Genomic DNA, 230,686 nt, shown 5'->3' with positions numbered 1-230,686 from the left:
AAAGCAGTAAAACCAGTACAGAACTTCTTTTCAAAAGCGCATCCGGAAAAGGATCCATGACTTTCTACTCTCTTTTTCCGGGCTTTAACCTGGCATATATTTTTGTTAATTCTCCCATATGGCCCGCACCGGATTTCCATGAAAATGGCTCCAATGCAACAGGGCCTCTTTTATTCAATTATTGTGTTACAGGACGCTGTGAAATTGTCCTTAATAACGGAAACTATGTTTATCTTAAAGACAATGACCTGTCTTTCACGGAACATTTTGCTCAGAATCAATATCAGTATCCCAGGCACATTTATGAAGGGCTGGAATTTTTTATTGATCTTACAACGATTGCAAATGAAAACACATGGCTGATGCGAGAATTTGGCATTGACTTTCATCAGATTACAAAACATTACTGTCCGGAAGAAAGCACCTACATATCCCCAGCCCCTGCAGAAGCAGAAACTATTTTAAAAAAACTTTGGGAGCTTTTTGATTTACCAGACTCTGTTGCTGTTACCCAGATGAAGATCTATTCTCTGGCGCTGTTTTCATATTTACAAAATCTTGATCACCTTCCTCCTTCACAGGCATGTACATTTTTTACAGAAACACAGGTAGATATTGCGAAGCAGGTGGAAAAAATTATTACTTCCGACCTGCGCCAGCACCATCCAGCATGGGAATTGGCCGCCCGCTTTTGTGTCAGTGAAACCAGTCTGAAAAATTATTTTCGCGGTGTTTATGGCCAAAACATTTCTGTATATCTGCGTGAAATCCGGCTAAAAAAAGCTGCTGAATTATTTGCTTCAACCAAATTGTCTGTATCTGAAGTAGCAGAACAGGTAGGCTATATGAACCAAAGTAAGTTTGCTGCTGTATTCAAAAAGCAATATGGGCAAACACCATTGGAATACCGCCGTTCCATACATTTAAAGCAAGGTTAAACCTATTCGTTACCCTGTTCCCATATCCTGCAGGAAAAACTTGAGCAGCCGGTTTCGGCCATCGCTGTTCTCTATGGAATAACTTTCCTGAATTTGCCCATTTTCTAAGCGAAGGACATAATTGCAACAGCGTAGAATAAATTCCGGGTCATGCGTTACCACAAGCGCGGTTCTTCCGGCATTTGCCACCTGATTGACAACATTAGCGACCTGCCTCATGTGAAACAGGTCAAGGCCGCTGGTCGGTTCATCAAATAAAATCAGAGGCCGCCCCGAAGCAATCGCAGAGGCAACCGCCACACGCTGCTTTTGGCCGCCGGACAGCCCCATCGGGTGGCAGTCCTCAAAGGAAAGCAAGTCCATCTCCTGCAAGATTTCTCTTGCCTTCTGTTTATCCTCGGTTCTCATACTGAGCAGAATTTCATCCAGAACACTTTCGGTAAAGAGCTGGTGGTTTACATCCTGCATGACCATATAGCAGAGTTTCAATCGTTCTTTTCTGGAATAGTTCTTGCTTTGATCCTGCACCGTTCCCTTGAAGTGCTTTTCCAACCCGCAGAGGCACCGGGCAAAGGTGGATTTTCCCGCACCATTATGTCCGATGATGGCCGTGGCGCTGCCGGATGGGAAAGAGGTTTCCGTTATATGCAAGGTTTCCGGCTCATGCTTATAGGCGAAGGATACATTCTTTATCGTCCAAACCGCCTCGTTCATTCTCTGCAGCGGGCCTTCAATCTCTGAAAGCCCCGTAAGGTCAAGAGGGCGCAATCCCATATCATCGCGCTGTTTTGCTGACAGGCCGCAAAATTCCTCTGCTGTATAATCACCTTCGATTTCTCCGTCCTTCAGGTACAGAACACGGTCAAAGAGGCCGGACAGATAATACAGCCGGTGTTCAGAGATGATGATGGTCTTTCCCTGCGATTTCAAAGTAAAGAGAAGCTGCCGGAAATCAGCGATAGCGTATGCGTCAAGGTTGGATGATGGTTCATCCAGCACATAAACATCCGGGGAGGTAGCCGCTGCCGATCCGCAAGCGATTTTTTGCTTTTCACCGCCGGACAAAGAAAAAATACTCCGATCAAGCAACGGCTCCAACTTTAGCTGTGCAGCTACACGCTTTACACGATCACGCACAACATCTTCCGGCATCCCGTGGTTTTCCGGACCGAAAGCCAGTTCGCTGGTCGTATCCACATTGAAAAATTGAGAACGCGGATTTTGAAATACAGAGCCGACTTTCAGAGAAATATCAAACAGTGACAGGTCACGGGTATCCTTTCCATCCAGATAGACGGAGCCGGTATAAGTCCCTTCATGGTAATGGGGGATCAGGCCGTTAAACAACCGGGTCATGGTCGTTTTCCCGCAGCCGGAAGTCCCACAGAGCAGGACAAAAGAACCGTCCTCAATGGTGCAGGAAATGTGTTTCAAAGCGCCCCCGGTTTGACTCTCGCTGTCAGGAAGGGCGCTGGCCGGATAGGAAAAGGACACATCCCTACATTCAATCACTTCCTTCACCCCCTTGCGGCAAGCACATAGATTTGCGCTGCAAATGCTCCCAGACAGATCAGCAGAAAAATAACATCCTGCACATGAAAGCCCAGCTTGCAGATATTCGTCCGCTTTACCGGGCCACCCAATCCCCGCGTAAGGGCTGCCTGGGACAGTTCCTCTCCGATTTTGACGGAGCAGATCATCATAGGAACAATCCGATATTCTAAAATCGCACTGGCTTTTCCCCCACCAAAGCGGACGCCACGCATCCGCATGGCGTCCCCAATGGCGCTCCATTCTTCCGCAACCGTAGGAAAGAAGCGAAACATCACAGACATGGGAATGGTGATCTGCTGCGGCAGGTGGAGCCGTTCCATCGCCGCAACAAATTCACTGACCGTAGTTGTCGTTACCACAAAATATCCCATGACCACGCTGGGGGTGAACCGCAGCAGAATACCAACGATGGCTACTGCAATGTAGTTTGCTACGCCGGTCAGTCGGGACAAGCCGAATATTTCCAAGCACAGACTTCCCCCGAAAATCAGGATATAGAGAACAGCACCTTTCCATTTTCTGGCCGCTGACAAAAGTAACAGCGGGATCGCCGCCAACACGATGATGTAATACTGCATGATACCTTCATACGAACCGCCCAAAATAAAGACAGCTATGGTAATCAGCACCGCCAGTTTTGTCCGAGGGTCTAATAAAATTCCGCGATTGTTTTTTTGACTTGCAAGAAGTTCGCGGCTCATTACACAATTCCCGCCCGCTCAAAGTGCTTTTTGAAAATCTTTCGTCCAATCAGGCCGCCGACAAGACCACTGACGAAAGCAGCAATAAGCAGTACCGGCAAAATCCAGTCGGGCATATAAGCCATGAGCGTGTCGGCATATTCCTGGCCGTAACCAGGGAGCAGATTCTGGTAGTAAGCGTCACGCGTCACAACGATGGGAATAAACGCCCCGATGACCCACATGGAAAAAACGCCGTGGATCAGCACTTCACGCTTGGCGTTCTTGTAGTCACAGGCTTTCATCATAAAATCGGAAATCAGCCCGAAGATCAGCCCGGTAGGGATGCACCACCAGCCCATGCCGGTCAGCAGCATAATGATGCCGAGCAGCACTCCGCAGATGGTAAGCATACCGAATTTCTTGATTTTGGAGAAGAACAACATCATCGGAATACCGCCCACAAGCGGCACGATCACGCTGATAAGCGGAATGAAAATCGGAATAAAACCGATGGATGCCGCCGCGAAAATGACGATAAAATAAATCGCCGTGAAAATACCGATGTTGATGAGATCCTTTCCTTGCAATTTGTTGTTCATTGCGAAACCTCCTAACATGATTGCTTTCTCAGTTAGACCTTGCTAACCAAATCTAATGGTAGCACAGATCCGATTATGCTTCTATGCACATATCAGTATTTTAGGCCCGTATAGCAAGGAGTTTTTTCGCTTTGCCAGAATATTCATTGACCGGGAATTTTCTCGCAGGTATAATAATATCAACGATTTTGCGTGATGAAAGGGGCGAAGCAGTTGCGTGACATGATATACAGCATTTTAGAAAACAGCGATGCTGTTTCTGGTGTGACTTTGAAAAACAGTCCAAATAGCAGCACATTACTTTTGGATCGGGCAGATGGCAAGGGACGCATGACATTCCACACACTCTTTCCGGGGATGACCTTAGCTTTTATTTTTGTAAATGCTCCCGTATGGCCGGAGTCGGATGAAAATTCAAATCTAAAGCCTTTGCTGATTAACTATTGCGTTTCGGGCAGAAGTGAATTGCTCCTGGATGACGGCTCCTACATTTACCTGAAGGAAAATGATTTTTGTGTCAGTGAGCAGACCGCACAAAAAGAATATATCTTTCCTACGAAGCAGTACCAGGGGATAAAAATATACTTTGATCTGTCACTTCTTTTTCAGTCCTGTGGTGAGCTTTTGAAATCTTTTTCGCTTGATCTCCCCGATTTGGAAGAAAGTTATTGCGGCAATCATAAGACATATATCAACGAAGCGGACAGCGAACTGGAAAATATATTTCAAAACCTCTGGCAGCTATCTGAAAGGCCCTCTATCTTCCATTTGCAAATCTATACGCTTGAACTTCTCCACCGGCTTCTTAACATGGAAATCCGGCCTCCGAAAACCTGCGGCTTCTACACGGAAACGCAGGTTGAAATTGCAAAAAGGGCAGCGCAAATCCTTTCCGATGATCTTCGCCAGCACATTCCTGTACGGCAGATTGCAGAACGCTTTTCGGTCAGTGAAACCAGCCTGAAAAACTATTTTCGAGGCGTATATGGACAGAATATATCCACTTGGCTGCGGGAAATCCGTATGAACGAAGCCGCAAGACTTCTTTCGGACACAAAGCGTCCGATTGCCGAAATATCCGAACAGGTCGGCTACTCTAATCAAGGGAAATTTGCTGCTGTGTTTAAAAAAAAGTTTGGATTATCCCCATTGGAATATCGACGTTTCAAAAATTTAGAAATAAAGCCGAGATTGTTTAACACTCCCGGCTTTATTTCTAAATTTTTACATAAAATTTCCGTTTTTTAATAGTTTAAATTATTCTCACTTTTCCGTCCGATTTGGCTTTATAGTAGGAGCCACTCTTCCAGGGCAAGTTTCGCCTGCGTAACTCAAAACCCGCTTTGCAGATTTTGCTTACCCGGCAAACTTGATGGGGATTTCGCTCCCCATGCCCTCGATTTGCGCACATTTTCCCAATGTGCGGTTTGGCTCCTATATAAAAATAGTCGCAGCGTGGCTTATAAGCCACGGGAAAGGAAAAAGAAAATTTATGGCAAGACCAAAGAAAGAGACAGCGCTCCGGCACTCCCACCCTGTCATGCTCCGCTTCACAGACACAGAATATACTCGCCTCTTATCCCACGCCAAGGCCGCCAACCTCCCTCTGGCAGAATATCTCCGGAGACAAGTCACCGGGAAAAAGGTTGCAGTCAAATATGAGATTGTGGCAGATTTGCCGGAACTGAAAAAACTGATCGCAGAGTTTGGAAAAATCGGGAGTAATCTGAACCAGATCGCCCGCCACTTTAATAGCGGCGGTATCCACTCACAGGAAATGCAAAAAGCAATCCGCCAGGGGATTGCGGACATTTATGAAATGAAGTATGAAGTTTTGAGACTGGCCGGAGATTTCCGTTCCCTCTCTGAAGAAATCCCTGACGGACAGAAAGGAGCTGCCTCTCATGGCCATCCTGAAACACATCGCCAGTAAAAACTCTGATTACGGGGAAGCCCAACGTTATCTCATGTTCCAGTATAACGAAGATACCATGAAGCCGATCCTGGATGAAAACGGCAGGCTGATCCCCCGTGAGGAATATTACCTGGACGGCATCAACTGTGATCCTTTTACTTTTGATATGGAATGTAAGGAATTAAATGCACGGTACCGTAAAAACCAGACCTTTGATGAAATTAAATCTCACCACTATATTTTAAGTTTTGACCCCAGGGATACCGAAGAAAACGGGCTGACCGGAGAGCGGGCACAGCAGCTCAGCCTGGAATATGCCCGGAAAAATTTCCCCGGCCATCAGGCTTTGGTCTGCACTCACACAGACGGCAACAATAAAAGCGGCAACATCCATGTGCATATCGTGATCAACAGCTTGCGGAAGTATGACGTGGAGCGGCAGGACTTCATGGAGCGGTCATGCGATTCCCGTGCCGGATATAAACACCATCTCACGAAAGATTATCTCGTTTATCTAAAACAGGATGTGATGGATCTGTGCCGCCGGGAACAACTCCACCAGGTTGACCTGCTCTCCCCGGCAGAAAAGAAAATCACAGACCGGGAATACCATACACGGCGCAGAGGGCAGAAAAAGATGGATGAATTAAACCGGAAGATGATTGCCGACGGCGTTACGCCACGGAAAACAAAGTTTGAGACGCAGAAAGATTTTCTCCGGAACGCCATTAAAGAAGCCGCCGCTTCTGCCCGCACCCAGGAAGATTTTCAAAAATTTCTGGCAGAAAAATACGGTATTTCCTTTAAAGTCAGCCGTGGACGGTTCAGCTATCTTCACCCGGATCGTGGGAAATACATGACAGGAAGAAGTCTAGGAACGCATTATGAAAAAGAATATCTTCTGTCTCGATGGGAGAAAAACGCAAGACAGGAGCAGAGCCAGCAGCCTGATCCGGAGCAGTCTGCAGATATTTCCCAGAATACTATACCAGGCGAACTGCCATCTTTTGTTTTTATCAAATCCAATCTCCGGCTTGTGGTTGATCTACAAAGCTGCGCCAAGGCGCAAGCAAACGCCGCTTACGCCCGGAGGGTAAAACTGTCCAATTTACAGCAGATGGCTAAGACCGTCGCCTACATCCAGGAGCATGGGTATGACACAGAAGAAGATCTGGAAACAGCTTTTGAAGAAGCAAAAAAACAGACTGCCGATATGAGGAAATCTCTCCGCTCCACGGAAGGGAAACTGAAACAGGTCAACGAGCAGATCCACTACACTGGGCAATACCTGGCGAATAAATCCGTGTACCGACAGTTTGTCAACAGTCGGAATAGGAAAAAGTTCAGACAGGAACACCAGGCGGAACTTGCCCTGTATGAAGCCGCAAGGAAATTCTTGAAAGCACAATCCGGCGACGGGAAGCTGCCCTCCATGAAGCTGCTGAAAGAAGAAAAGGAAAAGCTTGCCGCCTTGAAAAACAGCCAGCAGGAAGCCTATCATAATCTCCGGGATTATGAAAAAGAACTGAATACTGTCCGCACAAATGTGGAGACATTCCTGGGACGAGATCACTCACGAAAGACAGTGCAGGAAAAAGAGACGGCACGTTCCTGAATATCCGCCTATCGCATAAGATATAAGCTACTGCGGGCACATGGACTCGCTTTGCTTTAGTCCATGTGTCCGTCCTGCGCTTCTTTCTTCAACTGTTCGATCCGTTTACTGTCCACATAATGTGTGGCATAAGCCCGCTCGATTTCTGGTCTGCCGCTCTTGCTGAAACGGAGCGGAATCACCTGCCTGTGTCCATGCTTTTTCTTTACTCCCCAGCGCTTGTAATAACAAAAAGACGGCTTTAACCCTGCCTTTTGCGCATATCGCCGGATCTGCCCCATGACTACAGAAAGCTTCCGTAGATTGCAGGTACAGACCTGCTCCAGATACGGTATTTTTCCGAAACGCCATTCTTCATATTTCTGTTTTGGCAGTACGCCGATCTCCATCAGCACATCCACGGGTGCGGTATAGCCCCGCCGCTGGCATTGGTGATAAACCGCAGAATGGACTTTATCGATCAGTTCGCTGTCTTTCAATCTGTACACTTCCTTCTCACATTTTATCTGGTAGATATTTTAGCACCTGCCTTTCCTGCTGAACAGAGAAAATATAGGAATCTTATGCTGTCTTATGCTGTCTGGATTGATTTTTTACTTTTCTTCTGTTATAGTTCACTATGATCGTACTGGAGAAACTTGTGAAGCCTCCAGTCCGGAAGGCTCCTGCGGGAGCCTTTCGTTATTCATGGCCATGAAAAATCTGCAGAGTATCCTTTTTATTATTTTTGTTCCTTACTGTGGTATGGCATAAGCGTCTACGGTAATCTCATTTCCCTCCGGTTCTATTTCCACCCAATAATCCCGAATCAGGCAACCCCTGTGCCAATCCTGGAGGGAATAAATTTCCAATGTCTTAAAATCTACAAGACAAAGAGGAACCGCCCCTTTCTTTTCATGCTTCCATTTGCGAAACTCCAGGGATTCCAGCACTTTATCCAGACAGGGCTGGCAAAGGTGTTCTTCCAGCGTTTCCATTTTCAATTCATAATCATCCGGAAGGGTAACTTCCACGGATGCCATTGTTCCATGGAAATTGCTTTCTGACGAATAGATGATTTCTCCTGTGTTTCCATACGTGGAGGATGTTCCATCTTCCGTATTCCTTTCATATCCATTTTCGTCCTGGCAACTCAACCGGAAGTCCAGAACATACCAGTCATTGAGAGAAATCAATCCTATCGTATCAAATTTACGGTAGTAACCAACCAGGCTGTTATCGCTATTGCCGCATAAATAACACTCCGCCGTATCTTCCAGCCTGGACTTTCCCTCATAAGTTATATCTTCCATACCGCCGCTTTTCAGCCACTTTTCATATAATTCGTCTTTAAAATACGCCCCCAAAATCAACAGTATCATTCCTCCCGCCAACAGCCAGAACAGCCATGCCCTGATCCGGTAATATTTCTTTTCTCTTGTCTCCCTCATTTTGTTGCCCTTTCCAAAATTTAGTGTACTTAAAACAAGTCCATTTATCACATAATATCACCGTCTGTACTTAAAATGTACTTACTTTAGCGAACTTATTTTGTACTTAAACGACAGACAGGAGACATTATGGAAAAAGATAAACATATCGGTTTACGCATTGACTCAGAAACACATAAAAAGCTGAAAAGCCTTGCTGAGTTTGACGGACGCTCCATGAACGGTGAGATCCTCTATCTGATCCGTCAGGCTATCGCACAGCACGAACTGAAACACGGCGAATTGAAATAGCGCCCTATTCTTTTCTGATCCCGGAATTATTTTCAAATTGGACTCATTCTAGTCCCATTGTATCATTCCATACCGATAAGATAAAGGAAAATCGGACTGATCTCAGTCCAGTCGAGAGGACTTTATCGGATGGAACAAAAGATCAAACAGAACGGTATCGACATCGGCGGCAATATCCGCCGTGTACGGAAAGAAAAGGGGATCGGACAGACAGAACTTGTCCGTATGCTCCAACTGAAAGATATAGCTATGACACGAGAGACGCTGGTAAAGATTGAACGGGGGATTCAGCATATCACCGGGGCACAGCTCCGTGGCATCCGGGACTGCCTGGGGACAAGTTATGACGAATTGCTGAAATAAACGCTGAATTTCATACTCACCATTCCAGCATATTTTTTTAATCGTTCCGTCAAGCATTTTTTTAAAATCGTTCATTGCTATTTTTTAAAAAATCGACTATACTATTGATGAGAGAACATGAAAGGAGTAGATGCACATGGCAACACAGAGTATCAAAAAGAACATTGTAATCCATGACAAAGACTCCGCCGCCGCTTTCGTGGAAGCATTGGAGAAAGCTGCAGCTATTGCGACAAAACCTGTTTCCCGTAATTATAGCGTAAAGGAATTAAAAGGCACGAAAAATATCAAAGCTTTTTTTGGAGATAAAATATAATGGATTATATAGAGCTGAATCTTTTAGAAATGCTCGACACATACGGAGAGGATAAGCTGCAGTCTATCCTCTCCCGTTTCATGTGTCCACAAAATAAAGACGTGGAAAATTTTATACAGTCAAAGGCGATTGGCTTTGCCAGGCAGCGGCTTGCAATGACCTATCTGGTTTTTTCTGATGAAGAATCACCCGGTTTCGTTGGCTATTTTACGTTGGCAAATAAATTTGTTTCTATCAACGGAAACGCATTAAGTAAAACACTCCAGAAACGTATAGGTAAATTTTCGCAATATGATGAAGAGCTTGACCGTTTTCTGGTGTCCATGCCGTTGATTGCACAGCTCGGCAGGAATTTTAATCCCGGTTTATCTGTCTCTATACCCGGACAGGAATTATTATCCATTGCCTGCAGCAAAGTCCGGGAAGCCCAGTTTATTATCGGAGGAAAAGCCGTTTACATAGAATGTGCCAGCAATCCAAAATTATATGACTTTTATTCCGCTTCCCAATTTGTCCAATTTGGACAAAGGGAACGAGATACTGGTGAGATTGCTGAAAGTCCGATATTGGTTCAGATGTTAAAATATTTCAGAGATTAGAAAAGAGGAAAATGCCTGCCACTCCCGGCAAAACATCTTCCTCTTTTTTTATTTCCTTCTCCGCTCCATCTCTTCTTCCGCCGCCATCTGCGGCACAGCCTTCCCGCTCCGTCTGGCAATCTCTGCCTGCTTCAGATGGAGCCGATCCAGCACAGAAACCCTTCCTCCAATCTTCCGGGGCTTGTTCGGCAGATTATTCATGCGCCCGTCTATCATGTTGTAATTCTGTTCTTCCGTGATCTCTGCGCTCCGCAGATATTCCCCGTTTTCATAGGCTTTCTGCCAGTTTTCCATCACCGGCTTTTTTGGTTTCTCCGGTTCCGGCTCTTTTACTGGCGGGTGCAGGTACTCCCGGATCTGCTGCTTTACTGCCTCGTCAAAGCCGTGGAACACATTGTCTACCACCATATTTCCCGCACTGTCCAGCACCACATTGGCCGCCTGCGCCCCGTAAACGGTGTGTTCCATGAGGAAAAATTCCCGTCCGTCTATGATGATGCTGTCATAGGCAAGCCAGCTTCCCTCTTTCCCCTCGATATGGAAATCTGTGGTGTCATAAGAGATCAGCGCACCGGAAGAACCCAGGCGGAGAAATCCGGCGATCACGACAAAACCCTCTTTTTCCACATAGTAGGCTGTGATCTCACCACCGCTGTTTAAGACCAGCACATCACTGACGCTTAGGCTGTGGCAGGCGGATCTGCGGGGCGGATGCTCCCCCATGCGTGTCCGGATGGTGTCCGGCGTGTCCCCTTTTTTCATCCGTCCCAGGTAAACCTGCTCATAATTCTCATACCGCACCGGGATATGCTGCTCCTGCAGCGTTTGATAAGACCGGTAGCGGATCATCCGGTTCTCCGGGATATTCTTCAGTTGGTACAGGGCAAATTGGTTGATCTCCATCACGCTTCCTCCGCCGGTTCCTGCACATAGGTTTCCAGATCCAGCCGGGAGAACTCCTGATCCGTGAGCTGCTCCATTTTCTTCAGCGTACTGTTGACCAGGGCAAGCATCTCCCCATCTTCCCGGATAAATGGAAGCACCCGGCGGATTTCCTCCATGGTTCCGATCCGGCTGTCCTTTTCAAACATAGCAATGACAAAATATTCTTCTTCCTCAAACCGCACTCTCATAACTCCGGCTCTCCTTTCCTGTGTCCATGGGTTTTCTTTTCCGCTTTCTGCTCTTCTTTTTGTATCTGCTGTTGTTCCTCGGCTTTCCGTTTTGCCTGCCGCTCACGGAGCGCCGCAAGGACGGACTGGCGCACCCCTGTGGGCTTCTCTGCCCCCGGTTTCTGCCCGGTATGCCCCAGCCTGCCCTGTCCCTGTTCTGCCGCCGGCTCTGTCTGTACCGGTTCTTCCCTCCGGCGTTCCTCTGCCAGCATTTCCTCCAGATCTGCCATAGCTTTCTGCACCAAGGGGCTTTCCTTATAATGGGGAACCAGGTCGATCATATCCCTGGAGATGCTCCCGGCCCGCATCAGTTCGTAATCCCCGTCATACATGCTCCCGTCCTCCAGCCGGAATCCGATCCCTTTGATCCCGTTCATCCGCTCCGCCGGAATTGCCTGGTATTTCTCAAATGCCTCCGCAAGCGTCAGGTTGTCATGGTACTCTCCCATCACCGGGAACTCCATGCACTCCGCAGCGTAGAAACTGATGGTTGGTTCCGTTTGCTCCATGGCGGTTTCCTGCGCCCTTTCCCTCTGCTCCAGAAATGCTTCCACATCCATGACTTTATACGTTACCGGTTTCCCGCCGGCTTCCCCGGATAAAATATCCTCAATAGCTTCCTGCTCGGAGACATCCTCATTTTCATAAATGCCGCCGTCAATCTCCCGGCAGCCCGCATCATAGAATGTATAATCATACCCTCCGTCTGTGGTCTGGATAAAAAAATACTGCTCCAGACCCGTAAGGGAAAAGGCTGCCTCCATATCCCGGTTATCAAGATAAAAGACAGCCCGGTTCACAGCGTCCGTCACCTCCGGGTTCATCCATTTCCCGCTTAAGGATGCTTTTTCAATATCTTCTATTTCCTCAATCCCGTTTTTACATGAAATTAAAGGCATCCTGGAAGTGACAGGTTCCCGGCTTTCCATGCCAAGCTGTTTGTCCAGGTGGTTTGGCAACAGGTGATATGCCTGGATCGCTTCATCCAGGTTTTCAAAGTATTGATACTCCCGCTCCGCTTTCACTCCATAGGCGTCATTCACCACATAGAACTGCTTGATAAACGGCTCTGGCACTTTCTCATAGAGATATTCTGTGATCGCTTCCATAGCCCCGGCATCAAATCCATGTTCCAGATCCTCCGCTACCAGCTTCCCGTCTGCGTCCACGATAATCCCTGCCACGGTATCCCCATACTCGTCTTGCTCCATCCGGAAAAAAGTCTCCCCGGCGATTTCCCTCACTTCTACCGTGTGCCAGGTGCCAAAATGTCCCTCTACCAAAAGCCCTTTTGTCTCCGGGCCGATCTGCTCTGCCTGTTTTTCTTTCTCCTGTTCCCCCATTTCTTTCCGGGCAAGGCCGATAAAACCGTCCAGCACTGCCGGATGGCTCGTCACCACATAATCGACATTGAGATCCATCCCACGGCTGATATTCTCCGGGATTTTGAAGCGATCCGCCCATTCCTTTGTCTCTTTTGAAAACCGCCCGTCCGATCTGAGGTGCTGGACGGTACAGGCCAGCACGAAGGACACCCGCTCTGCCCCGTATGCCTCCACCACATCCGCTGCAGCTTCATGGGCCAGATGATACCCGTCAAAGTGGCTGGCAACCGCTTCTTCAACCGCTTTCTTACAGTCCAGGTTCAGCTTCCGGGAATCCAGGTAAGCGTTTACGTTCCTATGTTCCATAGCGTAAGTAAGGTCAGACAGATAGAGCGGCGGATATTCTTTTTCTTCTGTCTGGCTTTCCAACAGTTTCTTTCTCTGTGCAGCAAACTCCGGAAGCTTCTGATACCCAAAGCTGTCCACATAGTGGGCGGTCAGTTCCCCGTCTTTTTTCAGGACGACCACATCGCTCACTGACAGGGAATGCCCGGTATAGTCCGCCGGATGGTCTGTATTGAATTTTGTGTATAAGGCTTCCAGGGTATCCCCTTCCTGCAGTTCATCTCCGTAAACGAACTGATAATCAGCGCCGTCCACAGTGATGCCCTGTTCCTGCAGGTAAGCCATTCCCATAAAACGGTAATCCGTCCCATCCCTGTCCTCACAGAGCTGATAAATCCCATATCTGTCCTGCGGTTCTTCAAAGAGTGCGTTCTCCTGATGCCGCTGTGCTTCCCGCCGGATTTCCTGCATCCGATCCACCATCTGGTCGATAAATTCCCCGGACACCCGGCGGATCGTGTCTATAGAGGATCGGAGTTCTTTCATATTCCTGTCACTGCTCCACCCGGCAATATAGGGGAAGGAATATTCTGACGTATCCAGGCCAAAATACTGGCAAACGGTGTACGCCACGCTTTCCGCTTCCACTTCCCTGGTCAACTGGTCTTTTTTCTCATCCAGTTCTTCCATGATGTCCCTGTCATGGAGCTTTGCGTGGGTAACTTCATGGATGCCGGTTTTCATGGTCTGGCTCTCGCTCATGCCGTTCTGGATCACGATTTCCTTTTCAATACTGTTATAAAATCCCTTTGCCCCGCTCTCGATCTCGTCAAAGCGGATCGGCGCCGGGGAAATATCCCGGATTGCCTGCATAAATATCTCATAGTTTTCCACACTTCCCATCAGCTCCGGCGTGGCCAGTTCCGGAAGCGGCTCCCCGTCCGTCTGGGATACATCAAAAACGGTGGTGATCCGAAAACGTGGGATCGTATATTCCACTTCCTCCATCTCCGGCGTCCCGTCCGGTTTTAATACCGGCTCCAGTGTAGCCGGGTCGATCTTTTCCACCTCTTCCCTTTGCCGGATCGGCGCAGGGGCAATGATCTGGATGCCTTTCTCCCCACGCCGCACCTGCCGGTGGAACTTTTTCTGCCATGCCTGATACCCGGCCACTAAAGTTGCGTCCGGTTTCTGCAGGTGGATCAGGAGCGTATTGTTAAAACTGTAACTGTGGAACTGGGACATCGTTTTCAGATATTCCATATACATTTCTGATGTGAAAATCTCTTTAACGCCCTGTTCCAGCCGCTCCGTGATCTCCTTCATTCTCTGGTTCCTGTCTTTTTCCGCCATATCTGTCTCCCCCCTACTTCAATAAACTTGTATCCAGGTATTCAAATTCCAGTTGCTGTTTACAAATCCCCTGGCAAAGATAACAGCTCTGGAATGGAACCCTCGTGCCTTTTCTTTGGCCGCCGTCTGTATCGTAATTTACCCGTGGATTAAGCCAAAGCAGCTCGATATGCTGCCGTCGGAACATTTCAAACCGCTCTCTCTGATCAAAAATCCCCTGAAAGTTAATCAACATGGCAAATGGGATCTGCAGTTCAAATAACCGCTGAAACACTTCCCCTTTCCGGCTGTATGGCGGATTACTGATAATATAATCACAAGGGGGAACAGGAAAAGTGAAAAAATCCTGCCCCGTCTGGATATGCCCATAGACCACCCGGAAACCATACGCCTGAAACACTTTCACAAATTGGCTGTCGTTTTTATCAAAGGGACACCATATCGATGTATCCTTTTTCAAGCGTTTCAGGATTGGATACACCGCATAAGCCGGTGTACGGTACTCGTCATTTTTATGAAAACTATATTGTATCTGTGACATTTACGATCCTTCCTATCATAAAATCCCGCCAGATTTCTGACGGGATTTCTATATAAATTAAAGTTCCACCGCTTGTTTCCGCACAGTTGGGGAATGGCTCCCCTGCTGTTTCGCAATCCGGATTTTCGCATTTTCCAGTTTTTTCAGTACCGATGGCCTGCGGGGACTGTCCGCCACAACCGTTTCCTCTGCCACCCTGCCGGCATAATTCACCGGGCTTCTCGCCTGGTCTGCCGCCTCGGTCACGTCCTCTGCTCCAAGGGCTTCTGACGGGCCTTTTTCGTCCATGTTCAAAAGGGAATTTAACTCTGCCAGCCGCTCCGACTTCTCTGCCAACTCCTGTTCTTTCTCAAATGGCTTTGCTACTTCCTCCTTCGCTGTCTCTAACTGCCGCTGTAAGGTTTCCAGTTTCTGCTGTGTCTCTGACACTCTCTTTTCAATGCCGGACAAAGCATTGCTGATCCTCTGCAGATTTCCCAGGGCGTCTTTCCCGACCTCGATCTTATAGCTGCACTGGCGCTTCAGTGTCAGCACATATTTCTGGTTGAAACTGTCAAACTCCGCACTCATCTGGAACCCGTAAAATTCCCCGATCCGCCCGGATGTTTTCACCGCTTTTACCCCGGCGCAGGCAGCGATCAGCGCCGTCCCGGCCTCTTTCCTGTCGGTGTATTCCTTACCGCCGACCGTCATGGAAAACTCATCCTTTTCCCTGCCTTTTTCCAGGAGCGGCTTCACCGCCTGGAAGTCTGCTTTCAGCCCCTCCAGCCGTTCTTTTGCCGCTGTGATCTGCATGGGATAATTTTTCGCTATATCTGTCTCCAGTCGGTATTTCTGGCTGGTGTGGTTGGCCTTCATCAATTTCAGCTTGCTCACCTGGATGTCCAGATCCATCTTTTCCTTGATATAGGGATTGCCCGTAGCCAGGGCCTTGATCTCCGCATAGGACAGGGCCGCATCGTCCACATCTTCACAGGCACGGACAGGGCTTTTGCTTGTCATGATCTGGCTGATGAATTTCTGCTTATTCTCCAAGATCTGCCACATATACGCATCAAAAGTATTTTCCGTCACATACCGGAAGATCTTCACCTTCTTATTCTGGTTGCCCTGGCGTAAGATACGCCCCTCCTGCTGTTCCAGGTCTGCCGGTTTCCAGGGGCAGTCCAGGTGGTGCAGGGCAATGAGCCTGTCCTGGATATTCGTCCCGGCTCCCAGCTTTGGCGTGGAACCCAACAGGATACGCACTTTCCCGGAACGTACCTTTGCGAACAGTTCCGCCTTCTTTGTCTCTGTCCCGGCTTCATGGATAAAAGCAATCTCCTCCCTGGGGATTCCTTTTGCCGCCAGCTTTTCCCGCACATCGTCATATACATTAAAAGTGCCGTCATTCTTCGGCGTGGAAAGGTCGCAGAAGATGAGCTGGGTGGAACGGTAATCCGCTGTCTCCTTCCAGATGTCAAAAGCGTTTTTCACACAGCGGTTTACTTTGCTGTCCGGGTAATCCGGGAGCATGTCGTTGATAAGCCGCTGATCCAGGGCGCATTTCCTCCCGTCATTGGTGATCTTCAGCATGTTGTCCTCACGAGGTTCCACAGCTCCTGCCCGTACCATTTCTGCCCGTTCTGCAAAGGTGCTGACAAGCTCCTGTTGTTCTTCACTGGGTTTCAGCACTTCATTGATGTATTCCGCCTCCGGCACCGGGAGGTTCAGCATATCCGCTGTCTGGATGTCGGCGGACTCCTTAAATAAAGAAATCAGCTCCGGGAGATTGAAAAAACGGGCGAACCGTGTTTTTGCACGGTAGCCCGTCCCTTCCGGCGATAGCTCAATCGCCGTTACCGTCTCTCCAAAGGCGACGGCCCAGGAATCGAAATGCCCCAGCCCCATTGCCTGGAGTGTGTCATATTGTAAGTAGCGCATGATGGTATAAAGCTCCACCATACTGTTGGAGACAGGCGTTCCCGTGGCAAACGTCACCCCACGCCCGCCGGTGATCTCGTCCAGGTACTGGCACTTAGCGAACATATCCGAGCTTTTCTGTGCGTCCGTCTGTGCAATCCCCGCAATATTCCGCATTTTTGTATAAAGGAAAAGGTTCTTGTAAAAATGACTCTCATCCACAAACAGCCGGTCTACCCCAAGCTGCTCAAAGGTCACCACATCATCTTTCCTGGTCTGGTCGTTGAGACGCTCCAGTTTCGTCTCCAGGTTCTTCCTGGTCTTTTCCATCTGCTTTACGGTATAGCGCATCCCGTCCTGTTCTGCCGCTTCCTCAATGGCCATGGTGATCTCGTCGATCTGCTTTTCAATGGACATTGCCTGACGCTCCCGTGACAAAGGAATCCGCTCAAACTGGCTGTGCCCGATAATGACAGCATCATAATCTCCGGTAGCGATCCGGGAACAGAACTTCTTCCGGTTGGCAGGCTCAAAATCCTTTTTGGTCGCCACAAGCACGTTGGCGTTCGGGTAAAGCCGCAGGAAATCGCTGCCCCATTGTTCGGTCAGATGGTTTGGCACCACATACAGGTTCTTCTGCGACAGGCCAAGCCGCTTGCTCTCCATGCCGGCGGCAATCATCTGGAAGGTCTTTCCTGCGCCCACGCAATGGGCAAGCAGTGTATTATGCCCGTAAAGGATATGGGCAACGGCATTTTTCTGATGGGGCATCAGCGTAATCTCCGGCGTCATGCCCACAAACTGGATATGGCTGCCGTCATATTCACGGGGCCGGATACTGTTGAACAGGTCATTGTATTTTCGGCACAGTGTCTCACGCCTGTCCATATCCCGGAAGATCCATTCCTTAAATTCCTCCCGGATCATCTCCTGCTTTTGCTGTGCCAGCATAGTTTCTTTTTTATTCAGGACTCGCTTCTCGTGCCCATCTTCCTCCACCGTGTCATAGATCTTCGTATCCCGCAGATTTAAGGCGTCCTCCAAAAGCCGGTAGGCGTTTGCCCGCTGTGTACCATAGGTAGCGGTTACACGGGGATTGCGGTAGTCCGCATTTTTCCCGCTCACATTCCACTGGCCGTTGACCGGGGCATACCGGACTTCAATCTGCCGTCCAAGCAGATAATCCGGCGTTCCAAATGTCTCGCCCATAAACTGTGTGATATACTCCGGATCGATCCAGGTAGCGCCCAGGCGCACCTCAATCTCTGACGCATCCAGGTCTTTCGGCTGTACCCGTTCCAGTGCCTGCACATTGATCCCATATTCCGGGTGGTTTTCTGCGAAGGTTCTCGCCGTTTCCAGCTTCTCCCGCACATTGCCGGACAGATATTCATCCGAGGTTTCCCAGCTTTCTGTCACCGGATTTTGAAAAATCACCCCGGCTAGTTCTTCCGTCACTTCTTCTTCGGTTTTCCCGGACAGTTCCGCCATAAAAGGCACATCTACTTTGGCACGTTCCCCGATAGACACCGCCAGGGCTTCGCTTGCCGTGTCCACGGAAGTCACCGCCTCCGGCTTCCGGATCGTCCGTTTGGTAAAGATGTCGGCTTTCCGTTTCAGGTTCCCTTCTTCGTCCAGGATCTCCAGGGAAGAGAGCAGGCAGTAGCTGCTGTCCTGGGAAAAGGCCCGCTTGTTGGCATTGCTGCTGATCAGGCCATATCTTCCGGTGAAACGGTCATAGGTCTGGTTCAGTTTCTCCTGCAGGGCATGGACTTTTTCATCACTGGCATCCTCCAACTGGCTCTGGAGAAGTTCCTGTGTCATATCACGCAGCTCGATCATCCCCAGGACACGCTCTGTTGTCATAGCGGGCAGTTCCATCCGGTTCATCCGGGAATTTTCCCGGTAATACACAACGCCGTCCACGTTGGCAAAACTGAAATTTTTAATAGATGGATCTGCCGGTATGGAAGTGTCAATCTCTTCTAAATCCGAATCCTCCAATTCCATCTCCGTGATCGTGCCGTGGATATGGCTGACCGCCTCCTTTAACTGCTCCGCCAGGTCAGCGCCTTCAATGGGCTTACAGATAAGCTGCGGCCCATAGGGGCCGGAGACAATCTTCTGCTCTCCCAGCACCATCTCCGGATGGTTCTGGAAATAGCGATTGACGGTGATAAAGTTATAGGAGGTTTCTCCCTTGTCATTGGTATATTCTTCCCGCAGAATTTCATCGGTCTGCACCCACTCCGGCAGTTCCTTTCCAAGTATTCTGGGAGCATCCAGCTTCTGCAGGAACAAAATATCCGTATTCATCTTTGTACCGGCATTGGCCTGGAACGCATTGTTCGGAAGGCGGATCGCACCAAGCAGCTCACACCGCTGTGCGATGTATTCCCTTGCTTTAGCGTCCTGTTTGTCCATCGTGCCGCCGCTGATCCCGTTGGAAGTGATAAAGGCGATCACACCGCCGGGCCGCACCTTGTCAATGGTCTTTGCGATAAAGTAGTCATGGACGAAGAATTTCTGACGGTCATAGCGCCGGTCAGCGAGCTTATAGCTCCCAAAGGGAATATTCCCGATTGCCACATCAAAAAAGCCGTCCGGGAACTGGGTCTTTTCAAATCCACTGATGGTAATCTCCGCTTCCGGGTAAAGAAGTTTTGCGATCCTGCCGGAAATGCTGTCTAACTCCACGCCATACATGTTCAGCCCGTCCATGCCCTCCGGCACAAGCCCCAGGAAGTTCCCGATCCCACAGGACGGCTCCAGCACATTCCCTTTCTCCAGCCCCATATTTCCCAGGGCTGCATACATGGCTTTGATCACCACCGGCGGCGTATAAAAGGCGCTTAACGTGGATTCCCGTGCCGCCCTGTATTCCTCCGGGTCAAGCTCCGTATACAGCTCGATAAACTCGTCCGACCATGCTTCATTCCGTTCCTCAAAGGCTTCCTGCAGGCCGCCCCAGCCCACATAACGGGAGAGAATCTCCTGTTCTTCCGGCGTGGCGGTTGCCCGACCTTCCCCTTCGATCTGGTGGAGCAGCCGGATAGCCTCCAGGTTGGCACGGAACTTTTCTTTCGGAGTCCCGGTTCCCAGGGCATCGTCCGTGATACGGAAATTTACAGCCTTTTCCTGCTGTCCGGCAGCCAGAGCCGGCTCCTTTTCCGCTGGTTCCAGAGGGATATGGTAATACTGCCGGATGGTGTTGATGGTGTCTAAGGACATCACCTCTGTGGTAAGATGTTCCAGTTCCCTCTTTACAGCCGCCTGGTTGTCTGTCTCCAGGCGCTCCAGCACGTCAAGAATCAACTGCATCTGTTCCGGGGAGAACTCCGGGTTTACAACCGGCGTCACATCCTGTCCCTTTTCAGCGGCAGCATAGATCACGTCCACCTGCTCCGGAGAAAGCACATCAAAAGATACTCCCGCTTTCTCCAGAGTTTCCGTAATCTGTTCCTCAATGGCAGTATAAACGGTATCCTGTTCTTCTTCTGTCAAAATTTTCTCTGACTGCCCCGGTTCCCGTTTTTCCAGTTCCGTTACCGTTTCCGGCTCTGACTCTGATATTGTTTCCAGCTCTGTTACCGTTTCTGGAATTGTTTCCGCTTCTTCTGTCTGTTCCGCTGTAATCTCCTGTGGCTCCTCTTCCGGAACACTTTCTCCCATAAAATCAAAGAGAGACAACTGCTGTCCTGTTGCCTCCACTTCTATGTCTTTCTTCTGATCCGGGAAAATCGTATATGTTCCGTCAATATAATCATGGATCACAGAGAGGGTATCCGCCCTTTCGTCATATGACGGGAAATCCAAAGGTAAGGCAGCAAGGGCGGCGTCCATCTGTGACACAAGCCTTTCCGCTGTCTCCGGTTCTTCCAGAAGTTCTGGCAGTCGTTTTATTGCATCCTCATTCAGAAGATCTTCCTTAAATGGACGCTCAATCTCCTCCGGCATACGGGAATAAAAACGGATGATTCTCCTTGCCAAAACTTTCCGCTCATATGTCGGCATACGGGAATAATCCCCGGCTTTCAGGTACATCCCCTGATCTATGAGCTGTTGGACTCGCTTTGCCGCCTGGGGCCATTTCAGAAGTTCCGTAGCCGACGGATTGATATAATCGCCTCTGCATAGTTTGATCCCTTTCCCGTCATAGTCCGCATGGGAATCATCCGCTCCGCTTAAGGCATGGCTGCATCCCCCGACCCCATACTGCTCTTTCAGGAAATCTGCCTTTTCCTTTGCAGTTTTCTCCTGGATAAAAAACGCATAGGTGGAAAGCCGCCCGTCAGAATACGGCCCGCCTCTGGTAAGGAAAGCGTCAATTTCATCCTGGGTAATAAAAATGTCATGTTCCTGCCACTGAAATCCTTCTCTTGACTGATAAGGAACCGCTTCTTTTGCGAATTTCTGGAACTGTGCCGCTACTTTATCTGGACGGTACCAATGGAAACGCATAATCTCCGGATCTTCTTCATAGGCTTCCGCCAGTCCCGCCAGACGCTCATTTAAATCCGCAAGATACTCCGGCTGGTCTAACAATGCGCTGACTTTCTCTACCATATCCGGAAAGCCTCCACGGAACGGCTCCATGTCCGCAAAGACAAGCTCTGCCACACCTTTTGCAAGATCCCGTTCCATATAAAGCAAAACTTCCGCATGTTCTTTCAGAGCATTGCTTCGGGCGGCATCAAGCACAGACTGGGGAGCGTATTCTCCCTGTTTTAAAAGCTGATGGATTCTTCCGCTCACATCCTCCCAGGACAGAAAGGTCTTATCCAGAATCCGGTCTGTCACTGTATGCCCTACAGCAATCTGCATCCCCAGCTCGTCATACCAGACAGAATATTCTTTCCCGCCGATCACAAGGCCAATACCGCCGGTGCCGTATTCCCGGCGCACAAAATCTGTGTATTCCTCCGGTGTCTGCTCGATCATAAAGTTATAAATCATCCGCAAATGGCTCCTGTCCCGGTTTCCTCCGTGTCTTAAAACCTCATCAATCACATCCGCAGGGATGGCTGTCTCCCCGGCATACAGAGCCGCCTGCCGCTCCTCAATGGAACGGATCTGCCGTTCCACCGTGGGCAGTTCGGGAAAAGAAAAAGCAGAGGCTTCTGTCTCCTCTGCTTCACTCAAATCCTGTTCCACTGTTTCTTCCCTTAGCTGTATACCAATTCCGTCAATACGGTTTCCTCCGCCATCTGTGTCAGGCTGTTCATGTGTGCTGTCCACGCCATCGGATCTGTCTCTTTGTCCGGTGCCGGATAGGTTGTTAGAAGCCCGTCCATCAGGTTCTCCATTCTCCCCTGTGCCGATTTCTCGATCTCCTGCAGATGGCTGTCCAGCTTCCCGCTGATCAGAAGGCTCTGATACAGGTTCTTCCTGTGTTCCTTCAGGTATGTTCTCCGCAGCATCCCGTATTTCCCGATCTGGACGGATTCTTCTGCCAATGTCAGGTTCGGAAACAGATAATCCCCCTTGCGGTGATAAGTCAGCTCCATTTGGTTCCCCTCCTTCTACATTTTCACTTTCACGAATTAACGTGTTAAATTCATTATAAGGTACTTCCTGAGTTTTTGCAACCGTTTTCTCCGGTTTTTCATGGATTTCGTCTGCCTGCTTTCTCCATTCCTCCAGTTCCATCTGCCGGATCGTGCGCCCAATGTCACGGAGTACCGGCTCTACAAGCTGACTGGTGGCATTTCCCAAAAATGCCAGGACAGACAGGTCATTGTAATCGGTGATCCCGGAGAAATCTGCTTCTTCTAGGTATTCCATCGGCTCCAGGCCGCAGCGCCGTGCCATGGAGTAAAAAGCGCTGTTTGTAAGGAGCGTGCGGAACTCCACCCGGATGGTATCTTCATCCAGCCCCTCCAGGAAAGTGCCGGGGATGGCATACCCCATGCCGTCCATGGTTTCTTCCAGGCTGTCCGCCGCCACTTCCTCCGCAATCTGCCGCAACGCCGCAGCCAGATCAGAAGCTCCTTCCCTGTCCAGCCCATAAGTGTCCGCCAGATAGTTCAGAAGTTCTTCTCGCTGTCCTTCTTCCAGCCTCCACAGGTACGGTGTCCTGCCGCCCCGCACCGGATGGGTGTCCGATACGTCAAACACATACCGCAGCATACGCCTCGGCCCGGTATCGTCAATCAGGGCAATCCCTTTCGCTCCCCGGTTCACCCACCGGCGCATTTTCTCATTCCACACTTCCAGCTCCGCACAGGCCGTAGCGTCCGGACGCTGTGCATGGATCAGGAGCGTGTCAGAAAAAGGATACCGGTACAGCCTGGAAGCCGTGTCCAGATACCCCATCCAGTCCCGTGGGGAACCGCTGACTTCTTTTGCCGTCTCCCGTGCCAGGAAACGGATGTCATTGATTTTTGCCATATAGATCCTCCTGCGTTATTTTTTCTTTCCTTTCTTTTTCGGGAACTCCAGCCGGAAACTGGCTTTTCCATCTTCCGTATCCATGCAGAGATAGGCCGCAAAGTTTCTCCCTTTTTTCTGGGAATACAGATCCGGCACATATGTCCGCCCGTCTTTTAAAAGCTCTGCCGCCATTTTTTTATCAATAACTTTCCTCATCCCGGACAGATACCGGTTCTCTTTCCAGAGAGCAAAGGAACACTCCCGCCTCCCGCAGAAAAAATTCCGCTTACTCTCATAGACCGGACTGCCGCAGACCGGACAGACGCCGATCTGCTCCCTGGGATAAAAGCGGTTCTGCTCCTCCACGGACAGTTCCCCGCACTCCAACAGCATCCGGTCAATCAGCTCTACAATGCCGTCCAGAAATTCTGCGCTTCCAATTTTCCCTTTCTCCATCCGAAGCAGCCGATTCTCCCATTCAGCAGTCATGGCTGCTGACCGCAGGTACTCCGGCAGCACAGAGATCAGATCCGCCCCATCCTTTGTTGCCACGATCTGTTTCCCTTTTCTCTCCGCATAGCCGGAAGATACCAGCTTTTCAATAATGGACGCCCTAGTCGCTGGTGTGCCAAGACCTTTTTTCTCTGTCTCCTCGTCAAATGCCTGATTGCCGGCGGTCTCCATGGCGGATAGCAGGGTGTCCTCACTGTATGGCTTCGGCGGCGTTGTAAAATGCTCCGATATACTGGCCATGACCGGATGGAAAGTCTGCCCCTCTGTCACGGCGGGAATGGTTCGCTCCTCCCCGTCCTTCCGGCTTTTTGCGCCTAAACGTTCACGAAACGCTGCTTCTACTGCTTTCCAGCCCATTTCCAGAACGGCTTTCCCTTTTGCCTGGAACATTTCTCCGGCACAGGACACGGTGATCTCCGTTTCCTGATAGACGTGCTTGTGCGCTCCGGCACAGAGAAGTCGGACGCCGATCAGCCGCAGGATGTCCTGCTCCCCTTTGGACAGCTCCTGAAGGTCATAGCCCTTTAGCTCTGCCGTAGGGATGATCGCATGGTGATCCGAGACTTTGCTGTTATCCATGGTGCGCTTTACATCCGGTTCCGGTGGATATACCTGGGAGAAGCCATATTTCTCACACGCCATTGCAATCGCCTGCCCTGCAGTCTGCTCCATGTCCTCTGTCAGATACTGGCTGTCTGTCCGTGGATAGGTTACCAGCTTTTTCTCATAAAGGCTCTGGGTAAAGTCCAATGTCTCTTTTGCCGTGTATCCAAAGTAACGGTTGCTTTCCCTCTGGAGTGTGGTCAGGTCATACAGCTTCGGCGGTGAGACAGCCTTTTCCGTTGATACGCAGGATTCCACGGTAGCTGTTCCGCCCTCACAGGCTTCTTTTATCCGTTTTGCTTCCCCGGCGTCAAACAGCTTTTCTTTGACAACCTCCAATCCGTCACAGTCTAAATGCAGGTTATAGTATTTTTCTTTCTGGAAATGTGCGATCTGTCCTCCCCGCTCCACCAGCATAGCCAAAGTAGGCGTCTGTACCCGCCCCACCACCAGCCGTTTAAAATATTTTGTGGTAAACGCCCTGGTAGCGTTCATCCCGATCAGCCAGTCCGCTTTCGCCCTGCAGACAGCCGCTTCATAGAGATTCTGGTATTCTGCGCCATCTTTCAGGTGGTCAAATCCTTCCCGGATCGCCGTATCTTCCATCGAACTGATCCAGATCCGCTTGACGGGGAGACGGCTCCCGGACAATTCATAGACACGGCCAAAGATCAGCTCTCCCTCCCGTCCGGCGTCACAGCCGTTGACCACATAATCCACATCTTTCCGGTTCAGCAGTTTTTTTAACACAGCAAATTGCGCCTTTTTATCTTTCGCCACAGCCAGCCGCCATTCTTCCGGCAGGATCGGGAGATCGTTAAACTCCCACTTCCGGTATTTCTCATCATATTCCTCCGGCAGCACATACTCCGCCAGATGCCCCAGGCACCAGCTTACCAGCCATCCATTTCCCTCCAGATAGCCGTCCTGCCGTTTCTTCGCCCCCAGCACTTTCGCATATCCTAAAGCCACACTGGGTTTTTCCCCTAACACTAAATACATCCATACTCCTTTCCGGCTTTGCGCCTGTATAAAAGAAAGCAGCCGGCTTCCCGGCTGCCCCGTTCCTTTTTCTTCTTACTTTGACTGCGCTTATGCTTCTTTCTCTTCTTCGTCTGCTGTTTCTTCTTTTTCTTCAGGATCTTCATTGACGTAAGCGCCGCCGTCATAGAACTCCAAGTCCTCGCCTTCCTCCTGGGCTTCCTCTTTCTTCGGCTTCACGACCTTAAAATAATAGCCGGCTCCGATCCCGCCTGCCGCCAGAAGTCCAATCGCCAGGAGCGCCCCGGTGTTCATGCCGCCATCCTCTTCTGGCTGTACTGTTTCCGATCCGGTTTCACTCTCCGTCCCGGTTTCTGCCGGCACTTCCGTCTCCGGAATCACTACCTGGGGCGTCTCCTCCGTCTGCGTCTCATCCATAAACTCCGCCAGGTCATTCTCGTCTACCATGGAGAGCATATACACATTCTCTGTATTACTGGAACGGTCTAACACCAGGAAAAAGGTATTGCCGTTTTTCGTCTGGATGGTCAGGAACTCCTTTGTCCCATCCTCCTGTTTATCGTCCAGCACCTCCCCGTTTCCCGGAATGGAAAAAGGCATCCCCTCCCCGGCTGCCTGGGTTCCTGACTGGGCATTCCCTTCCGTCTGTCCGGAATCTGCCGCCTGTTCCGGAATCACCGTCTCCGTGCTTCCCTGTGCTGTTTCCTCTGCCGCTGTCCCTTCCTGTTCCACATCCCCGGTATAGGCAAAGGCAGTCATAGCGGTGGAGGAAAGTACTCCCGCCGCCATTGCAAACACCATAAGCCATTTTTTAAGTTTCCTCATCGTCTTTAACCTCTCTTTCCGGCGCTGTTTTCTGCGCCATTTCTTCCGGATGGCTATCCGGCCCTGTACTGTTTTCCCCGTCTGCAGTTCCTGTCTCCGGTTCTTCTGCCGGGAGGGAAATGGAAACTGTCCCCTCCTGAATCCCCTCCAAAAGCTCTAACATCCGGTGGCTGTCCAGCTTCATAGACCGGATGGTTTTTACAATCTCCTGGTTTTCCAACTGTTCCGCCAGAAGTTTCAGTTGTTTTAAATGTTCCTGCCACTCGGCAATCTTCTTTTCCGTTCTCCGGATCTCGTCCAGAACCCGGTGCAGTTTCCGGTTCATATCGCTCACCTTCTCTCTTATCCATGAATCCGTCCAAACGCCAGGAAATGCTCCTGCCAGTAAGAGGACGCAATGCTTGTATACTGGATGGGATTTCCACAGTGGATCATCATGTTGTCCCCCACATAAATCCCTACATGGCTGGCTCCCGGCGTATCGTAAGTCCCCTGGAAGAAGATCAGGTCTCCCGGTTTTGCTTCTGCCGGGGAAACTTCGGAACAGTATCCCATCAGTCCGTCTGTAGTCTGCCTGCCGATGTTCCAGCCGTTCCCGCAGTTATTGATCACCCAGCTTACAAACCCGGAACAGTCAAAGCTGGTAGACGGGGAACTGCCACCCCACACATAGGGATACCCCAGGTATTTCTCCGCTTCACGGATCATGTTAGCGAATTTCTGGTCTGTCAGAGCTTCCGCCGGGATCTCATAGCCAAAATCACCGCCGCCTCCCGGAAGGGTTTCCGTATCAAACAGATAATCCCGGTTCCCGTATGTACCGTTATAAAGGTCATAACGCCCTTCCTCGTTCTCGTCCATCAATTCCCGCAGTACGGCGTCCAGCCCGTGGTTGGTCAGCGTCACGTCCAGCCGGTTCACTTCCTGTGTGGTCGTCACTTCTACTTCCTGGCTGCCATTGTCATCCGCAAGATAGGCTTCCCAGGTCTGGTGTCCGTGGGCGGATGCGGCGGCATGGTCGCTGTAATACACATCAAACTGTACCCCGTACCGGGCAAAGGCTCCTGTATCTTCCACCACATACTCCACGCCGTTCATAATGACTTTCGTTCCAATCGGCACAAAGGGATTGCTGGCATCCACAGCAATGGTATGGTTAGCCGTAGGATAAACGCCGCTTGCCGTAGGGCCGCCGGCCCACTGGCCGCAGCAGATGGAACAACTGCAGTACCCGCTGGTTACGACCTGCCCCAAAGATTCCCCCACCCGCACCATCTTTGTCTCTGTCACTGTCTCCCGTGTGCTTTCCGTAGTAATACTGTACTGGCGCTGAAAGATTTCCTCGATCTCATCCTTCACCTGTTCATAGGTAAATTCCCCGTACTTTGCGGAAAAATAAGAGATCAGGTGATACGGATTGTGAGAAATCTCGTCAATCTGATAACGGTACTCGTCATAGCCGGGATGCCGGCTCTCCATGCTGTTAATCTGCTCATTTAATGCCTCTTCCAGTTCCAAATACGCATCCTCCACCGCATAAATATCCTCGTCCGTACTGGCATAGGTCGTGCTGACAATGGTAGATGCCGCCCCGCCCTGAATAGAAGCGCCGCAGCTTGCCAGAAGGGAAGCGATCATTACGAAGAACAATCCCACCGCTACTACTATGGCAATGATCCCCTTAGTTCTTCCGAGAACAGCAGAAACTACACCCCTTGCTTTGGAAGCCATAGTCTGTGTGGCTTTTGCCGTCCCTGCCGCCGTTTTTCCTCCTTTTTTTGCCGCCTGATACGCCTTCTTATACTGGCGCTTCTGCCAGAACTTTTGCAGGATTCCCTTTTTTGCCTGGTCTGCGTCTCGTGCCGCCTTGCTGGCGGCTTTCTCCCCGGCTTCCTGTGCTGTCCCATAGAAAAAACGGCCTTTTCCTTCCTCTGGGGAAACCGACTCTTTCAGACGTGCATTTCTCTTATGCAGGCCACGGCTTGTCCGGTGCATGGCGTACCGGAGGGCGCTTTCCGCCATCAGCTCTGCCCGGTGTGTTCCCTCCACGGCAGCGTTTTCCTGCTCCGCTTCATGGGTTTTGCCATGGACGTAAACAGCGGCGGAACCTGCCGCCGCTGAAACTGCCTTCTTTGAAATCCCCATACCGGCCCCACGCACCATGCCGTTTTCTTTATCAAAAGATAACCGCCCCGCCTTTTTCTGCTCTTTCTGGATCTGCTCCCGTTTGGTTTTCCCTTTGATCTCCTCCCGGAAGTCCTCTATGGTGGCAGCATCCTCCGGCTTCCCCTGCCCTTTTCGGGCGTACTCCTGCACCATCTTTTTCTTCCGCAGGTGGGAAACCTCTGACACAGATTCCAGCAACGCTGACGTATCGGACGGGTGCCCCCGGATGTTTCCGGAGCGGAAGGACTGTTCCCGGATACTGCTATGGGCGGCAGATGCCGGATTTTCCTCTCCGGCAGGCTCCGCCTGTCCCGATTCTGCCGTATTTCCTGTCATGGAACCAGGGCGGATCGCCGGATCAGTTCCACCTAAACCATCTGTCCCTGCGGTTTCCATGCCGACGGCATGGGGAGAAGCCTCCCCTTGCCCCGTCTCCGGCTGATCCATTAACTTCTGCCTGCGCTTCCTGCCCTCTGCTGTCTGCTCCGGTGCTTTCTCTGCCGGGGAAAAGGGAATGTCCTCTGCCTGCTTCGGCAGTATCCGCTCCTCCCGCTCCCGGTGGCTGACACGGACAGTCTCGCCGCTGTGCAGGTTTTCCTCCGTCAGCCCGTCCCGGCTCATCTTGCGGACAGTTTTATCCCTGGCTTTATATTCCTGCAATATTCTTCACCTTCTCCCTATTTCATGCGCTGCCGTTTTTCTTCCGCTCCTCCTGTTCCTCCAGGTCAGATACTTTGGTTGTCATCAGAGAATACAGGCGCAGGGATTTATCAAACTTATCCTTAAACGGGATAATGGTACTGCCATAAAAGATTAGCCCCTCCCCTTCCCCGCTGTTGGTCACATAGGATAGCTGATGGGGAGAAATATTGAGCTGTTTCGCCAGAATCTGCCTGTCTCCTGACGCCTGGTTAAGCATATAGATAAAGTCCGAGTTTTCAAAGATGTTCTCGATCTCCCGGCTGGCCAGCAGGTCTTTAATGTTCTGTGTAATTCCTGTTGGGATACCGCCCCATTTACGGAAACGCTTCCAGATTTCCACGGAATACGCCGCTGTCTGCTCCTCTTTTAAGAGAAGGTGGAACTCGTCAATATAGTACCGGGTAGACTTATGGGCCGCCCGGTTCACCGTCACACGGTTCCATACCTGATCCTGGACAATCAGCATCCCCAGCTTTTTAAGCTGTTTTCCCAGGTCTTTAATATCAAAGCACACAATCCGATTGTTTAGCTCCACGTTGGTGCGGTGGTTAAATACTTTTAAGGAGCCGTTGACGTAGATCTCCAATGCCGTGGCGATCCGCTGTGCCTGGACTTCCTTCTGCCGGCGCAGGCACTCATACAGATCCCCCAGGACAGGCATATTTTCCGGCACCGGCGCTTCAAAGTATTGCTGATACACCAACGGCAGGCATCGGTCAATGACCGACTTTTCCTCCGCTTCAATTCCGTTCCGGCTCCCCATGATCAGCTCGCAAAGGGACAAAATAAAATCACTCTTAAATCCCAGCGGGTTATCGTCATCAGAATAATCCAGGTTGATGTCCATGGGATTGATATAGTCATGGCTTGTGGGCGAAATATGGATCACCTGGCCGCCCAGGGCATTGACAAGGGGATAGTATTCCCCCTCCGGATCTCCGATAATGATGTCATCCTGGGTAACAAAAAAAGCGTTGGTGATCTCCCTCTTTGCAGAGAAAGATTTTCCGGAACCGGGTGTTCCCAAAATCAAACCATTTGGGTTCTTCAGCTTTTTCCGGTCTACCATGATCATGTTGTTGGAAAGGGCGTTCAGCCCATAGTAGAGAGATTCCCCTTCCATGAACAGCTCCTGCGTGGTGAAAGGCACAAAAATAGCCGTAGACGTAGTGGTCAGCGCCCGCTTAATAGGGATCAGGTTCAATCCAAGCGGAAGACTGCTCATCAGTCCCGGCTCCTGCATATAATCCAGACGGCGCAGGGAACAGTTATATTTCTGTGCAATACCCGCTGTCTGGAACACCGCATTATCTAATTCCTGCTTCGTTTTTGCCGTATTCAGAAATACAATCGTCACAAGGAACATCCGCTCGTTTCTGGACTGAAGATCTTCCAAGAGCCTCTTTGCCTCCCCGCCGTAGGTATTCAGGTCTGACGGAATGATGTCCATATCATATCCGGAGCGCACCGCTTTTTTCTGCTCCTCAATCTTCATCCGATTGATGTCTGTTACCTTGCTTTTCACCAGCTTGATCGCCTTCATCTGGTCTAAAGACTGGATATGCAGGTTGACGATCAGGTTCCTGTCCATGTCCAGGAACTCCGCAAGCATCCGGTCAGTCAGCTCAGGAGCCAGAATCTGCAGATAAGACACCGCTCCCAGGGTATTCCCCATCATAAAGTCCTTTCCATTCTTAAACAGGAAACTTGTGGGAGCGATAAAGTCCTTTGTCCCCATACCGGAGCGCAGCACCTGGTCAAAGGAAAACTGAAACGGCACTTTCTCTTCCGGATTGAACGTCTCGTACATGATCTGCAGCCGTTCCCGGCCATCCAACGGATAGGCGGACACGCCCAGTACCTTAAAATTATTCAGGATGTCCGTCTCGATCCGCTCCAGTTTCGGCTTTGCCTCCCGGATATTTTCGGCTTCAATCCCAAAGGTGATATACTTTGTCCGCACCAGGCCGTTGTTCCCTTTGGCAAGCTGGTTTTTCAGCATCTGTGCGTACTCCATCCGCACATCATCAAAAACGTCATGCCGGGGCTTGATCTGGATTACCGATTCAAATTCCTTCATGTTGCTGTGGTGGTTGATAAAGGACAACTGAAAATGGATACTGCTGTCAAAGTAATTGAGGAAATCACACCAATTTTCAAAAATAGCGTTCTTGTCCTCATTCTGCGCCAACTGATAGTTAATGTCATAAAAACGGATGGTTTTGGAATAATACTTATCCTGCACCCGGCAGATCCCATCTCTTGCCATTTCCCGGTAGGGGATAGATTTCTGCGCTGACAGGCGCTTCTCCTCCGCTTTTTTCTTCGTTTTTCTTTGCGATCCGCTCATGGAACTGACTGCAGCTTTCTGGCGGACAGCCTGCCCTGGATAGGGCTTACCCTGTCTCTGGACAACCCGTTCTGTGGATGCACTTTTCTGCCGCTGCGCAGGCTTGCGCTTCTCTCTTTTTTCTGCTTTCTTCCTGGCCTTTTCCTCCTTCGCCGCCTTCTTTTTTGCTGCTTTCTTCGCTTTTTTCTCATAGCGGGACAGCCTGCGGTACTTCCTCTTTCTCCGCTTATCGACTGCGATTTCTTCTCTTCTTCCCAAGATGATCCCCTCCTTTCCTGTCTCCCCGGACAGCCTCCGGCGGCTCCATTTCATAAAAGTTCTCCACCTCGTACCTGCGGACAGCAGGCTTCAAAAATTTTACCGTCACGATATTCCATAAGATTTTCTCCAGGGGAAGCCCGTCCTTCTCATACATGGCAAACAGGAATGCCGGAAGCATGAGAAGCACCATGCCAGTGGCGGCATTGGTGGTTCCGATCCACTCCCGTGTGAGAAAATAAAAAGGCAGCCCGATGGCCGCCGCTGCTGACAGACAGATAAGCTGTCTTTTTGTCAAGTTCAATACTACTTTATTTTTTACTTTCGTCAGGTCTTTCGGTACGCTGACAAACGCCATAAATCTACACGCCAAAGGATGTTATCCGCTGCAGGCTGCGCCATCCCCCGGCTGCTCCTTTCCTCTGTTTTCCTGCAATTTTCCCATATCCAGGGAACTTTTCACTTCGTTTCCCCAAACATCCCAGCCGGGAGAGCGCTGCCTTGCGAACAGTTCGATCCGTGGCATATCCCCCATCAGTTCCACGATGCGTTCCCTGGCTTCTGCCGGTTTTCTGCTGTGTTCCTCTATATGAGATAAAATCACCTGGTGGACGCCTGCAGACTGACGCTTTGGAGCGCCTTTCGTAGCAAGCAGACAGATTTCCGCATTGGCACGCGTCCAGTATCCCATACCCCAAAACAGGCTGTCCGACCTCCGGTTTTGCTTGATCCACACGAAAGCCACCGTCTTAAAGGTAAATCCCCAGCTTTCGATTACCTCAAAAGACTCCCGTAGGTTCGGAAATGTGGCCCATAAAAACAGTGCGCAGTTTTCGTCCGCAATCTGTCTCACCGGCAGAGCCTTAATTTCTTGTAATCCCATCACTGGATAATGGTTTACTGCTGATCTGCCATTCCCCTTCGGGGAATATACACGGAATGTCCAGGGAGGATCGGCATAGATAATGTTATATTTCTTCTGTTCCACAGCTACACCTCCCAGCGTGTTCCATATCCAAGGAACTTTTCACTTCGTTTCCCCAAACATCCCATCCGGGGGATTGCTGCCTTGCGAACAGTTCTATCCGGGGCAGATCTCCCATCAGTTCCACGATGCGCTCCCTGGCTTCTGCCGGTTTTCTGCTGTGTTCCTGCAGAGGGCTGACAATAAGCTGGAATACTTTTTTTGATACTCTCTTCGGCTTTCCTTTTACTGCCAACAGGCAGATTTCCGCATTGGAGCGAGTCCAGTATCCCAGGCCAAAGAAATAGCCATTTCCGGATTTATTCTGCTTGATCCAGACAAAGGCAACTGTCTTATAACAGAACCCCCACGCTTTAATCACTTTGAACGCTTCCGGTAATTGAGGAAATGTCACCCACAAAAACAGCACACAATCCTTTTCGCAGATTTCCTGCACCGGCAAGCTGCAGATTTCCTCAATCCCCATGGTAGAATAATGGTTTTCCGCAACTCCCTGCCCCTTTTTCATCTCATACCGCCACGGCGGGTCGGCATAAATGATGCTGTATTTCTTCTGTTCCATCCTGCCTCCTCCTAATGCGCATTGAAAATCGAGCGGCTTAAACTTGCCGTTTTCATCAGGCTGAAACACAAAATGACCGTATAGGCTGCCACACCAAAAAGGGCTGAGTGCATGTTGTCGGAGATTTCAATGGTAGATACCAGCACCGCATAAATGCCGACGCACACCATCATAAAAAATCCCTGAAAACCGAGAGCTAAAAGCCCACGGAAATAGTTGTTTCCCACCTGCCCCCATTCCCGGTTGGAAAGGGTGGCAAAGGGAATCGGCGCAACCGAGGTATAAAGGTAAATCTCAATCATACGTCCATACAAAATGACCGTGATCAGGACAGATAAAATCTTCATGCACAGGCTCACCAGCATACTTTCCATGGCAAGCACTACCAGCTCCCCGATATTCATGGATTCCATCGCCGTTTCCATAGCGTCCAGCATGGATTCCACGTTGATCGCCGTATCGGAACTGATCACGCCTCCCGCCGCATTGACTACATACTGGCCCACGTCAAAGACAGCCATAGTGATTGTAAACGTATTGGAAACCAACCAGACCGCTACCCACATCTTGAAGAAATATTTAAAAAACATCCAGGTGTCGATCTCGTGCATGTTGTTCTTTTCCGTCAGCATGGAAATCAGCTCATAGCACAGCACGAACGTGATAATCATCCCCGCAATAGGGATGATCACCGAGTTTGACAGGTTCTGTATCAGGCTGAAAATGCTGCCGTTCCACGCCTGGGGCGTCTGCCCAACCTGGGACGCAATCTCCCCGGTCTTTTCATTGACATCGGTAAACATGGTTGTCAGGTTGGACGTGACCATCCCGGTCAGGAGATCCCTCATCCAGTTCTCGATTGCCTCGAAAATGCCATCGAACATAAATGAGTCCCCCTTCTACCTCAGAATAGCCCTCCAAGTAAGGGGATTAACTGTGTCCCGATCAGGACAACCCCACCTCCGGCCATCAGTTGCTTAATTCCCTGTGATTTAGCACCTGGATTATCGTTTCCGTAACCTTCCAGCAGATTGATCACGCCCCAGACCGCAAGACCGGCTCCGATGGCTACCACAAGCGTCTGTAAAATAGAAATTGCCGAGCTAAAAAAAGCCATATGCTACCTGGAAACCGGATTCCGTTTCGGCTGATCTGCAGGGACAAAAAAGAGCCGCCATCTTTCCATAGCCGCTCAAATCTTCCGAGAATCCGGTTTCCTTATCCTTTCTCTTTTATTTTTGTTGTTTCATTATGCCCTGTCCCTGCCTTCCGCTCCCCGGCTCCGCCCGGATCGGCGGCCAAAGGCGTCTAATCCGCACTGGCAAGACAGCCGCTTCCCTTACCTCCACCGGAAACATTTCCGGCCATTCTTCCGGAAAATCCGGACAGGATAACGCACGGACAAGATCTGCCAGAACATTGACCGCCTCTGTAAAAAAATCCATAAACTCCCCTTTCCAACTTTGCGACATCGTGTCGCAAGGTTTTCCTGTCACTTTACGACACCGTGTCGTAAAGTTCTGATGCCGCAAACTTTGCGTCATGGTGTCGCAAAGGCCGGCTCTGCCTCCAACAGTTCCATGACTTCTTTTAAAACGGAGTATCTTACCCCAAACACATACCGGGCGAAGTCCTCCAACTGTTCCTGTCCATATCCCACAAGAGGCATCCGGCGCAGTTCATACCAGACCGCCCGTTTATAATAAGGAAGATCTGAAATGTTCCGGCAGCCGATCTTTGCCTGCATCTCCTTGAAAATATCATTCATTCACTTTCATCCCCTTCTATCTCAAAAAGGTCAAATTCCTCTTTCATCCGCAGTTTCAGAGAGTGTTTCATATATGCCTCTACATCAAAGGCATTTTTCTTATCATAGTCCGACAACAGCTTATATCTTTTGTGCCGGGTAATATCGAACTTATCGCTGAAAAACGGTCGTACCCCTCGAAGCTGCAGGATGCATTTGTTGCCATCCATGACCGCCAGTTCATCCCGGCTCATCAGTTCTTTGCCGGTTTTCTGATAATTTAATCCATATGAACGGCTCTGCCCACGGGTATCCGAGGTGTTATAAAGATCTATCGTTTCTTTTCCCAGCGTCTCTGAGATTTCTTTTAATGTACTGCCTTCTTTACCACCCAGGAAAAGCATGGTGTCACAATTCCCCAGAATGGTTTCTGCGGCGTCTTTATAGATGGTTTTTAGCTGGCTCTGGGACTGCAGAATAATTGAAGCCGAGATTTCCCGGCTCCGGATGGTTGCGATCAGCTTATCAAATTTTGGGATTTGTCCGATATTAGCGAACTCGTCAAGCAAAAGCCTTACATGGTATGGGAGCCTTCCCCCATGCACATCATCCGCCCGGTCACAGAGCAGATTGAAAAGCTGGGTATACATGATCGCCACGATAAAGTTAAAGGTATCGTCTGTGTCCGAGATGATAACAAACATGGCCGTCCGCTGATCCCCCAGCATATCCAGTTCCATCTCGTCATAGCTTGTCAGTTCCCTAAGCTCCGCTATATCAAAAGGCGCAAGCCTGGCCCCGCAGGAAATAAGGATGGATTTTGCTGTCTTTCCTGCCGCCAGCTTATATTTCTTATACTGGCGCACAGCGAAATGCTCCGGCTTTTCCCGTTCCAGTTCCTCAAACAGCTCGTCCACGGCATTTTTAAATTCTTCATCATCCTCCCTGGCTTCGGACGCATTGATCAGTTCCAGAAGCGTGGAGAAATTCTGTTCTTCCTCCGGGGCTTCGTAATAGATGTAGCCGATCAGCGCACAATACAAAAGCCGTTCGGCTTTCACCCAGAAATCTTCTGAAGATTTCTCGCCCTCTCCTTTCGTGTTGGCAATGATCGTATTTACCAGCTTCAAAATATCCTTCTCGCTGCGGATATACATGAAGGGGTTGTAATGCATACTTTTCTTGAAATTGATGGTGTTCAGAACCTTGATCTTATATGGCTCATACACAATCCTCCCATTTTTATCCCGTAAGGGCTTCCCATCCTTCATCTTCGGGGAACCCCGCTCCAGCATCTTCCCGCACTCCACCAGGATCGTGCCTTTCGGATCCGTAACCACATAGGAAACATTCGGCGTCATCTGCATAAGTTGTGGCTTCACATAAAATCTCGTCTTGCCGGAACCGGAGCCGCCGACCACGATCACGTTTTTATTCCTGGCATACTTTGGCAGCTTCGGGCGGCTGTTCATTGTGAGCCGCTCCGTCTGTGTCAGCAGGATATTGTTTTCAAAGACCGGATCAATAAAGGGCGCTATATCTTTTGGCGTTCCCCACCGGGCAGAACCATACTCCACGCCCTGCCGGTATTTCTTCGCATTTTTCCCCTTCAGGTATACAGCCAGCTTTACCAGGACTGCGCCGGCAATCCCGATACATAAATCCTGCGGATGGAAACTAGGAAAGACGTTCTGGAACGCCAGGGAAAAATTCAGGAAAAGCGCTCCCAGCTTTTCGATCAAAGAATCTCCCATACAGTACCGGTACAGCCATGCCGCTTTGTCTATGAGATAAAATACGATCACATAGGGAATGTTCAGCATAATAAGACGTTTCCTATCCACCGCTGACAGTTTACCCTTGACTGACTCCAACAGCTTTTTCCCACCCTTTTCAAAGAACTGTCTGAGCGTTTCATCCGGTGCCATGTCATTTTTTCGTTTTACAGTTTTTTTCTTACTCAACGCTCCGGCCCACGCTCCTTCTGGCGGCCTTTCTCCCGCTCCCGGTGCTTTGCCAGACGTTCTTTTGCCAGCGACAGCTTTTTTCTGAGGGACGGTTTCTTCCCTTTGGAAAGCTGTTTCCCGGTATATTCTTTAAAGGCGGCGGTCATAATGTCCACGTCTCTGGCCTTAAAGAAAACAAAATACCGTGGCGGCGATACGGAGGTATCTTTTTTCAGGCTGAAATCAATGTTGTACTTCCGGGCATATTTTTCAAAAGATTTGATATTCCCGTCCGTCACTTCGATATTGGTAAGCTGGCAGTTCTGCTTCATCAGCTTTTCCATGCTCTGTTTTCCGTGATACGCCGCCGGTTCTTTCTGCTGTCTGGACGCCCTGGCAGCCTGCTTCTGTTCCCGCTTCATCTGCTCCATCTTCCGCAGGAGTTTCCCAAGGACATTTTTCAGTATCCGGGCAGAGATTTTCCCGCCGGTAATACAAAGCGTCACCACCTTCTGGTTAACTTCATCCTGCATACTGGATCACCTTCTTTCTTCACAGTGCTTTCCGGTGCAGCCGCATTTCCATAAGGATTTTCTGCAGGCAGTAGCCGATACAGGGGGAATGCCGCCCATAAGGACAGACGCTGCAATCTCCACGGCTCCCACTTTCCCCGCCGGGACGCTCCTGACTTTTCTCCGGCAAAAGATAGTAGCAGCGTTTCTTTCGGCATTTCCGTTTCCGACTGTGCCAGAAATAACAGTAGGCGCAATCCTTTGGCTTGTCCGGCGCATAGTTTCCTCTATCCGTTTTCCCCGTCCCCATCCTGCCTGCCTTTCCATTCCAGTTCTTCCAGGAACCTGTCCTCTCTCGCCCCGACCACAATGCAGCAGTACAGTCCAAATAAGAGCAGGAACACAAGCACCCCACCTGCAGCAATCAGCCATTTCATTTTCATCCACCTCTTTCTTCAAAATCAAAAAAGGCGTTCATGGAAAGCCCATAGCTGTCCACAAACGCCCAATCCTATCCTATCAATCCTGTTTCTTTTTTCTTGCTTTCATCCAGACAGCAGCAGCAATAGCTCCCACAAGCCCCAGACCACAGGAGATCATAAGCGCCGCAATCGGCGTGTGATCCCCGGTTTTCGGTGCGTCTACCGTGGTTGTCGGTGTGTCCGGCGTCTCCGGTGTCTCTTCCGGCTCCGCCTCATCCTTCATCACAACTTTCTGGATCTCCCCGGTATCTTTTACCTCAAAGGCCAAATCCTCTGCTATCAGAAAGCCCTCCGGTGCGGATTCCTCATGGAGCGTGTACTTCCCAATCGGAAGCATCTCAACATAATGCGGCTCCTCCGTGGAAGTCCAGCTCTCTACTACCTCACCATTCTCGTCCAGGATGGTGAGCTTCGCTCCAGGCAGTTCCTCTCCGGCAATATCCGTCTTAGAGATTTCCACCTTTGTCACGTCGTCTTTCATCTCGACTTTCTGGACTTCAGCGGTATCCTCCACCGTAAACTGGATGCTCTCAGCGGTCACATACCCCGGAGCCGGAAGCACTTCCGTCATGGTATAGGTCTGACCGACTACCAGCTCCTTGATGATATGGGGTTCTTTGCCGGAAACCCATTCATCTACAACTTCACCCTTTTCGTCCGTCACCGTCAGCTTCGCTCCCTCCACTTCTTTTCCATCTGTCAGGGAAGTTTTGGTAAATTCAAAGACAGTCGGTTCATCCTCAAAAGTAAATTCATAAGAAACTGTGGCTTTTTCAGAAGATTCCGCTGTAAAGGTAAACTCCTGCACCTCATCTGTAGTGGCAAATCCCGGAGCCGGGGAAGTTTCTTTCACGGTATAGGAAAATCCAATAGGAAGATCCGCCTCAAAGGTCAGCTTTCCATCCTCACCGGTTGCCTTTTCCTCGATCACAGTTCCCGCTTCCAGAATTACATCCCCGTCTTTATTGGTAATGTCCTCTTTTGCGGAAAGGGCTAACACAGCGCCAGGAAGCACCCGGTCAGAATCTTTCTCCTTCTTCAAAACAGAGACTTCCACCTTCTGGCGGTTATTCTGCCAGTCTCCAGACCAGGTGACTTCCGCCGTGTCCTGATCCACATAGCTCAGGTCAATCTCCCGGATCTCCCCGTCCAGTACATAGCCTCCCGCAGTCTCCTTTTCTTTCACATAGTATTTTCCAAGAGGAAGTTCAGACAGCTTCGCAATCCCTGTCTCATCTGTGGTGATTGTGGCGATCAGCTCGTCCTTCTTGTAATAATCCTCGCTCTCACCGTCCGCTGCATGAATATCCTCCAGGGCATACACTTCAAAGGTTACATCTTTCAGAGCGCCGGTAAGATACTCGAAAAGATGGCTGATCCAGCCGCCAATGGTATCGGCCAGCGTCACATCCTCCAGGAACTCGCCTTTCTTATTGATGATCAGCGTTCCTGTCGGCACATCGTCTTTCATTTCCACCTTCTGGATTTCTGCGGTATCCTCCACGGTAAATGTGATCTCTTCCGCTTTCAGATACCCGTAAGGAGCCAGTTCTTCCCGGAGCGTGTACGTCTCGCCCACGGTCAGGCGCTCGATCAGATGTTCCTCCCCTTTTACGGAAGTCCAACTGTCTATAATATTCCCATCTTTATCCAGTACGGTCAGCTTTGCGCCTACCAGCTCCACGCCGGTTGTGAGATCTGTCTTTTTCACAGAAATCTTTGTCGGCTCATTTTCATATTCAGAGGCCAGTTCCACCACGGGAATCTCCTGTCCCTGATACTCTGCAGTTATTTCTATCACTTTATCGGAAGAAACATACCCGTCCGGAGCTGCTTCTTCCTTGATATAGTAACGTCCAAAGGGCAGGTCATTCAGAAAGACCGCTTTCCCGTTTTCATCTGACAGTGCCTTGCCGATCAGCGTGTCCGCTTTCACGATCACTTCGCCATGGGCCAGGATGTCCTCTTTGGCATACAGCCCAAAGACTGCGCCTTCCACGGTTGCCTGTGTCTCGGCATCCTTTTTCACCACAGACACTTCCACTTTCTGGCGTTCATTCTGGAAAACGGCTTCCTGCTCAATCACAGGCGTCTCCTGATCTTTATAAGCAAAAGTCACTGTCTGCGCTTCCCCATTCAGCACAAAGCCTTCCGGGGCGGTAACTTCCACAACCTTGTAGCTTCCAAGCGGGAGATCCGAAAGATATGCCTCCCCGTTTTCATCCGTCGTCACCGTTCCGACTAACTCGCCGGCAGCGTATTCCAGGATACGATTCCCCTCTGCGTCCTTCTGGAAGTCAGCGGTATAAATGTCCTCCGCCGCATATACCTCAAAGACTGCGCCTGCCAGGTTTTCTATTTCATAGATAAAGTCTTTGCTGAAACCGTCCAGCACTTCGCCCTGCTTTACGATTTTCAGTTTCCCTTTTACCGGATGGTTCTCATAGACCGCCTCAATCACCACGTCCCCGGACACCGGGTCGATCTGGTAAGCGGTATCGGAATCCACCGCAATTTCAAAATAATTCTCATTGAGGGTATAGCCGTAAGGCGCTGTCACTTCCTCGATCCGGTAATGGCCGATTTTTAAGTTCTGGGGCAGGATCAGATAGCCTTCCTCATCGGTAAAGAATGTCTTGTGAACCGTTGTCGTAGGGTACGTTGTTACCTGCTCAACGTATTCTTGATTGTCCAGGTCATAGATCCGGAACTCGGTGCCTTTGTGAAGCACCGGTTTTTTCGTCTCATCATCCTGTTTCACAATTTTCAACTTTGCTTCAAATTCTTCATCCAGAAGCACCCTCCATACCTGGGGCGTGTTGGGGCTATGCTCCGTGATCCGCACGATAAAATCGTCCACCGGCTTGTAATTATGAGGCGTGGTTGTCTCACGGACAACGTATGTGCCATAAGGCAGCGCAATACTGCAGGCATGTCCTCTTTCATCCGTAAAGATCTCTGTTGCCCCGTTCTCCCCGATCACCACCGGTTCTGCGGAATCGAAATCATAACTGCCATCTTCTTTTACTGTCAGGTCTGACTGCAGATAAGCCGTAAATCCGGCGCCGGAAAGCAGATCAGCGTCCGTCTCCCCGTTATTGGCCGCTTTGATGATCTCAAAGGGCTGCTTCTTTACCTGTTCCAGTGAAATGCACTCCCGCTCCACCGTTGCGGTCAGATCTCCTTCATAACTGCACACCAGGTCATGTTCACTCTCATCCGCCAGATACCCGACCGGAGGCGTGATCTCTTTGATAAAATACTCCCCAAGATAAAGGTTTTCTACAGACGCTTCCCCGTTCTCATCCGTGGTCAGCGTTGCCACCCTGTCACCGGCTTTATAGATCACGCCGGTTGCCCCGTCCGGATGGACAATATCCTCACGGGCATACAGGCCATACACCGCATTTTCCAGTGTGGCGTCTCCCTGGGGGATTGCCTGGTTTGTCTCTGCGTCTTTTTTCTGCAGGCGGATCGCAGCGTTCACACGCTCATTGACAAAGGTATGGGTAAATGTCACCTTCGCTTCGCTGTCATTGGTATAATAGAAAGTAAAGGAATATACATCTGCCTGATTCCTCACATACCCTTCCGGTGCCTGGATTTCTTTCACATCATAGGAAAATCCGATCGGCAGGTCTGCCGTAAATACGGCTTTTCCATCCTCTCCAGTCACCGCTTTTTCAATCAGCGTTCCCTTCGATACCACAACACTTCCATCAGCGTTTTTAATATCGCTTCCCGCATATAAGCCAAACACGCCGCCATCCAGGGGATTTAAGGTGTCCTTATCCTTTTTCACCACGGAAACTTCCGCTTTCTGCCTGTCATTATGGAAGGTACTCTCGCTGAATACGGTTTCCACGTTCTGTCCGGCATAAGTAAGCGTAACGTTCTTTTCCTCCCCGGCGTTATAAAAATTCTCCGGGGCCTGCACTTCTTTAATGGTGTAAGTCCCAAGATGGAGATTTTTCAGCACTGCAGTCCCATTGGAATCTGTGTTCAAGTTCGCTTTCACCAGATCACCTTTACTGTAGACTTTCGCACCGTAAGCCGTTACAATATCCGCTCCCGCATAGACATTATAAACAGCGCCTTCCTGTCTGTGGCTTTCGTAGCGGAAGGTAACACTATCTTTTGTTACATCCGCTCCGGCCAGCACTTCCCCTTCTTTGTAGACCGTCAGTTCCCCAAGCTGTTCCTGATCCGGAACTGTCACCGAAGTCGTCTGGTTTGCCACCAGATTTACGTTATAGGAAGAAGTGTTCAGACGGTATCCCGTGGGCGCTGTAATCTCCTTCAGATAGACCGTATCCTGTGTCTTGATGATCTCTGCAACGGAGGAACCGTTCAGATCCGTTGCCGGCATCTGCGTGATCAGCTTTGTGCAGTCTTTATCACTGTAAATGCCAAATACAGCCCCGGCCAGCTTTGCGTCCGAGTGATTGGAATCCACCTTAATGACTTCCACCTTCGCCAGCTCCAGCCATTTCACGGAAAGGCTCACATACTTTTCATCCTCCACACCCTCGCCAAACACCAAGGCAAGATCCTGTGTCCCGCTTCCTGTGGTGATCTTATAGGCGGAGTAATCTTTCGTAATACTTCCCTGCATCTTTGCCGACCAGGAACCGGACACGTCTTTCGTCTGTGTCAGCGGTGCGGTCAGATAGAACCGTGTGCCGCCGGAGATTGTCACGGCTGCTCCTGCAGCACTCGTCATTCCGGTGCTGACATTATGGAGCTTTACTCCATCCGGCAGATCCAGAGTGATCGTCTGCTGGCTGGCCGCCTGAAATGTGATTTCCTCTGTCCGCTGTTGATCGCCGTCTACATAGGCGGTCACATTGGCATTGGAAAAAGACATCTCCACATCGGGAATATCCGGCTGTCCCACGGCATAATTGTAAAGTTCTTTTGCCAGAGCTTCCCCGATGCTGTTGGTTCCATAGAAGGCATCACTGCTCCCATTGGCGTAGGAAGCTGCCAGGTGCGTTACGATAAACCGCTTGCCTGCAGAGAAATCGGTATGGTAATGGTTAAAGAAGTATGCCGATCCGGATGCCTCTGTTCCATAATAGATTGTTTTTGCCAGCTCCCTGTTCCCTTCCAGCTTTGTGATCTGGTAAGTGCCGCTCCCCGGCCCCGGTTTTGACGGCTGGATACAATACGCCGTTGCTGTTACATTCCCAAAGGACACGGTAAACGGAGCGGTCACATAAGAGCCAAGTCCGTAATCCGCATAATAGTAATAACTGCCCTGGGTAATCGTGACAGACTGTGATGCTCTGGCTGCCCGTGCCATGGGAGCCTGTGCCGTAAAGCTGACGCTTTCGCCTTTTTCCAGTTCCTGAATATCAATGCCCTGATCTTCTGCCTGAAGAAGTACTTCACCAAGCGTCAGGCCGCTTTCTTCATCTACCGTTTTTTGATCTTCTGTTTCCTCTAACGCCGCATCCAGAGCCTCCTCCGGCAGCATTTCTGTCTCCTCCGGCAGTCCTGTCACTGCCTCTGTCTCTGTCTGCGGCTGTGGTTCTGCATCTTCGTCCTCACTTTCCGATTCTGTACTCTCCTCACCGGTTCCGCTGCCATCGGAATAACTCTCTGGCTGGCTCTCCACCGCCGGCTCTTTTACGATAATGTTCCTGCAGATATGGTAAGACGGATGGCCGCTTAAAGGCTCTACAAAGTACACTGCCCTGTAAGTGTCCACATGGTTCCCGTCAAAATCCTGCCCGGCTTCGTTTTTCGCTTCATGGAATGTTACCCGGACTTTTTCATCATTGATCTCTAAGCCGGAAAAATCCGATTTCACATCAAAGTTGCTCCCGGTTTCCACTTCGTAATCTTCTGCAGTTACTACTTCCTCTGTGTCCAGGAACTCCCTTACAGTCTCCAAGGCCGGGTACTGTGCTTCATACCCTGAGGGTTCCGGCTCTGCGGCATAAGTGATAACCGGCTGGATCACGGAAGTCAGGATCGTCAGCAGCGAAAGTAACCCGGAAAGCAGTCGTTTTCCTTTCCCTTTCATTAATTAAACCTCTCTTTCTTCGTTGCATTGTCTATACAGTTCCATATGTTTTATCTGTTCATGGCTCCCTGCCCCCCTTTCCCGGAATTGCGCTGATAACAGCACATGAATACGGAGAAGCCTAAAAAAGACTTCCCCGCATGGTATCTGCTGTTATCCAGCCTGCACCTGGCAGGCTGAAAACTTATTTCTGAGCGTTACGCCTGTTCTCTCTCCAGACCCGTTCCTGCTCCGGTTCACTTTCCGCAGCGTTCTCTCCGGCAAGGCACGCAGATATGCACACTCAAATACCGGGTATCATTCTGGACAGGCAATGAAATTTTCAAGGTTCAGCGAAAGGGGAAAATAAAAGAATGTGTCTTAGAACTTCGCCCTCTCACCAATAGGAGGTTTCAGAGGGGAAAATATAGGTTTAAATTTAAAATTTGAGAAATTAATCATAAAAAAAGACCCACGCTGAATCGCATGAGCCTATATAGCATAATTCATTATATCCTCAAGTTGAGGAATTTAGCTTTGTTTTGCAAAATATACTTTTTCTCCATCTTTCAAGTTTTTAACCAAAAAACTAATTTGCATTTTCTTGATTCTATCAAATCCTTCTGTATTTATATTCTCTATACATTGTCTCAATTTAGGTAATAGCATACGTTCTTCCTCTAAAGCCTCCCCTAAAATACCTCTTGTATATAAATTTATAATACAACTTCTAAATGCCTGCAAATCTTTTGACGTAGCTGCTTTAATTCGCTCACATAACATATCAAAATCTAATTCTCTGAGGAAACCTCTAGATGAACAAATTTCATTTTTGTTATGAAAAACATAGTTTTCTATTTTTTCTCCCCATCCTTCTTTCATAGTTAGGTATGAATCTAATGTATTTGAATAATTATTTTGAAACTTTTGATCAATATCATTCTGTAAATCTGTTACTATCCTCTGATATTTATTTCTTCTGTCCCCCTCATACATTACTCCATAACCATTATCAATTTCTATATAGCGAGACAGCTTAGATAAGCTAATTTTCATATTTTCAATCATTTTTATTGTATTATCCTCTGGGAAACCATGCTCTTGCAATTCAAGGAAACGATTAATGATTCGAGGATAGTCCTTAACATCATATGCATCATTTTCCAATCCTTTTAAAATTATATCTATTTTTTTCTCAATTACTATATCTGTTAGCTCATACCAGTGGGAATCTAGTTCAGCAAATGCTTCTTTCTCTGGACTACTTTTTCTAAGATATTCGTTTGCAAATAATTCAAACATATCTTTTATGCGTCCATCTTCTAATATACTCTTAATAATAAAATCATCTACAAATCGAAACGATAATTGATTCCCCAAAATGTCAATACTTCCTATACTTTTAAAGGCATATTCTTCTGTGCCTTTCCACTCGTATTTATAATCTCCATTTTTGAAGGAAACACTTATTTTAAATGAATATTTAACTATATATTTTAAGAAAGCCTCTCGTCCCTTATCTTCTAACTGTATGAGTTTTTTATATAACTGATTTATTTTCGATAAAAAGAACTGGAATGTTCTTATGTTAGCGTGTGCTTCATTTATCATATATTCTTCAAAAAAAGCTATATCATCATATAAGTATTTTTTAAGGTTATCATCCAATTTTGCTGAAGTAATAAGTTTTTTAAAAACAGTCTGCAAATCTGGCTGGTAATAGATTGTTACTCCAATTAATTTTTCTTTTACTTTGTCATATAAATTATCCTCTACGAATAGTTTCTGAACTCTATTTTTTACTGTCTCTATGTCCACAGGACTTGTATTTTCATTTTTCCTTTCCGAATTCGAATATTGATTTATCACTTCACTTTTTTGGTTTTTTTCAAATAGGATATTATTATGAGCCGCCACCAGATATTTCAACTCTTGATTTGCAGAACTTACCCCTTTACCTATTTCTTTTTGATTTGCAACAATAATAACTTTCATATTTTCATGTTCCACAAACGAATTAATGTACCCTAAAATTTCATTTGTCGGGCAATCACATCGCTCTAAATCATCAAAAATTAAAATACTATTTTTTATTGGAATCAATTTTTCCGTTGCTTCAGTTATATTATTAACATCAAGTTCTATTCCCTTATTTTTCAAAATGTCAAACATTACCGGAAGCATTGAACTAATTGCTTCAGTTCCTTTTTTTATCATGCCTTTCCCTTTTCCTGCTTTTGCTACAAGGGCTTCCATAAACAACTGCTTTGTTACTTCTTCTATGGATTTTACTCCATACAAAGAAACATAGATAATTTTTCTTTGTTGATAATCATGATCGGACTGTCCGTGTTTATTTTCATGTTTCTCTAATTCTTTATAGAGTCTCTTTTGAATAAAATATGTTTTACCACATCCCCATTCGCCATCAATCATTACTGCATAATTATATAAAGTTTCATCAACATAATTGATTATTTCCTTAACAATATCATCATCCGTTAATTTCCTATTTTTCATTCTATCTACCATGCCATTATTCCCCCTTATGTCTTAGGATAAAATAATTCTAACATTCTTTACCAAGAATTACATTCCCATTTTATCCAAAGAACTTTCTATAATGCAACAGCCACTTTGCGACATCGTGTCGTAAAGTGGCTGTGCTGTATTCTGGCAGGAACCTTTTAGAAGCAGCCTCCCATGATCCCCATCGCTTTCAGTTTTTCATTCAATTCCCTTAAAATCCGCTTTCTCCGGTTGGCAATGGTTTTCCGGCTGCACCCGCAAAGCTGCGCCGCTTCCTTTACCGTCACTTCCTCAAAAAACAGGAGATACAGAAGATAAGCGTCTGCTTCCGCCAGTTCTTCCATCACGGAACGCAGTTTCTCCACACACAATTCCCGGATCACCATCTCTTCCGGGCCGTCTGCCCTCCCATCCGGGAGAATCCCTTTCTCCGACAGGGCTTCCAGGCTGGACACGCCATATTTCTGTTTTCTCTCGTTCTGGTAGCGCTCCCGTCTGCGGGATTGATACCATTCCAGATAGACCTCCCTGGTGACTTCCACCACAGTCCCATCCCCGGCACGAAGCACATAACATTTCCGCTCCTTTGGGCGTTTTCCTCTCATACGGCACACCTCCCGAAGCCAGCTTTTCCGGGGAAGATTTCTTCCTGACCTTCCCGCATCCGCCGCAGCGCCGCCATAAGCGCCTGGGAAACCGCAGGCTGGGAAACGCCAAGGGTCTTTGCAATCTCCCCCTGAGTTTCCCCATAGTAAAAATACAGGATCACAATATCCCTCTGCCGCTTTGTCAAAAGTCCCATCAGTTCCAAAATCTGCTCTTTTTCAATCAACTGCTCCAGGGGCGGCAATACCGGAGAAGTCAGGAAAAACCATTCCTCGGAAACCGCATGGTAAGAAACGACCTTGCCTTTCCGGCTTGATTCCCGGTTTTTCATCAGACGATCCTCTCCCTCTAACATCAGGCGCACATACCACTCCTGTTCCTCAAAGAAAGCGGCGTCCACAAAAATCTGCCGCCCGTGGCTTTTATAACAATAACCGCCGCAGCTATGTACGGGGAAAACCGTGGTATACTTTCCTACCCGGTAAAGCGCCCATCCTTCCGCAAACACCAGAAGCTGCACATCCCTGCCATTTTCCATGCTTACCACACGTTTTCCATGCTCCAGCAAATACCTTGCCGTTGGAGCCTTTTCCTCTTTTCCCGGTTGTTTTACGATCCACTTTAAATCCTGCAATGTCACCATAACAGCCACCTTTCCGCCCGCAGGCTACGGGCGGCCAGATGGCAGCGCACAGGAATCCAGGCAAAAGGCAGCAAAAAAGGTTTCCGGCACACCCGTTTTTTTTAACGGGAGCCTGAAACTCCTTCTGCCGCCAGATCACCTCTGCGCTTATATGCTTACCGATACTGCCGGAGCGGATCTGTTGCTGGTTCCGTCCGGTTCCGCTTTTCTTCCGGATTTTTTGCCCTGTCCTGGTTTTCTTCCATCAGGATTGAATAGTCCCCCATGGCATCATAGGGACAGCTTCTCCGGTAAAGCAGGTTTTCTTCCCTAGTCATTGTTCCTTCCCTCCCTCCACATTTCCTGTGTCTGTGTTTCCAGTGTATCAGCCGTGCAGCAAAATTCCCTTGGCAGATATGGGGAAAATATAGCCGGTTCCCCTCATATCTGTGGAATTTCCCATCCGTCCTTTCCCTCCATCCCATCCATCAGGGTTTTCATGGTCTTAAGCACAATCCTCTGTTCTTTTGGTTTCAGCCGCCGGATACGGGCGATTGTTTTTGCTGCCGGATCATCTTCCCTGTTTCCCATAGGCTTTCTTCCCAACAGTTCATTGGCATCCGTGTCCAGGACTTCCACTAGCTTTGCGAAAATCTCCACGGACATCGCCGCCTGTCCTCCCTCGATCCGGCTCACTGTGTTGACACTGATACCGGCTTTCTCTGCAAAGGTTTCCTGGGATAAATGGCTGTCTTTCCTCTTTTGCCGTATGCGTTCCCCCAACTGGATCAGCCTCTGCGATCCCGCACGGTTCCCCAACACAGTCCCTCCTTCCATGATAGATTTTCACTTTGCGACACCGTGTCGCAAAGTTCCCAGCCATAAAGGCAGAAAAAAGCAGCCAGGTACATGGACTTAGCTGCTTTCGTAACTCTCTCATTCACTTGTTCTTCTTCCGTAAAAATTTCACATGGCTTTTGCCCTTACAATTCTTGAAATCTCGGCAATCACCGTTTTCACCAGATAACAGACCGCCATCAAAAGACGCCAAGCCAGGACGAACCCTCCGATCACGCCGCCGACCAGCAGGTTGAATACAAACATCCCCACCGTGCCACCAATATCAAAGCCTTTCGGGATGATCCACAAGAACATCCGGTGGATGCCAAAGGGGATTCCCATAAATATCCACAACTTTAGGTAGTCGCACTGCCCATTCTCCACACAGAGGGGATAGAACAGCGCCGCCAGAATTGCCGCCGCCCCCACCGGGGCAATCACCTTTTTTACAAATTCATACATCTTAGCCACCTCCGTACAGGTCATGGTTCACTTCCGCCTGGTAGTAATGGTTCATCGTCATAGACGAATTATAAAGCGTCGTCAGAAGATACGCCTTAATATTGGCCACTTTGGACGTATTCCGGTGCAGGCTGAACAGGACATACTCGATGTGGGAGCAGTTCAGCTTCAGGAACCGGCTCTTGACCACAGACACCGGCTTGTCCATGCCGCCGATCCGCACCATACTGTCATCCGGCAGCATCAGGATCTCCACCATAAGCTCAATAAGCTCGTCCACATCCTCCCCTTCGCCTTTCTCTACAAAGCCCTCATAATCCACATTGACCCGCAAAATTTCCCGGTAGGTTTCCATCCGTTCCATCATATCACTGCCAGCAGGGCGCACTTCACCCGCAGAATGGGATAGATACGATTGGATAAGATCAGTCTCACTAAAATCAGTCTTGTTAATATCAGTATTATTAGATTGTGATTTTGGAACTTCTTGAGTTGTGATTTTCACTATTCTTGAAGTATGATTTTCACCATTCTTGAATTGTGATTCTGGAAATTTTTGATTTGTGGTTTTCACAATTCCTGAATTGTGATTTTCACCATTCTTGAATTGTGATTCTGGAAATTGCTGAATTGTGGTTTTCACAATCCTTGAATTGTGATTTTCACTATTCTGTGTATTTTCAAGGTTTTCCGGTGTTTTTTTCTCCTGCTCAAAGGAATGTTTCTCTTTCAGCATAAAGTTTTTCACATAGATTACATTCGGTTTTCCCAGGCCCAGACGTTTCTTTTCAATCAATCCTATCCCCTGTCCGCTGTCCAACTCTTTCATCAGCTTGACTGCCTTCTGCGTTCCACAGTTCAAAAGCTCCGCTATTTCTTCCACGGTAAAAATGATATATACCCGGTCTTCCTCATCAAACCAGCGGTTCTTAATGCTAAGGCTCATACGGTCTAACATCAGACCGTATAAAACCTTCGCTTCACAGGAAAGGGATTTAAAACATTCTGCGGTAAACAGCACCTTCGGGACACGGTAAAAGCTGTACTGTTCCGCTTCCATCCCACGGAAGTAATCAAACTGTATCTCCTGCATCTATTTCTTCCCCCTTTCTCTGTTTCCACTGTTCCAGAAGCGAATAGATCACTTCCTCAATCTGCGTTTTCGTATATGCCGGCGGGAAGTAATCCCGGATCTTCTTTGAAGAGATTGTCACACTCTGTCCGCCGCCCTCTTTCTTTACCAGAAGCGCATAGATGCTCCCTTCTGAAAACGTTCCTTCCTCACTCATAGCTTTGAGCTGTCCTGCCTGTGCCGGAGATGGATAAGCGCCAATGTTCCCCGCTGCTTCCAGCACCATTTCCTGTTCTTCCGGCTTCAGAAAAGATAAGCGCTCCCCGGCTACCATCGCAATCCTGCCTGTATCCACCAGTTCCAGAAGCCCTTCAATCAGGCTTGCAAGCCGGATATATCTCTGCACTGTCCGTCCGCTGTCCCCGGCTTTCTCTCCTACGGCGTCTGCCGTATGTTTGTCCCCTTTGCTTCCCTGGTGTTTCAGCGCCTCATATTTCATCTTATAAGCCCTGGCTTTCTCGCTGGGCAGAAGGTTCTCTCTCTGGATATTGGTGTCTACCATAAGCACCGTGGCGGCATCATCATCCAGATCCCGGATAATCACCGGCATCTCTGTTTCTCCTGCCAACTCACAGGCCCTCCATCTCCGGTGTCCTGCCACTACCTCATATCCGTCTGCGCAAGGGCGCACAATCCCTGGCTGGATCACGCCGTGCTGCTTCACGCTATCCACCGTCTCCTGCATCTTTTCATCATCCAGTACCTTAAACGGATGATTCTTAAAAGGATGGAGCTGGCTTAACGGGACTTTTGTATATTTTCCCTCTACGTTGTTTTCTTCTGCTCCAAACAGCTCGTCATAGGAGGTCAGCTTGATTTTTTCCGCACTTTTACTTTTCATCTGCAAGCACCTCCCCGGTCAGGTGGCGGTATTCCTCTGCCACAATTCCTTTCGGATCATGAAGATAGATACTCTTTCCCTCCGCTGTTGTCTCTGCCGCCCGTACAGACATCGGGATACAGTTCTCAAAGATATGGATGTTATTGCCGTAAACCTCCCGGATCTGTTCAGATATATCCTTTGCAAAGTTTGTCCGGCGGTCAACCTTTGTCAGCAGAATCCCCAGAATGGACAGCCTGGGATTCAGCCGTCTATGTACCTTGCCGATAGTCTTGATAAGCTGCTGTAATCCCTTTACCGGAAGATAAGCCGCCTCCACCGGGATCAGCACACTGTCCGCTGCCACCAGAGCATTGATGGTGATCATTCCCAAAGAAGGCATACAATCAATCAGGATATAATCATATCCGTCTTTTATCCCGTCCAGGTACAGGCGAAGCACCTGCTCCCGGCACATCACGTTCACAAGGGAAGTCTCCAATCCGGCAAGCTCGATATTGGCGGGGATAAAGTCAATCCCCTCCTCATGGTGGATAATCCCTTCTCCCGGCTCCACGTCTTCGTCGTTGATAATCTTCTCCATGATATTTACTAAGGTTACATCCAGTTCATCCGGCTCTTGGATGCCTAAACTCACTGCCATGCTGCCCTGGGCGTCTGCTTCCACCAGAAGCACCTTTTCCCCGGCTCTTGCCAGACCGATACCTAAATTTACACAGGTTGTTGTTTTTCCAACACCGCCCTTTTGGTTTGCGATTGCGATAATTCTGCACATATATCTTTACCTACCTTTCTTCCTCTTTCTTTTCAACTTCCGCATAGGAGCGGAAATATCGGTTCGTCCCTTTATTAGAAAATATCTCTGATGCTGAGAGAACCCGGATCTCCGGGTGTCTCTCCAACAGATGTTTAAACCATCGAATATCCTTCACGGTTCCTTGCAGCCTAATCTTCAGCATAAAACATCTCCTCCCAATCCACATAGAAGCAGTAATCCGGATAGCGGATTTTGATCGCTTCCCAAAAATATCTGGCATCCCCTGTGCAGAATATATCGCTGACAGAATAAAGCCGTGTCTCTGTAATCTGTTCTTCTGTATCGTCATATTCGTCCGTTGTCGGCGTCCCGTCTGTATAAAGGTTAAACGCCAAACGGACAATCCGTTCACTGCCGCTGGTCTGCCAGCCTTCCTGCAGACACTCCGGCTTTATAAATCCCGTCTCAAAGTCATAGATCCGGTTTACATTCCGTCTGGTATCTTCCGACAATCCCAGGCAATAAATGAGAGTTTTGTGATACGAATCCTGATACCGACATTTTGAAAGATAGGTGTTGTAAAATTTTTCATGTTCCTCGTTCTTGAAAGTGATTTTTCTTTCCTGTTTTACTTTTGCTCCTGTCGCTGTGTTTGCCATTTGATTTTCCTCCAATTCATAATTTTTCGACCATAACAAAAAAGGACACTCCTCTAAAATTTCTTTTAGAAAAGTGTCCTTATCATGCGTTCTATTCACTTGTGCTAACAGGGCTTAATTTAAAATCATTGATTAAAGCCCTTTAAGAGAGTTTAATTTGTCGTACTCTTGTCGTACTGTACCACAAAAAGTATTCTTTTCGGAGTCTTTTGCAAAGATTTAATACAGCTTCGCCCCTGCCGGAATCCTGTCATCGACCATCAGAAGATTCAGCCCTTCTTTTCCGTCATTCTCGTATACTGCTGAAATCAGCATACCCTCGGAATCAATGCCCATCATCTTTCTGGGCGGCAGATTTACGATTGCGATACAGGTCTTTCCAACCAGTTCTTCCGGCTCATAATACTCGTGAATACCGCTTAAAATCGTGCGTTTCCGGTCTGTTCCGTCATTCAGAGTGAACTTCAGAAGTTTCTTTGACTTCGGAACTGCCTCGCACGCCTCAACCTTTACGGCACGGAAATCTGACTTGCTGAAAGTGTCGAAATCAACCATTTCCTCAAAGAGCGGCTCAATCTTTACCTTTGAAAAATCAATCTTTTCCGCCGGTTTTTCTTCGGCTTTTTCAGCCTTAACCTCGCCCTTTTTCGGATCCAGTGACTTCATTGTCGGGAACAGAAGCACATCCCTGATAGCAGGACTATTTGTCATCATCATCACCATTCGGTCAATTCCAAAACCAATCCCGCCGGTTGGCGGCATACCGATGCTTAACGCATTCAGGAAATCCTCATCTGTATGATTCGCCTCATCATCACCGGCCGCAAAAGCACGTTCCTGAGCTTCAAAACGTTCTCTCTGATCAATAGGATCATTCAGCTCGGAATATGCATTGGCCATCTCCCAGCCATTCATAAAGAACTCAAAACGTTCTGTATAGGCAGGGTTGTCCGGTTTTTTCTTGGTCAGCGGTGAAATCTCCACCGGGTGGTCCATAATAAAGGTAGGCTGAATCAGATGATCTTCCACAAATTCTTCAAAGAACAAGTTTAAGATATCGCCTTTTTCATGGCGCTCCTCAAAGATAATACCACGTTCCTTTGCGATTTCTTTAGCCTCTTCTGTTGTCTGTATTTCATTAAAGTCCACATCTGCATACTGTTTTACGGCATCTACCATTGTAATACGTGCAAATGGTTTGGACAGGTCCATAGTATGTTCCCCGTAAGTAATGACTTCTGAACCGGTTACCTCTTTAGCCACATGACGGTACAGATTCTCGGTCAAATCCATCATACCATGATAATCTGTATATGCCTGATACAATTCCATCAACGTAAATTCCGGATTATGACGGGTATCTAATCCCTCGTTGCGGAATACTCGTCCAATCTCATATACCCGTTCCATTCCTCCTACAATCAAACGTTTTAAATACAGCTCCAGAGAAATACGCAGCTTTAAATCTTCATTTAATGCATTAAAATGCGTTTCGAAAGGTCTTGCAGCCGCACCGCCGGCATTGCTTACCAGCATAGGAGTTTCTACTTCCATAAATCCCTGTCCGTCAAGATAATGGCGGATGGCACTGATACATTTTGAACGTTTTACAAATGTCTCCTTGACATCCTGGTTCATAATCAGGTCTACATAACGCTGACGGTAACGGGTATCTGTATCTGTCAGGCCATGGAATTTTTCAGGAAGTACCTGAAGGCTTTTGCTTAATAAAGTTACAGAGCTTGCATGAATGGAAATTTCACCTGTTTTTGTTTTAAAAACTTCACCTCTGATACCGATAATGTCGCCTACATCATATTTCTTAAAATCTTTGTAAGACTCTTCACCAACATTATCCCTGGCAACATAGGACTGAATACTTCCTTTCAAATCCTGAATGTTACAAAAGGATGCTTTGCCCATCACGCGTTTGAACATCATACGCCCTGCAATTGTAACAGTTTTTCCTTCCAGTTCCTCATAACTATCTTTAATTTCAGTACTGTGGTGTGTCACATCATACTTAGTAATTTCAAATGGATTTTTACCGTTATCCTGCAGTTCCTTCAGCTTCTCACGGCGCACCTTTAAAAGCTGGCTGATATCCTGTTCTTTCTGCTGTCCTTTGTTCTGCTCTGCCATTCTTATCTCTCCTTATTAGTTAGATCTCTGGATTTCCAGAACTTTGTATGTCAAAACACCTGCCTGTGTTTCTACTTCAATGGTATCTCCGATTTTTGCTCCCAGCAGCGCTTTACCTACAGGAGATTCATTGGAAATCTTACCTTTGAGGCTGTTGGCTTCTGTGGAACCAACAATTTTGTAATTTAACTCTTCTTCAAATTCACAGTCATAGATTTTTACCTGACATCCAACATTAATTTTGTCCAGATCTACTTCATCCTCTACAACTACTTCCGCATTTTTCAGAATCTTTTCAATTTCTTCAATTCTTGCTTCAATATCGCGCTGTTCATCTTTTGCAGCATCATATTCTGCATTTTCTGATAAATCACCCTGTTCTCTTGCTTCTTTAATCTTTTGTGCAACTTCTTTTCTTTTAACTACTTTTAAATCCTGAAGTTCGTTCTCCAGTTTTTGTAAACCCTGGTAAGTCAAAAGATTCTTCTTATCCATTTACTGCTCCTCCTGATTTGCTACATTCTATTTCTATTTAATTCTGAGTTTTTCAATTTGACAGTCACAATATTATAGCCGATAGGTATCTGTATGTCAAGATTTATGGAATCTGCACAGGAATCATGGCTATTTTCTAAAATTTCCCATTTTTTCTTATGTATTGGCAGATATAAAATATCCTTAGGATATTTTCCAGGTTCCATAGGCGTTTTTCTCTCCAAATCCAGAATCAGATTTCCGGCAAAGGGGCCTGTGTACTTTTCCGGATATGTCTGAACCAAAAGTCCATAAGTTTCATACATATGATCCAAAAACTGTTTGAAGTATTCAGGTCTGCCCGTAACAATCTCCAGACCGTTCAGCCCTTCCATCAGCTGCTCTAGTAATCTGACTATATCATCCTCCTCCAGATAGGACTGTTCCGGGCTGTCCGTGTCAATTACAATTAAACGGAGTTTTTTATAAGACAGATTCCTTTGTTCCAATATCTGCAAAAGCAGCTCCCTGAAATCATCTATAAACGGATTTTCCCATTCTTCCACAGCCTCTTTTGGTTCCTGTCTCTCCTCTGCTGTTTTCTGATGTTCCCCAAGAAATACCCGTATCATTTGCAGTATCCGCTTCCAGACATCTTTAAATTTCTTCATACCAACACCTTTACATTTTTCTCAGCAAAAATTATTTTCTTATCATTATATGTCTGCTATGAAAAAATCTGTCCAAAATTATAAAAGCCCGGCAAACAGCTGCTCAAGCTGCTCAAAATTCTCTACCTCATTGATCTTTCCACGAAGCTTTGCAGAATTTTTATACCCTGCCGTATACCAGGCTGCATGTTTTCGAATCTCTCGGATACCAGTGTATTCTCCTTTTACCTCAAGCTGAAGACGGGCATGGCGCAGTACCATCTCTGATACTTCCTGAATGGTGGGCTTTGGCAGCTCTTCCCCAGTCTGAAGTTTATGGAGAATCTGCCTGAATATCCAGGGATTCCCCTGCGCCCCCCGGCCAATCATGAATCCATCACATCCAGTCTCCGCTTTCATACGAACAACATCTTCGGCAGAAAGCAGATCTCCGTTTCCAATTACAGGAATAGACACGGCTTCTTTTACCTGTCGGATAATATCCCAGTCTGCCCTTCCGGAATAATACTGCTGTCTGGTTCTTCCGTGGACAGCCACCGCTGCCACGCCGCAGCTCTCAGCAATTTTCGCTATCTCAACAGCATTAACATGGTCTTCATCGAATCCCTTTCGTATTTTTACTGTTACCGGCTTTTTAACTGCTTTCACAAGTTTCATCAATATTTCTTCCGTCAGTTTCGGATTCTTCATCAGAGCGGAACCTTCCCCATTATTTACTACCTTAGGCACCGGACATCCCATATTAAAATCCAGAATGTCAAAAGGGCGCTCCTCAATCCGCGCTGCCATCGACGCTATAATATCTGGTTCAGACCCAAACAGCTGCAAAGAAACAGGCCGTTCATCAGGTGAAATCTCTAACAGCTGTTCCGTATTTTTATTCTTATAATAGATTGCTTTTGCACTGACCATCTCCATACATAAAAGCCCCGCTCCCTGCTCCTTGCAGAGCAAACGAAATGGCAGGTCAGTTACTCCTGCCATTGGTGCCAGTATAAGAGGATTGTTAAGTGTTACATTTCCTATTTTTAACTTTTCCATCATTATTTTGCCATTCTATTTTTATCAAAAATAAGGCGCATCCCACGAAGCGTCAGCATCGGATCATAAATATCAATGAGAGTTGTCTCCTGCTCAATAATCCGCCCCAGCCCCCCGGTGGCAACGACTTTTATATCCCCCATCCCGGCCTCAGACTTTATATGCTGAATAATATATTCCGTCTGACCAATCTGTCCATACACAAGCCCTGCCTGCATACTTGAAATTGTCTCCTGGGCCAGAATACTGCCTGGCTTCTTTATCTCAAATTCCGGAAGCTTCGCTGCACTGTCCCACAATGATTTCGCTGACGTCCGGATTCCAGGGGCTGTAACCCCAGCCACAAATGCACCGGAAGCATCCACCAGATCATACGTGGTTGCCGTTCCAAAATCAATTACAATTACAGGTCCGCCATAAAGCTCATAGGCAGCGGCAGCATCCACAATCCGATCGGCTCCGATCTGACGGGGATTTTTAGTGGCCACACGCACGCCTGTTTTAATTCCCGATTCAACCACAAGAGGCTTTACTCCAAAATATTTTATCAGGGCGCTCCCCAGGGAATGCATAACATTAGGCACTACCGAGGCAATAATAATATCCGTAATCCATCCGGACGATATTCGGTTATGCTCCAGCAGATCTATAATCGTAATCCCGTATTCATCTGAAGTCCGCTGAAGCTTCGTTGTCATCCGGAATGTGGCAATCAGCTCCTCTCCGTCAAACACTCCCATTGTAACATTTGTATTTCCCACATCAATTGTCAGCAACATGCTATTCTTCCTCCCAGTCCTGCCCCAGGAAAAAAACCCGGTAATATGTTTCCAAAGCTTCCAGCAGCTCTTCCTTTGTACGCTGAAGCTGTTTTACCTTCAGCACACTGCCTATATCATCATATAAAAGATCTCCTTCATCCGCGGAAGTTTCAAAGTTCAGATTTCCCTGCTCATCAAATTTCAGCGAGAGAACACCTCCGATATCTTCGGTAAAGAGAACACACATAATTTTCAATTCATCTTTAATCGCCTGAGGAAGTCCCTCAAAGTCTTCATTCAAATAATATTTCTTAGTATATGCGCTAGAACCACATAAAACAATTTCATCCTGATACATTTCCTGCTCCTAAATATAACCGTATATCCCTCTGACAGACACTTCTCCAGCAGTTACATATTTTACTTCCTGCCGTGTCTGAACCATTAGCTCTCCCCGTGTATTAATGCCAAGGGCAAGTCCTTCATACTGGTCTTTGGGATTTAATACAGTTACCTGTCGGTTTTTATTAATCAAATACTCATTATATTCATCAACAATTTCTGTCAGATCCTGGTTTCTCATAAACATCCGGTAATATACTTCAAACTGTTCTAATATACCTGCCGCAAGCTCTGAATAGCTGACTAAATCCACGCCCTCAAGCAATACAGAGGTAGCGCGGTCTTTCATTTCTTCCGGAAAACTTTCATTTCTAACATTCACGCCACAGCCGATCACCAAATAGTTCATACATTCAATCTGCATACTCATCTCAGTTAGGATTCCACATATTTTTTTCCCGCCCGCCAGAACATCATTTGGCCATTTAATCTGAACATTCAGGCCGGTTAACGTTTCAAGAGCTTTTGTTACTGCAATCCCCATCACCAAAGTCAGCATAGATGCCCTGGATGGCAGAATATCATCTCTTATAATCATTGACATAAACAGGCCGCAGCCCATAGGAGATTCAAAAGAACGTCCTCTGCGCCCCTTTCCGGCAGTCTGCTTTTTAGCAATAATTACCGTTCCGTGGCCTTCCCCGCCTTCTGCGAGACGTTTCGCTTCATCATTTGTTGAATCCACCTCATCCAGAATATATATATTTCTTCCGGCCCAATCGGTATGTAATTGATTTACGAAATCCTTTTTACTCAGATAATCCGGCATTTGAATCAGACGATACCCTTTATTTCTTACCGCCTCAATCTGATACCCATCTTCTGTGAGCTGATGAACTGCCTTCCATACTGCCGTCCGGGAAACACCAAAAGTTTCACATATTTTCTGTCCGGATACAAATCCCTGCTCCTTAAGCAGCATGCCCAGAATTTTATCTTTCACTTTTATTCTCCTAAAGTAGCAAGCATCACAGCTTTTATAGTGTGCATACGGTTTTCGGCCTCGTCAAATACGATTGACTGTTCACTTTCAAACACTTCATCTGTCACTTCAATTTCATCCAGCCCGAATTTTTCATGAATTTTTTCGCCAATAGTTGTTTTCAGATCATGAAATGCCGGCAGACAATGCATAAACTTCGCCTGAGGTCCCGCGTTATCCATCACTTTTTTATTTACCTGATACGGCATCAGCTCTTTAATCCTTGCTTCCCAGATTTCATCCGGTTCACCCATAGATACCCATACATCTGTATAGATAATATCCGCATCTCTGGTTCCAGCCATTACATCTTCTGTCAATGTAATGGTTGCGCCAGTTTCTGCCGCAACATTTCTGCAGTAATCCACCAGTTCCTGCTCTGGAAAATAACTTTTAGCTGTACATGCCACAAAATGCATTCCCAGCTTGGCACATACAACCATCAGAGAATTTCCCATATTATAACGGGCATCCCCCATATATACCAGTTTAATACCCTTTAAACGTCCGAAATGCTCACGTATTGTCAACATATCAGCCAGCATCTGCGTTGGATGAAATTCATTTGTCAAACCGTTCCATACAGGTACACCAGCATATTTTGCCAGTTCCTCTACTATAGCCTGTCCGTATCCCCGGTACTCAATGCCATCATACATTCTTCCCAGAACTCTTGCTGTATCGGCAATACTTTCCTTTTTTCCAATCTGTGAAGCGGAGGGGTCTAAAAAGGTCGCATGCATTCCAAGATCATATGCCGCAACCTCAAAAGAACATCTTGTCCTTGTACTTGTCTTTTCAAAAATCAGCGCTACATTTTTGCCTTTTAATGTATCATGAGCAATCCCCTGTTTCTTTTCAGCCTTGAGTTTCGCCGCCAGATCAACAAGATACAAAATTTCCTCACTGGAAAAATCCTTTAATTTTAAAAAATTTCTTCCTTTTAAATTCATAATCAACAACCTCCTCTTTCTCATACGACAATCGGGCTGTCGGTTGGACAGCCCGCAAAAATATTCTGTTATGATTCGCTCTTTCCATCTGCTGCAACTTCAACAACTGACTTGGCAAGCCCCGCTATTCCCTGAATCTCTGACGGGATTATAATCTTTGTAGCTTTTCCGTCTGCTGCTCTTGCAAATGCCTCTAAGCTCTTTAACTGAAGTACCGCTGAATCCGGAGAAGCCTCCTTCAGGAATCGAAGCCCGTCTGCATTCGCCTGCTGAATTTTTAAAATTGCTTCCGCCTGACCTTCCGCTTCTTTTACGGTAGCCTCTTTCTGAGCCTCCGCACGCAGAATTGCAGCCTGTTTCTCAGCCTCCGCATCCAGAATTGCAGAAGCTTTTTTACCTTCTGCCACCAGAATAGTAGATTTCTTTTCTCCCTCTGCACGCAGAATGGCTTCCCGGCGTTCCCGTTCCGCTTTCATCTGCTTCTCCATAGCATCCTGAATTGCCTGTGGAGGAATGATATTTTTTAATTCTACTCTGTTTACTTTTATTCCCCAGGGATCTGTAGCAATATCCAAAGAGGCCCGCATCTTTGTATTAATTGTTTCTCTAGAAGTCAGCGTTTCATCCAGCTCTAAATCACCAATAATATTTCTCAGTGTTGTTGCCGTAAGATTCTCAATGGCCATAATCGGATTTTCCACACCATAGGCAAACAGCTTTGGATCAGTAATCTGAAAATATACAACCGTATCGATCCGCATTGTTACATTATCTTTTGTAATAACCGGCTGCGGTGCAAAATCCACAACCTGTTCCTTTAAAAGGACACGTTTAGCAATCCGGTCAATAAACGGCATTTTAAAATGCAGTCCCACATCCCATGTCCCTTGATATGCCCCAAGACGTTCCACTACAAAGGCATTGGCCTGAGGTACAATCTTGATACACGATACTAAAATGGCTACAATGATGATAACTAAAATAATAACAGCTATTAATGGTCCCATAGCTACACCTCCAACATTCCGCAGTTTATTTTATTCTGCCTCTTTAACAATCAATTTAACTCCTTCAATAGCCAAAACTGTGACAACCGTATCCTTTGGAATCTTAACGCTCCCATCCGACGCTCTTGCTGTCCATTCCTGACCCTGAATCCGCACCTGGCCTGCCGCATTCAGATTATCAATCTCTTCTAGTACAACCGCCTGCTCTCCAATCAGGCTCTCCGCATTTGTTTTTATACGATCCTGATTAAAATGTTTCTTTGCAATGGGACGCGTAAAAAACAGCAGTACACATGACACCACAAAAAATAAAATAATCTGTACAGGCATTCCTGCCCCTGCCACACAGGCAATAAAAGCCGCCAGTGCTCCACCGGCAAACCAAATTGTCGTAAGCCCCAATGTTGCAATCTCCGCAACAACCAGAATGACCAGAATTATCAGCCATCCAATTGCTATCATAATGGGCCTCCTTTCGCTGATTATCAGCACAATCTTTTTCTCAATATACTATATTTTCCTCATTATTACAACACTATTCCATGAAACTTATCATTGCGCAGAATTTCTTTTGGAGCACAAATTCTGTCTGAAAAAAAGAATCCTGCCACGGCAGGATTCTCCGCCTGCGGCGAGTCACTTTTGCGACATGACTCCATTCCGCCGCAGTGCGATCCACAGCGGAGCGTTTTTTTACTCTATAGGAATCGGTACTTTTCAGCTTTATCACAACACAGTATTTCCTATAGAGCAAAAAAAGAAAAAGCATATCCCAGACTGCAATCCGGATTATGCTTTTTTTTGCTGCTATTTAGAAAAATGTCTGATTTCCAATGACAGTACCAGAACCTTTTCCAGCATGGAAGCCAATTGCTCCGCCGGTGTTATCCACACCACTTAACGCCTCTCTTGCCGCTTTATAACAGCTGTCTGGCGCTCCTTTTGCAAGAATCTTTGCCAGCTTTCCACTGGAAGCCGGGCCAAACTGGCCTCGCTGATAAATGACCCCTGAAATCGTATTTGGATAAGCACTGCTTTGTACACGGTTAACAACTACCGCTCCAACTGCAAGCTTTCCTGCATAAGGCTCTGCTCCGGCTTCACAGTAAATCAAAGCTGCCAGCAGTGTAACATCATCTACCGATGAAGATACGCCTGTGCCTTTTTTAACAGATACTGTTTTCACAGAAGTCCCTGACCCCTGCGATGCCTGAAGCTGTTTTTGCTTCGCCGCTTCTGCAGCACGTTTCTTAGCTTCCTGCTTCTCAATCATCTTCTGTTCTTCTTCCAGCGTCATAGCTTTCCCAATCTGCTGAGAAACCTCTGAATAATCGTCACTGATATATGCTGTTTTACCATTATATTTTACCGCAACCCAGCCTTCTGCTTCTTCTGCCTTTTTATCCACAGTCAGCTTTTCACCTTTATTCAAAACGGTAAATACCTTGGAATCTGTATCAGCCTTTTCCCTTACACGAAGCCCCTCAGCAGTTGATTTCGCATATGTGGTACAGACCTTATCTGCCAGAGTTTCTGCCTCATCACCAAAAACACAGAACTCATTTTTTACATAGCCCTCTACATTTCCGGACTTAATTTTGCTCCATGAATCTCCGGTCTCAACAACTTCTGCCGCGGAGCCTTTATATAATTTTCCAATAACCTCAGATTCTTCTGACGCTTCTGACCGGACATTCAGATTATCCTCTACATCTGCCATCAGCCTTTTGTCCCATTCAGATTTCTCTTCCTGGTTCTGCTGGGGCTTCTGCGCTGCCCCTGTATCCAGATGGTCTTCTACCACAGCTTTTTGCTGCACGGCAAAAAACATTGAATCTGCAACTTCTCCCTGGATGTCATCCGCTTCTAGAGCATTGCCTGCATCCATCTCATTCTCAGATGCTCCATCTGACTGTTTTACTGTCTCAAATTCTGCGGTTACTAATTTTTTTTCTGAATTGTTTATTATCGCCTGCTGCGTATCACTTTTATCTGCAGCAACAGCTATTTTTTCTTCTGCATTGCCAGCCGTATTGTGCCCTGCCAGAAATACTGCTTCATTGTTTGCCTGCTTACTACTCTGACTAGTGTCCTTAACATTTCCAGAAACGGCTGTTGCCACGGTTGTAATTGCCAGAGCAGCAGTTACAATTCCGCCTTCTAACACCCTTCTTGATTTATTCATTATGACCTCCTGAATCAGATTCATTCGCTCGGTTTCCCAAATGAATCTTACATTTTAGTATTACAATCCTGTGATATATTATGCAATTGTATTACAAATATTACAGAATTATTACAACGTTTTATCAGGGATTATAGCAGAGTATTTTATGTCTGTCAAGTTTTAGGATTATCTCTCCTCCATTTATCCTATCTATCAGGCAAAAAAAGATGGGATTTCACCCATATTAAAGCCTTTTTTAGCCTTTTTTTGGGTTTCTCCCATCTCTTTTGTTTCTGTCATTATTTGTAACAATTTTCTGCTGTTACAAACGCTTCAATAATTCCTCTCTGGCATCTTCATATCCAGGCTTGCCAAGCAGAGCAAACATGTTCTTTTTATAACTTTCCACACCTGGCTGATCAAATGGATTTACACCAAGAATATATCCGCTGATCCCCACCGCAAACTCAAAAAAGTAGAACAGTTCTCCCAGATAAAATTCTGTCTGTTGAGGAACTTTTACAAGCAGGTTAGGTACATTTCCATCCGTATGAGCCATAAGCGTACCATTTAATGCACAATTATTAACAAACTCCATATTTTTACCTGCAAGGTAATTTAAGCCGTCTAAGTCAACCTTCTCCTCCTCAATTACAAGCTCTTCTCTTGAGGATTCAATTTCAATAACAGTTTCAAACATAATTCTGGCGCCGTCCTGAATAAACTGTCCCATAGAATGCAGGTCTGTAGTCAGGTCTACTGCAGCCGGGAATATTCCCTTCTGGTCTTTCCCTTCACTTTCCCCGTACAGCTGTTTCCACCATTCTCCTACATAATGCATAAACGGCTCATAATTCGACAACACTTCGACGGATTTTCCCTTTCTGTGAAGAATATTCCGGACAGCCGCATACTGCATCGCATCATTCTCTTCAAACTCAGACTCCATTGCCAGTTTTCTGCCCTGAGCCGCTCCCGCCATTAACTGATCAATATCAGCACCGCTGACGGCGATTGGAAGAAGCCCTACAGCAGTTAGCACGGAGAAACGTCCTCCTACATCATCCGGAACAACGAAAGTCTCATATCCTTCCTCAGAGGCAAGAACTTTTAAGGCCCCCCTGGCCTTGTCCGTTGTTGCATAAATCCTTCCCGCTGCTTCTTTTCTGCCATACTTTTCCTCCAGCCTCTTTTTCAGTATTCTGAATGCAATAGCCGGCTCAGTGGTTGTCCCTGATTTAGAAATCACATTGACAGAAAAATCCCGGTCACCGATCACATCCAAAAGTCCTTTCAAATATGTACTGCTGATACTGTTTCCGGCATAATATATTTCCGGGGTCCTTCGTAGTTCCTTAGGCAGATTATTATAAAAACTATGTCTTAAAAATTCAATGGCGGCTCTCGCTCCAAGATAAGAGCCTCCAATTCCAATTACAACAAGTACCTCTGAGTCCTTCTGAATTTTCCTGGCAGCCTTTTTAATGCGTTCAAATTCTTCTTTGTCATAAGCTTCCGGAAGATCAATCCACCCTAGGAAATCATTACCGGCACCGCTTTTATCCACCAACAGCTTTTTAGCGTCCTCTGCAAGCTTCTTCATATAAAGCACTTCATTACTGCTGATAAAACCGGCTGTTTTGGAATAATCAAATTTTATCTTGTCCATTGGAATTTCCTCTTTTCTTTTATAAAATATGCTACATTAATAACCAAATTGTAACTATCTTTATTCTAGCAAACCACCTATCTCTTTTCAAGAAAAAATTTCCTGTATTACACTGCCGAAAAGCTCTTCCTCTTCCTGCTTTTTCAACTTATTTTCCGGCTGTTTTTCCCGTATTTCAGCCGCCTTTACTTCTCTTTTTGATTCATTCCGGATCTGCTCCATTGAAAGCTTCATAACCTCTTTCGTCCGTTCATCTACTTTTTTTACTAATCTGGTATTTTTTCGTACTGATTTCAGCATAATTATCATAAGTAATAAAGATAGCACAAGTATTGCCAGTACGATTTCTCCCCAGAAATCTTCTATAACACCGGCAATTAAATTCATCCATTTTTCCATAAGATCCTCCTTCTTAATCAGTCAGTATCCAGCCATATTTTTAGCTCTGATACTGTTTCTTCTATATTATAAAGAATCTCTTTTTTTAATGGAAGACTGTCAGCGGGAGTTTTCGTCGCAACTTTCGACATATGCTTTACTTTATCGACAGCATTCTGCTTTTATGTTATTTTTCAGATAAAATTCTTCATTTTCTGAGGTTTTAAATGCATTCCTGAGAATCCTTGACTTTTCTCTGGTATCGTTTAATAATAAAAGTAATTACAGGATGTTATACATCTTTGATTTCTCATAAGAGAGGAGCCAAATATGAAAAGAATTATTATGACAGGCGGCGGCACAGCCGGCCATGTTACCCCCAATATCGCGCTTTTTCCAAAATTGCAAGAACTCGGATACGAAATTAACTATATTGGTTCATATAACGGTATCGAAAAAACTCTGATAGAAGAACAGGGAATTACATATTATGGAATTTCCTCCGGAAAACTAAGACGCTATTTTGACCCTAAAAACTTCTCCGATCCCGCCAAAGTTGTAAAGGGCTATTTTCAGGCAAGATCTCTGCTGAAAAAATTAAAACCGGATATTGTTTTTTCCAAAGGGGGCTTTGTCAGTGTCCCGGTTGTTCTGGCAGCTAAGCACGCAAAAATCCCGGCTATTATCCATGAATCTGATATTACCCCCGGGCTGGCAAATAAAATTGCCATTCCTGCTGCCAGCAAAGTATGCTGTAATTTTCCGGAAACGCTCAAACACCTTCCGGAGGGGAAAGCAGTATTAACTGGTTCCCCCATTCGAAAAGAACTATTTGAAGGATCCGCCAAAAAAGCTCTGGCCTTTACCGGACTTTCCGGAAATAAACCAGTACTGCTTATTATAGGCGGAAGCACCGGATCACAGTTTATTAATGAAACTGTCCGAAGGCTCCTGCCAGATCTTCAAAAAACTTATGATATTATTCATCTCTGCGGAAAAGGAAAACTGGATATCTCTTTAAATACATTTCCGGGTTATATCCAATATGAATATATTAATCAGGAACTTTCTGATCTGCTGGCACTGGCTGATATCGTTATATCCAGAGCCGGAGCAAACGCAATCTGTGAACTGCTTGCTTTGCGCAAACCAAATATTCTGATCCCGTTGTCTGCATCCGCAAGCCGGGGAGATCAGATTCTAAATGCAAACTCCTTCCAGAAGCAGGGCTTTAGCTATGTATTAGATGAAGATACTCTGACAGATTCACAGCTCCTTACTGCAGTTAAAACGGTCTCAGATAAAAAAGCTGATTATATTTCAGCAATGACTCACAGCCGGCAGCTGGATCCCATTTCCACAATAACAGATCTAATTGTGAAGCTCAGTCATTAACCCCCTTCACGTTTTCCTTATTATCTTCTTCCGATAATAAGGATTAAACTAAAAAGCGAACGATACATGCAGTTATAACCAGTCTTACTGGCCTTATCTGCATGTATCGTTCGTTTTATTATTTGGGTAAATCTATACACTTTTACCCTGCTCTTCTATTTTCTGAAAACACAAATAACCGGAACTACTGGATATCCATCTTACATGCATCTTCAAGAAGTCCTTGAACGCTGTCCATCTCCTCATCACTAAAAGAACAGGGCTCCCAAGCAAGCATTTTTCCATTACTTTCTCCCTGATATCTGGGAATCAGATGAAGATGGAAATGAAATACGGTCTGGCCTGCAGCCTCACCGTTATTCTGTACCAAATTAAATCCATCGCATTTTAACGCTTTTGTCATTTTATCCGTTAATCGTTTCGCCAAGACCATAGCTGCCGCAGCTGTCTCCTCCGGTATTTCATATATATTGGCATAATGCTCCTTGGGAAGGATCAGAGCATGTCCCTGTGAAGCCGGACTTGCATCTAAGATCACCCGGAACATTTCATCCTCAAAAATCGTTCTGGTGGGAATTGAACCATTGGCAAGTTTACAAAAAATACAAGTTTCATCTTTCATTTTTACCACATGCAGTCTCAAACTGCTTTCCTCCTTGATTCTTATTTTTAAGTATAATTACTTCTTTTTCTAAAATCAATGGTAATGCATCTTCTTTTTTCGATACATTAATATGCCAAGAAGAAATCCTGAACAAAGCCCTCCCACATGGGCCGCATTATCTACATTTCCTCCTACTGATGTAAAGCCAAAATATAAGGACAGGATAATCATAATCAGGAAACGCCGGATTGTCAGATTCTCAAAACGTCCTTTATTTCGAATGATCAAATACAGTAATGCGCCAATCATAGCAAATACGATTCCTGAAGCCCCGGCTGATATTGCAGTATCCCCACTATAAAGCATATAAAACATTGAAGCAGTGCTGCTTAAAACTCCGGCTGCCAAATAAAAAATAATATATTTAATCCTTCCAAATTCCTTTTCCAGATAACTGCCAAGGCAAACCAAAAGCAGCATATTATTAAATAAATGTTCCAGGCTGAAATGGAGAAAGCCTGATGTTACCAGGCGGTACCACTCTCCGTCAAGCACAGCCTGAGGATACATCGCACCATATTGATACATGAACAGCCCATCTTGAGTATCACCAGTAAAAGACAAGATAAAAAAGACGGCAGCATTAATAATTGCAAACGTAATATTCACTGGTGTTATATAGCTATTCTCACTGTTACCTCTATGCCCCTGACCACGATCCATTGCCACACTCCTTTATTGTGTTTATAAAGGGCACCTTAACATTTTCTTCGTATACTGTCAACAAAAGATATATTCTTCGTCTGCAAATAATATTCTGTCATTTTTTTCCAGTACTATAGCCTGCCGGTAAGCAAGCTCCTGACCGTTTACGAACGTTCCATTTGTAGAATTTAAATCTTCAATATAATAGTCCCCATTTTTTCTGATAATCCTGGCATGAACTCTGCTGATGGATGCGGAGCCTATTACACCCTGCACTTTTTTAGGATCTTTGCCGATTAAAAATACTTCTTCTTCCAGTAAAAAATCTTTTTCGTGTCCATTACCAGAATATATAAGACTGCTGATTACAAGCTGCTTTTCCAGATTCAAAAGCACGGTAGGAGTCTCTGTCTGATATTCTTCAGCCACATAGTCAGTCTCCGCCAGCTGACGTAAGACTTCCCCATAAACAGTTTTACCTGATTTATCCGCTTTCCTTTCGCCACCTCCAAACAGATGCTTTTTCAGCTCTGATATAACCTTCCTGCCCCCATGTTTCTCTTCATGTCTGCTATTCACCTCCCTCTGCATATTTTCCTTTTTCTCTTCTATATCTGTTTGGATGTCCGTTTTTACAGCTTCCTTTTTCTGAGGCAGATTAACACAATGCAGCAATTCCCGCACGGAACAGCATTCCTGAGTACTCTTTTCATATAGATCATATCCCATTCTAACCGCTTCCCGGTCAGTGTGATCTATCTTGGTAAGAATATATTCCATCAGTCCCTGGAGTCTTAAGTCCCCGTTCTTATGTCCTCCCGGAAGATAGCAGAATCTATACCTGCCGGTACTTCTATCCAGATAGATCATCTCCGGAAGATAACAGATATTCATACCGTCCAGCAAATACTCTCGAAGGTTCTGGTTTGTATCATATAAATCTTCAATCACTCTGCGAATACAGGATGCTTCTATATTATTATGTAGTTCAGATAACGTATCCAGAGAAGACATTCCCGTAATTTCATACCAATATTCTATCTTTCCGTCACTGATAATAATCTGCACTTCCAGGCATCCCGGAATCCTGTTATTCAACAACATTAACAATTCATAGTTTTCATAAGAATACTCAGCATCTTTAAGAATCATAAAACTTTCATTTAGATTTTTTTTATATTCAATTCTCACTTTACATTCCTCCAAAGCCCGTGCAGCAGCTCCTTCATCCATTCTTCAGACCTTAGAACTTTTACCGGATTAAATTCGGTAACCAAAGATACCTGTTCTGCCATGTTTTCTATTTCCCGGCATTGAGAAACTGAAATCTCAATCACAATAGCAACTATGAAAATAGCAATAGGAAAAATAACAGATGCTTCCACAGTAAATGAAGCCTTTAAAGGTATATTTAAATATCGAACCTTACTCATCCTCTAGCCTCCCGTCAAGAACGCCCGCACTACATATCCCGCAAACAGAAATGGTATGAATGCCAGTTGATCCTTCCATTTTTTCCTTTTTAATACGATAAATATCACACCCGCACATGCACATCCTAAAAGCCCGTATAGCAGTACTGAGACTGCCTCAAGAGCCCCCATATAAATTCCAATCCCAAGCAGGATGAAGGCGTCCCCTTCTCCGATACTGTCTCCTGTAACCTTACTGATTCCAAGCAGCAGCACACCAAGGAATATTCCTCCTGCTATATCCTCCAGAATATTTTCCTGCATCATTATTATTTTTAATATAACTGCTAATACACAGATTAGTGCAGTCATCCATAAAGGCACATATTTCTTTCTCCAGTCCAAAAGCCCTGTTATTCCCAGCAAAATTCCCATCAGTATATTTCCAGCCATTTTTATTCTATTCCTCTGCCATTTTCATTTGTTCCCATAGCACTTTGAACAGGCCCCCTTATTTCCGGTTTCACTTTTCTGTACACGATAAACAGTTCTTTTCAGCTTCCTGCAGTTAAGTCCTCCGTGATATTCCGTCCCATAATCTGTAATATATACCATTTCTCCGCCGGCATATTCTGTACAGGAACATCTGCTGTATTTTGACCCATCTTTATTTCTCAGCTTTGATATCTGTTTTACCGATACTGCCTGGATAGAAAGGTCCAGATATCTACAGGAAGCAGTTTTGTGATATACTTTCCCGGTTTCTGTAATATAGACCCACTCCTCTCCGGATTTTGCATCCTCCACCCACCCATTCCACTTTCTAGAGCTGACAGTTTGCACAACAGATACCGTTTGTTTAAAAAAAGCTCCCATGGGAAGATTAATCTGGTATCTGGCCCGATATCGCACAAATTTTTCATCACTCTGCAAAAGATCCAAAAAAATCCCCTGATATCCATTTTTAAAGTATTCTTCCGGGCACCCCTCCTGCTTTAAAATCTGGCGAATCCATCTATTTCCGACTGCACCATCCAGCATATGATTAGCAGACGATTCTTCAAATACCCCTGACACTGCCAGCCTTTCAGCTGCACAGCTCACAGCCTTTTCCACATGGACTTCTGCGCCTAAGACCCGAAAAAGCCCAAGAAACAATGCCAGGCAGAATACAAACAGAGGAAGAACAAAGGCGGCTTCAATTGTCAGGGAAGCCCGATACCGGATACAGAGCCGTGCCTTTGTGCACTTTAAATGCTGATTGAAATTATGGGTTTGTTCTGAATTTAACATAGAGAGAGATTTAATAGATTTTTTTCGTTTCAGATTATATTCCATGAGAGTTGATTTCCTGTCCTTTATATTATTTCAGCAGCACACAAGGGCACGGCTCTGCATCCGTCTTATTCCTGATAAGATACTTTTTTCGTCTGCCAAAAAGAATACTTTCCTGGAGATTTCTGCCCTATTGTAAATAATAATGAAAAAAGCTCCTCTGCTTCGTATGTATATCTGCATTCCATCTGCGAAATCATATGATCCATTTTAATATTCTCATTTAATTCAATAAGGTCCATACATCGAGATGTCACCTTCTTTTCTCCGGCTGTCCATAACAACATCTGAAGATATTCTTCATATGAAAGCCCCTGATCCTGCTTCTTCTCCCCTTTTGCTGCACCAAGCCTGGAAATATCCGTATTCCACTGCTCCTTTGTTTTTATAAGTGAAACCTTCTGCTCATCCAATAACAGTTTGACATCAGATATGGACTCTGCGTATGCCCAGGCGGCAACAAGTGACTGTTTAAAAACAGGTATCAGCTCCGGCTGTGCTGCCGCCAGGGCAATAGCAGTTGCCGCAGCCTGTATAACCTTCCCCTTTTCCGGATCTGTTTGCAGAAAAGCTATATTGGCAGCTTCCCGGATCAAAATCAGTCTTCTTACAACAACCTTCAAATTTTCCCGATCTGACTTTTTCCCTCCCAGTAGATATTCAATCTCATAATCCAATATCCGGTCTTTCCTGCATTCTGAAAAGTTCGAAAAATATTTCATTAAATATTGCTGAAAAAGCAGTCTCGTTTTCCAATCAGAGCCGCTATCTGAATCCCAGTTCCCCTTTCTAAGTGTCCGGTTAGACAATAGTTCCGATAAATCCGCTGATTTTGAAGATACCTCCTGCCCGGGCATTACCAGCGCCAAGATTCCTTTTGCCCGCATTTTTTCCACAGTCTCTATGGGATTCTCTGTAAGTTCCAATTCCGGAACTGAAATCCCAGCTGTATTGTCTTCTTTCGTTCCATTCTCATCTTTCAACTTCCCTGTAACCAGCAGATAGAGTTTATCCAGCATATCACTTCCAATTTCTTTTTTCATGATTGCTGCCGCCTGTTCTTTTAATGCCCTGCCAGCAGAATCCGAGGCCAGCTCAAAGGACCTGATCTGAAGGTTATTTAGCCGAAGGGGATATAAATCTGTCTGAATCTGTGCTGCATTCTCCTGATTCAAAAGATTCTCATCTGAAAGCTTTAATCCCCGGTTTTCAATATTTTCTATTCGAAACTGCTCTGTCTCATAGCTGCCGTCCAAAAACAGCAATTTATAATTTTCCCATAAAGGTCTGCTGTACTCTGCCATAACGGAATTTCCGGTCAGCGCTGCATCCATCTTTGCATATGCCCGCAGGCCAGAAACTCTGGCAGATTCAAGAAAAACAAAAATAACACTTATTACAAGTATCAGAATCATGCTCACAAAAACAGTGATGCTGCCTCTTTGCCTTTTCACAGCTTTCCCGCCTTATTTGTAATATTTGAAAATGTGTTATTGACCAGTGCGGTCAACTGTTTTTTAAAAATAATGATCAACCCGATAATCACCACTAATATAAGAATCACTTCCACCACGCCAATTCCATCTTCCTCCAGAAAAAATCTTCTGATTTCTTTTCTTAGTTCCATACGTAACCTCCTTAAAATGTTGTCACTGCCGGAAATAGAATAACTGCGAGAACCACAACAAGGATAAGCAGCATCGGAAATAATAGCTTTGTACCTGCCTCTTCTCCTATTTTCCTTGCCATATTTAATCGCTCCTCCTGAACAGTTTCCGCCTCCTGGGTAAGCAGCAGCCGCAAATCTCTTGTTCCTTTCCTTACATATTGGACAAGAAGAGAAACAAATTTTTGATAAGGGAGCAGCCCAATCCTCCTGCCAAACTTTTCATAAGCATAAATTTCCCCGCATCCATCCCGGATTTCCCGATAAGTTATTAACATCTCTTCCATATATGCCAGGGAGACCCTTTCTCCATTTTCCTGTTGAATCATATACTTCTTGACCATTCGTTCCCATGCAGAAAAAGGATTCATACCCGCCCCCATCAGGAGAGACAGCTGGGTAACCATCTGAGGATATTCCATCAATAACTGCTTCTCATGCCTCAGCTTCTTTTTTTTCTCATTCTCCCGCTTCCTGTAATACAGACACACTGCCGCCACGCCTCCTACAACCAAAAAATATACAGCGTCCTTATCCTTCTGCAGTTTCCACTGAACCTTCATATTCCCAATTGTATCCGGTAAAACAAGGGAATCCTTCTGCCTCGTCTCCTCCTCCCGTTCCTTTAAATAATTTTCTACCTCACTTTTTATTTTCTCCTGCCCCGTCAGCTGTCGCGGCATAACTTTAAGTCCAACCTCATATAAAAGGAGCTGATCCTGACAGCGAAATGTTACTGTTAGTACAACAACCGTGCCTCCACTTTTTATGTTCTCCGTATCTACCTGACCGTCATATCCAATCAGCTGGGGCTGGCTGCTCTCATACTCAGCATTTACCCGGCCTTCTGCCAGCAGTTCCGGCAGATACAAATCGGTCTGTACATTTTCCCTGGAATTGTTCTCCTTCAAAAACAATTCCTCAAACTCTCTCCTGGCACTTTCTAACAGTTCCCTGCATTCACTAATTGAATACTCTTTGGGATAAATCTCCAGTGGAATATCTATCTGCTCTCCATCCTCCATCTGAGCTGTAACATTCTCTATATAAGAGGTGTCTCCCTGGGAAGCTCTTGGTATTCCAAAACTTAATTTCCTCTGGCTCTCCATTATTTCCACACCGTAAAAGATCACTGCCATAAATAAAAATATTACAAATACAAGTACCGGTTTTTTTAGCTGCTTTTTCATACTCCTCCTGCTTATACAGTAATTCTCATTATCCGGTCTGCCCACAGCAGAGCCCCAATATACACCCCAAGACACCCCGTCATTACAGCTATGCCTGAAGCTGTATGATATAAAGGATCAAGATATCCGGGAGAGCCAAATCTGACATACAGCACAATTCCCAAAGGCATAATACTCATAATATTCTGTTCAAGCTTCCTGGCTGTTAACATCATCTGGATCTCTTCCTGAACCTGCACACTCTGGCGAATTTTCCCCGATGCCTGTTTCATAACTTCTGTAAGATTTCCGCCGCTGCGCTTTGCAAAACTGAAAATTTCAGCAAAACTCTGTATGCTGTCAATATCAGTCTCAACGGCAAACTGCAGGATTTGTCTTTCAATCGTTTCATTTACAGTAATTTTTTGATTCATCTGATGCAGCTTTTTTACAAATATTTCCTCTTTTCCATATAATTGTTCCAGGTCTTTTTCCGCTTCAATCCATGCGCGTTCTACAGAATACCCTGCTTCTAGAGCCGCCGCCGCACTATACAGACCATCCTGAAACTGCTTTTCCAGGCTGCGCCTTTCCTTCAGGCACCTTTCGCCATTTTTCTTTCGGGCATAAACCGGTAAAATCAAGCCTGCAAGCAGCAAAGCCCAGGGGGAATCATAAAACAGATAGGCAGCCGCTGTTGTAACTACAAACGCTTTCAGACAGTCAAAAACTGTCTCACGTCTTATTACTCCACTCCTGCTCTCTTTTCCTCTCCTTTGTTTTGTACAGAAAATCAAATGCTTCATCCCATCCACTTCTCTCCAGTTTTTCCCGATTCTGGAGCATACCGGTGCATTTCCAGCAACCTTTTACCTGATCTTTATCTGATATCTGCTCCCGAAACTGATACAGCGAATTTAACACAATCTCTCCATGATTCATTCCATTTACCTCTGAGATCTCAAGTATCTTTCTGCTTTTATCCCGAAGTCTTCCCAGATGAATCATAATGTCAATCCCCGATGAAATCTGCCCTCTGACAGCTCCTACAGGAAGATCCATTCCCATAAGCACCATGGTTTCCAGCCTGCTGAGCATATCTTTGCAGGAATTTCCATGTCCCGTTGAAAGCCCCCCGTCGTGACCTGTATTTAACGCCTGAAGCAGATCAAGAGCTTCTGCTCCCCTGACTTCACCCACAATCAGTCTGTCTGGTCTCATACGAAGCGCCGTTTTTATCAGGTGTCTGATTGAAATTTCTCCACTGCCGTTTACATTTGTGGTCCTGGTTTCTAGGCGGACCAGATTCTTAACACTTCTTAACTGCAATTCGGCTGAATCCTCTATAGTCACAACCCGTTCCTCCTTAGGAATAACCTGAGACAATGCATTTAACAGGGTTGTCTTACCTGAACCGGTCCCCCCGGAAATAAACAGATTATACCCGGCTTTAACAAGAAGGATAAGAAATCGGCTGATTTCCTTTGACAGCGAATTGAGTTCAATCAGTTTTTCTAGGGAAACCGGCCTGGAAGAAAATTTTCGAATGGTCAGATACGGCCCATCCAGCGCAGCAGGATGTAATACCACATTCACTCTTGAACCATCCAAAAGGCGGGTATCTACAATGGGCTCTGCCTCATTAACAGCCTTATTCGCCATACCAGCAATCTGCTGTATCACATTTTCCAGCTTTTCTCTTGATTCAAAGGACTTGTCCCAAGGAAAAATTCTGCCGTCTTTTTCATAAAAAATATGTTCCGGGCCGTTCACCATAATTTCTGTAATATCATCCCGGTCCAGCAGCTCCTGAAGAATATCCATCCTTCTTAAAGAGTTAAAAACCCTTGTTTCCACCTCAGACCGCTGGCTTAATGTCAGCAGATATCTCCTCCCATAGTCTGAGACTGCTTCCTGAATTAATCGCATTAATTCAGGATCCGAAGTATCTCTGCTTAAGTCCATCTGCGCCAGAATGCGCTCCCGCAGCGCTTCTATTTCAATATTCAAATTCTTTTCCAAAACGCTTTCTGATTTCACCTCCCATAGAACTATTTACCCACTGCTGCAATAAATGAAGTCCCGGCTCCATAGATAAAAGAGACGGTGCCGTTACCGTTTCATACGGAACAGCTTCCTGTTGATTCAATCTTTCTAAAAAAGTTCTAAACTCCTGATTAAGACACCTGCTGCAAACATCTCCCTTTTCCAGAGAGAATATGCGTCTGCATTGATTCAGCAGCCAGACACTTCCCGGAAACAGATTGCCCACCAGCCACACCACAGCATCCACCTGGCGGTATCCCCGGATATACCGAGTCAGACTTAAAAGATCATTTTCCTGCAGTTCATAAAGTATCATAGGATTTTCCGGCGGTTCCAGAATTCCAAGATTCTCTACCCATATCACACTTTGTCTTTGTTCCTCTTCTGTTGCAAAACCTGCTCTGAGCCTCCGAAATAAATCTCCGGTATCATGCGTATGCTCCAGCCCAAGCAGACTAGAAATTCCGCAAAACTCTGCTAATCCAACCCACATTACCTTTTTTTGTTCAGCCAGTATAGATGCCATGGCAAGACTATAGGGTATCATCATCTCATGATGAGCCGCTGATACAATTCCATACCACTCTTCCATTTCATCGGATTTCCTCTGGTAGACTCTGTTTTGTGGTCCAAACCTGGAAATGACAGTCCTGGCAATCGTCTGCACCGACTGATATTTATACAAATAGTAATCCCACCGGTTCTCATTATCAGAAACCGGTTCATACTCTTCGGAAGCCAAATAACAAAATTTTAGATTAGGATTTAACTTTTTTAATTCAAACAACGACAGATCTCCGGAAAGCAGAACTGTATCTTCTGTAAAATCAGGGTTTGAGATGATCTCCTCCCTGTTTTTAACCAGCCGGATCCCCGCCTGTTCCTGCATATAATATTTCAGTCCTGCCGCCAGGCTTTTAGCATATGTTTCTTCGGCATCATATAAAATCAGTAACAGCGCCGACATATTTCACCCCCATTGTCATTAAAAATCCGGACAACACGGCAATTGAAAAATGTATCTGCTGTTTCTTGTTGTCCCTGCCCGGATAATATTTTATTTTTCCTGTTGTAATTGTCTGTTGAATATAGCGATAAAAGCCCCATAGACTTTCAAAAAGATTTTTATTGATCAGCAATCTGCTGAAAGAAATGACGGCCCCAGCCGCAAATGAAAAAACAATACAGGTCACCAGATATTTAAATTCCTGAAAAACTCCGATTACCATAAATAATTTAATATCTCCTGCCCCCAGTGCACGAATTATAAACAAGCCACTACAGCATAATACGGGAAATAATACTCCGGCCAATAACCTTGCCGGCTGAATCTCTCTTTCTAAAATTTGAATCATAATACCAGCCAGCAGTCCGGCGGCAATCAGCCAGTTTTTAATTCGGCCCTTCCTGCAATCCATAATAACTGCACCGCTGATAATCAGCTGCAGCAGCAAATCCTTCCCGGATCCATTCACCTCACCTCGCTTTGTGGTATCAGTATAGCGCCGCCTGCTGTCTGCTGTCCATTGTCAAATTAACCAATCTAATTCCTTTGTATAGTTTTCACAACAATTGTATAAACAAAATACCATATAACAACACAAAGCCGCCTATCCCAAGGCTTCCAAGTGTCAAAGCACTAAATGCATTAATCCCCACAGCTACATCAATTCCTCTCTGGGACAAAAAAGCATTCAAGAAATAAACACCAATAAATCCCACTACAATGCGCACCATAAAATTCAGGAAAATCTCTGCTTTCCGCTTTAAAATCCCAATAATCAAAACCAGTACGCATATGCCCACCACCGCCAGCACCGCATATTTCATATTCATAGACATCCCGCCTTGTACTTCTTACCCTAATATATTATTTTTGTGGAATTTTATGCTATATTTCGTATAAATTTCCTGAATCCAGCTTATACTTATAAAAAAAGAAATTGAGAGGTGGTTAACTTGCTGAAATTATTCCGAAATTCACTCCCCCAACCCAGCGACCGTTCTGTCATATTAGAAGATATCGAACAGGCAAAATCAGATCTGGACTGCGCTTACATCAATTTCGAAAACGCAATTGAACCTGATTTAATTGACTGTTATATTTACCAGCTGAAATCAGCTCAAATGCGTTATAAATTTTTACTGGACTGTGCCAAACGCGCAGATTTAAGAGGAAGAAAGGACGTTGCACAAAACTAGCAACGTCCTTTTTTTCACCTGTCCAGATTCTCAGACACATTTATTTCAAATACGTATAATAGATACTTCCACCAGCGTCTATATCCTCCTTCGCCTGATCTAGAGATAATTTTTTATTGTTTCCTTCTAAAGGATTATAAACCCATACAGAATCTGCGTCATACCCGGTAATCAATACCGGACCAGCATCCTTTCCTTCCGTGTATACATAACTGCCCTCACCAACAAAATAAAGCACTTCATCCAGAGAACATCCGCTTACATTGAACACCCGGAACTCTTTTAGCTGGTTTTTCAGAATACTGTAAGAACTTTGTCCTTGTGAAAGCAGATCATCCGCATCAGTACTTAAATCCGCAGCATCCAGAATTGCATTCAAAGCCCTGGCTTTCTGACTGCTTCCTGCCTGAGTCTTTGGCTCCATAGCCGTATGTTTTTCCGCTTTTGCGCGTTCCCATACGTATCTTTGTTTGTTATCCACTACAACTCCCATATTACGGTCTGCCAGGGCAACCGCTTTTGCTGCACTATTTGTTGCAAGAAGCACATTCCCCTTTGCGTATACATAATACTGACTGGTAAACACAGTCTCATCCATAGTTACCACATTGGATTTCTCCGGAATAATCAGCTTTGAGGTCCTAAGTACAGTAGATTTCACATCCTTCGTATCCGCCAGCACCAGACGCATTTGTTTTTGTTTCTTTTCTGTAGTAACGGTGTCTAGATGTACCCGCTGACTCTCCTCTGCCTCCTGGCTTGTAATCGTATCCTTACCGGAGTTTTCATATGCTCCATCCTGGTAACGCATTAAATTCAAATAAATGGTTCCGTCAGAAACACTGACACTTCGAACAAAGTTCCCCGGCTTTTCATAAGTTTTTACAACTTCCTGGCTGTCCTTTTTAACTTCAAGAATCTGCACACTGTACATAGGAAAATTTTGACCGCTTTTTATATCACCGCTTTTTGCTAGTCCATAAATGCAGTCCGCACCCAGAAAACCAAGAGGTTTGATATAAGAGCCCTTCTCTGCTTTCACTTCACTGACTGTTTCCGTATTCAAATCCATAATATAGAGTGTATCGCTGGAATTTGTCTTTCCTTTCTCTACCCAGGCTAGATACCTTCCGTCATCTGACGCCTGATAGTTTCCTTCCTGAAGGCCTTCCAGCAGAACTCTTTCTTTCCTGGACTCAATGTCAATGGCATATACACAATCACCCACTGCCAGATAAAAGCTTCCGGAGTCACTGGTGTACATAAGCTGATTAATTTTTTCCTTCATTACCTGGTAGGAAACATTAGACGGAAGAAAGAGCCATTCTTCTACAGCATTTGTAATACTGTCATAATGGCAGACACTGATTCCCACCTGCCCCTCATGGTCACCGCTGTTCATATACCCATAAACAATAAAATCAATACTTCCGGTCTCTGTGGCTTTTACAATCTGAATATTATGCTGGTCATAATTACTTCTTGCATCTGCCATATCATCATTTCTAAAACTATATACTCTCGTCAGCTGTCCCGTTGCCTGATTATAACTCCACAACTCTCCCTCCTGAACGAAACAGACAATGCTTCCGGTCTCATTTGACCAGTAATCCACATCCTCCGACCGAATACCAAGAAGAATCGACTGACCCGAAATGCCGGCTGTCTCTTTGCTGAAAATTTCGTTAACGGTCCGTTCAAAATTCAGCAGATACATCCGCTCATTTCCCATTCTGACCCGGTAATACTCCTCCGTCCTAAAATAGTCTGTTCCGCCGTTCTCATCTTCCGCCGAAACAATCCCATATACGACAATCACCGAATAAGAATCATTCATTTCCTTAACGGACACAACCGGCTCTGTCACTTCTTTTACATTTAGATCTCCCCATGTAACCTGACTCAGCCGGTTCTCAATGGTCACCTTTTGAAGCGTTGTATTATCCGCTTTTAAACTTGGCTCCAGATATTTACTTAACTGTGAAGCTTTAGACGAATCCAGAGTCATATCATGAAATTTCTTAGCAAAATTCAAACATTCACTTACATTACGGTTTTCTTCACTCATCACTCTGGTATAATAGGAAATTGTCCTGTCTTCCTGCTGTACCTTTAAAATCATCAGATATTCCGTATCTGCTTCCATAATATCTGCCAGCCTGATACTGGAATTAACCTGATCATCAGCCGTACTATATTCCATCTTATCCTGTTTGTCCACCAGCCGTTCTGTGTCCAGACTTCGAATTTCATAAGACAGCCCGTCAATCTCGCTTCCAAAAGTCTGTATATTAAAATTCAAGACCCGATCTGCCCCAACCGGAGCAATGGCATCCCGCATAGTCAAAGCATCCATTTCATCAACATAGCCATGAAGTTCATTAATCAGAGTATTGTTCTGCTCAAGATAAACAACCGGAAGCCGGGGCTTTGCCATATCGGTTGTCAGATCCCTTATCTCACGGTTTGTCAGGCGGAAAAAAATCAGCAGCGCTGCTGCGAAAACTACTAATAGTATAAAAATCTTTTTCAGTGTTTTACTCATCCTTTCCCTCCTTACACAGTCTATAGAGAGCAGGATTTATATGGAAAAATTCCATCAGTTCCTGGATCTGTCCCGTATTTCCCTTCTTTCCATTCTTAACACCGCGGATCAGCAGGTTCTTCGGCGTATGTTCCATATCAATAAACTCAAGAATCTGAACCTGATAACCTGCCGCTTCCAGCAGTCCGGCCCTTACACCATCTGTCAGCAAAGCCGACAGGCGTTCCTTTAATAGGCCATATTTTAAAACCGGTTCCATCAGTGCATTATGTATCTGCCCATTTAGTTCATGCTGGCAGCACGGAACCGACAAAATCACCTTTGCATTCCATCTTACAGCCTTGTCCAGTGCAAAATCAGTTGCAGTATCACAGGCATGAAGGGTCACCACCATATCCACCTGCCGCACTCCTTGATAGTCGGCAATATCACCCATCAGAAAATCAAGCTTTTCATAACCATATTTTCGGGCCAGCTGATTGCATTTTTCAATAACTTCTTTCTTTAAATCCAGTCCAATAATCCTGATATCATATTTCATGAAGGTAATAATACATTGCAAATGTCAGATATGATTTTCCGCATCCGAAATCAAGAATCACAGCCTCCCTGTTTGTTGGCAGCTCCGGAACAATGTCCTGTATAAATTCCAGAAAACGGTTGATCTGCCTGAATTTATCATACTTCGCATGTACAATTTTTCCCGCCGGTGTCTGAACCCCAAGATCTATTAAGAAAGGAATTTTCTCTGCCGGATTCAGAATATATTTTTTACTTCTGTTATGGGACAGGTCTGTTTCACAGCCCGCAGCAGTCCCTCCCGTTCTTTTAATCGTAATCTTCCCCTTTTTGCTGATTAATATATGGATATCCGCACTTTTATGAAATACCTCCATCTGCTTCATAGCCTCCATCCATTGTAAGACACGCTGTGTCATTTCATCTGCGGAAAGATTCTGATGATATATCTTTTTTTCATAATATTCACTGGCCTGAAAAACCAGCTGATTCCGGACCATAACCGGCCGAATCTGTATTTTTAATATCCCGTCTTTTTTTCTGGGATTACTGATAATTATTTTTACAAGTTCCCTGTTTAAGCAGGAAGCCAGTATTTCTCTGATTTGTTCCATATAACTCCTTCTTTTTCACGGTGAACCTTTATGCAGCCGGTCCACCGCAAAATTAACGAATTTTCTATACCATAATAGTTTAATTGCTTTGTAAATAAACCTCAACTGTAAAATCATTACTTTTTTCTAAATATTTCTTGAATATCGTTGCCGCCAAGCACTAATACCATCTTCTGCACCGGCGATACCTGCAGCGGCGTTTAAAAATTTCCTGAATCATCATAACTTCAATCAACTGATACAAGCTGTCCTGTTCACAGGCCATCCCCTGGAGCTCCTCCTGCTCTGTCAGCTTTTTGTAGATTTTTCTGCACAGCGCCTTCACGGAATATCTGTCCGGATATTCATCAAACATCATGCTTCCTTCATATTCCATACGGTCACAGATATCTTCCACCGCATCCTGCACCCTTCTGGCTTCTTTCGGATACATCTCCTGCAGCTTTCTGCTGTCTCTTTCATATTCTGCCTCTTCTAAAAGAGCATTCTGAACAGGATATGTCATATAAAAAGGCTGTCTGTACCCCTCTTGATATCCGTCTAAATAGCCATATAAATTACGCCCAAAATCCATAGCATCCTCCGGGGCTGCTTTTTATAATATCATATGCATCTGACGTAAAACTGCTACTGCTTTTTGTCAATGATTTTCATTGGCTTAAAAATATGTTATTCTTATTTTAAAATAATCTTACTGAAAAAGGAGTCCACCATGAATGATTTTGAAACCTTTCTTACCGCTAACAGCAGCGCACTTGGAATCCACCAATATGGCTTTTTAGAAACCTCACAGCTTTCTTTTTCCGAGGGCGTCCGCTCACTCTGTGAAATGAATGCCTGCGGGCACTATAATACTACCTGGGTCTGTCCTCCTGGCGTTGGCACTTATGAAGAATGCAGAGACCGCATTATGAAATACAGTCATGTATTTGTATTTTCCAGCAAACATGATCTTGAAGATTCCTATGATTTTGACGGCATGATGGCAGGAAAAGACAGACATAATGAAATCTGTGAGGCTGTCCTGAAACAGTTTCGAAATTTTTACCCAAAAGACTGCCTGATACTGGCCGGGGAAGGATGTTCCCGTTGTGCTAAATGCACCTACCCGGACTCCCCATGCCGATTCCCGGATCAGGCATATCCCTCCATCGAAAGCTATGGTGTGGAGGTAAACCGTGTAGCAGCCACTACCGGAATTAACTACATTAACGGAGCAAATACCGTTACATATTTTGGCTGTATCTGTTTTGACAAGGTCTAAAATAACTTTTATCAAGAAAACTTTATCCCCCACGGCAGGTTCCCCCAAAAAGAGCCATGCATGCCGCCGGCTGTAATCCCCCAATAATCTGCTGCAGAAAGGAGACGCTATGGAGCATGAACTTTATCTGGAAAAATTAAAATCCAGCATTAATATACTTTCAGATATTCTGGATACGGAAAATTACGGAATGTGTATTGTAGACCGTCAGGGACGCATTGTTGTATGGAATTATGAGCGCTTCTTTCATCTGCGTGCCAGTGAGGTACTTGGAAAACCTGTGACGGAAGTTCTTGAAAATACACGGCTTCACATTGTAGCCAAAACCGGAAAAAAAGAACTTTTTCAGCTCCAAAAAATTAACGGAACAAATGTTATTGCAAACCGTATTCCGATTTTATACCATGGAGAAATCATAGGCGCTGCCGGAACCATTATTTTTAAAGACACCAGAGAACTTGGTGAGCTTTACAGCCGGATCGAAAAAGTAGAAAACAGTTTTAAAGCGTACCGCAGTGAGATTGCACAGATGTATCGGGCAAAATACACATTTAATGATATTCATACAGAAAATGATAAAATGATTTCTCTAAAAGAATTTTGTCAGGTTGTAGCCCAATCAGATGCTTCCATTCTGATTCGCGGAGAAAGCGGAACAGGAAAAGAGCTATTTGCTCAGGCGATACATAACGGAGGCGCTTCAGCCTCTTACCCATTTATTAGTATTGACTGCGCTGCAATCCCCAAAAAGCAGTTAGAGGCAGAGCTGTTCGGTTATGAAGGAACGCTATTTAACGGCGGCGAAACCAAAATCGGAAAACTAGAGCTGGCTGACCAGGGAACTGTCTTTTTAGACGAACTTGGCAGTATGTCCCTGGATATGCAGGCCAAATTGCTGCGCGTACTTGAAACCCGGGAATTTGAAAAGTCAGGCAGCAATAAAAAAACAGTCTTTAAGGCCAGAGTTATTGCAGCCACAAATGAAGATCTGGAAAAAGCAATAGAGGAGAAACGTTTCCGCAGAGATCTTTATTACCGTATCAACGTAATTCCTGTACAGATCCCCCCCCTGCGTGAACGCATGAATGATCTTCCCCGCTTGTGCCGGGTTTTAATCCCTCATTCCAGATATGGATACAGCCGCAAAAACCTTAATGTAGCAGACAGCACTATGAAAATATTATTTCAGCACAGCTGGCCCGGTAACGTCAGAGAACTTCGAAATGTTCTGGAACGTGCAGCCATTGTCTGCAGCAGCCAGGAAATCCTCCCGGAACATCTGCCGGAATATCTTCAAAAATATAACAGCGGTCCTGCTAACGCCGACGGAAAAAGTGCTTATCGACAGGAAATTGAAAATCTGGAGCGGCGGCTGATTCAAAATGCACTTCAGAATAATCACGGCAATAAAATGGAGGCTGCCCGCCAGCTGGGAATCCAGCGATCTCTTCTATATAAAAAGATCAGTGATCTTGACATTAAAACAGACTATTCTAAATAGCACAAAAGTTCAACAGGGAACCTCATTTCCCTGTTGAATAAGCTGAATAAAGCTATTCATCTCGCATTTTCAGATTCCATTCTCCACCTCATTTGCTTTCGGTTACTATGAAAATTGCCCAAAATCCTTTTCTTTGTGTCTATAATATATACATCCTGTTTTTTATACCGTCTTTTTTATGTACTATTTAAAAAAAGCTATTTTTAAGGCTTTCCTGCAAATTCGGAATTTATCCCCAAAATTGTTTTCTCTTATATGTCTATTTTTTATACACTTTTTACTTTTTTTCTTAAAGTTTTTTTGCACACATATTATGTATTTTTCCTGATTTTAACGTATTCCCGAATTTTTTAGTCAAAGTTTATAGAATTTCCCAAATAAAATGCTATAATAGTACATATCTGATAGCTCAGGATAATCTAAAAGCTGATTTACCTCTGCCTGTACCGGAAATGCAGATCAGTTTTTAAATTTCATAAATTTATATTATATTTCAGGAGGCTTCACAATGGCAAAAACAAAAGTAATTTCTGCAAAAGAAGCTGCAACTCTTGTAAAAGACGGTATGACCGTAATGATCGGCGGTTTCATGACAAACGGAACTGCTGAATCTATTGTTAAAGAAGTTGCGGCAGCAGGACCAAAGGACTTAACAGTAATTTGTAACGATGCAGGTTTTCAGGGCGTTGGTACGGGAAGGCTGTTAAGCAACGGACAGATTAAAAAATTAATCGCATCTCATGTAGGTCTGAACAAAGAATGCGGACAAAAATTCAGCGCTGGTGAGCTTGACCTTGTATTACAGCCACAGGGAACGCTTGCAGAGCAGGTACGGGCAGCAGGAGCAGGTCTTGGCGGATTTTTAACACCAACAGGACTTGGCACAACAGTTGCCGACGGAAAAGAAATTGTTACCGTTGACGGACAGGATTACGTACTGGAAAAACCTTTAAAAGCTGACGTTGCAATCGTTCAGGGATTTATTGCCGACGAATCCGGTAATATCCGTTACAAAGGTTCCACTCGTAACTTCAATCCATTAATGGCATCTGCTGCAGATACTGTTATTGTAGAAGTGGAAAAAATCGTTCCGGCCGGTGAAATCGGACCTGATTATGTGGAAACTCCACACATTTACGTTGATTACTTAGTATTAAAGGAGGAAGCATAAGATGGAAAGAAGCGAGATCAAACCATTTATCGCAAAACGTGTAGCAAAAGAATTACATGATGGTGATGTTGTAAACTTAGGTATCGGTCTTCCTACTATGGTTCCTGATTACCTTGACCCAAGCGTAAAAATCACATTACAGTCTGAAAATGGTTTTATTGGTTTAGCAGCTGTAGATCCGGAAAATCCGGATGCTGATTACATTGTAAATGCAGGCGGACAGCCGGCAGGTATTGAAAAAGACGGTATGTTCTTTGACAGCGCAACCTCTTTCTCAATCATCCGAGGCGGACATGTTGACGCAACCGTACTTGGTTCTTTACAGGTAGATGAAAAGGGAAATATTGCAAACTGGATTATCCCTGGAAAAATGGTTCCCGGTATGGGCGGAGCCATGGATCTTGTAGTTGGTGCAAGAAAAGTTATTGTTGCTATGGAGCACACCCAGAAGGGCGCACCAAAAATCTTAAAAGAATGTACCCTTCCATTAACAGCAAAAAATCAGGTTAACATGATTGTTACTGAGATGGGCGTTATGGATGTTACTCCGGAAGGCATTGTTCTGAAAGAGTACAACCCTGAATTTACTGTAGAAGATATTCAGGCTGCTACAGAAGCTAAGTTAATTATCGCTGACGACTTAAAGCCAATGATCTAATTAACAAAAAATTACCGGCACAGATTTCTGAGGGAGAGATCATGTGCTGCACAAATGGAAATTTTTCTTAATTATAGGTGGAGTATATAATATAAATATGAAAAGAAAATCCCGTACTTCCAGATTTTTTAGGGGAGCAAAAAAGTCTGGTCTGGGTTTTTCGAAAAGAAATCCCCATAGAAAAACACAAGTCGACAGTGTTTTTCTATGGGGATTCTTTTAGTACCATATAAGTTAAGAGATAAAGTACTAATAGCATGCTTTATCTCTTACACATACATATTACTAAGAATCAAGTTTTACAATTCTTGCTTTTCTATTACTTGTTCTAGGACTAAAAATCAATTAAAATTAGTTCTAGAAAATCATAGATTAGTCATAGAATTTAGTCATAGAGACTTTTGAAAGGCGGAATAATATGATATATACGGATAAGCAATTGAAAGCAAAACTTCTTTATATGGTAGAATCTTTTGAAAATGAAGTGATAGAGTTTAAAGAAGCACGAGCAAATTACTCATTTAACGATATTGGAAAATATTTTTCAGCACTTAGCAATGAAGCAAACTTGCGTGGATTACAAGAAGCATGGCTGATTTTTGGGATTTCTGACGATAGAAGATATGTCGGAACAGCATTTAGAAAACAGGGAAATTTGCAAAGCCTGAAAAAAGAAATAGTCAACGGAACAAATGAAAGATTAACATTTCTTGAAATATACGAATTAACAATGGAAAAATGTCGAGTAATTGCATTTCAGATACCACCAGCAATTAGAGGAATTCCGACAACGTGGCAAGGCGCAGCATATGCAAGAGAACATGAATCTATATCACCACTTCCAATGAATAAGGTAGATTTGATCCGGAGTCAGATAGGCATGGATTGGTCTAAAGAGATTGTAAAAGAAGCTACCATAGAAGATTTGGATCAAGATGCAATAAAAAAAGCCCGAGAACTTTTTTCTAAACGACAAAATGATCGAAAAAAAGCACAGGAAATTTTAAGAAAATTATCTGACATAGAGGTTTTAAACAAAGCCGGTATTACCATAAAGGGGAACATTACTAGAACAGCATTGCTGTTACTTGGAAAAAATGAGTCAAAATTCTATTTTGACGGATTCATCCCAAGAATCACCTGGACTCTTTATAATGCTGATAATTCAGTAAAAGCATATGAACATTTTGATATGCCAATGTTGCTGGCAGTAGATAAGGCATATTCTAAAATTAGAAATGAAAAATACCGATATATTACCGGACAACAAACATTGTTTCCAGATGAAGTAGATCAATATGAGCCGGAACTGATTAAAGAGATTATCAATAACTGTATTGCTCATCAGGATTATCGTTTACGTGGGAAAATCAACGTAGAAGAATTTGAAGACAGACTGGTATTCATCAATGAAGGAGCTTTCATACCAGAAACCATCGAACAGGCATTAGAACCAGGATACAAGCCACCGTATTACAGAAATATGTTTCTTTGTAATGCCATGGTAAACCTGTATATGATTGACACAAATTCAATGGGAATTCCGATGATGTATCAGATTCAGCGTGATAAATGCTTTCCTTTACCAACCTACGACTTAAACACGATTAATAGAGTAAAGGTTACTGTGTATGGGAAGATATTAGATAAAAATTATACTCAACTTTTATACTCCAATGAAAATCTAGATATGAGAACAGTGTTTTTGTTGGATAAAGTTCAAAAGCAGGAAGTGGTTTCTAAAGAAAGCTTTAAACAGTTGAAGAAAAATGGTCTTGTAGAGGGACGTTATCCTAATGTTTTTGTTTCTTTTAAAGTTGCAGATATGGTTGGGCAGAAGGCCGAGTATGTTCGTAATAAAGGTTTAGATGATGATATTTGTAAGCAGTTGATTGTAAAAGCACTGCAATCAATGGGGAAAGCCAGTAAAAAAGATTTAATGGCAGTTTTAGAGAGGGCTTTGCCAGAAGTACTGAGTGAAGAACAGAAATCGAAGAAAGTTTCAAATTTATTACAGGCAATGAAACGGGATGAAATTATTGTTACAACTGGAACTAATAGGTATGCAAAATGGCATTTAAACAATTTGAAACAATAATTTTTTGAAAATTGCATGATCCGAAGGATTTTCCACGGGAGTATCCCATCATAAAAAGTGACCTTCTGTAATTGATATAATAGGCTACAGCAGGTCACTTTTTCCTGGTTTGTCAACAGGTCCTTCTCTTCACAATCTCATTTACACTCTCAAATCTTTCATACCAAACTTCTTTCCCGGTTTTTTCTTTACAGGCTGTTTATGCTCCTTTTTCTCTTTCTTTTTATTCAAACGCTGCTGCAGAGCATCATTATAAGTTTTACAATCTTCATCCCACTGCCGGTATGCCTCATCTCCTCTATGATCTGGCAGCTTCTGGGTTTCTGCAAGATAATTTCCCACAAATGCAGTCACTTTCTGAGCTCCCCAGTAATTCAGATGATACCCTCCGTCCGGTGTATCTTTCTTCCAGTCAAGTTCTAATTCATCCAGATGGTGATTCATATCTAAAAGCTCTACATCCTGAGAATCAGCAATTTCCTTAATTGTATTATATCGCTTCATATCCCAGTCATGAGGCCCTGGAACTGCCAGCAGAACCGGGATGGCTCCATTTTCTTTACAAAGCTGAATACATTTCTCAAGTTCACGTCTTGCCAGTGGATTTACTTCCGCCTTTTCCCTGCTGTCCTTCATCCAGTCTTTCTCTTTATACGCATGCACCCCAAGTCTTGCATTTGACCCGTGTCCCACGCATTTCATATCCATAGTCCAGCTTTTCCAGCGATTTGGAAAAAGAAGCCTCCAGCGGGAATGATAAGTAAATGCCGGAAACAGCGCTGATGCATCACTTTTTAACTTTTGACTCAGATTATCTGCCGTACTTTTTTCTCTGAAAATACAGCTGGGCTCCAAAAATACTATCTTTGGAGACTGATGCTTAAAGATCTTTTCCAGATTGTGGCGTGTTTCATAAATTCTCTGGCTGGCCTCTCCCCAGACATAGGCGGTAATCCCATGCTCCTCCCACATCTGATTGGCGGCCAGACCACTATAGTAATTACTGTTTCCAATAGCAACCACGTCAATTATATTATCTTCTTCGGCAAAAATCCCATGAGAATTAAAATTCCCCACTGTGTTCTTTGTATTTCCCGCACGTATCAGCAGCTGGGAAAGTACACTCAAAACAAGGACCAGGATCACAGCAAATGAAATCGTATAAATTATTTTTTTCCGTAATGTTATCTGCTTATTTTCTTCCATATCTGATCTTTGTACTCCTAAAACTGTGCATAAATAAAGTCAACTGCTCCATATCCCGGCCCGTAAGCGCCAAGAACAATCACCGACATAACCCCTGCGATCAATACAGTTGTCCGAAAAGCATACGCTTTGGATGCCAGACAGTCTCTGACAATAATCCCCCGCTCGTTCAAAATTCCAACAATCAAAACCACTATCACACCGCATAATGCCACAAAATAGTCATAGGGGCTTAAACCGATATCCCAGAAAAACTCCACCGCCCCCCATTTGGCCCGGTCAAATAAAGATAAAAACATATGTCCGGCAGCTCTCAAATCCTGTGCCCTGAATATAAGCATTCCAAAGCCCACAAAAATACAGGTTCTGACTACCTGAAACTTATGAAACACTTTATTTTCCGCCCGGTTTAAATGGAGCACGCCGCAAATCCGTTTGAATAAAGGCTCTGCCAGTACCCCAATCTGCATAATGATATAATAATATAAACCATATACAATATATTTCCATTCTGCGCCATGCCATATACCATTGCAGATCCAGACTGCAAACAGAGCTACCGCTGCCGGAAGGGTCATTGCAAAATATTCATTAAAACGTTTTCTGGCAGCTTTGCTGAGATTCTGGAAAAATTTACTCAATGAAATCGGGTAAAAAATATAATCTCTCAGCCAGGCTCCCAGCGTAATATGCCAGCGCCTCCAGAACTCATTAATATTTCGTGAGAAAAACGGGCGCTGAAAGTTCTCAGCCAGAGTAATGCCAAACATCTGAGCGCACCCTGTAACCATATCCATACAACCTGAAAACTCTGTATACAGCTGAATAGTATAACACAAAATTCCCAGAGCCACTGCCAGCCCGCCATGCTCCTGATAACTTCCAAAAACCACACTGGCCACACCGTTTAACCGGTCTGCGATTACCATCTTTTTAAACAATCCCCATACAATCAGCTGCAGTCCGTATGTAAATTTATGATAGTCAAACCGATGCCCTTCATAAAGCTGGCCTGCCAGCTGATTATATCTGGAGATAGGTCCTTCCACAATAATAGGAAAGAAAATTAAAAACAGAAGTAACTTAAAATAATTTTTTTCAGCAGGATATTTTTCCCAGTATACATCCGCAAGATAACTTACTGCAGATAATGTATAAAATGAAATTCCAAGGGGCAGCAATAAATGCAGATACGGAATTTCCCAGGAAAGCTTTAGTTTGAGCCATAATTCGTTCAAACTGCTGCCAAAAAAGTTAAAATATTTTAAGAATAACAGTAATCCCACACTAAAAATGCAGGCTGCAGCCAAAAGACGTTTTTTCTTTTTTGCAGTCTGCGCTTTAAATGCCTTACGCTCCTCCTTTGGGAGCTCCTTTCTTTTCTGCTTTGCAGTTACAGTTATCCGCTCAAGCCCTCTGGCCGCCAGGTAAACCACAAGCGCCGTAAGACATACAATAAAAATCAGCTGGCGGCCGCCAACCAGGTAAAAGACAATACTTGCGCCTAAAAGTACGCCCCATCGAACCTTCAGGGGCGCAGCATAGTAGGCAAGCAGAGTCAGTCCCATAAATAATCCTAAAAATACAAAGGTATTATACTGCACGGGTCATTTCTCCTTTACTCATCCTCCAGTAATCTTTCAACAAGATCATAAATTGCCTGAACAGACTGGAAATTTTCAGGAACGATGTCCCTGGGCGTAATCTCAACATCAAACTCATCATTTAAAGATGCCACCAGCTGAATCATCATCATGGACTCTAATATATGATCGTCAATCAGATGCTCCTCTTTGGAAAAATCTACGCCCGGTTTTAAATCTTCTAATATTTCAATAATTTGATCCTTCATAATATATCTCCTCTTTTCTCTTTCATATCAATATTGCTTTCTATCTCAGCTTTTTCTATTACACATTTTTTAACACAGTTGTTTTACATATAATCCTGATAATGCTTCTTTAAATGCGCCCGGTCTATTTTTCCGTTGGCATTAAACGGCATTTGTTTTACTCGGATCAGTTCATTTGGCTGCATATATGTGGGAATTTTCTTCCACATGGCAGTCATCAGTTCATTCTTCTTTACTTTACCTTCATATATAAAAATGATTTTATCAACGGTATCGTCATATACGCAGGCACAGTTTTTGATCTTCTCTACCGACCAGGCAGACGCCTCTATTTCGCCCAGCTCAATACGGTATCCCATATGTTTTATCTGAAAATCTTTCCGCGAAATATAAATAAATTCTCCACGTTCATTTACTTTCACCAGATCTCCTGTCTTGTAGATTCGTTCCGGATATGCTGAATTTAACGGATTCTGGACAAATACATCCGCTGTTTTCTCCGGATTGTTGTAGTATCCTTCGGCCAGAAAAGAGCCTCTGACACACAGTTCACCTTCTTCCCCGGGGGCGGCCTCTCTTCCGTCATCCGTAAGCACTAATGCATCACAGTTATCACAGGAACGGCCGATTGGAAGAGATTCATCATCTGCAAATGTACGGTCTACCACATAGTACGTACAGATATCTGTAGTCTCTGTAGGTCCAAATAAATTTGCATAAAAGGCATCCGGCAGCTTTGATTTCCAATAATTCAAATGTTTCACCGGCATTACCTCTCCGGCAAATAATATCTTATTTACATACTTCAGATCTGCATAATCCAAGGCCTTCCAGTTTGCAACAAGGCCCAGCGCAGACGGTACCCAGTAAATTGTATTTACTTTATACTCATTCATATAATCAATCAGCTGCATCGGAAACGAAAACAGCATTTTCGGAATAATCTGAAGACGCGCGCCGGTTCGGATTGTACTATAAAAATCTGTCACAGACATGCTGAAATAAAAGGGTGTCTGACTTCCAAAAACAGTATTTTCATCAATATTAAATGTACTTTCCACCCATTCTGAATACGCTATAACCGCTCTGTGGCTGATAACGGTTCCCTTAGGCATCCCCGTGGAACCCGATGTAAAAAGTGCATAAAGCGGATCCGTATCAATACTTCTTTTTCGAATCTCACTTAATGCTTCTGCATCCACCGGAGTCTCTACAGCATCCTCCAGCCATATAATTTCTCCCGGATGTGAAAGATTTTCCGCAAGTTCTTTATGGGCATAATCAGTTACCAGCGCCTTGGGATTCAGTGTCTTAAAAATCTTATTAATTCTGTCTGCCGGCATAAAAGAATCAATTACCACATAAAAATTTCCACTGTACACAACTCCCAGAAATGCAGCTGCACATCTTGGGGTTTTATCAAGTAAAACTGCCACCGGCGCATTCCTGTATTTTAACTGACTGATGCGGCTGCCAATCCGCTTGGCATACATACTCAGTTCATGAAAACTGATCTCTTCATGCTGATCGGCAACAGCGATTTTTTCCCCACAAGTATCTGTTGTCCGTTCCAGATATTCTAATATGTTCTTCATCGGTTTTACCTCCGTCCTGATATCTGTATCCATTATACCTGTAAAATTTTAATTTTCATCCCATTTAAAGCAAAGATAATATTAATTAACTAATTCTTAAGAATGTCTCATAAATTCATTTCCATTCTTCAGATTTATGGGACAAAAATGATACAAATTCAGACTTTTTATACAGTTGTAACCCCTTCAAAATCAATGTATAATGAACCATGTTTCATAATTTTATACAAAAACCAGCATTAATTGTTAAGGAAAATTTTGTTGAAAACTATATTTCCCGAAAAACTCAAATTATACCAATCTAATGTTTCAAATGAGAGGATTTTACTTATGAAAAAATCGTTCCTTTATTATAAAACCATTCTGATACATACCCTTGCAGCCATCCTTATCGGCCTGATCATCGGCGCCGTTGACGCTCTGTTTGGCCGTGTACTTCTCACAATCACCGATTTTCGCCAGGAACACCTATATCTTCTTCTGCCGTTTCTTGGTCCGGCCGGACTGCTGATTCTTTTTCTCTACAGAAAACTCAGCCCCAAATCCCTGGGAGGTATGGGACTGATCTTTGATACGGGTTTTCAGGAAAACAAACACATTCCAAAACTTCTCGTACCATTGATTATGCTGACTACCTGGATCACGCACCTGTTTGGAGGAAGCGCCGGGCGGGAAGGCGTTGCCGTACAGATGGGAGCTGCAATTTCTCACACTATAGGAAGAAAACTTCATGTACAGAACAATGCCCGCCTTTATCTTCTGATAGGAATGGCTGCAGGTTTTGCAGGTCTTTTTCAGACCCCGCTGGCCGCAGTATTTTTTGCACTGGAGGTGCTGGTGGCCGGAAGCCTTTTTTACGAGGCAGTCATTCCCTGTCTTGCCGCCTCCTTTACCGCCGGTTTTACCTCCCATCTGCTGGGACTGGAAAAATTTTCTGTAATCGTCAGCGACAAACTGGTTTTTACACCTGATACGATTGTTAAACTTATAATTACCGCTGTTATTTTCGGCATCATAGGAGGGAGCTTTGCATGGTGTCTGCAGGCGGCAAAAAAACGTCTGGCATCCTGGTTTCCAAATGTATATTTCCGCATTTTGATCACAGGAATCTGCCTGTCCCTTCTTTTACTTTTTATCCATCAGGGACGTTATACCGGACTTGGCACCAATCTTATCAGCGCAGCCTTTGAGAATCAGACCATTTATCCCTATGACTTTCTGTTGAAATTCGGTTTTACTGTTATTACACTGGCCGCAGGCTATCAGGGCGGAGAAGTGCCCCCTCTGTTTGCCATAGGCTGCACCGCCGGTATACTTTTGGGTAATCTCTTTGGTCTTCCCGTTGCTCTGACAGCGGCCCTTGGATATGCCGCAGTTTTTGGCAGCGCCACAAATACGCTGCTGGCCCCGGTAATTATAGGTATTGAAGTTTTCGGTCCGCAAAATGCCGTCTATTTTCTGATTGTTTGCTCCATAGCCTACGCCTGCAACGGAAATATGACAATCTATGGCAGACAGAGACAATATCAGGGGCAGGAATGGCAGAGCCGCTCTTCAAAATAAACAATACCCTGATAGTGCAACACATTTCTTTTGTGTATTTACTATCAGGGTATTGTTTTTGACTCTTCTGTAATTTATTCTTCTGTCTTTTCTACCTTTTCAGACTCTGCATCTACTTTGATTCCAAGCTCCTTCAGCTGTTTTTCATCTACTGTGCCGGGAGCTTCCGACATAAGACAGGATGCATCTTTTACCTTCGGGAACGCAATGACATCCCGGATAGAATCAGCCTGTACCATATGCATTACCATACGGTCAAGACCATATGCCAGCCCGGCGTGAGGCGGCACTCCAAAACGAAATGCATTTAACAGGAAACCAAACTGCTCCCATGCGCTTTCTTTTGTAAACCCAAGAACCTCAAACATTTTTTCCTGAATGTCGTTCTGATGGATTCTTACAGATCCTCCTCCCAGCTCTGTACCGTTTAACACAATATCATACGCCTTGGCCCGGACTGCTCCGGGATCTGTATCTACCTTATCCCAATCCTCTTCCATGGGCATGGTAAAAGGATGATGCATTGCCATATAGCGGTTCTCTTCCTCGGACCATTCCAAAAGCGGAAATTCTGTAATCCAAAGGAAATTATACTGATTTTTATCAATCAATTCCAGCTCTTTTGCCATATGAAGTCTCAGCGCCCCAAGAACATCCCAGACAACTTTATTCTTATCTGCCGCAAACAACAGAAGATCTCCCGGCTTTGCCTCCATTGCAGATACCAGCGCTGCAAGCTCATCCTCTGTCATAAATTTTGCAAAAGAAGATTTATAAGTTCTGTCCTCATTCACGCCCAGATACGCCAGTCCTTTGGCTCCATATGTTTTGGCAAGATCTACCAGCTTGTCGATCTGCTTCCGGCCCATAGAGGCTCTTCCGGGCACGCAGATTCCCCGGACGCTTCCGCCATTTTCCAGTGCTCCTGTAAATACGCCAAATCCGCAGCCGGCAGCTACATCTGATACATCTTTCAGCTCCAGCCCAAAACGGGTGTCCGGTTTATCGGATCCAAAACGGTCCATAGCCTCCTGCCAGGTCATTCTGGGCAGAGGAAGCTTAACATCAATGCCGATAGACTCTTTAAATACGTATTGAAGCAGACGTTCATTTACATCCAGCACATCATCTACATCTACAAAGGCAAGCTCCATATCAGCCTGTGTAAACTCCGGCTGACGGTCCGCTCTTAAATCTTCATCCCGAAAACATTTTGTAATCTGGAAATAGCGGTCATAGCCTGCACACATCAGCAGCTGTTTAAACAGCTGTGGAGACTGAGGAAGAGCATAAAAACTGCCCGGATGCACACGGCTGGGCACCAGATAATCTCTGGCTCCTTCCGGTGTGGATTTGGTCAGCACCGGGGTCTCAACTTCCACAAATCCTTCCTTCATCATAAAATCACGCATCAAATACGCAACCTTGCTTCTCAGCATCAGATTCCGCTGAATATCAGGTCTTCTTAAGTCCAGATAACGATATTTCAAACGGATATCATCTTTTGTCTGTGAATTTTCCTCTATTGGAAATGGCGGAGTCTCAGACTCGGATAAAATGCGGATATCTTCCGCGATCACTTCAATATCCCCTGTTTTTAAATTTTCATTTACTGCCGCACTTCGTTTTTGAACAGTTCCTACAACTGCAACTACATATTCGCTTCTTAACTGCCCGGCTTTTTCAAACCCCTCTGCTCCCACGCTTGCTTCATCAAACATGATCTGCAGAATTCCGGAACGGTCTCTTAAATCTATAAAAATCAGACTTCCCAGATTTCTTCTTTTCTGCACCCAGCCCATCACGGTTACTTTCTCACCGATATTCTCATTTGATACTTCTGTACATCTATGTGATCTGTGAAGCCCTTTCATGGATTCTGCCATGATTTCATCCTCCTGATTTTCTTCTTCCTATACAGCCTTAGTCACGATTGAAAAACTCTATTACTTCTTCATATCCTTCCCTGGCCAGCTGTTCCTTCTGGAACTTTTTATTTTTATTCATCCGGACAACCAGCACCTGCTGACCGTCTTTTCTTGCTTCCTGCGCTCTGGCAATAACTCCGGCCAGTTTGTCTCCGGGATAGCCTTTCTCGATTAAATAAGCTGTCTTTTTTGGCTGCTGCGGAATCTGAAATCCGCTTTCCATTAAAAGCATAATAATACGCTCAAAACCGATGGAAAAACCGCAGGCCGGAACATCCTTTCCGATAAAGTTTCCTACCATTTTGTCATAACGTCCGCCGCCTCCGCAGCTGCCGCCGAATTCAGGAATAGCAATCTCAAAAATAGTTCCTGTATAATATGACATTCCCCGAACCAATGTGGGATCAAATACAAGTTCAAACTCTGCTGCCTTTGTAGAAGTAACGCTTGCGGAAATTTCCTGCATATTCTGAACTACATCTGCGTCCAGATATTCACCCAGCTCCCGGGCCAGATATGCCACTCCGTCATCTGCTTTTTCCACACCTTCAAACAGCGCCAGATATTTATCCACCGATTCCTGTAAAAAACCGGCTTTCACAAGCTCCTCGGCTACACCAGAAAGTCCGATCTTGTCCATTTTGTCTAAAATAATAAATACCGTATCATAATCTGCTTCCTGAAAACCACTGTAAGCAGCCATGGCTTTTAAGATTCTTCTCTCGTTAATCCGTATTTCAAAATTTTTAAATCCAAGCTTTCCAAGTGTTCCCGTAGTAGCTAAAATCAACTCGATTTCCGCCAGATTGGACGGTTCACCGATAATATCAATATCGCACTGCATAAACTGACGGTAACGGCCCCTTTGTGGTCTGTCTGCACGCCATACATTTCCCATCTGCAGAGCCTTAAAGGGATTCGGAAGATCATTTGCATGATTTGCATAATAGCGGCACAGCGGTACAGTCAGGTCATAGCGAAGTCCGTTGTCCACAAGATCTGCCTCACACTCAGCAGTCTTAAGATTTAATTTCTCGCCTCTTTTTAATACTTTAAAAATGAGTTTTTCATTTTCCCCGCCCTGCTTACTGCTTAAATTCGCAATATTTTCCATACAGGGAGTCTCAATGGGGGTAAAGCCGAATGCACGGTACGTTTCTTTAATAACACCCATGACATAATCACGGATCTGCATTTCATCCGGCATAATATCTTTCATTCCGGTTACCGGTTTCTTAATTAATGCCAATTGAGTTCCTCCATTTCTTTTGCTTTGCGTTCTATCATTTCGTCAATTCGTTCCAGATAATTGGTAATATCCTTGACGTTTCCTACTCGTTCTATGCGGGCGCCGCCATCCATTACAAACTTTGTCGTGGCTCCTGCACCAAGTGCCATTATAGTCTGTTTTTCTTCCATAATCAAGATATTGTAAATACCTGCGCAGCCCGGTTTTGCATAACCTACATTTTCAAAATTCCCGGCCATATTTTTCTGCCGGTAAAGATAATAAGGTGTCATTCCCATATTTCTTGCATATCTGGCTGTGAGATCAATGATATCCCACGTATTTTCCATATGCAGGTCCTGATACTCCTCCCAGTTCATCCGGAGTCTGGCCGCACGCTTCACCGCCAGGGAATGCACCGTAATATTGTCAGGATCCAGTTCTTTTAACTGCTCCATAGTATTCCTTACATCATCAATATTTTCTTCCGGAAGTCCCACAATCAGATCCATATTGATATTTGTAAACCCAAGCCTTCTAGCCAGCTGAAAGCTTTCCACAGTCTGTTTTACTGTAGCCTTTCGTCCGATCAGATCCAGGGTTTCCTGCTTCATTGTCTGAGGATTAATGGAGATTCTGGAAATTCCATGATCTTTAATTACCTTCAGCTTTTCTTCTGTAATACTGTCCGCCCTTCCCGCTTCTACTGTAAATTCCAAAAGGTGAGAAAAATCGAACTTTTGCTCAAGCTTTGTAATCAGCCGGTCTAACTGCCGGGGTGTCAGTGTCGTAGGCGTGCCGCCGCCAATATAAATGGTATTTAAATGTTTATTCTTAAACCGCTCTGCTGTAAATTCAATTTCTTTTTCCAGAGCGTCCAGATATTCATCTATCCGTGACTCCCACTTTCCCAGAGGATAAGAGGTAAAGGAGCAGTAAAGGCAGGTGCTTGGGCAAAAAGGTATCCCAATATAGAGACTGTAGCCATTTTCATAATCAATTTTTTGAAGCAGCTTCAGCTCTTCTTCTGCCACTTCTATGCAGAGATCAATTTTCTCCTGAGAGGCAAAATAGGTCTCCCTCATATATGTTTCAATCTGTTCCCTGGATTTTCCTTCTTCCAGCATACTCATGGGAATTTTGGTAGGACGGATTCCCGTTAATGTCCCCCAGGGAAGCTTTTGCTTTGAAAACTCTGACAGCATATCATAAAGCTGCTGCTTTAACCGGTTTTTTGTCTCTTTTCTGTCTGAAAAATCTGCTTGAAACTCCCGTCGGATCCCTTTTTTATCGTTTTTCCAAAACTGCACTGCAACAGATGCAGGCCTATACTCAATATCAATACGAAACGATATTCTCTCACTGGTATCCTTTTCTTCGGCCGAAACCTGCACTTCCTCCTGAGGAAAAAATGCTTTTACCAGTGAGTGAATATCGTATTCAAAATCAGCTTTATTTAATTGAACTGTAATCATTTGTCTCTCTCTTACTTACAGATATGGATTATGATCCCGCTCATAACCAATGTATGTTTTTCCTTCATGTCCCGGCAGAACCTGGACATCATCCGGAAGAACCATAAGTTTTTCTTTAATAGAACGGATCAAATCAGAGAAGCTTCCGTTTGGAAAGTCTGTCCGCCCGATGGAAGTACAAAACAGCGTATCTCCGCTGACTAAGACCTTCTGCTCTTTCAAATAGTAACATACGCCCCCTTCGGTATGCCCCGGCGTATGAAGCACCTCCAGATCAAATCCCCCAAGGTGAAGTACTTCCCCTTCCCTTACATAAACATCCGCATGATACTGTTCCGAAATTCCAAGCATAGTAGAAAGGTTTATCTGAGGATCTTCAAGAGTATATTTTTCATCTGCATGTGCATAGATCTGAATTCCGTACGTATTTTTCAGATCTTCTGCCCCGGATGCATGATCAAAATGTCCGTGTGTCAGCAAAACTGCCACAGGTTTTAACTGTTCCTGCCGGATTTTGGTTTCCAGCATTTCCGTACTTCCGCCCGGATCTACAATTAAAACTTCCTTTGTATCACTGTTTATCAGAAAATAGCAGTTAGTGCTGATAGCGCCAACCTGATATTCTTCGATTTTTAAATCTGCCATATAACTCTCCTGTTAACAAAGCGGACCAAAAAATGTCCGCTCTGCTTTCTTTAAATATTTACTATCTTTACATTCTTATTTACAGCCATTGTATTCTATCGTTTCATCGTTTTGAAATCAGCCAGTTGTCCTCTTAATATCAAAAACGCTGTCAATCATACGAATTTTATCCATCAGAGAATTCATTTCATCTTTTCCTTTTGTATGGAACTGGACAGAAATTGTTGCTACACCTTTTTTACTTGTTCTGGAATTAATAGAGTCAATATCTATCTCCCGTTCCATAAAAATCCGGCTGATATCCACAAGCAGCCCGGTTCTATTATTGCAGAAAATCTTAATCTCCGCCAGATAACGGCCGCCCATAGCCTCTTCTGCAGCTCCCTGCTGCCACTCCGCATCAATTAACCTTACCCGCTCGCTTTCCGGCAGCTGAATAATATTAATGCAGTCTGTCCGGTGAACAGACACACCCCGTCCTCTGGTAACAAATCCAACAATTTCATCACCTGGAACCGGTCCGCAGCATTTGGAAAAATGCACCGCCACATCCGTGAGGCCCTTGACAATAATACCGCTTTTGCTTCTCTCTTTGGGTTTTACCGCAGCTTTTTCTTTCTCTCCTTCAGCCAGAGCAAGAATCTGCTCATCTGTGAGCTTCTTGGCATGTTCTCTGCGGTACTCTTCCATCATACGATTGATAATCTGCGCCTCTTTTAAGCCCCCGTGTCCCACTGACGCCAGCACAGAATTCCAGTCTCTGAAGCCGTATTTCCGCTGTACTTTTACCTGATACTCCGGTTTATTAATATCAGAAAGCTGAACACCTTTTACTTTACAATAATTGTGAAGAAGCTCTTTACCCTTCTGAATATTCTCTTCTTTAAATTCATTTCTAAACCACTGGTTAATTTTATTTTTAGCCTGAGTGCTCTTTACAATATTCAGCCAGTCATGGCTTGGGCCTCTGGAGTTCTGAGAAGTCAGAACCTCGATCCGGTCTCCGTTTCTGATTTTATAATCAATGGGAACCAGTTTGCCGTTTACCTTGGCCCCGATCATTTTATTTCCTACAGCGGTATGAATATTGTATGCAAAATCTATAGGAGTAGATCCTCTTGGTAAATTCTTTACATCTCCGGTAGGTGTAAAACAAAATACTGCGTCTGAAAATAAATCCAGATCGCTTTTCAGCAGGCTCATAAACTCCTTGTTATCTGACAAATCCTGCTGCCACTCAAGAATCTGGCGCAGCCAGCTTAATTTAGCCTCTTCACCGCTGATACCGCCTCCATTGGACGCTTCTTTATACTTCCAGTGGGCTGCGATACCATACTCCGATGTACGGTGCATCTCTTCTGTCCGAATCTGAATCTCAAAAGGCTGGCCGTTAGGACCGATCAGAGTCGTGTGCAGCGACTGATACATATTCGGTTTCGGCATTGCAATATAGTCTTTAAACCGTCCCGGAATGGGTTTATACTTCTCATGAATAACCCCCAGGGCCGCATAACAGTTTTTAACATCCTTTACAATAATGCGGATAGCAAACAAATCGTAAATCTGATCCAGGGTTTTGCCCTGATTCACCATCTTTTTATAGATACTGAAAAAGTGCTTTGCACGCCCTACAATTGAAGCTTTAATTCCTGCCTCGTCAATATATTTCCCAACCTCATCCACCAGAGACTGTACATATTCATCCCGGACGGACTTGCGCTGTGCAACTTTCTCCACCAGATCATAGTACGCTTCCGGTTCCAGATATTTCAAAGAAAGATCCTCAAGCTCAATCTTAATCTTAGAGATACCAAGCCGCTGGGCAATGGGAGCATAGATATCCATGGTCTCCCTGGCCTTTTCTTTCTGTTTTTCCGGTTTCATATATTTAAGCGTACGCATATTGTGAAGCCGGTCAGCAAGTTTAATAATAATAACCCGGATATCCTTTGCCATAGCCAGAAACATTTTTCTCAGATTTTCCGCCTGAACTTCAATCTTGTCTCCGTCATAGGACAGCTGTCCCAGCTTGGTAACACCATCCACCAAAAGCTCCACTTCTTCTCCGAATTCCGCTTTAATTTCATCATCCGTCATAACAGTATCTTCCACCACATCATGAAGAATACCTGCTACTATGGTTTCTTTATCCATCTCCAGCTCTGCCAGTATAATGGCCACGTACAGAGGGTGGATAATATATGGTTCGCCGGATTTGCGCACCTGTCCCGTGTGTGCACTCTCGGCAACCCTGTATGCCTTCTCAACCAGAGAAACATCCTCGGAAGGATGATATTTTCGAATCCTTTTTAAAAGCTCTTCATACAGAATGGATGGTTCTATAAAATCTTTGGTTGGAATCATCTTACTGACTTCTGCAGAGATCTCTTTTTCAATTTTTTCAATATCTTTTAAGTCTGTCTTATTCATCTCGCCCATTTTATTCACCTGATAATTAATTATAATTAATTCCATTTAAAAAAGCAATGTTTTCATATATACATCCACAGGCATACTGCCTTGTACATAACTATCATACCAGTGGAATCCAATACTTTGTGCAAACAATACAGAGGCCGTATTTGCAGGATCTATGTACAGTTTTATTTCGGGCAGCTGCAGTTCATCCGCAGCATATGTCAGTACAGCGCTGCATACTTCCCTGGCAATTCCTCTGCATCGGTATTCTTCACGAATCAAATATCCCATCTGCACACCGTCTTTTCCCGGTTCCAGCCCACACCGGCCGATAACCGCCCCTGTATCCTTGTCTATAATCGTCCATGTTCCATAATCATAAAAAACATACTGTGTCTGAATATAGCTCTTAAGCCGCTCCTGCTCCTGTTGAAAATCCTCAGACATGGGCTCAACCCAGGGCTTTACTGAGGGCTGTCTGTATATGTCATAAAAGCTGCAAAGATCTTCGGGTACTGCCTCCCGCAGAATACATTGTTTTGTCTTTAAAACAGTCCAGGGAATACTGTGATGTCTGCAGAAAACTTTTTGAAGAAACATCACTGTAATTTCCTGAAAACTCTCCACAGCCATATCGGCTCCGAAAACAGACTCATCCTTTTTCAGGAAATACAGAGTGGCTGCTGACAGTTCCTTTACTCTCTTTAATGTACACCAGTCACTGACAACAGCAAGGCTGGCCTTATTTTGTTTTTTCAGTTCTGCAAAAGCTTCTTCCAGCCCGCATTTCTCAGCCCGCCATATCCTGATCTTATGCTGTCTGGCCTGACAAAAAAGCTTCTCTAGACAGTCTCTTTCCTGTTTTTCCCATTTTACAGTATCTCCAAACACAAAAATATTTCTTAACTTATGTTCCATCCCATCAACCGTAAACTTTCCGTCTGTTATCATCAAATTCCGACATTTTTAACCGCTATAGTTTCCATCAGCCTACCACATAGAAATGCAAAAAACTACCCGTTTTTTCTAATTTTATTGAAAACGCACGTCATTTCCGTTACAATGCATATCAGAGATGTACAAATTGCCGTAGAATACGGCCGATTCTCAAAAATTATGAAAATAAAGAAAAGAGGGGACTATTATGGCACAGAATCCAATTGTTACCATTGAAATGGAAAACGGTGATATAATCAAAGCAGAACTTTATCCTGAAATCGCACCAAATACAGTAAATAACTTCATATCACTTATTAAAAAGGGCTTTTATAACGGAGTTATCTTTCATCGTGTAATTTCCGGATTTATGATCCAGGGCGGCGATCCGGAAGGCACCGGCATGGGCGGTCCCGGATACAGCATTAAAGGTGAATTTTCTCAGAATGGTTTTTCAAATCAGCTGAAACATACCCCCGGTGTATTATCCATGGCGCGTACTATGATGCCTGATTCAGCAGGCAGCCAGTTTTTCATTATGCACAAAAACTCTCCGCATCTTGACGGCCAGTATGCCGCATTCGGAAAAGTAATTGAGGGAATGGAATTTGTTAATAAAATCGCAAATGTAAAAACAAACTACCAGGATGCCCCTATGGAACGGCAGATGATGAAAACCGTTACTGTGGAAACATTCGGCACAGAATATCCAGAACCGGAAACATGCTAAGATAAAGAAAAAAATTAAAAGATTTTGTATATGAAAGCAGCTGTCTGTATCAGCTTTTCCGCCACCGGTTAAAACACGGATTTCGGAAAAGCTGATACAGACAGCTGCATTTTTATTACTTAATTCAATTCTAACATCTCCGACGTTTCCTTCTGGCCTTCTCTTTATACTTCTTGTCTCCAAAAATCCAAAAGAAGATCAAACCAATCAAGGTCCCCATAATGGCCCCGAAAATAACATCTGTAGGATAATGAACCCCTACATACAGTCTCGTAAATCCTATCAGAAACGCCAATACCATAACCGGTACTCCAAGACACGCCGGACGGCTTTTAAAAATCACAACAGCCGCGGCAAATGCCGTCATCGTATGACCAGACGGGAAAGAAAAGCTTCCCACCTTTCCAATAATACAGGAAAGACCGTCAATCACCTCATAGGGGCGTATCCTGCCCACATAACCTTTCAGCACATAATTGCACAGCAGATGAGCACTCAAAAGCGCCAGAAGAGATAAAATCCCTGCACGTCTGGTTTTCTTTGGGAATAATAAAATGACGCCAATTACCGCCCAGATAAATCCTTTATCCCCCAGATGCGTTATTCTTACCATAATGGGTGTCAGCCACTCAAACCTTAAATATTCCTGTATCCACAGCAGAACATTCCCATCCGCCGCCAAAATTCCAGCTAAAATATCATGTAGTACTTGCATTATCAATCATTTCCTTCCAGCCAGGGCGGACAAAACTGCCCGTCCGGATTTAAAACTTAAATACAGCCACCCCGTATTCAGGAAGATCATATGCAATGGAAAATTCCCTTCCATCGCATTCTGACTTCTCCGCCTTGTATACAGCAGGACGTTCTCTGCCTTCACCACCAAAACGCGCTTCGTCACTGTCCAGAATCAAAGTGTACTGTTTCTTTTTCGGTACGCCAACCCGATAATCAGGCCGGGCTACCGGTGTAAAATTACATACAAACAAAAGACTGTTTCTCCCCGTCTTTCCTCTTCGGATAAAACTAAAGATACTCCGATCTCCGTCATTGGCATTAATCCACTCAAATCCTTCCATCTGATCATCCATATGATACATAGACGGATATTTTTTGTAAATATGAAGCAGTTCTTTTACAAATTCCTGAATCTGTCTGTGCTCAGGTTTTTCCAGAAGAAACCAATCCAGCTCCCGCTCTTCACTCCATTCTCCAAGCTGGGCAAAGTCCTGTCCCATAAACAGCAGTTTTTTGCCGGGATGCCCCATCATAAACGCATATCCCACTTTCAGATTCCGGAACTTATCCTCATTTAGTCCCGGCATCTTATTAATCATGGAACACTTTAAATGCACCACCTCATCATGAGATAACACAAGAATATATTTTTCACTGTAGTTATAACTCATAGCAAAGGTCATCCTGTTATGATTAAATTTCCTGAAATAAGGATCCAGCTTCATATAATCCAGAAAATCATGCATCCAGCCCATATTCCACTTATACGTAAAATTTAAGCCCCCGTCTTCAGCCTTCCCGGTCACCATAGGCCATGCCGTTGACTCTTCAGCAATCATCATTACTCCCGGATTTCTTCCAATTATCAGCGTATTAAGATGCTTGAAAAACTCGATTGCCTCCAGGTTTTTATTATCACCATATTCATTTGCCACCCATTGTCCGTCCTGCTTTCCATAATCCAGATACAGCATGGAAGCTACCGCATCTACCCGCAGGCCGTCTATATGAAACTGCTCAATCCACAAAAGCGCACTGCCTATCAGGAAATTTTTCACTTCGTTTTTGGCATAATCAAAAATTTTTGTTCCCCAGTCAGGATGCTCTCCTTTTCTTGGATCCGCATATTCATAAAGACAGGTACCGTCAAAGCAGGCAAGTCCATGGGCATCCCTGGGAAAATGAGCAGGAACCCAGTCAAGGATTACACCGATTTTATGCCGGTGGAGATAATTTACAAGATACGCAAAATCCTCCGGTGTCCCATAGCGGGAAGTAGGCGCATAATATCCGGTAACCTGATATCCCCAGGAACCGTCAAAGGGATATTCTGCAATCCCCATAAGCTCCACATGAGTATACCCCATTTCCTTCACATATTCTGTCAGCTGAGGAGCAATTTCCCTGTAGGTATAAAAGCCATCATCCTCACTTCCCGGATGGCGCCTCCAGGATCCCATATGAACCTCATAAACAGAAAGGGGCTGATCATACACATCCTCATGCTCTCTGCGCTTCTCCATCCAGGCCTGATCTGTCCATCTGATCTGCTCAATATCCGTAACCCGAGAAGCAGTCCCCGGTCTTAATTCCGCATAATTTGCATAAGGATCTGCTTTATAAAGCATTTCTCCGCTTTCTGTCTCTATCAGAAACTTATACAGATCTCCCTGGCGGGCAGCGGGAACAAATGCCTCATAAATACCGTTTGGCCCCAGACACTTCATTGGATTTTTTTTCTCATTCCAGTTATTAAAGCTTCCAATTACCCAGACATTTTTTGCATGAGGAGCCCATACGTCAAAGTAAACACCGCTGGTTTTTCCCCGTTTCCCAGGATGAGCTCCCAGCTTTTTATAAATATCATAATGTGTTCCCTCACCAAACAAATACATATCATATTTTGTTACATTCCCCATACAATTATCCCCCTTAATTTTCAAAATCTTTCTCGCGAAGAATCAGAAAATCATTTTCATTATATTTTTTGGAAAACAGCACGCCAAAAGCTTTCTTAATACCGCCGCGTTCCGCACTCTCGATAGCCTCGTCCACAATCTCTCTTACCTCTGTCAGCGTTGTAGCCCGCTCCAGCTTCTGAATATTATTGATTCTGTTATACAAAGCCAGAACTCCCATCTCATCAATCGTACATTCCATTTCTTCGGCATAAGACTTAGCAAAATCCACCAGCTCATCAATCGTAAAGATCGGTATATTAATCTTTTCTGTAAACTTTTTGGCAAAGCTGTAATTGCTTTCCATTACCATTTTAATACCGGATTTCGTATCTTCTAGTACAACCACAAGCCCCTGGGTATTCCCTTCCATAACCTGCGACATATGCTCTACTGTTTCCGGCAGCAGATTTCCAGCTTTTTCTACAATCAGATAGCCGCCTTCAAGCTTAGGCACCAGCGCAGAAAAATCTTTTGTGTTCAAAGCCTCCGCACTGATCTTCCCGATTTTTCCTTCTGTGTCTCCGCAGGACATCTGAATTGCTTTTATCAGGCTTGTAGCCAGAACCGTCTTACCGCTGCCTTCAGGTCCCTGAATAATAATATTTCCTGCCAGTGAAGTAATTGTCTTTGCCCTGGCAGTAGCCCCAATTAAAATCTGGCAGATCTGCTCTTCCATCCCCGGAACAGGAAGGAAATACGAAAACAGGGTTCTCTGCTCTTTGGTAAGTTCTATGGTTTCCTGAATATCTTCCGGTTCAATCATTTCAGCCATAATATCTTCCGGAAGAGATATAGAATCCGGTATATCTTTAATCTCTACACTGGCATTTTCCTGCATAACTTTTGTGGCCTGCTCAATTGTTTTATGCAGGTCTACATTACTCTCTTGTGTGTCTGCATCCTGCTCATCTTCTGCCGCAGGTATATCCGCTGCATCACTTCCGTTCTCTTCATGGCTTTGTGCAGCTTCAGGCTCTTTCACAGTCTGATCTGCCGTCTCCTCCTCCATAACCTTCACCAGCTCATCGCTGTCATCCTGCAGGGTTCCGCTTAATATTTTATCAATACCCGCTGTTGCTTTCGCAATACGCTCGATTTCCTCTAGCAGTTCTCTATGAGCTTCCTCCAGTTCCTGTGGGCTTAATGTATTGGCGCTTTGTCCACCGGCCTTTAATTCATCTGTATCGTCCGCTTCTGATATATCCTTCGCCGGCTCTGCCTCTTCTTCTGGCTGCTCTTCTTGAATCTCGGATGGCGCTTCCTGGGGCTGTTCCTCCTTAAGCCCAGATGATGTTTTTTCCAGCTGCTCCTCCTGATTCTCAGATGGTGCCTCTTCCCGTACCTCTGCAGCTGTTTCCTCATATGGCATCTCTTTGTCCTGATTTACAGCATCCAATTCCAGCTGTGCTTCCTCTTCATCCAGATAATCACTCTCATACAAATCCCGGACAGAGCCGCCCGCTTCCAAAATAGGCGTCACTTCTCTGAGTTTTTCCATAAGATCCTGGGTTTCCTGCAGTGCTTTTCTTTTGGCAATCTCAAGTTTTTTCTGTTCTGCCACAGCGATAGCCGCTTCAGCAGCACGCCGGGTTTTCTCCCACTCTGCAAGAACTTCCTCAATACTCATCTGCCCTGTAATCTGGCGCTCAATCAGTGGAGATGACGGCACATTCATACTGATCTGACCATCAGCATCTTCAGCCAGAAACTCCTTAAAATCAGATTTAAGGGAATTATCTATCTGCTCATTAATAAAGTCCTCATTAATAACCGGATCATCCTCTTTTTCAAGATGCAGATATGGGATATCCTCAACCATTTTTTTCACAGAATCCATGGTATCGGATACTGCATCCTTTTCCGTGGCATTCATAATCTGCTGCATACTCTTGGCAAGCTCTTCCTGCAGATTTACCGTATTAAATTTGCTTGCAGTTACATTTGGCTCCTGCACCGTAACAGGCGTTTTTACTTCTTTCTCAGTCTCCTGTACAGTCTCAGATACCGGTCTGTGCTCCGCCTTTTGACAATATCTTCTGTACTTTTCCTCCTGCGCCTTTGTCAGCGGCTGATATAAAAGCTTTAATTCCAACGCTTTCTCCACATATTCGCCATCGCCAAACCAGAGGATCAGTTCATCACAGGTTTCCACACACTTTTGTCCCATCTCAGCTTTCCTGTAAAGTGCCGCCAGCTCATATACCCATTCCTCTGTGTATTCTTTATCTTTGAGCTCTTCAAGAATACTAATCCGGTTAGCCAGGGGTTCTTCTTTTAGACAGCTGATTTTATATCTTAGAATATATTTCTTTGTATCATTGGATGCAATTTCAGAAAACTCACCATAATACTCCTCTGCTGCTTCAATGTCCTTTGCTTTAATAGCAATCTCAGTCAGCTTATAGACAATGTTTCTTCCAATGGGAGAATGGTCATATGCCATCAAAAGAAGTTCTCTGCTGTCTTCGTAGCGGTCCATTTTATCATATATATCGCCAACCATACATAATGTAGATGCATTTCGCACTTTTTTCCAGTTAATAGAATCCGCAAGCTCTGCTGCAGTAGCATAATCTCCTTCTGCCACCAGATTTTTTAATTGTTCCAGTTTTAATTTGTATTCATATTTATCCACTTCGTCACCTCATACATCTGTTTATTTCGTATAAGCAGTATTTCCTTTATATAACGTAAAAATAAGAATCCTCAGTAATTATTCTTATTCTCTGATTTTCCATAACATATTATATGTCTTTCCCAGGACTCATATAGAGAAATTATAACACACTTCTGTTTTGATTGACACATTACTTCTTTATTTACTCCTTAATTTTTTATAAAAGAATAAAGAATCCTGGGAACAAAAAACCGCCTGTGGCTTAAGGCGGCCACGGGCGGTAACTTTCTGTCTGTACTTGTTATACATTTAATCTGTCTAAAATTTCCTGTTTTGATGCTACCCCTGAGGAGCGGCTGATTACATTTCCATCCTTGATGACTACAAGTGTCGGAATTGTCATAACATTAAACTGTGCCGCAAGTTCAGGCTGTTCATCCACGTTTACTTTGCAGATCTTTGCATCTTTTACTTCATCGGCAAGTTCCTCAATAGTAGGCAGAAGCATCTGGCACGGTCCGCACCATGCTGCCCAGAAATCAACTAATACAGGTTTGTCAGAATTCAAAACTTCACTGTCAAAATTTTCCTTGGTAATGTGTAATGCTGCCATATGTTTATTCTCCTTTATATGTTTTTTAATGGGTTTCTTTCTATATTTACTGTCCGAAATGTTTCCGGCCAGTTTTAATATCTGTTTTTATTATACCTTTTTTTTATTATTTGTATGTGATAATATCACATTTCCAAAAAAAGGTGTGATTCATTTGCAACAGAATCAACACCTTTCTTTTTTATTTCACAAACAATTTCCGTCTGAAGCAATCCAGATAAAGCCTGTTCATGTACTGATACATCCTATACCCGGTTATAATTAATCAGACATCCCTTTAAAATAATACTTCTTTCATCGTCTGTAAGCTCTCCGATTCCCAGAGTAAACGGAACCATACCATCCTGGCTCACAACATATGCGTCAATACCCGAAACTTTATTCTCTACCGCTTTCTTAATATCCGGCACAAACAAATAATCTCCATTTTTAAACGGAAGCATTCCTGACGGAATTAAAAACGGAAGCATTCCCCAGTTAATTAAATTAGAGCGGTACCGTTTTGTAGCATATTCATTTGCAATATTAGCCCATCCACCCAGCACTTTCTGACAGGAAGCCGCCTGCTCACGGGCAGAACCGTCTCCCGGTTTCACTGCAAAAATGGTACTTCCGATACCCGTATTTTTCCAGGATGCATCCGGGAAATCTTTTTTCACAGCATTGATTACCGGAATAATCTCCGGCAGCACATCCTCAGGCCGCTCACCTGCAGTTCTTGCTTTTTCTGCATTTTGAACAGCTTTTGCCCGGCCAACATACTCCGGATCCTTTCTGGACAGTGTAAACTCAGCCAGTCCTAGAGGATTTGAACGGTAAGAAGAGGTCTCTCCGGACGGAATCAGTTCATCAGTAGTAGTAACCGGATCATGAATCTCAGATACCACTTTCAGAATCAAATTATCTGTAAGAGCGCTCATCTGAGGCCAGTCTTTGATATTCGGACCAAATTTAATCTCAACAGACGGATCGGCCACACCATGGCTGTCAAATACACGGTTCTCATAAATCGTCTTATCAAAGAAATATTTTGCCCCTGTGTATTCCAGATCCAGATCTGTGGCAGGTGTCAGGTATCCTTTGTTGGCTGCTGTAGCAGCAATGGAGCGGGCATCCATCAGTGCAACTGATGCAATCTGGCCGCTCTGAAGCTTAGAACCTTCACGGTTGGGGAAATTACGTGTAGAATGGCGAATAGAAAATCCATTATTACTTGGCGTATCCCCGGCGCCAAAGCATGGGCCGCAGAATGCAGTCTTCATAATCGCTCCCGTCTGCATAATCTTAGCGGCCGCTCCGTTGCGCACCAGTTCCATATAAATAGGCATAGATGCCGGATAGACACTTAAGGTAAACTCATCCGGACCGATGCTCTTTCCTTCCAGAATATCTGCAGCGTCACAAATATTTTCAAAACCGCCGCCTGCACAGCCCGCGATAATACCCTGATCTACATACAATCTGCCGTTTCTTACTTTATCTTTCAAAGAATATTCAACCGCTCCGTCAAGACTTACCAGTGCCTTTTTCTCTACATCATCCAGAATATCCATCAGGTTCGCATTCAACTCCTCAATGGTATAAACATTACTTGGATGGAAAGGCATTGCAATCATCGGTCTGACTGCGCTTAAATCCACTTCCACACAGCCGTCATAATATGTAACAGCTGCCGGATTCAACTCTTTATACTCTTCACTTCTGCCGTGAATTTCATAGAACTCTTTAATTTTATCATCTGTTTTCCATATAGAAGACAGACAGGTTGTCTCTGTTGTCATAACATCAATACCAATTCTAAAATCAGCACTTAACGCATCCACACCAGGTCCAACAAATTCCATAACCTTATTTTTCACATAACCGTTTGCAAATACCGCTCCGATAATGGCCAGCGCAACATCCTGAGGCCCCACACCTTTGGCAGGTGTTCCTTTTAGATAAATCGCAACTACCTCCGGCATATTAATATCATAGGTCTGGCTAAGCAGCTGTTTTACCAGCTCCGGACCTCCCTCGCCCATTGCCATGGTTCCCAGGGCTCCATATCTTGTATGAGAATCTGAACCCAGAATCATTCTTCCACCTCCTGCAAGCATCTCTCTTGCAAACTGGTGGATAACAGCCTGATGGGGAGGAACATATACTCCTCCATATTTTTTAGCGCAGGTGAGACCAAACATGTGGTCATCTTCATTAATGGTTCCTCCTACTGCACACAAACTATTATGACAGTTTGTGAGCACATAAGGAATTGGAAACTTCTCAAGCCCCGAAGCTCTGGCCGTCTGAATAATTCCAACAAATGTGATATCGTGAGATGTCAGTTTATCAAATTTGATTTTCAGTTTGTCCATACTCCCGGATGTATTGTGATCTTTCAGAATATTATATGCCATTGTACCGGCCGCCGCTGCTTCTCTAGAAGCTGCCACACCAGTTCTTGCCGCGAGAATGGCAGATGCATCCTGATTTGCCTCTACGATCTCGGTACCATTTACAAGGTAAATACCTTTGTCATGCAATTTAACCATTTTTACTCCTCCTGTTATGGTATGAAAAAAGGCAGTGATGATATAACCGCCGTCAATTTTCTGCTGTCATATCTTTTAATTATAATAACCAAACTGTCAAAAATCAAATATTATATTATATAAGCCGTCTGAACTTTACCTCCGCACAAAACAAATCTGCGTCCATACTGACTTCAAACCTGCCGTTCATCAGCTCTGTCAGAGTTTTCGCAATGGAAAGTCCCAGTCCGCTCCCTTCTGTAGATCTCGCGGTATCTCCCCGCACAAACCGTTCCGTCAAATCTTTTGCAGGCAGTGAAACAAGCTCCTCTGATATATTTTTGATGGAAAAGACTACCCACGCTTCCTGTCTGTATATTTCCGCATATACCCTTGTATTAGGCATCGCATATTTTCCCACATTGTTATATAAATTTCCGATAACTCTCCAGAGCTGTTTTCCGTCTGCAAAAATCATCATGCTTTCATTTGGAAATTTACTGATTACATTTAAGCCCCTCTCTTCTAGACGTTCATTAAATTCTCCTCCGGTCTGGCGTATCAGCTCAATAAAATCAATTGCATCCATATGCAGCGTCAGATTGCCTGAAGAAATCTTTGAAACTTCCACCAGGTCCTCCATCAGGGATTTCAGCCGAAGCGCCTTCTGCTCCAGCACTTCAATATACTGGGCTGCATTTTCATTTTGAATATTCTCCCTCTTTAAAAGCCCCACATAATTGACAATCGCAGTCAGCGGCGTCTTCAAATCATGAGACACATTTGTAATCATATTCGCTTTCATACGTTCATCTCTTACACTCTCGTGTATGGCCTTAGACAGTCCCTCCGCAATATGATTCACACCTTCTGCCAGTTCACGCTCAGTCCCGCTGTATTCTTTTAAATCCAGCTTATAATCCAGATTTCCTTCCGTAATCTGTCGGATACCTTCCTGAATCCTGCGCCTGCTGCTAATCCACTTTGAAAGATAAATAAACACGCAGAAAATAACAACTGCAATGGCCGCATATGACCAGATATATCCCTTTCCAAAAGCAAGATATCCCAGAAAGAGACTAAGCAGTGCAAGGCAGCAAAAATATACTACCAGTTTACCGGACATATACCGCTCTTTCAGAAACTCTCTAAATCCGCTAAGACACCAGTGGCACAGACTATTTTCCCAGAACTTTTCTGCCTTTATCCGTCTTGCCAGACTCAGATAAAAAGCCATAAATACCATATCGGCCACAAAGGTAAGACTTCCGGCAATAATCATCGTACCAGAAGTATTAAAATCCTGAACCCTTACCTTCATGGCAAGCGCTACAATCCCCACCAGTCCGGCCACCATCAGACCAACTACCAGCTCTGTTTTTACCTTATCAAATTTCGCCAGATGAAGCTCTTTATCATCTCTCCTGCGCCCGGCTGCAACAGTTAAATAACAAAGGCCAAACAGCCATCCGATACCGCTGACCACAATCAGCAGCAGACTCATCCTTGCCCAGGGAAACAGCTTATTAAATTCCTTCTTTGCGATTGAAAAGTCATCCTCATGCTGAAACGTCTTGTCCACACCAATAATAATCTTTACATTATCCAGCTGCAGATTATTGTATTTGCGCATATTGCGGTAGTATGCATTTTCCATCCCGCCAACATTTGTATCAAAATAATAGGCAGAACTGTCATAATACAGATAAGCTCCCAGAGCCTCTGCCTGGGCATATGCCCGCTCCTCACCAAGATCAGTGTCCATATTTGTATACAGACAGGTTCCGTCTTCCCTGCCCACCCAGTAATACAGATTGCTGGAGCCATTATCAAATTGGTTCAGATATTTTTTATACAGATTAATCTCACTTTCCTGGGCGCCGTCCTCCCTGGCCCGTTCCTCATCAAATCTTCCATCTGTCTCATAACTGAGCCGCATTTTCACATAGCTTAAAACGTTATTCGTCTGGGTATTAAATGTGCGTTCAAAATATCCGCTTTCCACAAACTCTGAATTTCCCAGATCTCCAAGATTCAGCATATTCTGATTGATACAGCTTTGCAAAAGCACAATAAACACTGCAAGACTTACTGCAAATATCCCCTGAAGGCCAAACAGTACAGCTTTTACCAGTGTTCCATACCGTTTCCTGTCTACTTTCATACGCTACCTCGATGATGTCTTTTCAATCTTATATCCAACGCCCCACACTACTTTCAGATAACGGGGCTCCTTTGGGTTGATCTCAATCTTCTCTCTGATATGACGGATATGTACCGCCACCGTATTATCCGCCCCAATGGCCTCCTCATTCCAGATATTCTCATAGATCTGGTTAATGGAGAAAACCTTTCCCTGATTCCGGACAAGCAGAAGCAGAATATTATATTCAATAGGTGTCAATCTGACCATTTTCCCGTCCACAGTTACTTCTTTCAGATCATCATTAATAACCAGTCCGTCTACCTGGAACACTTGCGCGGCATCTTCCTCTGCCGCATTTCCAAGCTTCGTATAACGCCGGATCTGTGAATTTACTCTGGCCACCAGCTCCAGCGGATTAAAAGGCTTTGCCACATAATCATCCGCCCCGATATTCAGTCCCAGAATTTTATCTGCATCTTCCGTCTTGGCAGAAAGTATGATAATGGGAATATTGCTGTTTTCCCGGATCTTTAATGTAGTACGTATCCCATCCAGCTTCGGCATCATAACATCCATAATAATCAGATGTATATCTTCTGCCTTCATCACCTCCAGCGCCTGTATGCCGTCATGTGCTTTCAGCACGCGGTAGCCCTCCTGCTGCAGGTAAATTTCTATAGATTCTACAATAGATTTATCATCATCACAAACCAAAATATTTTTCATACCGGTTGTCACCTTCCTGTCTGTTTTCTGCTAACTCTCATTTTTTCCGCTGCCTGCTCCTGGCAGACCTTGTTTCTCTTATTCCAAATCTTTTGGAACAAGTTCTTTCATCAGATCTTTCAGGCGGCTTTTCCAGCCAGGCACAGCCTCCCGGCTTCCTTCTGCCTCCTGCTGCGCCCGCCGTTCATCTTCAAGCACCGCTCTGCGGATGGCCTCTTCATCCACGGTGTACACTTCCTCTTCTGGCTGTACTTCCTGCACGCCCTCCTCCTGGGGCTTCTCCGTCTTCTGAGCCTCCCCTGGCTCATCTAAAGCAGGTTCTTCCTGCCGTGCGTCTGCTTTCCTTTTAAAATATTCTGCATCAAAATTTATTTTAATTTCCGGTTTTTCTGCTGCAGGTTCCTCAGAAGGCGGCACATACCCGGCTTTTGCATCTTCCGGCGATATCCCCGCCTTTTCAAAATAATCTCCGTTGATTTTTATCTCCGGGGATACTCCGGGGGTATAAGTCCGCTCCCGCATTTTTCCGGTATCAGACGCCGGCCCGTTTTCTTCCCTCTCCTGGCTGTCCTTCATCCTGTTCTGGCGTCTTACATCTTCTAGGAGCTTCTGATATGTCCTTGTATCTGTCAAATCATTCAGCTGCCCTTCTAGTTCCAGCTCGTGACTTTTTACAAGATCTTTCTGCTCCCTTAATTCCTTTTTAAAACTTCTGAATACATCCGTCATGGAATCATTGGCCTGATCAATCAGCGCCTGAACCTTCCCCAGCATATCTGCCGTATATAATACAGAGGCTGCATAAATGTCATCTGCTTTTTCCGAAGCCTCATCCATCAATGCTTTTCCCCTGTGTTTAAACTCCCGCTCCGCCCGGTCACGGCTGGCGCGTGTATGCTCATACTGATCCATCATTTCAAAAAGCCCCTGATTCAGCTGATCTAGAAGCGCTAAAAACTGTTTCCGGTCTATAATTACTTTATCGGGATGCTGTTCAAGACTTTCACTTTTTGAAAATGTTACGTGAATCGCTTTTAATACTCTTTCTACTTTATCCTGCGGACTCATTTTTTCGCCTGCCTTTCAAAAAAGGCCCGCTGTCCCATACAGCGGGCCTTTTCACTGGTTTCTCTTTTTAAAATCATATCACAGCATTACACTGGTGTCTACTTAAGGAATTGTGAAATCTTTATTATTTTTTCCTGTCTTTTTTTCATCATGCAAGCATCTTTAAGATTTCCGGAAACGGCTCTAAACTCCGCTTTAAAATGCCTGTCATATATGCAATACTAATCCCATAATTCGTGATGGGAGTCTCCTGATCCAGCGCACATTTTATGCGGTATTTCATCTCTCTTTCATTTAACATACATCCGCCGCAATGTATCACCAAAGCATACGGACTTAAATCCTCCGGAAATTCTGTTCCGCTGGTAAAAGCAAACTTTATATTTTTCCCGGTATGCTTTAAAATCCAGCCCGGAAGCTTCACTGTTCCAATATCGTCACATTGTCTGTGATGCGTACAGCCCTCGGAAATCAATACTGTATCCCCGTCTTTTAACCGCTCAAGCATGGTTACACCCCGGACCATTTCCGCCAGATTTCCTTTATATCGGGCAAATAAGATAGAAAAAGATGTAAGCATGATATCTTCTGGAGTATCAGCGGATGCTTTTTCAAACACCTGGCTGTCCGTAATCACAAGTTTTGGTTTTTCTCCCAGTTTTTTTAATGTCTCTTTTAATGTATTTTCTTTCGTGACAACCGCCGCTGCATCTGCCTCTAAAATATCCCGGATGGTCTGCTGCTGTGGAAGAATCAGTCTTCCTTTTGGTGCGGCTTTATCTACAGGCACAACCAGCACTGCCAGATCCGACGGTCTTAGCAGGTCCCCGACAATTCTTTGATCCTCATTCTCTTTGGGCGCCTGCTTTGCAATGAGCTCTTTTAACTCTGTGATATTTGTACCCAAAACTGCACTGACAAAAATCAGATTTTTTTCTCCCTGCAGCATATGACAGACAGCTTCCTTCTCCTGCTGATTCAAAAGCTCCGATTTATTTACTGCAATAACATATGGAATTTTTTTGTCTTTAAACCTCTGAATCAGTTTTTTTTCCGGCTCCTCCACGCCGCTTCCGGCATCTGCTACCAAAACGGCAATATCCGTCTTATTAAGGACCTGGTAGCTCTTTCTGATACGCAGCGCCCCCAGTTTTCCTTCATCATCAAGCCCCGGTGTATCAATCATCACCACCGGCCCCAGCGGAAGCAATTCCATTGCCTTACTGACTGGATCGGTAGTAGTTCCTTTCACATCTGAGACAATAGCAAGGCTCTGGCCTGTTATTGCATTAATGATGCTGGACTTGCCGGCATTTCTTCTGCCAAAAATCCCGATATGTACACGATCCGATGATGGTGTTGCATTCAAACTCATTCCTTTTCCTCCTTTATGCGGGCCTGTCTGCCCAGTAATCTCCCCGGGCTGTCACCAGCGTATAGCCTATCGCCTCCATTTGTTCCTGGAGTCTGAGTTTAGACTCCGCCGCCTCTGACCCGGTATGCAGTTTATTATCATACAGCTCATATTTTGCCCGGACCCCGGAAGGAGAAAGATTCGGCATTACTACATTTGCGCCGGCTAAAATCCCCCGCTCTCTCCCGTCTGCCGCTATTGTTCCAAGAGCTGTTGTAGCTGGCAGCAGCACGCCCGGCAGCATCAGCCGCAGCAGTGAAAGCATATAAAGCGTCAGTTCCGCTGTACCGCTTTTCTCATTGGCAAAGGGTGTGTCATGGTGTGGAATAAACGGGCCGATTCCCACCATCTGAGGATCCAGATCTTTTAAAAACAGCATATCTTCTGCCAGACATTCAGTAGTCTGGCCTGGTGAACCAACCATAAATCCTGAACCGGTCTGGTATCCAATCTCCTTTAAATCCCGCAGGCACCGCATGCGATTTTCCAGAGAAAGAGAGGCAGGATGCAGCTTTCGGTAATGTTGTTCATCCGCCGTCTCATGCCGCAGCAGATACCTGTCGGCCCCGGCATTAAAATACAGCTGGTAGCTCTCCCTTGATTTTTCTCCCAGAGATAAAGTCACTGCACAATCCGGATGCTGGCATTTAATGGCGCTGACAATCTGAACAATCATCGCATCGGAAAAATAAGGGTCCTCTCCTCCCTGCAGAACAAAGGTGCGAAATCCAAGTTCATATCCTTCCCTGCAGCACTGCAGAATCTCTCCCCTGGTAAGGTGATACCGGTCCGCGTTCTTGTTGCTTCGCCGGATTCCGCAGTAAAAACAGTCATTTTTACAAATATTGCTTACCTCTATCAGTCCTCGGATAAATACATGATTGTTATAATAACGTTTTCTGATTTTTACTGCTTTTTCCGAAAGATAAGCTGCAAGCTTTGGTGTCCGGCCATCAATGAGCCTGATCCACTCTTCTTTTTCTAACATTCTGTCTGTTTCCAGTTTATCAATCAATTTCTTTAATTCTGTCTGCCTGTCCATTTTTCACTTCTCCCGCCTATCCGGCTATTTTACAGCTTCTTTCGGCAGTTTTGAATATACCGTTTTGGCCGCAACACCTTTTAACATTCCAAGCTTTCCTGAAAGAGTGCTGATAATATCAGCAGGTGCATCCACTGCCACACTAATCAGGGAAATTCCTCTTTTTTGATAGGGGATTCCCATTCTCCCAATAATATACGGCGAAAACTGATGGAGTAAATGGTTGAGTTCATCAACACTTCTCTGATCTTCTACTACAATTGCAATCATTGCCACTCTGTTATCCAAACAATTTCTCCTTTCAATGACAAACCGGCATCCTAAACGGATGCCGGTAATAAACAAATTCAAAAAATAAATCATCTTATCTGCTTTCCTGTCAGCCCTGCTTTCAGTCAGCACATGGATTCTTCACTTATGGTTTGCGGTAAGAATTCTATCTGTCCGTGCACCTTGGAACTATCTTATCATTCTATCTTAAGATTTACAAGCGTTAGTTTTTTAACGCTTCAACCGTATCCTCTTTCGAATACATCTTGCGGCGGCGGCTGCCCCCACTACTGTAATAGCACCTGCTGATACTGCTATGGTACAGATAATAACTGCATATTTGCTGGGATTTTTCAGAAGATCTGCGGCCCTTTTACTATTATCCACCAGTTTTCTTCCATGCATTGTCTTATAATATGCAGGCATCACCCTTGTCTCTCCCTCTTTCTCAAAGGTGAGCATATACTCCGCCAGCGCTTCCCATGCCTTTATCTCATTACCATCTTTATCATACAAAATGCAGCTTTCAAGATCTTCTATCTTTTTCCCGTTTTTATCTTTTGGCGTCACAGACAAAATACCATAAGACAGCTTTTCCACCTCTTTTAACATCTGTCCGGTGTACAGATCTGAAACTACAAAGTATAGTTCATCATCTCTGATTTCTTCATAGGCAGTGCCGCCGGCTCCCTGCCATGGAGCTGCCGGCTGTCTAATAAGCTTTGCCCGGGTTACCTTATTCAAAATCATCCTGTTGGGGTTAAAGGTATACGTAATTCCACTGGCATACAATCTGGCTGATTTCATAAAGTCTGAAAGGGAAGCATCAATCTCAGCCGCCGCTAAAAGCTCATCCCCGGTTAGATACACTCCAATCAACGGATATCCAGCCCTGCGGTCCGGCCCGGTCCCCAGAGAATATGACTTAAATACTTCTTCCACCGTAATAGAACCTGTAGTAAAAGTATCTCTGACGCATCCGCTGGGCACTACCGCTACATCCGCCGGCGGTGTTCCTGCCGCCAGTTTACAAGCCGCATAATAAAATGCATCCGAAACCAGATTGCCAAGATTATTTTCCGTTTTACTTTTATACAGGTCGTCTTTTGTAGCAAACAGATAAGGATTCTCACACAAAACCATATCTCTGGTGAATCCGTATACGGATAAATATTCCCTGTCAATCAGTTCAGAAAACTGCTCCAGCCGTTCAAGTACTCCCTGATCGGAAGAAAATTCATTATTCATGGATACCAGTTCATAATCTCTTATCTCCCAGCGTCCGTCCTCTTTCTGAACCAAATCCAGTTTCCCCATCTGCTTGCCGTACTCGCCGCAGGACACAATCGCGGTATTTCCAACCTTTATAGGCTGTTTTAGTTTTGTGTGGGTATGACCACTCACAATTAGATCCAGCTCAGGCACCTCCTCCGCCAGAATTTCGTCTTCGGATGTCTCGGGATTCCCGGTGGTCCCACTGTGAGACAGGCATACAATCAGGTCTGCCTCTTCTTCATCCTGAATCTTTTTTACAGTCCGCTTTACCGCTTTCACAGGATCTTCAAACTCCAGGGCACAAGAAGGTACACATTCCAGCGCATCTTCTCCAAATACCCCAATAACTGCAATTCTTACATCACCTTTCTGAATCATAGTATAGGGCTTTATTCCATATTCCTCAAATGCATTCTTCAGCATTTGCTGCTCCTGATTCAGCTGTTTTTTCCATTTTACATTGCACAGCACAAATTCCGGCAGGGCTTCCCCGCTCTTAGCAGCACGCTTTAACATCCTGGCAAGTCCCTCTGACCCATAATCGAATTCATGATTACCAATGGTAACAGCATCATATCCCAGATAACCAAACATGCGAAGCTCCGGTGCTTCCGTCTCATAAAGCATCTGGTATACCGTACCCATAGAAAAATCTCCTCCGTCCAATAAGAGCGTATCCGGACTGCTCTCTTTTTCCTGCTGTATAAATGTCATCATCCGTCCCATGCCGCCAATCATTGTTTCGGTATCCCCCTCAACAGTTGGAAACGTATCCAGATGGGAATGGATGTCGTGAGAAAAGACCACATGCAGCTGCTTTGCCTCCTGCTCTTCTGCGCAGACCGAAAAAAAGGCCGCCAGAAAAGTAAAAAAAGCAGCGATGGCTGCGGTCCACAAACTCCGCCGTTTCATATTCCCCCCTTCCTATCCCTCAACACCACAGTTTTGGGGGAATCCATTTTATTTTATATTTTTATTAATTCATACTGATCGCTGCCAAGGCCGATCTTAACAGCATGCTTAATAGAAGACTTCCAGTTTGTATCCGGATGTGTCAGGCCAAAATAATCCTCGTCATGATCAAAATGCTTATGTTCTTCCTGTTTCTTTATATGATCGCCAAGAACACTTCCATCAATTACCGGCTGCTGATTACAAAGATCTGCGCAGGCCACATCCAGAGCTACCGGGTCAAAAGACGCCAGCATTCCCACATTTGGAATAATCGGAATATCATTTTCCCCATGGCAGTCACAGTATGGTGATACATCACAGATCAGGGCAATGTGGAAACAGGGCCGGTCCTTACAGACAGCATAAGTATATTCTGCAATCTTACAATTCAGAATATCATTTGTCTCATCATTAGGAGCTGTTACGGCATCTTTTGGACAGACTCCGATACACCTGCCGCAGCCAACACATTTATTATGGTCTATAAACGCCTTTTTATCCGTAATTGTAATTGCATCATGGGCGCATACTCTGGTACAAAAGCCGCAGCCAACGCAGCGTTTCTGTACAGCAAAGGGCTTTCCGGCGCTGTGCATCTCCATTTTCCCTGCTCTTGAGCCGCCTCCCATACCGATGTTTTTCAATGCGCCGCCAAAACCGGCAGCTTCATGGCCTTTAAAATGAGTGAGAGAAATAAGGATATCCGCGTCCATAAGTCCGCGGCCAATTTTAGCTTCTTTTACATATTCACCGTCAACGGGGACCAAAACTTCATCGGTACCTTTCAGGCCATCCGCAATGATCACATGGCATCCGGTAGCATAGGGCGTAAATCCATTCATATAAGCTGTCTCTATGTGGTCAAGAGCATTTTTCCTAGAACCTACATATAGTGTATTGCAATCTGTCAAAAAAGGTTTGCCCCCTAACTCCTTAACAGCATCGGCCACCACCCTGGCATAATTAGGCCGCAGAAATGCCAGATTTCCATATTCACCAAAGTGAATTTTAATTGCCGCATATTTATCTGTAAAATCAATATTCCCCATTCCTGCAGTTTTTATCAGACGATTTAATTTCTGCAAAAGATTTTCACGAAATGATGTTTTAAATGTTGTAAAATATACCTTTGATAATTCCATAGTACTAATTTCTCCTTCCACAAAAAATCCTGCAAATGCAGATGCTTTGCCTGTGCAGTCTGCATCAGCGATATACATTTTGTTCCATTTTCTTATTGCTATCATAGCACAGCCTTTTTAGAAACCCAAGATCTTTCATTTTCAGCCTGAATGTTTTGATAGTCAAAGTTTTTTTACAAAAACTCTTGAATTTTTTTTTATTTTTTATAATAATAGGCTCAATAAATGCCTGCCAGGAAGTGAGGGATCAATATGCAGATAATAAAAACTTATGGAAATATAATAAAGAAAACCGCCGCCGGGCATCCGTCTGCCGCATTCCGTATGATAAAAGCAGGGCTCCGCCTAGAGCAGTTCCGGACAGGATATTTGATGGATAAACGCATTCCAAAAGCTTATCAATACCTGAACAACTATGCCATCGGAAATGTTTTATGTGCATTAAAACACCCGGGCCGGACAGCCTGGGTCAATTTGTTTACACCTGTGGAAATCCTGCAGTGTTTTGGGCTGTATTGTCTTTCCGCCGAAGCCCTGTCTTCTTATCTTTCAGGCTTTTACATAGAGGATGCCCTTATTGATTTTGCCGAAAGTGAAGGCATTGCTTCCACACTCTGTTCCTATCACAAAACTTTTATCGGTGCCATTGATTCAGGTCTGATTCCTCCGGCGGCTTTTGCCACCACAACTTCAATGATCTGCGATGCCAATGTTAATACCTTCCGCCATCTGTCCCAAAAGCACAATGTTCCATGCTATATGCTTGACATACCGGAAGAATTTACAGAAGAAAGTCAGAACTATGTAGTAATACAATTAAAAGAAATGATTGCCATGCTGGAAGATACGTTCCACAAAACGCTGGATTTAAAAGAGCTGTCATACATCCTAGAACGGGAAAATCTGTCCCGTCAGTACTATCTGGATTTTTTACGTGTATCTGCACACAAAGACTATCCATCCACATTAACCCTGCAGATGTTTATGCTGTTTGCCACACATTTAAGCATCGGTACACCGGAAATGCTGTATTTCTTCCGTACGATGTATGAAGAGGTAAAAACAGCACCTCCGTTCACCGGGCAGAAGCTTTTCTGGATTCATTTGTTTCCCTATTACCAGAATACGCTGAAAGAGTATTTTAACTTAAACGATAACTATCAGATACTTGGCACGGAAATGAATCTGGATTACCTGGAGCCTCTTGACGCATCACAGCCGCTCAATGCCCTGGCAAAAAAAATGATCTGCAATCTTTATAACGGCTCTTATCAAAAAAAAGCTGATCTGGCGGCATCTATCGCAGAAAAACTGGGGGCTGACGGGGTTATCAATTTCTGCCACTGGGGATGCAAACAGTCATCCGGAGGTTCCATGCTGCTTCGGGAAACCATGCAGAAACACAACCTTCCGCTGCTGATTTTAGACGGCGACGGAGTGGACCGCCGAAACAGCCATGACGGTCAAATCAGGACCCGTCTGGAAGCGTTTCTGGAACTATTAAAGCAAAATAAAGGAGTGTAATTATGCTGGGATATGTATGTAAATATACCCCCATTGAAATATTTGAAGGGCTGAATGTAGAGATTCGGTGTATTGAGCCATCTGTCTCTAACTTTCAGCAGGCTGACACCCTCATGCACTCTAATATGTGTTCTTTTTCAAAAGCAGTTTTGGAGGATGCCATCTTGCAGGACTATGAAGGTATTATTTTTACAACGTGCTGTGACAGCATGCGCCGGCTTTACGACACATTAAAGCGCCGGTATCCGGACAAGTTCATTTATATGCTGGATCTGCCACGCAAGGTAAATGAATTTGCAACCTCCCTGTATGAAAAACAGATACTGGCTATGATAAAAGCCTATGAACAATTCAGTCAAAAAACCTTTTCACCTGTAAGCCTTATGGATACCATTGCAAGAAAAGCCGAAGCCGAAAAGCTGAAAACAATCCCCCGGCCGGATTATAATATCCGCATCGGACTGGCCGGGGCGCGCCCTCCCAAAGTGCTGAAGCATCTTTTAGAGGAAATGCATACGGAAGTGCTGTTTGATCTGACATGCACCGGCATCAGCCGCTCTTATCAGGTGAATCCTCAAAATCTCATAAATAGTTATGCCAATGCGCTTTTGAATCAAATTCCCTGCATGCGCATGATGAAAGCTTCCGGGCGGCAGAAATTTATAGATGGTTTCCGGGACCGGCTGGACGGAATTATATATCATACCATTAAGTTCTGTGATATTTATTCTTATGAATACCAGACATTAAAAGCCGGCACAGATCTCCCTGTCATTCTGGTAGAAACTGACTCCTCCCTCCAGTGCGAAGGTCAGATCAGAACCAGAACAGAAGCGTTTATTGAAGCTCTCCGGACAGCAAAAAACAATACTGTTCAGAAACCTCATTATAACTTATCGAAAGGCAGTCCTATGTATATACTTGGCATTGACAGCGGCTCCACTTCAACCAACGCCGTCATTATAAATAAAAATAAAGAAATCATTGCTTCCAAAGTAATCCGGACCGGTGCTAAAAGCACAAACAGCGCAGAGAGAATCCTTCATGATATCCTGGATATCTCCAATTTGCGCAAAGAGGACCTTACCGGCATTATTTCTACCGGATACGGCCGGGTCAGTATCCCATTCGCAGATGAATCTGTTACCGAAATCAGCTGCCACGCAAAGGGCGCACATTTCTTGAATCCTGCAGTACATACTATTCTTGATATTGGCGGACAGGACTCTAAGGCAATCCGCCTAAATGATCAGGGGGAAGTTGCTGACTTTGTCATGAACGACAAATGCGCGGCCGGAACCGGGCGCTTTCTGGAAATGATGGCTAAAACCCTGGAAATTTCCACGGAGGAACTAGGACCTGTCTCTCTGAACTGGAAAGAGGATATAGAAATCAGCAGTATGTGTTCTGTTTTCGCCGAATCCGAAGTGATCTCGCTGATTGCACAGAATAAAGAAATAAGCGATATCACCCATGGACTGCACAAAGCAATTGCCGGCCGTGCAATGTCTCTGATCCGGAGGGTAAACCCCAAGGGACAATATATGATGACTGGAGGGGTTGCAAAAAACGCAGGGGTTGTAAAAGTTCTAGAAGAACTATTGGGTGAAAAAATATTTATCAGCGAGGAACCGGAAATTACCGGTGCTCTGGGAGCTGCCCTATTTGGTCTTGAACGGCTCTAATTTAACAGTCAGAAATCCCGTCCAGATTATTTACTCGCATATTCTCCGCCTGCGGCGGGTCGCTTTTGCGACATGACTCCATTCCGCCGCAGTGCCATCATCAGCGGAGCGTTTTTTATGTCGATATAAAAAACCCGGGACGGCATTTGGGGATTCCCCAAATATGCCGTCCCGGATTTTTCACTTATCTTTTTAATTATTCGATGCTATCATAGCAAGTATATCTACCGTTCCGTCAATTCCATGGCAGCTGCTGTTAATACAGATGTCATAACTTTCCATTGCCCCCCAGCGTTTCATTGTGTAAAAGTTATAATATGCCGCCCGCTTCTTATCAATCTGAGTAATCATCTTTTTGGCCCGGTCCTCAGGAATGTCTTCCCTCTTCATAACCTCTTTGATCCGGTCCTCCATAGGCGCATAAATGAATACTTTCAATACATTCTCCTGATCCTTCAGGAAATAATCTGCACCTCTTCCTATGATCACGCAGGGACCTTCCTTCTCAATTTTCCAGATTGCTTTCATAGACGCATTTAATGCTCTGTTTTCTACCGTCTCATCTACACCGGCGCTCATCATGCCAAAAGCATAGGGATCTGTCGCTGCAGTAAACAAAAGACTCCTTGGTTTTTCATCATAAGTCTTAATCACCGCTTCTGAAAGTCCGCTTTCCTGAGCAGCCCGGTCTAAAATCTCTTTATCATAAACCGGAATTTCAAGCTTCTTAGCAAGTTTTGCTCCGATTTCTCTTCCGCCGCTTCCAAATTGTCTTCCAATGGTAATTACATGTTCTGTTTTCATAAATACCCCTCCTTGCTGAATCCAAAACTGCGTCAGTATGTATTTTTCAACTGACCTTTCCATATCAGGTAAAATCAAATGTCTGCTTCGCAGCCGCTTGATTTTCTTCTGATATGATACATTATACCATATTCTTATTTTTCGTAAACCCAAAATAGCCGCTGTACCCCGCTCTACATCTGGAGAAGGATTCCGGCCACAGCTCCAATACCTATATATATGATGGGATGTTTTTGAAATTTCATGATCGCTGCAAAAAGTACCAGAAATAAAAGTCCTGCTTTTATGTCAAACAGCGTACCCAGACTTTTATTCTGAATAAAAGCATCCACATGGATGATACTTACTTTAAAGATCTGATACCCGGCGGCCGCAATCAAGCCTACTACCACCGGCCTCAGCACTCCGAATACAGACACTACATATTTATTCTCATTAAACTTTTCAAGCATTCTGGCCACGATAATAATAATTACGATAGATGGAAATGTCAGCGCCAGAGTTGCTGCTACTCCCCCCAAAATTCCCGCCGCATGATAGCCGGCATAGGTTGACATATTAATTCCGATAGCCCCCGGCGTTGATTCTGAAATAGCCACCATATCCGCCAGCTGTCCCGTTGTAAACCAGTTGTATTTCTCCGTCAGTTCAGCCAAAAACGGCAGTGTAGCCAGCCCGCCGCCAATGGCAAATAGGCCGGTTTTACAAAACTCCAAGAAAAGCGTCAGAATAATCATATGGAACTGTCACCTTCTTTCTCTTCCTGTTTTCCGGACCGTTTATTTTGCCGGATTTGAAGCAGAATTCCAAGGGCAATGGCTCCAATTACAATCCAGACACTAGAAAGCTCCACAAACGCTACCAGAACAAACGCCGCCAGAAACAGTAAAATTCCTGCTGTATTTTTTACCCCGCTTTTCCAGAGCTTTATAATAGAACTCAAAACCAGCGCACATACCGCTACCCGTACTCCGGCAAAAGCATGGGCTACCCACACATTCTCTGCATACCGGTCCAGAATTCCCGCAATAACCAGAATAATAATAATAGAGGGTGTGATAACTCCAAGAGTGGCTAAAACACCTCCGATAATGCGTTTCTGCTTATACCCTACAAAAGTAGCCGTATTTACTGCAATAATACCGGGCGTGCACTGCCCCACTGCAAAATAATTCAATACTTCCTCTTCTGTGGCCCATCCGCGCTTTTCTACAATCTCGGACTGAAGCATTGGCAGCATAGCGTAACCGCCGCCAAATGTCATTAAACCGATTCTGAAAAAGGCTGCATATAATTCCCATACAACTCTCATATTTTTCTCCAAAACTTCATAGTATACTTGTTCTGCTTTGCTCTTACAGCACTACAATTCTATTTCAATTTTCCGTCCGGTACTTTTATATAAAACCAGCTGAACACCCGCCGTTCTCAGCATTCGCTTCGAAGCAATCACCGACGCGGTTGCCTTGTATTTATCTTCTGCATATACAATGGTTTTTATTCCGCTCTGAATAATAGCCTTGGCGCATTCATTACACGGAAACAAAGACACATACATTTTGGCTCCGTCTAAACTGCCGCCTCTGTAATTTAAAATTGCATTCAATTCACTGTGGGTTGTATAAAAATATTTATTATCCAGAGGTTCTCCCTCCCGTGCCCAGGGAAATTCATCATCTGAACATCCAATAGGAAATCCATTGTAGCCCATAGATAATATTTTATTATCCTGACTTACAATGCAGGCGCCCACCTGTGTATTGGGATCTTTCGAACGCATGGCAGATAACTTTGCCACTCCCATAAAATACTCATCCCATGAAATATAATCTTCTCGTTTTTCACTCATCTGACTTCTCCTGGCGAAAAAAAACGCCTTCATTCAAAACAGCGGCCAGCTTTTTAATGGTTCTTCCCATAGACTCAAAGCACAGACCATAAGTCATCAAATCACCTCCATAAGGATCCATCACCTCTAATTCATCCCCTGCAGCTTCAGACAATACATATACATTCACTGCATCCGGAAATAAAGTTAAAAGCTTCTCTCTGATCTCGCTGTCCATGGCAAGAATCAGCGTTTCTTCTGAAAAATCCTCACCCTCAAGCTGACTGGATCTGTAATTTTCCAGTTTAATTCCATTACTGATCATAACCGCTTCGGCCTTCTGATTCAGCGGTTCCGGGAACAATACTACAAGACCTCTCGCATCAATCTGCACCGGATGGCTCAGCAGCTGGGCCTTTAATAATTCCATCGCCATGGGCGCACGACAGTTTCCGCTTTTGGCGACAAAGATAATTCTGTTAAATGTTTTCATAAAAGCCCCCCTTTTTTCATACATTTATGACCTGATGGCCTGCCGCCTTTAATAGACGGTTCATAATTGCCTGGCCAATTCTGGGTGTAGCAAAACTTTCCGAATAGATATCGTCAATCTCCATATCATCAAATTCCCTGAGAATCCCATACAGATGCCTTGCAATGGCATCCTCGTCACACCTGCTGCCAATACTTTTTGCACAAGTACACTGGTAACAGCTTATGGATTCATCAGTTCCGATAACGCCTACTTTTCTGCCCCGGGCAAGTTTTTCTGCAGATAATTCATTAATTTTCTTAATCACCTGTTTTTGCGGGCCATTAATTACCGTAAGATCTGCCTTTGGCGCATAATGTTTATATTTCATCCCCGGTGCCTTTGGCCTGACTGCCGCATCCTCTGAAATCAGTCCCGGATCATCCCGGACTTCCCCGATTATTTCTGAAATCATCTTTTTTGTTATATATCCGGGCCGCAGTATCGTCGGCACTTTTTCACTTAAATCTATAATTGTGGATTCAATGCCGATCCCTACCCCGCCGCCATCTAAAATCAGCGGAACTCTTCCTTTTAAGTCCAAATATACATGCTCTGCCAGCGTTGGGCTTGGTTTCCCTGAAGTATTGGCACTAGGCGCTGCAATATACCCGCCGCTCTCCCTGATCAGGGCCAGCGCTACCGGGTGATCCGGCATCCGTACCGCAACGGTTTCCATGCCTCCCGTGGTGGTCTTTGGCACCGCACTGCTTTTTGGAAAAATCATTGTAAGGGGGCCCGGCCAGAATTTCTCTGCCAGTTTCCATGCCTCCTGCGGCACTGCGGCTGTAATCTTTTCCAGAGCCTTAAATTCTGCAATATGAACAATCAGCGGATTATCCGACGGACGCCCCTTAGCGCTGTATATTTTTTCCGCCCCTTCCCGGTGCAAAGCATCCGCTCCAAGTCCATATACAGTTTCTGTGGGAAATGCCACCAATTCACCGGCTCGTATCAGCTGTGCCGCTTCTCTTATTAAATTTATATCAATGTTCTTACAGTCGATTTTTTTCACTAAAGTTTCCATAACTTTGATTATAACATAGATTATGTCCTCCGAACATCCCCCGTTTTTCCCCTTTTTACTTGCCAGTCCGTGCCGGTTATGGGATAATTTAGCCAAAGCTGCATATAGTTATAATCAGCCGCCCGGCGGCTTTTTAGATCTATCATATAGTCCGCCGCTTTAATACAGACAACAGAAAGGATGGCAGAGTATGAATTACGATAACTACAGAAGCGCTCAAAAACTTGGGAAAAAGTCAATCCAGCAGTGCCAGTCTGAAGGACGGTCTGACAAGCTTCCCGTTTTAGATGAAATACTAAAACATGCTGATATACAATCAGAGGTTCCTTTAGGGCTTATTGATATTCCTGCAGAGCAGCTGGTTGGAACAAAAACTGCCGGACGTTCTACCGCATTTGCTCCCGACTTTATGCCGGTTTTAGACGAACGCTCCGAGTTCGCATCTAAATGGATTTATCTATACGACTCTCATCTCAGCGAAGGCATTCGTGAACCGGTGAAGGCTTACGAATATCTTCACAATTATTATGTGCAGGAAGGAAACAAACGGGTCAGCGTCCTGAAATTCTGCGGCGCCGCCAGCATTCCCGGATATGTTACCCGCATCATTCCTGCAAGAAGCAGTGACCCTGAAATCAAAAAGTACTATGAATTTCTGGATTTTTATAATGCTACAAATATCAATTATCTTCTTTTTTCAAAGCTTGGAAGCTATCAAAGCCTGTGTGAACTGATTGGCAAACGAAAATATGAGCGTTGGAATGATGAAGAACGCCTGAATTTCCGCTCTGCATTTATTCGTTTTTCCGGTGCATATGAAGCTCTTGGAGGCAGTGAATTTAAGATAACACCAGGAGATGCCATGCTGGTATATCTTAATGTATTCGGTTACCTGCAGCTTTGTTCAGAGACGCCTTCTGAAATCAGGGAAAACCTGGAAAAGCTGTGGGATGAAATTATTCTTTTAAACAATGACCAGAAAGTGAACCTGAAACTGGATCCTTTACCGGTGCCGGAACAAAAGAAAAACCTTTTTACCCGGCTGCTGCCTCCCCAGGGCTCCTCAAAATTTTATAAAATCGCTTTTATTAACGCAAAAAATTCCTCCACATCCGGCTGGACCTATGGGCATACCCTTGGACGCATGTATCTGGAGGATAAATATCACGATATACTTGAAACGAAAGCTTATGACAACGTCACCCCTGACACCGCCCTTTCCGTAATGGAGCAGGCGATTGCAGAGGGATGCGAAATCATCTTCACCACAACGCCGGAATTTCAAAATGCCAGCCTGAAGGCTGCCATTACTCATCCCGAAGTCAAAATATTAAACTGTTCACTGAATGTATCTCATAAATATATCCGAACCTACTACGGACGTATGTATGAGGCTAAATTTCTCACGGGTATTCTGGCAGGCATTATGACGGATACAGATAAAATTGGTTATATTGCAGACTATCCGATCTACGGAATGACCGCCAATATCAATGCCTTTGCCCTTGGAGTAAAAGCAGTAAATCCCAAAGCAAAGGTTTATCTTGAATGGTCCACGGCTCTGAAAAATCAGGGGCTCAACCTGACGGAGCACTTTATGGGTATTGGCGCAACCTACATTTCCAGCCAGGAAATGATTATTCCCAATAAAGCTTCCCGTCAGTTTGGACTTTACCGCGTAAACGGGGAAACTCCGGTGAATCTTGCCTGCCCGGTATGGCACTGGGGTAAATATTACGAAAGAATCATACTCAGTATAAAAAACAACATCTGGAATCAGGAAGGAAAAAGCGATATTGAAAAGGCGCTGAACTACTGGTGGGGAATGTCCGCAAACGTCATTGATATCATATGGTCTCCCGGAATCCCTTCCGCAACAATGAATATCTTGGACGTTCTTCGCCAGTCCATTTTAAATTGCGATTATAATCCTTTTTCCGGGGATATTTATTCTCAGACTGGAAAAGTAAAGGCAAAAGAAGAAGGCAGTCTCACCCCAAAGGAAATTATTACCATGAACTGGCTTGCAGACAATATCATCGGGACAATTCCATCTTTGGAGGATCTCCGCGAAGAAGCCAGAACTGTTGTGAAACTGGAAGGAACCAATAAGGAGGCGTAACATGAACATCACGGCAATCTCTGACCTGGAATCAAAAGCGCTGTGGGATCATTACAATTTAAACAGGCTTACCGATACAGATCTTATCCTGTCCTGCGGAGATCTGGATCCTAGTTATCTCTCCTTCCTGGTCACATGCACAAACGTACCGCTGCTCTATGTACACGGCAATCATGATGATTATTATGATAAAAAACCACCCGAAGGCTGCATCTGTATTGATGATGCCATATACGAATACCGGGGAATCCGGATCCTTGGCCTGGGCGGTTCCATCCGCTACCGGGACACCGGAAATTATATGTACACAGAGAAAAATATGCAGCGCCGGATCAGAAAACTTTCCCGGCAGCTGCGAAAATACAATGGATTTGATATACTTCTCACCCATGCCCCGGCTTATCAGCTTGGGGACTGGGACTCACCTGCCCACCGCGGCTTTGAATCCTTTGTAGAACTACTTGACAAATATACTCCAAAGTACATGGTACACGGACACGTACATTTAAATTACGGCACAAATATCCAGCGTACCCTCCAATATCAGGATACCCAAATCATTAACGCCTATGAACGTTATTCCTGGACCTATTGATTTAGATACTGCATAACCCCCATTAAGATAGCCCAGGCAAGCCGTTCCTGATACAGCTCTTCGCTCAGCAGCGCAGACTCCTCATAACTGCTTAAAAACCCACATTCTACAATCACAGTAGGTGTGGGTGTCTTTTTCAGCATATAATAACTGTCATTTGCTTTAGCCTGACGCGTATTGCCTGTATCCACCCTTTGTTTTAAGCTGTCCTGTATGCATTCTGCCAGAAGCTTCCCCTCCGCAGACTCGCTATAGTAAAAAACCTGTGCCCCCTTTACAGAAGCATCCGGATAACTGTTCTGATGGATACTAACCGTCAGTATGGCTTTTGACTCTTCAATTGCCGCCACCCGGTTCTGCATATCAGATACCTTTTTACTCTTTGCACCCTCATCAGAAAGGTCATCATCTGTTTCTCTCAGCATCACAACCTTAATATCCTGCTGCTCCATAAGAGTTTTGAGCTTGTATGCAATCTGCAGATTAAGATCTTTTTCCTGCTCATCATTTACTCCGATTTTACCCGGGTCATCGCCCCCGTGCCCGGCGTCAATACAGATACATACCTGCCGGGCGTCCAGCTTCGTACTTAACACTGCTTCGGCCCCTTTTCTGGCAAGAAGCACTGCGGCTGCCAGTAAAAATACACCCATTAAAATTTCAAGTTTTTTCTTCACTCTTTTTAAAGAAGCATCTGGCCGAAACCTGCCAGAATGCTGTCCTCTTTTTTACTATCTTATGAATTCCCTGAAACCTTTATGACCAAAACTGCCTGCATACCAATCAAAAATGGTATGCAGGCAGTCTCACCGGCTTATATATCAGTTCGTTATATATTTCCCTACAGTATCCCAGATACTGCTTTTTTCAAATCCCAGCTTCCAGAACGCTCCTCCAGCCAGCTCTTGTTCTTTATATACTTTTAATTTCTCCTCAATGGAATTTTGATCCTCAATCCAGATCTTATAGGTTTTTCCGTCTTTTTCATATTCAGCATAATACTGTCCGCAGTCATCCAGCCACTTAGGGCTTACCCCATTTGCCGCCAGTCTGGTATCAACTTCGCTCATCCCAACAGCCTCACTGGACAGCTCATATCCTTTTTCAGCTGTTTCAGAGGGTGTCTCCTCCCATATTCTTGTATAAAGAGGCATTCCAAGAATCAGCTGATCCTTTGGCACTTCCTTTAACGTATCCTCTACACCCTGCTTTACAAAACCAATGGACGCCACAGAGCCCTCATCTGAACCACTGAAGTGTTCATCATAAGCCATCAGCACCACATAATCAGCAAACAGCGCCTGTTCTCCTCTCTGATACAAAGTTGTATAAGCGGAAGGAACATAATTATCCACAGACAACACAATTCCGTTATTATCACATTTCAAAGACAACTCTCTAATAAACTGTATAAATCCGTCCCCTACTTCTGAATCCAGAGCCTCAAAATCAACATTGATTCCGTCCAGATCATATTGAATAGCGGCCGCAATCAGCTGATTCACCAGATTATCCCTGGTTGAAGTTGTATTCAAAACGCTGGCAGTATCCACCTCTGAATTTTCAAGATTACTTACCAGCCCCCAGACCTCAATATCATTCTGATGGCAGTAATTTACATAGTCATAGCTGGCCAGTGAAGCAATCCCCCCCTGATTATCATCCAGATAAAACCAGGTAGGTGAAATAACATTAATGCCTTTTGTACTTGAGAGTACTGAGGCAACTTTTGAATTGGCCGCCATTGTTGTCACCTGATGCCATGCCATATTAATATTAAAATCTTTTTTTATTTTAGAGTACTTTGGCTGTTCATTTACATTCTCACAGACTACCTTCTGTTCTTTACCCAGCGCCTTACTCCTGATATATCCGATAAAACCGTCCTCTGTGCAGACTTTATCCCACTTATTGCCCTCTTCTAGAACTGTTACAAGATCTCCTTTGGAAACATTTGTAAGAACCGGGCTTTTAATGCCGCCCTTCTGACGGATTTGCGTCCCTTTCTTTACAGATGTATAGCTTAACTCTCCCCATTCTGTTGACACAGTAAGCCTGTTAGGAGAGTCGTAATATTTATAACGCAGATCCGTATACATTTTTACAAAATCCATTGCAAGATACATCGTATCCCCTTCCATCCTGCAAATGGTATACTCTGTACTCTGCTTCTCCTTCCCCACAGTATAATCCTTTGAGTCAGGAGTTACCGATACTAAATCTTCCGGAAGCGTATATCGCAGCACTTTTTCCTGGGCATCCCAAAAGAAACGGCTGTTGATTTTATCATGTACCGTGTCATAATCTACATAGGCCTGTCCATCTTTATAAATACCGTTTACTTCTGACATGGAATTATTTACCGTCACAAGCATTGCATCCTCTGTACTCATGCCATAAACCGACGCATAATCTGCCATGTCCTTAGAGGGACTATATCGTTTCATCAGCGGCGTCAATATCAGAATCAGCGCCACTGCAATAATCAAAATAACAATTGCTAAAATACTAATGGATTTCTTATTTTTCATTGGTGAAGCCATAAACTCTCCTTCCTGCTTCCTGTAGGATTCTTTGTTCATATTTCTGCGGCCCAAAATACGAATACACCGCGACTGCTTAGCAGCCGGATTCTGCTGTCCATTATATCATGAAAGAAGATCTGTTTTCTACCTTTTATATATAAATAATTAGTCCCTTTTCTAAACTTTTCCTTAAGTTTCCGCCGCAAAAATGATATCCATCACCTATCATATATATGAAAGTCCGGGGACAAACGAAACTGTCCCCGGCTCTGTTTTGATAGAAGCGCTGAGAGACTGGCTTTTTTGTCAAAACATTTCCATCTGCAGCTGCAGACAACATGGCTATTTTTTGGTTATACGGTCAAAATGAATTTCACTCACTTTACCGCCGGAAAAAACGTAATCCCGCATATAAGAGTTTTCCTCTCTGACAGACATCGCTTCAGACACTTTTGAAGAACTGCTCTGTTCTCCATCCAGCCAGATTGTTATTCCCTGGTTTTCATAGTTCTGAAGTTCAACCATCAATATTTTTTCTGCTTTTATGCTGTCTATACTTAAATCACCTCCTTTTTTGCTCCCATCGTGATATATTATAAAAACTCCCCCGGAAACATCTCTGCAATATCTCTTTATCTTTTTTATCCACTTATTCCATACACGTCCTGAACGCTTTTTAAACTATACAACAAGTTTCTCAGTTATTTGTGCAAATCAGAAAATATTTCCAAAGGTATCAGTCCGTCCTCCTTTCGTACAGGTTTCTTTTGAGATAAAAATATGGAGCATTTGAAAAAGAAACCCTGTTATATGACAGAAACTTTCGGTTTTCCGACAAAATGTCTTCGCATGTCGTTTTTAAATCTGCATATAGTATTATCATCGGGATTTTTTTGATTTCATATTGGTTTATGAATAGAATTTTAAGAATACGATCCGCTAAAAAACTGCAGAACTGCAAACAGCGGGATTTTTTCTGATATCTGCCGGTCAAACCGGAAGCTTCTGCATATTTTATAACATAATTTAAAATGCTTTGCAACTAGTTTTTTAAAATTTTAGTTATTTATAAAATTTTTACGTTTTTGGCACTTGACGGTATGCAGTTTTTTTTATATACTTTCTTTCACTCTCAATGATGGTAAATGCAGGATTTCAGGGCATTCCCTTTACTTTTATGATGACAATGTATATAATAAATGCAACCAAAATGGTTATACTTTATGTTCTTACAGTAAGGAAGTGATTTAATGAAAATAGAAAAAGTAAACGACAACCAAATACGCTGCACATTGACAAGAGAAGATCTAGACAGCCGGCACATTAAACTGAGCGAGCTTGCATACGGTTCTGAAAATGCAAAATCACTATTTCGTGATATGATGCAGCAGGCTTCCGTGGAATATGGCTTTGAAGCAGACGATATTCCGTTAATGATTGAAGCAATTCCGCTTTCTTCCGAAACAATTATGCTGATTATTACAAAGGTAGAATCTCCGGAAGAGTTAGATACCCGCTTTTCCAATTTCACCAACACTTCTGATGAGGAACCTGCAGAAGACACTTCTGCAGATGGCGACAATCCTTTTGAAGAGAATCACAGCCAGGATATCATCGAACTTTTTGAACAAATCCGGAGAGAGAAAGATTCCAGCCAGACTTCAGCTGAAGCAGATTCCGGCCAGACAGAAAAAGCACCAGCGAAACAGCTGACTAAAATGTTTGCTTTGCAGGATCTTGACACCGCAATACTTATTTCCGGTTTTTTAAAGGATTTCTATACCGGCGACAGTGCATTATATAAAAATCAGAAAGATAACACTTATCATCTTGTAGTCCGCCAGGGCGCCCATTCCTTATCGGAATTTCATAAAATTTACAATACAATATCAGAGTATACCAAGTCTGAGCCATATACTCCCGGAGCAGAAGCCTATTACAGGGAGCATGGCAAAACTATACTTAACAGCCACGCCCTTCAGAAGCTTACCGAGTTAAGCTCCATATCATAAGCTTCCCTTGGGCAGGCGTATAGAAAAGAAATCTTCCTAATACAGATTTCTTTTTCTGCACGAAGCGTTTTCTATTCCAACAAAAAACATTCCCACAGATATATCAGGTAAAAACCTTTCATCTGTGGGAATGTTTTTAATAACAGGAACAAAACCCGCGTTAGCAGGCTGCTCCCTTTATTCGTTTCACCGGAAAGACAAACTTCTTCCCGGCAGACTTTATCCCCTTAGGAAGCTTATCATGTTACGCCAGGGGCTTATGCCTCGCTCTGTGCAAGAAAATCATTGATACGTTTTACCAGCCCATCCGGATCAATTCCATGAACCATAGCGGCCTCTTCAATGGTTTCCATCTGTGAAGACGGGCATCCAAGGCAGTGCATTCCAATCTCAAGAAGAATCGGAGCTACATTCTGATCAATTCTTAACAGTTCTCCAATCATAGTTGCTTTTGTTACCTGTGCCATATTTATATTTCCTCCTTTTTAATGTAAAGTGTTCCTATTATAATACCTTTTGGAGTATTATGCAATGACTTTTATTTTTTCAAATATGCGGAAAAATATTCGTATATGTCCTTCGCACATTTTTTCACATTGATTGGACGCATTCTGCTGTCCAGAAAACAGTGGGTTGTGCTGCCTGCAGCATGAAGTACTGTTTCCTCCATGTTCCATACCTGATATGTCAATTCAAACCTCAATCCATTAAAGGTCTCTACCCTGGGCATAATCTTGACTTTATCCCCGAAACGCACAGCAGCCTTATAGTCACAGGAAGCAGATAGAACCGGAATAATGATTCCCCGTTCCTCCATTCTGTCATAATCAAGTCCTGCCAGCTTCATTTGGGCCAGCCTTGCCTCTTCAAACCACCGGATATAATTTGAATGATGCACAATGCGCATCCCATCAGTTTCATAATACTGCACTTCATGTATATAGTAATATTCCTGATTCATCAAAGCTCTCCTCTTTACCATTTCCACCGGCAGGACATCATCCTCCGATCTGCGACATATTTTTTATTTCTTCTACATTTCCCGATTTCCCGTCGCATACATTCTGCAGCGTATTAACGATATCGCAGGAAAACTGGTGCTCCCTTGGTTTCTCCTCAATCGCCTTTCTGATAATTGCTTCCAATTCCCGGTCTGTGGCTCCATTTCTAATAGGTGTCTTTAAATCTATTCCCTGACTGTAGTAAAGGCATAATTTTAAAAATCCTTCGGAAGTCAGCCGGATCCGGTTGCAGGAATCACAGAACTTTTTATGAACTGCACCAATTACTCCAATGCTTCCCTGAAACTCCTGGCTTTCATAATAAATTGCAGGCCCGTTTCCCTTTTTTTCCTGAATCTCATAAATACCTGGATAACGTTTTTTTAATTCATTCAATATATCCTCCGTGCTGACTGCCTCAAATTCTTTTCCGTGGCCGATAGGCATCATTTCAATAAATCTGACATCTATTTTATTATTTTTCGCCAATTCAAAAAACGCCGGGATTTCTGATGCGTTCACGTTTCCAATAGGTACACAGTTAATCTTAACTTTTACACCAGAATCCGCTGCCGCTTTTATCCCATTCCAGACCCGGTCAAACTCATCTCTTCCGGTAATAGCTTTATAAGATTCCCGTTTTAATGTATCCAGACTGATATTAATTGCATCAATACCGGCGTCCAAAAGCTCGTAAAGATATTGCTCTAGCAAAACCCCATTGGTGGTAATTGTTACATTGTCAATTCCGTCAATTGCTTTCAGATTGCGGATAAAATCTACACATCCCCTGCGGACTAAAGGCTCGCCGCCGGTTACTTTTATTTTTCTGATTCCCTGCTTTGCAAATATCTTTGTCAGCCGCAGAAACTCTTCGTATCTCATAACTGTATCGTGAGGAAGAAATGCAATGTCTTCCGGCATACAATACTTACACCTGAGGTTGCATCTGTCTGTAATGGATATCCGCATATAATCAATGACTCTCTGATAATTGTCTTTCATGGTTTCCTCTATATTATCTGTATTTCTATCCCACAGGCATTTTTATAAACTGCGGGATTCGCACTTGTCTTCTTACAGTATATCCGGTACGGCGTATTTCCATTTATGTTTTCAAAATGAAGCTCTTTATCATTCCATTTACTGGTATCGCCCTTTTCCATGCCGGTCATTGTTCTCTGATCCTGTTCCCAGGCCAGCATAAACGCATAAGCGGTCAGCTCGTCCCCATCTGCAGCGGTCTTTTCTTTATACGTATCCTTCGTAAATATGCGGTACGTGATACTTCCGTCCTCAATCATTTCAAGCCCGGAAATCTCCGGAAGCCCCAGAAGCAGCTTTACAACCGGCCATCCTCTGCCCGTCACCTTCCGGATTCCTCCCTTTCCTCCGTCCATATTATGATTATAATATTCAAATGCATCCTCAGTAATCAAAGAGTCAAAACGTTCCATTAACTCATTTAATGAATAGTAATATACTGCACTTTCTCCATCCGGCTGATAAACCCTTATAAAAAAGTCACTCTGTTCTTTTGGTGTCTCTCCCATCAAAAGCCTGCTGCTTTTCCCGGCAGCCTTCTGCTCCCCGGCAAGAATGCCTTCCAGCATCTCCACACAAACATTTCCATCCCATGCACCTGCGCATTTCAGTGCTTCATCACCAAGAAAAATGTACAAATTATCTCTGTCAAACTCTTTCAGTCCATCTGTTCCCTGCAATCTTAATGGCGCCTCAGAATCCAGAATCTGAATTTCTTCCGTCCAAAACCGCTCCGGTACCTTTACAGCCGGTACGGTACGTTTCTCCCCATGCTCGTCTGTAATTTCTAGAAGCTCTGCTTCATATATATCGTCCTGCACCAGTCCAAACAACTGATCCGCGCTAAAATAACGGTTACATGCCAGCGCATCTCCTTTTACCCAGAAAATCCTGTCCCGTCCTCCAATGACCGCAGACCTCATTCCCTTGGCAAAATAATCTTTATTCTGCTCATTCAGCCCCTGCTGGCCAAACATCATAGTTGGATGGGGGTAAAACTTTACCGGCTGTCCGTTTTTATAGAAAGAAATCAGAGGGCTCCGTTCCTCTTTTCCCTCTTCTTTCCCTTCTGATAATCCCGGGAAGAAATAACGCCTAGAGCGCATTTCCGGAACTACAGACTCAAATCCGTCAATGGAACGAATACTGATTTCATCTATAGAACCGGCGCCGGTATCATCAAGAAATCTCTGAAGAGGAATGCCGCATCCTTCTTCTAGTTTTCTGCTTTCTGACTCCTCATGATTATCATATACAGAAAACATTTTTTTCTCCATGTTCTGCAGACTTTCAAATTCTTCATGAGAATATATTCTGTTTTTCTTTGTTAAAGACCCCGTTATAAATAAAGCAATCGGAAGCTTCCTGCCTGTTTTACAAACATTAGTGATCATATGCTATGAACCTTCTTTCATGGTATACCAAATTATATCAACGGTAAAACAGGCTGTCAATCTCATTTCCGGTACTCTTTTAACAGCTGCTTCTCACTGGCATATTCCTTTAGTTCTCTGTTTCTCTGATTCATGGTTCCATACTCTGTAAGACAGCAATACACTTCCCCACACTGTTCCAGAACAGCCGCTGCCTGCTGAAAGGCTTTTTCATCAATAGGCTCAAACGCTTTTACGGATATTACCTGAGATGCCAGCGCTTTGGCAACCTGATAATCCACATCATTTTCGTGTAAAATTCCCACGGCAAATGGTATTCCCCTTCTCTGAAGCTTCCGGTAAAGCGCAATACCGCTGCCATTTCCTCCAATTACGAATACCTCTGCTTTGCCTTTGGGCGCCTCCAGCTCCAGACAGCCAAAGGCTTCATTATAGCTTCCTCTTGTAACGTGATACAATTCACTGATATAATGTCCGGAAAAAATATCCTCTGGACTTCCGTATCGTTCTATTTTATTTCCGTTTACACATACAACAAGATCCGAAATTTTCTGGGCAAGATCCAATTCATGTAAAGACATAATAACAGCTACATTTCTCTCACTGACCATTTGCTTTAATATTGTCAAAAGCTCCAGCTTATGTCTGATATCCAAAAAGGAGGTAGGTTCATCCAGCACAATAATCTCCGGTTCCTGGCAGATCGCCCTGGCCAGCAGAATCCGCTGACGCTGTCCATCACTGATCTGCGTAAAATCACAGTCAGCCAATTCCCTGGCATGTACCATTTCCATTGCCTCGCGAACCTTCATTCTGTCTGTATCACTCAAAATTCCAAGCCTGCCAGTATAGGGATAACGTCCGGTTCCTACTACATCTTCGCAGGTCATCAGCTCCGGGTTTAACCGTTCTGTCATAACTACCGAAAGTTTCCTGGATACTTCTTTATCTGTCATTCTCTCCATTGTTTTTCCATCCAGATAAACGGTTCCTGCAATCAATCCCAGCTGCCTTGTAATACTTTTCAGAATGGTAGACTTTCCTGCCCCGTTGGGTCCGATTAAGGTTAATATTTCTCCTTTATTTACCCGTATTTCGATATCTTTAATCAAAGGTTTACCGGAATATCCCACTGTCATTTTATCCGTATATATAAAATAATCATTCATCCGCTCTTCCACCCTTGTCTATCCTGTTTTTGTTTTCTGCCGGATCATCATATATATAACTACAGGAGCTCCAAATACGGCTGTCACTGAACTAATACTGAGTTCTGTGGGAGCAAAAACAACTCTGGCAATGAGATCACAGAACAGACAGAAAACAGCTCCACCTAGAAAACAGGCCGGAATAATCAAAATCGGCTTCGCCGTTTTTAAAAGATTTTTTACAAGATGGGGGACTGCAATTCCCACAAAGGAAATAGGACCTGCAAATGCTGTTACACACGCAGACAAAATGCTGGATAAAAGGATTAGAAGAATCCGGAATACCCGGATATTAACCCCCATATTCCGTGCATATACTTCACCCAGCTGATAGGCGCTGATAGGCTTTGACATCAAAAAAGTCAGCAGCAGCGCCCCTAAGGCCACCACAGACATCACCCGGATATTCTCCCATGACATTCCCGAAAAACTTCCCATAGACCAGTTGTGAAGATTGACAATATTAGAATCATCCGCAAACGTAACTACAAAATCCGTAATTGCAGAACAGATATATCCAATCATAATTCCGCAGATAACAAGCAGGGACATCCGGTGTACTTTATTGGAAATCAGCAGTATAAATCCCATAGAAATCATTGCCCCCGCAAACGCGGCCAGTATCATAATCCCGGACCCGGAAGTTAATCCTTTACTCAGCAGAAAAATCATTACCAGTGATACAACAAGCTTGGCTCCTGAGGAAATCCCAAGTACAAAAGGTCCTGCAATGGGATTATTAAAAAATGTCTGCAAAAGAAATCCCGAAACGGACAGGGCCCCGCCAAGAATAATTACAGCCAGCACTCTTGGGAGACGAATATCCCAGATAATCCGCACGGCAGTCTCATCCCCGGCCTTTCTCAGAATAATGCCAAATATTTCTCCCGCTGTAAGGCTGGTGCTTCCGGAATTTACGTTCCACAAAAATAAAAGCAGCAGCAAAACTGCCAATATCATAAAAGATATCGTATATCTTATCTGCATTTTTTTTGCCATCTGACATCCCCCTTACTTCAGCCGGTGCATATAGGTTAACTCTGTTAATTCTGGATCGTCGTCTGTCAGCATTCGATGGATATCTACAATCATATCCGAAAGTCCGGTGGTCTCCTGAAACAAATTTTTTCCGGTACACCAGACATTTCCATTCTTAACCGCTTTGAAATCCGAAAGAAGCTCACTTTTATCCAGCAGTTCATCCAAAGATTTCAGTTCCCCTTCAATTGTACTGTTATAGATCAGATAATCTGCATCTTTCGCATCAGCATAGAATTTTTCCATCTGCATATTCATGGTAGAAAGGGCGTTTTCCCCGTCTCCCAGATTCTGAAAGATATACTTTCCTCCGGCCAGTTCGATCATTTTTGAAACATAATCTCCGGATTTTCTAACATTCACGTAGCCATTGGAGCTTATATAAAAGAAAGCTGCCGTTTTACCTGTGTTTTCTTCAGAAAGTATTTTCTCCACACTGGCAATCTGCTCATTAAAATAAGTCTCCGCCAGATCTTCCTTTCCCAATAGTACGGCGTACAGCTTAATCCATTCCATTCTTCCAAGAGGGTGCCCTTCATAGCTGGAACGCTCTACCAGCACAGGAATGCCAAAATCCTCCAGCTTTTCTTTTACCTCAGGATTATGATAGATCATCGTTGATTCCACTGCCAGGCTGCATTTTTTATCCAAGATCAGTTCGTAATCCGGCGCATTATACTTTCCCGCATATTCCATGCGGCCCTCTTTAAGGGCCTCCTTTGCCTCATCTATATACCAGCCGTCTGCATCAGTACCTGATAGAGTGATTTGGTCAATCCCTTCCAGCGCCCTGAAAAAATCCATGGCAGAAGTAGCCACAAGATAAATATGATCCAGGGGCTGCTTAAGTACTACAATATCTTCTTCCATATCTTCGGGAACAGGTTTTCCCTCCGGCACTACAAGAAACCGGCCGCCCTCTGTAATATCAACCAGAGCATAGCCTCCGGTATAATAATCTACCGAAAATTGTGCAGCATACTGCAAAGGCAGACTGTGGTCCAGCTCCAGCTCGCTAAAGCTTATGGAAGAGGCTTCATTTTTGCCCTTCCGGTCAGAATGCTCCGTATTCTGATTTGCACAGGCTCCACAAAACAATATCAAAATTCCTGCCATCAGACACAGAACAAATATATGTATTTTTTTCATTATTCAGCCTTTTTTAATGATTCAGAATCAAACGTAAGTGTATAATCAATTTCATGAGGTTCACTCATGGCAATTGTATCTGCAATAACGGCAATCTTTCGGTCAAAACAGCTGACAGGAATTTCAAAGGCAGAATTTCCTTCTGTATTAATCTGCTCAAATTTCTCTCCGTCAACCTTCATATAATCATAATTAGAACTGCTCCATACGATCTTTGCAGTAACCTTCCCGTCTTTTACCTGCAATTGGGCCGGTGATTCTACACTGGCTCTGCCGGAACCGCCTTCCAGCTTAACATTTCCGGTATAGCTGCCATCTTTCAGGTTCAGGCTTTCAGCTGTGGTTAATGCACCTTCTGTAAATGCTTCTGTCGGCAGAGAATCCGCCCTGAAAACCAATTCACGGTCATACCATTTTTCTTTATTTTTACTGAAGGCTGCACAGTCAAGCTTCTGGTCCAGCGCTTCTACCGGCACTTCAAATGAATGAATCCCCTCTGAATTTTCTTTAAATGGTATAAATTCTTCCTCCGACGCATTTACTGCCTCTTCTCCGGTACCCATAAACAGTTTCAGATACCCGGTTCCACTCATTGTCATTACTGCTTTCATTTTTCCGTCTTTCACAGTTAATGTGCAGGAAGTAATTTTAAACATGGAAGAACTAGAATCTACCGCGATTTCATATTCTCCCTCTTTTAGCTGTGAAGCCTTTACAGCCTTCATATCTGCGGTTCCAACATCCTGCTTTTTTGCCATGTCCTTAGAGGATGCCACCTGGCTGTTTTCTGTATCTTTTGCTTCATCCTGCTGCTGTGACAGACTGCCTGCCGTATCTTTTTTTTCATTTCCGCATCCCCCCATCAGCCAAACTGCCGATAATGCGGATACCAATATCAATACTTTTATTCTTTTCATAATTACCTCTATTACTGTGCAGTGCCCTGCGAAGCTTTCACAGGGCACCGTTTACATATCTTTATTTTTTCAAACTGTCTATAGCTGCCTGGGCATGTTCTGCAAAAATTTCCTGGACAGCCGGAAGCTCACCAAGACCTTTCAGTACGGTCTCTACCTGATAACCTTCTTTTTCAAATGTACTCTTCCAGGAATCTGCTTCTCCACCGGCCATATCATTGTTGGCATGATCACCTGCGACAATCATTAATGGCTGAAGAACCACCCGTTTATAGTTTCCTTTTTTCACAGATGCAAGTACATCATCCAAAGATGGGGCAGCTTCCACTGTTCCTACATAATAATTTTTATATCCTGCATCGTTCAGCATTGTCTGCATTTTGGAATATACCTGATTAGATTCAGCCTCAGTTCCATGTCCCATAAAACAGATTGCAGTCTCACCGTCATCATATGCTTTAGTATCCTCTGTAATGGCTTTGATTACCGCATTAAAATCTTCATCACTTGACAGCAATGGTTTGCCGATTGCGATCTGGTCAAAGGAATCTGTATATCCTGCTACTTCATCCACAACATCATTATATTCCAAACCATCCATCAAATGTGTCGGCTGGATAACTAATGTTTTTACTTTATTGTTTACCGCACGGTCAAGAGCTTCTTTTACATTATCAATGGCAACGTTATCTCTTGATTTTACATGATCAATAATAATCTGGCTTGTAAAACCTCTTCTTACTGAGTAATCCTGGAATTTTTCTTCCAGACTGTTTTCAATGGCTCCTACTGTCAGACGGCGGTTGTCATTATAGCTTGTCCCGAAACTTACAACCAGAAGCTCTTTTTCCCCGATCTCATCCTGATTTCTTGTGTTGTCAAGAGATGCGTCTCCTGTATTGTAATTTTCCTCATCTTCCTGCTCCGGCGCTGCTTCGCTTGTCTGCTCCTTTGACGCTGAAGCATCTGCATTGGCAGGTTCTGTTTTCTTGTCACCGCAGCCGGCAAGCATAAAAGCTGCCACCCCCACTCCGGCAAGCACTGTCATAAGTTTTCTCTTCTTCATCTTTTTCCTCCTTATCCTGGAATGAATCTGTCGTCCATCCCATTGTCTATGATGAGAATATAAAAATTGAAGTCCGAAAACATGGCGTCCACATCACCAGAATCATACAACAGCTAAAACTCCTGAAAAAATATCCTATAAAGTAAACAAAAACCTTTTGCGGGTATGGCAAAAGGTTTCACGACTTCTGAATTTTATCCGGTACAACCAATTACTCGTGATCTGGAACCCCTGTTCCCGTACCAGCAGCCGGCAGGTTTCCTGACTTATAGATCCTCATACCAAGCCGCCTTCCCGATTAATCAGTGACTGTGTAATACACATGGCCTGGCACTCCCTATTTACAGTGACGAGATCGTACAGGATTTACACCTGTTTCCCTTTTAACTATTGTCTTTGATGTTTCTTTCGACAACGGCACCGGATGCCTGATTCAATTTTCATTTATTCTAGCACAGGCCTGAAAAAGCCGCAATAAAATCTATATTTTTTCCTGAATTATCCATATTTTTTCCATTCCTTATTGATTATTTTTCTACAGTAATTTCTATTTCAAAGTCCTTGCATTTCCAATCTATTTGTATTAGAATAAGCTTTAAGCTTAAAAGCTTGCTGATAAAGATTGTTTATTTTAAAGGAGGAAAAACCGATGGCATACGTAATTTCAGATTCTTGTATCAACTGTGGAGCCTGCGCTGGCACATGTCCAGTAGGCGCTATTGCAGAAGGAGATTCTCAGTATGTAATTGATGCTGGTTCCTGCATCGACTGCGGTTCTTGTGCAGATGGATGTCCAGTAGGCGCTATTGCAGCTGAATAATACATACTAAATAAGGCGGTTCCTTCCGCTTTTCCCTCAGGGCTGAGGGACCTGTTCCGCAGGTATTTATCGTCAGACAGTGATGGTTATTTTTTATACTGTCTCCGATAGATACCTGCGGATTTTTATACTTTAAAAACAGAGAAGTTCACAAAACTTTTCTATAGCATAAAATAATGGACGGCCCAGCAAATACTGAACCGTCCATTATTTTATGCTGCTATTCTAAATCCATTTCCGGCAGAACTTGTCCGCTTCCCTCTAGGATAAAGTACTTTCCTGGGGTTCAAGACGAAGTTTACCGGGCTTGTCCCCCCTGCGGCATTTAACCTTCTTCTCCTTTTTCTGCCGCCGCATTCGTTTCTGTCTGATGCGAATCGCCTCATCCAGTTTCCGGAATCGTTCTTCTTCCTGTTCTTCCCGCTCCCTCATCAGATAATTCATCTCTTTGATTACTTTATCCCCTACCTGGGTGCTGACTTCTCTTCCCAGTTCATGGTTATTTTCTGCAATAGCGTCTCTGACAATCCGGGTCATTAAAAGCTGAAACTGATCCAGTTTTGACATCCCGGGATCTGTTTTGGTCTGCACACAGGCGGTTTCCGTCTGAGCTTTGGACACGACTTCTGTGGTCTTAAGCTCGTCCGGTATCTGAGGATTTGTATTATGTACAAGCATTTTTATTGCCTTCAGCTGATATCCCTCCTCTTTTAATTTTCGGATTTTTTCAAATTGAATAATATTCTCTTCTGTATAGTAACGGTGACCCATTTCATTTCTTGGTATTTCAAGCTCTAATTCTTCTTCCCAATAACGTAACACATGTGATTCCACATGAAGCAGGTTCGCTGCATCCGAAATCATGTAACGTACTTCTTCCAATTTCTGACCTCCTTTTACAGTCCACTTACTGTTAAAACAAGTATAACATAGATATTCCTGTGCTCAATCCTCTTTTCATCGCAAGTTTCGGCATAAACTGCCCTCTTATAACAGGAAAAAGGCGGATTCGACAACTTTTTGCAATATCTGCCTGCGTCGAATCCGCCCTTGTTAAATTGTATAGACTGCCCCAGATACAGACATTCATTCTTTAATGGCAATCTGCCTGCACTTTAAACCGCATCAAAAGCAATTGTTACTTTAAACAGATCTCCATCCAGATAAATATCAAAGGAGCCTTTCTGCATCACAGTCAGGTTTCTTGCTATCTCAAGTCCCAGACCGCTTCCTTCTGTATTCCTTGATACATCCCCACGGACAAATCGTTCCATAAGCTCTTCGGCACTAAAATTCAGCGGATATTCAGACATATTCTTTATTGTTACTATTACCTTTCCATTTTTGAACTCTCCATCCACATAGACTCTTGTATTTGGCATCGCATATTTAGCGGCATTATTATATAAGTTTTCAATGACCCGCCACATTCTTCTTCCATCTGCCCGAATCAGCATCTGGCTTTCCGGAAGTGTACATACAAGACTCAGATTTTTTCTTGCGAACTTCTCTTCAAATTCACCGTTTGTCTGTTTTAGCAGCTGTTTCAGATTAATTTCATCAATATTCAGATTAATATTTCCTGAGCTGATTTTTGAAGCCTCTACCAAATCCTCTGTAAGATGTTTTAATCTCTGGGATTTCCGGTCCAGAATCTCTATATAGCTTCTGATTTTTTCATCCTGAATGTCTTCCCTCTTCAAAATATCTACATAATTAATAATAGAAGTCAGCGGCGTTTTTATGTCATGGGAAACATTCGTAATCAGATCTGTTCTCAGCCGTTCACTTTTCATCTGCTCTTGAATGGCATTCTGCATTCCTTCCCGGACATTATTCATATCATTAGCCATTTCAAGATTATCTCCGGTAAGGTCTTCCACCGGAATCTGAAAATTCAGATTACCTCCTGCGATTTCATGGATTCCTTCCTTTACTTTCTGGCGCTGTACACACTGCTTCATTAGGAAGATCAGTACCGCTCCCCACAAAAGAATAAACAGAGGGATTCCTATCCCGATAAAACTCAGCAGCAGGCAGATAATATTGGCAGCTGCAAAGAAACAGAAACACATCACCAGTTTTCCTGTGATCTTTCGGGTTCCATATGCATTTGAAATGACTTGTTTTAATTTTGTCGCAGCTATTTGAATCAGTGAATTTTTCAGTAATGATTTCGCTTTTCCCTTACAGATAATTGTCAGCAGCTCCCATTGCATCAAACCTGTAAAACTTAAAACCACTGCCATAAAGTATACCAGCATTCCTGCACTGGCCGCTGTATAGGTACCCGGATACAAGCCCGATGAAACAGCTGCCACAACTGATGCCCAGATTACCCAGCAGACAATATCTATGATAATTAAAATCTCAATGGGTATACATCTTGCAAATGTACTGGCATACCGCTCTTTCCCGGGGCCTTTTCTGCCTGCCTGAACAATAGAAATAATAAAGAATACAATCACACCCGCAATTCCGGCAATTATAAGAACCAGAGCTGCCGGGGCCATAGCTATATATTGATTATAAGTCTCTTTTTTCTGCTGTATCTCATAATCCAGGTTTTCAGCAGCAGTCTTATTCTCGGCCAGTATCAGCTGATATTCTCCCAATGTCTCTTCACCAAAATATTTTATCTGATCTAATAATTCTTTTCCGGTATTGCCTGTGCCTTCTGATTCAATTCCGGACCAGGTCTGGCTGTCCCAGGCCGCATATGCTCCTGTATTTTCCGCTTTCTGACCAATCAGCTGGTCTCTTGCTTCTTCATAGGTAAGTTCTGACCAGGCCGGATAATTGGTAATCACCTTTCCTTTGGAATCCACGTAATAGTAATATCCAAGCTGCTGCCCGTTCTCTTTTTCCGCCAGCAGTTCAGCTGTCTGTCCGACTTCATATACAGCTGATGTCAGTTTATGATATAACTCAGAGATAGACACTGTTCCCGGGTTTTTCAATGCATATCTGGCCAATGTCTCTTTACTTTGAGGGAGGGCACTTTCACATTCCGCCCCGGCAAAATAGTAATACAGAAATTCTCCATTATAATCCGTATAATCTGCATTTCCGTCACTAATCAGCGCCGAAACTTCATCTCCCAAAAGCAGGATAGCTCTTAACTCGGTTTCCGTAATCTCTTCCAGCGAAGTATCGCCAAGCTCTGCATTGCTCAGGGCATGCAGCTTCACACTCCTTTGTTTCTGATCAAATATAATTTTATAAACCGGGGTTATCTCAAGATCTGCATCTGCCAGATTATTCAAAGATTCACCAAGTGCAAAGGTTTCATACACATTTCCTTTTTCATCCTTCAGATACGTATCCCCGTTCTCATATACTTCTGTCAGATCTATATATTCACTCCAGCTGCTCCCATCCTCATAGGATAGACGATCCAACGCAGTCCGTTCATCTGACTCGTAAAGTTTCTTAAGATCATTCAAGGTATAAGTAGTCGCCGGATCCTTTTTTTCATACGAGATGCCTGCATCCTGGTGCATAATATCCAGGGTCTGTGTTCCGTCAAATTTTCCGTCAACTGTCAGTTTATCTACTACTGCATCATTCCTCAACGCCTGCAGCCCGCTGTCTGCGATCTTTCTTCCATAAGCGGACGTTTCATTATAAGAGTACCTGTTCATCAGATCTGACATGCCAGCTCCGCTGTTTAGGCAGAGCGCCGCAAGATAAGAACCTGCCACAATGGCAGCAGCGCTGCAAAGTGTCAGAACAATTACTAGAACTTTGGTTCCCAAAGATCCGAATATTTTTTTATGATTCATTTTATCTTTTACCTTTCCATCCGTTTAACGGGGTGGAATATCTTCAACTTTATATCCCACACCCCAGACCACTTTCAGATATTGTGGCTCTTTCGGATTAATTTCAATTTTCTCCCGGATATGCCGGATATGGACCGCTACGGTATTATCTACATTCACTGCGTCTTCATTCCAGATGTTTTCATAAATCTGCTCAATAGAAAACACCCTGCCTTTATTTTTTAACAAAAACAGCAGTACATTATACTGCATTGGAGTCAATTTCTGCACTTCTTCTCCGTCAATAGTAACCTGTTTGGTATCATCATTAATCATCAGGCCCCCTGACTGGTAAATATTATGTTCGGCCTCGGCACACATTGTACCAAGCTTTGTGTAGCGCCTCAGCTGCGACTTCACTCTTGCAACCAGCTCTAGAGAATTGAATGGCTTTGCAACATAATCATCTGCTCCCACATTCAGCCCGACTACTTTATCTGCATCTTCCGTCTTGGCCGAAAGAATAATAATCGGTATGTTGTACTGTTCCCGTATCTTTAATGTAGCCCGGATACCGTCCATACGCGGCATCATTACATCAATTAACAGCAGATGGATTTCCTGCTTCTTAATAATATCAATCGCCTGAATTCCATCATATGCTTTAAAGATCTGATACCCTTCCGGCATCAGGTAAATTTCAATAGCATCTACAATTTCTTTGTCGTCATCACATACTAAAATATTCATCATTTTTCACCTCCCCACCATTATAAAGCACATCCTTTCAAAAGGATATCTTTTCTTTTCTGTAACTAATAATAGCAATCAAATCTTTCTAAGAAGACTTGTCACTTCTTAACGATTTCTTAACGGTTTCTGTCGGTTTTATGGAAAGCAAAAGAATAAGAGAGCCTGTTTCCAAGCTCTCTTTCCCGTTTAATAATTATCTTATAACCTGTTTATGTCTTCTATTTCACCACTGTTATACATTTTCATTTATAATTCTGCGCAGAGACCTGCTGATAAATACTGCAGCAACACACTTTAGAATATCCCCCGGAATAAATGGAAGTACACTGGTGGCAAAAGCTGCCTGCCAGCCGATTCCGGTCACAGCCATCATCCATGGCGTTCCCACGAGATATATCACGGGAATCCCTATGACAATCGTCACCAGAAACTGACGCCACAAATTTCCTTTTTTTCCTCTCAGCAAAGAAATTACTATAACAGCCGCCAGATAACTAAAAATATATCCTCCTGTTGGGCCAAATAATTTTGCAGGTCCTCCCATGCCTCCGGAGAACACCGGAAGCCCCGCAAAACCAAGCAATATCCAGATTCCAACTGTAATACCCGCTTTTTTCGGCGAAAGAAGCAGCGCTATAATGTTTATAATCAATGTCTGTGCAGTAAGACTGACCGCTGAAAACGGCAGGGGAATACTGATATAAGATGAAATACACAGCAATGCGGCAAAAAGTGCCATTATTGTCAGTTCTTTTGTTTTAAATGCAGATTTACCCAATGATAAACTCCTTACTCCCTAATATAAACTCAAAGCTTAATGTTAACTATAAACATTAATATAATAATCTTTCTTTTAATTGTCAACCTCTTTTTGTTGTTTTATGGTTAACATTTTATCAAAAGATAATTTTAGCCTGTAACTCTTTTATGTTACGAATCATATAAACCCGTTTTTAAAAATATCTTATACAGGCAGATAAAAGGCCGCAAAACGTACTGTCTTTGCGGCCTTTTCATACGACGATTCCTCTGTCTGTTATTCTTTTCCAGCTTATTTATGCAAAAGGATTTTCTGTTTTGTAAAGCATTCCCTTTGGCTGATTGAAATTAATCTCTTCTACATCCACACCAATATATTTAAATACCTCATATAATGCTTTCCCAAAATGACCAAAAGCAACGGCTCCGTGATGAGGGTAGTTTTTCTCAATCAGTACATGACGGTAAAAACGCCCCATCTCCGGAATTGCAAACACGCCAATGCTTCCAAAAGATTTTGCAGCCACCGGAAGCACCTCTCCCTGGGCAATATATGCCCGCAGCTTATTATCAGCAGTGCTCTGGAGACGATAAAATGTAATATTCCCCGGCACAATATCCCCTTCTAGTGTTCCCTGTGTTACCTCCTGCGGGAGACTTCTTGCCATAATCAGCTGATACTTCATTTCACAGAAGGACAGCTTTCTTGTGCAGGTATTCCCACAATGGAATCCCATAAATGTATCTTTATGCTCATATGGAAATGTCCCTTTTATAGATTCCTCATACATATCCGCCGGCACATTGTTATTAATATCCAGCAGTGTCACTGCATCCTGAGAAACTACTGTCCCGATAAATTCACTGAGCGCCCCGTAAATATCAACTTCACAGGAAACCGGAATACCTTTTCCAGCCAGCCTTGAATTTACATAACATGGAACAAATCCAAACTGTGTTTGAAATGCCGGCCAGCATTTTCCGGCAATTGCAACATATTTCCGATATCCCTTATGATCTTTTACCCAGTCTAAAAGTGTCAGCTCATACTGTGCAAGCTTCGAAAGAATTTCCGGTTTCTTGTTTCCGTCGCCAAGCTCTTCTTCCATTTCTTTTACCACATCAGGAATTCTCGGATCGCCTGCATGATTGTTAAATGCTTCAAACAAATCCAGTTCTGAGTTTTCTTCAATCTCCACTCCAAGATTATAAAGCTGTTTAATAGGCGCATTGCAGGCCAGGAAATTTAATGGTCTCGGTCCAAAGCTGATAATCTTAAGCTCCGCAAGGGCTGCCACTGCTCTTGCAATTGGAACAAATTCATGAACCATATCCGCAGCTTCTTCAAAAGTGCCTATTGGGTACTCCGGAATATAAGCCTTTGTATTGCGCAGGGCCAGATTATAGCTTGCATTTAACATACCACAGTATGCATCGCCGCGTCCCTGAATCAGATTATTCTGAGACTCTTCCGCTGCAGCCACCACCATAGCCGGACCGTCAAAATGCTTCACCAGCAAAGTCTCTGAGATTTCCGGTCCGAAGTTTCCAAGATATACGCACAGTGCATTACATCCGGCAGCCTGAATGTCTTTCAGCGCATTTACCATGTCTATCTCACTCTCCACAATACAGACCGGACATTCATAAATATCTTCCCCGTCATATTTTGCCTTATAAGCTTCAACCAGTCCTTTTCTGCGGTTCACAGATAACGATTCCGGAAAACAGTCCCGGCTGACTGCTACAATTCCAATTTTTACTTTTGGCATATTTTCCATTTTTCTATCCTCCATCTCACTTTTTTTCATAAATCATTTGACACTATCTCACTTTTTATTTTTCTTCTGTTTTTACCTGCATCCGCTGTTATCATCTAGAGACAGGTTTCTTCCATACAATCCAATAAATGCATTCTCCGGAAGCCCCCCTTCGGGATGTCCTACCAGCCATTTATTCACCGCAAACAACAGCCTGTCCTCAAAACGCGGGCCTGTCTGCTCCTGCAATTCAAGGTTAGTCCCTTTAGGGAGAGCCACAACTACTTTAAAGCCTTCCGGGCCGGGATTACATGGCGCATAATGCAAGGTTGTTGCATACACTTCAATAACACTTCCTTTAGGCGCAAAAAACACTTCCACCTTAGAGGTATCGTAAGTCCCCTCTTCTTCAATATCCTGTTCAAGCCCCAGCATAAACACTGCATCCGTAGCCATAATATTAATCTCTGAGCTTCTGTGATACTCCAGCGCATTCAATTTTTTATTATGTCCGTTACAGTATCCGATCTGGGCCGGCATACCACCGAACAGGCTTTTTTCTATTAGTTCTGAGCCTTCAGCGGCTTCTAGTTTCGGTTCAGAAGCCACATACACCACATCTTCCGGGCACGGAGCCATCTCCATAGCTTTTAAAATTCCTGATACATCTATACCACTGATTACTTTCCCATACTTTTGAAAAGCAGTGTCTGTTATTTTATATATTTTCATGAAATCCTCCGCAATTAGTTATCCAAGACAGAAAACAGCCCCTTTACCGCCGGATAGATCTGTCTGAATTTCTGATACTTATCTTCATACAAAGCGGCAGTTTCCGGGTCCGGTTCTACCGTCTCTACAACTTTCACCAGCTTATCCGCAGCCTCCTGCACCGACGAAAATTCACCGCAGCCCACTGCAGCCAGCATAGCCGCGCCATAGCCGGGACCCTCTTCACTTTCAATCAGGTCTACTTTTACATTGAAAATATCCGCAACCATCTGTCTCCAGAGAGGACTTTTCGCGCCGCCCCCGCAGATCTTAGTTCTCTGAATCTGAATCCCAAGTGACTTTGCCACTTCAAAGGAATCTCTTAATGCAAACGTAACTCCCTCAAGAACAGCCTGCGTCATATCCACCCTGGTTGAATCCATCGTCAGGCCGATAAACGTCCCCCGTGCACTTGGATCGTTGTGGGGAGAACGTTCTCCCATCAGATATGGAAGGAAAAATACATGATTCTTTCCCTGTTTCTTTATCTTCGCCTGCTCTGCCGCAAAGTCATTTGTCTGCAGAATCTCCTCCATCCACCACTTATTGCATGATGCTGCCGAAAGCATACAGCCCATCAGATGATAGTTTCCATCGGCATGAGCAAAGGAATGCAGGGCATTGTTAGAATCTACTCCGAATTTTTCACTGGCAATAAATATGGTTCCGCTTGTACCAAGAGAAAGATTACAGGTTCCGCCGCCAACTGTTCCTGTCCCCACCGCAGCAGCGGCATTGTCTCCCGCACCGGCTATCACTTTAACACCCAAAGATAAACCAAGCTTTTCCGCAACACTTTCTTTTAATGTTCCTACCACCTCATAGCTTTCATAAATCTTTGCCAGCTGGTCTTCTCTTACCCCGCAGATTTCCATCATTTCTTTTGACCAGCATTTATTCTTTACATCGAACAAAAGCATTCCTGAGGCATCTGATACGTCTGTACAAAAACTTCCTGACAGGCGGTAAGCAAGATAGTCTTTCGGCAGCATTATTTTGGCAATAGCCGCAAAATTTTCAGGTTCATGTTTTTTAATCCAGAGTATTTTAGGAGCAGTAAATCCAGCAAATGCAATATTAGCCGTATATTGGGATAACTTATCTTTTCCAATCTCCTGATTCAGATAATCCGTTTCCAAAGCAGTTCTGCCATCATTCCATAAAATCGCCGGCCGGATCACCCGGTCATCCCTGTCAAGAATCACCAGTCCGTGCATCTGGCCGCCAAAACTAATACCTGCAACCTGCTCTTTCTCACATCCGGCCGTAAGCTCTCTGATACCTTCTATTGTCTGTGCATACCAGTCTTCAGGATTCTGCTCTGACCAGCCCGGCCGTGGAAAGTGCAGCGGATATTCTTTAGATACAATATTATGTATTTTACCTTTTTCATCCATCAACAGCAGTTTTACTGCAGATGTTCCTAGATCAACCCCGATATATAACATACAGTTACCTCCTCTGTTCTCTTTTATCACTCTTTAAAATTGTGTTTTATTATTTTCACTATAGCACGGGGTATACCCATGGTCAAGAAGTTTGTTTACTCTCTAAACAAACTATGTTATACTTTTTGTAAACCTATTAAAAAGGAGCTGCTATGCAAACAGGAAGCAATGAATTAATCCGCGATATCAACAGCCGCCTGGTGCTTGAAACCATTCTCCAGAATGGTTCCATTTCCAGAGCTGATATTTCAAAAAAACTTGGGCTCACCAGAGCCACAATCTCAGCAATCACCGAAGATTTAAACCAGCAGAACCTGATTTGTGAAGCCGGAAGTGCAGCTTCCTCTCAGGGCAGGAAGGCCATATTATTTCAAATACGGCAGGAACAGGCTTTTCATATTTGTATTAACTTAACCCAGAATATTATTGCCATAATGTGCGCCGATCTTCTTGGCAGCCACCAGGAATTTTTTGAATACCCCGCCGCCGCGTCACGGGATAAAATTCTGCCTGCATTGATTTCCTATATAGAAAATGCTCTGAAATCATTTCGGGGGCCCGGCCGGCTGGCAAGAATCTGCATTGCAGTCCACGGAACTGTCTATCGGAACGAAATCACATTCTGCCCCTATTCCCCGTATGAAAATCTTCCTTTTTCAGATGTATTATCTAACCGCTTTCATGTTCCTGTTCTTCTTGAAAATGAAGCAAATCTCTGCGCTCTGGGAGAACATACCTTTTGTTCCCATAAAAGCAGTATGATTATGGTCAGTATTCACTCCGGGATCGGCGTGGGAATTATGATTCAGGACCAGCTGTTTTTAGGATACAACGGTAAGGCCGGCGAATTTGGCCACTCCATCGTCCAGCGAAACGGCCGTCCATGCCCCTGTGGAAACCGGGGCTGTCTAGAACAATATGCCTCTGAACAGGCTGTTGTGCAGGATTACTGTGACCTGGCAGGACTTGCCAGCAGTTCTGTAGAAAATTTTATATCAGCCTGCCTGGACGGTTCACCCAAGGCTCTGGAAATTTTATACCAATTTGAAGAATTTATGGTTATCTGCATCAATAATCTTTTAAATCTGTTTAATCCGGAAGTTATTGTACTAAACTGCCGGATCACAAGCCAGATTCCTGACTGCATTAAAAGAATCAGCCTGGGACTTAAAACACGTATGAAAGAACACTGTACCCTGCTGCCTTCTATGCTCCAGGACAAAGCAGTCCTTCTTGGAGGAATCTGCCTATGCACCAAGGATTATCTTGGAATCCAGCGTCTGGATTTAACGGGACACTACACCAAAAAAGAAGGACCGGGCATTTAAAGATTCCGGTCCTTCTTTTACACAGGATTTTGTATGAAACAGTTTTTTGTATATCGTGTTACGTCTATTTTTAAGCTGCCAGCGATTTTCCAAGACTGCGGCACGCCTCTGCTGCCGCTTCATCCGGCGCATTGCAGCAAATACAGCCATCATCTATCAGCACTGCGCCATCGGCTCTGCAGGCGTCCTCCCAGTTCCGCATCCATTCGCCGTCTCCCCATCCATAGGAACCGAACAGGGCAATTTTTTTCCCTTTTAATTTTTCCCTGCAGGATTCAAACATTGGTTCAAACTCGCACTCTTCCAACTGCTCATCCCCCATAGACGGGCAGCCAAATGCAATCCCCTCATACTGATCCATCATATCCGCTGCAAATTCGGAAGAGGAAAATAAATCTACATCTGCTCCATTTTCCTTTATCCCTTCTGCAATCTGCATTGCCATTGCTGCTGTATTGCCTGTTCCACTCCAATAAACAACTGCTGCTTTCATTTTCTACCTCTTTCTTTCTGAAAATTAATATTTAAACGGGAACTGTCAACTGCATGACACTTCTGCCGTCTTGAAACAATCGAATATATACATCTCTGCATTTCTGCAGCTTTGCAAACATCTTTTTTGCTTTTTCCGGCTCATGGTACACTTTCCAGTCACCGCAGCAAAGTCCGTTTCTGCCTTTGTTTTCAATAAATCCTCGGATATCCTCCAGAGGATATCCTAAAAATACGCCAATTTCATGTGGAAACTGTCCGCCATCCGCGGCGATTCTGGCTTTAAGACGCCGAAGAGCATGAACACATTCAAAATCACAATAGCCAAATTCTCTAAGAAACTGCTGGTAAACATTTGTTTTTAAAATTTCTGCCAGCGCAGATTTCCGATATACAAGAATCAGCATCCGGTCTGGAGTTTGATACAAGATATCAATCAATACTCCCTTTTTTATCAGCTCCGCTCTAACAAGTTCCATTTCCTGTAGAATTTCTCCTGTAATCAGACATGACATCATATTTGAACACTTTAATCCTGCCAGTGTAGGGGCACAAAACCGGATTAATATCTGTCGAAATGACTCTCTCCCTCCACGTTCCATTGCGCTTCCTCTCCAAATTTATTATATTAGTTAGTTTTGCCTAACCAGCAATGAAAGAAAAAGACTTTTACCACGGTTCCGGTAAAAATCCGAATGGTTAGTCTCTACTAACTATTAATGAGAATACATTTTTTTCCTGGAAATGTCAAGGGTATACACATTTTTCTTTTCCAGTAAATGTGAGAATTTTTTTTAATATAAAAGTGACCAGGACCGCCGGATAACTGTTCCTGCTCCCTGATCACCCCGAAACTTATTAACGATAACTATGCCTGTTTTACAAATTCATGGGCCTGTTCCTGCCCCCGCAGCACCCGCAGTCCTCCTAAAGCCAGAGATTCCATCTCATTTTCTCCCGGATAAACAATTACAGGGGCTATCCACTCAGAATATTTCTTTACTTCGCTGGTAAAATATTCTGAATAAGCAATGCCGCCGGTTAAAATCACCGCTTCCACATCACCAGAAACAGTGGCTGCCTCTTCTCCTATTTTTCTTGCCACATTTAAAGCCATGGCATCATATACAAGCTTCGCTTCCTGATTCCCCTCTGCAATCATCTTTTCAACTTCTCTGCTGTCATTTACACCCAGATAAGAAACCAATCCGCCGCGGCTTTTCATTTTTTTAAGCATATCCTTTGTAGAAATACCTGTCTCCTCAATATACTTCACCAATGACTGAGAAGGAAGACCTCCTGCGCGCTCCGGTGCGAACGGTCCGTCCTCATCATTGATAATATCAGCTACTTTTCCGCCATACTGAAGCGTTACAGAGATACCGCCTCCAAGATGCACAACAATCAATTTACAGTCTGCATAAGTCTTATTATTTTCTCTTGCATAGCGCATAGCTGCTGCCCGTGTATTTAGATTGTGTCCGATTCCCTTACGCTTAATTTCTTTCAGACCAGTCAATTTTAAAATAGGAAGCATTTCGTCCACTGTAACTCCGTCATAAATAAACGCAGGAATCCCCAGAGGCTTTGCAATAGCATCCGCAATCACAGCCCCCAGATTGGATGCATGTTCCATTGCCGGTTTATTTTTCAGCTGCCAAACCATATCATCATTTACTTGGTATGCCCCCGCTTTTAATGGCGGAAGAAGACCTCCCCGGGCAACAATCCCAGTCAGAGATGCAAGCTCTATTCCCTTTTCTTTTAAAACCTCAAGAATCATATCCTTACGAAATTCAAACTGATCTATAATCAGATCATACTTGGCAATCTCATCTGCCGAATGAGAAATACTTTCTACAAATAATTGATTTTCATCTTCATAAACAGCAATTTTTGTAGATGTGGAACCCGGATTCAAAATTAACAATTTTTCCATTTAAAATACCTCCTGACTTTTATCTTGTTTTTCATTGTATCACACTCTCCTTTTTCATTCAATATATCATGCATAATATACAATATTATTTCTGTATCAAAGATCCGGTCAAAGACTTCCCTCCGTAATTTTCTTCCCCTCATAATCCGAAGGATTAAAGCTGGCCCGGCAGTCTGAAATAATATATAATAACTCCTGTAAACAAATATCTGCACCGTATTTACCATGTTTTTAAGAAGCTGTATCAGCAGCACAATAAGGAGCTCGTTATGAAAATACATCAGATACTATCAAATCTTACTAAGTACGATTTTCGTATTTATGGCAAAGAGCATTTGGAAGACGAAATATGTTCTATTCGATTTGCAGCCCATCCACTTACAGAGTTTTCCGGGGATATTTTATATATCTGCCCATCCCGTTTTCTTCAGGAGCAGCCCGCTATTCATACCGGACATTTTTTATGTTACGGAACGCCGGATTCCATTCCAGAAAATCTGTCCAAAAACCTGCTTGTTCTGCTCTATTCCGGACCAGATGATATTCACCTTGTGTTTAACGAAATTCAGCCGCTCATATCTGATAGCCAAAAAAGTAATGCCGCTCTGCAGATGATGACAAACGCATTTTTTTCTGACCAGGGACTTCAGTTTATGACTGATACTGCCTATCAGATTTTTGACAATCCGGTCTTTGTTATTGATTCCAGCTACAAATATCTGGCAATCTCCTCCGGCCTGGGTCCCGATAATGATTTTGTTGCCAGGGAAAATGCTAACGGCTACATCGCAGAACAGGGTATTCGCTTTATAAAGGAATCCCACCTGGAAGAAAAGCTGGCAAAATCAGGAAAAGCATACTATTATAATCCTCTGTTCCACGCAGGAATGATGGCCGCTGCAGTCAGTATCCACGGCATTACCATCGGAAAAGTCATGTTATATGAAAAAAACCATCCGCTTGCAGACACAGACGGTGCTCTGCTGGAACAGTTTTCACGTTTTGTAGCCATGGAGCTCCAAAAAAATCAGTTTTTTCAACAGAATAAGGATATTATGTATTCCTATTTTCTTGCTGATCTTCTGGACAGCAAAGATATCAATTACCCCAGTATCCGTGACAGACTTCACACAATGGGAATGGATTTGAAAGACGATCTGTACATACTGACGATTTCTGCTTCCAGCTACCATCATGCCGCTGCAAAACTGGAAGTTATTGTGTCAGAATTAAATCGGATTTTGACTGGGGCAATCTATGCAATTTATGAAAATTCACTGGTGTTACTATTTTCCCGTGCCAGAGAAAACACTTTAACCGGCCGCGAAGAAGAAGCGCTGGCCTCATACTTAAAGGAAAACAATCTTTATGCCGGAATAAGCAACTTTTTCACAGATTTAAAAGGAATCCGCCGCTTCTACCTCCAGGCAAAATGTGCGGCCGAAATAGGAAACCGGCTGCGGGAACGGGGACCTGTGTTCTACTACTCTGACCTGTATTTTTATCATATTATGGAGATCTGTGAAGAGAAGGAAAAACTGCAATACTTTATACACCCGGCCATGATGAAGCTCCTTTATTACGACCAGGAAAAAAATTCCGAACTGTTAAATACCATGCAGATTTATCTGCAAAATCCCGGAAGCACTGCAAAAATTGCCTCAGAACTTCACATTCACAAAAATACTCTGCTGTACCGCATGAACAAAATTAAAGAACTTACCGGCTGCAGCCTGGAAAACGGAGATGAAATGATGTCCCTTTCTTTTTCCTACAAGATTATGCGTTATTTAAACATGCTCCCTGATTCTGACCATACAGCCAAACAACTTTAAAAAGGACCTCCTGTCCGGAAGATCTCAAATCTGAATCTCCGTTCAGGAAGTCCTTTTTTCATCTATGTATTACATTCTGCCTGCTCTTAGTGATTTCCGCCTTTTGGCCTTCTGATTCCCAGAAATACAACAAATCCAAGAACTGTTGCTCCCAGCATCATAAAAATCGTGCTCATATAGGAATTGCTTGCATCATACAGCTTTCCTGCAATTGTGGAGGCAAAAGATGCGATAATCAGGTTTGTATTAATCAGAGAAAAATTCAACGGATAATTAGTTCTGCCAAAGAAATCACTGATTATTGCTGAGTTTGTAGGTGTAACTCCGCCATAAGCAAAACCACCAACAATAAATCCCAGAATAATAAATGTGAAATTGCCTGTATTCAATGCCATAATAATGATTCCGGAAGCCACCGCAAACACGATCATATCCAGAATCATAGTCAGGCGATAACCCTTTTTATCAAACAGAGCTCCAAAAATAACACGTCCGATACCGTTCATAATAGAAATCAGACCTACAACGGTTGCTATATTACCTGCCGACACATCAGGCCCTACCTGCTCCGCAATACCGTTGGCCTGGGAAACCAGAGCCAGACCTGCAGCGCTTACAAGAATTGCCCATATATAATACAGCCAGAAAGAAGCCTTTTTCACCATCTGTCCGGCAGGGATATCCAAAGCCGGCTCTCGGACTGCCTTTGCTTTTCCTGATACAGGTGGTTTGAAATCAGCGCCCGGTCTAACAAAAAAGAATGCACATACAATCATAACTACAAAAAGAATCACTGCAAAAATTTTAAAAGACATCCTCCATGCGTCTGATCCGTCTGACGGTGTATATGCCGTGTATACTTTTCCGATAATAAAACTTCCAATACCAAATCCCATCAACAGAATGCCCGAAATCAGCCCCTGTTTATCAGGAAACCATGCTGACATAGTACTCATTACCGCATTATAGGCAAGTCCCGCTGCAAGTCCCGCAAGAACTCCAAAGCCCAGATATAATGTGGCCAAAGACTGTGTCTCCGATGCAAGAAGAAATCCTGCTAAAAATAAAACGCCAGCTACTAATACATAATATTTTGATTTTACCTTTTTAGATAAAATACCACCAATCAACCCGCCAACGCAGAACATTGCCATTGCGATTGTAAATGTCATGGACAACTGGGCCTTCGTCCAGTCTCCCATAAATGTTGCTTCAATAGGTTTAGAAATTACCGACCAGGCATAAATAAGCCCGGCAAAAATAAGCACAAGAACTCCGATAATTGCATAAACCCAACGGTTAAGATTTTTCATTGCCAATCCTCCTCAAATTCATGCTGTTAGTTACATAAGTATTCCAAGTATACATCATCTTATAACATTATGCAAGATATACAATTAATGAAAATCCTTCCCTTTTTTCTCACTTCATAAGTAAAAATCCTTCTTTTTCACGGAATTTTTTATAAAAAATGAACCAGTGAAAGATTATCCTGGTTTTCTTTTAAAAATCTGCTGAGATCTTTTGTTTCCATATTAGGATCATTGACCATAAGTTCCAGCATTTTTATAAATTCCTGTCGAAAATCTGTATATACTTTTCTTATTTGAGTATTATTTAATGACTTATATTTCTCCGGCACTTCTACTTTACGAATTTTTTGATCTCTATCCGAGAATACTAATCTATCCCCCATCATACTTTCTCCTTCTATTCATTCAGCTGTGTTCTTTTAAAATACTAAAACAAACTTCTTTCTCCATTGTATAACTTTTCAACTCTTTTGAATAGTATTTTTTTACAACTGAACGCTATCTTAATCAGATTGCAGGAATTAAACTGTTTATTAACAGGAGGTATCATAATCATGGATGTTATAGCCAGAATTAATGAGATTATGAAAGCACAAGGAATATCAAGGTATGAACTAGCCAAGCTTTCCGGTCTGTCTTCTTCTACGCTGGCAAATATGAAACGCAGAAATACAGTGCCCACAATTGCTACTCTAGAAGAGCTCTGTTCTGCTTTAAATATATCACTATCTCAATTTTTTGCCGGTGAGGATACAGAATTTTATCCGGTTGACGGATCTCAAAGAGAATTTCTTGATCTTTTACTGATTCTTGACACCGAACAGCAAAAGGCCTTGTTAAACTTTGTTAAAACAATGATACCTTCCAACGATGATGAAAAAACCAGCAGGCAGTAATTTCCCTTAAATCTGAGTTCCAACTCACTTGAGTGATAAAGCATTACACATAGACGCTATCGCCTCTGCATAAGAACCTTTAAAATAGTTCATAGGAGGTTATCGGCTCAATGGACGTAATTGCAAGGATTAATGAAATCATGAAGAAACAGGGATTAACGCCATATCAATTTGCGAAACTCTCTGGTTTATCTCAGTCTACAATTTCAAACATGAGTACCAGAAATACGATTCCCTCAGTTCCAACTATCGAAAGTATCTGTGAATACCTGAACATTTCTTTAGCACAGTTTTTTGCGGATGAGGGTACAGACTTTTATCCTGTAGACGACCGTCAGCGGGAAGTACTGGATATTTTTATTCTTCTGGATACTCAGCAGCAGGAAGCTATTTTAAGCCTGTTGCGTTCGATGAAACCGGATATAAAATAAATAATTTTAGACATACTTACAAATAAAAAATCCGCCACATATTTTTCGTGACGGATTTTTTATTTTGATTTTCTAATCCTATTTATTTACTCTGCTGTACGTTTCAGACAACAAAAATGTTGTCATCCCGGCCGCCATCTCTGCGATTTTTTCAACCGGAATCCGCATGGAACGGTCCATCCATTTTAAAAACATTCCAACAAGGCTGTCCAGATAAACAGATACTTTAAATTTTGTAACCTCAGCTTCTCCTGCAATATTTTTAATATTCACAAAGATATAGCGTTCCAGATAGGACTTAATTTTCTCAATAATTCTGTAATTTTCCTTTTCTAGAGAAAACAAACGCCATAAATCTTTATGACGCTGCAGGCTTTTGGCAGTCCGCAGAAAAAATTCATACATATTTCCCTGGCGGAAAAGCTCCTGATTCGTATCGAGAATAGCGACCACTGTGCCAATCACCCGTTCCTCCACTTCGTTTACCATAGCTTCTATAGAATTATAGTGATTATAAAAGGTCTTTCTTGTAATGGAGGCACGTTTCGCCAGCTCACTAACTGTAATATCAGTAAGACGCTTTTCTTTTATCATAGATGATAACGCTCCTAAGAGCGCGGTCCTTGTTTTTTTACTTCTGTAATCAATTTTTTCCCACTCATTTATAAAATTTTTCATAAATTTTTATTTTATTACACAGACCGGCTTTCATATGTGTAATAACCACCCTTTCTGCGTCTGGTCAAAACTTGATTCTGTTTTCGTTTTAACTTATTATATTATAGTATAATTAGTCGTTAAATTCAATGTGGATATCTATATCCTCTTTGGAAAATACACAATAAAGGTGTAAACTTATGAACAATTTAGACAATAATATTATCAGTATACTTAAGCAGCGTTATCTAAATCAGCCGGAACGGGTCTTATATCGTTTTTTAACCTACCATAATTCCAAATGCAGCATGGAAGACCATACAATCAAAGATATTTATGAAACTTCTCTGCGGATGGCCTATACGTTAAAATCAAAGGGGTTAAAAAAAGGAGACAGGGCCGTCATATTCTCCATGCAGGATTTCGGTACCATCTGTGCCGCCCTTGGCTGTATGATGACAGGTGTTATTTTCACTATTATTCCTCCGCCGCTTGATGATGGAAAAATCGAGCGGTTTATTGCTGTTTTGAAGTCCTGCCGTCCAAAAGCGCTGATTTCTAATTATGAGCTGGAAAAGACCTCCAATGTAAACATTACTTCCCGTCTGATTCGGGAGGCGTTTTTACAAGTTATCGGTCTAAAAAGAATTTACACAGACAAGCTGCTTCCCTATATTAAACCGGAAATCATTACACGGGTATACCCGGATGATCTAGTATATCTTCAATATACTTCCGGCTCCACCAGTTCTCCAAAGGGTGTTTGTGTCACGCAGAGGGCTCTGATGAAAAACATGGAACAATGTAAATATGTTTATAATTTTGATTACAGTACCCTTGGCACCTGGGTCCCGTATTTTCATAATCTTGGACTGGTCATTACAATCTTTATGCCGATTTGTACGGAACATGCCACAATATACAATCTTCAGACATTACAATTTCTGGAGAATCCAAAACTGTGGATAAAAATGCTTTCCGACTATAAACTGACTCTGACTGTGGGCCCCGGTTCGGCCTATGATGCCTGCACGAAAATTTTCACCCCAAAGGAAGCAGCTCAGTATGATCTGTCGCACATGACACATCTAATGAACGGCTCTGAATATGTAAGTCCAAAAACAATTGCTGATTTTTCAAAATTGTTTCATGTTCAGCCCCATGCGTTTGCCCCCGGTTACGGCCTGGCTGAAAATGTATGCCTGGCAAGTGTGGCAAGCCTTGATTACAGAGTTCTTAATCTTGACTATGAAGCATTTAAAAATAACAAAATTATTCTGGCTGATAAGGAAGACCCAAACCCAAAACAAATTGTAGGACTGGGCGCTGCTGTCAAAGATCTTACTATGATTGCCTGTAATCCAAAAACATGCAGGGCCTATAAGGATCTTAAAATTGGAGAAATTTTTATCAGCGGTGACAGCGTGGCTGACGGTTACTGGGACAATGCAAAAGAATCCAGAAAATTTCATTATAAAATAGAAGGATATGATGGAGATTTTTATAAAACAGGTGATCTTGGATTCTTAAAAGACGGGTATTTGTATCTGACCGGCAGAATCAAGGAAATGCTTATTGTCAACGGACACAATGTGTATCCCAGTGATCTGCTGCTGCTTATCCAGCAGAAAATTCCGGCTCTGGCAATGTCCGCCATCGGATTTTTCTCATACAATGACGGTCAGAAAGAACAGGTAGTTGCCTGCATTGAATCCCGCCCTGACATTCCCTTTGAAGAAAGAGTATCACAGATTAATGCACTTATTTCTGAACGTTTCGGCTTTTCTTTTCACGATGTAGTCTTCGTACCTTTAAAATCCATGCCCCGTACGGACAACAGCAAGCTTCAGATGTTGAAAGCCCGCAAGCTGTATCTGGACGGAAAATTGGCCATGATATACAGCAGTTATCAGAAACGGATTGCAAAGCTTCCCGCAGAGCCAACACTGATTGACCGTTCAAAGGAAGTTGCTGATGAGATTCTGCTTCAGGTAAAATCCGTTTTTGACAAAGTGTTAAATATTGATCACTACAGTCTCAATCAATCTTTTTTGGAGCTGGGAGGGGATTCTCTCACCGGTTTTGAGCTGGTCAGCAAAATGGAACAGAAGTTCAAAATAAAATTAGATTTAAGAGAACTTCTTTTGGATTCCTCTGTATCCGGTGTGGCCTCTTATATCAGGCGTATGCTTTCCGGAGCAAAGGGTTCCGGACGTACTGTAAATCTGGCCCAGGAATGTACTTTAGACAGCAATATCCGTCCCTGCCGGGAATATGACCGCACACTTTCTGAGTGCAGACATCTGTTTCTGACAGGGGCCACCGGATTTCTTGGCGCCCACCTGATACAGTCCTTTATACAGCAGTATCCTCACGATCATCTGACAATCACCTGTCTGGTACGTGCTGAATCAGAGGAAGAAGGCAAAGAACGAATCATCCGTAATATGAAACATTTCCACTGCTGGGATGATTCCTATCAGCAGTACCTTTATGCTGTAACCGGAGATCTGTCCAGTCCAAACCTTGGGCTTGACACTGATATCTACGCAAAACTAGCAGCAGAGACGGATGCTATCTATCATAATGGCGCGGTACTGAATTTTGTTTTTCCATATGAGTTTCTAAAGTCCACTAATGTAAACGGAACTATTGAAACCCTGCGTCTGGCCTGCACAGGCCCCGCAAAGTATTACCACTATGTCTCATCCTACAGTGTTTATGACACACCTGACAAAACCGGTAAGCGCGTGTATGAAAATGATCCGCTGACTACTTCTAAGGGTTTCTCTCTGGCTTACTCAGAGACAAAATGGGTATCAGAAAAGCTGGTGGGCATCGCCAAAAACCGCGGCCTTCGTACAGTGATCTATCGTCCGGGAGATATTACCGGAACACGCAGAGGAATCTGGGAAGTTGATGATATGGTCAGCCGCGTGATTGTGGGAAGTATTCAGATGCGCAGCATCCCGCGCTCCACGTACTGTATGCATATGACACCCGTGGATTACGTGGCGGATGCCATCACCTGTATTTCCCGAAAACCGGAAGCCCTGGGTGAAGCTTTTAATATTATTAATCCAAAACCAGTATCCATGAAGCAGTTAATTATGGATATCCGCCAGTGCGGCTACCCGATTCGTTATATTCCGTTTCCAGTCTGGAGGAAGCGGCTGCGCACTGCAGATGCCGAGGAAAATTCACTGGCTATACTGGAATGCCTGTTTGAAGCAGGAACTGATGCCAATCCCGGTATCCTGCGCCATTTTATCGGCAAAGATACCACTTACGATGTTTCAAAGACAGACCTCCTTTTAAATGGAACTGATATTACCTGTCCTCAAATAGACACCGAAATGATTGCATCATATTTAAGATATTTTAAAAAGTTAGGATGTATTTAATATGAAAATAGGAATACCAAGAGCGCTTTTATATTACCGTTACGATACCCTGTGGAAAACCTTTTTCCGGGAGCTTGGCATCGAAACAGTATTAAGCCCTGTTACAGACAAAACCATATTAGATGAGGGCAGTCTCTACTCTATCGACGAAAATTGCCTTTCCAGTAAATTGTTTTTCGGCCATATTGCAGCACTTGAAGGCAGGTGCGATGCCGTATTTGTTCCGAGAATTGCTAATTACGGAAAGGACGGCATTTTATGCTCCCGTTTTGAAGCCTTATATGATATGGCGGTAAACACCTTTCGCGATAAAGATCTTCACTTTGTCACCTGCGACATAGATCTGCAGCAAAAAAAATCAGAGCAAAAAGCCTATACTGCTCTGGCCATGGAACTTGGCAAAACAAAGGCCGAAGCTTACAAGGCATATGAAACGGCAAAATCCGCTGCCGCCGAATCTCAGCAGAAAAAAATTCAAGCGCAGCAGCAGCTCCTTGATAAAGACGGAATCAAAATTCTCATTGTAGGACACAGCTACAACCTCTATGACGAATATATCGGGAAACCAATTATTAAAAACCTACACGACCTTAATGCCGTTCCCCTGCTGGCGGATGCAGTAGACTTAAAGCAGGCCCGCCAGGATTATACATCCATCTGCAGAGATGTTCCCTGGATCATGAACCGCGAACTGGTGGGGGCAATCGCCCAATACCATGACGCCGTGGATGGTATTATTTTGATTACCGCCTTTCCATGCGGACCGGATTCCATGCTCAACGAGATGATTATCCGGCGTATAAAAGACCGTCCCATATTAAATCTTCTTCTGGACAGTCAGGATGGAAATGCCGGCATTGAAACGAGACTAGAAAGCTTTGTAGATATTATACGTTTTAGAAAGGAGGCCGCAATCTGATGGATCAGCCACAGTACAAACTCTCTTATCCTCAGCTGGGCAGCTATGATATTCCCATCCGCCATTTCGTGATGCACGGTCTGGGCGAAGCTTATGTTGCTCCGCCTCCAATGACAAAACGTACCATTGAAATCGGCAGCCAGAACAGTCCAGATTTCGTATGCGCCCCCTTTAAATGTATGATGGGCTGCTACATTGAAGCCCTGGAAAAGGGCGCTAATGTTTTAGTTCAGACCGGCGGCACCTGCCGGCTTGGCTATTACGGTGAGCTTCACGAACAGATTCTAAAAGACCTGGGTTACCAGTTCAAAATGCTGAATATAACCATTGCCCGGTATCACAACCTGCTTGGCCTTTATAAAGGCATGAAAGAAATAGCCCCCAAAACCAGTCTGTTGAAAGTAGTACGGGCCCTTCCGGCCACTGCGAAAATGGTAATTCAGATTGATAAAACAGAAGATTATATGCGCCAGAATATGGGATTTGAAAAAAATGACGGTGATTTTGAACGGGCTCATAAAGAATACCTTTCAAGACTGCGGCAGGCAAAGGGCCTAAAAGATGTCAATCGCGCATACAAATGGGTAATGGAAACTATGAAACAGATTCCAATAAAAAAACCAGAGCATCCCCTTCGGGTAGGAGTAATCGGAGAATATTTTACCATTATGGATCCATACTCAAACCATGAAATTGAAGCAAAAATTGCCAAGCTGGGCGCTGAAGTCCATCGCTGGATGAACCTTTCTAACAGTGTGGTTGTCTGTCCTGATAGAAGCACCATAAAAAAACTAAAACATTATCTGACCTATGATATCCGTAAATTTCCGTCGTCAATCTGGCATAAAATTCAGGTGAAACAGGCCGGCCGTTACACAAAATTTGATATGGGCAGTTCTGCCATCTCAACAATCGCACTAGCAGAGGAATATGCAAAACGGGGTTATGACGGATTAATCCATGTAAAATCATTTGGCTGTACACCGGAAATGGATGCCGTTCCGGTTCTGCACAATATCAGTGCGGACTATAAAATTCCAATTTTATATCTAAACTACGATACCCAGACCAGCGATACTGGAATCGAAACCCGTCTGGAGGCATTTTATGATATGATTGAGATGAGAAAGGAAGTAACAGAATCTTGAAAAAAGCATACCTTGGAATCGACATCGGTTCCATTTCCACAAAAGGCGTTATAATAGATGAAGACAAAAATATTCTGGCAAGTATCTATATCTGGACGGAAGGCAACCCTATGGGCGCCTCAAAAAAGGTTATTTCCAAGCTGGGAGAAATGCTTGACCAGGATACTTATAAGGTTGTGGCAGCCGGCACAACCGGCAGCGCACGAAAGCTGGTAGGCGCCATGTGCAATGCCAGCATTGTAAAAAATGAAATCACTGCTCACGCCGTGGGTACCACCACCCTTCATCCAGATGTCCGAACAATTCTGGAAATCGGCGGGCAGGATTCCAAAATTATCTGTGTTGAAAACGGTGTTGCTGTAGACTATGCCATGAACACATTATGCGCTGCCGGAACCGGTTCATTTCTTTCCAGTCAGGCAAGACGTCTGGGCGTTGAAGTCAATGAATTTGGAAAAATCGCTCTCTCCAGCAGCAATCCTACCCCTATTGCCGCCCGCTGTACCGTATTTGCCGAATCCGATCTGGTTCACAAAATTCAGATGGGCCACAGAAAAGAAGACATCATCGCGGGATTATGCAATGCTGTTGCCAACAACTATCTGAATAACATCGGAAAAGGGAAGAAGATCCTTCCTCCCATTGTTTTTCAGGGGGGTGTCAGCAAGAATGAAGGAGTAGTTAAAGCATTTTCCGATTCTCTTAACCAAAAAATCATTGTAGATGATAATGGGCATCTTATGGGCTGTTACGGTGCCGCCATCCTTGCTTTAGGCAGTGGTATTGAAAAAGATTTTACCTTTGATATAGCCGATATGGATTTTGTCACAAAAGAGGTGGTCTGCCCTCACTGCGCAAATCACTGCGAGGTTATCTGTGTATATAGAAACAGCGAATTGATTGATTCCTGGGGAAATCGCTGCGAAAGAGGAGAAGTTAAAGCAGAATCATAATTGATTTGTTTCCACATCAAAAAGAGATCGTACCATTCAAGCAGACTGGTGCGATCTCTTTTCAGATATAGGGGGATAAGATTTATTTCCAATAATAAGAAAATTTCCTTGTTTACAAATACCATTGAGAATCGTCTATTCTTCAAATAATGGTGTTGAAAGATATCTCTCTCCGGTATCCGCAAGCAAAGCTACAATTGTTTTTCCCTTGTTTTCCGGGCGTTTTGCTAAGGATACTGCTGCCCATAAAGCAGCTCCTGAAGAAATTCCTACTAACACACCTTCTTTTTTCCCGATCTCACGTCCTGTTGAAAAAGCATCTTCATTATCAACAGTAATAATTTCATCATAAACTTCCTGGTCTAGTACCTCCGGCACAAAACCGGCCCCAATTCCCTGAATTTTATGACTTCCCGACACACCGGCAGATAAAACCGGTGAATCTTTCGGCTCTACTGCAACTACCTGAATACGAGGGTTTGCAGCTTTTAAGTACTGGCCGACACCGGTTATTGTTCCGCCAGTTCCTATGCCTGCCACAAATATATCTATTTTTCCGTCCGTATCTTTATAAATTTCCGGTCCCGTTGTTTTCCTGTGAATCTCCGGATTAGCCGGATTTACAAACTGTCCCGGGATAAAACTTCCGGGGATTTCCTCCGCCAGCTCTTTCGCCTTTTCGATGGCTCCTTTCATGCCCTTTGCACCTTCTGTTAAAACCAGCCGCGCGCCATACGCCATCATCAGTTTCCGCCGTTCCACAGACATGGTTTCCGGCATAACGATGATAATCTGGTAGCCCCTGGCAGCTGCAACAGACGCCAGCCCGATTCCCGTATTTCCGGAAGTAGGCTCAATAATCACACTGCCAGGCTTTAACTGTCCCTTCTGTTCTGCCTCATCAATCATAGCTTTTGCTATTCTGTCTTTCACAGAGCCCGCTGGATTAAAGTATTCCAGCTTTGCCAGTATTCTGGCCTCTAAATTGTATTCTTTTTCTATATGTGTCAGTTCCAGCAGTGGTGTTTTTCCTACCAGCTGGTCAATTGATGTATAAATTTCAGACATGTCATTCACACTCCTTTTATTTTACTGCCAAAAATCCCTGTTCCAGATCAGCAATAATATCATCTATATGTTCTGTTCCAATAGAAAGCCGTACCGTATTTGGCTTGATTCCGCAAGCCAAAAGCTCCTGGTCTGATAACTGGGAATGAGTGGTGGAGGCCGGATGGATTACCAGCGATTTTACATCTGCTACATTTGCCAGCAGAGAAAACAGTTTCAGACTTTCTGTAAACTTTTTTGCTTCCCGGCTGCCGCCTTTTATTTCAAAAGTGAAAATGGATGCAGCGCCTTTGGGGAAATAGGTCCGGTAGAGTTCTAACGCCCTTCCCTCTGCCAGAGACGGATGGTTTACCTTTTCCACCTGCGGATGCTGTTTTAAGTAATCTACAACCTTTAATGCATTCTCCACATGGCGTTCAACTCTCAGTGATAATGTTTCCAGCCCCTGAAGAAGGAGAAAAGAATTAAATGGTGAAATCGCTGCACCCTGATCTCTCATTAAAGTAGTTCTTATCTTCATAATATATGCAAGATTTTTGCATGCTTCTGTAAAAACAACCCCATGATAAGACGGATTTGGTTGTGAAAGTCCCGGAAACTTATCATTCCCGGCCCAGTCAAACCTTCCTGAGTCTACAATTACTCCTCCCATAACCGTACCATGTCCACCGATAAATTTTGTGGCCGAGTGCACTACAACATCTGCTCCATGCTCTATAGGCCGAAGCAGATACGGCGTTGCAAATGTACTGTCCACAATAAGCGGGATTCCATGTCTGTGAGCAATTTCTGATACAGCTTCCAGATCCAGGACATCCGAGTTTGGATTCCCGAGGGTTTCCGCATATAATAATTTTGTATTTTCTTTGATTGCGTTTTCAAAATTCGCCGGATTGGACGGATCTGCAAAGGTAGTGCTGATTCCCTGCTCCTTTAGAGTATTTGCAAACAAATTGTAAGTTCCTCCATAGAGATTTGTAGAAGATACAATATGATCGCCTGCCCGGGCAATATTCTGAACTGCATAGGTAATTGCCGCTGAACCGCTGGCCGTAGCCAACGCCGCCGCACCGCCTTCTAAGGCTGCCATCCTTTGTTCAAATACATCTGATGTTGGATTCATCAGTCTTGTATAGATATTTCCCCCTTCCCGCAGTCCAAACCGGTTAGCCGCCTGATCGGAATCTTTAAACACATAAGAAGTGGTCGCATAAATAGGCACAGCACGCGCATCCGTCGCCGGATCTGGCTGTTCCTGCCCAACATGAAGCTGTAGTGTCTCAAATTTGTAATCTCTTCCATCCATTTTTCAACTCTCCTTTTCCGGTAATGCAAAATCCTCCGGAACTATTCATGCTTTAGATGATAATTTCTGTTTTTGATTTTACACTATTCCTATCTGTTTTATATGTTTCATGCATTATAATATAATCTTATATCCCTACTTTGTCAATAGGTTTTTATACATTACCTTCCAAAACATCCTTTAATGTAACACTATTTAAATAGTCATGTATCAGTTGATCCAGTTTTTCCCACACAGGAAGCGTTTTACATTGAGGTGCACGTTCACAGTAATTTTCTTTATGCTCCAGACATGAAACCGGCGAAAGTGTCTTATCTGTAAGTTCTACAATACTGCCAACGGTATAATCTTCTATCTTTCTAGTAAGCTTATATCCCCCGCCCTTGCCGCGGATACCTGATACGAACCGGCCTTTACTCAATGTTGAAATAATACTTTCCAAATATTTTTCCGAAATTTCCTGACGCATGGCGATATCTTTCAGTGGAATATATCCCTCATTCTGATGCTGAGCAAGATCTATCATAATACGCAGTGCATATCTTCCCTTTGTTGAGATTAGCATAATTTCACCTCTCCTTCTAATTCATACAAAAATTATAGGTTATTGTTGTTATTCTGTCAATATGCCTCCTTTATCAATGACCCTGACGGATATCAGGTACAGCTTTTAGAAGAGCTGTAAATGCATATAACACAAATAAAGGACAGCCCCTTCCGTTTATGGTGAATCGCTGTCCTTTTCTTATATCTTATTTACATTTTTTATCATATCGTGTTTAAGATTTTCCCAGGATATATCCTCCGCCTGGATTTTATTTACCCGGCCGGCCCCCTGGAAAAATCCTTCATTTATATGGAAGGCGCGATCCTTTTTTTGATTCTGTTCTGTTTCAGACCAGAAATAATAAAAGCGGTACTGGCTCGTTCCGCCATTTACAAAGGGCTGCTCCTCGTATATTCTGCAGGATATATTAATCTTCTCCTCCGTTTTATAAAACCATGGATATATCCCATGAAACCCATTTTCTTCAAACAATTCTGCAATTTCTATACGCTTTTGTTCTATAATGTGGTCCTTTGCAGCTCCGAAGCTCCGTTTTTCATAGACTTTTGATGCCTCATCTAATTCTTCCCTAAGCAGCTCATATACCGGTAAATGCTCTGACTGATTCAGCATACAATGAATGCGTTTCTCCAGCCTGCGTCTCTGTCTCTGCCTGCCTTTGCTGCACCTTTGATACTTTAAAACCTGCCGCTTCAGTATATCGTCATTGGCAAGATCTGCAAATTCCAAGAATGCATCTATCCCCGCATCCGTTGATTCAAACACGCTGTCTTCTTCCCAGGGAACAAAATACCAGCCGCGCAGTGGTGCGAATTCCAACAGCTTGATCAGCTGGCGTTCCTTTCTGCTGCAGCAATCCCTGGGTAAAAACTCCGCTTTATCTTTTATAATTCCAAGCTGATATACCAACTGCCGCAGATGCTCTTCACCTTTTACCCAAACGTGGACAACCTCATGATACTGATATGTCTGAATCCGAAAAGCAAGTTCTCTAAAACGCAGAGTAAAACTATTTCTATTTCCCTGCCGTACTGCCAGGACATAGCTTTCCTCCTCCACTGAAAGAGCTGCTGTCGTCTCCTCTGTGATATCCTTCTCAAATACACCGGTCATTACGGCGTCCTCAAATATCAGAAAGCTTTCTACCGAATCATTCATCACAAACGCTGCATAATAATTCTGATCCTCTCCTTTCCAGATATCCAGCACCTGCTCTTGTATGATACGGGCAAGTTTTAAAAATTCTTTAGAACAATCCTTTGTCATACCGGGAAGATATTTTTTATATTTTTCAAACTCTGTCTGGTTCATTCACTCCCTCTTACTGCCTGGACCACAGGTAGCAATAAGCCTGTGTCCTGGCTGCGAAATGCTGATCTTTTAACAGACTGCCAACAGCTTCTTTTGTATACCATCCCGCCTTAATTTCTTCTGTGGGATCTGTACTTTCAGCAAACGTTCCTGCTGCAGTCCCCACAACACATACATTTTTTTCATTGGAAAATCCTACTGCACTGTAACTTTCAAACATCCAGTCATCTATATGCAGCAGCTTTAATCCCGTCTCTTCCCAAAGTTCCCGTTCTGCGCTTTCCTGGGGACTTTCTCCCGGTTCAATCAGTCCCGCCGGAAAATTATACACCCAGCGCCCTGCCGCCATACGGTATTCACGATTCAAAAGTATTTTTTCACCACTCTCATCATGTATAATTAATACAACCGCATCTGCCCCCTCCTTCAGCAGACCGCCCTGATCCTTTATATTCTTATCCCTGCTTATCATCTCATAAACCTTTTCTCCCCCTGCCTTAGTTTCATAAGTGATATCATAGCGGGTTATATATGCTCCTTCATTTAACTTATTTATATTTTTAAACTTCATAGCCTCTCTCCTGTTCTCCATAAAAATTCTAATACATTCGGCCCTTCGTATACCATAAAAATAATTTTACCACAAAAACATTTCTATGGTATAATTATCCTGAAAATCTGCTTTATTTTATAAAATATAACTGGAATATGAAAATTTCTGTAACAGTATGTTTTACTTTCATTTTAAATTATGGAAGAGAAAGGATACTTCTTATGTATGAACAATTAGATTTAACAGAATATCTTTATGGAATTGCACTATCTGATGCAGATTTCCTGATGAACGAACATCATCAGATACAATATAATGAAATCTGCCAGGACTGCTGTCGCAGCTGCAAACAGAGTTTCCGCTGTTCTATTGTTCAATGCCCATATTATTCGGTTCAAAGGCGAAGAAAACAGGCAGTATAATAAAAGGACATCGCTTCACCCCCATGTAAGGCGGCTCTAAACGATGTCCTCTTATTAGCTGTGCATGCGCGTCTCACCTTTTATCTTGCTTTCAAATCCGGCAATCCTGACACGGCCGCAATATCATCTGCTTATTCACCTTCAATAGAAATATATTTCGTCTCATCCACCTGTGGCTTTTTCTCCATTTTGGGAACCTGCAGAGTCAACACTCCATCTTTAAATTTCGCTTTAATATCATCCTGAGTTACTGCATCGCCCACAAAAAAGCTTCTCTGGTAATGTCCGGAATAACGCTCCCTTCGGATATAACGGCAGCCATCCTCCTGATCTTCTTTTGTATTTGCCCTGCTGGCCCTGATTGTCAGATAACCGCCTTTTAGTTCAGCTCTGACATCTTCCCTGGAAAATCCGGGCAGATCCATCTCAATCTGATACCTGTCTTCCAAATCCTGAATGTCCGTGCGCATTTTATCTACACTTCTTATCTTACCAGTGCTAAAAAACGGATCCCTGAAAAATTCATCAAACAAATTCTCAACAAAATTATCTGAATAAACACCTGGTCTTAACATATAGATACCTTCTTTCTTCTTGATATTAACTATACTATCCATGGATTTATCTTTTAATCATTTTTCTTTTGTTATATATGTTATATAACTTTTAATCAGCACTGTCAAGAGGTGAGTGCTGATTTTTTATAATTCCCAGATCCGATTTTCTTCCAGTCCCCATTTCAGCATTGCTTCTACATCTTCATCCCATTGATCTGACGGCTTATATTCCCGAAGCATCTGGATTAAAACATCCTCCTGCTGATTCCCCGGCTGATACCCTTCTAGCTTCTCCAGCAGCTGCTGTCTTAGCTTTGTTACAGATTTCAGCTCCATATCCGGTAAGGTCTGCAAAATATTAGATAAAATTCCAATAGCATAGGCCGCCTCATAGTTCCCAGTGAGTATGTTGACATCCTTTCTTGTTTTTCTGATTACCGCGTAACGCGCAATTGACTGTACCATATATTATTATCCCCTTTATATTCCCGCGATTATTTGACTACAGGCTGAAAATCTTCTGTATCTCCACAGAAAAAACCTCCTGCCAGCTGAGTAACTCTCTGCATTTCCTTTTTCACAGCATCAAAATTGTCAGATCCCACCGTAACATAAAACAGAGACACAATCTGATGCTCCTTTAAGAATCTGCAGCTATACACATCTTTAAGCTCCGTCCCGTTATCTTCAAAATCTATAAACGTCCCATCCGGAAGCGTTAATTCAACAACACCGGCCGCTTCCCACAGTTCTGCGTCGATCTCATCCCTATCTTCATAAATCTTATATATATTTCTGGCAGAAACTACATGTTCTGACATATAAAACCACTGACGTGGTATCTGCTTTTGCACACTTTTCCTTTGTCCTATTTTTTTACGCTTTGATTTATTTCTCATGAATTTCCCTTTCTGCCTGCTGCTTTTGTACTCTATCCTAGGTGAATAAAAACAAATTGTCAATAAAACCGCCTTACCAGCAAGGGTATTATTTAAAAATCAGATTGATATCTTCAATTTTATGGTAACTATTTGAAAATTAATGGTATACTATAAAAAGAGACAAGTTAACTTTACTTGTACAAACTACAATACTCAGGAGGTATCATCACATGATTAGTGCAAGAAACCAGCTTAAAGGAACAATTACATCTATCGACAAAGGTGCTGTAAATGCCATCGTTAAACTTTCCGTGGCAAATGGCTTAACCATCTCATCCACCATTTCACTGGATGCAGTAAACGACCTAAAACTGACAGAAGGAAAAGAAGCTACAGCAATTATTAAAGCTACTTCTGTTATGATTGGACTGGGAGACTTAAAACTTAGCGCCCGCAATCAGCTGCCAGGTAAAATTGTTGAGATTGAAGAAGGAGCTGTAAATGCAATTGTAAAATTACAGATTGCTGATGACGTTATCATTTCTTCCACAATTTCTATGTCCGCAGTGAAAGAGCTTGGCCTTGCAGCAGGTAAAGAAGCAAAAGCTGTTATAAAAGCTACTTCTGTTATGGTTGGCGCATAATTCTTTTATGATTACCACAACATACGGAAAAGATAAATATATGATTGTCATCGACGCCCTTGTAACGGAGCAGAAGGGTATCACGCTGCGGATTACCGGCGGAGACAGCCCCCATGTTGGAGCTGTAGCACTTGCCGTTCCATCCCTTAATGCAGCAACCGGAGAAAAAACCTGTGACGTCAGCCTGCTGACAGGTCCCGGCCATAAAGACCGCTTTCTGGCAGAAAAAGCTGCGGATATGATCTGCCGGCAAACCGGAGAGCTGGTCTCTGCAACAGCAGGCGTTCATATTGATAATGCCACAGGCAGCGATCTGAAAGTTCTGATTGACAATACAGTAAAAGCAGCAGAACTTTTTCTTGAAAAGTATCTGAGATAATCAAAATTTATCCAGGAACAGCAAAAGGGTACAAACACGCATCCGCATGACAAGTGTTTGTACCCTTTTACATTTAGGCTGCTCCTCCTCTTTACTCCACAGGAACAGTCCCGGCAGAACATATGGGAAAATCTTCTTTTCTTCTAAAATCAGTATTTCATGTAATCTCTCGCCGTATCAAACAATACTCTTAAGTTTTCCGGCTTGGCATTATCCAACGTCACATCTGTATCCAGAATAAATCCTCCTCCGGGAGCATAAATATCAATAGCCTCTCTCACCATTTTCTTTACATCCTCCTGGGTTCCGTACTCCAAGACACTGCCCAGCAAACCGCCTTTCAAACAGTATTTTCCGCCAAACCGCTCCTTAACAGCCTTCATATCATTGGTTCCGGTAAAAGTAAACATAACCTTGTGCTCCGGTACATCCCTTTCAATAATGTCCAATTTGGACATATAACTGTCTTCCACATAAATCCACGGAATTACATTATTTTCAACGCAGACATCTATACATGCCTTTAACCCCGGCCAGTAAAACGTCTCAAACTGCTCCCGGCTCATAAACATATCATATCCGTTATGCAGCATAAATCCAATAATTCGAATCGGCCTTGCATTTATCGTATTTCTCAGATATCTGACCTGAACTTTTTCAGCTGCACGGACCGCCGCTAAAAGCTCGTCAGGACATTCATACATATCCATAGATACATTCAAAAATCCTCTGAGAGTATCATTAAATATATCAAACGGCGCAGATGTTACCAGATCCGCCCCCGACGGAAATCCCTTCTCCATCATAGTCTGATAAAACAGACCATCTGCCGCAGCTTGTTCATTCATTACTTTTCCGCAGGCAATTACCGCATCAAATGCCTCTTTTACAGACGCATCCACAGCCGGCAGCGTGGAATAAAGCATCCCATGCCAAATTGCCATCGAAAAATCCAAAAGCCCAAATCCCTTCAGTTTCCCAAATTGGCGGGGCAGTATCTTTTTCATTAGAAATCCGGTTGGGTCCTCCGCATATTCCAAATATTCCTCCTGCGCCATATATTCCTGATCAGGAACCTGAAATCCAAGATTATCATCAGGAAAATGTTTTCCGGGCCAGCGTACGAATTTACAGTCAAGAGCCTCTAGAGGCTTACCCGGAAAAATAGCTTCCGGACCATATGCCAGATCCGGCTGAAACTCTTCATGATACCGGTAATACGATGGTATCGCATTCCTCCAGTCCGCTATCGTATCTTTAATACTGGTTTCTTTGTAGAGCAGAATCGGCAGATAGGTATAAAACGGAGCTGCCATTACCCGGTCCGTTCTTCGACATGCAATGGTGTCATCAAGAAGCTGAGATCGTTCTGCAAATTTTGGATGAATATGTTCCATGTTTTCAAAAACCTCCCTTTTTTTCTGATTTCAGTATGTCATAATCAGTTCAGGGAAACTATAGGCATTCTGCCATACTTCTATACGGATTTCGTATAGAAAACCTCATTCATCCCTTTCGAGCACTTGTCAAGCTGAGCCATAAATACCGGAATCGCAGGATTATAATTGGACTGATTCCATACAGCCACCAGCCCAGGGTCCCATATATCCTGCTTTAACGGAAACGATTTTATAAACGGATTTAATCTCAGCATATTCCGGGTGTCCAGTATCGTAATCCCCTTTCCCGCTTCCACATTCAACATCAAATCATACAATGTAGGCGCATAGACTATCCTTGGATAAAAATTTTCTTTATGACATGCATTAATAATGTACGAAGAAGATTCCGGGCAGTCATCCGTTGAAATCATCACAAATGTTTCATCTCTGCAGTCAGAAAGACTTAATTCTTCTCTGACAGCCAGAGGATGATCTTTATGCATTAAAATATAATCCATAGAATGTTCTACATATTTATAAAGCAGATATTCCTTCTTTCGTATATTAAATAAAACCGTAAATGCAATATCCAGTTTACCGCTGTATATTTTATTCTGAAGTGCCCGGAAGGAATCATATGATAACGCAATCTCCACATCAGGGTGGTGTGCTCGAAAAAACTCAATAATAGCTGGCATAAAATCTGCTACATACGTTCCGTGAAGAACACCTATCTTTAATGAACCGCTGATGCCTTTCTGAATATTCTGCGCCTGTTCCACTGCCGTATAGTAATTTTCATAAATAACCTTCCAGGTGTCTGCTAACGCTCTGCCTGCAGGTGTCAATTTCATCTTCCTGCCATCCCGGAGAAACAGCAGCAAATTCAGCTCGTTCTCAATATTTGCGATCTGCCGGCTTAATGTAGGCTGCGAAATTTCCAGCTGATCTGCCGCTTTTGAAAAGTTAAGGCTCTCTGCAGCCGTCAGAAACCATTTTATCTGCAAAATTGTCATAAAAGAATCCCCCATTCATTTTTTATGTCCAACAGTATTGTAACATATTCTAAGAAGAGCAGAACAAAGGCAGAACAATTATTTCTGGCAATCCGCTTGCGAAGGCAAACTCTTTTCTTTATAATAGAAAATACGTTTGTATTATAAAAAAATGCGGGATATACATAACCGTTCCTTTTGCCCGCTGCATTACTTACTACCCGGAATAAATATTACATTAAGAGAGGTGCATTATGACAAATACAGCAGCTGTCTCGGACAGCACTCAAAATCCCCTGGGATATGAAAAACTTCCAAAACTTTTAAGAAACTTTGCCATTCCAAGTGTAATCGCCATGCTGGTCACATCCTTATACAATATTGTAGATCAGATTTTTATCGGCCAGGGCGTTGGATATCTTGGCAATGCAGCTACCAATGTGGCTTACCCGCTGACTACAATCTGCCTCGCCATTGCGCTGCTCATCGGAATTGGAGGGGCCGCACGTTTTTCCCTGGAGCTTGGAGCGGGAAATAAAGAAAAGGCAGAACATTCAACTGGAAATGCCATTACGCTGATGATTCTGTGCGGCGTTGTTTACCTTGTTATCATACAGATTTTTATTGTGCCAATGCTGAATATCTTTGGTTCCACACCAGATGTTCTCCCATATGCGGTTACTTACACCCGTATCACTGCTTTTGGTATGCCGCTTCTGATTATCACCAACGGTCTAAGTAACCTTGCCAGAGCTGACGGCAGTCCTAAGTATTCCATGGTTACTATGTTATTAGGGGCTATTATTAACACTATTTTAGATCCCATATTTATTTTTGTTTTTGATATGGGAATCGGAGGCGCTGCACTGGCTACCATTATTGGACAGGCCGCTTCCTGTATTATGGCACTGTTATACATACCAAAATTCAGAAACATTCATCTGAAGAAAAAATATTTTCGTCTAAAGGGTTCCATCTGCAGACAGATCATTCCTCTGGGTATGAGCAACAGCTTTAATCAGCTGGCCTTAACTCTTGTCCAGATCGTTTTTAACAACAGTCTTACCTATTACGGTGCCATGTCTGTTTATGGTACTGATATCCCGCTGGCCTGCTGTGGAATTGTTATGAAAGTTAACGCCGTACTGGTATCCATTATTATCGGCATCGCCCAAGGATGCCAGCCAATTATTGGATTTAATTATGGCGCAAAAAAATATCCACGTGTAAAAGGAATTTATAAACTGGCTATCTGCTGTGCACTCATCATCTGCAGTATCGGATTTATTATTTTTCAGTTTTTCCCGGAACCGGTTATTTCTATTTTTGGCAGTGGAAGTCCCGAATATATGGAATTTGCAGTAAAATTTATGAGGACCTTCTTATTTATGGTTCCAGTTCTTGGCATCCAGATCCTATCTGCCAATTTCTTTACAGCAATTGGTAAAGCAATGAAGGGTCTGTTTCTCTCGCTCACCAGACAGGTATTGTTTTTAATTCCACTGATTTTAATTCTTCCAATCAAATTTGGAATTGAGGGCATTTTATATTCAGCACCTATCGCAGATATCGCCGCTTTTATTGTTGCAGTTTTACTAATCACAAAAGAACTAAGACATATGAACCAGACTGCAGCTCAACTAGAACAGGAATCTAAATAAATATAAAAATTATTTCTTAAAAAACAAATTCCATCGACCTTCAAGGATACTGTAACATCGTTATTTTAGACGATTCAGCAGTATCCTTTTTTACACGGACAGAAAATCAAGAGCTAAGATACCGTTTGTGATACACACAAAAAAGAGCTACCTGACTTTCTCGTCATCAGATAGCTCTCTTAACTGTTAAATTGAAGTTTCACTATATAACCTCCCTTTCTGCTATTTACTTGTTAAAGTTCTATGGTCCTCTGCCTTTCATATAATCACTCCCTGAAGTAACCAAAATCCCTGTACTAACTTTGTGATTTTTACTTAACGTCCCATTGGAACATCCTCCTGATCTCTACAGTTTTTGAATATTAGCTAACTATTTCAATGGACTGCTCCTCCTTTAGCAAGTGTAAAAAGATATCGAATAAATTTATCAGGTTGTCTTTTTCAAGTTCTTTGTTAAATCTATTAGTTATCTTTTTGATGATTTTATTATACATACATTAACATGCTTTGTCAATATATTTTCTGATAATTTTAAACTTTTTTTCATTTTAACAGTCTTTATATTGTTCTTCTTTAAATTTTCTTTTTATCTTCAGCCAGCATATCACATATTTCACTGCAGTCCAGCCCTGAATATACGATTCCATCTATCATAATATTGGGCGCCTGAAGGCAGTTTCGCAGACAATTTACTGTTGTAAGATAAATGCGCTTATCTTTGGAAATTCCATTTTTATCAACACCAAGGCTTTTCTTCAACTTAGACAGCAAGATATGATTTCCCTTCTGAGAACAGTTCCTGCCTGTACATACAACAACTTTGTGTTTATATGGCGCCGCTTTTAAGCTGGGATAACGCTTTACAATAGTTTCTGCCACAACCGGCTTAAAACCAGTTACGGCCGCTGCCCGCTCTATCATCTGAGCATCTATAAATCCCTGTACCTCCTGCAGTTCCCGCAGCAGTTCCACAAGCACTTCCTGGGATGCGGCAGATCTCATTTCTTTGTAGCATGAATAAATGTCATCTAATTTTTCCGCTTTGTTCATATTTTTTATCCCTTCATGGTTTATAAATACAGTTTCTGCTATTATGAGACAATTTATCCGTCCCATATAACAAAGAATCCTGCCACAGCGGAGCGTTTTTACTCTATGGGAATCGGTACTTTTCGGCTTTATCACAACACGGTATTTCCCATAGCGAAAAAAAAGACCGGAACCCAATCAAAAGAAAAAGGTTCCGGCGCCCCTGCCAAGCATTTTTTAATTCAATTTTGTATTTCATGCATCATGACATGCAACACGAAATAGAAAAAGCCTTGACTTTACAAGGCTTATAGAGTCGATGCGACAGGATTTGAACCTGCGACCTCTGCGTCCCGAACGCAGCGCTCTACCAAGCTGAGCCACGCATCGTTTCCAACGAAAAAGCACAATTTAAGATTGTGCTTTTCACTCGGATTATCTTATCATAATTTTTCCAGGTTGTCTATATTATTTTTCAAAATATTGCAATTTAATTCATCGTCCGGGTTATACTTCGTTTTAATCCTCCAAAGCTAGTCCGCTTTTTTTCAGCCGGGCAATATATGAGTCAATGAGCTGTTTTAATGTCACGCTGTTAACATAATCGGTAATTACTTTATCCATGCCCTCCCAGAACTCAATGGTAGCACACTGGTCATAGTGAGCACATTCATTTGTATCATATTCCAAACATGCAATAGGCGCCATACTGCCTTCAATTGCCCGCAGAATCTGCCCTGCTGTATAATCCTTTGCTGCTTTTGCCAGTCGATATCCTCCCTGAGCACCCCGCGCACTTCGAACCAGCCCCGCACGATTCAGAGGAGTCACTATCTGTTCCAGATATTTAATCGAAATATTCTGTCTGCCTGAAATATCCTTTAATGACACAAAATTCTCCTGCCCGTGCATACCCAGATCAACCATTAAACGTAAAGCATATCTGCCTTTTGTGGATACCTTCATTTCCCATTCCTCCCAGTTAACTGCCAAGCCTTATAAAACTTCACATATAATATTATTATATAGTTCCTGATGACAAATTACAATGTTTAGCCAGCCTTTTCCTCCAAAAATTCCTCTCAAAAAAAAGAAACAATCCAATAAATACCAGATTGTTTCTTTTAATTATTAATCTTCCAGCTCTTCAATATAATCTGCAATGGACTCTGCTGCCATACGACCGGAATTGATCGCAAAGCCCATGGTGTTTCCAGGCAGAGTAAAATTATAGCTGTCTCCGTAAATTGTATTGCAGTCAGAGCCTGCACTGTAAAGCCCCGGAATCGCCTCCTGATCGCAATTTAAAACCTCTCCATATTTGTTGGTACGGACTCCGCCGATCGTACCATATGCTGCAATATAGAACCGTACAGCAATAAAACCACCTTTACGTCCTGAAATTGCATGAAGATATCTTGGATCTTTATGGAACTGTGTATCCATATTTTCATCGCACATATCATTGTAATCTTCCAGCGTCTCAGCTAATGTATCCGGATCAATTCCCATTTTTTCTGCAAGCTCTTCAATGGTATCTGCTTCAAAATAACCGTCATACCCGGTCTCAACAGCTTCTTTTGCTGCATTTTCAAATTCAAAGAAACATTCCTCCGGATGTACGATATCAAAAATATCAGGTCCGTTCTTTGCATAATATTTAATAAGGTTACGGTCCATAATACAGTAAGCACATTTGCCAGGCTGCAGATTAATTGCATTTCCTGTAAATGTTGTATTTCCCATCTGACCTTCATCCAGGAAACGGAAACCTTTTTGATTTACCAACAGTGCCGGCTGACGGAAACACGCATCCAGAATAAAATGTGACATATTGTCTTTCATCTGGAAAATCATTTCTATATTTGCGCCCCATTTCATAGCACCTGCATCCCACATCATATTCAGGCCCTCACCGTTGGTTCCGGGTACATTAAACGGGAAAAAGTTTTTCCACAGATCAAGGCCGAATTCATTCTTTATCATTTCCGGATTTGTACCAAATCCGCCGGTAGCAACTACAACCGCTTTGGCACGAGCCTCAATTTCTTCGCCATCTTTATCTGCTGCTATAACGCCCACGCATTTTCCATCTTCCATAATCAAACTTTTTACAGGTGTTTCCAGATAAATTTCAGCGCCAAGTTCTTTTGCCTTTTCCGTCATAATACGAACCATGGGACCGGCCGCACGAGGACCTATTACACCATTTTCCGGCTTTACAATATGCCAGGTTGCAGCAGATTCTGTAAAATACTTAAATGCTCCTGCAAATTCTACTCCCATATCCTCAAGCCATTCAATTGTGTCTGCTGATTTTTCAAAATATGTCTGTACGAGATCTCCATCTACACGATAGTGCGTATATTTCATATGAATATCATACGCTTCTTCTAAGGTTAAATCTTTAAACTCTTTCTTTTGGATTTTAGTGCCGATGCCAAGAGGGCCCATACCCATATTAGCCGCACCGCCGGTTGTATTTGCTTTCTCAAATACAATTGCTTTCAAATCATTTTCCCCCGCTGTGATTGCCGCTGCCAGCCCTGCCGGTCCTGCCGCTACAACTACAACATCTGCTTCCATTTTCTTCATTTTGCATACCTCCTGCTTCCTGTTGTCTCATTTATAGTTTTCATATTTTACTGTCTGCTGCATCTTTTTAATATCTAATATAATTACATCTAACGCTTTTTAAACTTACCGCATTTTACAAGTCTTGAAGGCAGTTTTGGCACCCGCCCTGTTGTCTGTACAACAGCATCATATTCACATGCCTCAATACATTTTCCGCACTTTGTGCAGTCAAAGTCATCAATCATATGAATATATCCGGCTTTTCCTTCTATACATTCTTCCGGACATACGTCTGCACATTCCTCACAGCCTTCACAGATATTCGGATCAATATAAATTGTCATAAAACAGGTACATACACCGGCCGGACAGTTCCGTTTTTTAATATGGGCATCAAATTCACTCATAAAGCCTTCCATCGCTCCAAGGGTAAAATCGGCTCCCACAGTTCCAACAGAACAGCCGCAGGAAAACCGCATGGCCTCTCCGATCTCTTTCATCATATCAAGACCTTCTTTTTTCCCTTTTCCACTGGTAATATCCGTCATATGTCCGTAAAGCTGATTGAGCCCCTCCCGGCAGAATGTGCATTTTCCGCAGCCATTCTTTCTGGATATCAAAAGTCTTTTTTCCGCTTCCTGCATCAGACAGGAACTCTCAGGAATTACCGTCACCACACCATCTCCGGTATTCAGCGTTTCATCTATTATACATTCCTCAGCCTCAGATACCGTATACAGCTTTGTACCTATCTCTACAGCCTTTGCTTTGTCAAGCTCTGCTATTTCATTCAGCTTCGTTCCATAAGGGATTCTCTTTAATTCCCCTGTTTCTGCTCCCTGACAGACAGCCAGATATGTTCCTGGCTGGTATGAATCCAGAAAGGCATCCGCCACTTCAGCCATTGTGGCAATATGGTGCAGCCCATGTCCCTGCCATTCTCTTACATTAACAAAGGCATTTTCTATCCGTATACCATAAGTTTTGGCCCTGCTTTCCAGTTCCTTTTTCAGATCTTCCTCTTCTTTGGGCAGATACAATACCAGTTCCCCGGCGCCAAGCACATAGCCTGCTGCCTGCATTCCCTCAAATACTTTATCTGCATCTAATTTCAGCAATTCAAGAAAAACTCTTCTTGTATCGCTGTTATTTAGAGCTGCCGCTAATTTTAACTCATGCTGGCCTTCACCTAAAATACGTTTCCATTTACCGGCCAGATCTTCCGAAAATACTCCATATTCTCTGATTCCCAGGGAAGCAATTTTCTCTATTGCAGCTTTTACGCCTGCTGCTTTTGCATGTTCTAAAGCACTCATGATTCAACTGCCTCCTTTTTATCTGAAAATTCTGTCCAGAGCTTCGGCTGTTTAATTGAAACCCGCAGATCGCACTGCAGACATCTGCCGGCTTCCCCGCAGATACTATCAGAGCAGATACCATGGTCCACAAGACCAAAGTTATCTTTTCTCTCTTCTGCCGGCACTACATCTGGCTGTACTCTTGTTTCATAACCAAATCCTTCTTTTCGCCCTATGTACGGATCCGGCATTTCTTCCGGAGCAAGTACCTCTGAAATATCTCCATCGCCGCCCAGGTATCTGTCAATCTCCATCGCCGCATCCCGTCCGGATGCAATCGCCTGAATCACCGACTTTGTTCCGTATACAACATCGCCTGCGGCAAATATGCCTTCTGTTGACGCCGCAAGAGATTTATCTCTAACTTTAATACTGTTTCCTCTGCCCAGTTCAAGTCCTGCATGTTCATCAATATCCGGCCTCTGGCCTACAGCAAAAATTACCGTATCGCCTTCAATATGATGTTGGCTTCCCTCTACTTTTTCAATCACAGCTCTTCTGTTTTCATCAAAAGTAAAAGATTTTACATCCATGAAATCAACTCCGGTCACTTTATCCTCACCGGTAATCTTTTCAAAAGTCTGTGCCGGATGAACAAAAATGCCTTCTTCCTGTGCCTGATCTATTTCTTCATCGTCTGCAGTCATAGCCTCTCTTGCCTCCAGACAAGCCAGATGAATCTCTTCGGCCCCCAGCCGTTTTGCCGTTCTGGCACAGTCAAAGGCGACATTACCGCCCCCAAGAACAATAACTTTCCTGCCCATACCGGTTTCTTCTCCCAGACTTGCCTTGCGCAGAAAATCAATGTTTAGCAGCACACCCTCCAGATCATTGCCCTGCATTGGCAGTCTGACGCCGGTATGTGCTCCAATGGCCATCAATACCGCATCATACTCTTTCAGAAGTTCCGTTGGATTTTCAACCTTCGTATTGCATTCTATTACGACTCCGGCCTCCTGAATGACTGCTGCCTCTTCTTCAATGATATTTCTTGGAAGACGATAGGAAGGAATGCCATATCCCATCATTCCGCCTACAGTTGGAAGGGCTTCTTTAACGGTAACCTCATGCCCCTGTTTGCGCAGGTAATATGCCGCTGTCATACCGGCCGGACCACCGCCCACAATACAGACCTTCTTTCCGGTATCTGCAAGCTGTTTGCCTTTTCCCTTCCAGCAGGAACCGGTATCCTGCTCAGCTGCATAACGCTTGATATTGCGGATGGACATAGCTTCACTGACTTCTTTTCTTTTACATTCCAGTTCGCAGACGTGATTACAAATATAACCCAGTGCTTTTGGAAACGGCACTTTTTCACGGATTACTGCCGCTGCCTCATCAAATTTTCCTTCTTTTACATAGCGGATATAACGCGGAACATCCGTATGCGCCGGACAGGCATTTTTACACGGCACCAGCACTTCTTCTCTTGTTCCGTCAGCCGCGCTGTATACCTTTTTATCTCTGATAGTTCCTGTGGGACAGACTTCCGCACATGCAGTACAAAACCGACAGTCTGCATCCTTTAACAGCTTATCGTGCAGTGTCCCTATGTAGGTCTCCATATCCTTTTTCTGATAATCTAAAATTCCCACACCCCTAAGTCTCTTACAGGCTCTTACACAGCGTCCGCATAATACACAGCGGTTCATATCATGAATCAGCAGTGGATTATCTTCATTCATTTTAAACCCTCTGCTTCGGTTTTTCATTCTGGCATTATTAGCACCAATATACTGAATCAGTGTCTGAAGCTCACAATTCCCATATTTCGGACAGGTGGAACAATCCTCCGGGTGTGCCCCCAGCAATAATTCCAATGCCAGCGTCCTTAACCTGCTTATCCTTTCACTGTTTGTGGTAATATTTAAACCATCTTCCGCCTTTAGCATACAGGAGCGGACTACCTCATCCTGTCCTTCCACTTCCACCACGCACATCCGGCAGGAACCATTTTCCGGCAGATCCGGGTGATGGCATAAATGCGGAATATAAATTCCCGCTTCCAGCGCGCAGTCCAGAACATTTTTCTGATCCGGCACTTCCAGACGGATACCGTCAATTGTTATAACAGCCATACTATTTCTCCTCTCCAGCTTATATTTGTATCTCTGTTCAATTCATATTTTTCAACAATTGTTGATTCTATAAATTGACTCTAAAAGCCTATCTGTGTTAAACTATCTGCATTATAGCACATCAACAAGAAAAACACTTCAAACAGCTGTTGAAAAAACATATTTTCAGTGTCCTGTTTTTCAACATATGTTGAATCGGAGAAATCCTATGATTAAATTAAAATCCATCATACAGCACATAGTAGAAACCTTTCAGATTATCATTATTGAATCTTATGAAGAAGAACGCCTGATCAACCGGGTTGATATCTTAACAAAGGATACCATTTATGATTTTAATACGCTTTATTTAAAACCGGACTCTTCCGCTGCACTATCAATACCATCGGATGCCCATCAATATATTCTTCTCACTGATGCTCAATCCAATGAAGCTTTTTGCCAGGTCCGCATGAACCGTTCTCCGGAAGTTCATATTTTATATACGGTAATAAATGAATATCTAAAACTGGAATCCCTCATTGAGAATCACAGTAATCAGCTATACCATGCTCTGTACTACGGACATGGTCTGAAAGATGTTGTATCAAAGGCAGAAAGCTTTCTGAAGCATCCCATCTCTATCTGTGATGCCAGCTATAATATCATAGAAACTTCTCAGCTGATGAATCAGATGCCTTATGGAATAGAAAGAAGCCAGTCCCGCACCTTTCTTACTGCCAGCGAAGTAGAAAGTCTGAAACGTCTGCAGATTGAAGACCGGATTTATGAAAACAAAAGAGCTTTTTTTTCCAAAACAGAAGATCATCCGGATAATAACTGGATTTTCTGCGCAATTCGAATCCAGAATGTTATGGCCGGTTATGTGGCAGTCTGCCTGGAAGCAGACATTGATGCGACCCCTTATGAATTAAAAATTACTACAGCGCTGGCAGATGCATGTGCCATCGAGATGCAGAAACATGATTTCTTTATTACAAGAAGCGGCCTGAAGTATGAAAATTTCCTTATTGATCTTCTGGAGGGACGGTTCCACGATGTAAACCTTATCAGTTCCCGGTTAGAACTGCTAGACCGCAGATTCTGCCAGTTTTTCTGTCTCATCGTCCTTGCCTGCACAGAACCTCATGACAGCACCTTATTTAATAAGCGCCAGATGGCAACACTCCGCACAGTTTATCCAAACAGCATGTCTGTTGTTTATCAGGATACGATTGTTCTGTTTTTAAATCAGGATAAACCGATTCTTCTGGATGAAGAATTTGTGGCACCGCTGAAAAACTTTGCACAGCTCAATCATATGAAAGCCGGTATCAGCCAGCCCTTTGCCGATATTTTAAAAATTAATTCCTTCTATGGGCAGGCCCTTCATACACTGGAGCTGGGAGATGCCATGCACTCAAAAGACCTGCTTTTTTTCGGCTCCGACCTGCTCCCTCAATATCTGTTTTCCAACACTGACTATACCGGCCTGGAAATAGGTATCCACCACCACTTAAAACAGCTGATGGATTATGATAGGATCAACCACACAGAATTTATTCCATCTCTTCGGGCATATCTGGATAATGACAGAAATGCTGCAAAAACCGCAGAATATCTTCATGTCCACAGAAGCACATTTTTTTACAGAATCAAAAAAATAGAAGAATTATTGAATATCTCTATTACAGACAGCAAACTGCTGTTTTTATATGAGTTATCCTTTAAAATATGGGATTATTTGAGCAGGTAGCAAAATTTCCTGCTTGCGTTAGAAAAGAATACCCTGGCATATTCTGCCGAAGGGTGCCAACGCTTGCGGCACTCTTTACCTCCACACCACATTCCCAACTGGAGCTATTTATTGAGTGATGCCCTAGCTCTATTCATGACTATTTATTAACCGATATCCCTTTTATTTTTTCTGTTACACAAAAAGTATCTCAAGATCATTTCATCCAATGATTTTGAGATACTTTTTCGTCTTCTTTCTATTAACTTCCTTCAGCTGCTACCTTACTTCAATCAGTTTCATCAGCCTTAGCAGTGTCAGCCTGCTGCGCACATATGGACTTACATGCAGAATGTCTTCCTTCTGCCCCTCCGTCATCTGTATTTCAGAAAGCGTCGTAATACACCCGGCCTTTTTCATCTTATTCCTTAACTGCTCCGTCTCAGGAAGGTCATCAATCAGGTCCGCAATTTTTTCCAGGGACTCTTCAAACCGTTCCAGATCAATATCTTCCAGCGGATTTGGCGTATTTTCAGCTAGAATCTCTTCCAATACAGTTTCTTTTCCAAACACCTTCTCCAAAAGGCCGTACTCCAGTCCTTTAAGTGTTTCACTCTGTACCACTGTTCTTTTGGCCCGTATCCATCCCGCCAGTTTCTTATATTCCTCAATCACCAGAAGAAGTCCTACAGATACCTTTTCTCCATGAAGAACCGGCTTTGCACACTTCCCGGACTCCATATCCAGCAGATGCGCCACATGATGTTCCGCGCCGGATACCGGTCTTGACGTTCCCGCCATCTGCATGGCAAGCCCTGAAAAAATAAGCGCATACATAAGCTTCTCCATGGCATCCTTATCACCGTCCCGGATATCATCCAGTTCATGGCGGATATCCCTGATCATATCCTCTTCCATTTCACAGATCTCTTCACATATGTATTCATCTGTCAGCAGATGTGAAACTCTCCAATCCAGCAACGCCGTATATTTCCCAAGCACATCTGATATTCCAGCCGCTGTAAGCTTATAGGGAGCTGCGGAAAAAATATCTGTATCCGCCAGAATCCATTCAGGCGCCGCGGCAGGGAGTGTTTTTTTCATCCCATCCCAGGTAATTGCCGCCACCGTTGAAGCAAAGCTGTCTCCGCTGGCAGCTGTAGGTATCGAAACAAACGGAATCCCATGCTCATTGGCGCAGTAGCGTGTCAGTTCATGAATCGTTCCCGCACCAATAGCCACCAAAATGTCTACCGGCACTGCACTGCATCCTCTGTCGCAGAAATCCACCTGTGTCAAAACCTTCTCAACACTCTCATTATCTGCCGTCAGCCCTTCCGGATTTAATTCAATCACCGGATAATCCTTATATTCTTCTTCTAAAAACGGTTCCGCCGCCGCCCGTGTATTGCTGTCGCAGATCAATACCGGATTCTGAAAATTCTCCAGAATGTCCATGAGATGTGAAACCGCTCCCGGTTCCACATAAATCTCCCGGACTTGCAGTTTATGCTCTCTTCCACAGACGCACGGCTTCCTTAAATGACCAAGGTCAATGTCCATTAATTTATCTCCTTTATTTTATTTCACACGTATTCCTATTCAGAAATGCACTGGCTTCCTGATATATAGAACCATTTTCTCATACATTTCAGCACAAAACAACTGAAATTTCATAATTACAATCTGATTTCCTGAAATTTAATCTGATTTTCCCGCAGAATATCCGCTTCCAGCTCCCTGCAGGTAAACAAAAATACCTGTTGTTCCTGTCGCGCCAGCCATTGAAGCACTGCCAAAAGCCGTTGTCTGTCATACCCCGCAAAAGCTTCATCAAACATCAGCGGAAGCTTTTCTTCCCCCGCCAGCAGTCTGCCTGCCGCCATCCGATAAGCAAAATACATCTGCTGCATGGTAGCCTGACTGTACGCTTCGGGCTTTCTTGTCTGAAACTCTGATACAACCTCTATTCCATGCTTTTCATTTATCCGTATATCATCATACTTTCCTTTGGTAATTTGAGAAATAATCTCCGACATCTGTTCATTTAAAAAATCATCCCGGTCCGCCTGAAAGTCGGCAGACAATTTTTTCAATATCTCTTCCGCCAGACATACCGCCTCTTCTTTCCTTAAAAGCTCTAGTTCTTCAGCCCCAGCCGTGCTCTGCTCTTTTTTCTGCTCACGGATATTTTCCAGACTAAGTTCCCTGTCTCTGCCTTCCTCCTCTATTGCAGCCAGAGCACCTTGTATCATTTTTACCGATTCATACATTCTGTTTATTTCCGCTTCTTGCTGCTCCTCTTTCTGCTCAGTGCTGCTCCTTTCCTGTATTTCCCTTAACTCCTCAGCCTTCTTTTGCTGAAACACACGTACAATCCCAAAAACAACCATTCCGGCAAAAATTGCCTGCAGTATAAAAAAGACAGCTCCCGGCAGATGCAGCGTCCCTTTCAAAAGATGATTTAACAAAAAGCATACTACCCCGAAAATAATCCACGGATTCCATGCTCTTTTTTCATTTTCATCCCCCGGCGGGACAATCCCCCCAGCGCTCTTGATATTTTCCTTTCTAAAACTCTCTATACGATACTCAATACGTTTCCGTTCCTCTTTCTTTTCCTGAATTTTTATCTTCACAGATTCATAGTCCCGCATCAGAACTGCTTCTTCCGTTTCAAGCTGTCTAAATCTTTCCTCTCTTTCAGTCTGCAGTATCTTTCGCTGCTTTTCATACCTTTTTCTTCTATCCTGTAATGTACGGACAGCTGCCGACAGCTGAAAGCTTCCATCTCCGGTCCGGGAAAAATTATTTTTCTCATCTGCCAGAAGCGCTCCAAGATCCTTTCCCGGTAAAAGCCGGTCCTGGGAAATAAAATATGTATTTTCATAAGCAGCTTTCGATATTCCTCCAAGAAGCATCTGCAGATCTCCATGCTCCACTGAGAGCTCCTCAAAATCCTGTACATTCAGTAAACGGGAAGTTTTCTCTTTTGAATAAAAATTCCGCTCCAGTAAAAACTCTCTTCCCCCGGTCTCAAACACCATACTACCGGAATAAAAAGAAGGCGCATCCCACGGCTCATACTTCTGATAAGGATCGCCTTCAGAAGCCTTCCCTCTCTTTTTCTCCAATCCAAACAGCATTCCCTTTAAAAACTGCTGCATGGTAGATTTGCCCGCTTCATTTTCACCATATATTATATTCAGACCGTCAGAGAAGTTTTCCTGACAGCTCTGCAGAACTCCAAACTTTCTAATATCTATTCTTTTTATAATCATACTGCCTTTTTCCGTCACACTTTCACAGTCTACTCATTCATAGCCTCAAACATAGCCTGCACGCCATAATACAGCGCATCCTCTTTCAGCCTCTGGTCGGATACTCCCTCCATATATTCAATAAATGCCGCCAGCAAAGTTCCGGAATAATCTTCCTTCAACTTTTCAAAACAATAATCTGCCCCGGTCATATCAAGCACCTTAACAACCCTGGGCAGCTGCTGCAGCTCTTCTACGGGAACTTCCATATCTGCATCCCGCCTTCCGGACAAAATCAAATGTGAGATCTGAAAGGCTTCCCTGGCTGACAGCTGCTCTCTTGCTGCCTCAATCATCTGCCGCTGCCCCATATCCGGTGTTATTTCCACAGTTGTTTTTACGTATTCACAGTTTTTGACAGGGTAAAACTGAACCTGGCAGCTGTCTTTGTAAAGCTCTCCCATCCAGTATCCGTGGGGCCCAAAGTCATTACAGTCCGTCGGTTCCAGAGAACCGCTCATAATAACTTTGTGGTCTTTCAGTTTCTGAGGAATATGTATATGACCAAAGGCCGCATAATCATAACCGGCTTCCTGAAGTTCAGTCAGGGTAAAGGGGTGATGCTTTTCATCACCTCCATGCCCCAGAAGAATCTGAAGCCCTCTTCCATCTAATTTTCCGGTCTGATAGATATGCCGTTTATCTTCCGGCCCCCAATAACTAGAACCCCATACAGTTACATCCAATGAACTTAAATATACCGGCTCCAGGTCCTCCCCTGCAATAAAATGCACGTGTTCCGGCCACACAAAACTCCGGTAATAGGACTTCGGATGCATATAATCATGATTGCCTGCCGCAAGAACAATCTGTGTATTCTTCAATTCGCCAAATAACGCTGCCACTTCCTTCAGCTCCCGCTTCAAAGGCTGTCTGTGAAATAAATCTCCTGCAATCAGCAGCAGATCAGCCTCCTCCTTTGCCGCTAACCTTACCACGCCGGCAAAAGAACTCCAGATATCCTCTGCGCGCCTTTCACTCCATGGTTTTCCCGCATCCGGTTTTACGCCAAGATGAACGTCTGCTATCTGAATAAATTTCATGTCTGCACTCCTTCCGGAAACTTTCCTGACAACTCACGAATCACTTCCCCCGCTAAAATCAAACCCGCAGCTGAAGGGACAAAAGCCAGGCTCCCCGGAACTGTTTTACCGGATTGAGAATCACACTGCGCATGAATTGGCACTGCAGCGGCTTCTCTTGAATAAACTACTTTTAACTTTTCTATTCCCCGTTTCCGAAGCTCCCTCCGCATAACCCGGGCCAGCGGACAGATTTCTGTCTCAAAAATATCCGCCGTCTCAAACCTTGAGGGATCCATCTTATTGCCTGCCCCCATACAGGAAATAATCGGTACCCCGGCTTCCTTTGCCTGCATTACCAGGGCAATTTTAGCACTGACGGTATCTACCGCGTCCACCACATAATCATACTGATTAAAAGAAAACTCCTCCGCTGTCTCCGGCAGATAAAAACAAGGATAACTATTTACCTGTGCATCCGGATTAATGTCAAGAATCCGCTCCTTCATGACATCGACCTTATAACGTCCAACGGTACTGTGAAGCGCAATAATCTGTCTGTTTATATTGGACAGGCTTACCACGTCCTTATCAATCAGATCAAGTGCCCCAATACCGCTTCTGGCCAGCGCTTCCGCCGCATAGCCTCCTACACCGCCGACGCCAAATACCGCTACCCGCGCCCTGCTTAATTTATGTACCCCTTCTTCTCCCAGAAGAAGGGCTGTTCTTGAAAATTCCTGTTTCATGTTTACTGCTCCATTTGTTTTCCGAGAAAACCAGACGCCGTCCGCACCAGCTTATCTTCGGTATCACCCATTTTTTCTTTTTCGTTCTTATTATACAGGATAACCGAACCAATTGCATCCCCTTCACAGATGATGGTACTTACTGCCTGAGAAGCAAATTCACCAGCATCATCAATAGTAATCTTTATGAGATCCTTTTCTGTTTTATTGGCAACAAAATTTTCTCTCTCTTCAATCAGAGCCTCCAGCTGCGCGCTGATCTCTTTTCCTTCAAATTCCTTTTTTCCCGTTCCCGCTGCCGCAATGACATGATCACGATCTGTAACACATGCCAGACATCCTGATGTTTTAGCAAGACTTTCTGCATACTGGCCTGCAAACTGCCCCAGCTCCCCAATAGGCGAATACTTTTTCAGAATTATTTCCCCTTCTCTGTCAGTAAAAATTTCCAGCGGATCTCCTTCCCGGATCCTTAATGTACGCCGGATTTCTTTTGGCACCACGACTCTCCCCAGATCATCTATTCTGCGCACAATTCCTGTTGCTTTCATAAAATAAATTCCTCCATTTAACAATTTTCCATTTATCTTCATCGTTTGGATAAATGTAGTATTCGTCAAATGGAAATTTTTATACTATAACATTAAAAAACATTTTTTTGTGTTATACTGACTTTAAACTTTTACACAGGAGGTTTTATTATGTACACATGGGAAGAAATCCAGGCCGAAATATCGTCCTGTACCAGATGTCCCCTCTCCCGTTCCAGGCATCTAGCAGTTCCCGGACAGGGTTCTTTCAAGGCGGACCTTATGTTTGTGGCAGAAGCCCCCGGTGCCCAGGAGGATCAGATGGGCATTCCCTTTATTGGACCTGCCGGCACAGTTTTTGACGAACTTTTGTCCGGAGCAGATCTGAGCCGGCAAGACATTTATCTGACCAACATTATTAAATGTCATCCTCCGGGAAACCGGGACCCCAAAGATTATGAAAAAGACGCCTGCTTCCCGTATCTAAAACTGGAAACTTATCTTTTAAAGCCCAAAATCATTGTCTGTCTCGGACGTGTAGCAGCTCAGCGTTTAATTGAACCTAACTACCGTATTACAAGACAGCACGGGACCTGGATTCATCGGAAAAACTGCTATCTAACCGCAGTCTACCATCCTTCCGCCCTTCTGCGCGATCCTTCCAAACTAGAAGATGCCCGGCGGGATTTTAAGGAAATATGCAAAAAACGAAAGGAAATACATACAAATCTGGCCAACGGATAGATCTACACACAAAAAAGAGATTTGCCCCCTTACATCTGCTCCGGCTCCCAAGCACCGGATTATCTCACAAAGAAAGACGTTTTTTAAGGTCTGCAAATCTCTTTATAATTTTTAAGCAGGACTGCCGGTATCATAATCTATACGATACCGTTCTCCTTTACCTTTCTGCCAAAATTTCTGTTTTATCCTGCCATTCTGCTTCTTTAAATCCAACCAGAACAGTATCCCCATCCACCAGAATCGGACGTTTTACAAGCATCCCATCTGTTGACAGCAGCTCCAGCTTTTCATCCAGACTCATATCCGCAAGCCTGTCCTTTAATTTCATTTCTTTGTAAAGATTGCCGCTTGTATTAAAAAATCGTTTGATATCCAGTCCGCTTTTCTCATGCCACAAGGCCAGCTCCTCTTTGGTTGGATTTTGTTCCTTAATCGGGCGCACTGTATATTCCACGCCCTGCTCCTGCAGCCATTTTTCCGCCTTTTTACAGGTAGAGCATTTTGAATAACATATAAATAAAGCCATTATTTACCTCCTGATTTATGTTGATTAAATACCACATCGCCTTTTTCTTCGAATATTTCAATCAGATTACCTGTATTATCACGGATAAATACTCCATAGGTATCATCTACTTCCGCCACCATGGCGATTTCCACTCCCAGAGCCTCCAGCTGAGCCTTGGCAGCCCTTCCGTCCGGCACACCGAAAGACATGTGTTTATTACCCTGAGTCATCAGATCACGGTTTGGCACTTTCCGGTCTTCAGGTAATAAGGCCGAGCCCTGAGCCTCAAATACTTCCAGTAAAAAGCCTTCTCCCTGCAGATGAGCTACACGGATATCTGCTCCCGGAATTTCTGAGCGGTTAACTACATAAAATCCAAAAATATTCGAGTACCACTGAATGGTTTCCTCCAGATCTGCTACACTGATTGCAAAATGATTAATTCCGTTTATTTTCACTGCCATAATTCTTCCTCCATATTAAAAACCATATAAATTAGTATTACCTATCTCATCTGACTTGTCAATTCCGAAACCGCCTGATAATATTCTTTTTCCTAATGAAATAGATGAAGTCTACATAAACTGTAAAAAGAACCCCGGGCAAAGATTTTCCTTTGAATATAGTGCATCACAGCTCCATTTGTGCTAAAATTTTTACAATTACAATTTTTACTTTTAAATCGAAAGGGGATTTATATGAAATTTACAAAAATGCATGGCTGCGGCAATGATTATATCTATGTGAACTGTTTTGAAGAGTCCCTCTCAAATCCAAATGAGGTCTCCAGAATCGTCAGTGACCGGCATTTTGGAATTGGTTCCGACGGCCTGATCTGCATCTGCCCTTCTAAAACCGCAGATTTTAGGATGGCAATGTACAATGCCGACGGTTCCGAAGGGAAAATGTGCGGCAACGGAATCCGCTGTGTTGCCAAATACGTATACGACAATAAATTGACAGATAAAACTACTATTACGGTAGAAACATTATCCGGAATTAAAACTTTAAATCTCAATGTCTCAAATGGTTCTGTAAAAACCGTAACTGTTGACATGGGTGCACCATCCCTGACCCCTGCGGATGTACCTGTAGTTATTCCCAATGGCCCAAAAGACTCCGTTGTAAACACTCCCATTACAGTGTCCGTTGACGGAAAGGAGACAGAATATCGGATGACCTGCGTCTCTATGGGTAATCCTCATGCCATTATATTTGTAGATGACGTACACATTCTTGATCTGGAAAAAATCGGACCTTTGTTTGAAAAACATCCATACTTCCCGGAACAGGTAAATACCGAATTTATCCATGTGATTGACAGAAATCAGATTGATATGCGCGTCTGGGAACGAGGCTCCGGAGAAACTCTCGCCTGCGGTACCGGAGCGTGCGCCAGTGTTGTAGCCTGCGTCCTAAACGGACTAACCGAAAACAATGTGACCGTCCACCTGCTGGGAGGAGACCTTACGATCCATTACGATCAGAACAAAAATACTGTATTTATGACCGGTCCGGCAGCCATCATCTGTACCGGCAGCATTGAAATCTAAAAGGAGGTTCCCATGAAACTAATTAATTTACTCTCCAAACTGGATTATAACTGTCTGAAAGGCTCTGTGGAAACAAAAGTTTCCCGGCTTATTTACGACTCACGCAAAGTCAGCCCCCAGGATGTGTTTGTCTGCATAAGCGGAACCGCAAGAGACGCCCATGATTTTGTTACAGATGTGGCAAAAGCAGGTGCTGCCGCCGTAATTGTAGAAAAAGACGTCGCAGATCAGCTGGCCGGATTTGATATTACCATTATCCAGGTTGAAAATACCCGTCATGCCCTGGCCTGCATGTCCGCAGATTACTTTGGCAATCCCGCCGAAAAGCTGACTACTATCGGCATTACGGGAACAAAGGGAAAAACCACTACTACCTATATGGTTAAGTCTGTTCTGGAAAAGACAGGTGTCAAAACCGGACTGATCGGAACCATTGAAACGATCATTGGAGATGAACATATTCCAGCTGCAAACACAACGCCGGAATCTTATATTGTTCAGGAAACATTTGCCAAAATGGCTGCTGCCGGCTGTCAGTGTGTGGTAATGGAAGTCTCCTCACAGGGGCTGATGCTTCACCGGGTATCCGGATTCACATTTGATTATGGTATTTTCACCAACCTATCAGAAGATCATATCGGTCCTGCAGAACATAAAGATTTTCAGGATTATTTAAACTGCAAGGCAATGCTGTTTCGGCAGTGCCGGCACGGAATTGTAAACGCGGATGATCCTTATGTTGACCAGATGATAAAAAATGCTTCCTGTGATATCGAAACCTTTGGACTAGAAAAAGATGCCGATCTTAAGGCATCCGATCTGGATTTGTTTACCAAACCCGGAATACTCGGTATCCGCTATCAGTTATCCGGGAAAGTCAACATGAAAGTTGAAGTAGACATCCCCGGCCGTTTCAGTGTCTACAATTCACTGACTGCCATTGCCGTATGTCTGCATTTTACAGATGATCTGTCTTTGATCAAAGATGTTCTCAAAGATGTTCAGGTAAAAGGAAGAGTAGAAATCGTTCCCGTTTCAGACAAATTTACTATTATGATTGACTATGCCCATAATGCTATGAGCCTTGAGAGCCTCTTAAGCTCCCTGCGGGAATACCATCCCCGACGCCTTGTCACAGTATTTGGCTGCGGCGGTAACCGTTCCAAAGCACGCCGCTTTGAAATGGGGGAGGTTTCATCCCGCATGGCAGATTTTTCTATTATTACTTCCGATAATCCCCGCTTTGAAAAACCAGGGGAAATTATTAATGATATCCTGACCGGCGTCCAGAAAGCTGATGGCGCCTATAGGATGATTGAAGACCGTACCAATGCAATTTCCTATGCCTTAGAACACGCTCAGGAAGGGGATGTTATTATTGTGGCCGGAAAAGGACATGAAGATTATCAGGAAATCGAAGGTATCAAGCATCACTTCAGCGATCGGGAAGTCATTGAGGAGCAGGCCCGCAGACTGAATCTGGGCCGTTCATCAAAAAGCTGATTCAACACACAGACATTTTTTAAAGGCCGCCACATCATTACCAGATGTGATGGCCTTTTTCCTTAATTATTTTTCTGTCAATTATTTTTCAAAATATCTTCTATCTGCTCCCGCTCCGGCATAGAACGAAGGGCTCCTTTTCTTGTAGTTACCAGATAGGCGGCGGCATTTGCGAACCGAAGCATTTCTGTTAAATCTTCCTTGGAAAGATTCTCAATGCCATGCTCCAATACAAAATTTAAAACCGCTCCTCCAAAGGTATCTCCTGCCCCGGTAGTCTCAATAGTTCCACCCAGCAGAAAGCCCGGAACAAATACCTTCATATCTTTGTAATAAGAATAGCTTCCGTCGCCTCCGGCCGTGACATTTAACAATTTTATATTTGGATATTTTTCTTTAAAATCCACAGCTCCTGCTTCAATATCCGACGTTCCCGTCATCATCTCCAGCTCTTCTTCAGAAATCTTGAGAATATCACACTGAGAGAGGCCATAGGCAATCTGTTCTCTAGCTGCTTCTTTGCTTTTCCATAAAGGCTCTCTGTAATTTGGATCAAAAGACAGCAGCATCCCCGCTTCTTTTGCAATTTCAATGGCTTTTCTCGTTGCAGCTCTGACACCGTCATGTGTCATGGATAATGTTCCATAATGAAAGATTTTAGCACGTTTGATTAATTTAGGATCTACTTCATCTGCGGTCAGCATCACATCTGCACCCGGATCTCTATAAAAGGAAAAATCCCGGTCGCCGCTCTTATCTGTATGAACCAGCGCAAGCGTTGTATGATATACATCATCCAGATACAGACCTTCTGTATCAATTCCAAGCTCCTCCAGCGTTTGTTTCAGCATCCGTCCAAATCCATCGTTTCCTACTTTACCGATAAAACCGGTTTTCCTGCCCAGCTTATTTAATATCGCCAATACATTGCAGGGGGCTCCGCCCGGATTTGCTTCGAACAATCCGTTTCCCTGTTCACTGATTCCGTTGCTGGTAAAATCAATTAATAATTCACCAAGGGCCAATACATCAATATCTTTCATTCTGTTATCCAATCCTTTCGTTTATCATTTAATATTTTGTCTCAGACAGCAGCATTTCCGGTTCCGTAATCTCATCCTTTTCAATGGCCAGGGAATGCTCAAGAGCCTGAATCAGCACTTCTAACACCGCCATCTCACTTAACCTGGAATATTGAGAATGCTTATTAACCTCTCCGTCTCCTGAGGCTGACAGCAGCAGGTAATCCGCTGTTCTGGATACCGGTGAATACCGATACCCTGTAACGGCCATGGTTTTCATGCCTTTTTCCTTTGCCATCTCAAGGGCCTGCACAACAGTCCGGGAGGTCCCCGACCACGAAACAGCCAGGACAGCATCCGTTTTTTGTGCCAGATTTATATGATTCATATAATATTCAGGCTGCATATTATAACTGCAGCGAATGCCGATCCTCTCCAGCCTGTATCCGCAATACAAACACAAAGGCCCGGTATTTCCGGCAGCAACCAGATGGAGCATTGTACTGTTTTTTAACAGCTCCACACTTTCATAAAAAACACTTTCATCTATGGCCGCTCCTGCACTAATAATTCCCTCCGCCATTTCCTTAAAATATCCTGTCATAGAGGTATTCACCAGACCGTCTCTTTTCAGAGATAAATCCCGTCTCCCAATATCTCTAGAAAGACATATTTTCATCTGATAATATCCTTCATATCCTAAATGCTTGCATAACCGGATAACAGTGGCATCACTGACCCCGCTGTAATTGGCCAGTTCCGAAACATTGGCATTTACTGCAAGATCTGGATTTTTTAATATAAAATCTGCCACCTTTTTTTCAGCCTGAAAAATCTTGTCATACATTTCAGTAATTGTCAATAATACCGTTTTTTGTGCCGTCTTTGTCATGATAAAACCTTCTTACACTTTATTAACTTAGAAACAGATCTGAACTCCGGACACAAAAGAATCGCCCAGTCCGATAGTATATTTTGGCTTATCAATATATTTAGATGGAACTAAAACCACCTCATCCGCATACTTGCTGGCCTGTACTTTTTCCAGATCAGAAACACCTCTGGGTGAAAGGTCAAGATCCAGCAGTTCTTTTACCTGTTCCTTGGCTGCATACCATCCGTTGGCCGCTTTTCCTGTAGCCAGAAGATTTCCACAGATCAGTCCCAGCTCAATATCAACGTCCAGTTTTTCACCTACATACATGGCATAATTGGCTGTATGCACTACAACTCCTTTTTTCACGCCAAATTTTTCACGGATAAATCTGGCTCCTTCCACACAGGAAATTATGTCTTCTATCACTACATTAAAATCAAAAGATTCTAATGTATAAGCCAGTTCCTCTTCATTCAGGCTGACAATATCGCACTCCGAATAAATGGTTTCCAGACAGGTATTGCGCACTTCCGTATTATGATAATGGGCGTCCTCAAAAAATACAACCCCGGACGGATTGGCTTTTTTATATTTATGAACATGTTCTCTTACATATTCCAGCCTCTCTTTCAGCAGATTTTTATCGCTTAAAGCATTAAAGCTGGACAATACATTACTGCTGATTTTTTCTGCATGTTCTTCAATAAATCTAAAGTAAGGCTCCGAAAACGGAACATACTCGTTTACAGTAATTTTGGTTACAATCATCCTGTTGGAAGTAGGAATCATTGCTTCCTGTTCGCCCAGCCTGATCACATCACCCTTTTTAAACTGTATAATATAATGAATCTCCTGATCCGCTGTCTGTTCACACTCATCAGTATGAATCATTCTTCCGTCTTTGGAAATCGTGTAAATATATGGTGTATTTAAAATATCACACACTTCCTTAGAATCATCTGTGAGATGTACAATAGAAGGACAGCCTACCGCGGATAAGGCCATTGCCGCCTGAACAGCAGTTCCGCCCATACCATACTGCCAGTTAAAACTGTCCGACATCACCTGGGTATTTTCAACATCCACCTCCCCGCCAATGCCATGTATACAGTAATATACAACCGAATGAAGCAGATCTTCCATTGTTTTAATGGATTTAGCCACCTTCATATCTTCCAGCCTTTCGTCCGGAACATAGGTTTCAAGAAGCCGGTTCAATGTTTCCACATTGAAATCACACAGCAGGTCAAGATTACTGGTATATCCCATAGCCGGATAACGCTCCTCTTTGATACGTGCTGCAAACGTCTCGTCCATTTTAGAGAATACTTCTGCGTACTTTTCGTTCATTGTCATATTGTTTACTCCATTCTCATTACATTAATGCAAATGCTTTTATTTTCTCCATTACAACTGCTTTAGCCGCTTTTTCTGAAGGTCCCCAGAGATTTTCACAGGAATACTTAAATCCCTCACTCTGAATTGTTTTTATATATGTTGTTCCCATTGCCACCTGAATATCTGTGCAGATATTTACTTTACGGATACCGTGGCGTATGGCCTCCTGCACCTGGTTCATGGGTGTACCCGAACCTCCGTGGAGCACAATGGGAAGATCTACAACTTCTTTAATTCTGTCCAGCCGTTCAATATTTAACTTTGGCTCGAATGTATACTGGCCATGAGCTGTACCGATAGACACAGCCAAAGCATCAATCCCGGTATCTTTTACAAACTGAAGTGCTTCCCCGGGGTCTGTCTGAGCAGCTTCCGGTCCTTTCACAATGATATCGCCTTCTTCTCCCACCAGTCTGCCAAGCTCACCTTCCACGGTAACTCCTGCAGCATGTGCACGCCGGGCAACTTTTCTGGTAATTTCCATATTTTCCTCATACGGAAGCGCTGATGCGTCAATCATAACAGAAGTAAATCCTGCATTAATCGCAGCATTACAATCTTCGAAGGTTGTGGCATGATCCAGATGCAGAGCTACCGGAACTGTACTGTTTTTTGCAGCCATATAGGCCGTCTCAACAGTCTCCTCAAAACCGCCCATCCGGTCAATCTCCAGCTTACCGCCCTGCAGAATAACAGGTACATCCAGCTCCTGAGCTGCCTGAACAATAGCCCGTGCCACTTCATATGACCAAAATTCAAATGCTCCCAGGGCAATCCCTCTTTGATCTGCAATCTTTAAAGCTTCTTTCATTGTTACTAAATTTGTGTTTTTCATAATATGAAACCTTCCTTTTTGTATAATATCATAAATTTATGTACTCGTACAGATTTTACTCTGTGAATTTTGCTGGACTATATCCTTTTTCTTTCCTTTACTTTCTACAAACCCAAATACCTGCAGGAATTGAAAAACTCTGCAAAACAGTATGGCTTGTCTCATGACTCCACGCTTCTGTTCTACAGAGTTTTTCTCAATCAGCTGCTTTACGCTGCTGAAATATTCTTAGTAAAGTTTTGCTTTTCCATCAGCCTGGAACAGCTCAATTTTATGAAATGCTACTTCTTTCATTGCAACGACACATGGAGGCTGAATTGTGTTTGGCTCTCTTAAACCTTCATCTTTCAATACTTCACGCATTTTTCCGTAATATGCAGCTTTAATATCGCTGGAAATATTAATCTTATTAACGCCAAGTGTTACAGATTCACCAATCTCTTTATCCGGATTGTTGGAACCGCCGTGAAGTACCAGAGGAATAGAAACCTTTGCTTTAATTTCTTTTAATAAATCAAGTTTCAGTTCCGGTTTCATTCCCTTTGGATATAAACCATGGGATGTTCCAATGGCAATTGCAAGAGTATCTACACCTGATTCTGCAACAAATTTAACTGCATCTTCCGGATCTGTATAGATAATCTGGTTTGCACCGGCCTCTGCCTCTTTATCTGTAGTACCGATAGTACCTAATTCGCCTTCTACAGATACATTGACTGCGTGAGCTGCTTCACAGACTTTTTTACAGATTGCAATGTTATCTTCAAAAGAAAGACTTGAACCGTCAATCATAACAGAAGTGAAGCCTGCCTGAATTGCTGAAATTACCTGTTCAAAAGAAGCGCCGTGATCTAAATGAATAACAACAGGAACTGTTGCTTTATTTGCTTTTGCTATAATTCCCTGAACCATTTCTGTTCCGATATGGCTTAATTCATCCGGGTGAATTGCAATAATAACGGGAGCCTGTTTTTCCTCTGAAGCTTCCATAATACCATTGAACATATTGTAATCACTGATATTAAAAGCCGGTACTGCAAAGTTATTTTTGTTAGCAACTGCCAACAGATCTTTCATATTCATTAACATTGTTCATTACCTCCTAAAGTATGAATATTTTTTATAAAGTTAATATAAAAGCATTAATAAAAACAAACCCCCGCTTTATTATACTCTCATTATTTTCGCATCCGGGGTCCTTTTAAATCCCTTCAGATCGACTCCACGAAATTTAGTATTAATTTTTTACTGCTCCGGCTGTCATTCCTGCCAGGAAATATTTCTGGAAGAACAAGAACAATATAAATACCGGAAGAGAACCTAGTACACTGATAGCCATCATCTGATTCCATTCATAGGAATGCTGGCCCATCAGAAGATTGATACCAATGGGTACGGTACGTTTATCATTTGTCTGTGTCAAGGTTAATGCAAACAGGTACTCATTCCATGCCTGCATGAAAGTGTACATACCAACCGATACAAGCCCCGGAATAGATACCGGTACAAGCACCTGCCACAGTGCTCTCATTCTGGAGCCTCCGTCAATCATAATCGCTTCATCCAGATCTTTTGGCAGCGTATTAAAGTAGCCGGTTATCATCAGTATCGCATAAGGCAGTGTCAATACCAGATATGTTAATATCAGCGCCCCATAAGTATTGTACAGCTTCAGAGAAACTACCAGGCTCAGATACGGAATTACCAGAACTACCGGCGGAATTGCCTGTACACTGATAATGATCGTATTGATAATCCCTTTACCCGGGAAGTTAAAGCGGCTGAACCCATAAGATGCGAAAATTGCAACTACAAGAGTTAAAATAACCACGCAGGCCGCAATTACATAACTGTTAATAAAGAAACGAATCTGCTCTGGATTCTGAAATACTGCCGCATAGGCATCCAGCGAGCCGTTGGGTGAAAATATCATCGGCGGCCAGGCAAAAATATCTTTGTTTGGCTTAAATGAATTCAGCACCATCCAGATAACCGGAAATGCAGCCCAGATCGCCCCGCAGATAAGACCGATGATAATTAATATTTTTACATGTAATTTCTTTTTTCCAATCATAATATTAATCCTCCGATCTTTGGTTTCTTACATAGAATATTGCTATAATGATACATACAATCAACGCCAGCACCGCTGCGGCCGATGCCTGGGAATACTTGTACGTCCTAAATGCCGTCTCATAAATATATACACTGACTGTTGTGGTTGCCTTAACCGGCCCGCCGCCTGTGGTCATCCAGATTAATGCAAACTGCTGTATTGTCCATACAAAATCCAGCATAACCAAACTAATCAGAATCGGTTTCAGCTGTGGAATTGTAATTCTAAAAAACTGCTGAACCGGATTTGCACCATCAATAGAAGATGCTTCATACAAATCTGTAGAGATACCCTGCAGACCTGCCAGAATACTGATCATATAGAACGGATATCCTGACCAGATATTAATTACTGTTACTGCTTTTAATGCGATTTCCCTGGTTCCAAGAAAATCAATTGTACTCTGTGACAAATGTAGTGTCTGTGATAAAAAGTTCAGCACACCTACCGGATCATACAATAATCTCCATGTAATAGCGATTACAGAGGCTGTAAACATCCACGGCAACGCATAAATAACACGGAAAACAGCTTTTGTTTTAACATGTAAATAAGTTGTATTCATCAGCATAGCAAAAAACATACCTATTAACATATGAGCGATTACACTGACAATAACAAAGAACAGTGTATTTTTAATGCCCATAATAAAGGTGGGATCTTTTAAAACAATGCCAAAATTCTTAAGCCCTGCAAACTGGGGCTCCTGCACCACAATGACATTATCAAAGAAAGCATAGCTGATAACCATTACAATCGGGACAATCAAAAGAATAATTAACACAACCAGAGTCGGCGCGAGATATAAATATGGCTTTACACCTTTTTTAAAATTAAGCGGTTTCTTACTTTTTACAGCAGTCACGCTGCCATTGGCCTGTAACATATGTATCTCATCCCTCTCTTCTTCTTAAAAATCAGGGGTATACGAGGCAACCTCGTACACCCCTTTTATCACCTGCTTATACAGATTCTTTTATTATTTTCTGCATTTATTCAAATGCCGGCATCCACAGATCCTGAGTAGCTTTCAGCATGTCATCTGCTGTTTTTGTATCTCCGCTCAGATATAACTGGAACTGCTGATTGAACTGTTTCATTAATTCTTCAGATGTTGGGATTCCTGTAAACTCATTGATTGGTGTACATTCCTGATACAGTTCATAGCACTGCTGGAATAATTCATCTGTCTTGGAGTAATCAGGTTTTGCATTTACATTACCTGGGAAAGCATTTGCAAGCTCAACTAACTGTGCATTTACTTCCGGGCTTAATAAATATTCAACAAACTGCATAGCTTCTTTCTGGTATTCGCTGTTAGCTGCAATACCAATACCCCAGTTTGCAACGTCCATACCAGATGTTCCATTGAAATCGTCCATTACAGGAACTTTTGCTACCTGAGCATTTAAGTCAGGGTTCTCTTCTCTGATCATTGTACAATGAGCAAGAGAGTCAAACATAAATGCAACACGTCCATTGATGAAATCCTGAACCATGTCAGATTCTTTTTTGGATGCGGTACCTTCTGCAACATATCCATTATCAAATAAGGATTTTACATATTCTGTTGTTTTTGTTAAACCATCGTTATCTGTTAAAGCCGGTTTTCCGGATTCATCAAGCATAGAGCCGCCTGATGCCCATAACCATGACATGAAACAGTTCTGGATACCGGATGGTGTAGCCTCATTTAAACCAATAATCCATCCTGCCGCATCTGTTTTCTCAGTAATTGCTTTACAAGCTGCTGTAAACTCTGTCCATGTTTTCGGGATCTCTTTTATTCCTGCCTCTTCTAGGATGTCCATGTTTACAAACATCGGATACGGGAAGTTTGCAACCGGAATCATATAAGTTGCGCCGTCAACCTGTACCTCTGCTCCCAGCTGGCTTGTATCATAGTTGTCTGCTTTCATTAACTCGGTTAAGTTAGCAATAGCGCCCTGTTTTGCAAAGTCATAAACCCATGCTCCGTCAAGTCCTACAACGTCAGCCATCGTCTTTGTAGCTGCACCATTTGAAATCTGGTCTTTTGTATCAGCATATGGATTGGATAATAATTGAATTTTGATGCCTGTCTCATCTGTAAAGCCTTTACAGATCTCGTCCAGTGCCCCATCCGGAAGTTCCACTCCCCACCACTGCTGGAATTTCAGTGTTACATCGCTGGCTGCGGCTTTATCAGAATTTGCTGAACTCTGGTTCGCATCATCCTTTTTGTCTCCGCAGGCTACGAGACCTACCGCCATGGCTCCTACTAATCCTACGGCCAGGCCTCTTTTCATGAGTGTGCTTAATTTCATGTCTTTTCCTCCTTTAAAACATTATATATCAGCCTCACACGGAATCTCCCTCCTTCTTCCACAACCCCTTCGTGAAATTGACGGATTCTTTTCCCTTTTCTGTGTGGAAACTGTACTAATTTGATAATCTTATCTTACATCATTTTACGAAAAAGTCAATACATTTCCGGAAACGCAGCCGCTTTTTTATCGTTTTTCACAAAATGAAACCTTATTTTTTCGTGAAATAAAATGTTTTTTCATCATTTTTTCTATTTTTTCGCCAGCCTTCTCCTCTAACAACACCCCTTCCCTCTCCAAATGCAGTCCTCCCTTTCACACATCCCTTTCCTTCCCTCTCCCCAGCAATTTGATCTCCGCTTTCTGCTTCCCCTACTGCCGCTGATCTCCTCCAGCGACAGTATCTGATTCTTCTCCTTTTCTTTTTCAACAACACTTTCCTCTTACCCCTCTCTTTTTTCCCCTTTTCTTCCCGGTTCTCCGCTTTTTTTCTTCCCTACTTTTCCCTCTCTTTCCATAATTTCCTTTTTCCTTTTTTCTTTCCTGTCTATTTCATTTCTCTTCTTAATTCCATTTAGTTTTACCTCTTTCTATCCTTACACTCTATACCTTCTTCCACTATACCCTTCTTCCTTAGGAATCTCTTTTCCCTTTTTTCTTTTTCCTTTCTTTCCTTCCCTGCCTTCCTGCTGGGGCAGTTAGACGGAACTTTCCTGCTCCCCCGCCTCTCTTTTTACACTTTTCTTCACTCTCTCTTCTTTCACCTACTGCTTTTCTTCTTATTCACTTCTCTTTTCTTAGTTCGCTTCCTAGACGCAAAAACAGCCCCAAAGGAAATTACAACTGCAATTTCCTTTGGGGCTGTGAAACTCTGCCGCTAAGGCAGTACATTCCCGGCAGCCTGATACACCTGGTACCACTCTTCTCTTGTTAACCTGACATCAGCCGCCCGGGCAATAGCATCCATCCGGCTGTCGTTTACTGTTCCTACAACAACCTGCATGTCAGCCGGATGTCGAAGCAGCCAGGCAATTACTGCGCCATTCACAGAGATATCATACTTTTGGGCCAGCTGTTCTAAAACACAATTCAATTCACGATATTCCTCATCGCCAATAAAGGTTCCTTCTATCTGTCCCCGCTGGAACGGAGACCAGCATTGAATGGTAATGCCCTCCAGCCTGCAATATTCAATAACTCCGCCGTCCCTGTCAATTCCTTTATCAAAAGATGTGTTTACATTGAACCCTGCATCCAGCATACCCGTTCTGGCCGGACTAAGCTGCATTTGATTAATCTCAAGCTTCCTATTTAAATATTTTGATAGCAGCTTCATCTGCCCGGGATTTTGATTGCTGACACCAAAATGTCCCACCTTTCCACTTTCCTTTAACCGGTCAAAGGCATCTGCTACTTCTTCCGGCTCCATCAGTGCATCCGGCCGATGCAAAAGTAAAATATCAATATGATCCGTATGAAGGCGCCGCAGGCTTTGGTCCACGCTCTCCAATATATGTTTTTTAGAAAAATCATAAACCGTAAAATTCCCGGGGCGGATTCCGCACTTGGTCTGAATCGTCATCTGCTGCCTTAACTTTGGTCTGGCAGCCAGAAGCTTTCCAAACTTTTCTTCGCACACTCCCGCTCCATAGCAATCCGCATGATCAAAAAAGTTAATCCCCCGTTCTAGCTGATGCTCCACTAAAGCTTCCAGCTGATAATCACTCAGAGCATCTATTCTCATGCATCCCTGTACAATCGAAGAAACCTGCTTTCCATTTTGTGCTAAATTAACTGTTTTCATGCGCAATCTTCCTTTCTCCATTGTTTTTTTGTATCCTCACATTTTAGCATATAAAATATATTGTAGTCCATTTTTTTCTATGATAAAATGAATTATTGCATATTTTTACACAAAGGAGATTATTTATGACATCACAAACTATTGGGTTGTTTATTGTCATGGTCATTTATCTTGTGGCTATGATCCTGATTGGGGTATACTGCTCCAAGAAAAACAATGATACCAGCGACTTCTATCTGGGCGGCAGAAAACTGGGGCCCCTTGTTACTGCCATGAGCGCCGAAGCTTCTGATATGAGCAGCTGGCTTTTAATGGGACTGCCAGGTGTTGCTTACCTTTCCGGTGTTGCGGATGCCGGCTGGACCGCCATCGGCCTTGGTATCGGAACTTACATTAACTGGCTGCTGATCGCAAAAAGACTTCGCCGTTATTCTGCCAAAGCCAACAATTCCATTACTATTCCAAGCTTTTTCGCAAATCGTTACCGCGACAAAAGCCGCACCCTTGTTGGTATTTCCGCAATCATTATCGTTATATTCTTTATTCCGTACACGGCATCCGGCTTCGCTGCATGCGGCAAGCTGTTTTCCACCCTATTTGGTATCGAATATGTACCTGTAATGATTATTTCCGCAATTGTAATTGTTGCCTACACCGCTTTAGGCGGTTTCCTGGCTGCAAGTACTACTGATTTCATTCAGAGTATTATTATGACAATTGCCTTAATCATTGTTCTTGTTTTCGGAATCCACGTTGCCGGCGGTTTTGATGCCGTTATGGATAACGCCCATAATCTGAAAGGCTATCTGTCCATGTTTTCCTCCCATGTTCCTGACACAGGAGAATCCGTAACATACGGCGGTCTAACCATTTTTTCAAAACTGGCATGGGGTCTGGGTTATTTCGGCATGCCTCACATTCTGCTTCGCTTTATGGCTATTGAAGACGATAACAAACTGAAGCTTTCACGACGGGTTGCTTCCGTTTGGGTTGTAATTTCTATGATTATTGCAGTTCTTATTGGTATTGTCGGGCTTGGCATGACAAAAGCCGGAGCTATAAATACCCTTACAGGCTCAGAATCAGAAACAATCATTATAAAAATTGCTACACTTTTAAGCCAGAACGGTATCATTGCAGTTATTTTTGCTGGTGTCATCCTTTCAGGAATACTTGCATCAACAATGTCCACTGCTGATTCCCAGCTTCTGGCAGCTTCTTCCAGTGTGTCCCAGAATATTCTTGAAGATGTATTTCATCTTAAGATTTCCAGTAAAATGTCTATGCTCTTCGCAAGACTGACTGTAATTATCATAGCCGTTATCGGTGTTTTTATTGCCCGGAATCCAGACAGCTCTGTTTTCTCCATTGTATCTTTTGCCTGGGCCGGTTTTGGCGCTGCTTTTGGTCCGGTAATGCTGTTTGCTCTCTTCTGGAAGCGCTCCAACAGAAACGGTGCACTGGCCGGTATGATCGTCGGAGGAGCTATGGTATTTATCTGGAAATATCTGATCGCTCCTATAGGCGGTATCTGGAATATTTATGAACTCCTTCCGGCTTTCATTGCTGCCTGTGCCGCCATTATTATTGTCAGCCTTCTTACAAAAGCCCCTGATAAAGAAATAGTGGAAGAGTTTGAATCTGTATAGGAACTAAAATAACAAAAAACTGGTGAGATTTCATCTGCCCTAAATGTTTTGCTTTTAAGGGGCAGTTTCATACAAATCCCACCAGTTTTTTTAATGCTTAGTGTTTCTTTTCTTCTCTTTCTTCCAGCCGGTAGTCCTTATAATCCTGCCCTTCTATTTCATATCCATCTCTTGATTCTAAAGAAGTATAGGTCTTTAATTCTAATACACTCTTATATGCCGGGCGGATAATCTTATCGGCATTTACCAGTTCCTCCAGCCGATGTGCACTCCACCCCACAATACGCGCAATAGCAAATATCGGGGTATAAAGCTCCAGCGGAATTCCCAGCATATTATAAACAAATCCGCTGTAGAAATCTACATTGGCGCTTACCCCTTTATACATTTTACGATTTTTCTCAATGACTTTCGGAGCAAGAGTCTCTACCATAGAATACAATTCAAATTCTTCCTGGCAGCCCTTTTCCTGAGCGAGCTTTTCCACAAAGCTTTTAAATACTTCTGCACGGGGATCTGAAATGGTATAGACAGCATGTCCCATTCCGTAAATCAATCCTCTTCCATCAAACGCCTGGCCTCTGAGAACATGTTCCAGATACGTTTCTACCTGATCCTGATCTGAATAATCTGTTACACATGCTTTCAGATCATTCATCATTTCTACCACTTTAATATTGGCGCCGCCATGTTTTGGCCCCTTTAAAGATGATAAAGCTGCCGCCATTACCGCATAAGTATCAGATCCAGATGATGTCACCACCCGGGTTGTAAAGGTAGAATTGTTTCCGCCACCGTGTTCCATGTGAAGCATAAGCGCCAGATCAAGCACCTTTGCTTCTAGTTTTGAATATTTCATATCCGGCCGCAGCAAACGCAGCAGGTTTTCCGCCGTACTTAATTCCGCATCCGGATGATGAATATACATACTCTGATTATTTTCATAATGATTATAGGCATGATAACCATATACTGCAAGCATTGGGAACACGCTAATCAACATCATACATTGTCTTAGTACATTTTCCAGACTCAAATCTGATACATGCATATCATAGGAAGACAGGGTCAGTACACTTCGTGTCATAGAATTCATAATATCTTTACTGGGCGCCTTCATCACAACGTCTCTGACGAAATTAGTGGGCAGACAGCGCATATCACCAATCATTGCCGAAAATTCCTTCAATTGAGGCTTATTGGGAAGTTCTCCAAACAGCAGCAGATACGCCGTTTCCTCAAATCCATATCTATGATCCGCCATAATTCCGCGCACAAGATCATAAATATTATAGCCGCGGTAAAACAGCTTTCCATGACAAGGTTTTACCTCGCCGTCAACAGTTTCCTTTGACTGAATCATAGAAACATTGGTAAGTCCGGCAAGTACTCCATCCCCGTTCAAATCCCGCAGACCACGTTTCACATTATACTTTGTAAACAAATCGTTTTGAATCAGATCCTGACCGCGAATCACCTCAGACTGTTTTTTCATATAGGTATAAATTGGTTTCATTGTATTCGCCCCTTTCTTTGACATTAAGTTATCAAAAGTATATCACTTGATTGACTTTTGTCAACTATTGACATTTATTTTTAATTATGTTTATAAATTTTTAATCTTTATCAATATTTGACTTTTATCAATTAAATGCTATACTTAAAAAAAGGAAAAAAGAGGAGAGAGTTCTATGAAAGATACAGAAAAACTGCAGCTGGCAGCTTCAATTCTGGAATTTTTTCCGGATTACAGCCATTACTTAAATCATTTTATGAATCTGCAGAAATATGATTTAACAAAAAATCAATGGAAAGCTCTGATTATAATTGCCAACAGTTCAACCCTTTCCATGAGCCAGCTGGCTCAGCGTATGAATATTTCCAGGGAACAGGCAAGCCGGACCATTGCTCCCCTGGCAGACAGAAAATTGGTTGAACGGAAAATAAATGCAGAGAACCGCAGACAAATTGATATTTCCCTGTCCAAAGAAGGCCGACAGCTTTTTAATGACCTGAAAAGTTCAACATCTAATTTGATCTGCAGATCCATGGACAAACTTTCCGAAGAGGAGATTTCAGAATTTAAAGAAGCCTTCAAAATCATCATGAAAACACTAAATAAAATATTATATGCAGATTAACTTCTTTTATTGGTTTGTTTTATTTATATTGTTTTGTCTGTTTTTATTTAGTTTTGTTATTCATTTTATAAATAACTGGACCATTTTTCTGAATTTCAGAGTTCTTAAACTTATGTCATAATATTATCAGACGGCCGGACATCCATATTCCTACTTTTATAGCTCATGATCAGGCATATGGATGTCCACCGGCTGATATATCATGATATAAAAATAAATTCTTGAAAGGAAAACTCTATGAAATACGGATATTTTAACGCATTCATAACCGACATCCAGGAAAGTGTTCCGGAAAAAACGGATGAGCTGAAAGCATTCGCTTCTGAAATCATCATTGACACTATGGCAACCAGAGAAAATCTTCTGGCTCTCCTTGAAAAACTACAACCGGAAGATATTATCTATGTACATAATTTCACACGCTTTTCCAGCGGCTTAAGAGATCTTGTAGATCTGATTCATATAATTGTAAACGAAAAGAAAGCTGCTCTGATCAGTCTCCACGATGATTTTGATTCATCAACACCAGAAGGGAAAAGCAAAATTGCGGCTTTTGAAACAGCAGTACCGCTAATAAATACAGACCCCAATTATGGATTTTACAAATAATTATAGTTACAAAACAATCACAGTTTCATAAATTATCTCTACTCAACGTTATACCATTCGATACTATAAAAAAGCTGCTGCAGTTTCCTGCAACAGCTTTTTCATTGCGTAATAATTAATCCTGTACGTATGGCATTAATGCTACGTGGCGTGCTCTTTTAATTGCTACGGTAAGAGCTCTCTGATGTTTTGCACAGTTTCCTGTGATTCTTCTTGGAAGGATTTTTCCTCTCTCAGAGATATATCTTTTTAATTTATTTACGTCTTTGTAATCAATTACATTATCTTTTCCACAGAATACACAAACTTTTTTTCTTCTGCGGCCGCCTCTTCTCTTCATTGGAGAATCGCTTTTTCCGTCTTTATTGTAAGCCATGATTGTTACCTCCTGTTTAGTTAAATGGTAATTCTTCATCTATTCCATCCGGAATATTCATGAAGCCATCCCCAATCGCATTGTTTGGCGATGGTCTGTCAGCCGGCTGAAAACTATTTTCTGCACTGGCAGCTTTGCTTTCAGCAAACTCCTGTTCTTCAACAACAACATCTGTGGTATACACTCTCTGACCGTCTTTATTTGTATAACTTCCTGTCTGGATTCTGCCTGTGATGGCAATTTTAGTTCCTTTGCGGAAATATTTCTCAGCAAATTCGCCCTGACGTCCAAATGCCACACACCCGATAAAGTCAGCTGTCTGGGTATCGGAATCCCGTTTGAATCTTCTGTCTACGGCGATTGTATATCTGGCCACTGCTGTTGACTGTTCGCCCTGAGAATAACGAACCTCAGGATCTCTGGTCAATCGTCCCATCAAAATTACTTTATTCATAGGATAAACCTCTTTTCTATTCTATGCCTCGTCCTGTCTAACGCATAAGAATCTGAGCACGTTGTCCATAATACGAACACTCTGTTCCAATTCACCGGGAACACCTGCTTCAGCATCGAATTTGATGAAATAATAGAAGCCTTCGTTCATTTTCTGAATTTCGTAAGCTAATCTTTTCTTACCCCAGTCTTCTACTTCTGTTACTGTACCGCCGAAACGCGCAATGTAATCTTTTGCTTTCTCTACTACAGCGGCTCTCGCATCATCTTCGATCTTTGCATTAACAATCAGTGCTAATTCATATTTGTTCATGCGAATGTACCTCCTTTTGGTCTCTGGCCCCCTAACAATGTAAGGAGCAAGGAAATTTATAATATATCACGATTTCTAATGATATCATATATTTTTTTTGGTTTCAAGCTTTTTTTCTTAAGTCCTTTGTGTTTTTTTCCACTGTTTTCCGGTCGATCATAATCTGATGTCCGCACCCCAGACATTTAAGCCTGAAATCAGCCCCCACTCTCAAAATCTCCCACTCAAAACTTCCACAGGGATGCTTTTTTTTCAGTTTTACAATATCACCTATTTCGTATGTCACTTATGACACCTCCAGTTTTTCAAATATTTCACCAATAGAACCCGAAATCAGCAGATCGGCCTTCCGGTCTGCAGGAGTGGCCGTTTTATTTATCAAAACAAGCTTGCTGCCTCTGTAATAATCTATCAGCCCTGCCGCCGGATACACTGCCAGGCTGGTGCCGCCAATAATCAGAATATCCGCTTTGCGTATAAAATTCACAGCCGCTTCCATTGTCTCCATATCCAGCCCTTCTTCATACAGAACAACATCCGGTTTAATAATTCCTCCGCACTCACACCTTGGTATCCCTTCCGCTTCAAGAATATCCTTAGGTGTATAAAATTTCCCGCACTTCTGACAATAATTCCGATGCACACTTCCATGGAGCTCTAGTACACATCTGCTGCCTGCCGCCTGATGAAGCCCGTCTATATTTTGGGTAATAACCGCCTTTACTTTTCCCGCCGCTTCTAATTTTGCAAGCTTGTCATGAGCTGTATTTGGCTCAGCACCTAAAAACAGCATTTTATTTTTGTAAAAACGGTAAAACTCTTCTGGATTTTTTTCGAAAAACGTATGGCTTAAAATCGTCTCCGGAGGATAAGCATATGTCTGGCTGTATAAACCGTCCACACTCCTGAAATCCGGAATACCACTTTCTGTAGATACACCCGCGCCGCCAAAAAACACTACATTATCTGACTCCTTAATCATCTTATTTAATATATCTGTTTCATTCATCTGTATCCTCCCATTTTTATTTCCGTATAAGATAAACACAACTGCAGATCCTATTATGACCTTTATTTTTTTCATTTCCTCATTAAATTTACTTTATAATTATATAATATTTACGTTAATCTTTTTTCATTATCTATCCATAAGTCCGCAAATGCTGGAATATCCCGTATTTACGGACTTTTTTTAACTTTTCAATAGGTCGATACCATACTTAACTCCGCTTATTTCCGCTTCATTCTGCTTTCAAAAGTAGTAAATGTGTAGTAATTTTTCGATTTACTACTAAGCTACAAATCGCTGTAATTCAGCTTTTACCGTTTCCAGTGAAGCATGAGCGTATAGGTTCAATGTGATTGTGATGTTTGAATGTCCCATAACATATTGTAATGCTTTAGGGTTCATGCCTGCATTAGCTAACCTTGTGCAAAACGTATGTCGCATAACATGAGGGGTAATTCTCGGTAACTGTTCCTCATGCTTGCTATTGTACTTGTTCACAAGACTTCTGAACACAGCTTCATAATTCATTGCTACATTCGGATTGCCGTTACGGTTGATGAATAGAAAATCTTTGTAACCGTCAATCTCTAGCTCTTTCTGCTTTCTTCTGTGTTTCAGTATGTTCTTCAAGGACTGGTACACTTCATCACTCATAGGTATCTGTCTGATACCATTCTCTGATTTGGGCGGTTGCACAATATAGTTCCTTTTCAGCTTGATAAGCTGGTGGTCGATATTGATTACTCGGTTTGTGAAATCTAGGTCATTCACAGTCAATCCGCAAAATTCAGAAATACGAAGTCCAGTGCGTAGCAGAACGATAATTTCATCATAGTGCTTCTGGTAACATACATCACTTTGAACAAAGGCTAACAGTTTTTCTTCCTGCTCTTGTGTCAGTGCTTGTCGGCTCTGTGTGTCATTCTTCATCACACTGCTTAAACTAAAGTCAAAAGGGTTCTTTCTGATACAGTCGTCATGCAAAGCCATTTTAAAAGCTGGCTTCAAAGCTCTTTTGTAAAAAAGAACCGTACCGTAAGCCAGCCCGTTTTCCTTTAATTCAAGTAGCCATGTCTTAACATCTGAAATCTTAACCGTGTCAATGCTCCTTGCTCCGAACTTGTCCTTTTTCAAGAACTCCAATAAGTAATGATAGGTGTTCTGTGTACTTGCCCTTGCATTTCTCTGTTGTTTCAGATACTTCTTGAAAAGCTCATACACCGTCATTTTCTTTCCAGCGGTATCTATACCGTCGTTTTTGTCTTGAAGAATTTCTTCCACCTTTTCCCGTAAGGAAATATCCTCACGCTTACCTGCTGGCGTTCTGTCTGTCGGCACAAGTTTCCATGCGTAAACAAACTGCGGTTTTCCAAATGCGTCTATATATTTGTATGCGTATCTTCCATCTTTTCTCTGGCTCTCACCCGTTCTTAATATACGATTTTTGCTGTCACGTCTTTTTTCGGACATTGCTATTCGCTCCTTTCAGAACGGATAGAGCTTGATATAAGATACTATAATTATACCACATATACGGCTCTCTTTCACTATATTACGGTCAATGTATCAAAGAATTTTTCAAAGGGTTTTCGCTTAATCTGAATACGGTTGCCGTTCATAATGTACCAGTCGGCATTCGGATTTTCCTCTACCAGTCTACGCAACTTCTTCTCGCCAATGCGGAAGTATTTGGACGCTTCTTCTAAGGTCAGTGAATATTTTTCCCAGATAGGCACATCAGTATTGTTCATGTTGCAACACTCCTTTCTGTGTGTCTTATCATAAGCAGACAGACGGCTTTGGAAAGCTCCGTTAGTATCTCAACTATTCCCATTCTTGTGGGCAGAACCGCACCATGCGGACGTATCATTATTCTGTGATAGCAGGTCATGGCAAAACGACTATTCCACAAGTCGCTCTCGGATCACTGCGTGGGTCGCTCGCTTTCTTGTCGGAAAGGTCATGGCGTACAGTCCCCGTGGCTCGCTGTATCACAAACGTATCTGTCTGCTTTATTCAGTTGTCAAAGAGCAGTTGGCGAAAGCATAGGCTTTCATGTGTGAAAGCAGTAGCAGGGCAGGAAAGAGGGGATTTCAACAAATCATACCCTGCGGTATCTGCTTATTCTTCTATTTCAAATTCACATATCATTTTTAAAAGAGCTTCTCTGATACGCCCCTTTAATTCCATATCCACGACAATACAAACATTTCCGTATTCATCATAGAATGGTCGCAAACAGCACTTTGATATGTACGGCTCATAGAATTGTAACAAGCGTTCAATCGAATTTACGTTACCGTCCACAGCCGATGAAATAAGATAAAATGAAGGGTGTGTTTTATTCATTGCTTATGTTCTCCTTTAATTTTTTTCTGATTTCTTCCAATGAATTTTTACGACTGCGAAATGAGGTAGTACGATTGATATTCAACTTTTCGCCTATTTCTGTATCGCTCATATCAAGAAAGAAATACATGAGTATAATCGCTCGTTCACGTTCTGGAAGACTTTTGAGAGCGTCTGCTAATTCATCATCAAGTACACGGATTTCAATACCGCATACATCAAAAGCTGTGTAGTCGCTTTCGTATTCGTCCCAGACAGCCAACTTTTCAACAACGATTTCTGGAAGCTCACAAAATGAAATTTCTCGATTTCTGCGACGCTTCAATTCTTTTCGGTAGTTACGAACAATGCCTTTGACTACACGCTTGAGCTTGCAGTCAAATTGACACTGTATCGTCTTTTGGAAGTCCGACGGTTTCATAATCACACCCCCTTTCTGTTATGAAGTGAAAAGTGTTTATCCCTCTTTCCGCACCATATCTGTACAGCAGGGTGTGATTTGTTGCATGAATTGAGAAAAAAGCAGAACTTTTTTCTGGAACTAAAAAAGCCCGCACAAAATATGAATTTTGTACGAGCTACTGTTATAGCGTATTGAATTGTAGATAGTATGCTGTTAAATCGGACTTGAATATATTGAATTGTGCTTAAAGCGTTTCATACGACAAGCCCCCTTTGTAGCAACTTTATGAGCTTATTTCAGTTTTGACAAATCAAATAAATAATTCTGATAATCTTGAACAAAGTATCGAATATTCTTTCTTCCTCTTGTTATAATTGTATGTCCTTCGGTTTCTAGTAACTTTTTTTGTTCTTCAATTCCATGGGGGTATTTTGAATTTAATTCTCCATTAGCTTTTAAAGTACGCCAGTATGGAGTTTTATCTTTGTCACGCTGAAAACTAGCCCAAGCTACGATTGAAACGAAAATACCCGCTGTAATCGGTTCAGTAAAATCAGCACCACTCAATTTAGCAAAATACTCTCTTATTTCACCAACGGTAACAATTTTCCCATAAGGAATTAACTTCATAATTTTGTCATATTCGATAGGCGGAGCAAAATACATTCTATCACCACCATATTTTTTAATACTGGCTTCGTCTGTGATAATTTGATACTTTGGCATATCTTTGCTATCATGAAGCATTTTATTAAAGTCTTTTTTATTCTCATTAGCCATAATTAACACCTCCTAATATAAGCCTATTCCTTTTAGATATATAATGCAATGAGGTTGTTTTTAAAATTTTGTCTTTTTGGTAATTGTATAAATATATTCTTCTGGTGTTGGTCGTTTATTCCCAAAGTATCGTTTAAAATTTGCCTGCACGTCTGGGTCTGTGCTTTCCATAGCTTCATCTATGGTATCTTGTAGCATAGCACGAAATTCAGATACCGAAACACCTTGAGCTTTAGCACCAACTTTCATAATGTATTTCATATCTCGTTTTTTAAGTCCTATCATAAGTATTTCCTTTCCAATGGCATGAATATTTCATTAAATATTTTGTTCAATGTATTCTATCAGTGGATTTACATAATTTCTATCAGTCCAATCACAACTTTTTTCACTTGCTTCAAAAATTGCTTTCATCCACGGTTCAAAGGTAGTCGGGTCTTTTTTTTGTAATGATTTTTTTAACATTTTACATAATGTCCTATCTTTAAAACTCATAATATTTTCATCATAAATACCTCTACCGTAAAACACAGTAATTTCAAACGGAATATTTTTTAAATTATGCTCTTTAACCAGTTCAACTGCTTTCTTATCAAATGGACTTGCTCCTACCATAAAAACACAGACTTTCTTGTTTTTGATGTATTCGATATTCTTTTTGATGTATTTTACGCCAGATATACCGTTTGCATATATACCACTAGCAAAAACAATAATATCGTAATTACTTGCGTTGTTAAATTGAAAACTGCTTATTTCAAAAACATCACATACGATTTCTTTTTTTATCATATCAACATATTTTTTTGTAGCACCATATTTTGATTGATATAACACTAAAACTTTTTTCATTTTCCTTACTCCTTTTCAATAGCATTGTCTATCGCTTTTAATATACACCTACTGCTTACAGTTGCCCCCGATACAGCATCTATATCTAAAGATTGATTTTCTAAAACCTTATCAACTATTTTTTCAGCAGATGTTCCTAAGCCGTTATTGTGTTCTAAAATTTGTATATCAACTATTTCTTGATTTTTAACTGAAATCTTAACTTTTGCATAAACGGGAGTAATAGCGTATTCTCCAATATACTCCCCATTTTCGACTGATGATAGGTCAATGTCGTTTATTGCTATATCGTTTGCTTGCTTTACAATTCTATGGCTTAAAATTTGAACAAAAATAAAGACAAGTAATAACAGACAAAATATCCCAATCAATATTATCTTTCTATTTTTTTTCATCACAGTAGTTCCTTTCCAGATTATCTATGCCAGCATATAATTTCATCATTAAATTAAATAGCTGTTGTATTTCTTTTTCTGTGTATATATCGAAAAGATAATGTAAATCTTCTTGGTAGGATATAAATACTGTTTCAAAGAATTTATCTAACTTTTTTGTTGAATGGATAGTTAAAGCCCGTGCGTCATTTTCGCTTTTTGTTATAAAAACAAATCCCTTTTTCTCTAAGGTAAAGGCTAATTTCTTTACATTTTGTCGAGAACAACCTAACAATTTTCCTAATTGTGTAAATGTTAATTGTTCTTGTGATTGCTTTATCATTGTTAAAAGCATAAATTGTTTCAAGGATATTTCTGGTATATGATTGTCAAATATTGTTTGTAATTTATTTCCTGCAATAAATAGTGAGCTAAAGATAGCCTTACATTGATTTTCGGTTGTATCTGAAAATCTTTTTATTAAATCATTGATGTCCATAAAAACCTCCTTATAGGTAACTTGTTACTATATTATAGCAACAAGTTACCTATTTGTCAATTATTCAAATGTTTATAAATAGACATCATAAAAATTCGCGGAGTATTTATTACGCTACAATCTTCCAGTTGCTATCCTTATGTAACACAAGCTCAAACTGTGATACCTGCGTTGCCTTTGTCTGATTGTCTATGAATTTCACGGCAACCTTGACTTTCACATTATCCCCGTCAGCCGTAAATACGGGGTTGACTAATTCAGAATAGAGGTAGTCCCTGCCGATAGGTTCAAGCACATTGCCAGCCACATAGTAGGCAAGCTCCTTTTCTGTTGCTGTCGGGTACAGCTTAAAGAACGTTTCTAAAAATGCGGTAGCGTCATTGACGGTATCAGTGTCCACACTAGCGTCTGCTTCTTGTGCCTTTGGTTCATAATCAGACTTTTCAACCGCTGGTGCAAGGGTCGGGTTCTGCACGATAACCATATCGCCGTCTTTATCTACATGGACTTTGACGGTATAGGTTGCCTTGACATTCGTTGTCTGTTCGCCCTCTTTTATCTGCTGATCTACTTCGTAGGTAGCAGAAAAAGTGTCCGTTCCCGACTGTTCTATATCCCAAATCAGCACATTTGTAACTACGGAGCTGGTCGGTATATCCGTTCTTACGGTATCAAGGTTCAAGTCCTGCAATTCCTTTGTGAGATAACCGCTGATTGCCTGCGTCCTTGCTTCGATAGCTTCTTTGCTGTTGTCCCATGTGTAGTAGGACTTGCAGAAGTTCTTCACGAAATTTTCAGGCCCGTTGGTGTCATTTAGTCTTAGCTGTATCGTTTCTGTTTCATGTACCGTGTGCATATCAATAGCGGTAAAGTTCTTATACACGCCAAAGCTCACACTTGCGATAAGCACTACCCACAATGCAATCACGGATTTCTTATGTGTGCCTACTTTGACAGTACGCACCTTTTTTTCTTTTACTGGTTTTTCTTTCTTTTTAAACATGGTTTCCAATCCTTTCTACTGTTTTATTCTTCCAGCACCTATCAAGTGCTGTTGCCAATACGAATTATTGAGGTCGGCATATCCGATAGGGTCGCCTGCATGATACATCTGATTATTTCCTACATAGATACCGACGTGGGTTACATAGCTTCCAGCGTTGTAGGTACTGTGGAAAAAGACCAAATCGCCAGCCTTTGCCTGCGATAGTGGGATATGCTGTGTTGCGTCATACTGTGCTTGTGCGGTTCTCGGCAATGAAATACCAGCCTTGCCATAGCACCACTGCGTCAGTCCAGAACAATCAAAAGAAGTGTTGGGGTTACTTCCACCATATTGATATTTCCAGCCTTGATACTTCAACGCTTCATTCATAATCGCCTGCACGGTGGCATTGTCAAACTGCGTAACGGTTAAATACTGATTTACCAGTTCACAATAAAACATATTTCCATAGGCATATCGCCAGCCACCATTCTTCGCTACGGCGATAGGGTTCGTGTAGGTTACTTTCTGACCGCCCGATTTATCTTTTGCGAAATTTTCCGCCAGATTGAACGTATGCTTTTTCCCGTTTCCTGCCACATATCCCACATAGCCACCGCCATAGTTATAGGACTGTATCACGACATTTATATCGCTGATACCTTGATTTTTGCAGGAAGAAAGCAGGGACGCAAAATACTGACACCCCTGCTTGATTGAGCTTTCTGTATCTAGTGAGTTGGGCGGTAATCCCAGACTTTCACTAGACTGCATAACGTCTACGGCTGTACCGCCACTTTCCACTTGTATGATTGCCAGCAACACATTGACATACTCGGAAATACCGTTTTCTCTGGCATACTTTTCTACCATAGGCTGATGTTTCAACACTTCGGCGGATAGGTTCATACCCATATAATTAGAGGAATAGCTGTTGCTCCCGTCGTCGTCCTCAGCACTAATCAGAACCCCAAAGAATAATACGATAGAAAAGAGGATAGGAAACAGACTGCCAATGATAGCGATATGTCTTAGTTTCATTTCTTCCTTTGTCCTTTCTTGAATAGGGTTCGCTTATTCTTCTCGGTATTTTGCTGTGTCTGCTTCTGTGTAGTTGTCGTTTGCGTTTTCGTTACACGGTCAGACTTGTAATTCTGTCTTACTGTTTCTTGATTGACGGTCTTAGTTGATGTACCGCCAGAAGATAACGGACGCTCTTTGACAACATTTGCTTTGACTTCCTCATTCTTCACTTTAGAAGCTGTGGCAGGGCGTTTGACTTCCTGCTGTTTTTCTACATTGCCCTTAGAAGTAGTGGCTGGTCTTTCATGGGGACGGGTAGTTCCGCTTGTCGCCAATCCGTCCGATTTCTTCCCTGCCTGCCTTGCTTCCTGTGCCTTTTGAAGCTCCATACGCTTATCCGCAATATTCTGTCTATGTAATTGCTGTTTTTCTAAACGCCCAGACTGGCGGTTTTCTTGTTCCTGCACTACGCCACGCTTGAAGTCGGACACGCTGGACTTTGCCTTTTCTCTGGCAGAATGAACCGCATAGGCAGTCTGTGTCGGCATATCCTTGATATTTTCTTTGACGGCGGTTGCCTTATCCTTAACTTTATTCTTTGTATCAAGGACAGCTCCTACGGCTGAACCAGCCTTACCGCCAAGAGAAGCGTTGTTACTTCGGGTGGGCTGTTTTGGTGTAGTGTTCCTTGCTGATGAACCGCCAGACGATACCATAGAGCCAGCCATTGCACCAGCTCCAGCACCTAATACACTTCCTTTACCCACAGCCCTAGCTAATCGGTGTTCCATACGCCTAGCCCTATGTCGCATGAACATATATGGTCTGCGGAAAATTCTGCGTCCCATGCTCTGACTGTCGCCAGCATTTAAAGAGAACATACTCATTAAATCGCCTAGCTTCATGTAAATACCTGCAAAACATACTATCTGCAAGAACGCCACCATAAAAAACGGGTAGTCTGTGGATATGTTGTAGAACATACTGGAAATACTAAAAGCTACCGTAACAATCAGCGTAATACCAGCCCTTGTCATAATCGTATTGAATACACGAACAATCGCCTGCTTTGCCATGCTCTCATAGCTCGGTATCATACTTAATAGAAAGCTGATAGGCAGAAACATGGCGAAGATGATAAAAAGTATCTGGCTGAACAACATCATACCCGTAAGCAAGAATACAAATACGGTTATCCCTAAGTTGAAGATAAGCAGGAAGAACACCATACCTAAACGATTTACCACCTGCGGTATCGTCAGATTGTTGTTGTCGTTGTCCTCAATCTCGGTCTTGACGACATTTTCCCTTGTTTCGCCGTCCTCGTCCTCTGGGCTTGCCGATACCAGAGCTTCCACACGGTCAGAGCCGATTTCATCTATATCGCTGTTTCCAAACTGTAAGAGTAGCCACGGCTGTTGTACTTGTATGGAAAATAGGCTGTCCCGTATCAAGTCCACGCTGTCCTTGCCTTTGCTGTCACTGTCGGGAAGCATGATTTTTGTTCCCAAGTCCAGTGAAGCAGTGCTGATGTCTGATGAAAAGTCATTTACTTTCTTGATGTAGTCGGGAGCGTAGGCAATAAAGGAAGCCGATAAAAGAAACACCACCACAAAGTTGATAACGGCGTGCAGTGCCTTGCTGGTTTCTCTTTTTATCAGTCCCGTATAGGCAACATAGATACCGACAACTAGGATAATCAGCAGTAGGAAGCCTACATAAAAGCCAGAGCTGGAAAAACCGTTCTGCGTAACACCTGCAAGGGTCTGTATGCTTTTGCCGATACTGTCTGCCATATCGTTGATGAAGTCCAGCTTGTAGGCTTCCTGCACCACATAGCCCGTAGCATTAGAAAGATATAGGCTTATCGTCCAGACGAAATTTGTAATGCAGTAAAGCCCGTATTGCACACTTTTTCCAATCCCATCCAACCAGTTCCACGGAAGCCACGACCAGCTATTATCGACGTAGAAATCAAGCTGATAATTCGATAGTGGATATTTAGAATAAAGGTTTTCGGTATTGATAGTGTCGTCCACAAGCCCCGTGGCGTGTGCCACCGTTCCCAAGAGCGAAAGCAGGATAAGGGACAGTGCCACGACAAGCAGAGCCATTTTGAGAAAGCGGAATATCTTTTTTCTTGTGAAAGCACCTTTTATCCTTTCTTTCATCACTCCACCTCATTTCTCTGTATCGGCGGTCTGGTATCAAAGGCGTGCAGTAATTCTTCAAAGACGGGGTGTATCTGTACCACGCCCACACGTCCGTATAAATCTTGCAATAGGCATTGCCCGTTTTCCAAATCACGAAGTCGCTTCTGGTTGTTCTCGTCCTCTTTGTCAATGCTGAAAAATTCAAGGGTCTGCTTAATCTCGTTTATATCGGTGCTTCTAAATGCAAATTTCAAACCGATATTGTTTTTCAGACTTTCCTTTGATACGTCCCCCGAAGACTGCGTGACGAAGTACACACCTGCCTGCATGGCACGTCCAGCACGCACCAGTTTGTTGGAGAGCGTTTCGCCTTGTGCCACATTTAAGAACGCCCACGCTTCGTCAAGGTCTACAATCTTGAAAATGCTTCTATCGCTGTGAATGAAATCTAATGCAAAGGTGCTAATTACAATCAGCATGGAAACAGACAGTAATTCAATGGTCGTGTATTCCTCAAAGGTGGTGTCCTTATCGGGCAGAACTAAGTCGGCTACTTGAATGATATTGAGCTGGTTATCTAAACTGATTGCATTTTCCACCGTACCGTCTGAAAACAGCAGATGTGCAAAATCGTAATCCGTGAAGCTGTCGATATGGTCGGCAATGTTGCGTGAGATAGGCGTATCTTCCTTTCTTAATTCCTCAATCACATGGAGCAAGCCCCTTGTTTCACTCTGGGTAACGGCACGCACCGCCTTACGAAGTACGGGGAACTTCTCGCCGTCCCTAGAGGAAATCCCCGTAAGGAATGTGAGTATGTCGATTGCCAGACTTTCAGCGTCTTTCACATTCTTCATAATCACGAACGGGTCAAGCAGTCCTGCGTTTTCTCTGTCGCTGGTAAGGTTGACGATATTGATTTCGTGGGCGATTTCTGGGAGCGTCGCTTTCCAATTTCCTCGTTCTGATTTTGGGTCTAAGATTACCGCCTGACCGCCAAATAAAACAGAGTAATAGACAAGCAGGTTGTTACAGAATGATTTTCCACCACCCAATGAACCAACAAAAGCAGACGCTAACGCATTGGTAACCGTTCCTTTTACGCCTTGACTGGCAAGGGACGGCTGTAAATATACATTGCGTCCCGTATCAACAGAATAGCCGATATAGATACCCGTGTTTTCCCCTAACTGCTGTGTCGCTCCAAAGCCAAGCCCTGCCAAGAAGTCGGATTTTACATACTGCACATAGTCATTGATGTAACGCTTGCTGGCAGGCAGAAATTCAGAGTGAAGCCCTAACATATCGCCAGCAGGACGCACCAGCTTGACGTTCAAATCGTCGTAGAAGTCCTTGACTTCATCACAACGGCGTTTCAGTTCGTCAAGGTCGGGAGCAGATACACGGATAACATAGGAGAGCTTATACATACTTTCTTTGGACTGGTCTAAATCGGTTTCCAGCTCGTCCACACTGTCTAATGCGTCCACCACGTTAGAGCTGGTTTCACTGCCAGACTGGTAGGCATGGTTATCTAAATCTTTCAATTCCTTTTTCTTGTTGCGAACCGTTGACAATGCTTTTCGATTTTCCACGATTTCTACATTCATGCTGGTATCAACGGGAAAAGTAAACTGCTGTTGCTGGAAGTAAAAGATTTCAGAGGACGGAAAATCCAGCTCCCCGACAATCGCATTGACAGTAAAATAGGAAACGTAGCTTTCGCTGTCCTCATGCTCCAAGCGTAAATGTCGCTGGCTTTCTTCCACAAGGCAACGGGTCGGACGTATCAAGTCGTAGTGCTTTATCAAAGTTTCCTTTTTCAGCTTTTTCTTTGGTAAGTGGTACTCATAATCTTCATAGGCGATACCGTCCCTGCCGTAAAGATGTTCAATCAGATACCCGAAGTCGTTGGTTTCCAAGCGTCGCACCTTGAAGCGTCGGCTGATTTTGTTTTCCAACAGCTTCTCCATTTTCAGATAGCGGTTGATTTCATCATTCGGCATAGATACAAAGTCATTCATCAATGTGTGGTTCACTTCATGGATAAATTCCTTGAATGTCAGCCACGCTGATTTTTTCATGTTCTTCAAATTGAATTGTTCTTCCGTTACCATGAGCTTGAAGCCAAGAAAAAAGCGGTAGTCTACTTGATTGTCCCCAATCATGCTTACCAGTGCTTCGGTCTGCTCGTCTATCTTCTGATAGGCAACATCTTTCAATCGTCCCGTTACCAGCTTCTTTGACTGCTCTTGTATGCTTCGGATTGAGCTTTCGGTGGCAATCTGCAAAGCGTGTATCTTGCCCTCACGGGACTGTGCAATCAACTGTCGGAAGCTGTCATGCACAATAAATTTCTGTTCAGCAGATAGAAAACTGTAATTGTAAGGTATCAGCTCATAGTAGGCGAATACCTCATTGTCCTTGTTCCAGACAAGGTTGTTGTCGATATATTTAATCGGGAACATAGCTCACACTCCTTACTGTCGTAATCGTTTCATTCAATCTTTCATTTCTTAGTTTCACGGCTTTTCCTGCATAAGTAGTCTTTGGGCGTAGGGCAAAGGTTATCTGTGATTTCAAAAAGCTGTATGGCTTCTTGCCGTCAAAGGTCTTTTGCGACATAAACCATGTGAGAGCCACGGGAATACCGAAGTATTTTAAAAATGCCCCCTCAATCATGGAGAATGGCGGTAAGTCCCCAAACAGAATGATGATAAATTCCGTTATCACAAACCATGTAATCTGTGTAAAGGTAACGGGAAAAGGTAAATTAAAGTCATTGATTGCATACAAGACTTTTTCCACGTTCCAGATACCCGTGTAGCTTTTAATCTTTTTCATGTTTTCGTTTCCACTCCTTTCTTTATTCCTGCCGTGTACTTCACGGCATAGTGGTATCTCTTTATGAGATTTCGCATAATAGAAAAGGACAGCCGTTTTCAGACTGTCTCTAGTAGAAAAAGCTGTCAGAAGCAACCCTCTAGGTCGCCGATCTGCCAGCTTCTTACCACGGTATTTCACACATACCATGTTTTGTTTCAATAAAAGTTCCCT

At 43.5% G+C, this 230,686-nt stretch carries 216 protein-coding genes, 1 tRNA gene, 1 pseudogene and 1 riboswitch (2 of these 219 cut by a window edge); of the genes and pseudogenes, 42 read left to right on the top strand and 176 right to left on the bottom strand.

The genetic code is table 11. The features are described from left to right. Positions 1 to 938, top strand: partial view of a helix-turn-helix domain-containing protein gene (locus OCV88_RS06355; protein ID WP_158424730.1) — the 3' portion only. 55 nt of this gene lie to the left of the window's left edge; the window shows 938 of its 993 coding nt (coding positions 56-993); its start codon lies off the left edge, out of view; it ends in the stop codon at positions 936 to 938. Positions 939 to 947: 9 nt separating this feature from the next. Here OCV88_RS06355 and OCV88_RS06350 read toward each other — a convergent pair whose 3' ends face one another. The 3 genes from OCV88_RS06350 to OCV88_RS06340 are packed head-to-tail and all read right to left on the bottom strand — an operon-like array spanning position 948 to position 3,774. After that, complete coding sequence (locus tag OCV88_RS06350) at positions 948 to 2,450, bottom strand: ABC transporter ATP-binding protein (protein WP_158424729.1); 1,503 nt, start codon at positions 2,448 to 2,450, stop codon at positions 948 to 950. 5 nt (positions 2,451 to 2,455) lie between these two features. After that, the gene (locus tag OCV88_RS06345) at positions 2,456 to 3,193 is read right to left on the bottom strand and encodes an energy-coupling factor transporter transmembrane component T (RefSeq protein ID WP_158424728.1); all 738 of its coding nucleotides are present in this window, start codon (positions 3,191 to 3,193) and stop codon (positions 2,456 to 2,458) included. Next, entirely contained in the window at positions 3,193 to 3,774 is a 582-nt protein-coding gene (locus OCV88_RS06340; RefSeq protein ID WP_044930260.1) for an MptD family putative ECF transporter S component, read from the bottom strand. Before OCV88_RS06340 ends, OCV88_RS06345 begins: the two co-directional genes overlap by 1 nt. A 195-nt stretch (positions 3,775 to 3,969) precedes the next feature. Between OCV88_RS06340 and OCV88_RS06335 the strand changes: the two genes are divergently transcribed. The 3 genes from OCV88_RS06335 to OCV88_RS06325 all read left to right on the top strand — a co-directional run bounded on the left by OCV88_RS06335 (position 3,970) and on the right by OCV88_RS06325 (position 7,304). Then, positions 3,970 to 5,022 (top strand): helix-turn-helix domain-containing protein, encoded by a 1,053-nt coding sequence (locus OCV88_RS06335; RefSeq protein WP_262590844.1) that lies wholly within the window; start codon positions 3,970 to 3,972, stop codon positions 5,020 to 5,022. 244 nt (positions 5,023 to 5,266) lie between these two features. Next, positions 5,267 to 5,707, top strand: a complete 441-nt coding sequence (locus OCV88_RS06330) for a plasmid mobilization protein (RefSeq protein ID WP_158424727.1) — start codon at positions 5,267 to 5,269, stop codon at positions 5,705 to 5,707. After that, positions 5,679 to 7,304: a relaxase/mobilization nuclease domain-containing protein gene (locus tag OCV88_RS06325; protein ID WP_158424726.1), complete on the top strand. Its 1,626-nt coding sequence runs from the start codon at positions 5,679 to 5,681 to the stop codon at positions 7,302 to 7,304. The genes OCV88_RS06330 and OCV88_RS06325 overlap by 29 nt, the downstream gene beginning before the upstream one ends. A gap of 56 nt (positions 7,305 to 7,360) precedes the next feature. On the opposite strand, the gene OCV88_RS06320 is transcribed toward OCV88_RS06325, so the two are convergent. Then, the gene (locus OCV88_RS06320) at positions 7,361 to 7,792 is read right to left on the bottom strand and encodes a hypothetical protein (protein ID WP_470253727.1); all 432 of its coding nucleotides are present in this window, start codon (positions 7,790 to 7,792) and stop codon (positions 7,361 to 7,363) included. A gap of 246 nt (positions 7,793 to 8,038) precedes the next feature. Further along, positions 8,039 to 8,734, bottom strand: a complete 696-nt coding sequence (locus OCV88_RS06315; RefSeq protein ID WP_158424724.1) for a hypothetical protein — start codon at positions 8,732 to 8,734, stop codon at positions 8,039 to 8,041. Positions 8,735 to 8,863: 129 nt separating this feature from the next. Here OCV88_RS06315 and OCV88_RS06310 point away from each other — a divergent pair, with 129 nt between their 5' ends. The 4 genes from OCV88_RS06310 (at position 8,864) to OCV88_RS06295 (ending at position 10,303) form a co-directional block, all read left to right on the top strand. Beyond that, positions 8,864 to 9,025 (top strand): type II toxin-antitoxin system antitoxin, encoded by a 162-nt coding sequence (locus OCV88_RS06310; protein WP_158424723.1) that lies wholly within the window; start codon positions 8,864 to 8,866, stop codon positions 9,023 to 9,025. Between the two features lie 129 nt (positions 9,026 to 9,154). Beyond that, positions 9,155 to 9,388: a helix-turn-helix domain-containing protein gene (locus OCV88_RS06305; protein WP_158424722.1), complete on the top strand. Its 234-nt coding sequence runs from the start codon at positions 9,155 to 9,157 to the stop codon at positions 9,386 to 9,388. Positions 9,389 to 9,524: 136 nt separating this feature from the next. After that, positions 9,525 to 9,704 carry a hypothetical protein gene (locus tag OCV88_RS06300; protein WP_158424721.1) on the top strand — a complete coding sequence of 60 codons (180 nt, stop codon included), beginning with the start codon at positions 9,525 to 9,527 and terminating at the stop codon, positions 9,702 to 9,704. Next, a complete protein-coding gene (locus OCV88_RS06295) occupies positions 9,704 to 10,303 on the top strand; it encodes an N-acetyltransferase (RefSeq protein ID WP_158424720.1) in 600 nt (199 codons plus the stop codon). The genes OCV88_RS06300 and OCV88_RS06295 overlap by 1 nt, the downstream gene beginning before the upstream one ends. Positions 10,304 to 10,351: 48 nt before the next feature. Here the strand turns inward: OCV88_RS06295 and OCV88_RS06290 are convergent, their stop codons facing one another. The 46 genes from OCV88_RS06290 to OCV88_RS06060 all read right to left on the bottom strand — a co-directional run bounded on the left by OCV88_RS06290 (position 10,352) and on the right by OCV88_RS06060 (position 65,092). Next, positions 10,352 to 11,206, bottom strand: coding sequence for a YodL domain-containing protein (locus OCV88_RS06290; protein WP_158424719.1), 855 nt, complete (start codon positions 11,204 to 11,206; stop codon positions 10,352 to 10,354). Next, positions 11,206 to 11,436 (bottom strand): transposon-transfer assisting family protein, encoded by a 231-nt coding sequence (locus OCV88_RS06285; protein ID WP_158424718.1) that lies wholly within the window; start codon positions 11,434 to 11,436, stop codon positions 11,206 to 11,208. Before OCV88_RS06285 ends, OCV88_RS06290 begins: the two co-directional genes overlap by 1 nt. Then, positions 11,433 to 14,498 carry a DUF3849 domain-containing protein gene (locus tag OCV88_RS06280; RefSeq protein ID WP_158424717.1) on the bottom strand — a complete coding sequence of 1,022 codons (3,066 nt, stop codon included), beginning with the start codon at positions 14,496 to 14,498 and terminating at the stop codon, positions 11,433 to 11,435. Before OCV88_RS06280 ends, OCV88_RS06285 begins: the two co-directional genes overlap by 4 nt. Before the next feature lie 13 nt (positions 14,499 to 14,511). Continuing rightward, positions 14,512 to 15,039 (bottom strand): sugar-phospahte nucleotidyltransferase, encoded by a 528-nt coding sequence (locus tag OCV88_RS06275; protein WP_158424716.1) that lies wholly within the window; start codon positions 15,037 to 15,039, stop codon positions 14,512 to 14,514. Between the two features lie 57 nt (positions 15,040 to 15,096). Continuing rightward, positions 15,097 to 23,331 carry a helicase-related protein gene (locus OCV88_RS16180; RefSeq protein ID WP_158424715.1) on the bottom strand — a complete coding sequence of 2,745 codons (8,235 nt, stop codon included), beginning with the start codon at positions 23,329 to 23,331 and terminating at the stop codon, positions 15,097 to 15,099. Positions 23,332 to 23,346: 15 nt separating this feature from the next. After that, a complete protein-coding gene (locus OCV88_RS06260) occupies positions 23,347 to 25,431 on the bottom strand; it encodes a type IA DNA topoisomerase (protein WP_158424714.1) in 2,085 nt (694 codons plus the stop codon). Positions 25,432 to 25,521: 90 nt separating this feature from the next. Beyond that, positions 25,522 to 26,256: a CD1107 family mobile element protein gene (locus tag OCV88_RS06255; RefSeq protein ID WP_158424713.1), complete on the bottom strand. Its 735-nt coding sequence runs from the start codon at positions 26,254 to 26,256 to the stop codon at positions 25,522 to 25,524. Beyond that, complete coding sequence (locus OCV88_RS06250; RefSeq protein WP_158424712.1) at positions 26,243 to 26,581, bottom strand: DUF4315 family protein; 339 nt, start codon at positions 26,579 to 26,581, stop codon at positions 26,243 to 26,245. Before OCV88_RS06250 ends, OCV88_RS06255 begins: the two co-directional genes overlap by 14 nt. A gap of 17 nt (positions 26,582 to 26,598) precedes the next feature. After that, on the bottom strand, positions 26,599 to 29,043 hold the full coding sequence (locus OCV88_RS06245) for a C40 family peptidase (RefSeq protein WP_416795185.1): 2,445 nt from the start codon (positions 29,041 to 29,043) through the stop codon (positions 26,599 to 26,601). A gap of 61 nt (positions 29,044 to 29,104) precedes the next feature. Next, positions 29,105 to 31,474 (bottom strand): VirB4-like conjugal transfer ATPase, CD1110 family, encoded by a 2,370-nt coding sequence (locus OCV88_RS06240; protein ID WP_262590990.1) that lies wholly within the window; start codon positions 31,472 to 31,474, stop codon positions 29,105 to 29,107. Between the two features lie 226 nt (positions 31,475 to 31,700). Then, entirely contained in the window at positions 31,701 to 32,090 is a 390-nt protein-coding gene (locus OCV88_RS06235; protein ID WP_158424709.1) for a PrgI family protein, read from the bottom strand. A gap of 21 nt (positions 32,091 to 32,111) precedes the next feature. Next, positions 32,112 to 32,720: an MT-A70 family methyltransferase gene (locus tag OCV88_RS06230; RefSeq protein WP_158424708.1), complete on the bottom strand. Its 609-nt coding sequence runs from the start codon at positions 32,718 to 32,720 to the stop codon at positions 32,112 to 32,114. Next, positions 32,701 to 33,279, bottom strand: a complete 579-nt coding sequence (locus OCV88_RS06225; RefSeq protein WP_158424707.1) for an MT-A70 family methyltransferase — start codon at positions 33,277 to 33,279, stop codon at positions 32,701 to 32,703. Before OCV88_RS06225 ends, OCV88_RS06230 begins: the two co-directional genes overlap by 20 nt. Before the next feature lie 11 nt (positions 33,280 to 33,290). Beyond that, positions 33,291 to 34,163: a VirB6/TrbL-like conjugal transfer protein, CD1112 family gene (locus OCV88_RS06220; RefSeq protein ID WP_158424706.1), complete on the bottom strand. Its 873-nt coding sequence runs from the start codon at positions 34,161 to 34,163 to the stop codon at positions 33,291 to 33,293. A gap of 20 nt (positions 34,164 to 34,183) precedes the next feature. After that, the gene (locus OCV88_RS06215; protein WP_070088760.1) at positions 34,184 to 34,396 is read right to left on the bottom strand and encodes a Maff2 family mobile element protein; all 213 of its coding nucleotides are present in this window, start codon (positions 34,394 to 34,396) and stop codon (positions 34,184 to 34,186) included. Between the two features lie 115 nt (positions 34,397 to 34,511). Next, a complete protein-coding gene (locus OCV88_RS06210; protein WP_158424705.1) occupies positions 34,512 to 34,724 on the bottom strand; it encodes a hypothetical protein in 213 nt (70 codons plus the stop codon). 95 nt (positions 34,725 to 34,819) lie between these two features. Then, positions 34,820 to 35,047: a hypothetical protein gene (locus OCV88_RS06205; protein WP_158424704.1), complete on the bottom strand. Its 228-nt coding sequence runs from the start codon at positions 35,045 to 35,047 to the stop codon at positions 34,820 to 34,822. After that, positions 35,044 to 36,849: a VirD4-like conjugal transfer protein, CD1115 family gene (locus tag OCV88_RS06200; protein WP_158424991.1), complete on the bottom strand. Its 1,806-nt coding sequence runs from the start codon at positions 36,847 to 36,849 to the stop codon at positions 35,044 to 35,046. The genes OCV88_RS06205 and OCV88_RS06200 overlap by 4 nt, the downstream gene beginning before the upstream one ends. Before the next feature lie 137 nt (positions 36,850 to 36,986). Continuing rightward, complete coding sequence (locus OCV88_RS06195; RefSeq protein WP_158424703.1) at positions 36,987 to 37,505, bottom strand: PcfB family protein; 519 nt, start codon at positions 37,503 to 37,505, stop codon at positions 36,987 to 36,989. Between the two features lie 6 nt (positions 37,506 to 37,511). Beyond that, a complete protein-coding gene (locus tag OCV88_RS06190) occupies positions 37,512 to 37,811 on the bottom strand; it encodes a hypothetical protein (protein ID WP_262590830.1) in 300 nt (99 codons plus the stop codon). After that, positions 37,772 to 37,921, bottom strand: a complete 150-nt coding sequence (locus tag OCV88_RS06185) for a hypothetical protein (protein ID WP_262590828.1) — start codon at positions 37,919 to 37,921, stop codon at positions 37,772 to 37,774. Before OCV88_RS06185 ends, OCV88_RS06190 begins: the two co-directional genes overlap by 40 nt. 82 nt (positions 37,922 to 38,003) lie before the next feature. After that, positions 38,004 to 43,997, bottom strand: coding sequence for a SpaA isopeptide-forming pilin-related protein (locus tag OCV88_RS06180; protein WP_158424701.1), 5,994 nt, complete (start codon positions 43,995 to 43,997; stop codon positions 38,004 to 38,006). 510 nt (positions 43,998 to 44,507) lie between these two features. Further along, the gene (locus OCV88_RS06175; protein WP_158424700.1) at positions 44,508 to 46,508 is read right to left on the bottom strand and encodes a P-loop NTPase fold protein; all 2,001 of its coding nucleotides are present in this window, start codon (positions 46,506 to 46,508) and stop codon (positions 44,508 to 44,510) included. Positions 46,509 to 46,663: 155 nt separating this feature from the next. Further along, positions 46,664 to 47,110, bottom strand: a complete 447-nt coding sequence (locus OCV88_RS06170; protein WP_158424699.1) for an RNA polymerase sigma factor — start codon at positions 47,108 to 47,110, stop codon at positions 46,664 to 46,666. After that, a complete protein-coding gene (locus tag OCV88_RS06165; RefSeq protein WP_158424698.1) occupies positions 47,107 to 47,754 on the bottom strand; it encodes a sigma-70 family RNA polymerase sigma factor in 648 nt (215 codons plus the stop codon). Before OCV88_RS06165 ends, OCV88_RS06170 begins: the two co-directional genes overlap by 4 nt. Before the next feature lie 155 nt (positions 47,755 to 47,909). Further along, positions 47,910 to 48,071, bottom strand: coding sequence for a hypothetical protein (locus tag OCV88_RS06160; protein WP_262590825.1), 162 nt, complete (start codon positions 48,069 to 48,071; stop codon positions 47,910 to 47,912). Positions 48,072 to 48,174: 103 nt separating this feature from the next. Further along, entirely contained in the window at positions 48,175 to 48,555 is a 381-nt protein-coding gene (locus OCV88_RS06155; protein ID WP_317258604.1) for a helix-turn-helix domain-containing protein, read from the bottom strand. A 144-nt stretch (positions 48,556 to 48,699) separates the two neighbouring features. Beyond that, a complete protein-coding gene (locus OCV88_RS06150; RefSeq protein WP_262590822.1) occupies positions 48,700 to 49,035 on the bottom strand; it encodes a DUF6050 family protein in 336 nt (111 codons plus the stop codon). 1 nt (position 49,036) lies between these two features. Next, positions 49,037 to 50,128 carry a DUF6017 domain-containing protein gene (locus OCV88_RS06145; protein ID WP_158424695.1) on the bottom strand — a complete coding sequence of 364 codons (1,092 nt, stop codon included), beginning with the start codon at positions 50,126 to 50,128 and terminating at the stop codon, positions 49,037 to 49,039. Next, positions 50,109 to 51,008, bottom strand: a complete 900-nt coding sequence (locus OCV88_RS06140) for a ParB/RepB/Spo0J family partition protein (RefSeq protein ID WP_158424694.1) — start codon at positions 51,006 to 51,008, stop codon at positions 50,109 to 50,111. The genes OCV88_RS06145 and OCV88_RS06140 overlap by 20 nt, the downstream gene beginning before the upstream one ends. Beyond that, positions 50,998 to 51,783: a ParA family protein gene (locus OCV88_RS06135; RefSeq protein WP_158424693.1), complete on the bottom strand. Its 786-nt coding sequence runs from the start codon at positions 51,781 to 51,783 to the stop codon at positions 50,998 to 51,000. The genes OCV88_RS06140 and OCV88_RS06135 overlap by 11 nt, the downstream gene beginning before the upstream one ends. 10 nt (positions 51,784 to 51,793) lie before the next feature. Continuing rightward, the gene (locus tag OCV88_RS06130; RefSeq protein WP_262590820.1) at positions 51,794 to 51,967 is read right to left on the bottom strand and encodes a hypothetical protein; all 174 of its coding nucleotides are present in this window, start codon (positions 51,965 to 51,967) and stop codon (positions 51,794 to 51,796) included. After that, entirely contained in the window at positions 51,954 to 52,424 is a 471-nt protein-coding gene (locus tag OCV88_RS06125; RefSeq protein ID WP_158424692.1) for a DUF6075 family protein, read from the bottom strand. Before OCV88_RS06125 ends, OCV88_RS06130 begins: the two co-directional genes overlap by 14 nt. A 219-nt stretch (positions 52,425 to 52,643) precedes the next feature. Then, a complete protein-coding gene (gene lysS / locus OCV88_RS06120) occupies positions 52,644 to 54,566 on the bottom strand; it encodes a lysine--tRNA ligase (protein WP_158424691.1) in 1,923 nt (640 codons plus the stop codon). A gap of 15 nt (positions 54,567 to 54,581) precedes the next feature. Next, a complete protein-coding gene (greA, locus tag OCV88_RS06115; protein WP_158424690.1) occupies positions 54,582 to 55,061 on the bottom strand; it encodes a transcription elongation factor GreA in 480 nt (159 codons plus the stop codon). A 20-nt stretch (positions 55,062 to 55,081) separates the two neighbouring features. Then, positions 55,082 to 55,711 carry a hypothetical protein gene (locus OCV88_RS06110; RefSeq protein ID WP_158424689.1) on the bottom strand — a complete coding sequence of 210 codons (630 nt, stop codon included), beginning with the start codon at positions 55,709 to 55,711 and terminating at the stop codon, positions 55,082 to 55,084. A 78-nt stretch (positions 55,712 to 55,789) separates the two neighbouring features. Further along, entirely contained in the window at positions 55,790 to 56,752 is a 963-nt protein-coding gene (dusB, locus tag OCV88_RS06105; protein WP_158424990.1) for a tRNA dihydrouridine synthase DusB, read from the bottom strand. A 2-nt stretch (positions 56,753 to 56,754) separates the two neighbouring features. Further along, complete coding sequence (locus tag OCV88_RS06100; RefSeq protein ID WP_158424688.1) at positions 56,755 to 57,531, bottom strand: type III pantothenate kinase; 777 nt, start codon at positions 57,529 to 57,531, stop codon at positions 56,755 to 56,757. A gap of 1 nt (position 57,532) precedes the next feature. Then, positions 57,533 to 57,871: a DUF6145 family protein gene (locus tag OCV88_RS06095; RefSeq protein WP_158424687.1), complete on the bottom strand. Its 339-nt coding sequence runs from the start codon at positions 57,869 to 57,871 to the stop codon at positions 57,533 to 57,535. A 9-nt stretch (positions 57,872 to 57,880) separates the two neighbouring features. Next, the gene (locus OCV88_RS06090) at positions 57,881 to 58,858 is read right to left on the bottom strand and encodes a biotin--[acetyl-CoA-carboxylase] ligase (protein ID WP_158424686.1); all 978 of its coding nucleotides are present in this window, start codon (positions 58,856 to 58,858) and stop codon (positions 57,881 to 57,883) included. Between the two features lie 2 nt (positions 58,859 to 58,860). Next, on the bottom strand, positions 58,861 to 59,850 hold the full coding sequence (argF, locus tag OCV88_RS06085) for an ornithine carbamoyltransferase (RefSeq protein WP_158424685.1): 990 nt from the start codon (positions 59,848 to 59,850) through the stop codon (positions 58,861 to 58,863). Positions 59,851 to 59,918: 68 nt separating this feature from the next. After that, positions 59,919 to 60,857: an SPFH domain-containing protein gene (locus OCV88_RS06080; protein ID WP_158424684.1), complete on the bottom strand. Its 939-nt coding sequence runs from the start codon at positions 60,855 to 60,857 to the stop codon at positions 59,919 to 59,921. A 30-nt stretch (positions 60,858 to 60,887) separates the two neighbouring features. Then, positions 60,888 to 61,319 carry an NfeD family protein gene (locus OCV88_RS06075; protein ID WP_158424683.1) on the bottom strand — a complete coding sequence of 144 codons (432 nt, stop codon included), beginning with the start codon at positions 61,317 to 61,319 and terminating at the stop codon, positions 60,888 to 60,890. Between the two features lie 349 nt (positions 61,320 to 61,668). Continuing rightward, positions 61,669 to 63,042, bottom strand: coding sequence for an SH3 domain-containing protein (locus OCV88_RS06070; RefSeq protein WP_262590816.1), 1,374 nt, complete (start codon positions 63,040 to 63,042; stop codon positions 61,669 to 61,671). A gap of 304 nt (positions 63,043 to 63,346) precedes the next feature. After that, on the bottom strand, positions 63,347 to 64,693 hold the full coding sequence (locus OCV88_RS06065; RefSeq protein WP_158424680.1) for a glucose-6-phosphate isomerase: 1,347 nt from the start codon (positions 64,691 to 64,693) through the stop codon (positions 63,347 to 63,349). 87 nt (positions 64,694 to 64,780) lie between these two features. After that, positions 64,781 to 65,092 (bottom strand): hypothetical protein, encoded by a 312-nt coding sequence (locus OCV88_RS06060; RefSeq protein ID WP_158424679.1) that lies wholly within the window; start codon positions 65,090 to 65,092, stop codon positions 64,781 to 64,783. Positions 65,093 to 65,401: 309 nt separating this feature from the next. On the opposite strand from OCV88_RS06060, the gene OCV88_RS06055 reads away from it, so the two are divergent. Beyond that, positions 65,402 to 66,466 carry an undecaprenyldiphospho-muramoylpentapeptide beta-N-acetylglucosaminyltransferase gene (locus tag OCV88_RS06055; protein WP_158424678.1) on the top strand — a complete coding sequence of 355 codons (1,065 nt, stop codon included), beginning with the start codon at positions 65,402 to 65,404 and terminating at the stop codon, positions 66,464 to 66,466. Positions 66,467 to 66,650: 184 nt separating this feature from the next. Here OCV88_RS06055 and OCV88_RS06050 read toward each other — a convergent pair whose 3' ends face one another. The 14 genes from OCV88_RS06050 to OCV88_RS05985 form a co-directional block, all read right to left on the bottom strand. Next, positions 66,651 to 67,088, bottom strand: a complete 438-nt coding sequence (locus OCV88_RS06050) for an HIT family protein (RefSeq protein ID WP_158424989.1) — start codon at positions 67,086 to 67,088, stop codon at positions 66,651 to 66,653. Positions 67,089 to 67,163: 75 nt separating this feature from the next. After that, on the bottom strand, positions 67,164 to 67,793 hold the full coding sequence (locus OCV88_RS06045; RefSeq protein WP_158424677.1) for a rhomboid family intramembrane serine protease: 630 nt from the start codon (positions 67,791 to 67,793) through the stop codon (positions 67,164 to 67,166). A gap of 57 nt (positions 67,794 to 67,850) precedes the next feature. Continuing rightward, positions 67,851 to 68,966 (bottom strand): FHA domain-containing protein, encoded by a 1,116-nt coding sequence (locus tag OCV88_RS06040; RefSeq protein WP_262590814.1) that lies wholly within the window; start codon positions 68,964 to 68,966, stop codon positions 67,851 to 67,853. After that, positions 68,963 to 69,208 (bottom strand): hypothetical protein, encoded by a 246-nt coding sequence (locus OCV88_RS06035; protein ID WP_158424675.1) that lies wholly within the window; start codon positions 69,206 to 69,208, stop codon positions 68,963 to 68,965. The genes OCV88_RS06040 and OCV88_RS06035 overlap by 4 nt, the downstream gene beginning before the upstream one ends. Before the next feature lie 3 nt (positions 69,209 to 69,211). Beyond that, entirely contained in the window at positions 69,212 to 69,640 is a 429-nt protein-coding gene (locus OCV88_RS06030; protein ID WP_158424674.1) for a prepilin peptidase, read from the bottom strand. Between the two features lie 24 nt (positions 69,641 to 69,664). Then, positions 69,665 to 70,525 (bottom strand): pilus assembly protein, encoded by an 861-nt coding sequence (locus OCV88_RS06025; protein WP_158424673.1) that lies wholly within the window; start codon positions 70,523 to 70,525, stop codon positions 69,665 to 69,667. Positions 70,526 to 70,590: 65 nt separating this feature from the next. Continuing rightward, entirely contained in the window at positions 70,591 to 71,976 is a 1,386-nt protein-coding gene (locus OCV88_RS06020; protein WP_158424672.1) for a DUF5702 domain-containing protein, read from the bottom strand. Further along, complete coding sequence (locus OCV88_RS06015; RefSeq protein ID WP_158424671.1) at positions 71,973 to 72,149, bottom strand: Flp1 family type IVb pilin; 177 nt, start codon at positions 72,147 to 72,149, stop codon at positions 71,973 to 71,975. Before OCV88_RS06015 ends, OCV88_RS06020 begins: the two co-directional genes overlap by 4 nt. 11 nt (positions 72,150 to 72,160) lie before the next feature. After that, positions 72,161 to 73,378: a hypothetical protein gene (locus OCV88_RS06010; protein WP_158424670.1), complete on the bottom strand. Its 1,218-nt coding sequence runs from the start codon at positions 73,376 to 73,378 to the stop codon at positions 72,161 to 72,163. Between the two features lie 11 nt (positions 73,379 to 73,389). Further along, positions 73,390 to 74,163, bottom strand: coding sequence for a type II secretion system F family protein (locus tag OCV88_RS06005; protein WP_158424669.1), 774 nt, complete (start codon positions 74,161 to 74,163; stop codon positions 73,390 to 73,392). Continuing rightward, entirely contained in the window at positions 74,093 to 75,322 is a 1,230-nt protein-coding gene (locus OCV88_RS06000) for a TadA family conjugal transfer-associated ATPase (protein ID WP_158424988.1), read from the bottom strand. Before OCV88_RS06000 ends, OCV88_RS06005 begins: the two co-directional genes overlap by 71 nt. Positions 75,323 to 75,356: 34 nt before the next feature. Then, positions 75,357 to 76,370, bottom strand: coding sequence for a hypothetical protein (locus OCV88_RS05995; RefSeq protein WP_158424668.1), 1,014 nt, complete (start codon positions 76,368 to 76,370; stop codon positions 75,357 to 75,359). Then, positions 76,342 to 76,878, bottom strand: coding sequence for a prepilin peptidase (locus tag OCV88_RS05990; RefSeq protein ID WP_158424667.1), 537 nt, complete (start codon positions 76,876 to 76,878; stop codon positions 76,342 to 76,344). The genes OCV88_RS05995 and OCV88_RS05990 overlap by 29 nt, the downstream gene beginning before the upstream one ends. 88 nt (positions 76,879 to 76,966) lie before the next feature. After that, a complete protein-coding gene (locus OCV88_RS05985; protein ID WP_262590810.1) occupies positions 76,967 to 77,239 on the bottom strand; it encodes a pro-sigmaK processing inhibitor BofA family protein in 273 nt (90 codons plus the stop codon). A gap of 123 nt (positions 77,240 to 77,362) precedes the next feature. Between OCV88_RS05985 and OCV88_RS05980 the strand changes: the two genes are divergently transcribed. Further along, positions 77,363 to 77,605, top strand: coding sequence for a YaaL family protein (locus OCV88_RS05980; protein WP_262590809.1), 243 nt, complete (start codon positions 77,363 to 77,365; stop codon positions 77,603 to 77,605). Between the two features lie 40 nt (positions 77,606 to 77,645). Here OCV88_RS05980 and OCV88_RS05975 read toward each other — a convergent pair whose 3' ends face one another. The 3 genes and pseudogenes from OCV88_RS05975 to OCV88_RS05965 all read right to left on the bottom strand — a co-directional run bounded on the left by OCV88_RS05975 (position 77,646) and on the right by OCV88_RS05965 (position 81,857). Beyond that, positions 77,646 to 80,150, bottom strand: a complete 2,505-nt coding sequence (locus tag OCV88_RS05975) for a hypothetical protein (RefSeq protein ID WP_158424666.1) — start codon at positions 80,148 to 80,150, stop codon at positions 77,646 to 77,648. Further along, positions 80,143 to 81,283 (bottom strand): annotated as a pseudogene (locus OCV88_RS05970) (class I SAM-dependent methyltransferase). Before OCV88_RS05970 ends, OCV88_RS05975 begins: the two are co-directional and overlap by 8 nt. A 160-nt stretch (positions 81,284 to 81,443) precedes the next feature. Next, positions 81,444 to 81,857 carry a hypothetical protein gene (locus tag OCV88_RS05965; RefSeq protein ID WP_158424665.1) on the bottom strand — a complete coding sequence of 138 codons (414 nt, stop codon included), beginning with the start codon at positions 81,855 to 81,857 and terminating at the stop codon, positions 81,444 to 81,446. A gap of 138 nt (positions 81,858 to 81,995) precedes the next feature. Here OCV88_RS05965 and OCV88_RS05960 point away from each other — a divergent pair, with 138 nt between their 5' ends. The 5 genes from OCV88_RS05960 (at position 81,996) to OCV88_RS05940 (ending at position 87,975) form a co-directional block, all read left to right on the top strand. Next, entirely contained in the window at positions 81,996 to 82,547 is a 552-nt protein-coding gene (locus OCV88_RS05960; protein WP_262590807.1) for a DUF2284 domain-containing protein, read from the top strand. Between the two features lie 109 nt (positions 82,548 to 82,656). Continuing rightward, positions 82,657 to 84,048, top strand: a complete 1,392-nt coding sequence (locus OCV88_RS05955) for a sigma-54 interaction domain-containing protein (RefSeq protein WP_158424663.1) — start codon at positions 82,657 to 82,659, stop codon at positions 84,046 to 84,048. Between the two features lie 508 nt (positions 84,049 to 84,556). Beyond that, a complete protein-coding gene (locus OCV88_RS05950) occupies positions 84,557 to 85,219 on the top strand; it encodes a CoA transferase subunit A (protein ID WP_158424662.1) in 663 nt (220 codons plus the stop codon). Between the two features lies 1 nt (position 85,220). Beyond that, positions 85,221 to 85,877, top strand: a complete 657-nt coding sequence (locus tag OCV88_RS05945; protein ID WP_158424661.1) for a 3-oxoacid CoA-transferase subunit B — start codon at positions 85,221 to 85,223, stop codon at positions 85,875 to 85,877. A 418-nt stretch (positions 85,878 to 86,295) separates the two neighbouring features. Then, positions 86,296 to 87,975, top strand: a complete 1,680-nt coding sequence (locus OCV88_RS05940) for an RNA-binding domain-containing protein (RefSeq protein WP_158424660.1) — start codon at positions 86,296 to 86,298, stop codon at positions 87,973 to 87,975. 141 nt (positions 87,976 to 88,116) lie between these two features. Here OCV88_RS05940 and OCV88_RS05935 read toward each other — a convergent pair whose 3' ends face one another. From OCV88_RS05935 to OCV88_RS05920, 4 genes are all read right to left on the bottom strand, one after another. After that, positions 88,117 to 89,181 (bottom strand): SGNH/GDSL hydrolase family protein, encoded by a 1,065-nt coding sequence (locus tag OCV88_RS05935; protein WP_158424659.1) that lies wholly within the window; start codon positions 89,179 to 89,181, stop codon positions 88,117 to 88,119. 17 nt (positions 89,182 to 89,198) lie between these two features. Beyond that, on the bottom strand, positions 89,199 to 90,785 hold the full coding sequence (locus tag OCV88_RS05930) for an MBOAT family O-acyltransferase (protein WP_158424658.1): 1,587 nt from the start codon (positions 90,783 to 90,785) through the stop codon (positions 89,199 to 89,201). A 14-nt stretch (positions 90,786 to 90,799) separates the two neighbouring features. After that, the gene (locus OCV88_RS05925; RefSeq protein WP_158424657.1) at positions 90,800 to 91,033 is read right to left on the bottom strand and encodes an acyl carrier protein; all 234 of its coding nucleotides are present in this window, start codon (positions 91,031 to 91,033) and stop codon (positions 90,800 to 90,802) included. Positions 91,034 to 91,116: 83 nt separating this feature from the next. Beyond that, the gene (locus OCV88_RS05920; protein ID WP_158424656.1) at positions 91,117 to 92,628 is read right to left on the bottom strand and encodes an amino acid adenylation domain-containing protein; all 1,512 of its coding nucleotides are present in this window, start codon (positions 92,626 to 92,628) and stop codon (positions 91,117 to 91,119) included. Positions 92,629 to 92,958: 330 nt separating this feature from the next. Here OCV88_RS05920 and OCV88_RS05915 point away from each other — a divergent pair, with 330 nt between their 5' ends. After that, complete coding sequence (locus OCV88_RS05915) at positions 92,959 to 94,191, top strand: chloride channel protein (protein WP_158424655.1); 1,233 nt, start codon at positions 92,959 to 92,961, stop codon at positions 94,189 to 94,191. A 74-nt stretch (positions 94,192 to 94,265) separates the two neighbouring features. Here the strand turns inward: OCV88_RS05915 and aspS are convergent, their stop codons facing one another. The 6 genes from aspS to OCV88_RS05885 all read right to left on the bottom strand — a co-directional run bounded on the left by aspS (position 94,266) and on the right by OCV88_RS05885 (position 102,803). Then, the gene (gene aspS / locus OCV88_RS05910; protein ID WP_158424654.1) at positions 94,266 to 96,077 is read right to left on the bottom strand and encodes an aspartate--tRNA ligase; all 1,812 of its coding nucleotides are present in this window, start codon (positions 96,075 to 96,077) and stop codon (positions 94,266 to 94,268) included. A gap of 37 nt (positions 96,078 to 96,114) precedes the next feature. Beyond that, positions 96,115 to 97,368 (bottom strand): histidine--tRNA ligase, encoded by a 1,254-nt coding sequence (hisS, locus tag OCV88_RS05905; protein ID WP_158424653.1) that lies wholly within the window; start codon positions 97,366 to 97,368, stop codon positions 96,115 to 96,117. Continuing rightward, positions 97,359 to 98,822, bottom strand: coding sequence for a coproporphyrinogen dehydrogenase HemZ (gene hemZ / locus OCV88_RS05900; protein WP_158424652.1), 1,464 nt, complete (start codon positions 98,820 to 98,822; stop codon positions 97,359 to 97,361). The genes hisS and hemZ overlap by 10 nt, the downstream gene beginning before the upstream one ends. 15 nt (positions 98,823 to 98,837) lie before the next feature. Beyond that, a complete protein-coding gene (locus tag OCV88_RS05895) occupies positions 98,838 to 99,467 on the bottom strand; it encodes an MBL fold metallo-hydrolase (protein WP_158424651.1) in 630 nt (209 codons plus the stop codon). A 117-nt stretch (positions 99,468 to 99,584) separates the two neighbouring features. After that, the gene (locus tag OCV88_RS05890; RefSeq protein WP_158424650.1) at positions 99,585 to 101,906 is read right to left on the bottom strand and encodes a RelA/SpoT family protein; all 2,322 of its coding nucleotides are present in this window, start codon (positions 101,904 to 101,906) and stop codon (positions 99,585 to 99,587) included. A gap of 36 nt (positions 101,907 to 101,942) precedes the next feature. Continuing rightward, complete coding sequence (locus OCV88_RS05885; protein WP_262590802.1) at positions 101,943 to 102,803, bottom strand: GNAT family N-acetyltransferase; 861 nt, start codon at positions 102,801 to 102,803, stop codon at positions 101,943 to 101,945. Positions 102,804 to 103,029: 226 nt separating this feature from the next. Here OCV88_RS05885 and OCV88_RS05880 point away from each other — a divergent pair, with 226 nt between their 5' ends. Next, on the top strand, positions 103,030 to 103,551 hold the full coding sequence (locus OCV88_RS05880; protein WP_158424648.1) for a peptidylprolyl isomerase: 522 nt from the start codon (positions 103,030 to 103,032) through the stop codon (positions 103,549 to 103,551). 130 nt (positions 103,552 to 103,681) lie between these two features. On the opposite strand, the gene OCV88_RS05875 is transcribed toward OCV88_RS05880, so the two are convergent. From OCV88_RS05875 to OCV88_RS05815, 13 genes are all read right to left on the bottom strand, one after another. After that, positions 103,682 to 104,266, bottom strand: a complete 585-nt coding sequence (locus tag OCV88_RS05875; RefSeq protein WP_158424647.1) for a phosphatase PAP2 family protein — start codon at positions 104,264 to 104,266, stop codon at positions 103,682 to 103,684. A 49-nt stretch (positions 104,267 to 104,315) separates the two neighbouring features. Then, positions 104,316 to 106,208, bottom strand: a complete 1,893-nt coding sequence (glgB, locus tag OCV88_RS05870; RefSeq protein ID WP_158424646.1) for a 1,4-alpha-glucan branching protein GlgB — start codon at positions 106,206 to 106,208, stop codon at positions 104,316 to 104,318. Between the two features lie 13 nt (positions 106,209 to 106,221). Then, positions 106,222 to 108,885, bottom strand: coding sequence for a hypothetical protein (locus OCV88_RS05865; protein ID WP_158424645.1), 2,664 nt, complete (start codon positions 108,883 to 108,885; stop codon positions 106,222 to 106,224). A 283-nt stretch (positions 108,886 to 109,168) separates the two neighbouring features. Then, positions 109,169 to 109,480, bottom strand: a complete 312-nt coding sequence (gene trxA / locus OCV88_RS05860; protein ID WP_158424644.1) for a thioredoxin — start codon at positions 109,478 to 109,480, stop codon at positions 109,169 to 109,171. Between the two features lie 245 nt (positions 109,481 to 109,725). Further along, positions 109,726 to 112,014 carry a hydratase gene (locus OCV88_RS05855; RefSeq protein WP_158424643.1) on the bottom strand — a complete coding sequence of 763 codons (2,289 nt, stop codon included), beginning with the start codon at positions 112,012 to 112,014 and terminating at the stop codon, positions 109,726 to 109,728. 115 nt (positions 112,015 to 112,129) lie between these two features. After that, positions 112,130 to 114,157, bottom strand: a complete 2,028-nt coding sequence (locus OCV88_RS05850) for a HAMP domain-containing sensor histidine kinase (RefSeq protein WP_158424642.1) — start codon at positions 114,155 to 114,157, stop codon at positions 112,130 to 112,132. A gap of 3 nt (positions 114,158 to 114,160) precedes the next feature. Beyond that, on the bottom strand, positions 114,161 to 114,865 hold the full coding sequence (locus tag OCV88_RS05845; RefSeq protein WP_158424641.1) for a response regulator transcription factor: 705 nt from the start codon (positions 114,863 to 114,865) through the stop codon (positions 114,161 to 114,163). A gap of 78 nt (positions 114,866 to 114,943) precedes the next feature. Continuing rightward, the gene (locus tag OCV88_RS05840; protein WP_158424640.1) at positions 114,944 to 115,933 is read right to left on the bottom strand and encodes a hypothetical protein; all 990 of its coding nucleotides are present in this window, start codon (positions 115,931 to 115,933) and stop codon (positions 114,944 to 114,946) included. Between the two features lie 148 nt (positions 115,934 to 116,081). Next, positions 116,082 to 117,308, bottom strand: a complete 1,227-nt coding sequence (gene hydF / locus OCV88_RS05835) for a [FeFe] hydrogenase H-cluster maturation GTPase HydF (protein ID WP_158424639.1) — start codon at positions 117,306 to 117,308, stop codon at positions 116,082 to 116,084. Positions 117,309 to 117,321: 13 nt separating this feature from the next. Next, positions 117,322 to 118,389, bottom strand: a complete 1,068-nt coding sequence (gene hydE, locus OCV88_RS05830) for a [FeFe] hydrogenase H-cluster radical SAM maturase HydE (RefSeq protein ID WP_158424638.1) — start codon at positions 118,387 to 118,389, stop codon at positions 117,322 to 117,324. A 24-nt stretch (positions 118,390 to 118,413) separates the two neighbouring features. Next, positions 118,414 to 118,677 (bottom strand): TM1266 family iron-only hydrogenase system putative regulator, encoded by a 264-nt coding sequence (locus tag OCV88_RS05825; RefSeq protein ID WP_158424637.1) that lies wholly within the window; start codon positions 118,675 to 118,677, stop codon positions 118,414 to 118,416. A 213-nt stretch (positions 118,678 to 118,890) separates the two neighbouring features. After that, positions 118,891 to 120,846, bottom strand: a complete 1,956-nt coding sequence (locus OCV88_RS05820; protein WP_158424636.1) for a bifunctional metallophosphatase/5'-nucleotidase — start codon at positions 120,844 to 120,846, stop codon at positions 118,891 to 118,893. 53 nt (positions 120,847 to 120,899) lie between these two features. Further along, positions 120,900 to 122,030, bottom strand: coding sequence for a DUF362 domain-containing protein (locus OCV88_RS05815; RefSeq protein ID WP_158424985.1), 1,131 nt, complete (start codon positions 122,028 to 122,030; stop codon positions 120,900 to 120,902). Positions 122,031 to 122,282: 252 nt separating this feature from the next. Between OCV88_RS05815 and OCV88_RS05810 the strand changes: the two genes are divergently transcribed. Both OCV88_RS05810 and OCV88_RS05805 read left to right on the top strand, forming a co-directional pair. Beyond that, entirely contained in the window at positions 122,283 to 123,554 is a 1,272-nt protein-coding gene (locus tag OCV88_RS05810) for a 2-hydroxyacyl-CoA dehydratase subunit D (RefSeq protein WP_158424635.1), read from the top strand. 2 nt (positions 123,555 to 123,556) lie between these two features. After that, positions 123,557 to 125,239 (top strand): acyl-CoA dehydratase activase, encoded by a 1,683-nt coding sequence (locus tag OCV88_RS05805; protein ID WP_158424634.1) that lies wholly within the window; start codon positions 123,557 to 123,559, stop codon positions 125,237 to 125,239. Between the two features lie 192 nt (positions 125,240 to 125,431). Here OCV88_RS05805 and OCV88_RS05800 read toward each other — a convergent pair whose 3' ends face one another. From OCV88_RS05800 to OCV88_RS05775, 6 genes are all read right to left on the bottom strand, one after another. Beyond that, positions 125,432 to 126,043 (bottom strand): cytidylate kinase-like family protein, encoded by a 612-nt coding sequence (locus tag OCV88_RS05800; protein WP_158424633.1) that lies wholly within the window; start codon positions 126,041 to 126,043, stop codon positions 125,432 to 125,434. Positions 126,044 to 126,216: 173 nt separating this feature from the next. Further along, positions 126,217 to 126,780, bottom strand: coding sequence for a chromate transporter (locus tag OCV88_RS05795; RefSeq protein ID WP_158424632.1), 564 nt, complete (start codon positions 126,778 to 126,780; stop codon positions 126,217 to 126,219). Beyond that, entirely contained in the window at positions 126,777 to 127,355 is a 579-nt protein-coding gene (locus OCV88_RS05790; protein WP_158424631.1) for a chromate transporter, read from the bottom strand. Before OCV88_RS05790 ends, OCV88_RS05795 begins: the two co-directional genes overlap by 4 nt. A 51-nt stretch (positions 127,356 to 127,406) precedes the next feature. Beyond that, entirely contained in the window at positions 127,407 to 127,892 is a 486-nt protein-coding gene (locus OCV88_RS05785; RefSeq protein ID WP_158424630.1) for a deoxycytidylate deaminase, read from the bottom strand. Continuing rightward, positions 127,885 to 128,364, bottom strand: coding sequence for an arsenate reductase/protein-tyrosine-phosphatase family protein (locus tag OCV88_RS05780; RefSeq protein ID WP_158424629.1), 480 nt, complete (start codon positions 128,362 to 128,364; stop codon positions 127,885 to 127,887). Before OCV88_RS05780 ends, OCV88_RS05785 begins: the two co-directional genes overlap by 8 nt. Positions 128,365 to 128,380: 16 nt before the next feature. After that, positions 128,381 to 129,430 carry an L-threonylcarbamoyladenylate synthase gene (locus tag OCV88_RS05775; RefSeq protein ID WP_158424984.1) on the bottom strand — a complete coding sequence of 350 codons (1,050 nt, stop codon included), beginning with the start codon at positions 129,428 to 129,430 and terminating at the stop codon, positions 128,381 to 128,383. A 190-nt stretch (positions 129,431 to 129,620) separates the two neighbouring features. Between OCV88_RS05775 and OCV88_RS05770 the strand changes: the two genes are divergently transcribed. Further along, positions 129,621 to 131,552, top strand: a complete 1,932-nt coding sequence (locus OCV88_RS05770) for a BMP family ABC transporter substrate-binding protein (protein WP_158424628.1) — start codon at positions 129,621 to 129,623, stop codon at positions 131,550 to 131,552. A 1-nt stretch (position 131,553) separates the two neighbouring features. Further along, on the top strand, positions 131,554 to 132,147 hold the full coding sequence (locus tag OCV88_RS05765) for a metallophosphoesterase family protein (RefSeq protein ID WP_158424627.1): 594 nt from the start codon (positions 131,554 to 131,556) through the stop codon (positions 132,145 to 132,147). Here OCV88_RS05765 and OCV88_RS05760 read toward each other — a convergent pair. The 3 genes from OCV88_RS05760 to OCV88_RS05750 form a co-directional block, all read right to left on the bottom strand. After that, positions 132,141 to 132,800, bottom strand: coding sequence for an N-acetylmuramoyl-L-alanine amidase (locus OCV88_RS05760; protein WP_317258599.1), 660 nt, complete (start codon positions 132,798 to 132,800; stop codon positions 132,141 to 132,143). The genes OCV88_RS05765 and OCV88_RS05760 overlap by 7 nt on opposite strands. Positions 132,801 to 132,968: 168 nt before the next feature. Then, complete coding sequence (locus tag OCV88_RS05755) at positions 132,969 to 134,690, bottom strand: glycosyl hydrolase family 18 protein (RefSeq protein ID WP_262590796.1); 1,722 nt, start codon at positions 134,688 to 134,690, stop codon at positions 132,969 to 132,971. A gap of 324 nt (positions 134,691 to 135,014) precedes the next feature. Next, positions 135,015 to 135,197 (bottom strand): hypothetical protein, encoded by a 183-nt coding sequence (locus OCV88_RS05750; protein WP_158424625.1) that lies wholly within the window; start codon positions 135,195 to 135,197, stop codon positions 135,015 to 135,017. 725 nt (positions 135,198 to 135,922) lie between these two features. Between OCV88_RS05750 and OCV88_RS05745 the strand changes: the two genes are divergently transcribed. Beyond that, the gene (locus tag OCV88_RS05745) at positions 135,923 to 136,684 is read left to right on the top strand and encodes an adaptor protein MecA (RefSeq protein WP_158424624.1); all 762 of its coding nucleotides are present in this window, start codon (positions 135,923 to 135,925) and stop codon (positions 136,682 to 136,684) included. Between the two features lie 257 nt (positions 136,685 to 136,941). Here OCV88_RS05745 and OCV88_RS05740 read toward each other — a convergent pair whose 3' ends face one another. From OCV88_RS05740 to OCV88_RS05700, 9 genes are all read right to left on the bottom strand, one after another. Then, positions 136,942 to 137,151, bottom strand: a complete 210-nt coding sequence (locus OCV88_RS05740; RefSeq protein WP_158424623.1) for a DUF1858 domain-containing protein — start codon at positions 137,149 to 137,151, stop codon at positions 136,942 to 136,944. Between the two features lie 71 nt (positions 137,152 to 137,222). Continuing rightward, positions 137,223 to 137,645 (bottom strand): acyl-CoA thioesterase, encoded by a 423-nt coding sequence (locus tag OCV88_RS05735; RefSeq protein WP_158424622.1) that lies wholly within the window; start codon positions 137,643 to 137,645, stop codon positions 137,223 to 137,225. Between the two features lie 37 nt (positions 137,646 to 137,682). Beyond that, positions 137,683 to 138,690 carry a GTP 3',8-cyclase MoaA gene (gene moaA / locus OCV88_RS05730; protein ID WP_158424621.1) on the bottom strand — a complete coding sequence of 336 codons (1,008 nt, stop codon included), beginning with the start codon at positions 138,688 to 138,690 and terminating at the stop codon, positions 137,683 to 137,685. 8 nt (positions 138,691 to 138,698) lie between these two features. Then, on the bottom strand, positions 138,699 to 140,123 hold the full coding sequence (locus OCV88_RS05725) for a hypothetical protein (RefSeq protein WP_158424620.1): 1,425 nt from the start codon (positions 140,121 to 140,123) through the stop codon (positions 138,699 to 138,701). 62 nt (positions 140,124 to 140,185) lie between these two features. Next, entirely contained in the window at positions 140,186 to 141,292 is a 1,107-nt protein-coding gene (locus tag OCV88_RS05720; protein WP_158424619.1) for an ABC transporter ATP-binding protein, read from the bottom strand. An 18-nt stretch (positions 141,293 to 141,310) separates the two neighbouring features. Beyond that, positions 141,311 to 142,330 (bottom strand): FecCD family ABC transporter permease, encoded by a 1,020-nt coding sequence (locus tag OCV88_RS05715; protein WP_158424618.1) that lies wholly within the window; start codon positions 142,328 to 142,330, stop codon positions 141,311 to 141,313. Between the two features lie 12 nt (positions 142,331 to 142,342). Then, positions 142,343 to 143,518, bottom strand: a complete 1,176-nt coding sequence (locus OCV88_RS05710; protein ID WP_158424617.1) for an ABC transporter substrate-binding protein — start codon at positions 143,516 to 143,518, stop codon at positions 142,343 to 142,345. After that, the gene (locus OCV88_RS05705) at positions 143,518 to 144,435 is read right to left on the bottom strand and encodes a hypothetical protein (RefSeq protein WP_158424616.1); all 918 of its coding nucleotides are present in this window, start codon (positions 144,433 to 144,435) and stop codon (positions 143,518 to 143,520) included. Before OCV88_RS05705 ends, OCV88_RS05710 begins: the two co-directional genes overlap by 1 nt. A gap of 61 nt (positions 144,436 to 144,496) precedes the next feature. Then, positions 144,497 to 145,501 carry a sirohydrochlorin cobaltochelatase gene (locus tag OCV88_RS05700; protein ID WP_158424615.1) on the bottom strand — a complete coding sequence of 335 codons (1,005 nt, stop codon included), beginning with the start codon at positions 145,499 to 145,501 and terminating at the stop codon, positions 144,497 to 144,499. A gap of 234 nt (positions 145,502 to 145,735) precedes the next feature. Continuing rightward, positions 145,736 to 145,941: riboswitch (cobalamin riboswitch) on the bottom strand. Between the two features lie 209 nt (positions 145,942 to 146,150). Here OCV88_RS05700 and OCV88_RS05695 point away from each other — a divergent pair. Beyond that, positions 146,151 to 146,321 carry a DUF362 domain-containing protein gene (locus tag OCV88_RS05695; protein ID WP_158424614.1) on the top strand — a complete coding sequence of 57 codons (171 nt, stop codon included), beginning with the start codon at positions 146,151 to 146,153 and terminating at the stop codon, positions 146,319 to 146,321. Between the two features lie 261 nt (positions 146,322 to 146,582). On the opposite strand, the gene OCV88_RS05690 is transcribed toward OCV88_RS05695, so the two are convergent. From OCV88_RS05690 to xylB, 7 genes are all read right to left on the bottom strand, one after another. Continuing rightward, entirely contained in the window at positions 146,583 to 147,203 is a 621-nt protein-coding gene (locus tag OCV88_RS05690; protein WP_158424613.1) for a MerR family transcriptional regulator, read from the bottom strand. A gap of 233 nt (positions 147,204 to 147,436) precedes the next feature. Beyond that, complete coding sequence (locus OCV88_RS05685) at positions 147,437 to 150,106, bottom strand: sensor histidine kinase (protein ID WP_158424612.1); 2,670 nt, start codon at positions 150,104 to 150,106, stop codon at positions 147,437 to 147,439. A gap of 24 nt (positions 150,107 to 150,130) precedes the next feature. Then, the gene (locus tag OCV88_RS05680; RefSeq protein ID WP_158424611.1) at positions 150,131 to 150,838 is read right to left on the bottom strand and encodes a response regulator transcription factor; all 708 of its coding nucleotides are present in this window, start codon (positions 150,836 to 150,838) and stop codon (positions 150,131 to 150,133) included. A 232-nt stretch (positions 150,839 to 151,070) separates the two neighbouring features. Then, positions 151,071 to 151,616: a biotin transporter BioY gene (locus tag OCV88_RS05675; RefSeq protein ID WP_262590792.1), complete on the bottom strand. Its 546-nt coding sequence runs from the start codon at positions 151,614 to 151,616 to the stop codon at positions 151,071 to 151,073. A 277-nt stretch (positions 151,617 to 151,893) separates the two neighbouring features. Continuing rightward, positions 151,894 to 153,378, bottom strand: coding sequence for an L-fucose/L-arabinose isomerase family protein (locus tag OCV88_RS05670; protein WP_158424610.1), 1,485 nt, complete (start codon positions 153,376 to 153,378; stop codon positions 151,894 to 151,896). 72 nt (positions 153,379 to 153,450) lie between these two features. Continuing rightward, positions 153,451 to 154,089 (bottom strand): DUF4867 family protein, encoded by a 639-nt coding sequence (locus OCV88_RS05665; RefSeq protein WP_158424609.1) that lies wholly within the window; start codon positions 154,087 to 154,089, stop codon positions 153,451 to 153,453. A gap of 14 nt (positions 154,090 to 154,103) precedes the next feature. Beyond that, complete coding sequence (xylB, locus tag OCV88_RS05660) at positions 154,104 to 155,576, bottom strand: xylulokinase (protein WP_158424608.1); 1,473 nt, start codon at positions 155,574 to 155,576, stop codon at positions 154,104 to 154,106. 152 nt (positions 155,577 to 155,728) lie between these two features. Here xylB and OCV88_RS05655 point away from each other — a divergent pair, with 152 nt between their 5' ends. Continuing rightward, a complete protein-coding gene (locus tag OCV88_RS05655; protein ID WP_158424607.1) occupies positions 155,729 to 156,904 on the top strand; it encodes an ROK family transcriptional regulator in 1,176 nt (391 codons plus the stop codon). Between the two features lie 70 nt (positions 156,905 to 156,974). Here the strand turns inward: OCV88_RS05655 and OCV88_RS05650 are convergent, their stop codons facing one another. The 3 genes from OCV88_RS05650 to buk all read right to left on the bottom strand — a co-directional run bounded on the left by OCV88_RS05650 (position 156,975) and on the right by buk (position 159,335). After that, positions 156,975 to 157,397, bottom strand: a complete 423-nt coding sequence (locus OCV88_RS05650) for a flavodoxin (protein ID WP_158424606.1) — start codon at positions 157,395 to 157,397, stop codon at positions 156,975 to 156,977. A 31-nt stretch (positions 157,398 to 157,428) separates the two neighbouring features. Continuing rightward, on the bottom strand, positions 157,429 to 157,998 hold the full coding sequence (locus OCV88_RS05645) for a DUF3793 family protein (RefSeq protein ID WP_158424605.1): 570 nt from the start codon (positions 157,996 to 157,998) through the stop codon (positions 157,429 to 157,431). Positions 157,999 to 158,264: 266 nt separating this feature from the next. After that, positions 158,265 to 159,335 (bottom strand): butyrate kinase, encoded by a 1,071-nt coding sequence (buk, locus tag OCV88_RS05640; protein ID WP_158424604.1) that lies wholly within the window; start codon positions 159,333 to 159,335, stop codon positions 158,265 to 158,267. A gap of 269 nt (positions 159,336 to 159,604) precedes the next feature. Here buk and OCV88_RS05635 point away from each other — a divergent pair, with 269 nt between their 5' ends. Continuing rightward, positions 159,605 to 161,170: a PucR family transcriptional regulator gene (locus OCV88_RS05635; RefSeq protein WP_158424603.1), complete on the top strand. Its 1,566-nt coding sequence runs from the start codon at positions 159,605 to 159,607 to the stop codon at positions 161,168 to 161,170. An 86-nt stretch (positions 161,171 to 161,256) separates the two neighbouring features. Here OCV88_RS05635 and OCV88_RS05630 read toward each other — a convergent pair whose 3' ends face one another. Together OCV88_RS05630 and OCV88_RS05625 are read right to left on the bottom strand one after the other, a co-directional pair. Further along, on the bottom strand, positions 161,257 to 162,483 hold the full coding sequence (locus OCV88_RS05630; RefSeq protein ID WP_158424602.1) for an MFS transporter: 1,227 nt from the start codon (positions 162,481 to 162,483) through the stop codon (positions 161,257 to 161,259). A gap of 149 nt (positions 162,484 to 162,632) precedes the next feature. Further along, positions 162,633 to 162,869 carry a hypothetical protein gene (locus OCV88_RS05625; RefSeq protein ID WP_158424601.1) on the bottom strand — a complete coding sequence of 79 codons (237 nt, stop codon included), beginning with the start codon at positions 162,867 to 162,869 and terminating at the stop codon, positions 162,633 to 162,635. Between the two features lie 168 nt (positions 162,870 to 163,037). Between OCV88_RS05625 and OCV88_RS05620 the strand changes: the two genes are divergently transcribed. Together OCV88_RS05620 and OCV88_RS05615 are read left to right on the top strand one after the other, a co-directional pair. Further along, on the top strand, positions 163,038 to 163,379 hold the full coding sequence (locus OCV88_RS05620; protein ID WP_158424600.1) for a helix-turn-helix domain-containing protein: 342 nt from the start codon (positions 163,038 to 163,040) through the stop codon (positions 163,377 to 163,379). A gap of 110 nt (positions 163,380 to 163,489) precedes the next feature. After that, on the top strand, positions 163,490 to 163,810 hold the full coding sequence (locus OCV88_RS05615) for a helix-turn-helix domain-containing protein (RefSeq protein WP_158424599.1): 321 nt from the start codon (positions 163,490 to 163,492) through the stop codon (positions 163,808 to 163,810). A 78-nt stretch (positions 163,811 to 163,888) separates the two neighbouring features. Here OCV88_RS05615 and OCV88_RS05610 read toward each other — a convergent pair whose 3' ends face one another. Next, positions 163,889 to 164,404, bottom strand: a complete 516-nt coding sequence (locus OCV88_RS05610) for a TetR/AcrR family transcriptional regulator (protein WP_262590789.1) — start codon at positions 164,402 to 164,404, stop codon at positions 163,889 to 163,891. Between the two features lie 263 nt (positions 164,405 to 164,667). On the opposite strand from OCV88_RS05610, the gene OCV88_RS05605 reads away from it, so the two are divergent. From OCV88_RS05605 to OCV88_RS05590, 4 genes are read left to right on the top strand one after another with little or no spacing between them, the layout of a single operon-like run. Further along, positions 164,668 to 167,871 carry a thioester reductase domain-containing protein gene (locus OCV88_RS05605; protein WP_158424597.1) on the top strand — a complete coding sequence of 1,068 codons (3,204 nt, stop codon included), beginning with the start codon at positions 164,668 to 164,670 and terminating at the stop codon, positions 167,869 to 167,871. 1 nt (position 167,872) lies between these two features. Continuing rightward, the gene (locus tag OCV88_RS05600; protein WP_158424596.1) at positions 167,873 to 168,790 is read left to right on the top strand and encodes an acyl-CoA dehydratase activase-related protein; all 918 of its coding nucleotides are present in this window, start codon (positions 167,873 to 167,875) and stop codon (positions 168,788 to 168,790) included. Continuing rightward, positions 168,790 to 169,938, top strand: coding sequence for a hypothetical protein (locus tag OCV88_RS05595; protein WP_158424595.1), 1,149 nt, complete (start codon positions 168,790 to 168,792; stop codon positions 169,936 to 169,938). The genes OCV88_RS05600 and OCV88_RS05595 overlap by 1 nt, the downstream gene beginning before the upstream one ends. After that, positions 169,935 to 170,891, top strand: coding sequence for an acyl-CoA dehydratase activase (locus OCV88_RS05590; RefSeq protein ID WP_158424594.1), 957 nt, complete (start codon positions 169,935 to 169,937; stop codon positions 170,889 to 170,891). Before OCV88_RS05595 ends, OCV88_RS05590 begins: the two co-directional genes overlap by 4 nt. 135 nt (positions 170,892 to 171,026) lie before the next feature. On the opposite strand, the gene cysK is transcribed toward OCV88_RS05590, so the two are convergent. The 5 genes from cysK to OCV88_RS05565 form a co-directional block, all read right to left on the bottom strand. Next, the gene (gene cysK / locus OCV88_RS05585; protein WP_158424593.1) at positions 171,027 to 171,959 is read right to left on the bottom strand and encodes a cysteine synthase A; all 933 of its coding nucleotides are present in this window, start codon (positions 171,957 to 171,959) and stop codon (positions 171,027 to 171,029) included. Between the two features lie 16 nt (positions 171,960 to 171,975). After that, complete coding sequence (locus OCV88_RS05580) at positions 171,976 to 173,265, bottom strand: O-acetylhomoserine aminocarboxypropyltransferase/cysteine synthase family protein (RefSeq protein ID WP_158424592.1); 1,290 nt, start codon at positions 173,263 to 173,265, stop codon at positions 171,976 to 171,978. Positions 173,266 to 173,419: 154 nt separating this feature from the next. Next, complete coding sequence (locus OCV88_RS05575) at positions 173,420 to 173,830, bottom strand: RrF2 family transcriptional regulator (RefSeq protein ID WP_158424591.1); 411 nt, start codon at positions 173,828 to 173,830, stop codon at positions 173,420 to 173,422. 180 nt (positions 173,831 to 174,010) lie between these two features. Then, positions 174,011 to 175,144, bottom strand: a complete 1,134-nt coding sequence (locus tag OCV88_RS05570; RefSeq protein WP_158424590.1) for a DUF3878 family protein — start codon at positions 175,142 to 175,144, stop codon at positions 174,011 to 174,013. A gap of 10 nt (positions 175,145 to 175,154) precedes the next feature. Continuing rightward, positions 175,155 to 175,715, bottom strand: a complete 561-nt coding sequence (locus OCV88_RS05565) for an NUDIX hydrolase (protein WP_158424589.1) — start codon at positions 175,713 to 175,715, stop codon at positions 175,155 to 175,157. Positions 175,716 to 175,918: 203 nt separating this feature from the next. On the opposite strand from OCV88_RS05565, the gene OCV88_RS05560 reads away from it, so the two are divergent. Then, positions 175,919 to 176,119, top strand: coding sequence for a hypothetical protein (locus tag OCV88_RS05560; RefSeq protein WP_158424588.1), 201 nt, complete (start codon positions 175,919 to 175,921; stop codon positions 176,117 to 176,119). 131 nt (positions 176,120 to 176,250) lie between these two features. Here OCV88_RS05560 and OCV88_RS05555 read toward each other — a convergent pair whose 3' ends face one another. The 3 genes from OCV88_RS05555 to OCV88_RS05545 all read right to left on the bottom strand — a co-directional run bounded on the left by OCV88_RS05555 (position 176,251) and on the right by OCV88_RS05545 (position 177,575). Beyond that, on the bottom strand, positions 176,251 to 176,694 hold the full coding sequence (locus OCV88_RS05555) for an Hsp20/alpha crystallin family protein (RefSeq protein WP_158424587.1): 444 nt from the start codon (positions 176,692 to 176,694) through the stop codon (positions 176,251 to 176,253). 126 nt (positions 176,695 to 176,820) lie between these two features. Further along, a complete protein-coding gene (locus OCV88_RS05550) occupies positions 176,821 to 177,141 on the bottom strand; it encodes a DUF3837 family protein (RefSeq protein WP_158424586.1) in 321 nt (106 codons plus the stop codon). 29 nt (positions 177,142 to 177,170) lie between these two features. Then, positions 177,171 to 177,575, bottom strand: coding sequence for a hypothetical protein (locus OCV88_RS05545; RefSeq protein ID WP_158424585.1), 405 nt, complete (start codon positions 177,573 to 177,575; stop codon positions 177,171 to 177,173). A 212-nt stretch (positions 177,576 to 177,787) separates the two neighbouring features. On the opposite strand from OCV88_RS05545, the gene OCV88_RS05540 reads away from it, so the two are divergent. Both OCV88_RS05540 and lpdD read left to right on the top strand, forming a co-directional pair. Further along, the gene (locus OCV88_RS05540) at positions 177,788 to 178,201 is read left to right on the top strand and encodes a TOBE domain-containing protein (protein WP_158424584.1); all 414 of its coding nucleotides are present in this window, start codon (positions 177,788 to 177,790) and stop codon (positions 178,199 to 178,201) included. 7 nt (positions 178,202 to 178,208) lie between these two features. Then, the gene (gene lpdD, locus OCV88_RS05535) at positions 178,209 to 178,580 is read left to right on the top strand and encodes a prenylated flavin chaperone LpdD (RefSeq protein WP_158424583.1); all 372 of its coding nucleotides are present in this window, start codon (positions 178,209 to 178,211) and stop codon (positions 178,578 to 178,580) included. Positions 178,581 to 178,729: 149 nt separating this feature from the next. Here lpdD and OCV88_RS05530 read toward each other — a convergent pair whose 3' ends face one another. Next, positions 178,730 to 179,977 carry a uroporphyrinogen decarboxylase family protein gene (locus OCV88_RS05530; RefSeq protein ID WP_158424582.1) on the bottom strand — a complete coding sequence of 416 codons (1,248 nt, stop codon included), beginning with the start codon at positions 179,975 to 179,977 and terminating at the stop codon, positions 178,730 to 178,732. Between the two features lie 80 nt (positions 179,978 to 180,057). After that, entirely contained in the window at positions 180,058 to 180,978 is a 921-nt protein-coding gene (locus OCV88_RS05525) for a LysR substrate-binding domain-containing protein (protein WP_262590782.1), read from the bottom strand. Between the two features lie 233 nt (positions 180,979 to 181,211). On the opposite strand from OCV88_RS05525, the gene OCV88_RS05520 reads away from it, so the two are divergent. After that, positions 181,212 to 182,618, top strand: a complete 1,407-nt coding sequence (locus OCV88_RS05520; RefSeq protein WP_158424580.1) for an MATE family efflux transporter — start codon at positions 181,212 to 181,214, stop codon at positions 182,616 to 182,618. Positions 182,619 to 183,191: 573 nt separating this feature from the next. On the opposite strand, the gene OCV88_RS05515 is transcribed toward OCV88_RS05520, so the two are convergent. From OCV88_RS05515 to OCV88_RS05490, 6 genes are all read right to left on the bottom strand, one after another. After that, on the bottom strand, positions 183,192 to 183,668 hold the full coding sequence (locus tag OCV88_RS05515) for an NADH-quinone oxidoreductase subunit NuoE family protein (RefSeq protein ID WP_262590780.1): 477 nt from the start codon (positions 183,666 to 183,668) through the stop codon (positions 183,192 to 183,194). Between the two features lie 295 nt (positions 183,669 to 183,963). Next, a tRNA-Pro gene (locus tag OCV88_RS05510) sits at positions 183,964 to 184,037 on the bottom strand. A gap of 129 nt (positions 184,038 to 184,166) precedes the next feature. After that, entirely contained in the window at positions 184,167 to 184,613 is a 447-nt protein-coding gene (locus tag OCV88_RS05505) for an RrF2 family transcriptional regulator (RefSeq protein ID WP_158424578.1), read from the bottom strand. Positions 184,614 to 184,778: 165 nt separating this feature from the next. Further along, the gene (locus OCV88_RS05500; protein ID WP_158424577.1) at positions 184,779 to 186,242 is read right to left on the bottom strand and encodes an FAD-dependent oxidoreductase; all 1,464 of its coding nucleotides are present in this window, start codon (positions 186,240 to 186,242) and stop codon (positions 184,779 to 184,781) included. Positions 186,243 to 186,331: 89 nt separating this feature from the next. Next, positions 186,332 to 187,540, bottom strand: coding sequence for an NADH-ubiquinone oxidoreductase-F iron-sulfur binding region domain-containing protein (locus OCV88_RS05495; RefSeq protein WP_158424576.1), 1,209 nt, complete (start codon positions 187,538 to 187,540; stop codon positions 186,332 to 186,334). Continuing rightward, the gene (locus OCV88_RS05490) at positions 187,537 to 189,660 is read right to left on the bottom strand and encodes an FAD-dependent oxidoreductase (RefSeq protein ID WP_158424575.1); all 2,124 of its coding nucleotides are present in this window, start codon (positions 189,658 to 189,660) and stop codon (positions 187,537 to 187,539) included. The genes OCV88_RS05495 and OCV88_RS05490 overlap by 4 nt, the downstream gene beginning before the upstream one ends. 208 nt (positions 189,661 to 189,868) lie before the next feature. Between OCV88_RS05490 and OCV88_RS05485 the strand changes: the two genes are divergently transcribed. Further along, positions 189,869 to 191,395, top strand: coding sequence for a PucR family transcriptional regulator (locus tag OCV88_RS05485; protein ID WP_262590779.1), 1,527 nt, complete (start codon positions 189,869 to 189,871; stop codon positions 191,393 to 191,395). Positions 191,396 to 191,653: 258 nt separating this feature from the next. On the opposite strand, the gene OCV88_RS05480 is transcribed toward OCV88_RS05485, so the two are convergent. The 5 genes from OCV88_RS05480 to spoVT all read right to left on the bottom strand — a co-directional run bounded on the left by OCV88_RS05480 (position 191,654) and on the right by spoVT (position 197,016). After that, entirely contained in the window at positions 191,654 to 192,937 is a 1,284-nt protein-coding gene (locus tag OCV88_RS05480; RefSeq protein ID WP_158424573.1) for a sn-glycerol-1-phosphate dehydrogenase, read from the bottom strand. Between the two features lie 116 nt (positions 192,938 to 193,053). After that, a complete protein-coding gene (locus tag OCV88_RS05475) occupies positions 193,054 to 194,655 on the bottom strand; it encodes an ATP-binding protein (protein ID WP_158424572.1) in 1,602 nt (533 codons plus the stop codon). A gap of 29 nt (positions 194,656 to 194,684) precedes the next feature. After that, positions 194,685 to 195,737, bottom strand: coding sequence for a metallophosphoesterase family protein (locus tag OCV88_RS05470; protein ID WP_158424571.1), 1,053 nt, complete (start codon positions 195,735 to 195,737; stop codon positions 194,685 to 194,687). Continuing rightward, a complete protein-coding gene (locus OCV88_RS05465; protein WP_158424570.1) occupies positions 195,734 to 196,465 on the bottom strand; it encodes a tRNA threonylcarbamoyladenosine dehydratase in 732 nt (243 codons plus the stop codon). The genes OCV88_RS05470 and OCV88_RS05465 overlap by 4 nt, the downstream gene beginning before the upstream one ends. 2 nt (positions 196,466 to 196,467) lie before the next feature. Next, positions 196,468 to 197,016, bottom strand: a complete 549-nt coding sequence (gene spoVT, locus OCV88_RS05460; RefSeq protein WP_158424569.1) for a stage V sporulation protein T — start codon at positions 197,014 to 197,016, stop codon at positions 196,468 to 196,470. A 150-nt stretch (positions 197,017 to 197,166) separates the two neighbouring features. Here spoVT and OCV88_RS05455 point away from each other — a divergent pair, with 150 nt between their 5' ends. Beyond that, a complete protein-coding gene (locus OCV88_RS05455; protein WP_262590776.1) occupies positions 197,167 to 197,739 on the top strand; it encodes a uracil-DNA glycosylase in 573 nt (190 codons plus the stop codon). A 157-nt stretch (positions 197,740 to 197,896) separates the two neighbouring features. Here the strand turns inward: OCV88_RS05455 and OCV88_RS05450 are convergent, their stop codons facing one another. Together OCV88_RS05450 and OCV88_RS05445 are read right to left on the bottom strand one after the other, a co-directional pair. Next, positions 197,897 to 198,265, bottom strand: a complete 369-nt coding sequence (locus OCV88_RS05450) for an arsenate reductase family protein (RefSeq protein WP_158424567.1) — start codon at positions 198,263 to 198,265, stop codon at positions 197,897 to 197,899. Beyond that, positions 198,265 to 198,711: a VOC family protein gene (locus tag OCV88_RS05445; protein WP_158424566.1), complete on the bottom strand. Its 447-nt coding sequence runs from the start codon at positions 198,709 to 198,711 to the stop codon at positions 198,265 to 198,267. The genes OCV88_RS05450 and OCV88_RS05445 overlap by 1 nt, the downstream gene beginning before the upstream one ends. Before the next feature lie 234 nt (positions 198,712 to 198,945). Here OCV88_RS05445 and dapF point away from each other — a divergent pair, with 234 nt between their 5' ends. After that, complete coding sequence (gene dapF / locus OCV88_RS05440; protein WP_158424565.1) at positions 198,946 to 199,800, top strand: diaminopimelate epimerase; 855 nt, start codon at positions 198,946 to 198,948, stop codon at positions 199,798 to 199,800. Between the two features lie 12 nt (positions 199,801 to 199,812). Beyond that, the gene (locus tag OCV88_RS05435; protein WP_158424564.1) at positions 199,813 to 201,303 is read left to right on the top strand and encodes a UDP-N-acetylmuramoyl-L-alanyl-D-glutamate--2,6-diaminopimelate ligase; all 1,491 of its coding nucleotides are present in this window, start codon (positions 199,813 to 199,815) and stop codon (positions 201,301 to 201,303) included. Positions 201,304 to 201,380: 77 nt separating this feature from the next. Here OCV88_RS05435 and OCV88_RS05430 read toward each other — a convergent pair whose 3' ends face one another. The 10 genes from OCV88_RS05430 to OCV88_RS05385 form a co-directional block, all read right to left on the bottom strand. Beyond that, the gene (locus OCV88_RS05430; RefSeq protein ID WP_158424563.1) at positions 201,381 to 202,346 is read right to left on the bottom strand and encodes a carbohydrate kinase family protein; all 966 of its coding nucleotides are present in this window, start codon (positions 202,344 to 202,346) and stop codon (positions 201,381 to 201,383) included. A 28-nt stretch (positions 202,347 to 202,374) separates the two neighbouring features. Beyond that, positions 202,375 to 203,217 (bottom strand): MurR/RpiR family transcriptional regulator, encoded by an 843-nt coding sequence (locus tag OCV88_RS05425; protein WP_158424562.1) that lies wholly within the window; start codon positions 203,215 to 203,217, stop codon positions 202,375 to 202,377. 27 nt (positions 203,218 to 203,244) lie between these two features. Then, entirely contained in the window at positions 203,245 to 204,558 is a 1,314-nt protein-coding gene (locus OCV88_RS05420; protein ID WP_158424561.1) for an ADP-dependent glucokinase/phosphofructokinase, read from the bottom strand. Between the two features lie 19 nt (positions 204,559 to 204,577). Next, the gene (locus OCV88_RS05415) at positions 204,578 to 205,435 is read right to left on the bottom strand and encodes a class II fructose-bisphosphate aldolase (protein WP_158424560.1); all 858 of its coding nucleotides are present in this window, start codon (positions 205,433 to 205,435) and stop codon (positions 204,578 to 204,580) included. 228 nt (positions 205,436 to 205,663) lie between these two features. Further along, positions 205,664 to 206,524: a ketose-bisphosphate aldolase gene (locus tag OCV88_RS05410; RefSeq protein WP_158424559.1), complete on the bottom strand. Its 861-nt coding sequence runs from the start codon at positions 206,522 to 206,524 to the stop codon at positions 205,664 to 205,666. Positions 206,525 to 206,672: 148 nt separating this feature from the next. Next, on the bottom strand, positions 206,673 to 207,509 hold the full coding sequence (locus tag OCV88_RS05405) for a carbohydrate ABC transporter permease (protein ID WP_158424558.1): 837 nt from the start codon (positions 207,507 to 207,509) through the stop codon (positions 206,673 to 206,675). Between the two features lie 4 nt (positions 207,510 to 207,513). Continuing rightward, positions 207,514 to 208,437, bottom strand: coding sequence for a carbohydrate ABC transporter permease (locus tag OCV88_RS05400; protein WP_158424557.1), 924 nt, complete (start codon positions 208,435 to 208,437; stop codon positions 207,514 to 207,516). Positions 208,438 to 208,543: 106 nt separating this feature from the next. Next, positions 208,544 to 209,857, bottom strand: coding sequence for an ABC transporter substrate-binding protein (locus tag OCV88_RS05395; protein WP_158424556.1), 1,314 nt, complete (start codon positions 209,855 to 209,857; stop codon positions 208,544 to 208,546). Between the two features lie 211 nt (positions 209,858 to 210,068). After that, positions 210,069 to 210,287 carry a hypothetical protein gene (locus OCV88_RS05390; RefSeq protein ID WP_158424555.1) on the bottom strand — a complete coding sequence of 73 codons (219 nt, stop codon included), beginning with the start codon at positions 210,285 to 210,287 and terminating at the stop codon, positions 210,069 to 210,071. Between the two features lie 447 nt (positions 210,288 to 210,734). Then, positions 210,735 to 211,661 carry an aldo/keto reductase gene (locus OCV88_RS05385; protein ID WP_158424554.1) on the bottom strand — a complete coding sequence of 309 codons (927 nt, stop codon included), beginning with the start codon at positions 211,659 to 211,661 and terminating at the stop codon, positions 210,735 to 210,737. 125 nt (positions 211,662 to 211,786) lie between these two features. On the opposite strand from OCV88_RS05385, the gene OCV88_RS05380 reads away from it, so the two are divergent. Beyond that, positions 211,787 to 213,310 carry a sodium/proline symporter gene (locus OCV88_RS05380; RefSeq protein ID WP_158424553.1) on the top strand — a complete coding sequence of 508 codons (1,524 nt, stop codon included), beginning with the start codon at positions 211,787 to 211,789 and terminating at the stop codon, positions 213,308 to 213,310. Positions 213,311 to 213,407: 97 nt separating this feature from the next. Here the strand turns inward: OCV88_RS05380 and OCV88_RS05375 are convergent, their stop codons facing one another. Continuing rightward, on the bottom strand, positions 213,408 to 214,826 hold the full coding sequence (locus OCV88_RS05375) for a citrate/2-methylcitrate synthase (protein WP_158424552.1): 1,419 nt from the start codon (positions 214,824 to 214,826) through the stop codon (positions 213,408 to 213,410). A gap of 175 nt (positions 214,827 to 215,001) precedes the next feature. Here OCV88_RS05375 and OCV88_RS05370 point away from each other — a divergent pair, with 175 nt between their 5' ends. Together OCV88_RS05370 and OCV88_RS05365 are read left to right on the top strand one after the other, a co-directional pair. Further along, positions 215,002 to 215,451: a MarR family transcriptional regulator gene (locus tag OCV88_RS05370; RefSeq protein ID WP_158424551.1), complete on the top strand. Its 450-nt coding sequence runs from the start codon at positions 215,002 to 215,004 to the stop codon at positions 215,449 to 215,451. 237 nt (positions 215,452 to 215,688) lie between these two features. Further along, positions 215,689 to 216,060, top strand: a complete 372-nt coding sequence (locus OCV88_RS05365) for a recombinase family protein (RefSeq protein ID WP_158424550.1) — start codon at positions 215,689 to 215,691, stop codon at positions 216,058 to 216,060. Between the two features lie 115 nt (positions 216,061 to 216,175). On the opposite strand, the gene rpsR is transcribed toward OCV88_RS05365, so the two are convergent. From rpsR to OCV88_RS05265, 20 genes are all read right to left on the bottom strand, one after another. After that, on the bottom strand, positions 216,176 to 216,436 hold the full coding sequence (gene rpsR, locus OCV88_RS05360) for a 30S ribosomal protein S18 (RefSeq protein WP_158424549.1): 261 nt from the start codon (positions 216,434 to 216,436) through the stop codon (positions 216,176 to 216,178). Between the two features lie 16 nt (positions 216,437 to 216,452). Next, a complete protein-coding gene (locus OCV88_RS05355; protein WP_158424548.1) occupies positions 216,453 to 216,890 on the bottom strand; it encodes a single-stranded DNA-binding protein in 438 nt (145 codons plus the stop codon). A gap of 21 nt (positions 216,891 to 216,911) precedes the next feature. Then, on the bottom strand, positions 216,912 to 217,202 hold the full coding sequence (gene rpsF, locus OCV88_RS05350; protein ID WP_158424547.1) for a 30S ribosomal protein S6: 291 nt from the start codon (positions 217,200 to 217,202) through the stop codon (positions 216,912 to 216,914). A 103-nt stretch (positions 217,203 to 217,305) separates the two neighbouring features. Next, on the bottom strand, positions 217,306 to 217,488 hold the full coding sequence (locus OCV88_RS05345) for a DUF951 domain-containing protein (protein ID WP_158424546.1): 183 nt from the start codon (positions 217,486 to 217,488) through the stop codon (positions 217,306 to 217,308). Then, positions 217,489 to 218,211: an NAD-dependent protein deacylase gene (locus OCV88_RS05340; protein WP_158424545.1), complete on the bottom strand. Its 723-nt coding sequence runs from the start codon at positions 218,209 to 218,211 to the stop codon at positions 217,489 to 217,491. Between the two features lie 282 nt (positions 218,212 to 218,493). Further along, positions 218,494 to 219,681 carry a tyrosine-type recombinase/integrase gene (locus OCV88_RS05335; protein WP_158424544.1) on the bottom strand — a complete coding sequence of 396 codons (1,188 nt, stop codon included), beginning with the start codon at positions 219,679 to 219,681 and terminating at the stop codon, positions 218,494 to 218,496. Between the two features lie 77 nt (positions 219,682 to 219,758). Continuing rightward, on the bottom strand, positions 219,759 to 219,962 hold the full coding sequence (locus OCV88_RS05330; RefSeq protein WP_158424543.1) for an excisionase: 204 nt from the start codon (positions 219,960 to 219,962) through the stop codon (positions 219,759 to 219,761). A gap of 370 nt (positions 219,963 to 220,332) precedes the next feature. Next, on the bottom strand, positions 220,333 to 220,560 hold the full coding sequence (locus OCV88_RS05325; RefSeq protein WP_158424541.1) for a helix-turn-helix domain-containing protein: 228 nt from the start codon (positions 220,558 to 220,560) through the stop codon (positions 220,333 to 220,335). Continuing rightward, complete coding sequence (locus OCV88_RS05320) at positions 220,553 to 220,981, bottom strand: RNA polymerase sigma factor (RefSeq protein WP_158424540.1); 429 nt, start codon at positions 220,979 to 220,981, stop codon at positions 220,553 to 220,555. Before OCV88_RS05320 ends, OCV88_RS05325 begins: the two co-directional genes overlap by 8 nt. A 273-nt stretch (positions 220,982 to 221,254) precedes the next feature. Next, positions 221,255 to 221,743, bottom strand: a complete 489-nt coding sequence (locus OCV88_RS05315; protein WP_158424539.1) for an MGMT family protein — start codon at positions 221,741 to 221,743, stop codon at positions 221,255 to 221,257. Between the two features lie 60 nt (positions 221,744 to 221,803). Then, positions 221,804 to 222,028 (bottom strand): hypothetical protein, encoded by a 225-nt coding sequence (locus OCV88_RS05310; RefSeq protein ID WP_158424538.1) that lies wholly within the window; start codon positions 222,026 to 222,028, stop codon positions 221,804 to 221,806. Between the two features lie 33 nt (positions 222,029 to 222,061). Further along, the gene (locus tag OCV88_RS05305; RefSeq protein WP_158424537.1) at positions 222,062 to 222,595 is read right to left on the bottom strand and encodes a flavodoxin domain-containing protein; all 534 of its coding nucleotides are present in this window, start codon (positions 222,593 to 222,595) and stop codon (positions 222,062 to 222,064) included. Between the two features lie 5 nt (positions 222,596 to 222,600). Then, positions 222,601 to 222,990, bottom strand: a complete 390-nt coding sequence (locus OCV88_RS05300; RefSeq protein WP_158424536.1) for an FMN-binding protein — start codon at positions 222,988 to 222,990, stop codon at positions 222,601 to 222,603. Next, a complete protein-coding gene (locus tag OCV88_RS05295) occupies positions 222,977 to 223,468 on the bottom strand; it encodes a MarR family winged helix-turn-helix transcriptional regulator (protein WP_158424535.1) in 492 nt (163 codons plus the stop codon). Before OCV88_RS05295 ends, OCV88_RS05300 begins: the two co-directional genes overlap by 14 nt. A 109-nt stretch (positions 223,469 to 223,577) precedes the next feature. Beyond that, a complete protein-coding gene (locus OCV88_RS05290) occupies positions 223,578 to 224,471 on the bottom strand; it encodes a conjugal transfer protein (RefSeq protein WP_158424981.1) in 894 nt (297 codons plus the stop codon). 15 nt (positions 224,472 to 224,486) lie between these two features. Continuing rightward, on the bottom strand, positions 224,487 to 225,494 hold the full coding sequence (locus OCV88_RS05285) for a C40 family peptidase (RefSeq protein ID WP_158424534.1): 1,008 nt from the start codon (positions 225,492 to 225,494) through the stop codon (positions 224,487 to 224,489). After that, the gene (locus OCV88_RS05280) at positions 225,491 to 227,647 is read right to left on the bottom strand and encodes a CD3337/EF1877 family mobilome membrane protein (RefSeq protein ID WP_158424533.1); all 2,157 of its coding nucleotides are present in this window, start codon (positions 227,645 to 227,647) and stop codon (positions 225,491 to 225,493) included. The genes OCV88_RS05285 and OCV88_RS05280 overlap by 4 nt, the downstream gene beginning before the upstream one ends. After that, positions 227,647 to 230,097 carry a conjugal transfer ATPase TcpF gene (tcpF, locus tag OCV88_RS05275; RefSeq protein ID WP_158424532.1) on the bottom strand — a complete coding sequence of 817 codons (2,451 nt, stop codon included), beginning with the start codon at positions 230,095 to 230,097 and terminating at the stop codon, positions 227,647 to 227,649. Before tcpF ends, OCV88_RS05280 begins: the two co-directional genes overlap by 1 nt. Beyond that, a complete protein-coding gene (locus tag OCV88_RS05270) occupies positions 230,084 to 230,473 on the bottom strand; it encodes a conjugal transfer protein (protein WP_158424531.1) in 390 nt (129 codons plus the stop codon). Before OCV88_RS05270 ends, tcpF begins: the two co-directional genes overlap by 14 nt. A 163-nt stretch (positions 230,474 to 230,636) precedes the next feature. Beyond that, on the bottom strand, positions 230,637 to 230,686 hold the final stretch of the coding sequence (locus OCV88_RS05265; RefSeq protein ID WP_158424530.1) for an antirestriction protein ArdA. The gene runs 454 nt beyond the window's last position; the window shows 50 of its 504 coding nt (coding positions 455-504); the start codon falls outside the window, past its right edge; the stop codon is at positions 230,637 to 230,639.

It is taken from the genome of Brotonthovivens ammoniilytica (genome assembly GCF_025566885.1).
GTDB classification, from domain to species: Bacteria; Bacillota; Clostridia; order Lachnospirales; family Lachnospiraceae; genus Brotonthovivens; species Brotonthovivens ammoniilytica.
The sequence above is the reverse complement of the archived record's forward strand: the minus strand, read 5'-3'. Positions and strand labels throughout refer to the sequence as shown.

What these genes read in the sequence shown, in the direction of transcription:
- OCV88_RS06345 (WP_158424728.1), bottom strand. Translation starts at nt 3,193, where the DNA reads ATGAGCCGCGAACTTCTTGCAAGTCAAAAAAACAATCGCGGAATTTTA.
- OCV88_RS06340 (WP_044930260.1), bottom strand. Translation starts at nt 3,774, where the DNA reads ATGAACAACAAATTGCAAGGAAAGGATCTCATCAACATCGGTATTTTC.
- OCV88_RS06335 (WP_262590844.1), top strand. Translation starts at nt 3,970, where the DNA reads ATGAAAGGGGCGAAGCAGTTGCGTGACATGATATACAGCATTTTAGAA.
- OCV88_RS06330 (WP_158424727.1), top strand. Translation starts at nt 5,267, where the DNA reads ATGGCAAGACCAAAGAAAGAGACAGCGCTCCGGCACTCCCACCCTGTC.
- OCV88_RS06325 (WP_158424726.1), top strand. Translation starts at nt 5,679, where the DNA reads ATGGCCATCCTGAAACACATCGCCAGTAAAAACTCTGATTACGGGGAA.
- OCV88_RS06315 (WP_158424724.1), bottom strand. Translation starts at nt 8,734, where the DNA reads ATGAGGGAGACAAGAGAAAAGAAATATTACCGGATCAGGGCATGGCTG.
- OCV88_RS06310 (WP_158424723.1), top strand. Translation starts at nt 8,864, where the DNA reads ATGGAAAAAGATAAACATATCGGTTTACGCATTGACTCAGAAACACAT.
- OCV88_RS06305 (WP_158424722.1), top strand. Translation starts at nt 9,155, where the DNA reads ATGGAACAAAAGATCAAACAGAACGGTATCGACATCGGCGGCAATATC.
- OCV88_RS06300 (WP_158424721.1), top strand. Translation starts at nt 9,525, where the DNA reads ATGGCAACACAGAGTATCAAAAAGAACATTGTAATCCATGACAAAGAC.
- OCV88_RS06295 (WP_158424720.1), top strand. Translation starts at nt 9,704, where the DNA reads ATGGATTATATAGAGCTGAATCTTTTAGAAATGCTCGACACATACGGA.
- OCV88_RS06290 (WP_158424719.1), bottom strand. Translation starts at nt 11,206, where the DNA reads ATGGAGATCAACCAATTTGCCCTGTACCAACTGAAGAATATCCCGGAG.
- OCV88_RS06285 (WP_158424718.1), bottom strand. Translation starts at nt 11,436, where the DNA reads ATGAGAGTGCGGTTTGAGGAAGAAGAATATTTTGTCATTGCTATGTTT.
- OCV88_RS06280 (WP_158424717.1), bottom strand. Translation starts at nt 14,498, where the DNA reads ATGGCGGAAAAAGACAGGAACCAGAGAATGAAGGAGATCACGGAGCGG.
- OCV88_RS06275 (WP_158424716.1), bottom strand. Translation starts at nt 15,039, where the DNA reads ATGTCACAGATACAATATAGTTTTCATAAAAATGACGAGTACCGTACA.
- OCV88_RS16180 (WP_158424715.1), bottom strand. Translation starts at nt 23,331, where the DNA reads ATGGCAAAAATCAATGACATCCGTTTCCTGGCACGGGAGACGGCAAAA.
- OCV88_RS06260 (WP_158424714.1), bottom strand. Translation starts at nt 25,431, where the DNA reads ATGTATTTAGTGTTAGGGGAAAAACCCAGTGTGGCTTTAGGATATGCG.
- OCV88_RS06255 (WP_158424713.1), bottom strand. Translation starts at nt 26,256, where the DNA reads ATGAGGAAACTTAAAAAATGGCTTATGGTGTTTGCAATGGCGGCGGGA.
- OCV88_RS06250 (WP_158424712.1), bottom strand. Translation starts at nt 26,581, where the DNA reads ATGAACCGGAAACTGCACCGGGTTCTGGACGAGATCCGGAGAACGGAA.
- OCV88_RS06245 (WP_416795185.1), bottom strand. Translation starts at nt 29,043, where the DNA reads ATGAGCCGGGACGGGCTGACGGAGGAAAACCTGCACAGCGGCGAGACT.
- OCV88_RS06240 (WP_262590990.1), bottom strand. Translation starts at nt 31,474, where the DNA reads ATGAGCGGATCGCAAAGAAAAACGAAGAAAAAAGCGGAGGAGAAGCGC.
- OCV88_RS06235 (WP_158424709.1), bottom strand. Translation starts at nt 32,090, where the DNA reads ATGGCGTTTGTCAGCGTACCGAAAGACCTGACGAAAGTAAAAAATAAA.
- OCV88_RS06225 (WP_158424707.1), bottom strand. Translation starts at nt 33,279, where the DNA reads ATGGAACAGAAGAAATACAGCATCATTTATGCCGACCCGCCGTGGCGG.
- OCV88_RS06220 (WP_158424706.1), bottom strand. Translation starts at nt 34,163, where the DNA reads ATGTTCGATGGCATTTTCGAGGCAATCGAGAACTGGATGAGGGATCTC.
- OCV88_RS06215 (WP_070088760.1), bottom strand. Translation starts at nt 34,396, where the DNA reads ATGGCTTTTTTTAGCTCGGCAATTTCTATTTTACAGACGCTTGTGGTA.
- OCV88_RS06210 (WP_158424705.1), bottom strand. Translation starts at nt 34,724, where the DNA reads ATGGATTTTTTTACAGAGGCGGTCAATGTTCTGGCAGATCTTGTCCGT.
- OCV88_RS06205 (WP_158424704.1), bottom strand. Translation starts at nt 35,047, where the DNA reads ATGAATGATATTTTCAAGGAGATGCAGGCAAAGATCGGCTGCCGGAAC.
- OCV88_RS06200 (WP_158424991.1), bottom strand. Translation starts at nt 36,849, where the DNA reads ATGCTGAACATTCCCTATGTGATCGTATTTTATCTCATAGACAAAGCG.
- OCV88_RS06195 (WP_158424703.1), bottom strand. Translation starts at nt 37,505, where the DNA reads ATGCAGGATGAAGTTAACCAGAAGGTGGTGACGCTTTGTATTACCGGC.
- OCV88_RS06190 (WP_262590830.1), bottom strand. Translation starts at nt 37,811, where the DNA reads ATGGAAAGGCAGGCAGGATGGGGACGGGGAAAACGGATAGAGGAAACT.
- OCV88_RS06185 (WP_262590828.1), bottom strand. Translation starts at nt 37,921, where the DNA reads ATGAAATGGCTGATTGCTGCAGGTGGGGTGCTTGTGTTCCTGCTCTTA.
- OCV88_RS06180 (WP_158424701.1), bottom strand. Translation starts at nt 43,997, where the DNA reads ATGAAAGGGAAAGGAAAACGACTGCTTTCCGGGTTACTTTCGCTGCTG.
- OCV88_RS06175 (WP_158424700.1), bottom strand. Translation starts at nt 46,508, where the DNA reads ATGGTAGATAGAATGAAAAATAGGAAATTAACGGATGATGATATTGTT.
- OCV88_RS06170 (WP_158424699.1), bottom strand. Translation starts at nt 47,110, where the DNA reads ATGAGAGGAAAACGCCCAAAGGAGCGGAAATGTTATGTGCTTCGTGCC.
- OCV88_RS06165 (WP_158424698.1), bottom strand. Translation starts at nt 47,754, where the DNA reads ATGGTGACATTGCAGGATTTAAAGTGGATCGTAAAACAACCGGGAAAA.
- OCV88_RS06160 (WP_262590825.1), bottom strand. Translation starts at nt 48,071, where the DNA reads ATGACTAGGGAAGAAAACCTGCTTTACCGGAGAAGCTGTCCCTATGAT.
- OCV88_RS06150 (WP_262590822.1), bottom strand. Translation starts at nt 49,035, where the DNA reads ATGTATGAATTTGTAAAAAAGGTGATTGCCCCGGTGGGGGCGGCGGCA.
- OCV88_RS06145 (WP_158424695.1), bottom strand. Translation starts at nt 50,128, where the DNA reads ATGCAGGAGATACAGTTTGATTACTTCCGTGGGATGGAAGCGGAACAG.
- OCV88_RS06140 (WP_158424694.1), bottom strand. Translation starts at nt 51,008, where the DNA reads ATGAAAAGTAAAAGTGCGGAAAAAATCAAGCTGACCTCCTATGACGAG.
- OCV88_RS06135 (WP_158424693.1), bottom strand. Translation starts at nt 51,783, where the DNA reads ATGTGCAGAATTATCGCAATCGCAAACCAAAAGGGCGGTGTTGGAAAA.
- OCV88_RS06130 (WP_262590820.1), bottom strand. Translation starts at nt 51,967, where the DNA reads ATGCTGAAGATTAGGCTGCAAGGAACCGTGAAGGATATTCGATGGTTT.
- OCV88_RS06125 (WP_158424692.1), bottom strand. Translation starts at nt 52,424, where the DNA reads ATGGCAAACACAGCGACAGGAGCAAAAGTAAAACAGGAAAGAAAAATC.
- lysS (WP_158424691.1), bottom strand. Translation starts at nt 54,566, where the DNA reads ATGGCAGAGCAGAACAAAGGACAGCAGAAAGAACAGGATATCAGCCAG.
- greA (WP_158424690.1), bottom strand. Translation starts at nt 55,061, where the DNA reads ATGGATAAGAAGAATCTTTTGACTTACCAGGGTTTACAAAAACTGGAG.
- OCV88_RS06110 (WP_158424689.1), bottom strand. Translation starts at nt 55,711, where the DNA reads ATGAAGAAATTTAAAGATGTCTGGAAGCGGATACTGCAAATGATACGG.
- dusB (WP_158424990.1), bottom strand. Translation starts at nt 56,752, where the DNA reads ATGGAAAAGTTAAAAATAGGAAATGTAACACTTAACAATCCTCTTATA.
- OCV88_RS06100 (WP_158424688.1), bottom strand. Translation starts at nt 57,531, where the DNA reads ATGTTGCTGACAATTGATGTGGGAAATACAAATGTTACAATGGGAGTG.
- OCV88_RS06095 (WP_158424687.1), bottom strand. Translation starts at nt 57,871, where the DNA reads ATGTATCAGGATGAAATTGTTTTATGTGGTTCTAGCGCATATACTAAG.
- argF (WP_158424685.1), bottom strand. Translation starts at nt 59,850, where the DNA reads ATGAATTTAAAAGGAAGAAATTTTTTAAAATTAAAGGATTTTTCCAGT.
- OCV88_RS06080 (WP_158424684.1), bottom strand. Translation starts at nt 60,857, where the DNA reads ATGGGACCATTAATAGCTGTTATTATTTTAGTTATCATCATTGTAGCC.
- OCV88_RS06075 (WP_158424683.1), bottom strand. Translation starts at nt 61,319, where the DNA reads ATGATAGCAATTGGATGGCTGATAATTCTGGTCATTCTGGTTGTTGCG.
- OCV88_RS06070 (WP_262590816.1), bottom strand. Translation starts at nt 63,042, where the DNA reads ATGAATAAATCAAGAAGGGTGTTAGAAGGCGGAATTGTAACTGCTGCT.
- OCV88_RS06065 (WP_158424680.1), bottom strand. Translation starts at nt 64,693, where the DNA reads ATGGACAAGATAAAATTTGATTATTCCAAAACAGCCGGTTTTATCAGC.
- OCV88_RS06060 (WP_158424679.1), bottom strand. Translation starts at nt 65,092, where the DNA reads ATGGAAAAATGGATGAATTTAATTGCCGGTGTTATAGAAGATTTCTGG.
- OCV88_RS06055 (WP_158424678.1), top strand. Translation starts at nt 65,402, where the DNA reads ATGAAAAGAATTATTATGACAGGCGGCGGCACAGCCGGCCATGTTACC.
- OCV88_RS06050 (WP_158424989.1), bottom strand. Translation starts at nt 67,088, where the DNA reads ATGAAAGATGAAACTTGTATTTTTTGTAAACTTGCCAATGGTTCAATT.
- OCV88_RS06045 (WP_158424677.1), bottom strand. Translation starts at nt 67,793, where the DNA reads ATGGATCGTGGTCAGGGGCATAGAGGTAACAGTGAGAATAGCTATATA.
- OCV88_RS06035 (WP_158424675.1), bottom strand. Translation starts at nt 69,208, where the DNA reads ATGAGTAAGGTTCGATATTTAAATATACCTTTAAAGGCTTCATTTACT.
- OCV88_RS06030 (WP_158424674.1), bottom strand. Translation starts at nt 69,640, where the DNA reads ATGGCTGGAAATATACTGATGGGAATTTTGCTGGGAATAACAGGGCTT.
- OCV88_RS06025 (WP_158424673.1), bottom strand. Translation starts at nt 70,525, where the DNA reads ATGGAATATAATCTGAAACGAAAAAAATCTATTAAATCTCTCTCTATG.
- OCV88_RS06015 (WP_158424671.1), bottom strand. Translation starts at nt 72,149, where the DNA reads ATGGAACTAAGAAAAGAAATCAGAAGATTTTTTCTGGAGGAAGATGGA.
- OCV88_RS06010 (WP_158424670.1), bottom strand. Translation starts at nt 73,378, where the DNA reads ATGAAAAAGCAGCTAAAAAAACCGGTACTTGTATTTGTAATATTTTTA.
- OCV88_RS06005 (WP_158424669.1), bottom strand. Translation starts at nt 74,163, where the DNA reads ATGAAGCATTTGATTTTCTGTACAAAACAAAGGAGAGGAAAAGAGAGC.
- OCV88_RS06000 (WP_158424988.1), bottom strand. Translation starts at nt 75,322, where the DNA reads ATGGACTTAAGCAGAGATACTTCGGATCCTGAATTAATGCGATTAATT.
- OCV88_RS05995 (WP_158424668.1), bottom strand. Translation starts at nt 76,370, where the DNA reads ATGTCGGCGCTGTTACTGATTTTATATGATGCCGAAGAAACATATGCT.
- OCV88_RS05985 (WP_262590810.1), bottom strand. Translation starts at nt 77,239, where the DNA reads ATGAATATGAAATATGCGGTGCTGGCGGTGGTGGGCATATGCGTACTG.
- OCV88_RS05975 (WP_158424666.1), bottom strand. Translation starts at nt 80,150, where the DNA reads ATGAGTAAAACACTGAAAAAGATTTTTATACTATTAGTAGTTTTCGCA.
- OCV88_RS05965 (WP_158424665.1), bottom strand. Translation starts at nt 81,857, where the DNA reads ATGGATTTTGGGCGTAATTTATATGGCTATTTAGACGGATATCAAGAG.
- OCV88_RS05960 (WP_262590807.1), top strand. Translation starts at nt 81,996, where the DNA reads ATGAATGATTTTGAAACCTTTCTTACCGCTAACAGCAGCGCACTTGGA.
- OCV88_RS05955 (WP_158424663.1), top strand. Translation starts at nt 82,657, where the DNA reads ATGGAGCATGAACTTTATCTGGAAAAATTAAAATCCAGCATTAATATA.
- OCV88_RS05950 (WP_158424662.1), top strand. Translation starts at nt 84,557, where the DNA reads ATGGCAAAAACAAAAGTAATTTCTGCAAAAGAAGCTGCAACTCTTGTA.
- OCV88_RS05945 (WP_158424661.1), top strand. Translation starts at nt 85,221, where the DNA reads ATGGAAAGAAGCGAGATCAAACCATTTATCGCAAAACGTGTAGCAAAA.
- OCV88_RS05940 (WP_158424660.1), top strand. Translation starts at nt 86,296, where the DNA reads ATGATATATACGGATAAGCAATTGAAAGCAAAACTTCTTTATATGGTA.
- OCV88_RS05935 (WP_158424659.1), bottom strand. Translation starts at nt 89,181, where the DNA reads ATGGAAGAAAATAAGCAGATAACATTACGGAAAAAAATAATTTATACG.
- OCV88_RS05925 (WP_158424657.1), bottom strand. Translation starts at nt 91,033, where the DNA reads ATGAAGGATCAAATTATTGAAATATTAGAAGATTTAAAACCGGGCGTA.
- OCV88_RS05920 (WP_158424656.1), bottom strand. Translation starts at nt 92,628, where the DNA reads ATGAAGAACATATTAGAATATCTGGAACGGACAACAGATACTTGTGGG.
- OCV88_RS05915 (WP_158424655.1), top strand. Translation starts at nt 92,959, where the DNA reads ATGAAAAAATCGTTCCTTTATTATAAAACCATTCTGATACATACCCTT.
- aspS (WP_158424654.1), bottom strand. Translation starts at nt 96,077, where the DNA reads ATGGCAGAATCCATGAAAGGGCTTCACAGATCACATAGATGTACAGAA.
- hemZ (WP_158424652.1), bottom strand. Translation starts at nt 98,822, where the DNA reads ATGATTACAGTTCAATTAAATAAAGCTGATTTTGAATACGATATTCAC.
- OCV88_RS05895 (WP_158424651.1), bottom strand. Translation starts at nt 99,467, where the DNA reads ATGGCAGATTTAAAAATCGAAGAATATCAGGTTGGCGCTATCAGCACT.
- OCV88_RS05890 (WP_158424650.1), bottom strand. Translation starts at nt 101,906, where the DNA reads ATGGGCGAGATGAATAAGACAGACTTAAAAGATATTGAAAAAATTGAA.
- OCV88_RS05885 (WP_262590802.1), bottom strand. Translation starts at nt 102,803, where the DNA reads ATGGAACATAAGTTAAGAAATATTTTTGTGTTTGGAGATACTGTAAAA.
- OCV88_RS05880 (WP_158424648.1), top strand. Translation starts at nt 103,030, where the DNA reads ATGGCACAGAATCCAATTGTTACCATTGAAATGGAAAACGGTGATATA.
- OCV88_RS05875 (WP_158424647.1), bottom strand. Translation starts at nt 104,266, where the DNA reads ATGCAAGTACTACATGATATTTTAGCTGGAATTTTGGCGGCGGATGGG.
- glgB (WP_158424646.1), bottom strand. Translation starts at nt 106,208, where the DNA reads ATGGGGAATGTAACAAAATATGATATGTATTTGTTTGGTGAGGGAACA.
- trxA (WP_158424644.1), bottom strand. Translation starts at nt 109,480, where the DNA reads ATGGCAGCATTACACATTACCAAGGAAAATTTTGACAGTGAAGTTTTG.
- OCV88_RS05855 (WP_158424643.1), bottom strand. Translation starts at nt 112,014, where the DNA reads ATGGTTAAATTGCATGACAAAGGTATTTACCTTGTAAATGGTACCGAG.
- OCV88_RS05850 (WP_158424642.1), bottom strand. Translation starts at nt 114,157, where the DNA reads ATGAAAGTAGACAGGAAACGGTATGGAACACTGGTAAAAGCTGTACTG.
- OCV88_RS05845 (WP_158424641.1), bottom strand. Translation starts at nt 114,865, where the DNA reads ATGAAAAATATTTTGGTTTGTGATGATGATAAATCTATTGTAGAATCT.
- OCV88_RS05840 (WP_158424640.1), bottom strand. Translation starts at nt 115,933, where the DNA reads ATGAGTCCGCAGGATAAAGTAGAAAGAGTATTAAAAGCGATTCACGTA.
- hydF (WP_158424639.1), bottom strand. Translation starts at nt 117,308, where the DNA reads ATGAGTTTGAATGCAACACCATCATCGGATCGTGTACATATCGGGATT.
- hydE (WP_158424638.1), bottom strand. Translation starts at nt 118,389, where the DNA reads ATGGACAGGCAGACAGAATTAAAGAAATTGATTGATAAACTGGAAACA.
- OCV88_RS05820 (WP_158424636.1), bottom strand. Translation starts at nt 120,846, where the DNA reads ATGAAACGGCGGAGTTTGTGGACCGCAGCCATCGCTGCTTTTTTTACT.
- OCV88_RS05815 (WP_158424985.1), bottom strand. Translation starts at nt 122,030, where the DNA reads ATGGAATTATCAAAGGTATATTTTACAACATTTAAAACATCATTTCGT.
- OCV88_RS05810 (WP_158424635.1), top strand. Translation starts at nt 122,283, where the DNA reads ATGCAGATAATAAAAACTTATGGAAATATAATAAAGAAAACCGCCGCC.
- OCV88_RS05805 (WP_158424634.1), top strand. Translation starts at nt 123,557, where the DNA reads ATGCTGGGATATGTATGTAAATATACCCCCATTGAAATATTTGAAGGG.
- OCV88_RS05800 (WP_158424633.1), bottom strand. Translation starts at nt 126,043, where the DNA reads ATGAAAACAGAACATGTAATTACCATTGGAAGACAATTTGGAAGCGGC.
- OCV88_RS05795 (WP_158424632.1), bottom strand. Translation starts at nt 126,780, where the DNA reads ATGATTATTCTGACGCTTTTCTTGGAGTTTTGTAAAACCGGCCTATTT.
- OCV88_RS05790 (WP_158424631.1), bottom strand. Translation starts at nt 127,355, where the DNA reads ATGAGAGTTGTATGGGAATTATATGCAGCCTTTTTCAGAATCGGTTTA.
- OCV88_RS05785 (WP_158424630.1), bottom strand. Translation starts at nt 127,892, where the DNA reads ATGAGTGAAAAACGAGAAGATTATATTTCATGGGATGAGTATTTTATG.
- OCV88_RS05780 (WP_158424629.1), bottom strand. Translation starts at nt 128,364, where the DNA reads ATGAAAACATTTAACAGAATTATCTTTGTCGCCAAAAGCGGAAACTGT.
- OCV88_RS05775 (WP_158424984.1), bottom strand. Translation starts at nt 129,430, where the DNA reads ATGGAAACTTTAGTGAAAAAAATCGACTGTAAGAACATTGATATAAAT.
- OCV88_RS05770 (WP_158424628.1), top strand. Translation starts at nt 129,621, where the DNA reads ATGAATTACGATAACTACAGAAGCGCTCAAAAACTTGGGAAAAAGTCA.
- OCV88_RS05765 (WP_158424627.1), top strand. Translation starts at nt 131,554, where the DNA reads ATGAACATCACGGCAATCTCTGACCTGGAATCAAAAGCGCTGTGGGAT.
- OCV88_RS05760 (WP_317258599.1), bottom strand. Translation starts at nt 132,800, where the DNA reads ATGGGTGTATTTTTACTGGCAGCCGCAGTGCTTCTTGCCAGAAAAGGG.
- OCV88_RS05755 (WP_262590796.1), bottom strand. Translation starts at nt 134,690, where the DNA reads ATGGCTTCACCAATGAAAAATAAGAAATCCATTAGTATTTTAGCAATT.
- OCV88_RS05750 (WP_158424625.1), bottom strand. Translation starts at nt 135,197, where the DNA reads ATGGTTGAACTTCAGAACTATGAAAACCAGGGAATAACAATCTGGCTG.
- OCV88_RS05745 (WP_158424624.1), top strand. Translation starts at nt 135,923, where the DNA reads ATGAAAATAGAAAAAGTAAACGACAACCAAATACGCTGCACATTGACA.
- OCV88_RS05740 (WP_158424623.1), bottom strand. Translation starts at nt 137,151, where the DNA reads ATGGCACAGGTAACAAAAGCAACTATGATTGGAGAACTGTTAAGAATT.
- OCV88_RS05735 (WP_158424622.1), bottom strand. Translation starts at nt 137,645, where the DNA reads ATGAATCAGGAATATTACTATATACATGAAGTGCAGTATTATGAAACT.
- moaA (WP_158424621.1), bottom strand. Translation starts at nt 138,690, where the DNA reads ATGAAAGACAATTATCAGAGAGTCATTGATTATATGCGGATATCCATT.
- OCV88_RS05725 (WP_158424620.1), bottom strand. Translation starts at nt 140,123, where the DNA reads ATGATCACTAATGTTTGTAAAACAGGCAGGAAGCTTCCGATTGCTTTA.
- OCV88_RS05720 (WP_158424619.1), bottom strand. Translation starts at nt 141,292, where the DNA reads ATGAATGATTATTTTATATATACGGATAAAATGACAGTGGGATATTCC.
- OCV88_RS05715 (WP_158424618.1), bottom strand. Translation starts at nt 142,330, where the DNA reads ATGGCAAAAAAAATGCAGATAAGATATACGATATCTTTTATGATATTG.
- OCV88_RS05710 (WP_158424617.1), bottom strand. Translation starts at nt 143,518, where the DNA reads ATGAAAAAAATACATATATTTGTTCTGTGTCTGATGGCAGGAATTTTG.
- OCV88_RS05705 (WP_158424616.1), bottom strand. Translation starts at nt 144,435, where the DNA reads ATGAAAAGAATAAAAGTATTGATATTGGTATCCGCATTATCGGCAGTT.
- OCV88_RS05700 (WP_158424615.1), bottom strand. Translation starts at nt 145,501, where the DNA reads ATGAAGAAGAGAAAACTTATGACAGTGCTTGCCGGAGTGGGGGTGGCA.
- OCV88_RS05695 (WP_158424614.1), top strand. Translation starts at nt 146,151, where the DNA reads ATGGCATACGTAATTTCAGATTCTTGTATCAACTGTGGAGCCTGCGCT.
- OCV88_RS05685 (WP_158424612.1), bottom strand. Translation starts at nt 150,106, where the DNA reads ATGAATCATAAAAAAATATTCGGATCTTTGGGAACCAAAGTTCTAGTA.
- OCV88_RS05680 (WP_158424611.1), bottom strand. Translation starts at nt 150,838, where the DNA reads ATGATGAATATTTTAGTATGTGATGACGACAAAGAAATTGTAGATGCT.
- OCV88_RS05670 (WP_158424610.1), bottom strand. Translation starts at nt 153,378, where the DNA reads ATGGAAAATATGCCAAAAGTAAAAATTGGAATTGTAGCAGTCAGCCGG.
- OCV88_RS05665 (WP_158424609.1), bottom strand. Translation starts at nt 154,089, where the DNA reads ATGAAAATATATAAAATAACAGACACTGCTTTTCAAAAGTATGGGAAA.
- xylB (WP_158424608.1), bottom strand. Translation starts at nt 155,576, where the DNA reads ATGTTATATATCGGGGTTGATCTAGGAACATCTGCAGTAAAACTGCTG.
- OCV88_RS05655 (WP_158424607.1), top strand. Translation starts at nt 155,729, where the DNA reads ATGCAAACAGGAAGCAATGAATTAATCCGCGATATCAACAGCCGCCTG.
- OCV88_RS05650 (WP_158424606.1), bottom strand. Translation starts at nt 157,397, where the DNA reads ATGAAAGCAGCAGTTGTTTATTGGAGTGGAACAGGCAATACAGCAGCA.
- OCV88_RS05645 (WP_158424605.1), bottom strand. Translation starts at nt 157,998, where the DNA reads ATGGAACGTGGAGGGAGAGAGTCATTTCGACAGATATTAATCCGGTTT.
- buk (WP_158424604.1), bottom strand. Translation starts at nt 159,335, where the DNA reads ATGGAAAAATTGTTAATTTTGAATCCGGGTTCCACATCTACAAAAATT.
- OCV88_RS05635 (WP_158424603.1), top strand. Translation starts at nt 159,605, where the DNA reads ATGAAAATACATCAGATACTATCAAATCTTACTAAGTACGATTTTCGT.
- OCV88_RS05630 (WP_158424602.1), bottom strand. Translation starts at nt 162,483, where the DNA reads ATGAAAAATCTTAACCGTTGGGTTTATGCAATTATCGGAGTTCTTGTG.
- OCV88_RS05625 (WP_158424601.1), bottom strand. Translation starts at nt 162,869, where the DNA reads ATGATGGGGGATAGATTAGTATTCTCGGATAGAGATCAAAAAATTCGT.
- OCV88_RS05620 (WP_158424600.1), top strand. Translation starts at nt 163,038, where the DNA reads ATGGATGTTATAGCCAGAATTAATGAGATTATGAAAGCACAAGGAATA.
- OCV88_RS05615 (WP_158424599.1), top strand. Translation starts at nt 163,490, where the DNA reads ATGGACGTAATTGCAAGGATTAATGAAATCATGAAGAAACAGGGATTA.
- OCV88_RS05610 (WP_262590789.1), bottom strand. Translation starts at nt 164,404, where the DNA reads ATGATAAAAGAAAAGCGTCTTACTGATATTACAGTTAGTGAGCTGGCG.
- OCV88_RS05605 (WP_158424597.1), top strand. Translation starts at nt 164,668, where the DNA reads ATGAACAATTTAGACAATAATATTATCAGTATACTTAAGCAGCGTTAT.
- OCV88_RS05600 (WP_158424596.1), top strand. Translation starts at nt 167,873, where the DNA reads ATGAAAATAGGAATACCAAGAGCGCTTTTATATTACCGTTACGATACC.
- OCV88_RS05595 (WP_158424595.1), top strand. Translation starts at nt 168,790, where the DNA reads ATGGATCAGCCACAGTACAAACTCTCTTATCCTCAGCTGGGCAGCTAT.
- cysK (WP_158424593.1), bottom strand. Translation starts at nt 171,959, where the DNA reads ATGTCTGAAATTTATACATCAATTGACCAGCTGGTAGGAAAAACACCA.
- OCV88_RS05580 (WP_158424592.1), bottom strand. Translation starts at nt 173,265, where the DNA reads ATGGATGGAAGAGATTACAAATTTGAGACACTACAGCTTCATGTTGGG.
- OCV88_RS05575 (WP_158424591.1), bottom strand. Translation starts at nt 173,830, where the DNA reads ATGCTAATCTCAACAAAGGGAAGATATGCACTGCGTATTATGATAGAT.
- OCV88_RS05570 (WP_158424590.1), bottom strand. Translation starts at nt 175,144, where the DNA reads ATGAACCAGACAGAGTTTGAAAAATATAAAAAATATCTTCCCGGTATG.
- OCV88_RS05565 (WP_158424589.1), bottom strand. Translation starts at nt 175,715, where the DNA reads ATGAAGTTTAAAAATATAAATAAGTTAAATGAAGGAGCATATATAACC.
- OCV88_RS05560 (WP_158424588.1), top strand. Translation starts at nt 175,919, where the DNA reads ATGTATGAACAATTAGATTTAACAGAATATCTTTATGGAATTGCACTA.
- OCV88_RS05555 (WP_158424587.1), bottom strand. Translation starts at nt 176,694, where the DNA reads ATGTTAAGACCAGGTGTTTATTCAGATAATTTTGTTGAGAATTTGTTT.
- OCV88_RS05550 (WP_158424586.1), bottom strand. Translation starts at nt 177,141, where the DNA reads ATGGTACAGTCAATTGCGCGTTACGCGGTAATCAGAAAAACAAGAAAG.
- OCV88_RS05545 (WP_158424585.1), bottom strand. Translation starts at nt 177,575, where the DNA reads ATGAGAAATAAATCAAAGCGTAAAAAAATAGGACAAAGGAAAAGTGTG.
- OCV88_RS05540 (WP_158424584.1), top strand. Translation starts at nt 177,788, where the DNA reads ATGATTAGTGCAAGAAACCAGCTTAAAGGAACAATTACATCTATCGAC.
- lpdD (WP_158424583.1), top strand. Translation starts at nt 178,209, where the DNA reads ATGATTACCACAACATACGGAAAAGATAAATATATGATTGTCATCGAC.
- OCV88_RS05530 (WP_158424582.1), bottom strand. Translation starts at nt 179,977, where the DNA reads ATGGAACATATTCATCCAAAATTTGCAGAACGATCTCAGCTTCTTGAT.
- OCV88_RS05525 (WP_262590782.1), bottom strand. Translation starts at nt 180,978, where the DNA reads ATGACAATTTTGCAGATAAAATGGTTTCTGACGGCTGCAGAGAGCCTT.
- OCV88_RS05520 (WP_158424580.1), top strand. Translation starts at nt 181,212, where the DNA reads ATGACAAATACAGCAGCTGTCTCGGACAGCACTCAAAATCCCCTGGGA.
- OCV88_RS05515 (WP_262590780.1), bottom strand. Translation starts at nt 183,668, where the DNA reads ATGAACAAAGCGGAAAAATTAGATGACATTTATTCATGCTACAAAGAA.
- OCV88_RS05505 (WP_158424578.1), bottom strand. Translation starts at nt 184,613, where the DNA reads ATGAAGGTATCCACAAAAGGCAGATATGCTTTACGTTTAATGGTTGAT.
- OCV88_RS05500 (WP_158424577.1), bottom strand. Translation starts at nt 186,242, where the DNA reads ATGAAGAAAATGGAAGCAGATGTTGTAGTTGTAGCGGCAGGACCGGCA.
- OCV88_RS05495 (WP_158424576.1), bottom strand. Translation starts at nt 187,540, where the DNA reads ATGAGTGCTTTAGAACATGCAAAAGCAGCAGGCGTAAAAGCTGCAATA.
- OCV88_RS05490 (WP_158424575.1), bottom strand. Translation starts at nt 189,660, where the DNA reads ATGGCTGTTATAACAATTGACGGTATCCGTCTGGAAGTGCCGGATCAG.
- OCV88_RS05485 (WP_262590779.1), top strand. Translation starts at nt 189,869, where the DNA reads ATGATTAAATTAAAATCCATCATACAGCACATAGTAGAAACCTTTCAG.
- OCV88_RS05480 (WP_158424573.1), bottom strand. Translation starts at nt 192,937, where the DNA reads ATGGACATTGACCTTGGTCATTTAAGGAAGCCGTGCGTCTGTGGAAGA.
- OCV88_RS05475 (WP_158424572.1), bottom strand. Translation starts at nt 194,655, where the DNA reads ATGATTATAAAAAGAATAGATATTAGAAAGTTTGGAGTTCTGCAGAGC.
- OCV88_RS05470 (WP_158424571.1), bottom strand. Translation starts at nt 195,737, where the DNA reads ATGAAATTTATTCAGATAGCAGACGTTCATCTTGGCGTAAAACCGGAT.
- OCV88_RS05465 (WP_158424570.1), bottom strand. Translation starts at nt 196,465, where the DNA reads ATGAAACAGGAATTTTCAAGAACAGCCCTTCTTCTGGGAGAAGAAGGG.
- spoVT (WP_158424569.1), bottom strand. Translation starts at nt 197,016, where the DNA reads ATGAAAGCAACAGGAATTGTGCGCAGAATAGATGATCTGGGGAGAGTC.
- OCV88_RS05455 (WP_262590776.1), top strand. Translation starts at nt 197,167, where the DNA reads ATGTACACATGGGAAGAAATCCAGGCCGAAATATCGTCCTGTACCAGA.
- OCV88_RS05450 (WP_158424567.1), bottom strand. Translation starts at nt 198,265, where the DNA reads ATGGCTTTATTTATATGTTATTCAAAATGCTCTACCTGTAAAAAGGCG.
- OCV88_RS05445 (WP_158424566.1), bottom strand. Translation starts at nt 198,711, where the DNA reads ATGGCAGTGAAAATAAACGGAATTAATCATTTTGCAATCAGTGTAGCA.
- dapF (WP_158424565.1), top strand. Translation starts at nt 198,946, where the DNA reads ATGAAATTTACAAAAATGCATGGCTGCGGCAATGATTATATCTATGTG.
- OCV88_RS05435 (WP_158424564.1), top strand. Translation starts at nt 199,813, where the DNA reads ATGAAACTAATTAATTTACTCTCCAAACTGGATTATAACTGTCTGAAA.
- OCV88_RS05430 (WP_158424563.1), bottom strand. Translation starts at nt 202,346, where the DNA reads ATGAAAGATATTGATGTATTGGCCCTTGGTGAATTATTAATTGATTTT.
- OCV88_RS05425 (WP_158424562.1), bottom strand. Translation starts at nt 203,217, where the DNA reads ATGACAAAGACGGCACAAAAAACGGTATTATTGACAATTACTGAAATG.
- OCV88_RS05420 (WP_158424561.1), bottom strand. Translation starts at nt 204,558, where the DNA reads ATGACAATGAACGAAAAGTACGCAGAAGTATTCTCTAAAATGGACGAG.
- OCV88_RS05415 (WP_158424560.1), bottom strand. Translation starts at nt 205,435, where the DNA reads ATGAAAAACACAAATTTAGTAACAATGAAAGAAGCTTTAAAGATTGCA.
- OCV88_RS05410 (WP_158424559.1), bottom strand. Translation starts at nt 206,524, where the DNA reads ATGTTAATGAATATGAAAGATCTGTTGGCAGTTGCTAACAAAAATAAC.
- OCV88_RS05405 (WP_158424558.1), bottom strand. Translation starts at nt 207,509, where the DNA reads ATGATTGGAAAAAAGAAATTACATGTAAAAATATTAATTATCATCGGT.
- OCV88_RS05400 (WP_158424557.1), bottom strand. Translation starts at nt 208,437, where the DNA reads ATGTTACAGGCCAATGGCAGCGTGACTGCTGTAAAAAGTAAGAAACCG.
- OCV88_RS05395 (WP_158424556.1), bottom strand. Translation starts at nt 209,857, where the DNA reads ATGAAATTAAGCACACTCATGAAAAGAGGCCTGGCCGTAGGATTAGTA.
- OCV88_RS05385 (WP_158424554.1), bottom strand. Translation starts at nt 211,661, where the DNA reads ATGAAAACAGTTAATTTAGCACAAAATGGAAAGCAGGTTTCTTCGATT.
- OCV88_RS05380 (WP_158424553.1), top strand. Translation starts at nt 211,787, where the DNA reads ATGACATCACAAACTATTGGGTTGTTTATTGTCATGGTCATTTATCTT.
- OCV88_RS05375 (WP_158424552.1), bottom strand. Translation starts at nt 214,826, where the DNA reads ATGAAACCAATTTATACCTATATGAAAAAACAGTCTGAGGTGATTCGC.
- OCV88_RS05370 (WP_158424551.1), top strand. Translation starts at nt 215,002, where the DNA reads ATGAAAGATACAGAAAAACTGCAGCTGGCAGCTTCAATTCTGGAATTT.
- OCV88_RS05365 (WP_158424550.1), top strand. Translation starts at nt 215,689, where the DNA reads ATGAAATACGGATATTTTAACGCATTCATAACCGACATCCAGGAAAGT.
- rpsR (WP_158424549.1), bottom strand. Translation starts at nt 216,436, where the DNA reads ATGGCTTACAATAAAGACGGAAAAAGCGATTCTCCAATGAAGAGAAGA.
- OCV88_RS05355 (WP_158424548.1), bottom strand. Translation starts at nt 216,890, where the DNA reads ATGAATAAAGTAATTTTGATGGGACGATTGACCAGAGATCCTGAGGTT.
- rpsF (WP_158424547.1), bottom strand. Translation starts at nt 217,202, where the DNA reads ATGAACAAATATGAATTAGCACTGATTGTTAATGCAAAGATCGAAGAT.
- OCV88_RS05340 (WP_158424545.1), bottom strand. Translation starts at nt 218,211, where the DNA reads ATGAATGAAACAGATATATTAAATAAGATGATTAAGGAGTCAGATAAT.
- OCV88_RS05335 (WP_158424544.1), bottom strand. Translation starts at nt 219,681, where the DNA reads ATGTCCGAAAAAAGACGTGACAGCAAAAATCGTATATTAAGAACGGGT.
- OCV88_RS05330 (WP_158424543.1), bottom strand. Translation starts at nt 219,962, where the DNA reads ATGAACAATACTGATGTGCCTATCTGGGAAAAATATTCACTGACCTTA.
- OCV88_RS05325 (WP_158424541.1), bottom strand. Translation starts at nt 220,560, where the DNA reads ATGAATAAAACACACCCTTCATTTTATCTTATTTCATCGGCTGTGGAC.
- OCV88_RS05320 (WP_158424540.1), bottom strand. Translation starts at nt 220,981, where the DNA reads ATGAAACCGTCGGACTTCCAAAAGACGATACAGTGTCAATTTGACTGC.
- OCV88_RS05315 (WP_158424539.1), bottom strand. Translation starts at nt 221,743, where the DNA reads ATGGCTAATGAGAATAAAAAAGACTTTAATAAAATGCTTCATGATAGC.
- OCV88_RS05310 (WP_158424538.1), bottom strand. Translation starts at nt 222,028, where the DNA reads ATGATAGGACTTAAAAAACGAGATATGAAATACATTATGAAAGTTGGT.
- OCV88_RS05305 (WP_158424537.1), bottom strand. Translation starts at nt 222,595, where the DNA reads ATGAAAAAAGTTTTAGTGTTATATCAATCAAAATATGGTGCTACAAAA.
- OCV88_RS05300 (WP_158424536.1), bottom strand. Translation starts at nt 222,990, where the DNA reads ATGAAAAAAAATAGAAAGATAATATTGATTGGGATATTTTGTCTGTTA.
- OCV88_RS05295 (WP_158424535.1), bottom strand. Translation starts at nt 223,468, where the DNA reads ATGGACATCAATGATTTAATAAAAAGATTTTCAGATACAACCGAAAAT.
- OCV88_RS05290 (WP_158424981.1), bottom strand. Translation starts at nt 224,471, where the DNA reads ATGTTTAAAAAGAAAGAAAAACCAGTAAAAGAAAAAAAGGTGCGTACT.
- OCV88_RS05285 (WP_158424534.1), bottom strand. Translation starts at nt 225,494, where the DNA reads ATGAAACTAAGACATATCGCTATCATTGGCAGTCTGTTTCCTATCCTC.
- OCV88_RS05280 (WP_158424533.1), bottom strand. Translation starts at nt 227,647, where the DNA reads ATGAAAGAAAGGATAAAAGGTGCTTTCACAAGAAAAAAGATATTCCGC.
- tcpF (WP_158424532.1), bottom strand. Translation starts at nt 230,097, where the DNA reads ATGTTCCCGATTAAATATATCGACAACAACCTTGTCTGGAACAAGGAC.
- OCV88_RS05270 (WP_158424531.1), bottom strand. Translation starts at nt 230,473, where the DNA reads ATGAAAAAGATTAAAAGCTACACGGGTATCTGGAACGTGGAAAAAGTC.